At 64.6% G+C, this 230,686-nt stretch carries 189 protein-coding genes and 2 pseudogenes (2 of these 191 only partly in view); 89 read left to right on the forward strand and 102 right to left on the reverse strand.

Translation table 11 applies throughout. The features are described 5' to 3' along the window. The 17 genes from AC5XE7_RS03210 to AC5XE7_RS03290 form a co-directional block, all read right to left on the reverse strand. Positions 1-369 carry the 5' portion of an ABC transporter ATP-binding protein gene (locus AC5XE7_RS03210; protein WP_495364762.1) on the reverse strand. It extends 414 nt beyond the left edge of the window, so 369 of the gene's 783 nt are visible here — the first part of the coding sequence; the start codon lies at positions 367-369; its stop codon lies beyond the left edge, outside the window. After that, positions 344-1,258, reverse strand: coding sequence for a branched-chain amino acid ABC transporter permease (locus AC5XE7_RS03215; protein ID WP_495364763.1), 915 nt, complete (start codon positions 1,256-1,258; stop codon positions 344-346). Before AC5XE7_RS03215 ends, AC5XE7_RS03210 begins: the two co-directional genes overlap by 26 nt. Beyond that, on the reverse strand, positions 1,258-2,157 hold the full coding sequence (locus AC5XE7_RS03220; RefSeq protein ID WP_239801746.1) for a branched-chain amino acid ABC transporter permease: 900 nt from the start codon (positions 2,155-2,157) through the stop codon (positions 1,258-1,260). The genes AC5XE7_RS03215 and AC5XE7_RS03220 overlap by 1 nt, the downstream gene beginning before the upstream one ends. A 94-nt stretch (positions 2,158-2,251) precedes the next feature. Next, positions 2,252-3,400 carry an ABC transporter substrate-binding protein gene (locus tag AC5XE7_RS03225; RefSeq protein WP_495364765.1) on the reverse strand — a complete coding sequence of 383 codons (1,149 nt, stop codon included), beginning with the start codon at positions 3,398-3,400 and terminating at the stop codon, positions 2,252-2,254. Positions 3,401-3,467: 67 nt separating this feature from the next. Then, positions 3,468-4,760 carry an NAD(P)/FAD-dependent oxidoreductase gene (locus AC5XE7_RS03230; RefSeq protein ID WP_495364766.1) on the reverse strand — a complete coding sequence of 431 codons (1,293 nt, stop codon included), beginning with the start codon at positions 4,758-4,760 and terminating at the stop codon, positions 3,468-3,470. Positions 4,761-5,130: 370 nt separating this feature from the next. After that, positions 5,131-5,832 (reverse strand): 2-oxo acid dehydrogenase subunit E2, encoded by a 702-nt coding sequence (locus tag AC5XE7_RS03235; protein WP_495364767.1) that lies wholly within the window; start codon positions 5,830-5,832, stop codon positions 5,131-5,133. Between the two features lie 4 nt (positions 5,833-5,836). Then, the gene (locus AC5XE7_RS03240) at positions 5,837-6,070 is read right to left on the reverse strand and encodes a biotin/lipoyl-containing protein (protein ID WP_495364768.1); all 234 of its coding nucleotides are present in this window, start codon (positions 6,068-6,070) and stop codon (positions 5,837-5,839) included. 2 nt (positions 6,071-6,072) lie between these two features. After that, positions 6,073-7,104: an alpha-ketoacid dehydrogenase subunit beta gene (locus AC5XE7_RS03245; RefSeq protein ID WP_495364769.1), complete on the reverse strand. Its 1,032-nt coding sequence runs from the start codon at positions 7,102-7,104 to the stop codon at positions 6,073-6,075. A 49-nt stretch (positions 7,105-7,153) separates the two neighbouring features. Further along, entirely contained in the window at positions 7,154-8,140 is a 987-nt protein-coding gene (locus AC5XE7_RS03250; RefSeq protein ID WP_495364770.1) for a thiamine pyrophosphate-dependent dehydrogenase E1 component subunit alpha, read from the reverse strand. A gap of 214 nt (positions 8,141-8,354) precedes the next feature. Next, a complete protein-coding gene (locus AC5XE7_RS03255) occupies positions 8,355-10,253 on the reverse strand; it encodes a sigma-54-dependent Fis family transcriptional regulator (RefSeq protein ID WP_495364771.1) in 1,899 nt (632 codons plus the stop codon). Positions 10,254-10,482: 229 nt separating this feature from the next. Beyond that, positions 10,483-11,355 carry a DUF1684 domain-containing protein gene (locus tag AC5XE7_RS03260; RefSeq protein WP_495364772.1) on the reverse strand — a complete coding sequence of 291 codons (873 nt, stop codon included), beginning with the start codon at positions 11,353-11,355 and terminating at the stop codon, positions 10,483-10,485. 23 nt (positions 11,356-11,378) lie between these two features. After that, the gene (locus tag AC5XE7_RS03265; RefSeq protein WP_495364773.1) at positions 11,379-12,722 is read right to left on the reverse strand and encodes an acyl-CoA thioester hydrolase/BAAT C-terminal domain-containing protein; all 1,344 of its coding nucleotides are present in this window, start codon (positions 12,720-12,722) and stop codon (positions 11,379-11,381) included. A gap of 5 nt (positions 12,723-12,727) precedes the next feature. After that, positions 12,728-13,633, reverse strand: coding sequence for an Ldh family oxidoreductase (locus AC5XE7_RS03270; RefSeq protein ID WP_495364774.1), 906 nt, complete (start codon positions 13,631-13,633; stop codon positions 12,728-12,730). Then, positions 13,630-14,367, reverse strand: a complete 738-nt coding sequence (locus AC5XE7_RS03275; RefSeq protein ID WP_495364775.1) for a GntR family transcriptional regulator — start codon at positions 14,365-14,367, stop codon at positions 13,630-13,632. The genes AC5XE7_RS03270 and AC5XE7_RS03275 overlap by 4 nt, the downstream gene beginning before the upstream one ends. Positions 14,368-14,388: 21 nt before the next feature. After that, positions 14,389-15,216, reverse strand: a complete 828-nt coding sequence (locus tag AC5XE7_RS03280; protein WP_183832090.1) for an ABC transporter permease — start codon at positions 15,214-15,216, stop codon at positions 14,389-14,391. A 2-nt stretch (positions 15,217-15,218) separates the two neighbouring features. Continuing rightward, positions 15,219-16,013 carry an ABC transporter ATP-binding protein gene (locus tag AC5XE7_RS03285; protein WP_183832091.1) on the reverse strand — a complete coding sequence of 265 codons (795 nt, stop codon included), beginning with the start codon at positions 16,011-16,013 and terminating at the stop codon, positions 15,219-15,221. 8 nt (positions 16,014-16,021) lie between these two features. Further along, complete coding sequence (locus AC5XE7_RS03290) at positions 16,022-17,041, reverse strand: ABC transporter substrate-binding protein (protein ID WP_239801494.1); 1,020 nt, start codon at positions 17,039-17,041, stop codon at positions 16,022-16,024. A gap of 455 nt (positions 17,042-17,496) precedes the next feature. Here AC5XE7_RS03290 and AC5XE7_RS03295 point away from each other — a divergent pair, with 455 nt between their 5' ends. Further along, positions 17,497-18,564, forward strand: coding sequence for an acyltransferase family protein (locus AC5XE7_RS03295; RefSeq protein WP_495364776.1), 1,068 nt, complete (start codon positions 17,497-17,499; stop codon positions 18,562-18,564). 61 nt (positions 18,565-18,625) lie between these two features. Here AC5XE7_RS03295 and AC5XE7_RS03300 read toward each other — a convergent pair whose 3' ends face one another. From AC5XE7_RS03300 to AC5XE7_RS03315, 4 genes are all read right to left on the reverse strand, one after another. Next, a complete protein-coding gene (locus AC5XE7_RS03300) occupies positions 18,626-18,922 on the reverse strand; it encodes a helix-turn-helix domain-containing protein (RefSeq protein ID WP_495364777.1) in 297 nt (98 codons plus the stop codon). Positions 18,923-18,925: 3 nt separating this feature from the next. Next, the gene (locus AC5XE7_RS03305) at positions 18,926-19,240 is read right to left on the reverse strand and encodes a type II toxin-antitoxin system RelE/ParE family toxin (RefSeq protein WP_495364778.1); all 315 of its coding nucleotides are present in this window, start codon (positions 19,238-19,240) and stop codon (positions 18,926-18,928) included. 277 nt (positions 19,241-19,517) lie between these two features. Beyond that, a complete protein-coding gene (locus tag AC5XE7_RS03310; protein WP_495364779.1) occupies positions 19,518-20,324 on the reverse strand; it encodes an SDR family oxidoreductase in 807 nt (268 codons plus the stop codon). Between the two features lies 1 nt (position 20,325). Next, positions 20,326-20,850 (reverse strand): carboxymuconolactone decarboxylase family protein, encoded by a 525-nt coding sequence (locus AC5XE7_RS03315; protein ID WP_495364781.1) that lies wholly within the window; start codon positions 20,848-20,850, stop codon positions 20,326-20,328. Between the two features lie 527 nt (positions 20,851-21,377). On the opposite strand from AC5XE7_RS03315, the gene AC5XE7_RS03320 reads away from it, so the two are divergent. The 9 genes from AC5XE7_RS03320 (at position 21,378) to AC5XE7_RS03360 (ending at position 30,808) form a co-directional block, all read left to right on the forward strand. Continuing rightward, positions 21,378-22,676 carry an O-acetylhomoserine aminocarboxypropyltransferase/cysteine synthase family protein gene (locus AC5XE7_RS03320; RefSeq protein ID WP_495364782.1) on the forward strand — a complete coding sequence of 433 codons (1,299 nt, stop codon included), beginning with the start codon at positions 21,378-21,380 and terminating at the stop codon, positions 22,674-22,676. Between the two features lie 30 nt (positions 22,677-22,706). After that, entirely contained in the window at positions 22,707-23,741 is a 1,035-nt protein-coding gene (locus tag AC5XE7_RS03325; RefSeq protein ID WP_495364783.1) for an ABC transporter substrate-binding protein, read from the forward strand. A 25-nt stretch (positions 23,742-23,766) separates the two neighbouring features. Continuing rightward, on the forward strand, positions 23,767-24,759 hold the full coding sequence (locus tag AC5XE7_RS03330) for an ABC transporter permease (protein WP_495364943.1): 993 nt from the start codon (positions 23,767-23,769) through the stop codon (positions 24,757-24,759). Further along, a complete protein-coding gene (locus AC5XE7_RS03335; RefSeq protein WP_495364784.1) occupies positions 24,753-25,544 on the forward strand; it encodes an ABC transporter ATP-binding protein in 792 nt (263 codons plus the stop codon). Before AC5XE7_RS03330 ends, AC5XE7_RS03335 begins: the two co-directional genes overlap by 7 nt. After that, positions 25,541-25,882 (forward strand): hypothetical protein, encoded by a 342-nt coding sequence (locus tag AC5XE7_RS03340; RefSeq protein ID WP_495364785.1) that lies wholly within the window; start codon positions 25,541-25,543, stop codon positions 25,880-25,882. Before AC5XE7_RS03335 ends, AC5XE7_RS03340 begins: the two co-directional genes overlap by 4 nt. A gap of 887 nt (positions 25,883-26,769) precedes the next feature. After that, complete coding sequence (locus AC5XE7_RS03345; protein WP_495364786.1) at positions 26,770-27,201, forward strand: acyl-CoA thioesterase; 432 nt, start codon at positions 26,770-26,772, stop codon at positions 27,199-27,201. A 25-nt stretch (positions 27,202-27,226) separates the two neighbouring features. Further along, positions 27,227-27,868, forward strand: a complete 642-nt coding sequence (locus AC5XE7_RS03350; RefSeq protein ID WP_183832104.1) for a TetR/AcrR family transcriptional regulator — start codon at positions 27,227-27,229, stop codon at positions 27,866-27,868. A gap of 163 nt (positions 27,869-28,031) precedes the next feature. Then, complete coding sequence (locus AC5XE7_RS03355; RefSeq protein ID WP_495364787.1) at positions 28,032-29,204, forward strand: saccharopine dehydrogenase family protein; 1,173 nt, start codon at positions 28,032-28,034, stop codon at positions 29,202-29,204. A gap of 47 nt (positions 29,205-29,251) precedes the next feature. After that, positions 29,252-30,808: a class I adenylate-forming enzyme family protein gene (locus tag AC5XE7_RS03360; protein WP_495364788.1), complete on the forward strand. Its 1,557-nt coding sequence runs from the start codon at positions 29,252-29,254 to the stop codon at positions 30,806-30,808. A gap of 378 nt (positions 30,809-31,186) precedes the next feature. Here AC5XE7_RS03360 and AC5XE7_RS03365 read toward each other — a convergent pair whose 3' ends face one another. The 7 genes from AC5XE7_RS03365 to AC5XE7_RS03395 form a co-directional block, all read right to left on the reverse strand. Further along, positions 31,187-32,227: a porin gene (locus AC5XE7_RS03365; RefSeq protein ID WP_495364789.1), complete on the reverse strand. Its 1,041-nt coding sequence runs from the start codon at positions 32,225-32,227 to the stop codon at positions 31,187-31,189. 196 nt (positions 32,228-32,423) lie between these two features. Continuing rightward, positions 32,424-33,875, reverse strand: coding sequence for an amidase (locus AC5XE7_RS03370; RefSeq protein ID WP_495364790.1), 1,452 nt, complete (start codon positions 33,873-33,875; stop codon positions 32,424-32,426). Between the two features lie 11 nt (positions 33,876-33,886). After that, positions 33,887-35,407: an ABC transporter substrate-binding protein gene (locus tag AC5XE7_RS03375; protein WP_495364791.1), complete on the reverse strand. Its 1,521-nt coding sequence runs from the start codon at positions 35,405-35,407 to the stop codon at positions 33,887-33,889. 51 nt (positions 35,408-35,458) lie between these two features. Next, positions 35,459-36,406 (reverse strand): ABC transporter ATP-binding protein, encoded by a 948-nt coding sequence (locus AC5XE7_RS03380; protein WP_495364793.1) that lies wholly within the window; start codon positions 36,404-36,406, stop codon positions 35,459-35,461. Continuing rightward, complete coding sequence (locus tag AC5XE7_RS03385; protein WP_495364794.1) at positions 36,403-37,404, reverse strand: ABC transporter ATP-binding protein; 1,002 nt, start codon at positions 37,402-37,404, stop codon at positions 36,403-36,405. Before AC5XE7_RS03385 ends, AC5XE7_RS03380 begins: the two co-directional genes overlap by 4 nt. Then, complete coding sequence (locus tag AC5XE7_RS03390; protein ID WP_287942678.1) at positions 37,382-38,227, reverse strand: ABC transporter permease; 846 nt, start codon at positions 38,225-38,227, stop codon at positions 37,382-37,384. Before AC5XE7_RS03390 ends, AC5XE7_RS03385 begins: the two co-directional genes overlap by 23 nt. Positions 38,228-38,240: 13 nt before the next feature. After that, on the reverse strand, positions 38,241-39,158 hold the full coding sequence (locus tag AC5XE7_RS03395; RefSeq protein WP_287942676.1) for an ABC transporter permease: 918 nt from the start codon (positions 39,156-39,158) through the stop codon (positions 38,241-38,243). Positions 39,159-40,101: 943 nt separating this feature from the next. Between AC5XE7_RS03395 and AC5XE7_RS03400 the strand changes: the two genes are divergently transcribed. The 11 genes from AC5XE7_RS03400 to AC5XE7_RS03450 all read left to right on the forward strand — a co-directional run bounded on the left by AC5XE7_RS03400 (position 40,102) and on the right by AC5XE7_RS03450 (position 52,048). Beyond that, positions 40,102-41,289 (forward strand): amidohydrolase, encoded by a 1,188-nt coding sequence (locus AC5XE7_RS03400; protein WP_495364795.1) that lies wholly within the window; start codon positions 40,102-40,104, stop codon positions 41,287-41,289. Then, on the forward strand, positions 41,286-42,188 hold the full coding sequence (locus AC5XE7_RS03405; RefSeq protein ID WP_495364796.1) for a LysR family transcriptional regulator: 903 nt from the start codon (positions 41,286-41,288) through the stop codon (positions 42,186-42,188). The genes AC5XE7_RS03400 and AC5XE7_RS03405 overlap by 4 nt, the downstream gene beginning before the upstream one ends. A 109-nt stretch (positions 42,189-42,297) precedes the next feature. Next, on the forward strand, positions 42,298-43,239 hold the full coding sequence (locus AC5XE7_RS03410; protein WP_183832114.1) for a dihydrodipicolinate synthase family protein: 942 nt from the start codon (positions 42,298-42,300) through the stop codon (positions 43,237-43,239). Between the two features lie 41 nt (positions 43,240-43,280). Then, complete coding sequence (locus tag AC5XE7_RS03415) at positions 43,281-44,060, forward strand: SDR family oxidoreductase (RefSeq protein ID WP_495364797.1); 780 nt, start codon at positions 43,281-43,283, stop codon at positions 44,058-44,060. 22 nt (positions 44,061-44,082) lie between these two features. Next, positions 44,083-45,600 (forward strand): M81 family metallopeptidase, encoded by a 1,518-nt coding sequence (locus AC5XE7_RS03420; RefSeq protein WP_495364798.1) that lies wholly within the window; start codon positions 44,083-44,085, stop codon positions 45,598-45,600. After that, the gene (locus AC5XE7_RS03425; RefSeq protein WP_495364799.1) at positions 45,597-47,129 is read left to right on the forward strand and encodes an ABC transporter substrate-binding protein; all 1,533 of its coding nucleotides are present in this window, start codon (positions 45,597-45,599) and stop codon (positions 47,127-47,129) included. Before AC5XE7_RS03420 ends, AC5XE7_RS03425 begins: the two co-directional genes overlap by 4 nt. A 236-nt stretch (positions 47,130-47,365) precedes the next feature. Beyond that, the gene (locus AC5XE7_RS03430) at positions 47,366-48,289 is read left to right on the forward strand and encodes an ABC transporter permease (RefSeq protein WP_183832118.1); all 924 of its coding nucleotides are present in this window, start codon (positions 47,366-47,368) and stop codon (positions 48,287-48,289) included. Beyond that, a complete protein-coding gene (locus tag AC5XE7_RS03435) occupies positions 48,286-49,182 on the forward strand; it encodes an ABC transporter permease (protein WP_495364800.1) in 897 nt (298 codons plus the stop codon). The genes AC5XE7_RS03430 and AC5XE7_RS03435 overlap by 4 nt, the downstream gene beginning before the upstream one ends. Next, a complete protein-coding gene (locus AC5XE7_RS03440) occupies positions 49,182-50,204 on the forward strand; it encodes an ABC transporter ATP-binding protein (RefSeq protein WP_495364801.1) in 1,023 nt (340 codons plus the stop codon). The genes AC5XE7_RS03435 and AC5XE7_RS03440 overlap by 1 nt, the downstream gene beginning before the upstream one ends. Further along, complete coding sequence (locus AC5XE7_RS03445) at positions 50,201-51,169, forward strand: oligopeptide/dipeptide ABC transporter ATP-binding protein (protein ID WP_495364803.1); 969 nt, start codon at positions 50,201-50,203, stop codon at positions 51,167-51,169. Before AC5XE7_RS03440 ends, AC5XE7_RS03445 begins: the two co-directional genes overlap by 4 nt. 150 nt (positions 51,170-51,319) lie before the next feature. Continuing rightward, on the forward strand, positions 51,320-52,048 hold the full coding sequence (locus AC5XE7_RS03450) for a sulfite exporter TauE/SafE family protein (RefSeq protein ID WP_495364804.1): 729 nt from the start codon (positions 51,320-51,322) through the stop codon (positions 52,046-52,048). An 87-nt stretch (positions 52,049-52,135) separates the two neighbouring features. Here AC5XE7_RS03450 and AC5XE7_RS03455 read toward each other — a convergent pair whose 3' ends face one another. Next, positions 52,136-53,065 carry a LysR family transcriptional regulator gene (locus AC5XE7_RS03455; protein WP_495364805.1) on the reverse strand — a complete coding sequence of 310 codons (930 nt, stop codon included), beginning with the start codon at positions 53,063-53,065 and terminating at the stop codon, positions 52,136-52,138. Positions 53,066-53,349: 284 nt separating this feature from the next. Here AC5XE7_RS03455 and AC5XE7_RS03460 point away from each other — a divergent pair, with 284 nt between their 5' ends. The 6 genes from AC5XE7_RS03460 (at position 53,350) to AC5XE7_RS03485 (ending at position 61,092) form a co-directional block, all read left to right on the forward strand. Then, positions 53,350-54,351, forward strand: coding sequence for an ABC transporter permease (locus AC5XE7_RS03460; RefSeq protein ID WP_183832124.1), 1,002 nt, complete (start codon positions 53,350-53,352; stop codon positions 54,349-54,351). 54 nt (positions 54,352-54,405) lie between these two features. Next, a complete protein-coding gene (locus tag AC5XE7_RS03465) occupies positions 54,406-55,419 on the forward strand; it encodes a sugar ABC transporter substrate-binding protein (RefSeq protein WP_183832125.1) in 1,014 nt (337 codons plus the stop codon). A 13-nt stretch (positions 55,420-55,432) separates the two neighbouring features. After that, on the forward strand, positions 55,433-57,547 hold the full coding sequence (locus AC5XE7_RS03470) for an ABC transporter permease (RefSeq protein ID WP_495364806.1): 2,115 nt from the start codon (positions 55,433-55,435) through the stop codon (positions 57,545-57,547). After that, positions 57,544-58,629 (forward strand): SMP-30/gluconolactonase/LRE family protein, encoded by a 1,086-nt coding sequence (locus AC5XE7_RS03475; protein WP_495364807.1) that lies wholly within the window; start codon positions 57,544-57,546, stop codon positions 58,627-58,629. The genes AC5XE7_RS03470 and AC5XE7_RS03475 overlap by 4 nt, the downstream gene beginning before the upstream one ends. A 2-nt stretch (positions 58,630-58,631) precedes the next feature. Beyond that, entirely contained in the window at positions 58,632-60,125 is a 1,494-nt protein-coding gene (locus AC5XE7_RS03480) for a sugar ABC transporter ATP-binding protein (RefSeq protein WP_495364808.1), read from the forward strand. Positions 60,126-60,192: 67 nt separating this feature from the next. Further along, the gene (locus AC5XE7_RS03485; protein ID WP_183832129.1) at positions 60,193-61,092 is read left to right on the forward strand and encodes a LysR family transcriptional regulator; all 900 of its coding nucleotides are present in this window, start codon (positions 60,193-60,195) and stop codon (positions 61,090-61,092) included. Positions 61,093-61,131: 39 nt separating this feature from the next. On the opposite strand, the gene AC5XE7_RS03490 is transcribed toward AC5XE7_RS03485, so the two are convergent. Further along, on the reverse strand, positions 61,132-62,619 hold the full coding sequence (locus AC5XE7_RS03490; protein WP_495364809.1) for an aldehyde dehydrogenase family protein: 1,488 nt from the start codon (positions 62,617-62,619) through the stop codon (positions 61,132-61,134). Positions 62,620-62,786: 167 nt separating this feature from the next. On the opposite strand from AC5XE7_RS03490, the gene AC5XE7_RS03495 reads away from it, so the two are divergent. Both AC5XE7_RS03495 and AC5XE7_RS03500 read left to right on the forward strand, forming a co-directional pair. Continuing rightward, a complete protein-coding gene (locus tag AC5XE7_RS03495; protein WP_183832131.1) occupies positions 62,787-63,533 on the forward strand; it encodes a glucose 1-dehydrogenase in 747 nt (248 codons plus the stop codon). A 10-nt stretch (positions 63,534-63,543) separates the two neighbouring features. Further along, positions 63,544-64,632 (forward strand): isocitrate/isopropylmalate dehydrogenase family protein, encoded by a 1,089-nt coding sequence (locus tag AC5XE7_RS03500; RefSeq protein ID WP_495364810.1) that lies wholly within the window; start codon positions 63,544-63,546, stop codon positions 64,630-64,632. Positions 64,633-64,769: 137 nt separating this feature from the next. On the opposite strand, the gene AC5XE7_RS03505 is transcribed toward AC5XE7_RS03500, so the two are convergent. Together AC5XE7_RS03505 and AC5XE7_RS03510 are read right to left on the reverse strand one after the other, a co-directional pair. Beyond that, positions 64,770-65,888, reverse strand: a complete 1,119-nt coding sequence (locus AC5XE7_RS03505; protein ID WP_495364811.1) for a YncE family protein — start codon at positions 65,886-65,888, stop codon at positions 64,770-64,772. Positions 65,889-65,905: 17 nt separating this feature from the next. Then, a complete protein-coding gene (locus tag AC5XE7_RS03510; protein WP_495364812.1) occupies positions 65,906-68,134 on the reverse strand; it encodes a TonB-dependent receptor in 2,229 nt (742 codons plus the stop codon). A gap of 176 nt (positions 68,135-68,310) precedes the next feature. Here AC5XE7_RS03510 and AC5XE7_RS03515 point away from each other — a divergent pair, with 176 nt between their 5' ends. The 4 genes from AC5XE7_RS03515 to AC5XE7_RS03530 all read left to right on the forward strand — a co-directional run bounded on the left by AC5XE7_RS03515 (position 68,311) and on the right by AC5XE7_RS03530 (position 74,003). Then, positions 68,311-68,931 carry a TetR/AcrR family transcriptional regulator gene (locus tag AC5XE7_RS03515; RefSeq protein ID WP_495364813.1) on the forward strand — a complete coding sequence of 207 codons (621 nt, stop codon included), beginning with the start codon at positions 68,311-68,313 and terminating at the stop codon, positions 68,929-68,931. 98 nt (positions 68,932-69,029) lie between these two features. Next, positions 69,030-70,907 carry a sigma-54-dependent Fis family transcriptional regulator gene (locus AC5XE7_RS03520; RefSeq protein ID WP_495364814.1) on the forward strand — a complete coding sequence of 626 codons (1,878 nt, stop codon included), beginning with the start codon at positions 69,030-69,032 and terminating at the stop codon, positions 70,905-70,907. 163 nt (positions 70,908-71,070) lie between these two features. Then, positions 71,071-72,144, forward strand: a complete 1,074-nt coding sequence (locus tag AC5XE7_RS03525; RefSeq protein WP_495364815.1) for a 2,3-butanediol dehydrogenase — start codon at positions 71,071-71,073, stop codon at positions 72,142-72,144. Between the two features lie 59 nt (positions 72,145-72,203). Further along, positions 72,204-74,003 carry an NAD(P)/FAD-dependent oxidoreductase gene (locus AC5XE7_RS03530; RefSeq protein WP_495364816.1) on the forward strand — a complete coding sequence of 600 codons (1,800 nt, stop codon included), beginning with the start codon at positions 72,204-72,206 and terminating at the stop codon, positions 74,001-74,003. A gap of 166 nt (positions 74,004-74,169) precedes the next feature. On the opposite strand, the gene AC5XE7_RS03535 is transcribed toward AC5XE7_RS03530, so the two are convergent. The 14 genes from AC5XE7_RS03535 to AC5XE7_RS03600 all read right to left on the reverse strand — a co-directional run bounded on the left by AC5XE7_RS03535 (position 74,170) and on the right by AC5XE7_RS03600 (position 91,087). Continuing rightward, positions 74,170-76,251: an oxidoreductase gene (locus AC5XE7_RS03535; protein WP_495364817.1), complete on the reverse strand. Its 2,082-nt coding sequence runs from the start codon at positions 76,249-76,251 to the stop codon at positions 74,170-74,172. 26 nt (positions 76,252-76,277) lie between these two features. Further along, a complete protein-coding gene (locus AC5XE7_RS03540; protein ID WP_495364818.1) occupies positions 76,278-77,612 on the reverse strand; it encodes an aspartate aminotransferase family protein in 1,335 nt (444 codons plus the stop codon). Further along, entirely contained in the window at positions 77,609-78,577 is a 969-nt protein-coding gene (locus tag AC5XE7_RS03545) for a MurR/RpiR family transcriptional regulator (protein WP_495364820.1), read from the reverse strand. The genes AC5XE7_RS03540 and AC5XE7_RS03545 overlap by 4 nt, the downstream gene beginning before the upstream one ends. 17 nt (positions 78,578-78,594) lie before the next feature. Beyond that, complete coding sequence (locus AC5XE7_RS03550) at positions 78,595-79,323, reverse strand: ABC transporter permease (protein WP_495364821.1); 729 nt, start codon at positions 79,321-79,323, stop codon at positions 78,595-78,597. Between the two features lie 13 nt (positions 79,324-79,336). Further along, positions 79,337-80,005, reverse strand: a complete 669-nt coding sequence (locus AC5XE7_RS03555) for an ABC transporter permease (protein WP_495364822.1) — start codon at positions 80,003-80,005, stop codon at positions 79,337-79,339. Between the two features lie 154 nt (positions 80,006-80,159). After that, a complete protein-coding gene (locus tag AC5XE7_RS03560) occupies positions 80,160-80,912 on the reverse strand; it encodes an ABC transporter substrate-binding protein (protein WP_495364823.1) in 753 nt (250 codons plus the stop codon). A gap of 24 nt (positions 80,913-80,936) precedes the next feature. Further along, positions 80,937-81,707, reverse strand: a complete 771-nt coding sequence (locus AC5XE7_RS03565; protein WP_495364825.1) for an ABC transporter ATP-binding protein — start codon at positions 81,705-81,707, stop codon at positions 80,937-80,939. 7 nt (positions 81,708-81,714) lie between these two features. Continuing rightward, positions 81,715-83,295 carry an aldehyde dehydrogenase family protein gene (locus AC5XE7_RS03570; RefSeq protein ID WP_495364826.1) on the reverse strand — a complete coding sequence of 527 codons (1,581 nt, stop codon included), beginning with the start codon at positions 83,293-83,295 and terminating at the stop codon, positions 81,715-81,717. A gap of 223 nt (positions 83,296-83,518) precedes the next feature. After that, positions 83,519-84,424 (reverse strand): c-type cytochrome, encoded by a 906-nt coding sequence (locus tag AC5XE7_RS03575; protein ID WP_495364827.1) that lies wholly within the window; start codon positions 84,422-84,424, stop codon positions 83,519-83,521. Next, positions 84,421-85,761 (reverse strand): c-type cytochrome, encoded by a 1,341-nt coding sequence (locus tag AC5XE7_RS03580; protein WP_495364828.1) that lies wholly within the window; start codon positions 85,759-85,761, stop codon positions 84,421-84,423. Before AC5XE7_RS03580 ends, AC5XE7_RS03575 begins: the two co-directional genes overlap by 4 nt. A gap of 354 nt (positions 85,762-86,115) precedes the next feature. Continuing rightward, complete coding sequence (locus AC5XE7_RS03585; protein ID WP_495364829.1) at positions 86,116-86,889, reverse strand: siderophore-interacting protein; 774 nt, start codon at positions 86,887-86,889, stop codon at positions 86,116-86,118. A 24-nt stretch (positions 86,890-86,913) separates the two neighbouring features. Further along, complete coding sequence (locus AC5XE7_RS03590; RefSeq protein WP_495364830.1) at positions 86,914-88,368, reverse strand: MFS transporter; 1,455 nt, start codon at positions 88,366-88,368, stop codon at positions 86,914-86,916. Positions 88,369-88,750: 382 nt separating this feature from the next. After that, positions 88,751-89,947, reverse strand: a complete 1,197-nt coding sequence (locus AC5XE7_RS03595) for a helix-turn-helix transcriptional regulator (protein ID WP_495364831.1) — start codon at positions 89,945-89,947, stop codon at positions 88,751-88,753. 120 nt (positions 89,948-90,067) lie between these two features. After that, positions 90,068-91,087, reverse strand: coding sequence for an OmpA family protein (locus AC5XE7_RS03600; protein WP_495364832.1), 1,020 nt, complete (start codon positions 91,085-91,087; stop codon positions 90,068-90,070). 150 nt (positions 91,088-91,237) lie between these two features. Here AC5XE7_RS03600 and AC5XE7_RS03605 point away from each other — a divergent pair, with 150 nt between their 5' ends. Beyond that, positions 91,238-92,086: a ricin-type beta-trefoil lectin domain protein gene (locus tag AC5XE7_RS03605; RefSeq protein WP_495364833.1), complete on the forward strand. Its 849-nt coding sequence runs from the start codon at positions 91,238-91,240 to the stop codon at positions 92,084-92,086. 315 nt (positions 92,087-92,401) lie between these two features. Here AC5XE7_RS03605 and AC5XE7_RS03610 read toward each other — a convergent pair whose 3' ends face one another. Next, the gene (locus AC5XE7_RS03610; protein WP_495364834.1) at positions 92,402-93,397 is read right to left on the reverse strand and encodes a Tim44 domain-containing protein; all 996 of its coding nucleotides are present in this window, start codon (positions 93,395-93,397) and stop codon (positions 92,402-92,404) included. A gap of 403 nt (positions 93,398-93,800) precedes the next feature. Between AC5XE7_RS03610 and AC5XE7_RS03615 the strand changes: the two genes are divergently transcribed. The 6 genes from AC5XE7_RS03615 (at position 93,801) to AC5XE7_RS03640 (ending at position 100,788) form a co-directional block, all read left to right on the forward strand. Beyond that, entirely contained in the window at positions 93,801-95,150 is a 1,350-nt protein-coding gene (locus tag AC5XE7_RS03615) for a flavin-containing monooxygenase (RefSeq protein ID WP_495364835.1), read from the forward strand. Next, positions 95,147-96,067, forward strand: a complete 921-nt coding sequence (locus tag AC5XE7_RS03620; RefSeq protein ID WP_495364836.1) for a bile acid:sodium symporter family protein — start codon at positions 95,147-95,149, stop codon at positions 96,065-96,067. Before AC5XE7_RS03615 ends, AC5XE7_RS03620 begins: the two co-directional genes overlap by 4 nt. After that, positions 96,067-97,005 (forward strand): SDR family oxidoreductase, encoded by a 939-nt coding sequence (locus AC5XE7_RS03625; protein WP_495364837.1) that lies wholly within the window; start codon positions 96,067-96,069, stop codon positions 97,003-97,005. Before AC5XE7_RS03620 ends, AC5XE7_RS03625 begins: the two co-directional genes overlap by 1 nt. After that, the gene (locus tag AC5XE7_RS03630) at positions 97,002-97,790 is read left to right on the forward strand and encodes an SDR family NAD(P)-dependent oxidoreductase (protein WP_495364838.1); all 789 of its coding nucleotides are present in this window, start codon (positions 97,002-97,004) and stop codon (positions 97,788-97,790) included. Before AC5XE7_RS03625 ends, AC5XE7_RS03630 begins: the two co-directional genes overlap by 4 nt. Positions 97,791-97,990: 200 nt before the next feature. Continuing rightward, complete coding sequence (locus tag AC5XE7_RS03635; protein WP_495364839.1) at positions 97,991-99,016, forward strand: AraC family transcriptional regulator; 1,026 nt, start codon at positions 97,991-97,993, stop codon at positions 99,014-99,016. Positions 99,017-99,468: 452 nt separating this feature from the next. After that, on the forward strand, positions 99,469-100,788 hold the full coding sequence (locus AC5XE7_RS03640) for an aspartate aminotransferase family protein (protein ID WP_495364840.1): 1,320 nt from the start codon (positions 99,469-99,471) through the stop codon (positions 100,786-100,788). Between the two features lie 98 nt (positions 100,789-100,886). On the opposite strand, the gene AC5XE7_RS03645 is transcribed toward AC5XE7_RS03640, so the two are convergent. The 7 genes from AC5XE7_RS03645 to AC5XE7_RS03675 all read right to left on the reverse strand — a co-directional run bounded on the left by AC5XE7_RS03645 (position 100,887) and on the right by AC5XE7_RS03675 (position 107,805). After that, positions 100,887-101,900 (reverse strand): branched-chain amino acid ABC transporter permease, encoded by a 1,014-nt coding sequence (locus AC5XE7_RS03645; protein ID WP_287942898.1) that lies wholly within the window; start codon positions 101,898-101,900, stop codon positions 100,887-100,889. Then, positions 101,893-102,759: a branched-chain amino acid ABC transporter permease gene (locus AC5XE7_RS03650; RefSeq protein WP_183832159.1), complete on the reverse strand. Its 867-nt coding sequence runs from the start codon at positions 102,757-102,759 to the stop codon at positions 101,893-101,895. Before AC5XE7_RS03650 ends, AC5XE7_RS03645 begins: the two co-directional genes overlap by 8 nt. A 70-nt stretch (positions 102,760-102,829) precedes the next feature. Then, a complete protein-coding gene (locus AC5XE7_RS03655; RefSeq protein ID WP_495364841.1) occupies positions 102,830-104,128 on the reverse strand; it encodes an ABC transporter substrate-binding protein in 1,299 nt (432 codons plus the stop codon). A 139-nt stretch (positions 104,129-104,267) separates the two neighbouring features. Further along, positions 104,268-104,897, reverse strand: coding sequence for a hypothetical protein (locus AC5XE7_RS03660; protein WP_495364842.1), 630 nt, complete (start codon positions 104,895-104,897; stop codon positions 104,268-104,270). After that, complete coding sequence (locus tag AC5XE7_RS03665) at positions 104,890-105,597, reverse strand: ABC transporter ATP-binding protein (RefSeq protein WP_183832161.1); 708 nt, start codon at positions 105,595-105,597, stop codon at positions 104,890-104,892. The genes AC5XE7_RS03660 and AC5XE7_RS03665 overlap by 8 nt, the downstream gene beginning before the upstream one ends. Next, positions 105,587-106,441, reverse strand: coding sequence for an ABC transporter ATP-binding protein (locus AC5XE7_RS03670; RefSeq protein WP_495364944.1), 855 nt, complete (start codon positions 106,439-106,441; stop codon positions 105,587-105,589). Before AC5XE7_RS03670 ends, AC5XE7_RS03665 begins: the two co-directional genes overlap by 11 nt. Beyond that, positions 106,438-107,805, reverse strand: coding sequence for a trimethylamine monooxygenase (locus tag AC5XE7_RS03675; RefSeq protein ID WP_495364844.1), 1,368 nt, complete (start codon positions 107,803-107,805; stop codon positions 106,438-106,440). Before AC5XE7_RS03675 ends, AC5XE7_RS03670 begins: the two co-directional genes overlap by 4 nt. Before the next feature lie 217 nt (positions 107,806-108,022). On the opposite strand from AC5XE7_RS03675, the gene AC5XE7_RS03680 reads away from it, so the two are divergent. The 6 genes from AC5XE7_RS03680 (at position 108,023) to AC5XE7_RS03705 (ending at position 116,715) form a co-directional block, all read left to right on the forward strand. Then, on the forward strand, positions 108,023-110,395 hold the full coding sequence (locus AC5XE7_RS03680; RefSeq protein WP_495364845.1) for a trimethylamine N-oxide demethylase: 2,373 nt from the start codon (positions 108,023-108,025) through the stop codon (positions 110,393-110,395). A gap of 149 nt (positions 110,396-110,544) precedes the next feature. Further along, positions 110,545-111,156 carry a 5-formyltetrahydrofolate cyclo-ligase gene (locus tag AC5XE7_RS03685; protein ID WP_495364846.1) on the forward strand — a complete coding sequence of 204 codons (612 nt, stop codon included), beginning with the start codon at positions 110,545-110,547 and terminating at the stop codon, positions 111,154-111,156. Positions 111,157-111,268: 112 nt separating this feature from the next. Beyond that, complete coding sequence (gene folB, locus AC5XE7_RS03690; protein ID WP_183832255.1) at positions 111,269-111,631, forward strand: dihydroneopterin aldolase; 363 nt, start codon at positions 111,269-111,271, stop codon at positions 111,629-111,631. A 250-nt stretch (positions 111,632-111,881) separates the two neighbouring features. Next, positions 111,882-114,560 (forward strand): TonB-dependent receptor, encoded by a 2,679-nt coding sequence (locus tag AC5XE7_RS03695; RefSeq protein WP_495364847.1) that lies wholly within the window; start codon positions 111,882-111,884, stop codon positions 114,558-114,560. Between the two features lie 137 nt (positions 114,561-114,697). Further along, positions 114,698-115,540 carry a lipoyl protein ligase domain-containing protein gene (locus tag AC5XE7_RS03700; protein ID WP_495364848.1) on the forward strand — a complete coding sequence of 281 codons (843 nt, stop codon included), beginning with the start codon at positions 114,698-114,700 and terminating at the stop codon, positions 115,538-115,540. 137 nt (positions 115,541-115,677) lie between these two features. Then, positions 115,678-116,715: an Ldh family oxidoreductase gene (locus AC5XE7_RS03705; protein WP_495364849.1), complete on the forward strand. Its 1,038-nt coding sequence runs from the start codon at positions 115,678-115,680 to the stop codon at positions 116,713-116,715. Positions 116,716-116,775: 60 nt separating this feature from the next. On the opposite strand, the gene AC5XE7_RS03710 is transcribed toward AC5XE7_RS03705, so the two are convergent. Together AC5XE7_RS03710 and AC5XE7_RS03715 are read right to left on the reverse strand one after the other, a co-directional pair. Continuing rightward, positions 116,776-117,738 (reverse strand): dihydrodipicolinate synthase family protein, encoded by a 963-nt coding sequence (locus AC5XE7_RS03710; RefSeq protein ID WP_495364850.1) that lies wholly within the window; start codon positions 117,736-117,738, stop codon positions 116,776-116,778. Positions 117,739-117,875: 137 nt separating this feature from the next. Further along, entirely contained in the window at positions 117,876-118,580 is a 705-nt protein-coding gene (locus tag AC5XE7_RS03715) for a GntR family transcriptional regulator (protein ID WP_495364851.1), read from the reverse strand. Positions 118,581-118,763: 183 nt separating this feature from the next. Between AC5XE7_RS03715 and AC5XE7_RS03720 the strand changes: the two genes are divergently transcribed. The 4 genes from AC5XE7_RS03720 to AC5XE7_RS03735 all read left to right on the forward strand — a co-directional run bounded on the left by AC5XE7_RS03720 (position 118,764) and on the right by AC5XE7_RS03735 (position 126,516). After that, complete coding sequence (locus tag AC5XE7_RS03720) at positions 118,764-119,762, forward strand: helix-turn-helix domain-containing protein (protein WP_495364852.1); 999 nt, start codon at positions 118,764-118,766, stop codon at positions 119,760-119,762. 122 nt (positions 119,763-119,884) lie between these two features. Then, positions 119,885-122,065, forward strand: a complete 2,181-nt coding sequence (locus AC5XE7_RS03725) for a TonB-dependent receptor (RefSeq protein WP_495364853.1) — start codon at positions 119,885-119,887, stop codon at positions 122,063-122,065. Positions 122,066-122,140: 75 nt separating this feature from the next. Next, positions 122,141-124,789 carry an ABC transporter ATP-binding protein/permease gene (locus AC5XE7_RS03730; RefSeq protein WP_495364854.1) on the forward strand — a complete coding sequence of 883 codons (2,649 nt, stop codon included), beginning with the start codon at positions 122,141-122,143 and terminating at the stop codon, positions 124,787-124,789. Further along, entirely contained in the window at positions 124,786-126,516 is a 1,731-nt protein-coding gene (locus tag AC5XE7_RS03735) for an ABC transporter ATP-binding protein (protein WP_495364855.1), read from the forward strand. Before AC5XE7_RS03730 ends, AC5XE7_RS03735 begins: the two co-directional genes overlap by 4 nt. A 51-nt stretch (positions 126,517-126,567) precedes the next feature. Here AC5XE7_RS03735 and AC5XE7_RS03740 read toward each other — a convergent pair whose 3' ends face one another. Further along, the gene (locus tag AC5XE7_RS03740; protein WP_495364856.1) at positions 126,568-127,014 is read right to left on the reverse strand and encodes a universal stress protein; all 447 of its coding nucleotides are present in this window, start codon (positions 127,012-127,014) and stop codon (positions 126,568-126,570) included. Between the two features lie 43 nt (positions 127,015-127,057). Continuing rightward, complete coding sequence (locus tag AC5XE7_RS03745; protein WP_239801572.1) at positions 127,058-127,444, reverse strand: hypothetical protein; 387 nt, start codon at positions 127,442-127,444, stop codon at positions 127,058-127,060. 236 nt (positions 127,445-127,680) lie between these two features. On the opposite strand from AC5XE7_RS03745, the gene AC5XE7_RS03750 reads away from it, so the two are divergent. Next, a complete protein-coding gene (locus AC5XE7_RS03750; protein ID WP_495364857.1) occupies positions 127,681-129,336 on the forward strand; it encodes an FMN-binding glutamate synthase family protein in 1,656 nt (551 codons plus the stop codon). Between the two features lie 108 nt (positions 129,337-129,444). Here the strand turns inward: AC5XE7_RS03750 and AC5XE7_RS03755 are convergent, their stop codons facing one another. The 3 genes from AC5XE7_RS03755 to AC5XE7_RS03765 all read right to left on the reverse strand — a co-directional run bounded on the left by AC5XE7_RS03755 (position 129,445) and on the right by AC5XE7_RS03765 (position 131,755). Beyond that, a complete protein-coding gene (locus tag AC5XE7_RS03755) occupies positions 129,445-129,654 on the reverse strand; it encodes a hypothetical protein (protein ID WP_495917642.1) in 210 nt (69 codons plus the stop codon). Between the two features lie 76 nt (positions 129,655-129,730). Further along, positions 129,731-131,356 (reverse strand): chaperonin GroEL, encoded by a 1,626-nt coding sequence (gene groL / locus AC5XE7_RS03760; protein ID WP_495364859.1) that lies wholly within the window; start codon positions 131,354-131,356, stop codon positions 129,731-129,733. An 84-nt stretch (positions 131,357-131,440) separates the two neighbouring features. Beyond that, complete coding sequence (locus AC5XE7_RS03765) at positions 131,441-131,755, reverse strand: co-chaperone GroES (RefSeq protein ID WP_495364860.1); 315 nt, start codon at positions 131,753-131,755, stop codon at positions 131,441-131,443. Positions 131,756-132,176: 421 nt separating this feature from the next. Between AC5XE7_RS03765 and AC5XE7_RS03770 the strand changes: the two genes are divergently transcribed. From AC5XE7_RS03770 to AC5XE7_RS03800, 7 genes are all read left to right on the forward strand, one after another. Beyond that, entirely contained in the window at positions 132,177-132,455 is a 279-nt protein-coding gene (locus tag AC5XE7_RS03770) for an usg protein (protein ID WP_495364861.1), read from the forward strand. Positions 132,456-132,803: 348 nt separating this feature from the next. Next, complete coding sequence (locus AC5XE7_RS03775; protein ID WP_495364862.1) at positions 132,804-134,408, forward strand: ABC transporter substrate-binding protein; 1,605 nt, start codon at positions 132,804-132,806, stop codon at positions 134,406-134,408. A 302-nt stretch (positions 134,409-134,710) separates the two neighbouring features. Continuing rightward, a complete protein-coding gene (locus AC5XE7_RS03780; RefSeq protein ID WP_495364863.1) occupies positions 134,711-135,700 on the forward strand; it encodes an ABC transporter permease in 990 nt (329 codons plus the stop codon). Beyond that, positions 135,697-136,527 (forward strand): ABC transporter permease, encoded by an 831-nt coding sequence (locus AC5XE7_RS03785; RefSeq protein ID WP_495364864.1) that lies wholly within the window; start codon positions 135,697-135,699, stop codon positions 136,525-136,527. The genes AC5XE7_RS03780 and AC5XE7_RS03785 overlap by 4 nt, the downstream gene beginning before the upstream one ends. After that, positions 136,527-137,321, forward strand: a complete 795-nt coding sequence (locus AC5XE7_RS03790) for an ABC transporter ATP-binding protein (RefSeq protein WP_495364945.1) — start codon at positions 136,527-136,529, stop codon at positions 137,319-137,321. Before AC5XE7_RS03785 ends, AC5XE7_RS03790 begins: the two co-directional genes overlap by 1 nt. Beyond that, positions 137,318-138,124 carry an ABC transporter ATP-binding protein gene (locus AC5XE7_RS03795; protein ID WP_495364865.1) on the forward strand — a complete coding sequence of 269 codons (807 nt, stop codon included), beginning with the start codon at positions 137,318-137,320 and terminating at the stop codon, positions 138,122-138,124. The genes AC5XE7_RS03790 and AC5XE7_RS03795 overlap by 4 nt, the downstream gene beginning before the upstream one ends. Beyond that, entirely contained in the window at positions 138,117-139,217 is a 1,101-nt protein-coding gene (locus AC5XE7_RS03800) for a pyridoxal-phosphate-dependent aminotransferase family protein (protein WP_495364866.1), read from the forward strand. Before AC5XE7_RS03795 ends, AC5XE7_RS03800 begins: the two co-directional genes overlap by 8 nt. A gap of 10 nt (positions 139,218-139,227) precedes the next feature. Here the strand turns inward: AC5XE7_RS03800 and AC5XE7_RS03805 are convergent, their stop codons facing one another. The 6 genes from AC5XE7_RS03805 to AC5XE7_RS03830 form a co-directional block, all read right to left on the reverse strand. Beyond that, positions 139,228-142,401 (reverse strand): TonB-dependent receptor domain-containing protein, encoded by a 3,174-nt coding sequence (locus AC5XE7_RS03805; protein ID WP_495364867.1) that lies wholly within the window; start codon positions 142,399-142,401, stop codon positions 139,228-139,230. 166 nt (positions 142,402-142,567) lie between these two features. Next, the gene (locus tag AC5XE7_RS03810) at positions 142,568-143,518 is read right to left on the reverse strand and encodes a FecR family protein (protein WP_495364868.1); all 951 of its coding nucleotides are present in this window, start codon (positions 143,516-143,518) and stop codon (positions 142,568-142,570) included. A 170-nt stretch (positions 143,519-143,688) separates the two neighbouring features. Then, positions 143,689-144,186, reverse strand: coding sequence for an RNA polymerase sigma factor (locus AC5XE7_RS03815; protein ID WP_495364869.1), 498 nt, complete (start codon positions 144,184-144,186; stop codon positions 143,689-143,691). Positions 144,187-144,505: 319 nt separating this feature from the next. Beyond that, positions 144,506-145,624 (reverse strand): siderophore-interacting protein, encoded by a 1,119-nt coding sequence (locus tag AC5XE7_RS03820; RefSeq protein WP_495364870.1) that lies wholly within the window; start codon positions 145,622-145,624, stop codon positions 144,506-144,508. 81 nt (positions 145,625-145,705) lie between these two features. Further along, complete coding sequence (locus AC5XE7_RS03825) at positions 145,706-146,104, reverse strand: hypothetical protein (protein WP_495364871.1); 399 nt, start codon at positions 146,102-146,104, stop codon at positions 145,706-145,708. Between the two features lie 21 nt (positions 146,105-146,125). After that, entirely contained in the window at positions 146,126-147,625 is a 1,500-nt protein-coding gene (locus tag AC5XE7_RS03830; RefSeq protein ID WP_495364872.1) for an MFS transporter, read from the reverse strand. A 274-nt stretch (positions 147,626-147,899) separates the two neighbouring features. Between AC5XE7_RS03830 and AC5XE7_RS03835 the strand changes: the two genes are divergently transcribed. Then, a complete protein-coding gene (locus tag AC5XE7_RS03835; RefSeq protein ID WP_495364873.1) occupies positions 147,900-148,559 on the forward strand; it encodes a TetR/AcrR family transcriptional regulator in 660 nt (219 codons plus the stop codon). A gap of 382 nt (positions 148,560-148,941) precedes the next feature. Here AC5XE7_RS03835 and AC5XE7_RS03840 read toward each other — a convergent pair whose 3' ends face one another. After that, positions 148,942-150,714 carry an ABC transporter ATP-binding protein gene (locus AC5XE7_RS03840; RefSeq protein ID WP_495364874.1) on the reverse strand — a complete coding sequence of 591 codons (1,773 nt, stop codon included), beginning with the start codon at positions 150,712-150,714 and terminating at the stop codon, positions 148,942-148,944. 352 nt (positions 150,715-151,066) lie between these two features. Here AC5XE7_RS03840 and AC5XE7_RS03845 point away from each other — a divergent pair, with 352 nt between their 5' ends. After that, positions 151,067-153,376: a heavy metal translocating P-type ATPase gene (locus tag AC5XE7_RS03845; protein WP_495364875.1), complete on the forward strand. Its 2,310-nt coding sequence runs from the start codon at positions 151,067-151,069 to the stop codon at positions 153,374-153,376. 92 nt (positions 153,377-153,468) lie between these two features. Here the strand turns inward: AC5XE7_RS03845 and AC5XE7_RS03850 are convergent, their stop codons facing one another. Then, positions 153,469-154,077: a biliverdin-producing heme oxygenase gene (locus tag AC5XE7_RS03850; protein WP_495364876.1), complete on the reverse strand. Its 609-nt coding sequence runs from the start codon at positions 154,075-154,077 to the stop codon at positions 153,469-153,471. A gap of 121 nt (positions 154,078-154,198) precedes the next feature. On the opposite strand from AC5XE7_RS03850, the gene AC5XE7_RS03855 reads away from it, so the two are divergent. Further along, positions 154,199-154,444: a hypothetical protein gene (locus AC5XE7_RS03855; RefSeq protein WP_495364877.1), complete on the forward strand. Its 246-nt coding sequence runs from the start codon at positions 154,199-154,201 to the stop codon at positions 154,442-154,444. On the opposite strand, the gene AC5XE7_RS03860 is transcribed toward AC5XE7_RS03855, so the two are convergent. The 17 genes from AC5XE7_RS03860 to ahpC form a co-directional block, all read right to left on the reverse strand. Further along, positions 154,434-155,378, reverse strand: a complete 945-nt coding sequence (locus AC5XE7_RS03860) for a FecR family protein (RefSeq protein ID WP_495364878.1) — start codon at positions 155,376-155,378, stop codon at positions 154,434-154,436. The genes AC5XE7_RS03855 and AC5XE7_RS03860 overlap by 11 nt on opposite strands. 124 nt (positions 155,379-155,502) lie before the next feature. Then, positions 155,503-156,030 carry an RNA polymerase sigma factor gene (locus tag AC5XE7_RS03865; RefSeq protein WP_495364879.1) on the reverse strand — a complete coding sequence of 176 codons (528 nt, stop codon included), beginning with the start codon at positions 156,028-156,030 and terminating at the stop codon, positions 155,503-155,505. Positions 156,031-156,249: 219 nt separating this feature from the next. Next, positions 156,250-156,759 carry an acetone carboxylase subunit gamma gene (locus AC5XE7_RS03870; RefSeq protein ID WP_495364880.1) on the reverse strand — a complete coding sequence of 170 codons (510 nt, stop codon included), beginning with the start codon at positions 156,757-156,759 and terminating at the stop codon, positions 156,250-156,252. A gap of 66 nt (positions 156,760-156,825) precedes the next feature. Then, positions 156,826-159,135 (reverse strand): hydantoinase B/oxoprolinase family protein, encoded by a 2,310-nt coding sequence (locus AC5XE7_RS03875; protein ID WP_239801595.1) that lies wholly within the window; start codon positions 159,133-159,135, stop codon positions 156,826-156,828. Between the two features lie 14 nt (positions 159,136-159,149). Then, the gene (locus AC5XE7_RS03880; RefSeq protein WP_495364881.1) at positions 159,150-161,303 is read right to left on the reverse strand and encodes a hydantoinase/oxoprolinase family protein; all 2,154 of its coding nucleotides are present in this window, start codon (positions 161,301-161,303) and stop codon (positions 159,150-159,152) included. A 365-nt stretch (positions 161,304-161,668) separates the two neighbouring features. Next, a complete protein-coding gene (locus AC5XE7_RS03885; RefSeq protein WP_495364882.1) occupies positions 161,669-163,495 on the reverse strand; it encodes a sigma-54-dependent Fis family transcriptional regulator in 1,827 nt (608 codons plus the stop codon). A gap of 121 nt (positions 163,496-163,616) precedes the next feature. Continuing rightward, entirely contained in the window at positions 163,617-164,465 is an 849-nt protein-coding gene (locus AC5XE7_RS03890; RefSeq protein ID WP_495364883.1) for an endonuclease/exonuclease/phosphatase family protein, read from the reverse strand. Between the two features lie 209 nt (positions 164,466-164,674). After that, positions 164,675-166,132, reverse strand: coding sequence for a phospholipase D-like domain-containing protein (locus tag AC5XE7_RS03895; RefSeq protein WP_343060849.1), 1,458 nt, complete (start codon positions 166,130-166,132; stop codon positions 164,675-164,677). 283 nt (positions 166,133-166,415) lie between these two features. Next, positions 166,416-166,775, reverse strand: a complete 360-nt coding sequence (locus AC5XE7_RS03900; RefSeq protein ID WP_495364884.1) for a DUF779 domain-containing protein — start codon at positions 166,773-166,775, stop codon at positions 166,416-166,418. Positions 166,776-166,844: 69 nt separating this feature from the next. Further along, positions 166,845-168,362: an aldehyde dehydrogenase gene (gene adh, locus AC5XE7_RS03905; protein ID WP_495364885.1), complete on the reverse strand. Its 1,518-nt coding sequence runs from the start codon at positions 168,360-168,362 to the stop codon at positions 166,845-166,847. Between the two features lie 164 nt (positions 168,363-168,526). Beyond that, entirely contained in the window at positions 168,527-169,495 is a 969-nt protein-coding gene (locus AC5XE7_RS03910) for a helix-turn-helix domain-containing protein (protein WP_495364886.1), read from the reverse strand. Between the two features lie 225 nt (positions 169,496-169,720). Continuing rightward, positions 169,721-171,721 carry a sensor histidine kinase gene (locus AC5XE7_RS03915; protein ID WP_495364946.1) on the reverse strand — a complete coding sequence of 667 codons (2,001 nt, stop codon included), beginning with the start codon at positions 171,719-171,721 and terminating at the stop codon, positions 169,721-169,723. A gap of 91 nt (positions 171,722-171,812) precedes the next feature. Further along, on the reverse strand, positions 171,813-173,222 hold the full coding sequence (locus AC5XE7_RS03920; protein ID WP_495364888.1) for a sigma-54-dependent transcriptional regulator: 1,410 nt from the start codon (positions 173,220-173,222) through the stop codon (positions 171,813-171,815). 109 nt (positions 173,223-173,331) lie between these two features. Continuing rightward, positions 173,332-174,186 (reverse strand): branched-chain amino acid aminotransferase, encoded by an 855-nt coding sequence (locus AC5XE7_RS03925; RefSeq protein ID WP_495364889.1) that lies wholly within the window; start codon positions 174,184-174,186, stop codon positions 173,332-173,334. 128 nt (positions 174,187-174,314) lie between these two features. Further along, positions 174,315-175,232 carry a LysR substrate-binding domain-containing protein gene (locus AC5XE7_RS03930; protein WP_495364890.1) on the reverse strand — a complete coding sequence of 306 codons (918 nt, stop codon included), beginning with the start codon at positions 175,230-175,232 and terminating at the stop codon, positions 174,315-174,317. Positions 175,233-175,260: 28 nt separating this feature from the next. Continuing rightward, complete coding sequence (gene ahpF, locus AC5XE7_RS03935; protein WP_495364891.1) at positions 175,261-176,829, reverse strand: alkyl hydroperoxide reductase subunit F; 1,569 nt, start codon at positions 176,827-176,829, stop codon at positions 175,261-175,263. Positions 176,830-176,940: 111 nt separating this feature from the next. Continuing rightward, a complete protein-coding gene (ahpC, locus tag AC5XE7_RS03940; RefSeq protein WP_239801606.1) occupies positions 176,941-177,504 on the reverse strand; it encodes an alkyl hydroperoxide reductase subunit C in 564 nt (187 codons plus the stop codon). 473 nt (positions 177,505-177,977) lie between these two features. Here ahpC and fghA point away from each other — a divergent pair, with 473 nt between their 5' ends. Further along, complete coding sequence (gene fghA, locus AC5XE7_RS03945) at positions 177,978-178,811, forward strand: S-formylglutathione hydrolase (RefSeq protein WP_495364948.1); 834 nt, start codon at positions 177,978-177,980, stop codon at positions 178,809-178,811. A 170-nt stretch (positions 178,812-178,981) separates the two neighbouring features. Here the strand turns inward: fghA and AC5XE7_RS03950 are convergent, their stop codons facing one another. Beyond that, positions 178,982-179,356: an ArsR/SmtB family transcription factor gene (locus tag AC5XE7_RS03950; RefSeq protein ID WP_183832211.1), complete on the reverse strand. Its 375-nt coding sequence runs from the start codon at positions 179,354-179,356 to the stop codon at positions 178,982-178,984. Between the two features lie 87 nt (positions 179,357-179,443). Continuing rightward, positions 179,444-180,028: a rhodanese-like domain-containing protein gene (locus tag AC5XE7_RS03955; protein ID WP_239801608.1), complete on the reverse strand. Its 585-nt coding sequence runs from the start codon at positions 180,026-180,028 to the stop codon at positions 179,444-179,446. Positions 180,029-180,270: 242 nt separating this feature from the next. On the opposite strand from AC5XE7_RS03955, the gene AC5XE7_RS03960 reads away from it, so the two are divergent. Continuing rightward, positions 180,271-181,647, forward strand: a complete 1,377-nt coding sequence (locus AC5XE7_RS03960) for an esterase-like activity of phytase family protein (protein ID WP_495364892.1) — start codon at positions 180,271-180,273, stop codon at positions 181,645-181,647. A gap of 166 nt (positions 181,648-181,813) precedes the next feature. On the opposite strand, the gene pdxR is transcribed toward AC5XE7_RS03960, so the two are convergent. Further along, entirely contained in the window at positions 181,814-183,307 is a 1,494-nt protein-coding gene (pdxR, locus tag AC5XE7_RS03965; protein WP_495364893.1) for a MocR-like pyridoxine biosynthesis transcription factor PdxR, read from the reverse strand. A 237-nt stretch (positions 183,308-183,544) separates the two neighbouring features. Between pdxR and AC5XE7_RS03970 the strand changes: the two genes are divergently transcribed. From AC5XE7_RS03970 to pta, 5 genes are all read left to right on the forward strand, one after another. After that, positions 183,545-183,934 carry a nuclear transport factor 2 family protein gene (locus AC5XE7_RS03970; protein WP_183832215.1) on the forward strand — a complete coding sequence of 130 codons (390 nt, stop codon included), beginning with the start codon at positions 183,545-183,547 and terminating at the stop codon, positions 183,932-183,934. A 33-nt stretch (positions 183,935-183,967) separates the two neighbouring features. Then, positions 183,968-185,368 (forward strand): NAD(P)/FAD-dependent oxidoreductase, encoded by a 1,401-nt coding sequence (locus AC5XE7_RS03975; RefSeq protein ID WP_495364894.1) that lies wholly within the window; start codon positions 183,968-183,970, stop codon positions 185,366-185,368. A gap of 60 nt (positions 185,369-185,428) precedes the next feature. After that, the gene (gene xsc, locus AC5XE7_RS03980) at positions 185,429-187,204 is read left to right on the forward strand and encodes a sulfoacetaldehyde acetyltransferase (RefSeq protein ID WP_495364895.1); all 1,776 of its coding nucleotides are present in this window, start codon (positions 185,429-185,431) and stop codon (positions 187,202-187,204) included. A 78-nt stretch (positions 187,205-187,282) separates the two neighbouring features. After that, positions 187,283-188,326: a YeiH family protein gene (locus AC5XE7_RS03985; RefSeq protein ID WP_495364896.1), complete on the forward strand. Its 1,044-nt coding sequence runs from the start codon at positions 187,283-187,285 to the stop codon at positions 188,324-188,326. Next, the gene (gene pta, locus AC5XE7_RS03990; protein WP_495364897.1) at positions 188,326-189,336 is read left to right on the forward strand and encodes a phosphate acetyltransferase; all 1,011 of its coding nucleotides are present in this window, start codon (positions 188,326-188,328) and stop codon (positions 189,334-189,336) included. Before AC5XE7_RS03985 ends, pta begins: the two co-directional genes overlap by 1 nt. A 165-nt stretch (positions 189,337-189,501) precedes the next feature. Here the strand turns inward: pta and AC5XE7_RS03995 are convergent, their stop codons facing one another. Then, entirely contained in the window at positions 189,502-190,482 is a 981-nt protein-coding gene (locus tag AC5XE7_RS03995; RefSeq protein ID WP_495364898.1) for a glucokinase, read from the reverse strand. A gap of 256 nt (positions 190,483-190,738) precedes the next feature. On the opposite strand from AC5XE7_RS03995, the gene AC5XE7_RS04000 reads away from it, so the two are divergent. The 15 genes and pseudogenes from AC5XE7_RS04000 to repC all read left to right on the forward strand — a co-directional run bounded on the left by AC5XE7_RS04000 (position 190,739) and on the right by repC (position 210,636). After that, positions 190,739-191,845: a GntR family transcriptional regulator gene (locus tag AC5XE7_RS04000; RefSeq protein ID WP_495364899.1), complete on the forward strand. Its 1,107-nt coding sequence runs from the start codon at positions 190,739-190,741 to the stop codon at positions 191,843-191,845. A 372-nt stretch (positions 191,846-192,217) separates the two neighbouring features. Continuing rightward, on the forward strand, positions 192,218-193,549 hold the full coding sequence (locus AC5XE7_RS04005; protein ID WP_495364900.1) for an AAA family ATPase: 1,332 nt from the start codon (positions 192,218-192,220) through the stop codon (positions 193,547-193,549). Next, a complete protein-coding gene (locus AC5XE7_RS04010; RefSeq protein ID WP_495364901.1) occupies positions 193,549-193,998 on the forward strand; it encodes a hypothetical protein in 450 nt (149 codons plus the stop codon). Before AC5XE7_RS04005 ends, AC5XE7_RS04010 begins: the two co-directional genes overlap by 1 nt. 348 nt (positions 193,999-194,346) lie before the next feature. Further along, complete coding sequence (locus AC5XE7_RS04015) at positions 194,347-195,897, forward strand: CehA/McbA family metallohydrolase domain-containing protein (RefSeq protein ID WP_495364902.1); 1,551 nt, start codon at positions 194,347-194,349, stop codon at positions 195,895-195,897. A 109-nt stretch (positions 195,898-196,006) separates the two neighbouring features. Continuing rightward, positions 196,007-197,362 (forward strand): extracellular solute-binding protein, encoded by a 1,356-nt coding sequence (locus AC5XE7_RS04020; protein WP_495364903.1) that lies wholly within the window; start codon positions 196,007-196,009, stop codon positions 197,360-197,362. A 112-nt stretch (positions 197,363-197,474) separates the two neighbouring features. Then, positions 197,475-198,431, forward strand: a complete 957-nt coding sequence (locus tag AC5XE7_RS04025; RefSeq protein ID WP_495364904.1) for a carbohydrate ABC transporter permease — start codon at positions 197,475-197,477, stop codon at positions 198,429-198,431. Next, complete coding sequence (locus AC5XE7_RS04030) at positions 198,428-199,255, forward strand: carbohydrate ABC transporter permease (RefSeq protein ID WP_495364905.1); 828 nt, start codon at positions 198,428-198,430, stop codon at positions 199,253-199,255. The genes AC5XE7_RS04025 and AC5XE7_RS04030 overlap by 4 nt, the downstream gene beginning before the upstream one ends. Positions 199,256-199,265: 10 nt before the next feature. Next, positions 199,266-200,795, forward strand: coding sequence for a sulfatase (locus AC5XE7_RS04035; RefSeq protein WP_495364906.1), 1,530 nt, complete (start codon positions 199,266-199,268; stop codon positions 200,793-200,795). Beyond that, positions 200,792-201,760 carry a DUF4432 family protein gene (locus tag AC5XE7_RS04040; protein WP_495364907.1) on the forward strand — a complete coding sequence of 323 codons (969 nt, stop codon included), beginning with the start codon at positions 200,792-200,794 and terminating at the stop codon, positions 201,758-201,760. The genes AC5XE7_RS04035 and AC5XE7_RS04040 overlap by 4 nt, the downstream gene beginning before the upstream one ends. 15 nt (positions 201,761-201,775) lie before the next feature. Next, positions 201,776-202,825: pseudogene (locus tag AC5XE7_RS04045) on the forward strand (ABC transporter ATP-binding protein); the annotation flags it as partial. A 318-nt stretch (positions 202,826-203,143) separates the two neighbouring features. Next, positions 203,144-204,694 carry a sulfatase family protein gene (locus AC5XE7_RS04050; protein ID WP_495364908.1) on the forward strand — a complete coding sequence of 517 codons (1,551 nt, stop codon included), beginning with the start codon at positions 203,144-203,146 and terminating at the stop codon, positions 204,692-204,694. A 6-nt stretch (positions 204,695-204,700) separates the two neighbouring features. Continuing rightward, entirely contained in the window at positions 204,701-205,672 is a 972-nt protein-coding gene (locus AC5XE7_RS04055; protein WP_495364909.1) for a formylglycine-generating enzyme family protein, read from the forward strand. Positions 205,673-206,568: 896 nt separating this feature from the next. Continuing rightward, positions 206,569-207,810 carry a plasmid partitioning protein RepA gene (gene repA / locus AC5XE7_RS04060; protein WP_495364910.1) on the forward strand — a complete coding sequence of 414 codons (1,242 nt, stop codon included), beginning with the start codon at positions 206,569-206,571 and terminating at the stop codon, positions 207,808-207,810. Between the two features lie 127 nt (positions 207,811-207,937). Beyond that, positions 207,938-209,014, forward strand: coding sequence for a plasmid partitioning protein RepB (gene repB, locus AC5XE7_RS04065; RefSeq protein ID WP_495364912.1), 1,077 nt, complete (start codon positions 207,938-207,940; stop codon positions 209,012-209,014). A 317-nt stretch (positions 209,015-209,331) separates the two neighbouring features. Then, positions 209,332-210,636: a plasmid replication protein RepC gene (repC, locus tag AC5XE7_RS04070; RefSeq protein ID WP_495364913.1), complete on the forward strand. Its 1,305-nt coding sequence runs from the start codon at positions 209,332-209,334 to the stop codon at positions 210,634-210,636. A gap of 311 nt (positions 210,637-210,947) precedes the next feature. Here the strand turns inward: repC and AC5XE7_RS04075 are convergent, their stop codons facing one another. Genes AC5XE7_RS04075 through hglS form a run of 4 tightly spaced genes read right to left on the reverse strand, consistent with a single transcriptional unit; the run spans position 210,948 to position 216,567 of the window. Then, positions 210,948-212,183 carry a pyridoxal phosphate-dependent aminotransferase gene (locus tag AC5XE7_RS04075; protein ID WP_495364914.1) on the reverse strand — a complete coding sequence of 412 codons (1,236 nt, stop codon included), beginning with the start codon at positions 212,181-212,183 and terminating at the stop codon, positions 210,948-210,950. Between the two features lie 6 nt (positions 212,184-212,189). Further along, on the reverse strand, positions 212,190-213,710 hold the full coding sequence (gene amaB, locus AC5XE7_RS04080) for an L-piperidine-6-carboxylate dehydrogenase (RefSeq protein WP_495364915.1): 1,521 nt from the start codon (positions 213,708-213,710) through the stop codon (positions 212,190-212,192). Between the two features lie 26 nt (positions 213,711-213,736). Then, positions 213,737-215,155 carry an FAD-binding oxidoreductase gene (locus AC5XE7_RS04085; protein WP_495364916.1) on the reverse strand — a complete coding sequence of 473 codons (1,419 nt, stop codon included), beginning with the start codon at positions 215,153-215,155 and terminating at the stop codon, positions 213,737-213,739. Between the two features lie 8 nt (positions 215,156-215,163). Beyond that, positions 215,164-216,567: a 2-oxoadipate dioxygenase/decarboxylase HglS gene (gene hglS / locus AC5XE7_RS04090; protein ID WP_495364917.1), complete on the reverse strand. Its 1,404-nt coding sequence runs from the start codon at positions 216,565-216,567 to the stop codon at positions 215,164-215,166. A gap of 109 nt (positions 216,568-216,676) precedes the next feature. Between hglS and AC5XE7_RS04095 the strand changes: the two genes are divergently transcribed. After that, on the forward strand, positions 216,677-217,579 hold the full coding sequence (locus AC5XE7_RS04095; protein ID WP_495364918.1) for a LysR family transcriptional regulator: 903 nt from the start codon (positions 216,677-216,679) through the stop codon (positions 217,577-217,579). Positions 217,580-218,169: 590 nt separating this feature from the next. Here AC5XE7_RS04095 and AC5XE7_RS04100 read toward each other — a convergent pair. From AC5XE7_RS04100 to AC5XE7_RS04110, 3 genes are all read right to left on the reverse strand, one after another. Continuing rightward, positions 218,170-219,600: a site-specific integrase gene (locus AC5XE7_RS04100; protein ID WP_495364919.1), complete on the reverse strand. Its 1,431-nt coding sequence runs from the start codon at positions 219,598-219,600 to the stop codon at positions 218,170-218,172. A gap of 163 nt (positions 219,601-219,763) precedes the next feature. Continuing rightward, the gene (locus tag AC5XE7_RS04105) at positions 219,764-220,054 is read right to left on the reverse strand and encodes a recombinase family protein (protein ID WP_495364921.1); all 291 of its coding nucleotides are present in this window, start codon (positions 220,052-220,054) and stop codon (positions 219,764-219,766) included. Between the two features lie 576 nt (positions 220,055-220,630). Next, positions 220,631-220,810 carry a hypothetical protein gene (locus AC5XE7_RS04110; protein WP_495364922.1) on the reverse strand — a complete coding sequence of 60 codons (180 nt, stop codon included), beginning with the start codon at positions 220,808-220,810 and terminating at the stop codon, positions 220,631-220,633. Positions 220,811-220,890: 80 nt separating this feature from the next. Here AC5XE7_RS04110 and AC5XE7_RS04115 point away from each other — a divergent pair, with 80 nt between their 5' ends. Continuing rightward, a complete protein-coding gene (locus tag AC5XE7_RS04115) occupies positions 220,891-221,589 on the forward strand; it encodes an IS6 family transposase (protein WP_495364923.1) in 699 nt (232 codons plus the stop codon). Between the two features lie 154 nt (positions 221,590-221,743). Here the strand turns inward: AC5XE7_RS04115 and AC5XE7_RS04120 are convergent, their stop codons facing one another. Then, positions 221,744-222,445: a TetR/AcrR family transcriptional regulator gene (locus AC5XE7_RS04120; RefSeq protein ID WP_495364924.1), complete on the reverse strand. Its 702-nt coding sequence runs from the start codon at positions 222,443-222,445 to the stop codon at positions 221,744-221,746. A 122-nt stretch (positions 222,446-222,567) separates the two neighbouring features. Here AC5XE7_RS04120 and AC5XE7_RS04125 point away from each other — a divergent pair, with 122 nt between their 5' ends. From AC5XE7_RS04125 to AC5XE7_RS04135, 3 genes are read left to right on the forward strand one after another with little or no spacing between them, the layout of a single operon-like run. After that, positions 222,568-223,320: an SDR family NAD(P)-dependent oxidoreductase gene (locus AC5XE7_RS04125; protein ID WP_495364926.1), complete on the forward strand. Its 753-nt coding sequence runs from the start codon at positions 222,568-222,570 to the stop codon at positions 223,318-223,320. A gap of 11 nt (positions 223,321-223,331) precedes the next feature. After that, on the forward strand, positions 223,332-224,537 hold the full coding sequence (locus AC5XE7_RS04130; RefSeq protein ID WP_495364927.1) for an acyl-CoA dehydrogenase family protein: 1,206 nt from the start codon (positions 223,332-223,334) through the stop codon (positions 224,535-224,537). A gap of 45 nt (positions 224,538-224,582) precedes the next feature. Continuing rightward, positions 224,583-225,608: a phosphotransferase family protein gene (locus AC5XE7_RS04135; protein ID WP_495364928.1), complete on the forward strand. Its 1,026-nt coding sequence runs from the start codon at positions 224,583-224,585 to the stop codon at positions 225,606-225,608. A gap of 279 nt (positions 225,609-225,887) precedes the next feature. On the opposite strand, the gene AC5XE7_RS04140 is transcribed toward AC5XE7_RS04135, so the two are convergent. Beyond that, complete coding sequence (locus AC5XE7_RS04140) at positions 225,888-226,952, reverse strand: ABC transporter substrate-binding protein (RefSeq protein WP_495364929.1); 1,065 nt, start codon at positions 226,950-226,952, stop codon at positions 225,888-225,890. Positions 226,953-227,110: 158 nt separating this feature from the next. On the opposite strand from AC5XE7_RS04140, the pseudogene AC5XE7_RS04145 reads away from it, so the two are divergent. Further along, positions 227,111-228,242, forward strand: a pseudogene (locus AC5XE7_RS04145) (Bcr/CflA family efflux MFS transporter). A gap of 4 nt (positions 228,243-228,246) precedes the next feature. On the opposite strand, the gene AC5XE7_RS04150 reads toward AC5XE7_RS04145, so the two are convergent. The 3 genes in view from AC5XE7_RS04150 to AC5XE7_RS04160 are tightly spaced (at most 1 nt apart) and all read right to left on the reverse strand, a layout consistent with a single transcriptional unit that may run on beyond the window. Next, positions 228,247-229,326 (reverse strand): NADPH:quinone oxidoreductase family protein, encoded by a 1,080-nt coding sequence (locus AC5XE7_RS04150; protein WP_495364930.1) that lies wholly within the window; start codon positions 229,324-229,326, stop codon positions 228,247-228,249. Further along, entirely contained in the window at positions 229,224-230,018 is a 795-nt protein-coding gene (locus tag AC5XE7_RS04155; protein ID WP_495364931.1) for an enoyl-CoA hydratase/isomerase family protein, read from the reverse strand. Before AC5XE7_RS04155 ends, AC5XE7_RS04150 begins: the two co-directional genes overlap by 103 nt. Before the next feature lies 1 nt (position 230,019). Continuing rightward, on the reverse strand, positions 230,020-230,686 hold the 3' portion of the coding sequence (locus AC5XE7_RS04160; protein ID WP_495364932.1) for an enoyl-CoA hydratase/isomerase family protein. 272 nt of this gene lie beyond the right edge of the window; 667 of the gene's 939 nt are visible here — the last part of the coding sequence; its start codon lies off the right edge, out of view; the stop codon is at positions 230,020-230,022.

Genomic DNA, 230,686 nt, shown 5'->3' on the forward strand with positions numbered 1-230,686 from the left:
GATCGCGGAACGGCGCAACAGCGCCTGCAACGGCAGCTCGCCGGTCTGGCCGGCCGCCGCCATCAGCATGTTTTCCAGAACCGTCATGCGTTTGGTGGCATGGCCGTTCTGGAAGGTGCGCACCAGCCCGAGCCGCGCGATCCGGTGCGGAGCCATGCCGCCGATCTGCTCGCCCCTGAAACGCACCTGCCCGCTGTCGAACGGCAGGAAGCCGCTGACGCAGTTGAACAGCGTGGACTTGCCGCAGCCATTGGGGCCGACCAGCCCCACGATGCTGCGCTCGGCGACTTCCAGCGAAACGTCCTGGAGCGCGTGGAAGCCGGAAAAGCTCTTGGAGAGCCGCTCAACGGCCAGCAGGGGTGTCGCCATCTGCGAACTCCTTCTTGCGTTCGGGGAACAGGCCGTCGGGGCGGTAAACCACGATCGCCATGATCAGCAGGCCGATCACCACCATGCGCAGGCTGGCGATCATCTGCGGGTCGAGCGCGATGACGTCCTTGAGGAAGCGGGTGCTGTTGAGGAACACGGTGACGACCGCGACGCCGACGACCGAGGCCGCGAGGTTGCCGCGACCTCCGATCATGACCATGGCCCAGATGATGATGGTGACGGTGGGCAGGAAGTCGGCCGGCGAAATGAAGGTCAGGTAATGCGCATAAAGCGCGCCTGCGAGCCCGATCAGCAGGCCGCCGATGGCGAGTGCCCGCACCTTGATGGAGAACACGGGCTTGCCGAGCGACAGGGCCAGATCGTTCTCCTCGCGCACCGCCTTGAGCACGCGCCCGAACGGCGAGGACACCAGCAGGCGCAACGCCAGATAGCATGCGATCGCCAGCAGCCAGACCAGCCCGCAGAAGGCCGCCGTCTGATATCCGGCCGGCATGATGGCATCGAGCGGGCGCGGTATGCCGACCAGACCGAACGAGCCGCGCGTCAGCCAGTCTTCGTTGAGCAGGATGAGGCGGATGACCTCGGCCAGCCCGACTGTGGTGATCGCCCAGTAGTGGACGTTGAGACGCTGCGTCGGCAGCGCGATCAGCGCCGAAACCAGCCCCGCCATCAGTGCGCCGGCGAGCAGGCCCGCCCAGACCGGCACCCCGGCAAGGGTGAGCAGGCCGGACGTGTAGGCGCCGATGGCGAAGAAGCCGACGACGCCGAAATTGATCAGCCCGGCGATGCCGTACTGGAAATTGAGGCCGATGGCGGCAATCGTGTAGATGCCGATCATGGTCGCGAAATAAAGAACTATATCGGTCATCAGTCGCCACTCGTTCCCTGGAAGAGGCCGCGCGGCCGCAGGATGAGCACCGCCACCATCACGAGGAAGGCGACGGCCAGCTTGTATCCGGTATCGATGTAGAGCGGTCCGGATGCGAAGGGCAGGAACGACCAGTCGATGGCCAGCACGATGTTTTCGGCCAGCCCGATGATCAGCGCGCCCAGCATCGCGCCATGCACCGAGCCGATGCCGCCGAGCACGGCGGCCGCGAAGGCGGGCAGGATGACGCTGTAGCCGAGCTCCAGCGAGATCACCGTTTCCAGCCCGATCAGCGCGCCGCCGAGTGCTGCATAGCTGCCGACGATGAACCAGACCCTGGAGATGATCGCCTCGACGCGGATGCCCCGCGCCCGCGCCAGCTCGCTGTCGTCGGCCAGCGCGCGCATCGCCCGGCCAAGCCGCGTATGCGAAAGCAGCAGGTGGAAGCACAGCATGGCGATGACGCTGACGACGAGGATGGTGACCTGCGTGGAGGTGATGAAGCCGCCGGCGAAGGAGAAGCTGCGCGCCAGCGAGCCCTCGAACGAATAGGATTTCGTGCCCCAGATCGCGCCGACGATGTTCTTGAGAAACAGCGAAAGCCCCATGGATGCGACCAGCAGCACAAGGCCCGGCGCGGTGCGCACGCGGGCGAACAGCGCCTTGTCGATGGCAACTGCGATGAAGCCGGTGGCCACCGCGCTGAGCGGAATGGCCAGCCACAGGTCGAGCCCCGCAGCAGACAGCGCATAGGCGAGATAGGCGCCGATGAGGGCCAGCTCGCCATGCGCGAAGTTGGCGAACCGCAACAGCGAGAACACCAGGGTGACGCCCATGGCGATCAGCCCGAGTTCGCTGGCGCGGACCAGCGAATTGATGAGTATCTGGGTGAGATTCATGTCGACGTCATTTTCCCGTTACGTCTTGCCTGCGTCCGGCCCCGTGCAGCAGGTTCCGGGCGGGCGGCCTTTGTGCAAGACCGCCCGCAACCGTTCAGTGGGCCGTATAGGGTTCGAGCTTGCCGGCCTTGATGACGAAGCTGCCATACTCCTGATTGTGCTGGATACCGTCCGCATCGACGGACATGTCCGCATCCGAGACGCCGCGATAGATCTCGAAAGCCTTCGGCAGCGCGGCGGAAATGGCCGCGGGTTCGGCGGAGTTCGCCAGATCCACGGCAAGCGCGGTCACCCATACGGCATCGTAGCCCACGCCGATGAACCAGTCGATGACCACATCGGAGCCCACACGGGTCTCAAGCGAGGTCCTGAGCTGCTGGAAGCGTTCGCCGCGATCGGCCGCGATGTCGAGCCCCTTCACGTCCTCGCAGGCCTCGGCGATGCAGGCGTTCACGATCTCGGCCGGATAGGGCTGATACCATGCCCCCTGCACGGTCTGCATGAGGCCCATTTCATAGGCCTGCTTGGTCAGCAGGCGGGCATTGTCGCCCCAGCTCACCGCAAGCACGATCTCGGGTTTGGGCGAGAACAGGCGCTGCAGCTCGGCGCGGTAGTCCGGCTGGCCGGCCTCGTAGCGGACTTCGGAGACCACCTCGCCGCCATTGGCGGCGACCGCTTCCTGCATGCGCCTGGCAAGGCCGACGCCATAGGCGTCGTTGGCCACGATAATGCCGACCTTTTTCTTGCCGGTGTCTTCCATGGCGTATTTCGCAAGGGCCGCGCCCATCACCTCGTCGGTGGCGATGATCGAGAAGTAGCCCTTGCCGAGCGAGCGCACATCCGGCGACGAGGCGGTGAGGCCGACATGCGGAATGTTCTTCGACAGCGAGTAGGACGCGGTCGGAATGGTGGTGGCGCTGCCCACGGTTCCAAGCACGACCGGAACCTTGTCGACGTCGACAAGCTTGCGGATGCCGTCCATGGCGGCCTGCGGGCTGGACTCGTCGTCCTCGATGACGAGCCGGAACTGCCGCGAGGGCGACAGCGCGTTCACTTCTTCCAGCGCCGTCTGCATGCCGAGCACGACGTTGTTGCCGCCACGGCCGAGGCTGCCGGTCATGGACAGAAGCACGCCGATGTCGACCGTCTGCGCATCCTGCGCCTGAACGGCCGGTGTGGTCATAAGCATCGGCAGGGAGATGGCTGAGAAGGCCAGTGCCTTCAAAATGGATCGTCTGATCATGTCAGTGTTCCCTCATAGGTTCGATATCTGGCAATGTGGTCCGTTGAGGACTTCTTGTTGCCTGCGCCTAGAGCACGCTCTCGGCAGTCAGGAAGTATTTCTTCTCGAAACGATCGAGCGAAAAATCCGCCCTTGGCAGGGAGCAGGCGCCGGTCTGCGCCAGTTCGGCCGCCATTTCGCCAAGCGCCGGGCCGGCGCCGAAGCCATGGCCGCTCAGGCCGGAGATCAGCACGATGCCGGGATGCTGCGGGAGCTGGTCGACGACCGGCAGGGCATCGGGCGTAACGTCGATCCGGCCCGCCCAGCGCCGCGCGATGCGCAGTTCCGCACCATAGCCGAAGCGCCGGCGCAAGGCGGCCATGCAGCGGTCGATGATGGCGGCGGTCGGTTCCGGCTCGGGCACGCGGATCGCATCGTAGCGCGAAGCGTCGTCGCCACGATAGGCGCTGCGCCGGCGCGGATCGTCGATGAAGTGACGGCCAAGGTTGATGCGCACGCCGGAGGGCCGCTTCAGCAGCGCCGGCACGAAGCGGGGCGCCAGCCTGATGCCGCGCGGGCTGATGTCGAAATCGAAAGGCCCGTCGGTGCCCGGACCGATGGTGAGCCCGCCATCCCTGCGCGGCCGCGCCAGCACGTCGGGCAGCCAGATCGGATGCGTCAGCCCGTGATCGAAGGGCTCGGTGCTGGCAAGCGAAACGCGCAGATCGTTGAGCGGAAGGGAAACCCTGAACGGTGCGAGAAGGTCGGCGGCCCACACGCCGGCGGTCACGATCACACGCCCGGCCCCGATGAAACCGGCCTCCGTCTCGATGCCGCTGACATGCCCGCCCTGCGTGACGATACGCTTCGCGACGCAACGTTCATGGACGACGACGCCGCGCGACCGCACCAGCCCGGCCAGCGCCTCGGTGGCGAGGTCGGGCTCGGCCCAGGCATCGTCGGCCGTGAACAGGCCGCCCTCGTAGTTGCCGCGCAGCCGGGGCACGAAGGCCGACACCTCCTGCCGCGACATCACCTGCGAATGGAGCCCGGATTGCGCGGCAAGGGCTGCCCAGTGGCGCATCTTTTCAAGCTGTCCGGCGTCGGAGGTCGGGGCCAGAATGCCATCGTCGTGGAAGCCGATGTCGGTCGCGACCTCGGCGCTGATCTGCCGCCACAGCGCCAGCGCGCGCCGCGCCATCGGGATTTCCCGAAGGTCGCGGCCCTGCTGGCGGATGAAGCCCGCGTTCCGGCTCGACTGCTCGCCACCGATACGGCCTTTCTCAAGCACCGCCACGCGCAGGCCCTGCCGGTTGAGCAGCCACGCTGCCGAGCAGCCGACAATTCCTGCGCCAATGATTGCGACGTCGTAGTTCGACATAGGTGCTCTGTGACTTGTTGCTTGTTATAACAAATTGCAGCATGGGCGATTGCTGTCAACCCGGATTCCGCAGCGTCAGCTGTGCAGGATCGGAAAAATCGAAAACCGTGACAGGATCCGCCGGCAACCGAAGGGCTGGTCGCGGGATCGGAACGCGGCGCAGGCTGCGTTCGTCCGCCAAACGGGAAGCCCGCTCAGGCAGGCGACCACGCCATCGCGCATGCGTTTGGCCGGCCCGGGTCCGCACCGGCCAGGCTGAGAACAGCAACGGCCCGTCGCTTCATGCGCGACCGGATGTGCAGCTCAGCTTGTGGTCGGGCAGGAAGCCTGGCGGGGGCGCGGCGCACCCGCCGGGCTTGCCTGTCATGTCTCAGCCCGCTTCCCCGATCGATGCGCACAGGTCCGACAGGAACGCCGCCGCCGGGGCGCCGTCCACTGCCTGATGATCGAAGGTGAGCGACAGTCCCATCGATGTGCGCCAGATGAGCCTGTCATCCCCGCCCCGGCAGGCGACTTCCTGCATGCGTCCGATGCCGAGTATGGCGATCTGCGGCGTATTGAGGATGGGCGTGAAATAGCGCACGCGCGACAGGCCGAGATTGCTGACCGTGAAGGTGCCTTTCGTCATTTCAGGCACGGTCAGCCTGTTGGCCCTTGCCCGTTCCGCCAGATCGCGCCGCGCCGCGGTGCGCGCCTGCAGGTCCATGGCCCCGGCGTCGAAAATGGCCGGCGCCACCAGCAGGTTTCCCGGCAGTGCGATCGCCACGCCAAGGTGTATCGCCGCCGAAAGATGTACCGCACCTTCCGACAGCGTGCCGTTCATATGCGGATGCCGCGCCAGCACCGTCACCACGGCATCGAGGATCAGGTCCTCGACCGAGACCCGGACGCCATCCTTCTCCAGGGCGGCCTTGCGCGCCAGCAGCGCGTCGGCGAAGCAGTCGGCATGGTGGGTGAGCTGCGCCGTCTCGGCAAGGCTGCTGCGCATCTTCTGCGCGATCATGGCGCGCGCGCCGCGCAGCGGCACCACGCGGTCGGCGAGCCCGTGCGGATCGGATGACGTCTGCGTCATGGTCTTACCCGATCCTGCCTATGACATCGCCTTTGGAGACGATGTCATCGACCTTGTTGACGATGGTCAGGGTCCCGTCGGCCGGCGCCCTGACCTCATACTGGATCTTTGCCACCATGATCTCGGCCAGCAGCATGTCCTTCGTCACGGCGGCGCCGTCCGGGGCGAACCAGTTGGTCACCACGGCCTGCTCGTCGCCGTCCCACATGTCGTCGGCGATAGTGATGTCCGTTGCCATGCTCAGGCTCCTGTGATGCTGTCGAATGCGGCGACGATCTTGTCGGGGTTGGGCAGGCAGAACTGCTCCATCGGCCGGGAGAACGGGATCGGTACATCGGGATAGGCGACGCGGCGCGGCGCGGCCTTCAGCACCGAAACGTCGCGCTCGCACACCGAGGCGATGATTTCTCCCGAAACGCCGAAACTGTGATAGTCCTCGTCCACGACGATCAGCCGGCCGGTCTTCTTCACCGAGTTGAAGACTGTTTCGCGGTCGAGCGGCACCAGCGTGCGCAGGTCCACCACTTCGGCGCTGACGCCCTTCTTCGCCAGCAGATCGGCCGCCTTGAGCGCATTGTGCACGCCCATGGCGAGCCCCACGATGGTCACATCCGTGCCTTCGCGCACCACGGCCGCCTTGCCGAAGGGCACTTCGTAGCTCTCTTCGGGCACATTCACGGTGGCGCCCGGTTCGGTGCCCAGCCAGCCCATGCCCTGAAGGCCCTTGTGATACATGAAGATGACGGGGTTCTCGTCGCGGATCGCCGCCGTCATCATGCCCTTGGCGTCATAGGCGTTGGAGGGCGACACCACCTTCATGCCCGGCAGATGGGCGAAGGTGCCATAGAGGCATTGCGAGTGCTGGCCGGCATCCGAATAGCCGCCGCCGGTCGAGGTCATCAGCACCAGCGGAACCTTGACGGACCCGCCGGAGAAATAGGTGTTCTTGGCCATCAGATTGTAGATGGCGTCCATGCACACGCCGAAGAAATCGACGAACATCAGCTCGACGATCGGCCGCATGCCGTCGGAGGCCGCGCCCACCGCCGCGCCGATGAAGCCCGTTTCGGAAATCGGCGTGTCGCGCACCCGCAGCTTGCCGAACTCCTCGACCAGACCGCGCGTGTTGCCGAACACGCCGCCCAGCGTGCCGATGTCCTCGCCCATGACGAAGACGCGCTCGTCGACGCGCATTTCCTGCGCGATCGCCTCGGCCATGGCGCGCGCTATGGTCAGGCGCCGTTCATTGGTGGCGGAAACCTTGTCGTTCATTGTCTCTCTCCCGAAAAATCCGTGACTGAAAGCCGGACGCAGCCGGCGGTCATGCGAAAACCCGATCCAGCGCCTCTTCGGCGGCCGGATAGTCGCTGTTGCGGGCGAATTCGATCGCCGCATCGACGCGCGCGCGTGCCCTTGCGGCAAGCGCGGCATCGTCTTCGGTGGTCAGGTCGCCGGCGGCGATCAGCCTTTCGCGCAGGCGCGGGATCGGGTCCTTCGCGAACAGCGCATCCTTCTCGCCCTTCGGCCGGTAGCCTTCGGCATCGCCCATGAAATGGCCGGCGAGCCGCCAGGTCTCGATCTCGATCAGCGTCGGCCCGCCGCCGCTCCGCGCCCGGGCAATGGCCTCGCCGGCCGCATCGAAGATGGCGAGGGGATCGTTGTCGGCCACATACACGCCCGGCATGCCGTAGGCGGCGGCGCGCACGTCGTTGCGCGGCACGGCGGTTGCGTCGGCCTTCGGCACGGAAATGCCCCAGGAATTGTCCTCGATCACGAAGATGACAGGCAGTTCCCACACCGCCGCAAGGTTGAGAGATTCATGGAAGGCGCCCTGATTGGCCGCGCCCTCGCCGAGAAAGGCGACCGCCACGCCCTCCCTGTTCGACATTTTGCGCGACAGGGCCGCACCGACGGCCGGCGCCATGCCCTGCGCGATGATGCCGGAGCAGGAGAAGTTCACGGCCGGGTCGAAGATGTGCATGTGGCCGCCGCGTCCGCCGCTCAGGCCCGTCTTCTTGCCGAATATCTCGGCCGCCATGCGGTCGAGATCGACGCCCTTGGCGATGGCGACGTGATGCGGACGGTGCGTGGACGTGACGATGTCGCCGGCGTTCAGATGCGCGCACACGCCGACCGCACATGGCTCCTGTCCGTTCGACAGGTGCATCTCGCCCGGGATCGGGCCATTGGCCATGTTGAAGGCCGGCGTCTTGCCCTCAAGATAGATCTTCTCGATGGTTTCCTCGAAATAGCGGCTGACGAGCATGTGCTCGTACATCCACAATTGCTGTTCCCTGTTCGGCTGCATATCGCTCTCCTCCAACAAACCGCACCCTGTCGCGGATGCGCTGCCTTTCGGAAAGCGAGATGCGTGCCAGTTCGAGAAAAGCCGGAAACCCTTGCGGTTTTTCTCCGGGCGCCATCCATGGCAGGCGCAATCCTGCGACCAGTGTCGCGGAACTGAGACAGGACTGGCGCAACCCTGCGACGCGGGCCCGGAAGCGGCCCTGAACCTGAAGCGGTCAGCCGTTCGGGCGTGCCAGTTCGTATTCCTTCATGCGGCGATGCAGGGTCGCACGGCTGATGCCGAGGTGCCGTGCGGCCTTAGAAACCGCCCAGTTGCACGCGTGCAGCGCCTGCAGGATGCGCAGACGCTGCGCCATGTCGCTGGCGTTGCGCAGGCTGTCCCGGTTCGCGTCGGCCGGGCCCTCCTCGTCCGGAGAGGCCGGCTGCCTCCCTGCCCGGATTTCTTCCGGCAGGTCGTGGACCCCGACGATCCCGTCGTCGCAGGTCAGCGCCAGCAGGCGCAGCACGTTGGACAATTGCCTGATGTTGCCCGGCCAGGGGTGCGACACCAGCCATTCCAGCGCTTCGGCCGACAGCGACAATGGCCCGGCGGCGCACTTGTGCCCTGCCGCCAGCGACTGGATAAGCTCGCACAGATCGCTGCGTTCGCGCAGCGGCGGCAGCGCGATGCGCACGCCGTGGATGCGGTAGTAGAGATCCTGCCGGAAGCTGCCTTCCGCGACCATGCGTTCCAGATCGCGATGGGTGGCGCAGACGATGCTGAGCGCGACCGGAACCGGCTCGACCGCCCCCAGCGGCGTCACTTCGCGCTCGGAAAGCACCCGCAGCAGGCGGGTCTGCAATTCCAGCGGCATGTCGCCGATCTCGTCGAGGAACAGCGTGCCGCCGCTCGAAGCCAGAACCTTGCCGGTCTTGCCCTGCTTCAGCCCGCCGGTGAAGGTGCCGGGCTCATATCCGAACAGCTCGCTGTCGAGCAGGGATTCGGGGATCGCCGCGCAGTTGACCGCCACGAACGGCCGGTCGCTGCGCGCAGAATGCATATGGATGGCGCGGGCGAAGGCCTCCTTGCCGGTGCCCGTCTCGCCCTGCAGCAGGATGGGCAGGTCGGCATCCGCGACCCGGCGCGCCAGCTCGACATTGCGCTGCATGCGCGGCTCGCTGCCCGCGAGGCGCTCGAAGCCGGGTCCGGCCGCCGGCTGCCGCGCCGGCCCGCGCAGCCTGACGCTGGATGCGGGCGGCTGGACGATGACGCTGCTGCGCCGGCCATTCGGAAACGCGTAGGCATATTGCGCATCGCCACCCTGGGTGTCGAGCCGTTGCAGGCGCCCCGCGCCACCTTCCAGCGCGCGCAGGGGAACGCCGAGCAGTTCGCTGACGGGCTGGCGCAGCACATCCGCGCGCGCCGCGCCCAGAAGCCGCAGCGCGCTTTCGGACGCGCCCGCGACGAAGCCGCCGTCATCCACCGCCAGCAGGGACTGGAAAACCTCGCCGTTGATGTCGGGCGCCTGGGCCAGCCCGATCAGGAAATGGCTGCGGAAGCGGTTGCGGAACAGGGCCGTCTCGATCCATCCGGCCGAGTCCCTCACCAGCCGGTGCAGCAGCTTCGCTTCGCCCGGCTGGATGCCGGCATTGCCCGCCAGCGTCAGAACGCCGAGAATGTCGCCTTCCGGATCGACCATGGGCGTGGACACGCAGACGAACTTCTTGAGCCGGTTGTGATAGTGATCGGAGCCGATCACGAAGGTGCCGTGGCGCTCGACGAGCGTGGTGCCGATGCCGTTGGTGCCGACGACGGATTCGTTCCACACCGACCCCTGCGCCAACCCCTTGTCGCGCAGGTGATGCGCGGTCTCGGAATCGCAGAAATCCTTGACGACGACTCCGAGCCGGTCCGCGAACAGCACGCTGTAGCCGGTGTCGCGGACCACCTTGCGCATATGGATCATGGCGCCCGAGCCGAACTCCACCCGGTCGAGCGTGCGCTCGAACCGCTGGCGGATCTCGCTGTCGGTCAGCCGCGCAGGGGGGAACGCCCCGTTCGGATCGAGATTGTAGTCATCCCGGCAGCGTTGCCATGAGGCGGCAAGCGCCGAGGCGGTTTCCACCGATGCCATGATGCCTCCCAACAACCAGCCTCCTCGTTCCCCACAGTGTGCGCCACCCTTGCCGCATCGGCAAGAGGCCTGACGGCGGGCAGGGCAGTGCCCCGTTTCAGGAAGAGGTCTCGGGGGTGATGCTCTGCTTCAGCAGGCAGCGGCATCAATGCCGCCATGAGCGCCATGGATAAGGCGGAAGAGCGCTCGATGGAGCGCACTCTTCCACACCTCATGATCAGGGCTTACCTCAGACCTGATAGGTCATGGTCCGCACGATATCCCGCGCGGGGCGCTTTTCACCGGCCAGAACCTCGAAGTCGAGCTGGTTTTCGGCAGGCGCCAGCGGGCAGGTGACGAAGTTGGTGAAGGCGCAGGGCAGGGCGACCGCGTAGTTGAAGTCGATCCAGTCGATGCGCGTCTTCGCCTCGTCGGCGAATTGCAGCTCGATCACCCGGCCCGCACCATAGGTCACCGGGCCGCTGGTCCTGTCGCGTATATGCGCCACCGGCTGCACGCCGGCCGGCGTATCCTTGCCGATCAGCACGAGGCTGTAGCTTTTGCCATTGTGCTGGAAGGTGAAGGTGCCGATGCGCGGGGTCGATTCACGCACGCCCGCCTCCACGGTTTCCGCTTCATATTCGGTCTTCGGGGTCGGCGTGTAGACGCCGGGAATGCGCCATGCGGGATCGTAGTCGAAAGCCGAGACGCCGGCGTCCTCAAGACGCGCCGCCTGGCGCGGATCGCGCACGCGCACACCATAGAGCGGCTTGCCGTCCTGCGTGGTGCGCAGGATCGCCTCGACCTCGTTGAGGCCGTAATAGACCGGCAGGCTCTTGCCGTGGCCATAGGTCTGGTTGCGGCCGGGGATGATCTCGACCGGAGCGGCGGGATATTCGCCATTCACCGACAGGGTCGGGCCGGAGGTGGGCGGGGTGAACATGATGCGCCCGCCTTCGACGGACCAGAGGCCGGGCAGCATGTCGAAGCTGACATCCCTGTCACCCTCTTCCAGCCAGTACTGGGCAACCAGCGAGGTCCAGCCATAGGGGCGGAACATGGTGGCGACATGGGCATAGCGCCATTCGCGCCACTGGCCTTCCAGATGTTCTGTCGTGGGCATGTTGCTCTTCCTTTCCAGGGAATTCAGGTGTCGGCCGGGGCGTTGGGAAGCTTTCCGGTGGTGCCGGTGACTTCGCCCAGGAATTCGAGAACGCCGCGCCATGAGCCGACATCGGCCGCGGCATTGCCGGCCGGCGTGCCGCCATTGGTGTAGGGCACCTTCGAGACCGGATGCTCGCGGGTCAGCTGCGTGGAGGGCACGACGGGAATGTTGATGGCGTGGCCGGCGTCGTCGAAATCGAGATGGCGCACCAGATGCGGATGGTTGTGCCGGCGCAGCGTCGACACCACCATGCGCGAATAGAGGCTGGAGGGCCATGCGCGGTCGTCGCGGCCGGAAATCAGCAGCACCGGGCCGGCGATCTTTTCGACCGGAATGCGGGCGCGGGCCGCCAGCTCCGTATCCTTCAGGCCCTCGAAGAAAACCGAGTGATGGCGTGTCGGCGGCACCGCGCCCGCCCATGGATGCCAGTGCACAGCGCTGTTGTTGTCCCACAGATGCGGCAGGGCCTCGCCATTGCGGGTCCAGGTCACGCCCTGCCAGCCGCCGCGCGCCGGATCGCCTGCCCCCTGCGCGCCATGCACCATGGCGCCGGGCACGAAGGCGATGACCGCCGATACCAGATCGGGGAAGGTGGCGCCAAGCAGCAGCGCCAGCTCACCGCCGCGCGACTGGCCGCTCAGAGCGACAAAGCCGTCCTTTGGCACGAGCTTCGCATGCGCATAGCGCAGGCCCGCTTCCAGATATTCGAGCGGCGTTTCGGTGATGTAGGGCGACAGGCCCGGCGCCTTGAAATAGCCGAGCGCGAAGGCGGTGTAGCCGCGCGAGGCAAGCAGCGCCGCGCGCGGTTCGTTGATGCCGCCGCCCGAGCCGTTCAGCACCACCACGACCGGGTGAGGGCCGGGCTCGGCCGGGGTGAACAGCGTGCCCACCAGCCCGTCCTCGCGGATCTCGCGGCGGCCGATGCCGACAGACGCGAAACGCTGCAGAAGTTCGGCATCGGTGCTGGCCCCATCGACGGTTTCGACGGTGAGCAGGGTGCGCAGCGGCACCATGACATCGACGGGGAAAATTTCATTGCTGGTGCCGTCGACGGGTTGCTGGCTCCAGACCGGTCCCATCGGCGCGACGCGGGCATAGTCGCCGCCGACCGGGGCGTCGCGGCTGAGATCGACCACGCCATCGGCATCGGCCATGAAGCTCGCCTGGCTCATCCATTCGACGCCGTTGCCGCGCAGGGTGCGGGCGGAAATGGCGACGCGTTCATCGGGCACCAGACCGGAAACGACGATGCGGCGCGGCTCATCGATCAGCGCATCGACGGGCTCGATCGAAAAGACGGGTACGGAAACAGGTTTCGTCGTCATCGGGATCACCGTGTGTTCATGCGCGCGAGATAGGCGTCAAAGCGCCGGGCAAAGTCGTCGTCCAGAACGGTGTCCGGCAACACCGCGCCGCCGCGCGGCCAGTAGCCGCCGCCGCCGGTCCAGTCGCTTTTCAGGGCGGCGAGCTTGTCCTGCCAGCCGGTGCGTTCTTCCGCGGCTCCCGGATCGAAGGCGAGGAGGAAGACGCCGCGGCCCTTCGGATCGCCCCGCCCGGCACCGGCGACGCCGGCCATCAGTTCGACGACGAGGCCGAGCAGCGAGCCGATCTGGCCGCCGCGCGGCAGCAGCGCGGCCACCTCGGCGGCAATGGTGGTGGGCCTGCCTTCGCCGTCCACCGCGATGCCTTCGCGCAACGGCGTGCCATCGGTGCGGGCGTTGCGGATGTCGGCCATGGTGGCGGAACTGCTGGCAATGTCGATGATGACGCGGTCATCGCCGTGGCCCATGGCCAGCGCGAAGGGGTTGGTGCCGATCACCGGCCGCGCGCCGCCATGCGGGGCCACGAAAGGCGGGCCCTCGGCGCCCGCCATGCCGACAAGGCCGGCATCGGCCAGATGGCGCACGAACGGAGCGAGGCGGCCAAAACCCCGCACGCCGCGCAGGAAGACGGCGGCGATGCCAAGCCTGCGCGTGGCCTCGGCCAGATCTAGCGTCGCGCTGGCCACGGCGAGCGGCGCAAAGCAAGCGGAACAGTCGAGCCAGCTTACGGCCTGCGGCGCGACGGCTTCCGGCACGGCGGAGGCTTGCGCCGTCCACTCGTCGAGCATGGCGATGCCGAAGCGCGGCAGGCCGAGCGCATCGGCCTCGACCAGCGCCGAGGCTGCAAGCTTCGCGGCCGCACTGCCGCCCAGAGCCGCCGACAGGCGCTCCACCGCATCGTGAACCCGGATCATTCGCCTGCGCTCCGCCCGGTGCCGCCGGTCTGGATTTCGTTCTGGGAGAGATAGCCCAGCGTCATCAGGCGCTCGATCAGGAATTCCCGGCTGCTCCTGATATGGGCGGTCTCGATCGCTGCCGCGCGCTCGCCGTCACCTGCCTCGATGGCATCGACCAGCGCCGTATGCTCGTCGGAATGCTCGCCGGTCTTGACGGTGAAATCGATGGCGAAGCGCAAAAGCCGCTCCAGCTCGTCGAACAGGTTCTCCGAAAGGGCGACCACGCGCCGGTTGCGGCTGCAACGGGCGATGGCGATGTGGAAGCGGCGCGCGACCTGCTGCATGGCGCCGATGTCGAGCGGGGCGGCATATTCCGAAACGATCTGGCGCAGCGCCGCGATGTCGGCGCTGGTGGCGTAGCGGGCAGCCTGCCTTGCCGCGTGCGGTCCGATCGCAGCGCGCAGGTCGAGGATTTCATGCACCGCCTGAAAGGTGATCGGGGCAACGCGATAGCCGCTGCGCGGCAGGATCGCGACCAGCCCGTCGGCGGCAAGCTTCTGCATGGCATCGCGCACCGGCGTCTTCGAGACCTCGTAGCGCTGGGCGATCGAAGCCGCATCGAGCGTCGTCCCCGGCGCGATCTCACAGCGCATGATCTCCTGCCGCAGCGCAGCATAGATGCGCTCCGAAACAGGTGCATTTGCGGTGGGGGCGGGGCCAGTGGGGATGGGGTCAGCGGCGTCGATGGTCATGGGCTTGCGATCCTCAGCCCGTCAATGCCTGGCCCAGGGCACGAACCGCCGCTCCAGCGCCTCAAGCGCCAGAATGGTGAGGTAGCCCATGACCGAGATCACCACGATGCCGACGAACATGCGCGAGACGGCGAAGGTCTGCCACGATGCCCAGATGAAGAAGCCGACACCGCTGCGCGCGCCGAGGAACTCGGCGGCCGCGATGATGATATAGGAGGAACCGGCCGCGAGCTTCAGCCCGGTGAAGATGCTGGGCAGCGCGGCGGGAAAGGCCACGCGCCAGAACGTCTGGAAGCGGGTTGCGCCGGCGTTTCTTGCCACATCCATGTAGATCTGCGGCGTCTGCATCACCCCGCCCATGGTGTTGTAGAACATGAGGAAGAACACGCCGATGGCGATGACGACGAATTTCGAGGCGTCGCCGACGCCGAAGATCAGCAGGATCAGCGGCAGGATGGCGATTTTCGGCACGGGATAGAGCGCCGCGAAGATGGGGCCGAGCACGCGGCGCACCGGCTGCGACAGTCCCAGGATGAGCCCGATGACGATGCCGGGAACCGCACCCATGAGGTAGCCGATGCCCACCCGGCGCAGCGTCGCGCCGATGTGCTGGAACAGCTCAAGGCTCACGATCATGCGCCATGCCGTATCGGCAATGGCGCTGGGTGCGGGAAAGAAGCGCCGGTCGATGAGGTTGAACTGGCTAGACAGCTCCCACAGCAGCAGGAGCAGCAGCGGGCTGAAATAGGAGGCGATGCGGAAGATCCGCTCGCGGCGTGCGGGCGCCTTGAGCCTGCGCCATTCGTCTTCGGTCAGATGAACGGAGGTTTTGGTGGAAACAGCGCTCATCTTCATGCCTCCACGGGCGAGGCCAGCAGGCGCCAGACCTCATAGGTCAGATCCCAGAAGCGCTTGTCGCGGCGCATCTCGACGACATCGCGCGGGCGCTCGAACGGCACCGCAAGGTCGGCCACCAGCCGGCCGGGACGCGGCGACATGACCAGAACGCGGTCGGCCAGCGTCAGCGCCTCGTCGACGCTGTGGGTAATGAAGACGACGGTCTTGCCGGTGGTTTCCCAGATGCGCAGCAGTTCCTGCTGGAGGACGAGACGGGTCTGCTCGTCGAGCGCGCCGAAGGGCTCGTCCATCAAAAGGATCTCGCGGTCGTCGACCAGCGCGCGCGCCACCGAGACGCGCTGCTTCATGCCGCCGGAAAGCTGGTGCGGGCGGGCCGTGGCGAATTCCGTGAGGCCGGTGAGCGCCAGCATGTCGCGCACGCGGGCTTCCTTTTCCGCGCGGGCAACGCCCTTGAGGCTCAAAGGAAAGGCGATGTTTTCCGACACCGTCAGCCACGGCAAAACCGAAGCTTCCTGAAACACCATGGCCGGCGGCGTGGCGCTGTGCAGCTTCACCGTGCCGCTGAGCTGCTCTTCAAGGCCGGCAAGAATGCGCAGCACCGTGGTCTTGCCGCAGCCGCTGGGGCCCACGATGCAGACGAACTCGCCGCGCTTGACGGAAAAGCTGACGTCGGAGACGGCCACGGTGACGCGGTCGCCTTCGCTGTCGTAGAAGGCCTTTGTCAGGTGGCTGACCTCGACGGCCGGTTTCGTTTCCTGCGCCGCCGCCGGGCGTGCTGCCTCATCCATCGCTGGCCTCACGGCTTGCTTGCGAGCAGGTCGTTGGCACGCTTGAGAAGATCGACGCGGTAGACGCTTTCGATGTCCACCGGACCGTCATATTCGAGCGCGCCGCGCTTGCGGAAGAATTCCTCCTGCTCGCGCACCGAGGCCATGTCGATGGCGCCGTCCTCCGAGCGCACGGTGTAGGGAATGCCGCGCAGGGCGTCGGGCTCGGTGCCGGTGTATTTCGCCACGACGTCGAGGATCTTCGCGTCCTCCCATCCGCCATTGTCGAGCAGGCGGGCAGCCTTGAGATAGGCCGCCATGAACTTCACCACCGCATCCTCGTTTGCGGCGACGAAATCCTGATTGAAGGCGATCAGGCCGAGTTCGGTGCCGAAAGTGTGGTCCTCGACCAGACGGCGGCCGAGGCCCTGCTTTTCCAGCTGGCCGGCGAAAGGCTCGATGCTCCAGCCGGCATCCAGCGCGCCGTTAGCGAAGGCGGCGGCGGTCGCGGGCGGCGGCAGGAAGACCGGCTCCACGTCGTCGAAGGTCAGGCCGCCCTTTTCAAGCGCCTTGCCGACGGAAAACATGCCGAAGCCGCCGGGGCCGGGAATGCCGATGCGCTTGCCCTTGAGGTCGGCGACGGAGCGAACGCCGGCATCCCACGCGGTCTGCGAAACCATGAAAGGCGAGGGGGAAGGCACGGTCGAAGGCATGCGGGCCGAGGTGGCGATGATCGCAACCGTGGCGCCGCGATCCAGCGCGTTGAACAGGCTGGAGGCCCAGGTGGCGGCGCCGGCTTCGATGTTGCCGGAAGCGAGCATCTGGATGGTTTCTGCCGTGTCGCCCTTCGGAGAGAGCGTCACGTCGACGCCGAAGTCGTCGAAGTAGCCAAGCTCCTCGGCGACGAAGAAGGGCGCATAGTCGGCATAGGGCGAATAGAGGAATTCGATCTTCGGCAGGTCCTGCGCGAAGGCCGGGACGGCGAACGAGCCTGCCAGAGCCGCTGCGGCAGCGGCTGCGATGAGATCACGACGGCTGATTGATGACATGCGCGAGACTTCCTTTCGTGCGCCAGTGCGTCCTTGCGGCGCCGGCATCCCACATCCCGTCACGGCCCGGAGGCGAAGACCTTTCGCGCGTGATCAGATGGTCCAACCGGACACTGTGATGTAACTCTGATGCATCAGTCTTGCAACCAGATATTCCAAAGCAACGGCTGCTTTGGTCTGGCATGCAGGATGAGCCGACCTTGTTTTCGGTCCTGCTCTTGCAACAGGTCGCTATCTGGCTGGAAGAGTGGTTGCCACGGAAGGAAAAACCTTCCGTTCTTTTGCTCAGGGCGGAAATTTATTCCGGCCTGAGTGTGAAAGATTTTCACCCGGTCGACAGTCAGACCTTAAGGGTTTGCGCGTATGGAAAGCAGCAAAGGCCTGTTGTGCGATCTCTGCGGTGCCTGCGGCGGCAGTCGGAAGGCGCCGGCCACCCGCAATGATGTGAGGGGAAGGTGAAGAAGCTTTATTCGATCCAATATCTTCGCGCCTGCGCCGCGCTGCTGGTTCTGTTCGCGCATGCGTTTTCCCACCAGATTGGTGCGGACGATCCCGTGATCGTCGCCGCGGGTCGTCTGGGCGTGATCCTGTTCTTTGTGATCAGCGGCTTCATCATGGTGTATATTTCGGGAAGCGGCCCCTTTTCCGCGCCGGTGTTTCTGAAGCGACGGGCCATAAGGATTGTGCCGCTTTACTGGATTTTCACGAGCCTGGCGGCGCTGCTGGCCGCCCTTGCGCCGGACCTTTTCCAGACAACTGTCTTTACGTGGTCCCATTATCTCCAGTCGCTCGCCTTCATCGTTCACGAAGCGCCCGAACGAGGCGGTGCGAGCCCGATTCTGTCTCTCGGATGGACCCTCAACTACGAAGTCTATTTCTATATCGTGTTCGCGGCGCTGGCGTTTCTTGGCGTGGGCGCGCGCGTCTATGCGCTGACGGTCTTCTTCGTCGCGATGTGGCTGGCGGGACTGCTGCTTGCTCCCTCCAGCCCTGTCCTGGAATTCTATCTGGGGGTATCGCCGCTGGCATTCGTCATCGGCGCATGGATTGGCCGGCGATATCTCGATGGCGGTTTTGCTTCCGAAACGGGCCACGTCCGGCTGCTGGCATTGGTGGCCATAGCCGGCGTGGCACTTGTCTTCGTTGATGACGGAACACCGCTCCTGAAACAGATCGGCTTTGCCGGACAGGTTCTGTGGGCGGCAAGCCTGCTGTTGCTTGGCCTCATTCTGGAACCGAAGATCAGGCATCTGAAGCTGCTCGAACAGCTCGGCGATGCTTCCTACGCCCTTTACCTGTCGCATATCTTCGTGATCGGTGCCGTGGCCTATCTTGCAAAACGCTTCGTCGGCTATGAGCATCCCGCCACGGTGTTTCTGGTCTCGCTGGTCAGCATCGTGACGGCATGCATCGCCAGTCTGGTGATCCATGAGCTTGTCGAGAAGCCGGTGCTTCGCATCCTGAACGGCAGGAGAAAGGTGAAGGGCGCCGCCCATCCTCATGCCGCTACAGGCAACAGGTAGAGACGCTTCCGGGGCCTGCATTGCAGGGCCGGGGGCTTGGCAGGGAAAAGGGCTTGTCCCGCTATGCTGCCGACAGCGCCCGCTCAACGGCTTCAGGTTCGTTGCGGATGATCGTGAGAAGGATACGCGAGGGAGCATCGACCGGCGAGCGGCCCTGCTCCCAGTCCCGGATGCGGCCGAAGGAAAATCCGTATCGGGCAGCAAATTCCTTCTGGGACAGCCCCGTTTGCCTGCGAATAGCGCGCACGTCCACCTGCGGAGGGATGTGTACCCCGTAGTCGCTGGTGCCGGCTTCGCCACTGGCGAAGGCAAGCGCTTCGCGTGCGCCCTGCAAAATTCGTGATCCGGCCTTGCTCATTTCCTAGCTCCTGTTCTTCTTTGCCTGCCTGCCGGCATGTTCCCTCCATGCATCAGGAAGCGCGGTCAGGATCTTGCGCAATTCGTTTCGATCCGCCTTTGAAAGGTTCGCCTGTGTATCCTTGCTGTAGATATCGAGCAGGAACACCGGAATTTCTGCGTCGGCATAGAAAGTGATGATCCGGTAACCGCCACTCTTTCCTCTGCCACGCCCGCCGAAACGCAATTTTCGCGCCCCGCCGGTTCCGGCCATCACGTCGCCTGCATCCGGGTTTGACGCGATATAGGAAACGATCTCGTGGCGTTCTTCCCCGGTCACGTTTTCATCTTTTGCAGACGCCAGATAAGCGGGTGTTTCGATGACCGTTTGCATTGGCGATACTGATACGGAAATTCCGTACTTCTGTCAAGAACTAGTGCGGGATTTCCGTACTTTTCCGATTGCTCCAGAAGGGAAAAATGTGGTGATGGCCTGCGCAAGGAAGACGGACGTGGATTTTCCGGAGACGATCCGGCCCCGTCCCCTTTCGTTCGCCGGCAAACAGGTTGCGGAAGGAGGAGTATGATGGCGGCGCTCTTCCATCCGCTTTGCAGGCTCAGCGGGTCAGCAGCCCTGCATCGAGCACGAAGCCGGAACCGGTCACGAACCTGCTCTTTTCGCTGGCCAGAAACAGCACCGCTTCGGCCACGTCTTCCGGCTCGATCCACGGTACAGGCAGGAGATTGCCGGCCGAACGCTCCGCGATTTCTTCCGGCGTTGCGCCTTCCATCGCCGCCAGCCCGTCATTCATGGGCGTGTTGACGCCGGTGGGGTGGACGGTGACGACGCGGATGTTGTCGGGTGCCAGCTCGATGGCCAGCGACTTCGCCAGCCCGACGAGACCGAACTTCGATGCCGAGTAATGCGACAGCCGGTTGAGGCCGCGCAGGCCGGCAATCGAGGAATTGAACAGGATGACGCCGCTGCCGCGCGCCTTCAGGTGCGGTATGGCATGCCTGGCGACCAGCCAGTTGCCCTTGAGGTTGATGTCGAGAACGGCATCCCATTCTTCCTCGCTGAGTTCATGGGCGAGCCCATATGCCGCGATGCCCGCATTGCCGAACACGATGTCGAGGCCGCCGAAAGCCTCCACCGTGCGTTCGATCGCGGCGCGCACGTCGTCCTGCCTGCGCACGTCGCCGGTCAGAGGCAGGAAGGCGCCGCCTTCGGCTGCGATTTCGCTCTGCACGCGGGCGAGCGCTTCCGATGCCTCCGTGACATAGGCAGGGTAGCCCGGTTTGCTGCCGAGGTCGAAACCTGCGACCCATGCGCCCTCGCGGGCGAAAGCGAGCGCTGCGGCCTTGCCCTGTCCGTTGGCCGCGCCGGTGATGAAGACGACCTTTCCGTCGAAGCTGCCGGCCATGTCAGGCTTTCCTGTAGGGTTCGAGTTCGGGATCGGGGCTGACCTCCACGACATTGTTGAAGATGTTGGTGGCGATCATCAGCCCGGCAAAGGCCACCAGATCGACTCGCGTCTTCTCGTCGTAGCGTTCGCTGATCCTCGCCCATATGTCTGGCGGCACCGCGTTGGAGTTGCGCGCGATCGCCTGTCCGAAATCGATCAGCAGCTGTTCTTCCTCGTCCGGCTGGAATTCCTCCGGCGAAAAACCCGCATCGATCAGCGCACGGCGGAAGAAGAGGGTGCAGATCAGGCAGTCGCTGGCCGCGGAAATAGCGTGGGAGTAAAGCCAGAACGCCCGGTCCGGCAGCACCTTCGCAAGCTCGTCGCGCAGCGTGTACCATTCCATATAGGCCCGGTAGGCCGGCGGCGAATGCAGGAGCGTGCGCTTCATGTTGGTGACATGGCCGCGCGCGCGAACCTCCTCGTCATGCGCCTCCCGGATGTCGGGTGCGGCCGTCGCGTAATCGATCTGGCTGATGTGTGGCATCGATGCTCTCCTTGTGCGGGGGCATTCTAGCCCCGGTGACGGCCTCTCCCGAGCAAGCCACCGCTCGCGGCCTTGTCCGTTCGGGGAAAAATTCTCCGGGCGCGCGCACTTCCCCGCACGTCGTTTCCCCGCAGCGGAAAACGGATTTGCTTCGCCTTCGGGCGACGGCGGGTGAAATTTTCCCTTCTCGCGGGGTGCTTTGGTTTTCGCAGGCTTAAAAAGATGCGCTGCTTTGTGTGATCGTAATGCAAGTCAACGCAATGAGCATTCGGCAATGAGCGGTTTTATTAAGCGAATATATTCTGCGCTTGTAAGCAATTTGGAAATTGAATCTTCCAAACGTAACGAATGTCGGTGCTCATTCGGTGATGAATTACATTCATCTGATATAAATTTTCTTATTTCCAGTCAGGACGGATCTCAGATCCTGCACACGTTTCTGGAGCCTGAGCCGATCATCTGGACGGTCAGCCCACGCTTTTCGCGACCTGCCTGAACTTTCCCATCCGAAAAATACGAAGAAGATCATGAGCATTGAAAATCTGAAGCCTGAGACTCTGGCCCTGCACGGGGGCACCTATCGGTCCGATTCCGCCACCGGCGCGGTTGCGGTGCCGATCTATCAGACCACGTCCTACCAGTTTCGGGACACCGATCATGCCGATAAGCTGTTCTCATTGGATGAGGATGGCCATATCTACACCCGCGTTTCCAACCCCACTCAGGATGCCTTCGAGCAGCGGCTGGCGGCTCTGGAGGGTGGTGCTGCGGCGCTGGCGGTGGCGTCCGGCCAGACGGCATCGGCCTACTCCATCCTCAATCTTGCCGGCGCCGGCGACAATGTGGTGAGCGCCACAGATCTCTATGGCGGCACATGGGCGCTGTTTGCCGCAACGCTGAAGCATTTCGGCGTCGAGGTTCGTTTCGTCGACCCTTCCGATCCGGAGAATTTCCGTCGGGCGACGGATGAGCGCACCAAAGCCTATTATGCGGAATCCCTGCCCAACCCGAAGCTCAACGTCTTCCCGATCCGCGAAGTGGCGGATATCGGGCGCGAACTCGGCGTGCCGCTGATCGTCGACAACACGGCCGCTCCGCTGATCATCAGGCCTCTGGAGCATGGTGCCGCGGCTGTCGTCTATTCGGCCACCAAATATATCGGCGGTCACGGCACCTCGATCGGCGGCGCCATCGTCGATGGCGGCAACTTTCCGTGGGAGGAGCACGCCGGACGCTTCCCCACGCTGAACCAGCCCGATCCCAGCTATCACGGCAAGGTATGGGTGGAGGCGGCGAAGCCTCTCGGGCCGGTCGCCTATGTGCTGCGCGCACGCACCGTGCTGCTGCGCGACGTGGGCGCCGCCATCAGCCCGTTCAACGCCTTCCAGCTCATTCAGGGGCTGGAGACGCTGCCGCTGCGCATCCGCCAGCACAATGAGAACGCGGTGAAGGTGGCCGAGTACCTGCAAGGTCACCCCAAGGTCTCGAAGGTCATCTTCCCGCGTTATGCGACCGGCGAGGAAAAGCGGCGGGCCGAGGCCTATCTGAAGCCCGGAAGCTATGGCGCGCTGCTCGGCTTCGAGCTGAAGGGCGGGCGCGAGGCGGGGCGCGGCTTCATCAACGCGCTTCAGCTTTTCTATCACGTCGCCAATATCGGCGATGCGCGTTCGCTGGCCATCCACCCGTCCACCACGACGCATTCGCAGCTTTCGGAGGAAGACCAGATCGCGACGGGCGTGACCCCCGGCTATGTGCGCCTGTCGATCGGCATCGAGGATGCGGACGATCTCATCCGCGATCTTTCGCAGGCTCTGGAACAGGCCTGAGCAGCTTCACAAAAATCGAGAGGGACGGTTATGAGCGGCACATCCGAAATCGGGGCGAAAGGCATCTCCCGCCGGAAATTCCTTGGCGCGGCGGGGGCGCTGGGCGCGGGCGTGGCAGCAGGTGGCGTGCTGTCGCGCCCGTCGCCGGGCTTTGCCACGGCGGGCAATCCCACGAAGATCAGGCTGTCGTGGACCGAGTTCGCGGCCTGCCACTCGCCTGTCGCCTATGGTGTGTCGGAAGGGGTCTATGCAAAGCACGGGCTCGACGTGGAGCTGTTTTATCAGGGGGCCAGCGGGCAGACGCTGATCCAGTCCATCGCCACCAACAAGACCGATGCCGGAGCAGGCCTGCTCTACGACTGGGTCAAGCCGCTGGAGCAGGGGCTGGACGTAAAACTTTTCGTCGGCTCGCATGGCGGCTGCACGCGGCTGCTGGCCTCGAAATCTTCCGGCATCACCAGGCTGGAAGACCTGAAGGGAAAGAAGATCGCTTCCTACGATGTGGCGAGCCCGCCCAAGCACTCGTTTCAGGTGGCGCTGGCCAAGGCAGGGCTCGACCCCGAGCGCGACGTGGAGTGGCTGAACGTGCCGTTCGATCTGGTCGGCGAGGTGGTGGGGCGTGGCGAGGCCGATGCGCTCGCCCATCTCGATCCATGGGCCTATGCGCACAAGAAGAAATTCGACCTGCATGAGGTCTACAACACCCAAAGCGGCGTGTTCGAGGGCGCGGTGTGCTGCGTTCTGGGCGTCAACTCGAATTTCCTTGAAGCCAATCGCGATGCCGTGCGCCGGCTGGCGGAAGCCAATATCGAGCTGCACGAATTCGCCGCCGCCAATCCCGACAAGGTGGCCGACTGGTTCGTAAAGAACCTCAATCCCGGTTTTCCGCTGCAAGACATTCACGACAACATCGCATCGTGGGACCTGCACAACCACCCGGTCGGCAAGGAACTGGTGGAGCAGGTAAAATGGGCGGCGGATGACCTTTCGCTGATCAAGGTGCTCGATCCGACGACCGACAGCCGCGAACTGGCCGATCGTGTCACCATCGACATTCTGGCCTGAGCAAGAGGTCGGAAAATTGAGCAGCGTGACGGAAAACGTGCGGTCCGACGGTTATGGAAGCGCTGTAAATGCCCGGCGGCTGTGGTGGCCGGGCTTCTATGCTGCTGCGGCCTGGCTGTTGGCGGCGGCGATCACCATCGGGCTTCCGGACGTCGTGCCATGGGGCAGCGCCAATATCTTTGCCGGGCTGCTGGTCGGCGGGGCCGGAATTTTCGCCCTGCTCGGCTTCGGCATCGATCGGCTTGGCCGGGCGCGTGATCCGATCGCCTGGTATGGCCCATGGGCGATCGCGCTGGGGATCTGGTTCGCGCTCTGGGAACTGATCACCGCCAAGCTCGGCTGGATGCCCAAGCCGTTTTTCTCGCCACCGCACGGCCTGCTGCACGTCTATATCGTGGACTGGGAGCGCATCCTGATCTGCATCGCCTATACGGCGCGGCTGTGGTCGATCGGCTTCTTCTCAGGGATTGCCGTCGGCTTTGTGATCGGTGTTTGCCTTGGCTGGTCGAAGAGCTTTTCCTACTGGGGCATGCCGGTGCTCAAGCTGATCGGGCCGGTGCCGGCCAGTGCGTGGATCCCGGCGACCTTCTTCCTGTTCCCGACGACCTTTCAGGCCAGCATCTTCCTCGTCGCGCTGGCATCCGGAATCCCGGTGGCCATCCTCACCGCTTCAGGGGTCGGTCAGGTCAACCGGGCCTATTACGACGTTGCCCGCACGCTGGGCGCCGACAGCCGCTTTCTGGTGCTGCGGGTGGCCATTCCGGCGGCCCTGCCGAATGTCTTCGTCGGCCTGTTCATGGGGCTCTACTACTCGTTCGCCGTGCTGGTTGTGGCCGAGATGCTCGGCGCGAAATACGGCCTCGGCTGGTATCTCCAGTTCCAGACCGCCTATTCGGCCTATGCCAATGTCTATGCCATGCTGATCATCATGGCGCTGCTGTGCTCGGGTCTGGTCAAGCTGCTGTTCGTGGTGCGCGACAGGGTGCTCGACTGGCAGAAGGGGGTGGTGCAATGGTAGCGGCCGCAACTGCCGCCAGCGCAGCCGAAACCGTGTCCGGTCTTGCGCTGAGCTTTCGTGGCATTTCCCATGAATTCAGGCTGGATGGAAAGCCGCTGCCGGTGCTGGCCGGCATCGATCTGGAAATCACGGCGGGTGATTTCGTGGCGCTGCTCGGGCCTTCCGGCTGCGGCAAGTCCACCTTGCTGCGTCTGGCCGCCGGTCTCGATATCCCCGCATCGGGTGTGGTGCTCGCCGACGGGCAAGCCGTCACCGGGCCTGATCCGGCGCGTGTTCTGGTGTTTCAGGACCCGACCCTGTTTCCATGGCGCAGCGTGCGCGACAATGTCGCCATCGGACCGCAGGCGAGAGGCATCGTGGGGGAAGCACAGGCGCGCATCGATGCGGCGGTGGATCTGGTCGGGCTTTCGGATTTCGCCGGCGCCTATCCGCACCAGCTTTCGGGCGGCATGGCGCAGCGCGCAGCGCTGGCCCGCGCGCTGGTCAACGATCCGCGCCTGCTGCTGCTCGATGAGCCGCTCGGCAAGCTCGATTCGCTCACGCGTCTTGCCATGCAGGATGAGCTGCTTCGGCTCTGGCAGAGTGCGGGCTACACCGCGCTGCTCGTGACCCACGATGTCGAGGAAGCCCTGCTGCTTGCCAACCGGGTGATCGTGCTGAGCGACCGGCCAGCCGCGATCAGGGCGGACATCGCCATCGACCTGCCCCATCCGCGCCGGCGCGACGATGCCGGTATCGTGCGCCTGCGTCACGATATTCTCTCCATCATGGGATATGGCGCATGAAGCGGTTCCTTCTGCCCGGCAGGCTGGTGAAGCTGCTGGAAGTTCTCGGGCCCGCGCTGGTTGGGCTTGCGATCGTGTGGTGGGGCGTCGTCTACGGACAGGTGATCGCCAATACCGGCATGGCGCCGCAGCGCACTCTGCCATGCCTGCTCCAGACCTCGGACCTGTGTTCGCTGGCCATGTCGCTGTGCAAGGAGTGGCATTTCCTCGGCATCAAACGCTATTCAGCCGAACTTCTGTGGATCGGCACCGCCATCAGCTTGCTGGCGCTGGCGGCCGGAACGAGGAAAGATGGCGGCGGGCAAAATACCGGCCTGCGCGACGGCGCGCGCGACTAGCCGGTTGGGCCGTTACAGGAGGCAAGGGGACGGCCCTGCTTTTGCCGTTCGTTCGATACCTTCACGAAAATCCCATGTCTTGCATCCGGTGGCGGAGCCATGATGTTCCGACCGGAAACCATACGCGGCTGAGGCAGGCGCAGGACCTCCGAAGGCAGACGGAAATGGCGCATCAGCGACATTTCCACGGCGCCTGAGGTATCGGTGCGCATGCGTGCATCCGGCCGCCCGATGCTCATCCGCAAGTCTTCCGGTTGCGGATTTTTCATCTCGGTTCAGGTCGTGCCAATAGCCATGCGCTAACGGGTTTGCGCCCGGCCCGGCTTGCCCGACCAGCTACCGGGCCATCCTGTCGAACCCCACCTTCGCCGGCGGCATCTGCCGCCGGTACCGCCAATGCTTTGTCACTTTCCACAGGCTTGAGGCTGGCAGAATGGGCGGGTTTTCCTGCCTGCATCGCCCGTCCTGTTTGCATCGGCAACACCCGAAGCAGGGCTTGGTCGCTCTACCGATTGTCGCAGACTGCCTGCGGGCCGTATCCGGCGCACGCGCCTTAGAAAGCGTGGAACCCGTATTCCCGGGTACAAGGCTGAATCTGCCCGTTGAGAGCCCTTCGGGACATAGGCAGGGCCAGCCCGCCTTGTCGCACACGCAGGCGCTTTTTCATGGCAGCGGTCGCGAAGTTCGCCGGCGCTCTTTTCGGGTGAGCATTTTTTCCCTTGACAAAACAAGCCGAAACCTCCTGAATATTCATTATTAGGGAAGGGGGTCTGGATCATGCTCTGGCGGCTGTCGCATCCGGTTTTGTTGGCGCGGGCTCTCCGCAGCGGTGCCTTTATGGGTTTTGCCGGCAAAGCAGCGGCGGCCGGCAGGTTCGGAACTTCGCCATGACGTGGGAAATGCAGACCGCACTGCGGTTCAGGGATTTCGATTATCTGGGCCACATGACGGCGACGTCCTATCTCGCCTTTGTCGAGGAGGCGCGGGTCGCATGGCTGAGCCAGGCCACCGACGGCGAGCCCCCCGCCTATGTGGTGGCGACGCAGACGCTTGATTTTCATCGGGAGATTTTGCCCGCCGACGGTCCGATCCGTATAATGATCGACGCGCAGCTGATCTCGCCCCGGAAGGTCTCAGTCTCGGAGAAGCTTGTCGGAGTTGATGGGCATCTCCATGCCAGTTCCAGCGCCATACTTGTGGGATGGGATACTGCGGGCAGGTGTTCGAGACCTTTTACCGAAGCCGAGAAACTGCTTTTTTGTGACGTTGCTGACGGTGACCGCTCGGTAACAGAAGCCGGGGATGATAAAGGCGTATAAAGCGCCAATCATGAGGGGAAAATCCATGAACGCCTCCAACCGGCCCGACAGCGAAACGCGCGAGATGATCCTGCGCACGGCCGCGACGCTGTTTTTTGAACGTGGCTATGCCAAAACCAAGGTGATGGACATCGCCAGGGCCGTGGGTATCACGCCCGCCGCGCTCTACTGGCACTTCGCCTCCAAGGAAGATGTTCTGTTTGAATATCTGCAGGGCGCCATCGAGACCTTCAATGAGCGCATCCGGGAGGCGATCGAGGGTATAGAAGACCCCGTGGACCGCCTCAGGACGCTGGCGATTGCGCACACCACGCTTCAGCTTGAGTTCCGCGATCAGGCGCAGGCCGTCCACTCGCTCACCTATGCCTCGGCCGAGCTTCTGTCGGCGCTCTCGCCCGAGCGGACGACTTTGGTGAACCAGCGGATCCGCGTCCATGTGGACCGGATAAAGGAGATCGTTGTCGCGGGAATGGCCGCGGGGCTGTTTCACGCCAGGGATGCAAGCACCCTGACGTTCGCCGTGCTGAATGTGTGCGAATATTCGGCCTTGTGGTTCCGCCCGGAAGGCGCGCTGTCGATCCGCGACGTGGCGCTTGCAAATGGCGAATTCGCCGTGCGGATGGCGACTGGCTCCATGAGCCCTGAGCAGGACGGGGAGGCAGTCTGACTGTTCTGGCCGGTTTCCCCTGTGCGCGCCGCTGGCCAGCCGACAATTCGCCTGTTCTGATCTGTCCGGCCCTTTGCGTGTGTGCCGGCACAAGCCGGATGGCGAAGCGCAAAGAGGAGCGCGCGATGTAATCCGCGCTCATAATCACCAGGAAAGGTAATCCATGAAGATCGTAGTTGTTGGCGGCGCCGGGCGCGTCGGTGGCCGTGTTGTGTCTGAATTTGCGCCGCACAAGGACGTTTCCGTCATTGTCGCGGACCGGGTTGAGCCTCAGGATCCGGACCAGCAGTTCATCGCCATCGATCTTGCGGACCCGGCATCCCTGCGGGCTGCCTTTGCCGGGTCGGATGTCGTTATCAACACCTCCGGGCCGTTCGACCGCTGGGGCTCGGTGGTGCTGGATGCGGCCATCGATACCGGCACCAACTACATCGACGTGTGTGATGATCCCGAACCGACGCTTGAAATGATAGGACGCGACGCCGCCGCGAAGAAGGCGGGCATCCGCGCGGTCATCGGTCTCGGCGTCAGCCCCGGCCTCACCAACTATCTGGCCATGGTGGCCGCGCAAAATCTCGACACCGTCGATCTTCTGACGACCTTCTGGGGCGATTCAGCCGAAGGCCGCTCGCGTGAGGAGGCGGTCGGGCGTGCGCTCGGGCTTGCCCACTCGTTCGAGGAAGGCCGGGCCGCCTACACCCATCTCATCGTCCAGACCTCGTCCGAAGTTCAGGTGTGGCGCGATCATGCCCCGGTGAAGGAACGGGCCTGGCGCAAGGCCTATCGCGTGACCACCTCGCGTGGCGAGACCGGCATCTACCGGGTTATCGGCCATCCCGAACCCGTCACCCTGCCCAACACCGTCAGGACCCGCGATTGCCTCAATATCGGCACCGTCGACGCCGGCGCGGACCGGCTGATGCTGCCTGTGCTCGACCGCGTTATCGCCGGCGAAATCGATGCCGGGCAGGCGCTTCTGGAAATGGCGCGTCAGTTGCGCGAGCAGCCCGAAAGCATCATGACCGAGCGGCGTGGCGAACAGCTGCCGCGCAAGATCGGGGCTGCCGCGGTCGGCGAACGCAATGGCGGGCGCGATGGCGTGGTGGTCTTCCCCGGCGGGCCGATCCCCGGCTCGATGAGCCTGATCACGGCGCGCCCCGCAGTGGTGGGAGCGTTGCACATCGACGAAGTGCCGGTCGGCGTGCATTCGCCGGAAGACGCATTCGATGCCCGAACCTATCTTGAGCACTACGCCCGCCTGTACTGGGATGCCGGAACGGAGCCCTTTGTCCTCGACCGTGCCGGTGCTTCCGCTGTCGTCGAAGCTGGCTCCTGAAGGCCTTTTTAAGGCAGGCCCCGTCGGTGAAAGGGAGGGACAAGACCATGACGGCCAGTGCGAAAGCGTCTGAAGGAAACCCGATTGTCGGCCTTGCGGGCTGGCTCAATCATTGGGCCCGGCTGCAGCCGGAGCGGCCCTTCATGACGTGGCAGGGCACCTGCATCACCTACGCGCAGGCCGATCGCCTCGTGCGGACGGCGGCGGCCTCGCTTGCCCGCCTCGACAGGCAGAACGGCGCCACCGGGCGGATCGTGCTTTATTCCCAGAACTGCCCCGCCGCCATCATCGTGTGGCTTGCCGCTCAGGCGGCGGGGCTCGTTCCGGTGACGCTGAACCGGGCGCATCGGGGCACGATACTGGCCGATGTCGTGAGCCGCTCGGCCCCGTCCGTGGTGGTCTGCGATCCCGAGGGCGTGGACATACTGAAGGAGAGCACCGGCGACGAGACGCTGCACATCGTTTCTCTCGGCATGTCCTCCGCCGATGAGCTGGGCGAGCTGCTGACGGAAGCAGGCGCGGCCATAGACGTTCCCTTGCGGCCCGATCCCGGCAGCGACGGCACCATCATGTTCAGTTCGGGAACCACCGGCCGCTCCAAGGGCGTCGTCATCCCGCATGGCATGTTCGATGCCGGGCCCAGGCAGTTGCAGGAAGCCTGGGCGGTAACGGAAACGGATGTGTTCCATTGCTGGGCGCCGTGGTTTCACATCGCCGCGCAGCTCGACGTGTTCGCCCTCGCTCTGCGCAGCGGCGCCAGCGTGGCGCTTTTCCAGAGCTTTTCGCTGTCCCGCTTCTGGGACCAGATCAGGGATTCCGGGGCGACCATCTTCGGCGGCTTTGTCTCCATTCTGGAGATGCTCTACGCACAGGAGCCCGACCCCCGCGATCGCGATCACCGGCTCAGGTTCGGCATTGCGGGCCACATTCCGGCTGCACTCCGCAGCAATTTCCAGAACAGGTTCGGGGTGCCGATGCTCGATGCCTATGGCATGTCGGAAGCGGAGCCGCTGAGCATTCCCCGGCTCGACCGTCCCATCCCGGATGGCAGCTGCGGCCGCGCCAACCCGGATTTCCGTGTCGAGATACAGAATGAGGAAGGGCGGACCTGTCCCGCGGGCGAGGAAGGGGAAATCGTTTTCCGGCCGCTGTCCGATCACGTCATGATGAGCGGCTATCTGGACGAGCCGGAACGCTCCCGCGCGGCCTGGCGCAACGGATGGTTTCTGACCGGCGATCTGGGCACCATGGACAGCGACGGCAATATCTTCTTCCGCGACCGCAAGTCGGAGTTCATCCGGGTCAAGGGCGAGAACGTGTCGCCTCAGGAAGTGGAGTCCGTGCTGATGGGACATCCGGGCATCGCCGAAGTGGCGGTGGTGGGGGTTGCTTCCGACCTTGGCGAGCATGAGATCCTCGCCATCGTGGTTCCGCGCGCCGATCTCTCCGCGGCCGGTCTTCAGGAATGGTGCGCATCGCGCATGGCAAAATTCATGGTGCCGCGCCATATCCGCATGGTGGCGGAACTGCCGCGCACCCCGACCAGCAAGGTTCAGCGTTCGGAGCTGCACAAGCTGCTGGAAAGCAGCCCTTCGGCAAGCTGACCGACAGGTCAAAACCTTGCAATGCCCTGCATGGCGCGCGCGATTTGCGCGCGCTGTCGTTTCAGTGGCTCTAAGATCAGCCGATGCCTGCGCTGCCGGCAGGTGCGTCAGTCTTTTCAGAAAGTCTGAAATCAGCCGCGTTGTTCAGCCCCATGGCCGGCGATCTTCCGATCCGGCTGCACCGCATTGCGCTGACAGCAATGCATCGGATGCCGACGATGTCCGCAAGTCAGCAGGCCCGGCGGAAATCGAAAGCAGGGCCTGACCCGGTGTTCAGCCCCCACATTCAGCTCTTTGAAAGCGATGAGAAAAGACAGGCGGACAGGCTAATTCTCGCTGTCCGCCTGCCTTGCCATTGCTACGCTGGCCTGTGTGCGATCAGAACGAGCGGCGGAACCGCAACCAGCCGCCCATGGAATCGGAATTGCTGGTCTTGAAATTGTCCTTGTAGGAAATTTCCGGCTGGATGTAGAAGCCCGGCGTCACGTTGTAGAGGACGTTGGCCACCAGCGCGAAATTCTCATTCTCATCGTAGCCGAGGGCTATGTTTGCGCCCAGTTTCGATGAGAGCCTGGCGCTTCCGCCACCCCATGCGGCCCAGTTGCCGCCCCACGGCTTGTAGACGCTGTTGGCGATGTGGTCGTCGGTGCCGTAACCCACCATCGCCCACAGGGCGATGCTGTCGGTGGGCTGAAGATCGACACGGATCTTGCCGGCCCATTCCTCATAGTTGGAATCATAGCCGACAACGCCGCGAATGGATCCCCATTTCTGCTGGAAGGCAGCGCCCGCCACCATGTGGGGCAGATAGGAATCGATGGTGTGAACCGGCCCGTCGCCCTGTTCCAGCGCCACGGCGGCCGTAAAACCGTTGCCTGCGTTGTAAGTATAGGAAATCAGGTTTGTCGACTTCGGGCCGAAGGAGACCAGCTCTTCCTGAATGACCCGCCCGCCATACAGCGTTATCGTCTTGAACAGCGAGTGGGTATAGCCGGCGCGGAAGCCGCCCAGTTCCGCGAAGGCATGCTTCATCTCGTAGTATTGCTCGTTGCCGCTGTAGGGCGGCACATTGGTGGAGCGATGGTCGATCCACAGTTCGGTATAGCCCCGCAGGGTCCCGAGGTCGGTTTCGGAGCGGGCGTCGACCTGCAGGGCGAAGCGCGCACGCGAGTAATAGGTCTCGTTGGTTTCCAGACCGGTCTTCTTGTCCAGCGAGGTGCGCCCCAGAAGCTTGCCGGCGGCAACGTCATACTGGACGAAACCTGAAATCCTCAGGCAGTTCTCCGTGCCGGGAATGTAGAAGAAGCCGACGCCGTAGGCATCGCAGATGCGGACATATTCCGCGTGCTCGGGCTCGGCCACGACGATGGCGTCGGCCGCATAGGACAGCGATGCCGACGTCGCAAGAAACGTGGACATGATTGCAATGGTTGAGATAGTTTTCAAAACGAGTTCCCCCACTTGTGGATTTTTCCGATCCGGTTGAAAGACAAAATTCCTCCCCTCCCGGGTCGGAACCGATCCGGGTCTGGCTTTTCACAGGACATAGTTCGGGTGTTCAGACGATCGCTACATCTCGTCCTCCTGAGTTAAGGCTATGATTTATTGAGTGTTTTTATGAGGTGATCATAGGCGGCAGGCGTTTGTGCCAGTTGCTGATCCGCTCGTAGAGCAGGGTCGCTTCAAGAACACTGCGGTCTCCGCGCGGGCGCCCCATGATCTGGAAACCCATGGGCAGGCCGTTCTCGTTGAAGCCGGCGGGAACGCTGATGGCCGGGCAGCCGGACATGGTGGAGCCGATGACGACTTCCATCCAGCGGTGATAGCTGTCCATTTTGCGGCCGCCCACTTCCTGCGGCCAGTCGATGCCGGCCCTGAAGGGAAACACCTGCGCAGAGGGCAGAACCAGGAAATCGTAGCGTTCGTAAAGGCGCAGCAGCGCCAGGTACCAGGAGGTGCGCACGACGCTCGCATTGTAGACATCGAGGCCCGACTGCCCGAGGCTGCGCTTCACTTCCCAGATCGCCTCCGGTTTGAGCAGGCTTCTGGTTTTCGGGTTCTGATAGGCCGCATGCAGCTTGCCGCCGACGCGCTGGCTGCGCAGCGTCAGGAAGGCATCCCAGAGCTGGGCCATGTCGAAGAAGGGCTCGACATCCTCGACCACGGCGCCTTCTTCGGCAAACAGGCTGACGGCCTTTCTGGTCAGTTCCAGAACGCCCGGCTCGAAGGGAAGATGGCCGCCGAAATCACCGAGCCAGCCGATGCGCAGCTTCTTCGGATCGGCAGGAGCCAGTCCGGACAGCCAGCCCTGCGGGTTGTCCAGCGAAAGGGCGGCGCGCGCATCATAGCCGGCCTGCACCGACAGCAGCATGGCCAGATCTTCGACCGTGCGTCCCATCGGTCCGACGACGGGCATCTGGCTGTAGAAGACATCGACGCCTTCGATCGGGATCAGATCCTGCGAAACCCGGAAGCCGTAGACATTGTTGAAGGCGGCGGGATTCCTGAGGGACCCACCCATGTCGCTGCCGTCGGCCACGGGCAGCATGCGCAGCGCCAGCGCCACGCCGGCGCCACCGCTCGATCCGCCCCCCACATGGTCGGGATCATAGGCGTTGCGGGTCAGCCCGAAGATCGGGTTGTAGCTGTTGGAGCCAAGGCCGAGTTCGGGAACATTGGTTTTCCCCATGATGATGGCGCCGGCCTTGCGCATGCGCGCAACGAAGATGGAATCTTCCTCGGGAACGTAGTTTTCAAACAGCAGGCAGCCGAGCGTGGTGCGCAGGCCTTTGGTCTGCGCAAGGTCCTTGATCGCCTGCGGAATGCCGTGCAGCGGGCCGACATCCTCGTCTCTCGCCAATGCCAGATCGGCCTGCTCCGCCTCCGCCAGCAGCTCCTCCCGGGGCCGCAGCGAGACGATGGCGTTGACGGCCGGGTTCACGGCCTCGATGTGGTCCAGATAGGTCTTCATCACCTCGACGGCCGAGACTTCCTTTCTGCGCAGCATGGCCGCCAGAGGCACGGACTCGAATTTGCAGAGTTCGGGAAGGGTGTAATCCTGTTTCATGGTGCTCTCACTCATTTCCACTTTGCCTCATAGAAACGGGGCAGTTCGTCGGGTTGCGCCTGGAATTCGAGATCGGCGCTGAAGGCATAGTTCATGACCGAAGTGTACAGCGGTACGATATAGGCCATTTCCATGGCCCGGTTGAGCACTTTGCTGTAAAGGGCTGCCCGCTCATCGTCGTCGATGGCGTCCTTTGCCTCCGTCAGATATTTCAGGATTTCCTCGTCCCGCGCATAGTCGTCGGGATCACCGCTGAACAGCTTGTTCAGGGATGCGGAAACATCCATCACCGAATAGCTGCCCCAGCTTGCCAGATAGAGGGGTGTCTCGCCCTGAGCGTTCTTCTGGATGGCCGCGGCGGCCAGCAGAAACTCCACTTCCAGTTTGATGCCCACCTTGCCGAGAAAGCCCTGTATGGCGGCGAGAATGTTCGGCGAAAGGAAGCTGACCAGCTTTGTCGAAAATCCGTCCGGATAGCCCGCTTCGGCAAGCAGTGCGCGCGCCTTGTCGGGATCGTAGGGATAATCGACCGCATCGTCGGTGTTGCAGCCCTTCTGCAGCGGGAAGCAGGTCGCGCGCGGCACTTCGGCGGCCGGGCTGATGAGCTGGCGGGCAAGCGTCGGCCGGTCGATGGCGTGGAAGATCGCCTGCCGCACCTTGATATTGGTCAGCGGATTGTCCTTGCCGGTCACGCCGGCTGCATCCATGCGCAGATAGGCGATGCGCATCGAGGGCGTGCGCAGCACGTTGAAGCGCGGCACGCGGGCGAGGTTCTCGATCTGGTCGTTGGAGACGTCCCAGATCCAGTCCGCATTGCCGGACAGGAGCTCGGTGAGCTGGGTGCCCGCATCGGTGACGAATTTGAGGCTGATCCTGCCGATGGCGGGACGGCCCTTGGCGCTGCCTTCATAATAGCCGTCGAACAGTTCCATATCGGCGGCCACGCCGGGCTCCACCCGGGTCAGCCGGTACGGTCCGCAGCCGATCGGTTCCTGCGAGAATTTCGCATCGCCGACGGCTTCCATATAGACTTTGGGCAGGATCGGAACCGCAAGCGCAAGGTAGTCCAGCGCGGCCGGAAGCGGGTATTTCAGGTTGATGCGCACCACATGGTCGCTCACCTTTTCCGCCCCCGCCATCCAGCGCACATTGGAGGGAACCGACACCTTGGCATTGGGGTGCGAAACCTTGTTCACGGTGAAGACGACGTCATCGGCCGAGAACTTGTCGCCGTTGTGGAAGATGACGTCGTCCCGAAGCTTCAGCTCCAGCACGGTTGGCGATATCCACTCCCAGGATCTCGCCAGCAGAGGCTCGTGCTCATAGGTGCTGGAATTGCGGTGAACCAGCGTGTCCCACACGTGATGGGAAACGGTCAGCCCGGTTCGCTGCAGGTTCATGTAGGGATTGATGTCGGGAATGATCTGGCTGAACAGCACCCGCAGATGGTTGTCGCCCGACTGGGCGAAAGCCGGCAGGGCTGGCAGCGCCACTGCAGAGCCAAGTATCTTGATGACGTCTCTTCGGTTCATGCCCGTTCTCCTCCGGTTGTTCTGGCCCTGTTGTTCTGGCCATGTCGGCGTTTATGCGAAATGACACTCGGCGCTGCCGATGCCCGACAGGCGCTCAGGCGCGCTGACCCGGCAACTCTCCTGCGCGGCCGCACAGCGGGGCCGGAAGCGGCAGCCTGCGGGAATGTTGGATGGGTCCGGCGGCTCACCCAGAATGTTGAGGGGTATTCCCTTGCCGGTTTCCGGCGTCAGCACCGAATTGAGCAGCGCCTTGCTGTAGGGATGGCGGGAACTGCGGAACAGGTCGTCAGCGGTGGCGTATTCGACGATGCGGCCAAGATACATCACCGCCACCTCCGTCGAGACATATTCGACGACCGAGAGATTGTGGCTGATGAAAACCAGAGTGAGGTTCAGCTCCCGCTGCAGCTTCGCCAGAAGGTTGAGTATCTGCGCCTGAACCGAGACGTCCAGCGCCGAGGTCGGTTCGTCGCACACCACCACGCGCGGGTCGTTGACCAGAGCGCGGGCGATCGCCACCCGCTGGCGCTGGCCGCCCGACAGCTCGGCCGGATATCTGTCGCCCATGTCGGCGCGCAGCCCCACGCGCTCCATCATCTCGCGGACGCGCTCCATCTGCGCCTTTCCGGGCAGTTCGGCCTGCGCCGTCAGAGGCAGGGCGATGTTGTCCCTGATGCGCCGCTTCGGGTTCAGGGACGAGAAGGGGTCCTGCGGAACGAGCTGGATCAGCTTCGCCCGCTTCCTGCGGTCCATGGCGGCAAGAGACTGGCCGTCCACCAGGATGCGCCCGCTGGTGGGCGCAAGCAGGCCGACGATCATCTGGGCGAGGGTGGATTTGCCGCACCCGGATTCGCCAACGATGCCCAGCGTGCTGCCCGCCCTCACCGACAGGCTGATATCGTCGACGGCGACGAGGTTTCGGGTGGGGCGCGCAAAGCCTGCCGAAACGGCATAGCTTCGCGTGACGTTCTCTATCAGGATCGCTGCATCCGGGTTCATTGCCGCACTCCCCCTTCCAGTTCGTTCAGGTGCCAGTCCGCCGGCAGGGTGCAGCGCACGCCCTGTCCGCCCGGTGCCTGCCTGATGTCGACGGGCCGGGCGCAGATTTCGGAGGCGAAGCGGCAGCGGTCGCGGAAGCCGCACCCTACGAATTTCGGCGACAGGCGCGGCACGGTGCCGGGAATGCTGCCCAGCTCCTCGCCTTTCATCCGCTTTTCGGGGCGGGGAATGCAGTCCAGCAGGCCGCGCGTATAGGGATGGGAGGGATTGTCGAACACCGCTTCGACCGGGCCGGTCTCGACCACTTCGCCCGCATACATCACATCGATGTAGTCGGCGATGCGGGCAACGATGCCGAGATCATGGGTGATGAGCAGAATGGACAGGCCAAGGTCCTTCTGAAGGTCTTTCAGCAGACGCAGAATCTGGGCCTGAACGGTGACGTCCAGAGCGGTGGTGGGCTCGTCCGCGATCAGCAGCCTGGGTTCGCACATCAGCGCCATGGCGATCATGACGCGCTGGCGCAATCCGCCGGAAAGCTGGTGCGGAAACTGGCCAAGCCGCATGCCCGCCGCCGTCACGCCGACACGGCCCAGAAGGTCTTCCGCGCGCGCCATGGCCTGCGCCCGCGTGCCGCCGCGATGGCGAAGATAGCCTTCGGTCATCTGCGAGCCGATGGTGTAGGCCGGATTGAGGCTGGTCATAGGGTCCTGAAAGATCATCGCAATCTCATTGCCCGACAGGCGCCGGATTTCACGGTCGGGCGCGCGGATGAGGTCGACGTCGCGATATGTCAGCCGGTCGGCCGAAACGCTCGCATTGCGCGTCAGCAGCCTGAGGATCGAGAGCGCGGTGATCGATTTTCCGCAGCCGGATTCGCCGACGAGGCAATGGATGGTGCCTTCATGAATCTGGAGCGACAGCCCGCGAACGGCGGCGATCTCCGGGCCGAAGGAGATTTTGAGGCGGGAAATGTCAACGAGTGGAGCCATTACCATTCCAATCCGAGAGCCTGGCCACACCGTCGCCGACGAGATTGACCGCCACGACCACGAGCATGAGAGCGATGCCGGGAAGGGTGACGATCCATGCATTGAAGTACATCTGGTCCTTGCCTTCGGCGATCATCAGCCCCCAGGACGGCAGCGGCGGCGGAACGCCGAGCCCGAGGAAGGACAGGGACGCCTCGACGAGGATGGCGAGCGTGATTTCCAGCGTGGCGACCACGATCAGCTGCTCGGAAATGTTGGGAAGAACCTCCCGCCACAGAATCCACGATGTGGAGCATCCGGACACGCGGGCCGACTTGATGAAGTCGAGATGGCGGATCTGCATCGTCGTGGTTCTGGCGACCACGGCGAAGCGGTCCCACAGCAGAAGGGCGAGAATGGAGACCACGATGGCGAGGCTGCTGCCGACCATGCCCACCACCGCCAGCGCCACCAGAACGGTGGGCAGCGACAGGCGCACGGTGATCAGGAACAGCACGATGCTGTCAACCATCCCCCCGAAATAGCCGCCCAGCACGCCGAGCGTGATGCCGATCACCCCGGCAAACAGCGTTGCCCCCACGCCGATCAGCAGCACGATGCGCGCGCCATAGAGCAGCCGCGCCAGATAGTCCCGCCCGAGCTGGTCGGTCCCCAGAAAATGCTCCGGGTCATGGCCGTCCATCCAGAAGGGCGGCAGCATGCGTTTCATCAGATCCTGGGAGAACGGGTCGTGACCCGATATCTGGTGCGAGAATATGGCCGCGATGGCAACCAGCGACAGTATCAGCGCGCCGATCAGGAAGTCGGCCCGAACCCGGTTCAGATGCATATCCGGAACGCCCTCATGAAAGCCTGATGCGGGGATCGAGCATGGCGTTCATCACATCGGAGATGAAGGTGATCACCACGTAGATGATGGAGAACATCAGCACGGTCGCCTGAATGACGGCGACGTCGGACTTGATGATGCTCTCCCATGCCAGATGGCCGACGCCATGCAATGCGAACACGCTCTCGATGACCACGGACCCGCCCAGCGCATTGCCGAACTGGACGGCGGCGATCGCAACGATGGGGATCGCGGCGTTGCGCAGCGCATGCTTGACGATGATGGAGAAGCTGGAGAGACCTTTCGCGCGGGCGGTGCGCACGTAATCCGATGCCAGCGCCTTGATCATGCCAGAGCGGGCCAGCCGCGCCAGCGCCGGCAGCACCGAGAGCCCCAGCACGAGCGTCGGCATGATGAAGTGGCGCCAGCTGTCGGCGCCGGTGGTCGGCAGCCAGCCGAGATGAACGCCGAACACGATGATGAGCATCAGCGCCAGCCAGAAGCTCGGCACAGCCTGATTGGCGCTAATCAGGAGCTGGATCGCGCGGTCGAGGAAGCGCCCTTCATAAAGGGCGGCGAGAATGCCGAGGGGAAGGGCCAGCGCCAGACCGACCAGCATGCCGAAGACGCCAAGCCGGAAGGTGGTGGGCATGCGCTCGACGATGAGGGAGGAGACATCCTTCCTGAAATAGAAGCTCTGGCCGAAATCACCCCGCACCGCATGCCCGGCCCAGTCGGCGAGCTGAACCGCAAGCGGCCTGTCCAGACCATAAGCCCGGCGCACCTGCTCGATATCGGCCTGAGTGGCTTCCGGCCCGGCGATGGTCGTGGCCACGTCGCCGCTCATCCGGGTAAGCGAAAAGCTGATGAGAAGGACGCAAAGGCACACACATATGGATATGAGGATTCTTCGCAGAACAAAAAAAAGCACGTGATCTCCCCCGACGCGTCATCACCCTGCAGAGCGCTTTGCGGCGGCCGGGTCTGGTGAACCCCTGGCTGCCCTCACGGAAATCTCATCATCAGAACCAGCAGAGAAACTGGCCTCCAATGATTTTCCGAGCGACCGATGTTTTGGGTGTGAACTCTTGTTATTGCTCCCGAATAACGGATATTCAGGACTTTGGAGCGCGGATTGTCAAGGAGAAAAATTGATTTGCCAGTGCAACCGGATTTTTCTCCCGCGCAGCGATGGCGGGAAGCCGGCTCATGTGGCGCGCTCCCATGCGCGGCAGCTTTGCGGCCTTACGCGTACGGAATCTGCGCGGATCAAAGCGTTGCTGCCGATAGCCTCTTTCCGTCGCGTCGCGCGAGCTGCAATTGTGACGCGGTCAGGCGGCGGCTGAACCTGCGCAGGATGTTGCCCTCATCCCGGTGACAGGGAGATGTCATGCCACGCTCCCGGGCGATGTATTTTCCGGCAGAAGCCGGACAGCCGGTCGTCAGACGTGGGGCCCTTGCCGGGGTGCCGCTAGTCGCGGATGCCGGAAACTCCGGAAAAATGAGAACCGCGCCTGGCGTTCATGTGCCGGTCGTCATGGCCGCGTACTTTCAGGTTTTACTTGATGTCCGGGAAAGGGGCCTGCGCTCTGCCAGTGCGGGTTTGGGTGATGCTGGCTGGCTGCGGAGCGCGACGGATACGCGCTGCCGGCTCCGGCCAAAACCCTGTGGCCGGTTGCATATTTCGCGGTACCCGCAGCAGACCGCCATCGCGCTCTTCATGTCAGGCCCGAAACGATGATAGGTGTAACGGACGGTGGACGGGGCCGCCCGCCTTCTTTAACACCCATTGGCTTCAGGCGCGCTGACCCGACATCACGACCCGGGGCGCTGCGCCAGCCGCAGATCACAGACCAGTAAGGGAAGACAAGACCATGACCTCCGCACCTTTTCCCGCCGCGATGGAAGCCACGCTGGCGGAGATTCTTCCCGCGCTTCGCGAAACCCGTCAGGATCTGCATCGCCATCCCGAGATCGGTTTTAAGGAAGTGCGCACCGCCGCCATGGTGGCTGAGAAGCTGCGCGCTCTGGGGCTGGAGGTCACCGAAGGCGTTGGCGGCACCGGTGTGGTGGGCACGCTGCGCGCCGGCACGGGCAACCGCGCCATCGGCTTTCGCGCCGACATGGATGCGCTGGCGATGACGGAGGCGACGGGCCTGCCGCATGCCTCCACCATCGACGGCATGATGCATGGCTGCGGCCATGACGGCCACACCACCATGCTTTTGGGCGCGGCCGAGGTTCTGGCCCGCAATCCCGAGTTTTCCGGCACCATCCATTTCATCTTCCAGCCGGCCGAGGAAGGGCTGGGCGGCGCCCCGGCCATGATGCGCGACGGTCTGTTCGAGCGCTTCCCGGTCGATGCGGTCTATGGCCTGCACAACAAGCCGAACCTTCCCGAAGGCTCGTTCAATGTCGCGATTGGCCCGATGCTCGCCGCCGCCGATATCTACACCGTGACCTTCGGCGGGCAGGGTGGCCATGGCGGCTCCGGCCCGCATCTGTCGATCGATCCGACGCTGGCCGCCGCGCAGTTTGTCATGAACCTCCAGTCGATCGTCGGCCGCAACCTGTCGCCCTTCGATCAGGGCGTGGTCAGCGTCGGCCATATCGGCGGCGGCAACTACGATGCGCCCAATGTCATCCCCTCGAAGGTGGTTATCCGTGGCACCACGCGCTCCTTCAAACCCGGGACGCGCGACCTGATCGAGCGCCGGCTGAACGAAATGGCGAAGGCGGCCGCCGACGCCTACGGCACCACGCTTGAGGTGGATTACAACCGCATGTTCCCCTCGCTGCACAATCCGGAAGAATCGACAAGCCGTATTGCAGAGGCGCTGCGTCAGCGCTTCGGCGATGCGCGCGTCGATGACCGCGCATCGCCCGGCATGGGCGCGGAGGACTTCGCCTATATGCTTGAGCAGTCGACCGGCTGCTTCTTCTTCCTCGGTGCCGGCGACGGTCCGGCCCTGCATTCGGACCGCTATGATTTCAACGACAAGCTGATCGGCGACGGCGTGCGCTACTGGCTGACCGTGGCGCTCGAAGAGCTGCGTGCATGAACCAGCGTCAGCTGATGGCGTTTCGGGCCGCGATGATGCACGGCTCGATCACGGCGGCTGCGAAACGTCTCAACGTCTCGCAGCCGGCTGTCAGCAGGCTGATCGCGGATCTGGAATTCAGCCTCGGTTTTGCGCTGTTCACGCGCCAGACCGGGGGTATCGTGCCGACGCGCGAGGCGCAGGAATTCTTCCGCGAAGTGGACATGATGTTCTACGGCCTCGACCGCCTGACCATGGTGGCCGAGGAAATCCGCACCCTGTCGCGGGCGACGGTGCGCTTCGCCACCCTGCCGATGCTGAGCTTCGAGGTGGTTCCGCAGGCGCTGATGCGGTTCCGCGCGCGCCATCCTCAGGTGCATATGCTGCAGGATGTCTACACATCCGCCCGGGTTCTCGAACTGGTCGCCTCGCGGCAGGTCGAGCTTGGCGTGGCGCAGACCCACAAGCGCCGCGACGACATCGAAATCCTGCACACTTATCACGCGCGCTGCGTGTGCGTCATGCAGCGCGGCCACCGGCTGGCCTCGCGGGCGCGGATCACGCCGGAGGATCTGGAGAACGAGCCGCTGATCATGCTGGCGCGCCACACCATTTCGGCAAGCTACATCGCCAACGCCTTCGCCGACCACGGCATTTCGCCGACCATCGCTGCCGAAAGCCAGCCCTCCTTCGCCGCCGGTTCGCTGGCTGCGGCGGGTTGCGGAATCGCATTTGTGGATGAGCTGACCGCCATGGCGCTGCGCGGCAGGGTTTCCGCCGTTGCCTTTGAACCGGAAGTGCCGTTCGACATCTGCATTCTCAAGCCGCGGGAGACGCCGCTTTCCCGTGCGGCGGCGGGCTTTCTGGCGGAACTGGTCGCGGGCATCGAAACCGCGCTGGCCGGCCGCGCGACCCCATAATATTCAGTTATGAGGTCCTGCACTTATTCTATTTGCCCTGTGCCAGCCACGCCGCCACAGTTAGCCAACTCTGGTGGTTTGAAGCGGAATTCCGTGTTGGGAGGCAGAAATGGCGCATAAGAAACCCGAAGGCTCGTTCGTCGCGCTCGTCACGCCGATGAATGGCGATGGCAGCATCGATTTCGAGGGCTTCCGCACGCTGCTCGACTGGCATCAGTCGCATGGCACCTCCGCCGTGCTGATCATGGGCTCGACCGGCGAAGTGTCGATGCTGTCGCCGCAGGAGCGCCGCGAGATCGTCGAGAAGACGGTGGCGATGAAGCCGGGCGACATGCAGATGTATTATGGCTGCACCGGCAACAACACCGAAACCACCATCGATTATGTGCGCCATGCCAGGGCCGCCGGCGCGGATGGCGCGATCGTTGCCGCCCCCGCCTATATCGGCGCCGACAACGATGCCATCACCGATTTCATGTTCGAGGTTCTCGACAGCGCCGATCTGGCGATGGGCTTCTACAACAACCCGCCGCGCGTCAAGACGGACCTCCACTGGAGCGATCTGCTGAAGCTCGCCCGCCACGACAACATGGTGGTGCTGAAGGAATCGACCACGCGCGTGGGACAGGTGGCGCAGGTCTGCGCGGCAAAGCCCGACATGTCGATCATGTGCTGCTGCTCGCCCAATCTCGGCCTCGTCGTGCCGACCATGTCGCTGGGCGGCCATGGCACGGCCAACATGACCGGCAACATCATTCCCGCCGAAATGGTGACGATCTCGACACCATGGCGCGCGGAAGGCGATGCGGCTGCGTTCCGCGAAGCCTATCTTCGCAACCTGCCGATCCTGCATTTCGTCTATTCGGCCATCAATCCGGTGGCGACCAAGACCATCATGCGCGCGCTCGGCCTGCCTTCCGGCCCGCTGCGCAAGCCGCTCCAGCCGCTGGCGCCGGCGGCGCTTCAGGCCGGTCTCGACGCTTACCGGGCGCTCGGTCTGGACAAGAAGTACGGCCTCTCGATCAGTCCGGCTGCGATCGCGGCCGAATAACCGCACACCGGCGGCTGCACGCCGGGGAAGGGGAGCACGACATGGAACTCGGACTGGCTGGCAGGAAGGCGCTGCTGTCGGGAGCGAGCAAGGGCATGGGCAAGGCCTGTGCGCTGGCCGTCGCCCGCGAGGGCGTCGATGTCACCATGGTGGCGCGCACCGCCGGGACACTGGAAGCCGCCGCCGCCGAAATCCGTGCCGCGACCGGCGCGAAGGTGACCACCGTCGTTGCCGACATCACCACCGAGGAAGGCAGGGCGGCAGCGCTTGCCGCCTGCCCCGAGCCGGATATCCTTCTCAACAATGCCGGCGGCATGCCGCCCGGCGATTTTCGCGAGTGGAACCGCGACGACTGGATCAGGGCGGTGGACATGATGATGCTGCCGCCCATCTTCATGATGAAGGCAACGGTCGACGGCATGATGGAGCGCGGCTTCGGCCGCATCGTCAACATCGCCTCGCGCAGCGTCAAGATCGCCCATGCCGAGCTTGGCCTGTCCAATGGCGCGCGCTCCGGCCTGGTCGGTTTTTCCGCCGGCCTCGCGCGCCAGACCGTGGGCCGCAACGTCACCATCAACACGCTTCTGCCCGGCATTTTCGACAGCGACGGCCAGCGCGAGCATGTGGCGCGCATGGCCGAGACCAGCGGTCGCGCCTATGACGATATCTGGGCATCGCGGGCCGCGGGAAATCCGGCCGGACGCTTCGGGCGGCCGGAAGAGATCGGCGCCTATTTCGCTTTCCTCGTCAGCGCGCATGCCGGTTTCATCACCGGCCAGAACCTGCTGATCGACGGCGGCGAGTATCCGGGAACCTACTGACCATGCGGCGCGGGGCAGGGTCATGAGGATTGCGGTCGCCGGTTTCCAGCACGAAACCAACAGCTTTGCCGGCACGGTTGCCACGCGCGCCGATTTCGACCGGCCGGGCGGCTGGCCGCCCTTCTGCACAGGCGCGGACATGGCGGCGATCATCGCGCCTTCCGGCACCCCGGCAGCCGGGGCGATGGCGGAGGCAGCACAGTCCGGCGTCGGGATCGTGCCGCTTTTGTGGTGCATCGGCCTGCCCTCCGGCCCGGTCGAGGATGCCGCCTTCGAGGATATTGCCGCCGACATCTGCGCGCGCTTCCGCGGGGCGCTGGATCAGGGACTGGACGCGCTTTATCTCGATCTGCACGGCGCCATGGTCACGCCGTCTTTCCCCGATGCGGAGGGCGAGCTTCTGGCGCGGTTGCGGCGCATCGCGCCGGCGCCGTTCCCCATCGCCGCTTCGTTCGACCTGCATGGCAACATTTCCGAAAAGATGGTGCGCGACTGCACCCTGCTGGAGTGCTACCGCACCTACCCGCATGTCGACCTGCGCGAAACCGGGGCGATGACCATGCGCCGGCTGATCGGCGTGCTGAAAGGCGCGCCCGTGCCTGCCATGGCCTACCGCGCCGTGCCCTTCCTTGCCTCCATCAACGATCAGTGCAGCTTCGTCGAGCCGGTGCGCAGCCTGCTTGAGCGCGGCGCGCAGTTCGAGAAGGCCGGCAAGATCGAACGGGTCAGCCAGTTCTTCGGCTTTCCGCTGGCCGACATCGCCATCTCCGGCCCGTCCATCGTCATTCAGGGGCCGGATGCAGCAAAGGCGGAAGCCGTTGCCGACGCCATGCTGGCGGCGTGGATGCAGGCTGAGGCGCGTTTCGCCACGCGCCTGCCTCAGGCGTCTGAGGCGGTCGCGGAAGCAAAGCGTTTGGCCGCCTTGCCCGGCACCGGCCCGGTGGTCATTGCCGATACGCAGGACAATCCCGGCGGTGGCGGCACCGGCGACACCACCGGCATGCTGCAGGCGCTGATCGAAGGCGGGGCGCAGGGCGCGGTGCTGGTTCATATCGCCGATGCGGATGCCGCCGAGGCCGCCCATGCGGCGGGCGAGGGCGCTGTCGTGGATATCGCCGTCGGTGCATCGCTGTCGGCCCGTTTCGGCGCGCCGGTTGCGGGCCCATGGCGAGTTGTGAAGCTTGGCAGCGGCAGTTTCACCGGCGTCGGCCCCATGTACAGGGGCAACGCCATCGCGCTCGGCAAGGTGGCGCTTTTGGAGCGGCGGGGCGTGCGCGTCATCGTCGCGCCGCGCAAGATGCAGGCCTCGGAGCCCGGCCTGCTCCTGCATCTCGGCCTCGATCCGCAAACGCTTCCCATTCTGGTGGTGAAAAGCTCGGTGCATTTTCGTGGCGCCTATCAGACGATGGCGCGGGCCATTTTGCCGGCACTGGCGCCCGGCGCAGTCGAGGCCGACCTGTCGCGGCTCGATTATCACAACGTCCTGCGTCCCCCGGCGCGCAATCACAGTCACTCAACAGAAGAGGTCAGCCCGCTATGACGATTTTTCGCAGCTTCACCCGCGCCCTTGGCCTCTGCACCGTGCTGGTTGCAGGCGCTGCCCTGACCGCTCCGGCACAGGCAGGCCCGGAAGACAAATCCATCACCATCGGCATGGGCGAGGATTTCCCGACCCTCGACGGCTATGTGAACACCTCGCGCGATGGCGTGGTCATCACCATGCATCTCTATGACGGCCTCATCTATCGCAATCCGAAGACCTTCGCCTATGAGCCGCTGATCGCCACCTCCTGGGAGCGCATCGACGATCTGACATGGGAATTCAAGCTGCGCGAAGGCGTGACCTTCCATGACGGTTCGCCGCTGACCGCCGAAGACGTTGTCTTCACCCTCAACTACTGGGCAGACCCCGCCCATGGCGCGCGCTCGCAAGGCTCGGTGTCGTGGATCGACCGCGCCGAGGCGGTCGACGACCTGACTGTCCGGCTGATTTCCAAGACGCCGTTCCCGGCCGCGCTCGAATTCGTGGCCGGATCGCTGCCCATCTATCCGTCGGATTATTTCCAGTCCGTGGGCCCGGAGGTTTTCGGCCAGAAGCCGATTGGCGCCGGCCCCTACAAGCTGGCTTCCAACGAAGGCGGCACCATCAGGCTGGTGGCGCATGAGGGCTACTACGAAGGCGGCGCCAAGCGCACGCCGTCCATCACCACCGTCAACTGGCGCATCATTCCCGATACGGCCACACGCATCGCCGAAGTGATCGGCGGCGGCGTCGACTGGATCTGGAACGTGCCCTCCGATCAGGTCGAGCAGCTTGAAGTCGTCCCGACGCTCGACGTGGCGCTCGCCTCCACGATGCGCATTTCCATGGTGGCGCTGGATGCGGCCGGGCGCACCGGCGACACGCCGCTGAAGGATGCGCGCGTGCGTCAGGCGATCAACCACGCCATCGACCGCAAGACCATCGTCGAAAACCTCGTCGGCGGCGATGGCGAACTGCTCAACGCGCCGTGCCACCCCTCGCAGTTCGGCTGCGATCAGTCGGCGGCGGTGGTCTATGACTACGACCCTGAAAAGGCGAAGGCGCTGCTGGCCGAAGCCGGTTTCGCCGACGGCATTACGGTCAAGCTCGGCAGCTACCGCGACCGTGCGCGCGCCGAGGCGGTGCAGTCCTATCTGGCGGCTGTCGGCGTCAGGGCCGAACTCGAAATGCTGCAGGCGAGCCCCTCCTTCTCAAGCTGGCGCGAGGGCAAGGTCGGCATGTGGTACGGCGACTGGGGTTCGTTCTCGATGGCCGACAGCTCTGCCTCCATCGGCTCCATGTTCGACGGATCGAGCAATGACGGCGCCCGCGACGAGAAGGTGATCTCGCTGGTCAAGGAAGCGTCGTCGGAGCTTGATGAGGACGCCCGCAAGGCGAAATATGCCGAGGCGATCCGCATCATCACCGAGCAGGCCTACTGGGTGCCGATGCACACCATCGTCATGGGCTATGCCTATACCAACACGCTTGCATTCGAGCCGACGCTGGATGAACTGCCGCGTTTCTTCGACGCAAGCTGGAAATAGGCGCTGACAAGGGCCCATCGCCGCGCCATAGGGCTACGGGCGTGCAAAGACGGCGCGCCCGATAAGTCCACGCGGCCAGACCGGCAGGGACGGCGCCTCTGACCCTGCCAGAGCATCGGGCCGACGCGCGGTGATTGCGTCGAAGCATAAGGCCTGAACGTTTCTGCGGTTCGAGTGAAAGCAGAAAGTTCAGGCGGCGTGATTGCGGCCCCGGGCAAGAGGAGACGGCAAGCGGGATGCTGACCTATCTGATGAGGCGGGCCACCATGGCGGCGGTGGTAATGGTGATCGTATCGGTCATCTGCTTCGTGCTGAGCAATGTGGCCTCGGACCCGGCGGTCGGCATTGCCGGCGCGCAGGCGACCGATGCCGACCTTGCGGTGGTGCGCCAGACCTACGGCCTCGACCGGCCTTTGCCGGTTCGCTATGCCGAATATATCGGCAATCTTTTGCAGGGCGATTTCGGCACCTCCTATCTCGCCAAGCGGCCGGTGCTGGAGATGATCCTTGAGCGGCTGCCGGTGACGGCGCTGCTGGCCTTCCTGTCGATGGCGCTGGCGCTGGCTATCGCGCTGCCGCTCGGCTGCGCGGCGGCGCTGTGGCCGAACACGCTGGTCGACCGGCTGTCGCAGGTTCTGGCCGTGACCGGTCAGGCCATTCCCAATTTCTGGGCCGGCCTGCTGCTCATTGTTGTGTTCGGCGTGCAGCTTCGCTGGCTGCCCATTTCCGGCTCCGACACGCTGGCGCATTTCGTGCTGCCGGCGATCACCCTTGGCACTTTCGCCATGCCGCCGCTGATGCGGCTGATCCGGGCCGGCATGATCGAGGTCCTCGCTTCCGACTATATCCGCACCGCGCGCGCCATGGGCATCCGGCCCTTCGCGCTGACCTTCAAATATGCGCTGAAAAATGCCGTTTTGCCGGTCATCTCGCTGGCGGCTGTGCAGCTCGGCTTCATGCTCGGCGGATCGATCGTGGTGGAATCGATCTTCGCCCTCAACGGCGTCGGCTATCTGGCGTGGCAGTCCATGTCGCGCTCCGACATGCCGGTGATCCAGGCGATCGTTCTGCTGATCTCGATGATCTACATCGTGCTGACGCTGGCCGCCGATCTGCTCAACGGCATCATGGATCCCAGACTGCGGGGAGCACGCAAATGACGGCGCTGTCCGCGGCACCGGCCCTGCCGGAAGAAGAGCTTGTCCGCCGGCCGGGTTTCTGGGCGAAGGCTCGGCGTCATCGCACCTTCGTGTTCTCCGGCATCATCCTGCTCGCCATCCTGCTGATCGCGATCTTCGCGCCGCTGCTTGCGCCGCATGATCCCTTCATGCAGAGCATCGCGCTGCGGCTGAAGCCGCCCTTCTGGCATGACAAGACGGTGGCGGAACATCTGCTCGGCACCGATCAGCTTGGCCGCGATTATCTCAGCCGCCTGATCTATGGGGCGCGCATTTCGATGGCCATCGGCATTGGCGCGACGCTGATGTCGGCGCTCATCGGCATCACGCTCGGGCTTCTGGCCGGCTATTATGGCGGCTGGATCGACACGGCGATCTCCACCGTCATCACCACGCGCCTGTCGATGCCGATCATCCTGATCGCGCTGGCGGTGGTCGCCATCGTCGGTCCTTCGCTCACCGTCGTCATCGTGGTGCTGGGGCTGCTTTTGTGGGACCAGTTCGCGGTGGTGACGCGCGTTGCCACCCAGCAGGTGTGCACGCGTGACTATGTCACCTCTGCGCGAGTTCTGGGCTGTTCCGTCGGCCATATCCTGTTTCGCGAAATCCTGCCCAATATCCGCGCCCCGCTGATGGTGGTGGCGACGGTGGAAATGGCGCATGCCGTGCTGCTGGAGGCGGCGCTGTCCTTCCTCGGCCTCGGTGTTCAGGCGCCGCTGCCCTCGTGGGGGCTGATGCTGTCGGAAGCAAAGACGGCGATGTTCTTCAGCCCGTGGCTGATCGTGCTGCCCGGCGCATGCCTGTTCATTCTGGCGCTGGCCATCAATCTGATGGGCGATGCCATGCGTGACCTGACGGCGGGAGGGCGCGGCTGATGCTGCTCGATGTGCACGACCTTCACGTCACCTTGCCGGATCAGGGCCGCAAGCTGCGGGCGGTGCGCGGCGTCGACCTTTCGGTGGCGGCGGGCGAAACGCTGTGCCTCGTCGGCGAATCCGGTTGCGGCAAGTCGATGACGGCGCTCGCCCTGATGGGGCTTCTGCCGCGCAAGGCTGAACGCCGCGCGGCGCGTCTGCGGCTTGGGCTGACCGATCTTGGCGGTCTCTCGGATGGCGCCATGTCGGCGCTGCGCGGACGGCGCATGTCGATGATCTTTCAGGAGCCGATGACGGCGCTCAATCCGGTCTTCACCATCGGCGACCAGCTCTGCTCCGTCTACCGGCGGCACACCCGCGCCAGCGGGGCCGCGGCGCGGGCGCGCGCCATCGAGGTGCTGGAGAGCGTGGGGCTGACCAATGCAGCGCTGCGCATGCGGCAATATCCGCATCAGCTTTCGGGCGGGCTGCGCCAGCGTGTGCTGATCGCCATGGCGCTGATCTGCGAGCCCGAGCTGATGATCTGCGACGAGCCGACCACGGCGCTCGACGTGACCACGCAGGCCCAGATCCTGCACATTCTGAAAGAGGCGCAGGCCGCCCGCAACATGGGCATGATCTTCATCACCCATGACCTCGGCGTCGTTGCCCGCATCGCCGACCGGGTCGCCGTCATGTATGCCGGGCGCGTGGTGGAGGAAGGCACGCGCGAAGCGGTGCTGCGCCATCCGGCCCATCCCTATACGCGCGGCCTGATCGCCTCGGTGCCGAAACCGGGCCAGGGGAATCTGGAGGGTGGGGAGCCGGGCCAGACGCGTCTTGCCAGCATTGCCGGCAATGTGCCGGCCTTCCATCAGGAGGATGCGCGCTGCCCCTTCCTGTCGCGCTGTTTGCAGCGCATGGATGTGTGTGCCGAAACGCCGCCTCCGGTCCGGCAGGCGCCGGCGGGACAGAGCTTTGCCTGTCATCTGCTTCCCGGATGGGTGGAAAGCCGGGCGGCAGCCGTGGAGAAGCGCGCATGACCATGCTTCTCGAAGCCCGCGACCTGACCCATGTCTACACGATCCGGCAGGGGCTGCTCGGCAGGCCGGCTCCGCTGCGCGCGCTCAACAACGTATCGCTCAGCATAAAGCGGGGCGAAATCCTCGGCATCGTCGGCGAATCCGGCTGTGGCAAGAGCACGCTGGCCCGCATTCTTCTGGGACTTGAGACGCCGACCTCCGGCACGGTTCTGCTCGAAGGGCGGCCGGTCGGCGACTATCCGCGCCGCGAGCGCGCGCTGGCGGTGCAGCCGGTGTTTCAGGACCCCTATGGCTCGCTCAATCCGTCCATGTCGGTGGAGGAACTGATCGCCCTGCCTCTGCATGTGCATGGCATCGGCAGCCGCGCCGAGCGGCGCAGGCGCACCGCCACCATGGCCGATCAGGTCGGCCTGCCGCGCCGCGCTCTTGCCGCGCGTCCGGGCGAGCTTTCCGGCGGCCAGCGCCAGCGCGTCGCCATCGCGCGCGCCCTTGTCGCGGGGCCGAGGCTGGTGATCTGCGATGAGCCGACATCGGCACTCGACGTGTCGGTGCAGGCGCAGATCCTCAACCTGCTGCTCGACCTGCGCGCCGAGCACGATGTCGCCATGCTGTTCATTTCGCACAATTTGTCGGTCATTGAGCACATGGCCGACCGCATGATGGTGATGTATCTGGGCCGGGTGGTGGAAACCGGGCCGACGCGGGCCATCTTCGCGCGCCCTCACCACCCCTACACGACCGTTCTGCGCGATGCGGTGTTCAGCCCGCAGGATGATGGTGGCGTGCCCGATCTCGGCCTGCGCGGCAATTTCCCCAATGCGATGGATGTGCCGTCGGGCTGCGTGTTTCATCCGCGCTGCGGCTTCGCGCATCCGAATTGCAGCGAGGTGGAACCGATGCTGAAAACCCATGGCGGCGATGACCGGACCTGCGCCTGTCATTATCCCCTGACCGCCGGCCCCTGATTGCCGGCCCTGATTCACAGGGTAGTGCTTCAGGCAGGCCGCGCTGCGGATCGGCTCAGGCTTGCCGGCAGGCGCTGCCGCAACCGCGCATCGACGCTTTGAAAAGAGGCAGGACGGCCGTTTCGTCGCCTGCCGCAAACGGGTTTTTGCATGATCGACATGGTTCTCAGCTGGCCGGGTCTGGCGGCGGCAATCGCCTTGCTTGTAGCCGGCGCCATTCAGGGCTCGACCGGCTTCGGCTTCAACATGCTGGCCGCACCGCTTCTGGCCCTGATCGATCCCGCTCTCGTTCCCGGCCCCATGCTGATGCTTGCCACCATCGTCAGCACCGGCGGCGCATGGCGCGAGTTCGATGACGTCAACCGGCGCGACCTCGGTTACTCGCTGAGCGGCCGGGTTCTGGCGGCCTCGCTGGCCGCTTTCTGCATCGGCCTGATGTCGCCGCAGGTGTTTTCGGCGCTGTTCGGGCTGGCGGTGCTGGCCGCCGTGGTGCTGAGCCTGAGCGGGCTGAACATCTATCCCACGCCGCGCAATATCTTCACCGCGGGCACCGTGTCCGGTTTCATGGGCACGCTGACCTCGATCGGTTCGGCGCCGATGGCGCTGGTCTACCAGAATGCTGAAGGCGCGCGGATGCGCGCCACGCTCAACGCCTTCTTCGTCGTGGGCGGGCTGATCTCGATTGCAGCACTTGCGCTGGCCGGACGCTTCTCATGGCATGATGCGGGCATCGCCGTGCTGCTGACGCCGCCTGCCATGCTGGGTTTCCTGTTTTCGGGCTGGACCCGGCGGCTGGTCGACAAGGGGCAGGTGAAGCGGCTGGTTCTGGCCGTGTCCACGCTGTCCGCCGCAGTCCTTTTGTGGCGGGCGATTTTCTGAAGCACGTCGCAAACAGCCGGAACTGGCTCAAACGCAGCATCCGCGAAGGTCCGTTGTTTGCCTGAAGGCTTCGCCTCCGCGTGCCGCCTATGGCTGTCGTCGTCCGTCGGCACACACCTCGCGCACGATGCCGCGCAGCCAGCGGTGGGCGGGATCGGCGTCGAGGCGCGGATGCCAGGCGAGCGAAATCGCCAGCGCATCGGTTTTTACGGGCAGGTCGAACGTATGAAGGCCGATCCGGGCCGGCGTGGTCAGCCGTGCAGGCACCGCCGCCACATGGTCGGAGGTGCGCGCGATGGCCAGCGCATCGGCGAAATTCGCGACGGCGATGGTCACGCGGCGGCTGAGGCCGAGCGCTTCAAGCGCCGTATCGATCGGCCCTGAAAAGCGTCCGCGCCGCGAGACGGAGATATGGGGAAAGCCAGCGAAAAGCTCCGGCGTCACCGTGTCGGTCAAGGGATGGCCGGAGCGCACCACGCCGACGAAACGGTCGTGGAACAGCGCCTGAAGGCGGATTTCCGGCCCCGCCGCGCCGATCACGCCAATATCGACATCGACGCGCCCTTCACGCAGGGCCTCTATGTTCTCCTTGTCCTGAGGAGCGAAGCGCAACCGCACGCAGGGCGCTTCGCGGGCAACGCGGGCGGCGAGCCCGGCGCCGAAGCTCAGCACGAAACTGTCGCTGGTGCGGATGACGAAGCTGCGCTCCAGCCGTGCGAGATCGAGCTCGTCCTCACCGCGCACCAGCGCCTCGGCCTCGGCGACCAGCATGCGCAGCCGTTCGCGCAGGGCTTGCGCGCGCGGCGTCGGCACCAGCCCGCGACCGGCCCGCACCAGAACCGGATCGCCCAGCAGATGGCGGATGCGGGCAAGCTGGCGGCTCATCGCGGGCGATGAGAGGTTGAGCCGCTGCGCCGCTCCGGTGACGCTGCCCTCGGAAAGCAGGGCATCCAGCGTCACCAGCAAATTCATGTCGGGCGGCGCGCTGCGGCGTCCTGAACCGGATTTCGTTGGCATGGCGGGCACCATCAATTCATGCATTTTGCGCAATTCTATAGCGGAGGGATTGCGTACTGCGCAATTGGGGCTATGCGACTGGCACAGGAAGATCTTAGCCGTCTTGCATGTGTTTCCGGCACTGGCGGGGTTTTCAGAACGCGGGGTCAGGAAAATGAAATTGCCTGTGCAGAAAACAATCCGGAAACTGGGCAGGCCTTGGGGAGGAGGCAGCGCCTGTTCTCCTGTGGCCGCATTCGTCGCTGGCCTGGCGAGGATCTGCGTTGCCTAAGGGGAGGATAGACATGTCCGCAAAAGAACCGGCTCAGGCCGTGGCTCTGCATCGCTTCAGGCTGACTCAGGAAGGCGTGGTCTCGCTGATCGCGCTGACATTGTTCGTCGCTTTTGCGCTGTTCCTCAACAATTTCCTCACCCAGGGCAATCTTCTGACCCTGCTGAAGAATGTCGCCATTCTCGGCACGCTGGCTGTCGGAATGGGCTTCGTGGTGGTCGGGCGCGGCATCGACCTGACCATGGTTGCCGTCATGGTGGTGGGCGTTGCGTTCGCCATCTGGCTGACAAGTCAGGGTTTCGGCTTTGGCCAGGCGGTGCTGATCGGCGCCGTGCTGGTCGCCTGCTGCGGGCTGATCACCGGCATCCTGATCGCCATCGCCGAAGTGCCGCCGATCTTCGCCACCCTTGCTATGGCCTCCATCGTCTATGGCGGCGGCCGCGTCGCCTTCAGTTCGGACGTGCTTTATGCGCCGGGCGGGATCGGCTGGCTGATGGCCATCGGCTCGGGCACCTTTCTCGGCATTCCCTATTCCATCCTGATCCTTGCCGGCATCGCGGCGCTGATAGCGCTGTTCCTCAGCCTCACCCGCTTCGGCCGCTTCATCTACGCCACCGGCGACAATCCCCATGCGGCGCGCACCATGGGCCTGCCGACGCGCCCCGTGCAGATCAGCCAGTATGTGGTGGCGGCGCTCATCGCCTATGCCGCCGGCATTCTGATGACCGGCCTCGTCTCGGGCATCAACACGAGGCTCTACAATTCGACCCTGATCTACGATGTGCTGCTGGTGGTGGTGCTGGGTGGCATAAGCCTCTCGGGCGGTCAGGGCGGCGTGCGCAACGTTCTGGTCGGCACGGTTCTGGTCGGCATTCTGATCAACGGCATGACGATCATGAATTTCAGCTACACCAGCCAGAACCTGATCAAGAGCGTGATCCTGCTGGCGGCGCTGGCACTGGATGCGGTGATCAATCCCCGTGATGAGCAGACGTCGCAAAGCGGCGACATCTGACCGCAATCTGACCGCACGGGGCCTTTCAAGACAAAATCAGTGAGGAGAAAAAGCATGTCTGTTCTGAAGAAAACCGCGCTTGCCGGTCTGGCCGCCGCTGCGCTGTTTATGGGAATTCCCGCCAAGGCCGCCGAAATTGAGCAGGTCGGCCGCGCCGCCTATCTGGAGGCCATGGCAGGCAAGAAGGTGATCTTCGTGCCGCTCTCGCAGGGCATGGACCTCAACCAGGCCTGGACCGCGGTCTGGCAGCGCCACGCCGCCCGCTACGGCTTCAGCTTTGAAGTCCGCGATCCGAACATGGACACCGCCGCCGGCATCCGTGCGCTGCAGGGCGCGGTCGCGGAGAAGCCGGACGTGCTGATCGTGCAGAACCCCGACGTGCAGACCTATGCGCGGGCGCTGAAGCAGGCGCAGGATGCCGGCATCAAGATCCTGCAGATCAACATGCAGTCGATCACCCAGACCGACAGCTATGTCGGTAATGACTGGATCGAGATGGGACGTCTGGAAGCCGGCGAGCTGGCCCGCACCTGCCTCGCGCCCGGCGCGCCCTCGGGCAAGATCGTCTGGCTGGCCGGCGTCCAGACCGGCGCCGCCAACATCTATATGCGCGAAGGCCTCAACCAGATTCTGGCCGAGAACCCGGGCCTTGAACTGGTCTCCGACCAGCCAGCCGATTACGACAGCGAAAAGGCCCGCCAGATAACCGAAACCGTGCTGCAGCAGCATCCGGACCTGTGCGGCATCATGGGCATCTGGGACAATGCCGAGGTGGGCGCCGGCGCTGCCGTGCTGGCGGCCGGCAAGCAGGATCAGGTGACCATCGTCACCAATGGCGCGGGCGCGCACACCGCCTGCGAGAGCATCGAAAAGGGCCTGCTCGACGTCGTCTACAACTTCAACGCACCGATCCAGGCCGAGATCGCCGCGCAGCAGATCTCCGAGTTCCTGCAGAACCCGGATCGTGTCGCCGGCTCGGAAAAGACCGTCTTCTTCGGTCCGATCACCCGTGTCGACAAGTCGAACGCCAGCGGCCGCAACTGCTGGACCATCGATCAGCTGAAGTAAGGACGAGGGCAGAATGAGCCTCAGCGAAAGCCTTGTCCGGTTGCGTTACCGGGTGTTTCCCGATCACGTTCTGGGCGAGATTCTCACCAAGAAATGGGTGGACAGCGCAATCCCCTTCGCCGCTCTGGTGCTGGTGATTGCGATCTTCGGTCCGATCGTGCCGCGCTTCTTCCAGTTCGGCACGATTTCCCTGCTCTCGGGCGAGATGGCCGAGCTGGGGCTCATCGTCCTTGGCCTGACCGTCGTGATGATTTCGGGCGGCATCGACCTGTCGGTCGGTTCCACCTTCGCGCTGTGCGTCACCACCGCGCTCTACATGATGAACGTGCAGGGGCTCAGCCTCGGCGGCGGGCTGGCGGCCACGCTGGCCGTCGGCGCGGTCTGCGGCGCGATCAACGGCTTCATGGTCGGCATCCTGAGGATGCGGGCGTTTCTCACCACGCTGGTGACGCTGATCATCTTCCGGTCGGTGTTCGATATCGTTTTTCCGCAGATCTCGACCGACATCGTGATGAACTACCCGCAGTCGCCCGCCTATGACGCGCTTGGCATGGGGCATCTGCTCGGCCTGCCGATCTCGTTCTGGGTGATGGCCGCCGTGGCGCTGGTGCTGCACATCGTGCTGTCGCGCGGCCGGTATGGCTGGCGTCTGCTGGCGGTGGGCGGGGCGCGGCGCTCCGCGCACAATGCCGGCATCAATGTGCGGTGGACGGTGTTTTCCGCCTATGTGCTGTGCTCGGTGCTGGTGGCGCTGGGGGCCTACCATTTCTCGGCGCGCATCGGTTCCGCCGCCTCCGACATCGGCGCGGGAATGGAGCTTCAGGCGCTGACCGCCACTGTGCTGGGCGGCATCTCGCTCGGCGGCGGCCGCGGCTCGGTGGCCAAGGCGCTGATGGGCGCGCTGTTCGTGCTGATCCTGTCGACCTCGCTGCTGGCGCTGGCCATTCCGGGGCCGGTGAACGCGCTGATCCTCGGACTGGTGCTGGTGAGCGCGGTGTTCCTCGACGTGCGCTGGGTCAAGAACCGCCACAAGCTTCTGCGCGCGGTCTATATCTCGCCGACCTTCAACAAGCTGCCGCCGGCGATCTCGACCACGGTCGGCCCGCTGGTGCCCAACGACCGGCTGCGCGCTTCCGAGCCGATCGGCCTTGGCATCATGGATGGCGCGGAGGATGCCATCTTCGACCGCGACGGCAATCTCTACACCGGCTCGCGCCATGGCGATATCATGCGCTGGTTCGGGCCCGACTACACACGCTATGAAATCTTCGCCCATACCGGCGGCGCGCCGCAGGGCATGGCCTTCGACGCGACGGGCAATCTCGTCGTGTGCGTGGGCGGCATGGGGCTCTATCAGGTCTCGCCCGAGGGCGAGGTCAGGCTGCTGACGGCCGAGACCAACCGCAGCTGGACCTCCATCGCCGATGACTCGGTGATGAAGCTGGCCGACGACTGCGACATCCTCCCCGATGGCCGCATCATCTTCTCTGAGGCCACCGTGCGCTTCGAGATGCATGACTGGTACGCCGATGCGCTGGAAAGCCGGGGCAATGGCCGGCTCATCGTCTACGATCCGAACACCGGCACCACCCGCACCATTCTGAGCGATCTGATTTTCCCCAACGGGGTGTGCACCTCCTATGACGGCGAGTCGGTGCTGTTTGCCGAAAGCTGGGCCTGCCGCATCAACCGCTATTACTATGCCGGGCCGAAGAAGGGCCGGCTGGAGCGGGTGATCGAGGGTCTGCCGGGCTATCCCGACAACATCAACCGCGCTTCGGACGGCACCTACTGGCTGGCGCTGATGGGCTCGCGCACGCCGGCGCTCGACCTGTCGCTGGAAATGCCGGGCTTCCGCCGCCGCATGGCGCGCCGGGTCTCGCAGGACGCCTGGCTGATGCCGAACCTGAACACCGGCTGCGTGCTGAAGTTCAACGAAAAGGGCGAGATCCTCGAAAGCTTCTGGGATCTGGGCGGCACCCGCCACCCGATGATCACCTCGATGCGCGAGCATCGCGGCACGCTCTATCTGTGCGGCATCTTCAACAACCGCATGGGTGCGCTCAAACTGCCCGATGCCGATCAGAACTGGTGCGGCGTCGACAGCTACTGGGGGAAGCCGGCATGAACGCGATCCGCCGTTTCATTGACCGTCGCCTTGGCAGGGGCGAAGCCGCGATCACCGTGCCGGTGCTCGACGGGCCGCTGATGCCCAATGCGGCGCTGGACGAGGCCGGAATTTTCGCCGAGCTGGCTGGCGCCGACAACATCGTGCTGTGCGGCAAGGGGCTGGTGGCCTCCTCGGGCGGACGCGTGCTGCGGCTGGGTCCGGCCGGACAGGAGGGCGAAGAGCTTTTCGCGTTCGACAATGACGTGTCGGCGCTTGCCTGCGGCAAGGGCATGCTCGCCATCGGGCTGGACGGCAAGGGCGTGACCATCCGCGGCGGCAGCCATGACGGCAGGACCTACGACATGGCCGAAGGGCCACGCCATCCGACCTCGCTGGCCTTTCTCGACGCCGACACGCTGCTGGTGACGGAGGGCGCCTCAACGCGCCGCGCCCGCGACTGGCGTCGCGACCTTATGGAAAAAGGCGCTTCGGGCAGCCTGTGGCGGCTCAGCCTTGCCAGCGGTGAAGCCACGAAAATTCTCGGCGGGCTGCGCTGGGCCGGCGGCGTCGCCGCCACCGGCTCGCAAAAGGTGTGGCTGGCCGAAAGCTGGCGTCACCGCATTCTGTCGGTCGACCTCACCAGCGGACGCATGGAGCCTGCCCTTGAACATCTGCCGGCCTATCCGGCGCGGATTGCGCCGGCGGTGGATGCCGGCTTCTGGCTGAGCTTCTTTTCCGTGCGTAACCAGCTTGTCGAATTCATCCTGCGCGAACCGGCCTATTGCAGGCGGATGCTGGCCGAGGTTCCCGAGCCGTTCTGGATGGCCCCGGCGCTGGCTTCGGGCCTGTCCTTCTCAGAGCCGATGCAGGGCAGCCAGCTGCGCCGCATGGGCGTGACCAAGCCTTTCGCCGAAACGCGCTCCTACGGGCTGGTGGTGCACTGCTCTGCGCAGATGAAACCGCTGCGCAGCTTCCATTCGCGCGCCGACGGTTCCGCACATGGGTGCGTTGCGGCGGTCGAGCATGGCGACGACCTGTTCGTCGCCTCGAAAGGTCATGGCAAGGTGCTGCGCCTTGCCGGCGTGGCGCGGGAGGCCTGAAGATGGAAACCGTGGTCGAACTCACGAATGCCACGAAAAGCTTCGGCGGGATCGCGGCCTTCCGGTCGATGGATTTCACCCTGCGCCGTGGCGAGGTTCACGCGCTTCTGGGCGAGAACGGCGCCGGAAAATCGACGCTGACCAAGGTGATCGCCGGCGTCTACAGGCTGAGCGAGGGGGTGATGACCCTCGACGGGCGCGAGGTGAATTTCTCCTCGCCGGCCGAAGCGCTGAAGAACGGCGTGGTGATGGTGTTCCAGGAAACCAATCTGGTGCCGGCGATGACGGTGGCGCAGAACATCTATCTGGGTGACGAAAAGATGTTCAACCGCCTGCGCGGCCTCTACATCGAGGCGCGCCAGTTTCTGGTCGGCATGGGGTTTCAGGTCGATCCGACCGCGCAGGTCTCGACGCTTGGCGCGGCGCAGAAACAGATGGTCGAAATCGCGCGCGCCGTTCACCACAATGCCCGCGTCATCATCTTCGACGAGCCGACCGCCACGCTGACGCCGGAAGAGAAGCGGCATTTCTTCATGCTGGTGGAACGGCTGAAGGCAAAGGGCGTCGCCATCGTCTTCATCACCCACGCGCTGGAGGAGGCGCTTGAGGTTTCCGACCGCATCACCATCCTGCGCGACGGCCTGCTTGCGGCCACCGGCGCGGCCGGCGAATTCACCCGCGAGAGCATCGTTCACGCCATGGTCGGGCGCAATCTCTCGGCCAGCCTCCACGGCAGCGGCAGGCGCAAGCCCCGGCCGTATGGCGAGAAGGTGCTGAGCGTGGAGAACCTGTCCTGCGGGGCCATGGTGCGCAACTCCTCCTTCTCGGTCTTCGGCGGTCAGGTGACGGGCATCTTCGGCCTTGTCGGTGCCGGGCGTTCCGAAATGGCCAAGGTGGTGGCCGGCGTTCTCAAGCGCGACTTCATGCATGGCGGCGAAGTGCGTCTGAACGGCCGGCCGGTGCGCTACCGCGTGCCGCGCCCGGCCATGCGCGACGGCATCGTCTACGTCACCGAAGACCGCAAGTTCGACGGTTTCTTCGAAACCATGACGGCCGGGCAAAACATCCTGCTTGGCGAGCTGTCGAAGAAGTCCAATCCCCTGTCGGTGGTGTCGCCGCGGCGGGCGATGGAGCTGGCGAAGGAATGGGGCGAGCGGCTGCAGCTGAAGCAGATTTCGGATCGGGCGCGCATGATCGAGCTGTCCGGCGGCAACCAGCAGAAAGTGGTGATCGCCAAGTCGCTGATCCAGGAGCCGAAGTTGATCATTTTCGACGAGCCGACGCGCGGCGTTGATGTGGGCGCCATCGTCGAGATCCACCAGCTGATCCACGATCTCGCCGATCAGGGCCTGGCCGTGGTGGTGATTTCCTCCTATCTGCCGGAGATCATGGCGGTGTCCGACCGCATTCTGGTGGCCAAGCGCGGCAAGATCGTCGAGGAAATGATGGCTCTTGACGCGGATGAGGAAAAGATCATGTTCGCGGCCGTTCACTGAGCGGTCCTGCATACGGGCTGCCGGCGGTCGGCGTTCGTGATCCCGGCCTCAAGACAGGGAGCCGGAGATGGCCGCGAATAACGTCAATCTGAAGCTGTTGCAGACCTTTCTGCTGGCCGCCGAACATGGCAGCTTCCGCCGCGCCGCCGAGGAGAGCAACCGCTCCCCGTCGGCCGTCTCCATGCAGATCCGCGATCTGGAGGCGCAGGTGGGTATGAGCCTGTTCATCCGCACGCCGCAGCGCGCCAATCTGACGCCCGAGGGCAGGGTGCTCTACGAGCAGGTCAGCAACGCCATGGCCGAAGTGCAGGCGGGGCTGGCGCGGCTGTCGGAAGTCGCGGCGCAGCGGCGCGGCCATGTGAAGATCGCCTGCGCGCCCACCCTTGCCTCGACGCGGCTCGGGCGCATTCTGGCGACCTTCAAGCTGCGCTATCCCCGCAGTCTGGTCGACGTGAAGGAAACGCCGCCCACCGCCGCCCTGACGCTTCTCCAGGAACAGGAGGTGGAGCTTTATATCGGACCGGAGGTGCCGGGCCTCAGCGATTTCCAGTTCGAGCCGATCCTCGAAGATCATCTGGTCGCCTGCGTGCCCGCCGATTTCGATGACGGCGCACAGAGCTTTCTTCTGTCGGAAGTGGCGAATTATCCGCTCATCCTGCTGGACCGGCAGACCGCCAGCCGCGCCCTGATCGATCGCATCAGCGCCGATCAGAACCTGACGCTCAACATGCAGTATGAGGTGCAGAACGCCTACACGGCGATCGCGCTCGCCTCGGCCGGGCTCGGGGTGGCGCTGGTGCCGGAAATCGCGGTGCCGATGTTGCCGGCGGCCGAATTCCGGGTCGTACGGATCGCCGATCCGCAATCCAGCCGCTCGGTCGGCATCCTGACCGCCAAAGGCTATGTGCAGCACAGCTATTCGGAACAGCTTATCGAGCTGATCCGCACCGAGCTTTGCCGGCCCTGATGACGGCCGCGACGTCCGCGCGCTGGCAGTGTCCGCGGCTCAGTCGGTGTTGATCCAGATCGCCTTGGTCTGGAGATATTCATACATGTGCTCCAGCCCGCCCTCGCGGCCATAGCCGGACATCTTCATGCCGCCGAAGGGCACCGCCGGGTCGATGGCGTGGTACATGTTCACCCACACCGAGCCGGCGCGAATACGCCGCGAAAGCTTGTGCGCGGTGCCCAGATGGTTGGTGAAGATGCCGGCGGCAAGACCGTAGGGCGTCGCATTGGCGCGCTCCACCACCTCGTCCAGCGTGTCGAACGGCAGGGCGGAGATGACGGGGCCGAAGATTTCCTCGCGCGTGATGGTCATCGCATCGGTAACGCCGCCGAACACGGTCGGGGCGATGTAATGGCCGCCCTCCAGCCCCGGTGCTTCATGGCGCGCACCGCCGGTGAAGGCGCGCGCGCCTTCCTCGATGCCGAGGCCGAGAAACCCTTCGATGCGCTGGCTCTGGCGGGCGGAGATGATCGGGCCGATCTCGGTGTCCGGATCGATGCCGTGGCCTATGCGCAGCCTGCCCGCAAAGTCGGCGACGCGGGCGACGAATTCGTCATGGATCTCGCGGGCGACGAAAAGCCGTGAACCGGCAATGCAGATCTGGCCGGAATTGGCGAACACCGCCATGGCGGCTACGGGCACGGCCTTGTCCATATCGGCATCGCGGCAGACGATGACCGGGGATTTGCCGCCCAGTTCCAGCGAAACATGCTTCAGCGTGCCGGTGGCGGCGCGGGCGATGGCCTGGCCGGTGGCGGTGGAGCCAGTGAACACGATCTTGTCGACGCCCGGATGCGCGGCCAGCGCCGCGCCTGCATCGGCGCCATGGCCGGTCACCACATTCAGCACGCCGTCCGGCAGGCCGGCCTCGGCCATCAGCCGGGCGATCAGCAGCACCGTCAGCGAGGCTTCTTCCGAGGGCTTGAGAACCACGGTGCAGCCGGTGGCGATCGCCGGAGCGATCTTCCAGACCGAGCCGGCGATCGGCGCATTCCACGGGATGATGGCGCCGACCACGCCGATCGGCTCCTTCACGGTCTGCGACAGGATTTCGCCGGGGAACGAATTCGGGATGGTCTGGCCGTGGATGGCCACCGCCTGTCCGGCATAGAAGCGCAGCATGCCGAGCACCCGGCGCGAATTGGCGAGCGTGCGCGCAATCGGCATGCCCATGTCGAGCGTGTCCGACAGGCACAGCGTTTCCCATTCCGCCTCGAAACGCTCCGCGATGCGCAGCAGAAGGGCCTGCCGCTCAAAGGGCGTGAATTTCGACCACGGGCCATCGAAGGCGCGCCGCGCGGCCGCGACGGCTGCGTCGATGTCGGCGGCGGCCCCTTTCGGCACCGTTGCCAGCAACGCGCCATTGGCGGGGTTGCGGGCATCCATCACCTCGCCGGAAGCCGCCGGCACCCATTTCCCGTCGATGAACATCGGACGGAAGCCGCCATCGTAAAGGGCAGCGGCGCGGCTTTTCCAGTCAGTCATGTTTTTCCCCGGAGCACGGCATTATCGGTGCAACATGAGCCACGCGGGCGCGCATCTCAAGGAAGGAAACCTGATTGCGCGTTCAGATAATGCGACTGTTACCGGCCATGGCTTTCCAGCATTCTGAACATCGGTTTTTTGCGTGAAGACGACCCGCAGGAGTGACGATGCGACTGACAGGAAAAATTGCCGTGATCACCGGTGGGGGATCGGGCTTCGGCGAGGGGATCGTGCGCAAGTTCGTCGCCGAAGGCGCGAAGGTCGTGCTGATGGACCGCGATCAGGCCAATGCCGAGCGGGTCGCGCAAAGCCTCGGCGACGATTGCCGGCCGCTCGTCGGCGATGTGGCGACGGCGCAGGGCATGGAAGCGGCCCGCGATCTGGCGCTATCCGCCTTCGGCGGGCTGAACGTTCTGGTCAACAATGCCGGCGTCGGCCATGTGCCGACACCCCTCGATGATATCGACGAGGCGACCTTCGACCGTATCGCCAATGTGAACATGCGCTCGATCTATTACGGCGCGCGCGCCATGGTCCCGCATTTCAAGGCGCAGAAAGCCGGGGCGATCCTCAATGTTGCTTCCACCGGCGGCGTTTCGCCCCGGCCGAACCTGACCTGGTACAACGCCTCCAAGGGCTGGGTCATCACCGCCACCCGCGCCATGGCGGTGGAGCTTGCGCCTTTCGGCATCCGCGTGAACGCGATCAACCCGGTGGCCGGCGACACGCCGCTTCTGTCGACCTTCATGGGCGCGGACACCCCGGAAATCCGCGCCAAGTTTCTTGCCTCCATCCCCATCGGCCGTTTCTCGACGCCCGAGGACATGGGCAATGCCGCCGCTTTCCTCTGCTCGGAGGAAGCCTCGATGATCACCGGCATCGCCATGGAAGTCGATGGCGGACGCTGCATCTGAGGCCGGAACCATGAAAGACACATATGAGATTGCCGTCGTACCCGGCGATGGCATCGGCCCGGAAGTGGCCGATGCGGCTGTGCGGGTGCTGCGCGGGGCTTTCGGCAATGATTGCCCGCTGCGCTTTTGCGATCACCCGGCCGGGGCGGAGCTTTACCGCCAGACCGGAGAGAGCTTTCCGCAAGCCACCTTCCGCGCCTGCGCGCAGGCCGATGCGGTTCTGCACGGGGCGGCCGGCATTCCCGGCGTCGTGCATCCCGACGGCACCGAAGCGGGTCTGGATTTCACCCTGCGGCTGCGCTTCGAGCTCGATCTCTACGCCAATATCCGCCCTATCCGCCTGTATCCGGGCATCCGCTCGCCGCTGGCCGATGTGAAGGCAGGCGAGATCGACTACATCATCCTGCGTGAAAACAGCGAAGGCCTGTATGCGGCGCGCGGCGCCGGCGCGCAGCTGCGCGGCGAAATTGCGGTCGACACGCTGGTTCAGACCCGCAAGGGCGTGGAACGGATCGTGCGCAAGGCGTTCGAACTGGCGCGGGCTTCCCATGGCGCGCCGGCCGACGGTGTTCGCCGTGTCACCTGCGTCGACAAGGCGAACGTTTTGCGCAGCTACGCCTTCTTCCGCTCGATCTTCGATGAGGTGGCCGCGGACTATCCCGATATCGAGGCCGAGCATGGCCTGATCGACGCGATGGCGATGTATCTCGTCACCCGTCCGGGGCATTACAACGTGATCGTCACCGAAAACATGTTCGGCGATATCCTGTCCGATCTGGCCGCCGCCACCATCGGCGGCATGGGGCTCGCCCCTTCGGCCGAGGTGGGGGAAAGGCAGGGCCTGTTCCAGGCCGCCCACGGCTCCGCCCCCGACATTGCCGGCAAAGGCATCGCCAATCCCTATGGCACGGTTCTGTCGGCCGCCTCGATGCTGGAATGGCTGGCTGCAAACCATGACGACGATCGTCTGGCGCGCGCCGCATCTCGCATCCGCGAGGCGGTGAGCGCGGCGATAGAGGCCGGGCTGATCAGCCGCGACCTTGGCGGCGACAGCGGCAGCGCGCTGATCACCGAAGGGTTGTGCGAGCGCCTGCGCTGACCCGGATGTGACTACGACCCGATGGGAATCCCGCAGGGCAGGGAACCAGGGGCCAGAGGCAAAACCCTGTCAGCGATGCAACATGCCGGCAGGGTGAGCCGCCGGCATGATCGGTCGTACGGGAGACGCTGCTCTCGTCAGAACCCGATGCGAACAACGCTCTCGGCGCCCTTTTCGCCATGGCCCTTCTTGACCGTGACGAACAGCGCGTTGCGTTCGCGGTCGAGCGCCAGACTGTTGGGGTGGGCCGGCAAGGCGATCTTCTCCACAAGCTCATAGCTCTTGGTGTCGAAGACGCTGACCGTGCCGTCATCCCTGTTGGTGACGTAGAGCCGCTCGCCGCCGACCAGCGGGGCCACCGGTCCGGCTCCCGTCGGCAGGTGACGGATGGTCCTGCCTTCGGCATCCATCACCACGACGCGTTTTCCCTCGCCCCTGATTTTGTAATCGGGAATAACGTCAGCGCGCATCTTATCGATGAATTCATTGCCCTGATCGGTCGCGAAGATGCGCTCTCCGGCGGCATCGAGGGCAAGGTTCAGAAGCTGGTCGCCCTCCACCTCGGCGGTGGCCAGCAGTTCGGGCCCTGCCGTGTTCAGAACGAAGAGCTGCCCCTGAAGGTTCGAGACGTAGAGCCTGTCACGCGCGGCATCGAGTACGGCACCGGCTACCCCGGCCCCGAAGCCGGGGATCACCTTTTCCACCCTGAGGGCCGCCGTATCGACGACGTAGAGCGCGCTGTCCTTCGCCGCCAGACCGGGGGCATAGAGGCGGTTGTTCTCAGGATCGAGCACCAGTTCGCGGAAATTGTGGGGGTATTCCGGCTTGCCCTTGTCGGAGGTCACCTTTTCAGCCAGCTGCACGGTGCCGACCACGGCATCCGTTCTGGTGTCGATGACCGTGATCGAGGCGCTGGTGGTGTCGCCGACATAGAGGCGGCCGGCGGCATCATCGAGTGCGAGGCCGAAAGCCCGGCCGGACAGGACGATTTCGCCCTTTTTCTCAAGGCTGCTTGGATCGAGCCGCAGGATGCGGCCGGCCTCGGCCCCTTCGCCGAAGCCCCCGGCGGAAGCCACGAAAACGGCGTCCTGCGCGGGCGAATAGACCAGCTCGTAGAGAGCCGGCGCGACCTCCATGCGCAGGATGCGGGCCGAAGGTTCCGCAACCGTGGCAGCCGCCGCGCCGGCGGCGAAGGCGGATGTCGCCAGGAATGTGGCTGCCAGCAGTGCCGACAGGCCGAGGGTCAGTGTTTTCATCGGGTCTTCTCCTTGGGTCAGAAGTCCATCGTGGCTGAGAACAGGAAGGTGCGGGGTGCGCCATAACCACCGGAGAGATCGCCGCCGGCCCAGTAGGATTCGTTGGTCACGTTCTGCACCATGGCGCGAAGGGTCAGCGGGTTGTCGCCGATCCGCGTGGTGTAGCGCGCGCCCAGATCGAGCGTGGTGAAATCAGGCACCGTCAGGGTGTTGGTGTTGTTGGCATAGCGCTTGCCGGTATAGCTGATATTGCCGAGCAGGGTCAGGCCCTCAATCGTTCCGACATCATATTCCAGACCGAGCTTGGCCATCACCGAAGGCACGCCGGTGGCGTGTCTGCCCTGCGTCTCCGCCTTGTCCGATTTCGTCACCTTCGCATCGGTATAGGCAATGCCGCCCAGAAGGCGCATGCCGGACCTGATTTCACCATAGACGCTGAGCTCGACGCCCCGGTTGCGCTGTTCGCCATAGACATCGTAGATCTGGGTGGCCGGATCGATGTAGGCGCTGGGCTTCCCGATCTGGAACAGGGCGAGCGACGTGGTGACGCTGCCCATATCCCATTTGGCCCCGACCTCATATTGCGTGGTCTTGTAAGGCTTGAGAATGTCGCCGGCATTGGCTGCGTTGAGCGGCGCTGTGGAGCCCGGGCTCAGACCTTCGATATAATTGGCGTAAAGCGAAATGCTGTCGGTCGCCTTGTAGACGACGCCGATGCCGGGGGTGAGCCGGCTGGACTCATAGCTGGAAGCAAGCTGTCCGCTCGGCAGATAAAACTGTTCGCGCTTCACGTTCTGGTATCTTGCGCCCACCGTGACCTGCAAACGGTCGTCGAAGGCCTTCATCGTGTCGGAGAAGGCATAGCTGGAGAGATGTTGTTCGATCGCTCCATTCGGCAGAAGCGGCAGGTCGGGAGCCGGGCCGAAATCCAGATTGTAATAATTGGTGTTCCAGAAATTCCGCCTGGCGTTGGTTTCAAACTCGATCCTGGATTTGAAGCCGCTGGCGGACAGGTTCCATTCATGCGTAACGCCGCCCAGCGCGAAATTGCCGCGCAGACCCGCCTCGCCGGAATATTGCGTGCCATCGGTCTTCTGGCGGGTGGCCGAAACCGAGATGTCGCCGGCATTGTTCATCAGCGTCTGAGAGGTGATCAGCGCATCGTAGCCGCCCGAGCGGCGGCCGACGGCGGCATAGGCGGTGATGGAATCGGTGAGATCGACCTCGCCGCGCAGCACCACGGCATCGGTCTCCGTCGAGTTGAACGCCCATGGAGCGGCCAGCGAATGCTTGCCGTTGCGCGCAGACGGGATTTGGGTGACGGCCGGCGACAGGGAAAGGCCGAAATAGTTGACCCCGTCCATATCTTCCTTCTGCTTGTAGTAGTCGACCGAGAAGCGGGCACGCTCGCCGCGCCAGTCGAGGCCGACCGAGCCGATCTTCATGCCGTGCTTCTCGTCATCGACAGCCGTGTGGCCGTCCCTCAGCACGCCGTTGACGCGGATGCCCCATTCCTTGTTCTCGCCGAAGCGGCGGCCGATATCGGCATGCACGCCCCACAGGCTGTCGGACGAATAGCTGGTCGTCAGCCGGGTCAGCGGCGTGTCCTCGGCCCGCTTCGGCACCAGCGAGACGATGCCGCCGACGCTGCCGGCCGGCGGCATGCCATAGAGGAAGGTGGAGGGGCCTTTCAGAACCTCGATCCTGTCGGCGAATTCGGTCGAGCCGCGCATGTTGGGCGCCATGCCCGCCAGACCGTTGAAGAGCACGTCATCGGCCGAGCTTGAGAAGCCGCGGATGTAGAAGGTCTCGAAGATGGTGCGCTTGCTCGGCACATAGACGGAAGGGTCGGTGGCGCCGATCGCGGCTCCGATGTCCTGCGCCTCGCGGTTCTTCACATGGTCGGACGTGTAGGAAACGGTGCTGAAGGGCGTATCCATCACGTCCTTGTTGCCGAGCAGGCCGACGCCGCTGCCGGTGGCCACCTGCCCGCCCGCATAGGCCGGCGGCTTGCCGCCCTTGCCGTGGATGAGAACGGTGTCGAGGTTGATGGTGCCGTCCTCGCTCTCCTGCTGCTTTTTCGGCGCCTCCTGCGCCTTTTCCCCGGCTGCGGGTTTCGCAGTCCGGCTTTGCGCCATGCCCGGCCCGGTGGTGATGCCGATGGCAAAGGACGAGGCGAGCGCCGTGGTCAGAAGCAGAAGTGCGGTGCGCGCGTAAAGAGAGTGTCGTGCAGTCAGGCAGTACATTATGGGGGTCCCCGCGATAATTAGTTCACACCCATTAACTTAATTGACAAAACCAGTCAACTTTCCCGACGTCAAAACGCAACACACAGAAATCATTGTGAAAAATTGTTTTTCTGGTATATCCGGCTCAAGTGCCCGTGCCTTTGCCCAGGCACTCAGGTGGGGAAAGGAGAGCCATGATCGGGAGCCATCCTGTAACCGCGAGAGGTCGTCCAAGGACCATCACGCGGGAGCGCCTGAGCGATGCCGGCATCGAGATCACGCTTCCCAACGTCACCATTCTGGGCATTGCCGCGCATCTCGGCGTCAGCGCCAAGGCGCTCTACAAGCATGTCTCCGGGCTTGAGGAACTGAAGCAGCAGATTGCGGAGGATTTGTTCCTGCGCTGGGAGCTTCCGCCGCCCGCGCCCGATGGCGGGGAGGGGCTTGAAAGCTTCATGCTGTCATTCAGCCAGTCGATGTGGATGCTGGTCGAGCAGCATCCGGGCATCGCGCCCTACATTCTTCGCGAGGACCTGATAACGCCGGCGATGATGCAGAAGATGGAAGAGCACCAGAAAGGTGTTGCGCGCATCTTCTGCATTCCCTTTACGCGGGCGAACTGGCTGTTGTTCATCGTCGCCTATTTCTGCGTGTCGGTGGCCGATACGGTGCTGCCCATCAAGGACGGGCAGGAGGTTCTCCCCCAAAGGGGCGGACTGAAAAGGGCGGACTGGATCAAGGCCCAGTACGACCTCGGAGCAAGGGCGCTGATCGTCGGCTCGCTGGCGACCATGGACCAGATTCCGGAAGGCTGACCGGCAGCCGCGCCGACATGCTGCCCGCTTCCCGGTCACATATCCCCTGTTGAGTGTCGACACCTCTTGTGCCAACCTGAAGGCGGAGGAGAAAGATCATGGTGTCGGCGCTGTCGCACATCAGGGAGATCGAGCGCGTTGCCATGGGCAGGCCCTCGAACCGGGATCGCCCTGTCATTCAGTCATGGCTGCGTTGCCTGAACGACTACCAGCTCAATCCCGCGCGCCCGCAGGAAGCCTATATCGTGCCCGCCACCCAGTTGCGGGAACATCGCGAGCAGTCGGAAGAGCTGATCCGCATCGGGCGAACCGGGCTCGAAGGGCTGTTCAGGCAGGTGGCCGATCAGAACTACGTGCTTTTGCTGTCCGATGCGCGCGGCGTCACCGTCGAGTTCATGGGCGATCCCACCTTCGACAACCAGCTGCGCAAGGCGGGGCTGTATCTCGGTTCCGAATGGTCGGAGGACCGGGCGGGGACCTGCGCCGTCGGCGCCTGCATCGTCTCGGAAAAACCCGTCATCATTCATCAGGACGATCATTTCGATGCCTGCCATATCGGGCTGACCTGCACGGCCGCGCCGATCTTCGACACGTTCGGGGATCTGTCGGCGGTGCTCGACATCTCGCAGCTGCGCTCTCCGACCGAGAAGGCCAGCCAGCAGCTGGCGCTGCATCTGGTCGCCTCCACGGCGCGCCGCATCGAGCTTGCAAACCTGATGACGCGGGCGCGGGAAGACTGGGTTCTGCGGCTGGCGCGGCTGCCCGATTTTCTCGATGTCGATCCCGATGCCGCGATCACCATCGACGGCAACGGCATGATCACGGGCATGACCCATGGCGGCTTCGGCGCGGTCGCGCGCTCCATGAACCAGAATACGGCGCCGACGCGGGATTTCATCGGCAAGCCGGTCTCCGATATCTTTGACATCGACATCGACCAGCTTCCCGCCCTGATGCGGGGCAGGCCGAATGGCGAGCGCATGGTGCGGGCGCGCAACGGGCTGGCGCTGTTTGCCAGCGCCATCGCCCCCGTCAGCAGCTTCCGCACCCCTTCGACCATCATCCCGGCACGGCTGCCTGCCGCCCTGCGGCATCTGAGTTTCGGCGATCCGGCCATGGAGGCGTTGCAGGCGCGGGCGGCGAAACTTGCGGACCGCAACCTGCCCATCCTCATCAGGGGCGAAACCGGCAGCGGCAAGGAATATCTGGCCCGCGCCATTCACGACAGCAGCGCGCGATCCGGTCCCTTCGTCGCCGTCAACTGCGCGGCCATCCCCGAGCAGCTCATCGAATCCGAACTGTTCGGCTATGCGCCCGGCGCCTTCACCGGCGCGATGCAGAAGGGCAAGACGGGCCTGATCGAGGCGGCAAACGGCGGAACGCTGTTTCTGGACGAGATCGGCGACATGCCGCTTGCCCTGCAAAGCCGGCTTTTGCGGGTGCTTTCCGAAAACGAAGTGCAGCCGGTGGGAGCGCTCAGGCCGAAGCCGGTCCGGTTCCGGCTGCTTTCGGCATCGCACCGCGATCTTGCCGCCATGGCTGCCGAAGGGCGCTTCCGGGAGGATCTGCTCTACCGGCTGAACGCCGCAACGCTGACGATCCCGCCCCTGCGCCAGAGGCGCGATTTCGACGGGCTTGTCGATCATCTCCTGCGCCGTCACGGCGAGGAGGAGGGCGAGACCATCACCATCGACCTCGCCGCGAGGCGGGCTCTGGCGCGTCATGACTGGCCGGGCAACCTGCGGGAGCTGGATAACACCTTGCGGGTGGCGGCGGCGATGGCGACGGATGCGGCCATCACCGCCGAGTGTCTGCCGGAGCATTTTCAGGCCGAAGCTCTCCCCGGCGGCGGGCAGATAGACAATGAAGCATTGCGCCGCCAGCTCGGCGAATGCGGCAACAATGTCTCCGAGCTGGCGCGCCGGCTGGGCGTCAACCGCTCCACCATCCATCGGCGGCTGAAACGCCTGCACTGACCCTGCAACAGGTGCAACACCTGTTGCAGCCGGCCTGTTGCATCGGGCGCGCGGGCAGTTTCCTGCTTGCGCAGAACATAGCGAAAACAATCGCTTAGGGGTTGGCCTGCATCTGGCACGGCCCTTGCTACCTCTTCCATGGGAGAAAATGGAGGAGACTTGCATGCGTGCGTTGCGCTTTTATGCGGCGAAGGATCTGCGGGTGGAGGAGGTGGCCGCGCCGCCCGATCCCGGCCCGGATCAGGTGCTGATCGAAAACCGCTTCTGCGGCATCTGCGGCACCGATCTGCATGAATATGCCTATGGGCCGATCTTCATCCCCACCGAGCCGCATCCGTTCACCGGGGCAAGCGGCCCGCAGGTTCTGGGGCATGAGTTCGGCGGCGTGGTCAAGGCCGTCGGCGCGGATGTGACACATGTGAAGGTCGGCGACCGCGTCTCCGTGCAGCCGCTGATCATGCCGCGGGCGGGAGACTATTTCGCCGATCGCGGGCTTTATCATCTGAGCACCAGCCTCGCGCTGGCCGGTCTCTCCTGGCATTCGGGCGGCATGTCCGGCCAGGCGCTGCTCAACAGCTACAATGTGCAGCCGATCCCTGACGATCTGAGCGACGAGGAGGCGGCACTCATCGAGCCGACGGCCGTGGCGGTCTATGCCTGCGATCGCGGCGGCGTCACCGCCGGCAACAGCGTGCTCGTCACCGGGGTCGGCCCCATCGGCATCCTCACCGCGATGGCGGCAAGGGCGGCCGGCGCATCGCAGATCTTCCTGTCCGACCTCAACGACACCCGCCTGCAGCTCGCGCGCGAGAAACTGGGCGAAGTCCGCACCATCAATCCGAAAACCGAGAATGTCGGCGATGTGGTGCGGGCCGAAACGGAAGGGAATGTCGGCTGCGACGTCGCCATCGAATGCGTCGGCAACGAACATGCGCTGAAGAACTGCACCGATGCCGTGCGCAAGCAGGGCGTCGTGGTGCAGACCGGCCTGCACCCGCATGAGAACCCGCTCAACTGGTTCGACGTCACCTTCAAGGACATCGATATCAGGGGCTCGTGGGCCTATCCCACGCATTACTGGCCGCGCGTGGCGCGGCTGATCGCCAGCGGCCAGATACCGGCAGCCAGAATCGTCACCGCCACGATCGCATTGGAGGATGCGGTCGCCGAAGGTTTCGACCGGCTGCTCGACCCGGCCGGCACCCAGCTCAAGATCCTGATCGATCTGAACAGATAGACACATTTCACGGCCGGTTCCGGGAGGGCCGGCACAACTTTGCATGGGAGGAAATTGCAATGCTTGAGAAAACCCCGACAGTGCGCGTGCAGGCCGTTCTCGACAAGTTCGGCGTGGCGCTGGCAGGCGGCCGGATCGACGAAGCCGTCTCGATGTTCGCCGACGAGTGCTATTGGCGCGATCTCGTCGCCTTCAGCTGGAACCTCAAGACCGTTGAAGGCCATGACGAGGTGCGCGACCTGCTGCAATCCCAGCTGCAGCAGGTGAAGCCAACCAACTGGCAGGTGGCGGAAGGCGAAACCGCGACCGAGGCTGATGGCGTCACCGAAAGCTGGATCTCGTTCGAGACCGAAGTGGCGCGCGGCTACGGCCTCATCCGCCTGAAGAATGGCAGGATCTGGACGCTTCTCACCGTCGTGTCGGAGCTGAAGGGGCACGAGGAAAAGGCGGGCTTCACCAGGCCGCTCGGTGCGAAGCACGGGCAGAACCTCGGTGCGAAAACATGGAAGGAAGAGCGCGAGGAGGAAGAGCGCACGCTGGGCTACGAAAAGCAGCCCTATGTGCTGGTTATCGGCGGAGGGCAGGGCGGCATCGCGCTGGGCGCGCGGCTGCGCCAGCTCGGCGTGCCGACGATCATCGTCGAACGCAACGAGCGGCCGGGCGATTCCTGGCGCAAGCGCTACAAGTCGCTCTGCCTGCACGATCCGGTCTGGTACGACCACCTGCCCTATATCGACTTTCCGAAGAACTGGCCCGTCTTCGCGCCCAAGGACAAGATCGGCGACTGGCTTGAATTCTACACCAAAGTCATGGAGCTGAATTACTGGACACGCTCCACCGTCAAGTCCGCCAAATGGAACGAAGCGGACAAGGAGTGGACGGTCGTCATCGACCGCGATGGCAAGGACGTCGTGGTGCGCCCGAAGCAGCTGGTGTTCGCCACCGGCATGTCCGGCAAGCCGAACATCCCGACCGTGAAGGGACAGGACCGCTTCAAAGGCGAGCAGCATCATTCGTCCCGCCATCCCGGCCCGGATGGCTACAAGGGCAAGAAGGTGGTGGTCATCGGCTCCAACAATTCGGCCCATGACATCTGTGCCGCCCTTTATGAGGCCGGCGTGGACGTCACCATGGTGCAGCGATCCTCCACCCATATCGTGCGGTCAGAACCGCTGATGGAACATGGGCTCGGGGCGCTTTATTCCGAGCAGGCGCTGCAAAATGGCGTGACCACCGCCAAGGCGGACCTGATCTTCGCCTCACTGCCCTATCGCATCATGAACGAGTTCCAGAAGCCCATCTACGACAAGATCCGCGAGATCGATGCCGATTTCTACGCGGCGCTCGAAAAGGCCGGCTTCCAGCTCGATTTCGGTGCGGACGGGTCGGGCCTGTTCCTCAAATATCTGCGGCGCGGCTCGGGATACTATATCGACATCGGCGCTTCGCAGCTCATCATCGACGGCAAGATCAGGCTCGCATCCGGCCAGATCGAGGAGATCACCGAGAATTCGGTGAAGCTCGCCAATGGCACGGAGCTGCCGGCCGACGTCATCGTCTATGCTACAGGCTACGGTTCGATGAACGGCTGGGTCGCCGACATCATCGACGCGGAGACAGCGGACAAGGTCGGCAAGGTCTGGGGACTGGGTTCGGACACGCCCAAGGACCCCGGCCCGTGGGAAGGCGAGCAGCGCAACATGTGGAAGCCGACGCAGCAGGAAGCGCTGTGGTTCCACGGCGGCAACCTGCACCAGTCGCGCCATTACTCGCAATATCTGTCCCTGCAACTGAAGGCGCGCATGGAAGGCATTCAGACGCCCGTCTACGGCCTGCAGGAAGTGCATCACACGAAGTGATGTGTTCGTGATGTTCTGGCCGGCGCATGGGTTCAGCCGAACCCGTGCGCCGGTTTCCCGCCCGGCCAGCAGCCATGGGGCGGGAGCTTTGCCCCGTCGGCGTGGATGCGGGACGGTCCGCAAGCCGTGGTAGCTTGCAGACCATTCCGTTCTCGTCGGGAGGGTTTTATGCCCAGTGGCGGCGCAGCGGCGCGGCTTGCGGCAGTTCGCGCGGCAGGTCTTCGGCCGCCACCACTTCCGCATCCAGTTCGCGGGCGAAGCGGTGACCCCAGTAGGTCGCGACCTGAATGGTGGAGGGGGCATAGACGTCGCCGATGCGGCGCAGCGTCGAGATGCCGGCTTCCTCCAGTTTTTCGGGCGCTGCCGCCAGTTCCTCGTAAAGACCTTCGCGCGGCAGGCGCGCGGTGACGGTCACGATGCCGCCGGCCTTCAGCCTGCGCGTGGTGCCGGGCAGATAATCGAGGATCTCGACGCTGTCGGTGCCGAAGGAGGTGACCGTCGCCGAGGTGACGACGGCAATGCCCTGACGCGCCAGCCGTTTGGCGATGTGGCCCTGCTCCAGCGTGTTCACGGTCCAGGCGGAGGGAATGTTGGCGGGGGTGACCAGCGTCACCTCCAGCCCCCATGAGCGGCACAGTTCCGCCAGCACGCCGCCCATATAGTAATGGTCGTCATCGAACACCACGACCGGACCTTCGGGGCGCTTGCCGTTCATCAGGTCGTCTGGCGTGAACACGCGCGGATCGTCGAAGCCGGGAATGGGCGCGCCATGGTCGCGGCCGACGCCGTCGCGGCGCCATTCGGCGCCGGTGGCGATGGCGACATGGCCGGCACCAAAGGCCAGCACGTCTTCAGCGGTCAGCGGGCTGTCGCGGTAGATATGCACATTGGGCATGACGGAAAGCTGGGTGACGCGCCAGTCGCGCACGCGGCCCCATTCGGAAAGGCCCGGCAGGCGCGCTTCGCGGCTCACCCGCCCGCCAAGCTCGGTGCCGGCTTCGGCCAGATGCACCTCATAGCCGCGGCGGCCGGCGGCAAGGGCCGCCTCAAGGCCGGCAGGGCCGGCGCCCACCACCAGCACGGTGTGGTCCGATCCTTTCGGCGCGATGCGCTCCGGGTGCCAGCCGCGCCGCCACTCCTCGCCCATGGTCGGGTTCTGGGTGCAGCGCAGATTGGTGTTGGTGTAGTCCGACGAGACACACATGTTGCAGCCGATACATTCGCGGATTTCGTCCAGACGGCCTTCCTCGATCTTCTTCGGCAGGAAGGGATCTGCAATCGAAGGACGCGCCGCGCCGATGAAATCGAGCACGCCGGACTTCACCAGGCTGACCATACGGTCGGGCGAGGTGTAGCGGCCGACGCCGACCACCGGCTTCGTGGTCACCGACTTCACCCAGCGGGTGAAGTCCTCCTGATAGCCTTCCTTCTGGAAGCGCGAGGTGGCGCTGTCGTTCGACCATGTCGAGACGTTGACGTCCCACAAATCCGGCAGTTCGGCCAGCCGCTCGACCACGTCGCGGCCTTCGCCGTCGCTGGTGATGCCGTCGGCGCCGATCATCTCGTCCACGGCGAAGCGCAACGCCACCGCGCAGCGGTCGCCGACCGCTTCCCTGGTGTCTTCCAGCACCTCGCGCAGCAGGCGCACGCGGTTTTCGAAATTGCCGCCATATTCGTCGATGCGATCGTTCTTGCGGGCCTGCAGGAAGTGCATCGGCAGGCTGAGATCATGCGAGGCATAGACATAGATGACGTCGAAATCCGCCTTCTTCGCCCGCAGCGCCGCTTCGCGGTGCCAGCGGCGGAAATCGGCGATGTCGGATTTGTCCATGCGCCGCGCCTGCACCGGCGCGTAATAGATGATCGGCCGGTGCGACGGGGCCAGCGGCATCTCGCGCGACGACCAGTTGGCCGAGGACGCGCCGTGATGCATGATCTCGACGGCGGCCAGCGAATTGTGCGCATGCACCGCCTCGGCCATCAGCGCCAGCGCAGGCACATCGGCATCCGACCACAGGCGCCCCTCATGGAACGGCTCGCAATCGCCTGTCGGGTGGATTTCCACCTCTTCCGTGCTGACCACCGCCCAGCCGCCTTCGGCCTTCACGCCGCGCAACTCCGCCAGCGCCTGCGGCTGCGTCCAGCCCATGCCGTTGCAATGCGGCACCTGATAGAAGCGGTTGCGGGCGGTGACGGGTCCGATGCGGACGGGCTCAAACAGAATATCGTAGCGGGGATCACGCGCCATTTGACTGCCTTGTATAATACTGGGTTTCAGTTCACTGCCGCGAGTGCGGCGTCCACGGCCTCGCCGAGGCGCGAGACGATCTCTTCAATGTCAGAGGTGGTGACGATGTAGGGGGGAGCCAGCAGGATGTGGTCGCCCGCGCGGCCGTCGACGCAGCCGGCGCCGGGATAGACCATCAGCCCGCGTGCAAAGGCTTCCGCCCTGATGCGCTGATTGAGCTTCAGGGCAGGGTCGAACGGCGACTTTTCCGCCCGGTCGCGCACCAGCTCGATGGCCTGAATGAGGCCGCGCCCGCGAATGTCGCCGACATGGTGGTTGTTGCCGAAACGGCCATGCAAGGCGCGGTTCAGGTCCTCGCCGCGGGCGCGCACATTGGCCAGAAGATCGTCGCGCAGGATCACCTCCTGCACGGCCAGCGAGGCGGCGCAGGCCACTGGATGCGCGGAATAGGTCAGGCCATGCTGGAACACGCCCGAGCCGTTGTAAAAGCCCTCATAGACCTTGTCCGAGCAGATGACGGCCGCGATCGCCTGATAGCCGCCGCCCAGACCCTTGGCGAGGGTGACGATGTCGGCGGCGACGCCCTCGGCATGGGCGGCGAGGAAGGTGCCGGTGCGTCCGGCCCCGCACATCACCTCGTCGAGGATGAGCAGCACGCCATGACGGTCGCAGATCTCGCGGATGCGCTTCAGATAGCCGGGTGCGGGCGCAACCGCGCCGGTGGTGGCGCCGACGACCGTTTCGGCGATGAAGGCCATCACCGTTTCGGGACCCAGTTCGAGGATCTGCTTTTCAAGGGCTGCAGCGGCGCGCGCGCCATAGGCTTCCGGCGTCTCGCCGGGCTCCGCGTGGCGGTAGAAGAAGCAGGGCTCGATGAAGGAGGCATCGGCCAGCAGCGGCGCATAGGGCTCGCGTCGCCAGCGGTTGCCGCTCACCGAGAGCGCACCCAGCGTGTTGCCGTGGTAGCTGAAATGGCGGGAGATGACTTTCGTGCGCTGCGGCTGGCCGCGTTCCAGCCAGTACTGGCGCGCCATCTTCAGCGCGGTTTCGGTGGCTTCCGAGCCGCTGTCGACGAAATAGACATGGTTGAGGTCGCCGCCACAGTTTTCAGCCACGCGCGCGGCCAGCTTCTCGGCGGCTTCAGAGGTGAAGAAGGAGGTGTGGATATAGGCCGCCTGCTTCGCCTGCGCGGCCATGGCCTCCAGAACCGCCGGATGGCCGTGACCGAGGCAGGAAACGGCAGCGCCGCCGCAGGCGTCGATATAGGTCCGGCCCTCCGCATCCCTGAGCGTGATGCCGTCACCACCCGCCACATAGGGCAGGGCGGATTTCAGGGCGCGGTGAAAGACATGCGTGGTCATGAGTTATTTCCGGTGGTGGGGGGAGGACTTGATTTCGATGCAATGCCGGGAGTGGGGCTGCGGGCGTTGGCCGCCACATAGGTGTCGGCGGCGTAGAGGCTTTCCTCCACGCGGGTCAGATGCTCGGTCGCCCTGACGCCCAGATGGCGCATCATGCCGGCGGTCAGCGATTCAGCCAGTGCGGTGGCCGCGGTGATGGTGGGGAAGAAGGACGGGCTTGCCGTCTCGAACAGCAGAACATGCTCGGCCACATCGCTCAGCGGCGTGACGCGGCTGTCGGCCAGCGAGATCAGCCCCGCGCCCGAGCGCTTCACGGCACCCGCCACCAGCAGGGAATCGCGCGAATAGGGGCTGAAATTGATCGACAGCACCACGTCCTTCTCGTTGAGCGTGGCAAGCTCGGTGACCAGCGAGGAGCCGGACGCCTCGCTCAGATGCACACCGTCGCGGAACAGGCGCGAAATATAGGTGAAGGTCAGCCCCGGCGCGCGGCAGGAGAGGAAGGCGGCGACATAGATGCGCGGCGCTTCGGCCAGCCGGCGCACCGCCGCATCGAAGGTGGCCGCGTCGTTGATCAGCCCAAGCCTTGTCGTATCGGTCGCCAGCGTGTTGGTCATGCGGCCAAGCAGGCTTTCCTCGTCAGCGCCTTCGACCAGCGCCGAAGCACCGCGCGCATAAAGCCCCGGCGAACCGCGATAGGAGGCGACGTAGATTTCGCGCAGCGACGACCAGTCCGGAAAGCCGAGCGCCCGGGCAAGGCGGACCAGCGTTGCCGGGGCCACGCCGATCGACATGGCGATGTCGCGCATCGAGGATGTGACCACCACGTCGGGGTGATCGAGAATGAAGCGGGCGCTGGCGGCAAGCTGTGCGGGCATGGCCGGTATCTGCTCGTGGATGGTCGCGGTCAGCTCGTCCATCGACATGGTTGCCGAAAGGTCGCGCTCGTTGTTGTCTTTTGCCATGTTCTGCCTGCTCCTCGTCATGCTGCGCCGGGGAGGTGGCGGGACAGGTGTCTTTCCAGATAACCGAACAGACGCGCCATGATGGCCACGACGATGAGATAGATCACCGCGATCGCGATATAGGCCGTGACGTCGTAAGTGCGGGAAAAGATCCTGTTGCCCACTCCCATCAGGTCGAGCAGGGTAACGGTGGAAGCAATCGCAGTCGCCTTGAAAGTGAAGATCACCTCGTTGAACAGCGAAGGCAGCGCCTGCCGGAATGCGAGCGGCAGGACGATGCGGCGCTGGATCGGCCAGTAGCCCATGCCCTGCGCCAGCGCGGCCTCCTGCAGGCCGCGCGGCACCGACTGCAAGCCGCCACGCAGATCCTCGGCCATGTAGGCGGCATTGTTGAGGGTGAAGGCCACCAGCACCAGCAGGAAGGGCGACGACAGAAGCGGCCACCACATGCTCTGTCTGAGCGCGCCGACATTGCCGCCATAAAGCTCCAGCAGCGCCGCCGGCAGGCCGAAATAGACGAGGAACACCTGCACGTAGAGCGGCGAGCCGCGAAACACCACCGAAAAGGCCTGCGCTGGCCAGCGCAGCCAGCTGTTTCCAGACGAGCAGGCGAGCGAGATCGGCAGCGCCGCCAGAAAGCCGAGACCGCAGGAGGCGGCGACCAGCGCGAGCGCCAGCCACAGGCCGTTGAGAAGTTCGCGCCAGTGCTCGCCATACATGCCGGCAAGGGTGGAGAAGAATGTCATGGCCGTTCCCTCCCTATGCCGCCAGGCCACGCCGCGAGCGGCGCTCCATCGCCTGCAGGCCGGCGGAAGAGACGACCGAGATCACCACGTAGAGCAGGGCCGCCGCGCCGTAGAAGGTAAACGGGTCCTTGGTCACCGAGGTCGCCATCTGCGCTTTGCGCATCAGCTCCTGCAGGCCGACCACCGCCACCAGCGAGGTGTCCTTCAACAGCACCAGCCACAGATTGCCGAGGCTGGGCAGCGACAGGCGCACGATCTGCGGAAACCGGATGCGGCGCAGGATCAGCCACGGGTCCATGCCGCTGGCCATGGCTGCCTCCACCTGTCCTTTCGGAATGCCGCGCCATGCGCCGCGGAATACTTCCGACGAGTAGGCGCAGAAGATCAGCGACAGGGCGATGACGCCGGCCATGAACGGACCGACCTCGACACGCTGTCCGCTCAGCGCCATCAGCAGCTGCGGCAGGCCGAAATAGACGATCAGGATGACGAGCAGTTCGGGCAGGGCCCGGAACAGATTGGCGAAGCCGAAGCCGGCAGCGCGCAGCAGGCGGCTGTCGGAAACCTTTGCCAGCATCGTCGCGAAACCCAGCGCGCTGCCCAGCAGCGAGGCGCAGACGGCAAGCTGAATGGTCAGCCACGCGCCGGCGAGAAGCTGCGCGCCGAAGCCCTGCAAATCCATTCGAAGCCTCCTTGCCTGCTGTGGTCCTGCGGCCATGGCCCCGCACGTGCGATGCGCCGAGCCTGTCGGGACGGATGGTCATTTGATGCGGTGGGCGATGCGGGAGACGGCCGAGCCAGTGATGGCCGCCCCCGCTTCGCTTTCCTCCCGGCTGTCAGCGCAGCGGGAAGTCGAAATATTTCTGGCTGAGGGTGGCGAATGTGCCGTCCGCGACAATGGCGTCGAGCGCCTTGTTCAGTTCGGCCAGAAGCGCGCTGTCGCCCTTGCGCACGCCGATGCCGATGCCTTCGCCCAGCAGCGGGTCGCTGACTGTCTCGCCGATCTGCACGAACTCGTCGCCGCCATGATCCTTCAGCCATGGGCTGAGTTCCGTCGCATCGCCGAAGGCGGCATCGAGGCGGCCGTTCTTCAGGTCGAGGAACAGGTCGTCGGAGGACACATAGGTCTGGATGGTGGCGACGTCGGCGAACCTGGCGTCGACATAGATGGCGTTGACCGTCTCGCGCACCGCGCCCAGCATCTTGCCCTTCAGGCCTTCCGGACTGAATTCCAGATTTGCGTCGGCCCGGCCGATCAGCATGCCCTTGGACATGTAGTAAGGCTCGGTGAAGTCGATCTGCTGGCGGCGGGCCTCGGTGATGGTCATCGACGACATCAGCACGTCGAACTTGCCGCCCTGAAGGGCGGGAATGATGCCCTGCCAGTCCTGCGTGGTCCATTCGCAGCTGCGGTTCATCTTCTCGCAAAGTGCATTGCCGATGTCGACATCGAAGCCGGCGACCTTGCCGTCGGCCCCGACATAGTTGAACGGCGCATAGGCGCCCTCGGTGCCCATTCGCAGTACGTCCTGCGCGTGCGCGGCACCGGCAATAAGGCTGGCCATGGCCAGCAGGATCAGTCTTTTCATGTTTTTCTTCTCCCTAAAAAAACGTCACGCGGAAACGCGGGCCAGAAACTGCGCCAGACGTTCCGAACGCGGTGTGCCGAACAGTTCGGCCGGCGCACCCTCCTCCTCCACAAGGCCCTGACTGAAGAACATGACCTTGCTGGAAACCTCGCGGGCGAAGGCCATTTCGTGCGTCACGACGATCATCGTGCGCCCTTCCTCCGCCAGCATGCGCATGACGCGCAGCACCTCGCCCACCAGTTCCGGATCGAGAGCCGAGGTCGGCTCGTCGAACAAAAGAAGCTCCGGGTCCACGCACAGCGTGCGGGCAATCGCCACGCGCTGCTGCTGTCCGCCCGAAAGCTGCGAGGGGTAGTGTCCGTGCTTGTCGGCCAGCCCCACCCGCTCCAGCAGCGCCATGCCCTTGTCGGCCGTTTCGGCGCGGGGGCGCTTCAGCACATGGATCGAAGCCTCGATGACGTTTTGCAGAACCGTCATGTGCGGCCACAGGTTGAAGTTCTGGAACACCATGCCGACGCGGGTGCGCATGCGCCGCAACTGCGCCTTGTCGGCCGGCTCCGCGCCGCGCGCCGTCTGCTTCAGCCGAACCGGCTCGCCAAACAGGCTGATCTCGCCGGCAGAAGGCGTTTCCAGAAAGTTGATGCAGCGCAGGAAGGTGCTCTTGCCCGAGCCCGACCCGCCGATGATGGCGACGACATCGCCCTTATTGGCGGTCAGGCTGACACCCTTGAGCACTTCAAGGCTGGCATAGCTCTTGCGCAGATCGCGGACGACCAGAGGTGTGGCGGAGATCATCGCGGGATCAGGCGTTTGCCGGCTGGCCGAACACGGTGAGGCTTTGCTCGCGCATGAACTGCGGCAGATACCAGCTTCCGAGACCGCCCTTGCCGGTGGTGCCCGAACCCTTCCAGCCGCAGAAGGTCTGGATGCCCGGCCATGCGCCGGTGGTCGCGCCGGTTGCCCGGTTGGCATAGAGCACGCCTGCCTGAATGGTGTTCAGGAAGGTCTCCAGCGTGGCTTTGCTTTGCGTATAGATGCCGCTGGTCAGGCCATAGGCGTCGCGGTTGGCATCGGCGATGGCGGCGTCGAGCGAGGTGAATTCCTGCAACGACAGGAACGGCAGGAACAGTTCCTCGCGGTTGATGGCGTGGTCGGCGTCAAGGTCGGCCACCAGCGTTGGCTCCACGAACAGGCCGCGCGCCATGAAGCCTTCGGTCAGGCGCTTGCCGCCGGCCAGCAGCTTTCCGTCGCGGGCGGCGTCGGCCGCCGCCTTTTCAAAGCGGGCGATGGCCTTTTCGTTGATCACCGGCCCCATATAGACGTCGGCCCGGCGTGGATCGCCGATGACGATGGTCGCCATCTGGGCCAGCAGCTTTTCAACGAAAGCCGCGCGCACGGCGCTGGCGACATAGACCTTGGAGAGCGCGCTGCATTTCTGCCCCTGAAGGCCGAAGGCTGAACGCATGACACCGGCGGCGGCGACATCGAGATCGGCGTCGGCGGCCACGAAGGTGGAGTTCTTGCCGCCCATTTCGGCCAATACGGGTTTGGCCGCGCGGCCTGAGGTGTAGCGGCGCAGCAGTTCCATGCCGACGCCGTTGGAGCCGGTGAAGGCGATGCCATCGACCCCCGGATGCTCCGCCAGCGCCTTGCCGACTTCGGCACCGCCATAGACGAGGTTGAACGCACCTGCCGGCAGGCCGGCCTCAAGGAAGCATTCGGCCAGCAGGCGGCCGGTCAGCGCGCTCATTTCGTTGGGCTTGAACACCACCGCATTGCCGCCGAGAAGGGCAGCCGTAGACATGCCGATGGACAAGGCCACCGGGAAATTGAACGGTGCGATGACGGCGAACACGCCATAGGGGCGCAGGCGCGACCAGCTGCGCTCCTGCGGCAGGGCCTTGTTGCCTTCCGCCTCGTAGCCATTGTTGCGCTCCAGCTCGCCGCTGTAATAGCGGATCAGGTCGATGGCTTCCTCGACCTCGCCGACGGCCTCCACGCGCGACTTGCCCACTTCGACCAGACAGGCGGCGGAGATCGGATATTTGCGCTCCTCGACGAGATCGGCGGCGCGGCGCAGCCGTGCCACACGCTCCTGCCAGGACAGGGCCGACCATTCGGCGGCGCCGGAGCGGGCGGCAGCAACCGCGCGGTCCACCGTGGCAGTGTCGCAGGCCGCGAAATGGCCGAGCACGATGCCGCTGTCGATCGGCGAGGCGATGGAGAAGGTTTCGGTGCCCGCCACATCTTGCCCGCCAATGGAGGCAGCGTGGCTGCGGCCCAGCGTTTGCGCGGCCAGATGTTCAAGCTCGGCATCGAGGCGCGCATGGACGCCGGAAAAATCCTCACCCAGATTCGTGTAGGTAACGCGTGGCAATGACATCAATGCCCTCCTCCCTGCAGTTTTCCGCCAGCCGGCCGTCGCCGGATGTGAATGGAACAATTGTTTTTCTGATAGCATTAAAAAAACAGTTGTTCAATATCCGTTTTGGACGGTGCATCTGTTTCGTGGGGAGAAGCGGAGGGAGAGGCATGAGAAAATGCCCCCAAAACGCATAAAGGCGCCGCAGGATGCGACGCCTTTGTTTCGGCCAGTCGGTGCCTGCTCAGTAGCGGGCATCCTTTGGCTTCTTGCCGTTCGGCCAGTCGTTCACCTTCGGTGCGAAGTCGGGGCGCGGCATGTGGGTGAAATATTCGGACACGTCGACCGCTTCCTGATCGCTCAGCACGCCGCCCTGTCCAAGCTGGCCATCCAGATGCATGGAGGGCGGCATCGCCCATTTCACGAACTGGGCGGCCTTGTAGGTGCGGGCGAGACCCGCGCCGATGTTGAAGCTTTCCTCGCCCCACAGCGGCGGGAAAATGATGTCGCCGAACTGGTCGCGCATGCCCTCGCCATCGACGCCGTGGCAGGCCGCGCATTTCAGCGCATAGATCGCCTTGCCGTTCTCGGGATCGGGAACGAGGCTTTCGTCGATCGCGCCGGCATTGACGATATCGACGCGGTGGTCCTTCGCCACGCCCTGCCGCAGCCAGTCCATATAGGCGATCATGGCCTTCATTTCCCGGCCCTCGCGGTCGAGCGGCTTGCCGTTCATGGAGCGCTGAAAGCAGCCGTTGATGCGCATTTCCAGATCCACCTCCTTGCCCGCGCGCGGCATCACGCGCGGGTAGAAGTTGACGGTGTTGATATAGCCGTTGGCGGCATCGATCTTGCCGTCGAGCAGGTGGCAGGAGTTGCAGTTCATCGCGGCGCCGACATTGCCCGGCAGAAGGCGCGCCGTATCCGCCAGCAGCCGCTTGCCATAGATGATCTCGTCGGCGTTGGGCTGGGCAAGGATGTCCTTGTCGGCCGGCACCACATAGCGCCCCACCTCGTTGTTGTCGGCGTCGAGCACGGCAAAGCTCGCCGGTGGCGGCGCGTCCGTGTTCGGGCGGCTGGCAACCCATCCGGCGGCGCTGCCGGCGATGGCGAGCAGGGCGGCACCGGCAATCAGGAACGACTTTCTCATTGCGCAGCCTCCGGTGCGTAGTGAACGGGCTTGTGGGCGATTTCCTTGCGCATGCGGGCAATGTCGGCCTCGCTCACCGCGCTGGCATGGTTGCCCCAGGAGTTGCGGATGAAGGTCATCAGCTCGGCCAGATCAGCGTTGGACAGATGCGCGAAGCCCGGCATGGTGAAAGCCATGGCGTGTTCGGGCGTCGAGGGCATGCGCCCGCCCGCCAGCGTCACCTGAATGAGCGAGCTTGGATCATCGGCGAACACCATGGAGTTGCCGGCAAGGGCGGGATAGACCTCAGGCGCGCCCTTGCCGTCCAGCCTGTGGCAGGCGGTGCAGTGCTCGACATAGGTCATGGCGCCCGGAGCCGAGAAATCGCCGTTGCGCAGTGCTGCCGTGGTGATGTCTTCCTTCGGCGCCCATTGCTCGCGGCCCGGCCGGGGCGGCAGGGATTTCAGGTAGCGCGCGATCGCGGTGAGATCCTCGTTGCCGAGATATTGCAGTGAGTGCTCGACGACATCGGACATGGAGCCGAAGGCGGCGGTACGCTGGTTGCGCCCGGTGCGCAGGAAAGTCACCAGCTCGTCCTCGGTCCACGTGACGAGGCCGGTGTCTTCGTTGCGCAGGTTCTTGGCGTACCAGCCTTCCAGAACCGAGCCGGAGAGGAACCGGCCGGAGCCATCGTCCTTCAGCGCCTTTTCTTCATAGGCAAGGCCGCGCGGTGTGTGGCAGGCCCCGCAATGCGCCAGCCCTTCGACCAGATAGGCGCCCCGCGCCACCAGCGGATCGTCGCTCTTCGGCGCTTCGAAATCGCGCGGCTGGGCGAACAGCAACTGCCACCATGCCAGCGGCCAGCGCATCGAGGCGGGCCACGGAATGGTGGTCGGCTGGTTCTGCTTGGCGACCGGCTTCACCGCGCTCATGAAATAGGCGTACATCGCCTCGATGTCGGCATCCGACACCACCTGATAGGAGGCGAAGGGCATGGCCGGGTAAAGATGCACGCCATCCGGGCGCATGCCCTTGCGCACCGCACGCTCGAAATCGCCATAGTCGTAAGCGCCGATGCCGGTTTCACGGTCGGGCGTGATGTTGGTGGCGTAGATGGTGCCGAGCGGAGTTTGCAGCCCGAGGCCGCCCGCATAGGGCGCGCCGCCGGGTGCGGTGTGGCAGGCCACGCAATCGCCCGCCCGGGCCAGATATTCGCCGCGCGCAATCAGGTCGGGATCGGCGATATCGACCTTGCGGTCCTGTTTCGGTGCGAACCAGTAGGGGGTGGAAGCTGCCACGCCCCACCCGATCGCCAGAGCCGACAATCCGGCAAGAAGGGCAAGTTTTACGACTCTCATAATGTCCTCGTCTGATGAGACGGGGCTATGATGAAGCTTCACCCTTCAGGGGCGTTGATTCAGGTCAATGATTTCAAAATTTATCTTTTAATTTCAATAAGTTGAATGATTACACGACAAATCGGCAGGGCGCAGATGCACCCCGCTCAGAACCTGCGGCTCCTCCCTGTTGTCGTAAAATTCAAGGCAGCTCCCCCGCTGCCTGTCCGGGCTGGAAATGCCGGACATGGACCCGGTTCGCCCAGAGGCTTAAGGCAACCTTAAGGGCGCAGAAATTTCCGGCGCGGGGCAGGGGAAAGATGGGCCGCGTCCCTCCAAAGCAGGGGCTTTCCGCGCCGTAGGGATTCTGAGGGATTACGGGGTGTCTTCCCTGTCGCGGAAATCGGTCTCGCCCTTTTTCCAGTAGCCGGCCATGGCCATCCGGGAGCGTTCAAGGCCACGGTCCAACAGGAAGTGGCGGCGCAGCGTGCGCACGACACCGGCTTCGGCGGCAAACCAGACGAAGCTGTTTTCCTGCGGCAGGCTGGCCGCCATCATGGCTTCGGCCAGAGCGGTGGCCGTTCCTGGCTCCGAACGGTTGCGCGGCAGCCATGTAAACTCCACATCGGCCCTGGTGCTGATGAGCTGGGCGTCGGCATCCTCGGGGATTTCCACGAAGACATCGGCGCTTGCGCCGGCCGGCAGGGCTTCGAGGATCGAGCCGATGGCCGGCAGCGCGGTTTCGTCCCCGCCGATCAGCAGGTGGGACAGGTCCGGGTCGGGCTGGAAGCCGGCGCGGGGGCCGGCGATTTGCGCCACGTCGCCCGGTCTGGCCGCCTCCGCCCATGTCGAGCAGGGGCCGTCACCGTGCAGGACGAAGTCGACGTCCATCTCGCAGAGGCCTTCGCGGAATTCGCGGATGGTGTAGGCGCGACCGCTGGGCTTTTCGTTTTCGGGCGTCGGCACGAACAGCTTGACCCACTGGGCGGGGCGGCGAACCGGAAAATCGATGAAAGCCGCCGAAGCAAGGGTTATCCGCTGCATGTGAGGCGTGATCCGCTGCGTCTTGCGGACCTCGGCGACCCTCAGCCGCCGCTCGGGAGGAATGGGGCGGGAAACGCCGGGCGATGATGCGGTGTGCATGTGCATTTTGGTAATCCTTCAGGGGCGGGGTCAGCGGTTGCGCCGGCCTCCGCGAAGCGTGGTGAGAGAAAGAAGGAAGGCGGCCATGGTCATGATTGCCGCGATGCGGAAGGCGTGGCTGGTGGCATCCGCCACCATGGCGGGCGTCGCGACGGCGGGATCGCCCAGCGCATTGGCAAACAGCGCGCCCATCAGCGAAGCGCCGGTGATCAGGCCGAGATTGCGGGCGAGCGCCAGCAGCCCCGATACCAGACCGCGCGTTTCGGGCCGCGCATCGGCCATCACGGCGGTGTTGTTCGGCGTCTGGAAAAAGGCCAGCCCGACGCTGACGAACAGCATCGCAACGATATAGGCCGTCACGCCGCTTCCGGCAGAAATCCACGACATCGCGAAGGTGCCGAAAGTGAGCAGTGCAACGCCGATGACCATGGCCAGCCGGGCGCCGATGCGGTCGGCAACCGTGCCGGCAGGCACGCCCATGAGTGCCGCCATCAGTGGGCCGGTGGTCATGACGAGGCCAACCATGCGCGTGTCGAGGCCGAGCCCCTTCGACAGGTAGAACGGTCCGATCACCAGTGTCGCCATCATCACCGCATAGATGAGCACGCTCATCACCATGCTGGTCGAGAGCAGGGCGTTGCGGAACATGGACAGCCTGAGCAGGGGCGCCCGTGCCCGGATCTGAACGGCAAGGAACAATGCCAGTCCGATGATCGCGGCGAAGCCAAGCTGGAGCACCGGCTGCGCCGCAAAGCCCTGTTTGCCGGAGAAGGTCATGGCCAGCGAATAGGCGCCGAGCGCCAGCGCCAGCAGGAGCGTGCCGACCCAGTCGAAACGGGCGGGGGCAGGCGGATGCTGCGGGGCATCGACTGCGTCCGGCAGGTAGCGACTGATCAGCAGAAAAGCCAGCAGGCCGAAGGGCAGGTTCAGCCAGAACATGGCCTGCCAGCCGAAGGCTGCCAGCGTCAGCGCCCCCAGCGATGGCCCGAGCGCAATGCCGAAGGACACCATGGTGGACAGGACACCCATGGCAAAGCCGGTGCGTTCCTTCGGGAACACCTCGCCGACGAAGGCAAAGGACAGCGCCATCAGGATGGCGCCGCCAAGCCCTTGCCCGGCGCGGCCGGCGATCAGCACAGGCAGGCTGGTCGAAAGCGCGCACAGCACCGAGGCCGCCATGAAGATGGCGAGACCCCACAGATAGAGGCGTTTCTTGCCAAGCTGGTCGCCGAGGCGGCCGACACCGACGATGAGGGCGGTGACGACGAGCAGGTAGCTGACGACAACCCATTGCACGGCGCTGAACTCAACGCCGAGATCGTCCACCAGCGTCGGCAGCGCCACATTGATGATGTTGGTGCCGAGCTGCGAGAGCAGAATGGCAAGCGAGAGCCCCGCAAGCACCATCCCGGAGCGCAGGGGTGGATGACGGGGAGCCTGAGCAGGCGTGGCAGCCTGCGGCGGAGATACGGATAGTTGAGACATGGAAGAAAGGTCCGATCGAAAGTGTCCCGTTCGGGATTGCTGAAGTTGGACTTTCGATACAGCGGAGCATGAATTGCATATAGTGCAATGTCGTTATTATATGATTGCATGATATGCATCTATTCAGGCGCGAAAAGCCTGCGGGCAAGGAGCCGGCAGCGGGCGCTCCTGCCGCAGCCTGCACCCTTTCTTGTCCCGCACTCTGCGATACGGGCGCGATCGCAGGAGCGACCGGCCGAAGCCGGGCGTTTCCGCAGCATCGTCAATCTTCGCAGCACGCGTGGTCTGGAAACAGGCGGCCTCGTTCGCCGTGCCGTCTGTTCTCCGAGCCGCTTCCCACGGCGTCAGGCGATTTCGTCTGACAGCAAGATGTCCTGTCGGATCAGGAGCGGAGACTGCCCGTGCCGCCGCTCTCTTCCCCCATCGGCCTGACCGGGGCGAGGGAGCCGGCAAGCGCGACCAGATCGGATTGCCGGTGCAGCCCGGTCTTCTCATAGATGCGCAGCGTGTGGGTCTTGATCGTGCTGGGCGCGGCGCTCAGCTCCTCGGCGATCCGGCCCGACGGGACGCCGGCGCACAACAGCCGGAACACCCGCGTTTCCGCAACCGTCAGATCATAGAGCAGCGCCAGCGCTTCCAGACTTGCGGTGGAATCCGCAGGCGAGGGGCCGGATAGCAGCAGCGCGAACATCTGGTCGTCGCCCGACCGGATATTCCCCGCAACCCTGCTGCTCAGTGGCAGAAGATGGACGACCCAGGGCTTGTGCTCATGATCCCGGAAGGCGGTTCCGAAGGGTTCTTCGGATCTGTTTGCCGGCGCCTGCATGAAGGATTGCATCAGGGCTGCCAGCCTGCGCTGCGCCTGCGCATTGTCAAACCGCGCACAGCCACCCTGAATGCTGATGATTTTCTTTTGCGTGGCCAGCGCTTCGCCGGCGTCGTTGGCGAAGCGAAGCTGGAAGCCGGAGCCGACCACGAACACCGGCACGCTGAGCGAATTCAGGACGAGCCTGATGGCGTCGGTTTCGATCCGCCGTATCTCCAGCACACGGCTTATCGCCACGCTGCGCTGAAGATGGGGCAGCAGGAGCCGCATGACCTCGGTTTCGCGCGGGCCGATCAGGCCGAAATCCTCATGGCGGTTGAAGCCGATCGTGCCGAGCATGGTGTCGTCGCGGGTCAGGCCGACGGCTATCGCATCGACAAAGCCCTGCGGGCGGTTGAAGCCGAGGTGAAAACCGTCTTCGCTGTCTTCGCTCACGCCGGCGGGGTTGACCCGGGACAGCACGGCAGGCTCTTCCAGCGGCAGGTTACGCACGGCCCGCTCACCACCCCACAGCCCGACGAGACCGTCGGAGAATTCCGGCAGACGTTCCAGCCATTGAGATGAAAAGCCGGTCGTCGATGCCAGCAGGGGCTCGCCGCGCATCATGTCGATGACGCTGATGACGCCGGTGCGCAGGTTCAGTTCCTCGCAGATCGCCTGCATGGCCTGCGGCCAGCGTTCGGGATCAAGCGCGCAATCGTAGATCTGGCCGATCAGTCCGGAGAGTTTTTCAGGCGAGATGAAAGAAGACATGGAATTTCCGCCGCACCGCATATCCACCATCTGGTGGACCGCTTACGGTGCGCGCGCAAGTGAAAATCCCGGCCCCTGAAGGTCTGGAAGCATTTTTACGCGGCAGGTCGTGCTGAAACGCTATTGCAGTTTCAGTTCGACGCGCCGGTTTTTGGCCTTGCCATCCGCCGTGCCGTTGCTGGCAACGGGTGCATCCATGCCCCGGCCGGAGGAGGCGAGGCGGCCGGCTTCGATGTCGAAGCCATTGGCAAGTGCATCGACCACGGCGGCGGCGCGGCGTTCCGAGAGGCCCTGATTGTGGTCGCGCTCGCCATCGCTGTCGGTATGGCCGATGATCTGAAGCTTCAGGGCCGGGTTTTCGCGCAGCATCATGGCGATCTCGAAGAGCTGGTCGCGCGAGGGCGGCAGCAGGATCGCGCTGTCGGTGTCGAACAGCAGATTGTCGAGAGAAACGCTTTCACCGGCAAGCAGCTTCGAATGCATGGAGGAGGCCTTGCTCAGCTCTGGCGGCGTGCCGGTGATCACGGATTTGGTGACCGCCATCACGCCCTTTTCCGGCGTATCGGCAAACGCCGCCTGCATATGGGTCACGCTTGATCCCTCGTCCTTCGTCACATAGGTGAGCCTTGCCCCGCCAACATAGAAGTAATTGCGCACGATGCCGAGCGACTCGAGCGCCGGCATGTCGGTGGGCTTGTCCAGCAATATGCCGAGCGACACGCCGGACAGCGGCTTGCCTTCACTGAAGCAATCCCCCTTCTTGGTGCTGCACGAGAAGTTGACCGCATAGCCGGCCTCCGCCGCCGCCTTTTCAAAGGCGCGCTGCACCTGCAATGCATTGTCGCCGGGCTGGAAACGGTAATAGGCGTAGACAACCTTTCCCTCCAGCTGAAGCCAGTTGGGCCCCTGCGTTGCATTCGAGCTGAACTCCGAGATCGGGCCGGTGATCAGCCACGTCTCGTCGAAATTGTCGATGCGCGGGGTGCTTTCGGTCGGCGTCGCGATCGAGAAGAAATCGAGCAGGTCGGGGGTGGCCGGAGCGGGGGTGGCCAGAGCGGGGTTGGATTGCGACCAGGCAGGGAAGACAAGGTTCGCCAGAAGGCCCGCAGTCAGGACCATGGAACGTAGGGCTGCCGTCATGTCGATCTCATCCCGTTTCTGTGCGTGGTATCAGGGAGATAGCGGCTGACAGGAAAAACGCGTCCACCTTTTGGTGGATGCCAGCCACGCCGGATTGCGTTTTCCATGCGGCCCACACGCGATTCAAAGGGAAGAGGAAAACCAATCATCATGCTGAGGGCTGTAAAGCACTGTTCTTTGACTGCTTTTGCGCTGCTGTCGTGGCTGGGTACGGCACAGGCGACCCTTTATCCGGCGGAAACGAAGAACCTGAGACCGGACAGCGCGCGTGATTTGTGCATGGACCTTTCAGGCGATGCGAAGCTGGCAAAATGCAGCGGCTCGAATGCCCAGAAGATCACGCTGGAGCGCCGTGAAAACGGCGAGCGCAGGATGCGCGTCGGGTCGCAATGTCTCGAAGGCAATCGCGAAGGCGAGGCGCTTTTTCTGGCGCCATGCCGCAATGTCGGCACCCAGACATGGACCTACAGCAACACCGGCCAGATCAAAAACGGCAACGGACTCTGCGTCGACGTCGAGCAGAACCGCAAAACCGCCGGCACGCCGGTGATCACCTATCGCTGCAACGGCACCATCAACCAGCGCTGGGCGCGCTACGATCTGCCAAAGCCTGAAACGCCGGCGGGGGCGGGCGGCAGCGCGATCCTTCGGCCGGCCCACGCACGCGACAAATGCCTCGATGCCACGGCGCAGGGCGAACTCGTTTTGTGGACGTGTCACCATGGCAGGAACCAGCAGTTTGTTTTCAGGGACAACCAGAAAACGACGATACGCGTGAACGCGGGTTGCCTGACTGCAATCCGGCAGGATGGACCGGTGTTTGTAAAGAGCTGCACGGGCGGAACACGCCAGATGTGGACCGTCGAAAAGAGCGGCCGCATCGTGAACGCCTCTGGCGCCTGTCTGGATGTGCGTATGGCTGCCAATGCAAACGGCACGCCGGTGCTAAGCTACAAATGTACGGGGCAGCCCAACCAGAGGTTCCTCGTCATCAGATGAGCCGGCGGCTTATGCTGGCTCGGGCGGGCCATGACTTTCGGCTGACCAAGCGGGCAGGATAGCGTGAGAGCCATGCCGTGCGGCTGGGCTGCATGGCTGCCGACGACATGCCGCCCGCTTCTGTTCCGGGGCGGCGGCACTTGCGACGGAAAGCGCCAGGGAACAATCGCGCAGCTTGTTTCCTTGCCGACTGAATTTCAGGGCTGTTGCGCCTGCGCTGGCCGAAGGTCGGTTTCCGTCCCGCTCGTGCGGCAACCTGCCTGCCTGAAGGTTTCAGAAGGCAGGCAGGTTGCGGCCTGGTTCCTGCCGGTTGCGTCAGCCGGGCTGCTGGATGGCGGAGAGCTTCCAGTCCTGCCCGTTTTCGCGCACGAAGGTCCACAGCTCCACGGTTTCGCTCGGGGTGTCGGCATCGCCTTCGACGACCTTGCCGCTGGTCCTGTCGCGCATGAGCTCGATGGCTTCATAGCGCAGCGCGGCGGTGGCGTAGTCGCGGTTGCCCTCGCTCCAGCTTTCGGCGATGTCGGCTTCCAGAAGCCGCACGTCGCTGACCTCGTTGCGCAGGCCATTGTGCGTGTTCTGGGCGAGTTCTTCCGACAGGTAGGACACCATTTCCGGCGTGACCAGCGCGCGCAGGCCTGCATAGTCTTCACGCGAAAACGCATCCTGCACTTCGCTCAGAAGCGCCTCGAAACGGTTGAGGTCGTCCTGATCGGGCGCCATGTCGCGCATTGCGGGCGTCTGCGTGGCCGCCTGCTGCCCGCCGAAGGACGGAACGGTGAAGCCGGCACGCTTGTTGTTGTCGCCCGCCGGGTGCGCCTGACGGCCAAAGCCGTTGTTGTTGGGCGCATTTCCTGATCCGGCACCGGCCATGGCAGGCTGAGCGGCGTTCTGGCCGCGGAAAAAGCGCAGGGCGAGCATGACGGCGCCGGCGATCAGCAGGCCTTGCAGCAACAGACCGAACAGACCTGCCAGACCGCCGAAACCCTGTCCGAGCAGCAGGCCGATCAGGCCGCCGATCAGCAGGCCGCGCATGAGCGAGCCGCCGAGGCCGTTCATGAAGCCCGGGCGCTGCTGGCCTGCCGCAGGCTGGCGCGCTGCATTGGGCGCGGTGTTGGGCGTCATGGAGCGCTCGACGGGAGCCGCCTGGTTCGGCGCGGTGCGGGTGGCCGGCGCGCTCTGATGGGTGCGCAGGCCACGGCTGCCGAAGCTGCCGCCACGCCTTGCCTCGGCGTAGTCCACCGATACCATCGAAAAGGCGAGCATCAGCCCGGCAAACAGCGCGAACAGTCCGGTGCGGCGTGGTGTAAACATGTCAGGTCTCTCCCCAATTGGTGCGGTCACCTCAGGGTCTGGCTTCCCATGCGGGAATCCCGGCCCCTGAAGAGGTGGCTGCCCGGAAAAAACCCGGACGGGGCTGATGTAGAGGCGCGCAGAGGCCTGCACAAGATGCACAGGGCCATCTTCCCACAATGGTGCCTTTGAACACCGGTAACGCCTTCGTTATCTGAAGAAAATGGTGCGCGCCGGTCTCATGTCCCGAATTGACGGGCCGGTGTCCCATTTGTCCCGGTACGCGCAGCCGGCGCTGTGGCAGGATCACCGGCGGATCGCAGGAGGAGTGCGGTCCGTTGCGGGAGGAGTGCCCTGCGCTGTTTTCTGGCGGCCGGGCCTCTCCCTTATCTTGCATATGCCTGCGCAGGGGAGAGGATACGCCATGTATGCGGTTATCGGTGCCGGCCCGATGGGGCTGGCTGTGGCGCGCAATCTCGACAGGCAGGGCATCGCCTTCACCGGCTTCGAGCTGCACTGCGATGTGGGCGGGTTGTGGGACATAGATAATCCGCACAGCACCATGTACGAGACCGCCCACCTGATCTCGTCGAAAACGACGACCGAGTTCGCCGAATTCCCCATGCCGCGTGGCGTTGCAAGCTATCCCCGCCATGACGCCATGTGCCGGTATTTCCGCGATTATGCCCGCCATTTCGATCTCATGCGCCATTATGAGTTCTCGACCCGCGTGATCGGGGTGAAGCGGGATGGCGACGGCTGGCTGGTGACGACGGAAAGCGGCGGCCGGCAGCAGACCCGCCGCTTCGCCGGCGTGATGATTGCCAGCGGCACGCTGCATCATCCCAACATGCCGCGCTTCGAGGGCGCGTTTTCCGGCACGCTGATGCATGCCTCCGACTACCGCTCGCCCTCGCAGCTCACGGGCAAGCGGGTGCTGGTCGTCGGCTGCGGCAATTCGGGGGCCGATATCGCCGTCGATGCGGTCCACCATGCGGCAAGCGTCGATATTTCGGTCCGGCGCGGCTATTACTTCATCCCGAAATTCATCTTCGGCAAGCCGACCGACACGCTTGGCGGCAAGCTCAGACTTCCGCGCCGCCTCAAGCAAATCCTCGATTCGTTGCTGGTGCGGGCGGTGATGGGCAAGCCCTCGCAATACGGCCTGCCTGATCCAGACTACCGCATGTATGAATCGCATCCGGTGATGAACTCGCTGATCCTGCACCATATCGGGCAGGGCGACATCGGCCCGCGCGGCGACATCGCCCGGCTGGACGGGTCCGGCGTCGTCTTCGCCGATGGCAGGCGGGGCGAGTACGACCTGATCCTGCTGGCCACCGGCTACAAGCTCGACTATCCGTTCATCGACAGGTCGGAACTCAACTGGCCGCAGCAGGCCGGCGCGCCCCGGCTCTATCTGAATGTCTTTCATCCCGACCACGACAATTTGTTCATGATGGGCATGATCGAGGCCGCCGGCCTCGGCTGGGAAGGGCGCAACAGGCAGGCGGAGCTGGCCGCGCTTTTCATTCGCGGTCTGGCAGAGGGCGTGCCGGCTGCCGCGCGGCTGAAGGACGTCAAGGCACGGCTTGCCACCGAACGCATCGACGGCGGCTATGCCTATCTCGATCTCGAACGCATGGCCTACTACGTTCACAAGGACAGTTACCGGGCAGCCGTCGCATCCCATGCGGATGAGCTGCGCCGGCAACTGGGATCGGTAACGCCGGGTGCAGCCCGCATCAACCACAGGGTCGAGGTGCAGTCATGAGCGGTCCGGTTCCCATCGAGTTCAATCCCGCCAGCCTCGTCATCCTCAATCTGCTTCTGGCGCTGATGATGTTCGGCGTCTCCCTGACGCTGAAGCCGGCCGATTTCCGGCTGGTGTTGACGCAGCCGCGAACGGTGTTCGCCGGCCTGTTCGCGCAGTTTCTGCTTTTGCCGGCCGCGACCTGTTTCGCGACATGGTTCTTCGGCATCGACCCGGAACTGTCGCTCGGCATGATCCTCGTCGCCGCCTGTCCGGGCGGGGCGTTTTCCAACATCATGACCTGGCTGGCGCGCGGCAATGTGGCCGTCTCGGTTTCGATGACGGCGGTGTCCAGCCTCGCGGCCACGGTGCTGACGCCCTTCAACTTCGCGCTCTATGGCTGGCTCAATCCCAACACGCGCGACCTGCTCGTTTCCATCGCCGTGGATGGCAAGGACATCGTGCTTCTGGTGCTCGTCGTGCTCGGCCTGCCTCTGGTCATCGGCATGGCGGTCGGCCGGCGCTTTCCGGGTCTCGCGGCAAAGGTCGAGCCGCCGCTGCGCATCTTCGCGCTGCTGATCTTCCTTGCCTTCGTCGCCATCGCCTTCAGCAACAATTACACCCTGTTCGTGGAGCGCTTCCACACCTTCTTCTGGCTGGTCGTCGCCCATAACACCATGGCGCTTTTGCTGGGTGTGGCGATGGCGCGGCTGATGCGGCTCAATACGCCCGACCGGCGCGCGGTGACGCTTGAGGTGGGCATCCAGAATTCCGGCCTCGGGCTGGTCATCCTGTTCACCTTCATGCCCAATGCCGGCGGCATGATGCTGATCACCGCCTTCTGGGGCGTGTGGCATCTGGTTTCGGGGCTGACGCTGGCCTGCATCTGGTCGCGCATCCCCATCCGCGATGCGCCGGCACCGGCAGGGCAACAGTGATGCAGCCAAAAATTCTCATCACCGGGGCGGCCGGCTATGTCGGCGGCCTGCTCGGCAGCCGGCTGGCGCGGGATTTCACCGTCATCGGCACCGACATTCGCCCCCGCCCGGATGCGCCCTTTCCGGTGCATCAGATGGATGTGCGCGACGCGGCGCTGGCCGACTTGTTGAAGGCGCAGGCCATCACCCATGTGGTGCATCTGGCCTCGGTGCTCGATTCCGGCACCGACCGCGCCCGCGAGTTCGACATCGACGTCAACGGCACCCGCAATGTGGTAGAGTGCTGCCTGGAAGCTGGTGTCGGACATATCACCGTCACCAGCTCCGGCGCCGCCTATGGCTATCATGCCGACAATCCCGAATGGATCGACGAGGACCAGCCCCTGCGCGGCAATCCGGAGATCGCCTATTCCGATCACAAGCGCCGCGTTGAGGAAATGCTGGCGCAGTACCGGCAAAGCCATCCGCAACTGCGTCAGCTCGTGCTGCGCCCCGGCACCATTCTGGGGGCCTCGACGCAGAACCTCATCACCAATCTGTTCCGGGCAAAGCGCATTCTGGCGATCCGCGGCAGCAAATCGCCCTTCGTCTTCATCTGGGACGAGGATGTGGTTGCAGCCATCGAGCACGGGCTGCGCGGCGACCGCTGCGGCATCTACAACATGGCGGGCGACGGCGCGCTGAGCGTGCACGAAATCGCCGCCATCCTCGGCAAGCCGATGATCACGTTGCCGGCCGGCCTCGTCAGCGCTGCGTTGCGGGCCGCGCGCCTTCTCGGCAAGGGCCGTTACGGGCCGGAGCAGGTGAAATTCCTGCGTTACAGGCCGGTCCTGTCCAACACGCGGCTGAAGCAGGAGTTCGGCTACCGGCCGCAGAAGACATCGGAAGAAACCTTCCGCTTCTACGTGCAGCATGCACGCGCAAGGGGGGACCTGTGAGCAGCGTTCTGATCACAGGGGCCGGGGGAGGGCTCGGGCAGACACTTGCCCGGGCCTTCTGGCGGCGCGGCCACAATCTCGTTCTGGCCGATCTCGACATGGATGTGCTGCGCAAGCTGGCCGGCGAGCTTGGCGATGTCACGCGCATCGTCTGCGCGGCGGGCGACATCACCGATACGGCCCATCAGGCGGAACTGCTGGCGCGGGCGCAGGCGCGTTTCGGCGGCGTCGGCGTGCTGGTCAACAATGCCGGCATCACCCATCGCTCGCCGGTGGCCAGGACCGATCCACGCGTGCTGCGCAAGGTAATGCAGGTGGACTGGCAGGCGCCGCTGGAGCTGGCGCTTGCCGCCCTGCCGCAATTGCAGGCGCATCGCGGCAGCATCGTCAACATCGGCTCGATGGCGGGCTGGATGCCGGTGCTCGGCCGCGCCGGCTATTGCGGGGCGAAGGCGGCGCTGGCGCAATCCTTCGAGGTGCTGCGCTGCGAGCAGAAGCAGCACGGCGTTCATGTGCTGATGGCCTATCCGAGCTTTCTCGACACGCCGATCGAGACCAATGCGCTCGGCCATGACGGCAAGCCCGCGCGCCATGCGCGCTCCACAATCGGCAAGCCGAAGGATGCCGGCTGGATGGCGGAGCGCATCGTCGTGGCGCTGGAGAAGCGCAGGCGGCGCGTCTATTCCGACCGCGCCAGCGTGGCGGCAAGCTTTCTGTGGCGGATCGCGCCGGATCTCTATCAGCGGCTGATGATGCGCAAATTCGCGGTCGAACTGCGGCAGTAGAGCATCTTGCAGCCAGATGGAGACATCTGGCGTGGCATAAATGCTCCAGCCGTGAGCCGGCTGATCAGTCAGATTTTTCGTTGCGCGGATTGGCCGGCGGCTGCCCGCTGGCCTCGCCCTGCCATATGCTCTACAAATCCCGGATCGCCGGTGAACACCGGCTTTATGGCTTTGTCGGCAGGGGAGGCGGCAATCCGGGAATGAGTGAGCATTTGTTCAGCGTCAACCGGCTCTATGCGCGGGCGGTGATCCAGAGTGCGGATCGTCTGGCGCTGGTTTTGCCGGCAGAGCTGCGCAAGGCGGTGGAGAACAATGCAAGGCTGCCGCTGACGACGCTCGACGCGCTGTGGGAAGCCTATTGCAGCGCCAGCGCCGATCCGCTGGCGGGCCTGCGCCTCGGCCTCGAACTGCATGCCGGCCATCTGGATTGCGCGGGCATGTTGCTGGTGTCCTGCGATACGCTGGGAGAGGCTCTGGAAGAGCTTGGCGAGGTCGCGCCCATCGTCGGTGAGGGCGGCGAATTCCTGATCGACAGCGAGGGCGATATGGTAACGGTGCGTTACCAGTCGCATCTGGCGCTGCGGCAGGCCGAGCGGGTGGAAGCGGTTCTGGCAGGCCTGTTGCAGATCAGCACATGGGCAACGGGCGGTGCGTTCAGCCCGGCGGGGCTCAGCTTCACGCATCAGCCGCTGGCCGCGCAGGCGGATTATCGTGCGCTGCTGCGCATTCCCGTCAGCTTCGGCCAGCCCTCCAATGCGCTGCGGTTCAGCGCATCCGCACTGGGCCTGCCCCTCATTCAGGCCAACAGCACCCTGCGCGAGCATCTGCGCGGCCTGACCGACAAGGTGCTGGCCGAGCTTGGTCACGCCAGCCTTGCCGCCGAGGTGCAGCGCATGATCCGCACCCATCCGCGCTGGGGCAAGGAGCGTGTCGCCGAGCGGCTGAATGTCAGCGGGCGGCATCTCAACCGCCGCCTCGCCGAAGAAGGCACGTCCTTCAAGCTGCTGCGCGATGCCAGCCTGCACGCGGTCGCGGTGGAACAGCTTCGCGGCGACAGCCCGTTGCGCGATGTTGCTGAAAGACTTGGCTTTTCCGACGAAAGCGCCTTCACCAAGGCCTTCCGCCGCTGGACCGGTCAGACTCCGGCGAATTTCCGCCGGCAACGGGAATCCACTCCCCGCGCATCCGGTTTTTTTGTTTCCGGCAGCAGTCCTGCACCGGACTGAAACAGTGCCGCCATCTGGTAACGCCGGACGTTTCGCAAGAAATCGGCAAATGCCACAGTATCGCACCGAAAGGTGGAATCCGGTTTTTTGGTCGATGCTCCGGCGATAGGTCGGATCGTCCCTTGTGCCTTCTGATGGCTTCCGAGCGCCTCCATGTCCCGGGGCCGCATCGCCCGCGGCGATTTTCGCGGCTGCAACCGGCAACCCCATGTCCCGCAACGCTTCGTGGAGGCATATGCCGGTTGGGGGGGCACCGCACAGCACCGGATCGGCTGACAGGGTCCCCCGGCTTTCCGTTTTGCTGTCCGAAAGCATGTGATCAGCACACCGACATACGGTTTTACGCTTGACTTAACGTTAAACCTACCCGTATCAAGTCGGCAGGCCGGTGCTGTGGGGGGAAGACTCATGGGCGGCTGCGAAATTTTCCTCATGTCATGAAAGCCGATACCATGCCGGATACTCTGCAAAGCACCGTCGAACGTCAGCGCCAGTACATTGCTGGCGGAACGATGTCGCTGAACCGTGCGATCACGCCCTCGAAGCTGTTCGTGCGGGCGAAGGGCGCTTATCTCTACGATGCCGACGGCAACGAATATATCGACTACCATGCCGGCTTTGCGCCTTACCTGTTCGGCCATGGCGATGCGGAGGTCGACGAGGCGGTGATCGCCATGATCCGCTCGGGCGCCTCGCTGATCGGCGCCGGCACCATGCCTTGGGAGGCCGAGGTCGCCGAGCTGCTGGTCGAGTGCGTGCCGGGCATCGAGCAGCTGCAGCTGACCAGCACCGGCTCGGAGGCGGTGGGCTATGCGCTGCGTCTGGCGCGCGCCCACACCGGCCGCGATGTCGTGGTGGTCATGCAGGGCGGCTACAATGGCTGCTTCGACTATGTCAGCTACAATCTGATGGACCCGCGCGCCTTCGTCGAGGATCACCGGGAAGGCGAGGAATATCCGCTGTCGGTGACGACGGCGGGCGTGCCGAAGGTGATCGACCAGACGGTGCGCGCCATCGAGTTCAACGATCTGGCGGCGGCCGAAAAGGTGCTGGCGAAGGGCGACGTGGCGGCCATCATCCTGGAGCCGATCCTGCAGAACATCGGCATCGTCAAGCCGCAGCCCGGCTATCTGGAGGGTCTGCGGGCGCTGTGCGACAAGTATGGCACGGTTCTGATCTTCGACGAGGTCAAGACGGGCTTTCGCCATGCGCTGGGCGGCTATCAGGCGCTGTCGGGCGTGACGCCGGACCTGTGCACCTTCGGCAAGGCGGTGGCCAATGGCTACCCGATGGGCGTCATTGGCGGCAGGCGCGAGATCATGAGCCTGTGCGCGCATCCCGATCCGAAGAAGCGGGTTTCGGTTGCCGGCACCTACAACGGCCATCCGGTCAACGTGGCGGCGGCGCTGGCCTGCCTGACGCGGCTGAAGACCCGGGAGACGGAGGTCTATGGCGGTCTGGAGCGTCTGGGCGCGCGGCTTGAGGCGGGCCTGAAGAGCATCTTCGAAAAGCGCAACTACCCGACGACCATCGTGCGTCAGGGCTCGGCCTTTGCCGTCTATTTCATGGACCATGCGCCGGTGAACTGGCGCGATGTGGTGATGAACAACGACATGGAACGCGACATCGCCTATCGCCGTGCGCTGATCGACAATGGCGTGTTCCACTTCCCCGTCGTCACCAAGCAGGGCTCGATCTCGCTGGCCCACACCGACGCCGACATCGACCGCACCATCGAGATCACCGAAAAGGTCGTCAACTCCCTCGCATGAGATGACAGCCTGAGGACGTCGAAAAACCCGGCCGGATCATCCGGCCGGGTTTTTGTTTGCGGGGCAGGGGTGCCCGGAACCCTTTGACAGACCCTGTCTTACTCGCGCACCATGGCCCCCGATGTTGCCTGTCCGCGATTGCGGCGCAGGGCGTCGGAGGCCCGCATGACGAGGCTTTCCAGCCCGTTGGGCAGGAACAGGATAGCGAGGATCAGGATGCCGCCATAGAGCAGGGGCCGAACCTGATCGGCGCCGATGCCGCGCAGGATGACCTCATCGATGATGGTCAGCGTCACCACGCCCAGGATCGGGCCATACCAGCGGGTGGTGCCGCCCACGATGGTCCAGATCAGCACATAGACCATGGTGTTGACGTCGAACTGGTTCGGATTGACGGTGCTGAGGTAATGCGCATAGAGCGCGCCGGCGAGGCCCGCGAAGAAGGCGGCGACGACGAAGGCCAGCATGCGGTAGCGGAAGGCGTCGACGCCGACCGATTCCGACAGCTTGTCCTGCCAGTGGATGGCATGGAAGGTCAGCCCGATGCGCGATTTCTCGATCCGGTAGAGAACCCACAGCGACACCAGCACCACCGCCAGCACCAGATAGTAGTAGTTGGCGGGATCGTAGAAATCGATGCGGATGAAGCCGAGGTCGATCTCGGGAAACCCCGGAATGCGCTGGATGCCCTTCGGCCCGCCGAACGGGTTGGTGAAGCGCTTCCAGATCAGCCGCAGGATCTCGCCGGCCGCGAAGGAGCCGATGAGGAAGTAAAACCCCTTCATGCGAAACAGCGGAAAGCTCATCAGTGCTGCGACCAGCCCGGCGACGATGGCACCGCCGATCATCGCCAGCGGCACCGGAAAGCCAAAGCTCTTGGCGAACAGCGCGCTGGCATAGGCGCCTGAGCCCATCATCACCACATGCGCCAGCGACCACTCGCCGGTCAGCGTCTGCAGCCTGTAGCTCGCCACCACGAGCACGTTGATGGTGAGCAGCACGAGCAGTTCCTGCTGCGAGAAGCTGACTACATGCGGGGCCGCGATGAGCAGGGCCGCAAGGATCAGGATGCCGGCGATGCCGGCGGCTCCGATGGTGTTTTTCTCAGGCACGTTCGCGCACTCCAAAAAGACCCTGCGGCTTGACGACGAGCACGGCCAGCATCAGCAACAGGCCGACGATGTTGGCGATGACGCCATCGAAGAAGGTCGTGACGAAGGTGTGGACGAAGGCATAGAGCACCGCGGCCAGCACCGCGCCTTCCAGACTGCCGATGCCGCCCACGATGATGATGATGAAGGCGGTGACGATGATGCCGTGGCCCATGAAGGGGGAGGGCGCGACCAGCGGCGCGGTCATGGCGCCCGCGACACCGGCAAGGGCCGCGCCGATGAACATGGCGTAGCGCGCCGTCTGGTTGATCGAAATGCCTTGAAGAGCGGCCGCCTCGCGATCCTGCGCGCAGGCCCGGAGCGCCCAGCCGAACTTGCTGCGCCTGAGAAACAGCCACAGCACGGCCAGCAGCACTACGGTCGCGATGATCACATAGAGCCGCTCATAGGTCAGGATCGCGCCGCCGATGGTGAGGCGTCCCTGCGATACTGGCGGCACGGTCTGGTTGCGCAGGCCGAAGCCGAGCACGGCAAGTGTTTGCAGGATGAGCAGGAAGCCTATCGAGGCGATGAGCCCGCCGAGCGGATTGGTTCGCAGCGGCCGAAACAGCGCAAGCTCCATCAGCACGCCCAGACAGCCGGCGAAGCACAGCCCAAGCCCCACGGCCACCACGAAGGGCAGGCCAAGCCAGGCATAGAAGAAGACGATGGCATAGGCACCTGCCATGTAAAGCTCGCCATGCGCGAAGTTGATGACGCCCATGACGCCGAAGATGAGCACCAGCCCGACGGCGACCAGAGCCATGTAGCTTGCGGCGTAAGAGGCGTTGAACACGGTCTGCAGGAGGAAATCCGGCATAGTGTATCCTGTTCTGTAATTCGGTTTCAGGTGAGAGGCTGCCGGGCCGGCGCGCGGCCCGGCTCAGCCCTCAGGTCCGCTGGTTCCACAACAGGCCGAGATCGGACATGTGCTTCAGCAGCAATTCGCTGTTCTTGTCCCACCAGTCCGGGATCGAACGGAATTCGGCGATCGTCGCCTTGCCGTCGCGGATCACCACGACCGGCCAGTCTCCGACGAGCGCGTTATCGATGCCGAACAGCTCCTTGCCCCACCAGCGCGCCTCGCCGAAGGCGTGCTTGCCGGTGCCGCCATCCTGCATGGCGGCCAGTACCGCATCGGGCTCGATGCTGCCGGCGCGCTGGGCGGCGTCCGCCCACAGATCGAGGATCGAGGAGTATTCCCACGACACCGCCGACCATTCGTTGGCGCCATAGCGCTTCACATATTCGGCATAGAACTCGTTCGGCTTCCTGAAGTTGATGCGCGGATCGTTCAGTGCCTGATCATCGAAATCGGGGAACTGGAAGATGACGCCTTCCATGAACTCCTTCGAGGTGCGCTCCACGATGCGCTGGTAGAAATCGAGCGTGCAGGAGATGATCTGTCCCTTGTAGCCCTGCTGGAAGGCCTGCTCGCACAGCGGCTGGACATAGTCGGCATAACAGGTGTCGAGGCACAATATGTCGGGATTGTTGGCCAGAAGCTGGGTCATCACCGGTGCGAAATCGGTGGTGGCCGGATCGAAGAACAAGGGCGGGCTCGCCATCTGGATGCCGGCGGCCTCGAAGGCGGCGAGATAGGTGGCGACCGAAGGCTTGCCCAGCGCATCGTCCTGCGCACAGACCACCGCCGTCTTCAGCTCCGGCCGGTTGGCCGCCAGCCAGTCGACGCCGGTGACGTTGTAGATCGGATGCACCTCGCAGGGCGCGATCAGCGTTTCGGTGTCGGGCGTCAGGTCGCTCGGCAGCAGGGTCGACACCATCATGCCCTGCCGTGCTGCTATTTCCTCAACGCCCGGCCACGAATTGCCGCCCAGCATCATGATGAACTTGACGTCGTTCTCGCGGATGAGCTGCGTTGCGCCGGTGCGCGCCTTGCCGGCGTCGTCCTCATCGTCATAGGAGACGAGCTCGACCTTGTAGGATTGTCCGCCGACCTCGATGCCGCCGGCTTCGTTGACCCAGTCGGCCCAGATCCTGCAGCCGTCGAGGCCGGGCTTGCCCCATGCCGCCACGGCGCCCGTCAGCGGGGCGAGAAAGCCGATTTTGACGACGTTGTCCTGTGCGAAGCTGGCTTTCGGCATGCCCACCACGGGCAGCAGCGCGGCGCTGGCCGCGCCGGTCAGCAAGGTTCGTCTGTTCAGTGTGATGCTCGATGCAGGCTTCATTGCAGTCTCCTCCGCTTTGCGTTCTGAAAAATAGCTACCGCGTTAGAATCCGGCTCATGCCCGGAAAACGGGCAGAGCCGGGCATGCTGGCGCGCGATTGGATCGCGCACCCTGTTCCCCTGTCAGAATTCACTCTTGTTTATTGGAGGCTGTTTGCCCCGGTATGCGCCTGGGTATGCACTTGCTCCATGCCCGCGCCTTGCGCCTTGCGGCGGAAGCCGAGCAGGATCATCGCTGCCATGAACTTTCGTGGGTCGCTCATCCCTGTGGGGCGTTCACGATCCCATTGCAGAAGACGTTGTGCCGCTGCGTCGCGGTCGAGCAGTTCGAGGCTGTCCATCGCGCCATGGTCGCGGCGCAGGGTTTCAAGCATGTCGCGGGCCTTCATGCGCCAGCGCTCTTCGTAGGCGGGCCGGTGCAGGCGCTCCATGCGCAGATGAAAGAGCGAGGAGCGCGCCGTGCGCGGCGCGGTCATCGTATCGATCCAGCGGCCGCATGAAGCCCAGGCCTGCGCGGCCGACGCCTCGATCCGGCCGCTGGACACGGGCTGCACGACGGCCTGATTGCTCAGGCTGGCGGCGAGCCTCGGGTCGTTTGGCGGAAATTCCGTGCGCGCCACACGCAGCGCCTGCGCATAGAGTTCGCGCGCCGGCTCCACCTGTCCCTCGGCCAGAGCGGCAAGGGCGGCTTCCGACAGTTTTTCCCATTGCAGATCGGCTTCGCTCCAGCCGGCGGTGACGAGTTCGGCCAGGGTCCGGGTCTCATGCACCGAGATAGGCCCTCCGCACATGGTCGTTGGTCTTCAGGTCGGTCGCAGCGCCCTCCACGGCCACCGTGCCGATTTCGAGCACATAGGCATAGGAGGCGAGCCGCAGCGCGAGACCCGCATTCTGTTCCACCAGCACCACCGGCACGCCGGTCTCGGCAATGTCGGAAACGATGCGCGCCATTTCCTGCACCATCACCGGCGACAGGCCCATGGAGGGCTCGTCGAGCAGAAGCAGCTTCGGTCCCGACATCAGCGCCCGTCCGATGGCGACCATCTGCTGTTCGCCGCCGGAAAGGGTGCGGGCCCATTGCGTGCGCCGCTCCTTCAGGCGCGGAAAGCGCTCGAAGATGTCTTCGATGTCGCGTTCGATCTTTGCCGTGTCCTTGCGCAGGAAGGCGCCGATGCGCAGATTTTCCTCGACGGTGAGGTCGGGGAAAATCCGGCGGCCTTCCGGCACATGGGCAATGCCGCGCGCCACGATCTTTTCGGCCGGCATGGTGTCGATGCGCTCGCCCTCGAAATGGATTTCTCCACCGGAAGGCCGGGCAAGGCCCGAAATGCTGCGCAAGGTGGTGCTCTTGCCGGCGCCATTGGCGCCGATAATGGTGACAATGCCGCCGGAAGGGACCTGAAGGCTGATGCCTTTCAGGGCCGCCACCTTCTGGTAGTGGACGTGGAGATTGCGGACTTCAAGCAGCATCTTCGTTACGCCCCAGATAAGCTTCGATGACGCGCGGGTCGTTGGCCACTTCCTGTGGAGCGCCTTCGGTCAGGAACTGGCCGAAATTCATGACGGTGATGCGCTCGCAAAGGCCCATGACGGCCTGCATGTCGTGCTCGACCAGCATGATGGTGATGTCGCGCTCGGCGCGGATGCGCCGCACATGCTCCATCATCCGCCGTGTTTCCTCCGGGTTCATGCCGGTGAACGGCTCGTCCAGAAGGATCAGCGTCGGATCGGCGGCCAGCGCCACCGCCATGCCCAGCGCCCGCTGGTGGCCGTGCGGCAGGCTGGAGGCCGGCTCATTGGCCAGCGCGCCGAGGTCGAACAGCTCCAGCGCTTCATGCGCCTTGCGGTCGGCTTCCCTCTCGGTCGGGGCATCCGCGCCCGTTATGCGCGAGAAGAAGCCGGCGCCGGCGCTGCGATGACAGCCGACCCGCACATTGTCGATGACGCTGAACTCATGAAACAGGGTGGTCCCCTGAAACGTCCTGATCAGGCCGCGCTGAGCCAGCCGGCTGGTCTTCAGCCCGGAAATGTCCTCACCCTGATACAGGATCCTGCCGCTCGTTGGCCGGTAATAGCCGCTGATGAGGCTGAACGTCGTGGTTTTACCGGCCCCGTTGGGGCCGATCAGTCCGTGAATGCTGTTGCGCTTTACGGAAAAGGACAGGTCGTTGACGGCTGTAAGCCCTCCGAACTTCCTTATGACATTGCGCAGTTCGAGAATAGGTTCGTCGGACAGTGGACCCTCCCATTGGTTACTGTCGTTAAATGCATGCCAGCGTGGGTTTTCCCATTCGCCGGCATGCCCCGATTTTATTCTGCTGCGGCGGGCGTGGCCTCCGTTCCCAGATAGGCTTCAAGTGAATCGTCGAGTGCGTCTTTCCACGGTGTGTGGTGCGGCGGAGCCATGGTGCCGGTGATGACGGAACAATAGGAGTTGTTGCGGAACTCCATGATGTTCTTCTTCTTGTGCTTCTTCCATTCGAAGAAGGCTTCGTTGGCCCCGTCGACGTCGAAACTCGGATAGTCGGTCTCGGCGATCAGTTCCTTGACGTATTCGCCCTGATAGCGGATCGCGTCGTAGTCGTCCTTGCCGGCATCTTCGGCGGCAACGCGCGCCTCGACATCGGCGACCATTTCATCCTTGCTCGCGGGCAGGCCGATGCGCCCCATCATGACGTCGCGCGCCCACCAGGCCTGGGCATCGAACATGTTGAAGGTGAACCACTGGTCCTGCATGCCGATGTAGAACAGCGCCGGATTGTGGACATAGGCGACGCCCTTGTAGAGATCGGCGGTCGCCAGCCGGTTGGCCGTCCTCAGGCGCAGATCGTCCGGCAGGAACGGGAAATGGTGCTTGTAGCCGGTGCACAGGATGATGGTGTCGATGTGTTTCGTCGAACCGTCCCTGAAGGTTGCTGTGTTGATGTGCACCTTCTCCAGCAGCGGCTTTTCTTCCCAGTTGTCCGGCCAGTCGAACCCCATCGGTTTGGTGCGGTAGCAGTTGGTGATGGATTTCGCGCCGTATTTCCAGCACTGCGAGCCGATGTCCTCGGCCGAATAGCTGGTGCCGATGAGCAGGATGTCCTTGCCGGCGAATTCGCGTGCGTCGCGGAAGTCATGGGCATGCAGGATGCGGCCGTTGAAGCGGTCGAAGCCGGGGAATTCGGGAACGTTTGGCGTCGAGAAGTGGCCCGAGGCGACGACGACATTGTCGAATTCTTCCGAATAGCAATGGTCGTTCGGCAGGTCCTGAACCGTCACCGTGAATTTTCTGGTGTCCGGGTTCCACTCCACCAGACGCACCACGTTTTCGAAGCGGATCCAGTCGCGCACACCGGCTTTGTTCACGCGCCCTTCGATATAGTCGAACAGAACCGCGCGCGGCGGATAGGATGCGATCTGCTTGCCGAAATGCTCCTCGAATGAATAGTCGGCAAACTCAAGGCCTTCCTTGGGGCCGTTCGACCAGAGATAGCGGTACATGGAGCCGTGAACGGGTTCGCCATACTGGTCGAGGCCGGTGCGCCAGGTGTAGTTCCACAGCCCGCCCCAGTTTGCCTGTTTCTCGAAACAGACAATTTCCGGGATTTCAGCTCCGTTGCTCGCTGCCGATTGAAATGCCCGCAATTGTGCAAGGCCAGACGGCCCGGCGCCGATGACGGCGACCCTCCTGTTCATTCGCGTCCTCCCCATATTGTTTTCTTGGACGAAAATTATTTCACCATCAGTATGGTATTTGGTTTCATCCTGCTGTCAATGCATTGTGTGACATTCGTTTATTCCTGGCAGGAAAAGCGGCAGCCGCAAACGTTCCGGACTTGCCATGCAGTTCCGCGTGGATTATTCTTCTGATTTAATAAAGTTGACAAGCAAGAAAATTCGCTGGGAGGCAAACTTGCAGGAAACAGTCTATCCGGACGTCGTTCCGGGTCCGCCTCGTCCGAGCGGAATCCGGCTTCCTTCTGGCCTTGCGCTTCCTGCCGGCACCGAGCGATACGAAGTGCGGGGCGCCGGCGCGATTTTCGTGTCCGTGGAGGCCGGAGATGTCGTCACGGTGCGCGATATGGAAGGCGGGCAGGCCTGCGAACTGGTCGCCGCCGATGCCTCGGGCCGCACCGATGCCTCCATTCTGGGCACGAAGTCCAATTCCAGTGCCTCCGGCCTTCAGGCTCTGCTTACGGGCGACAATGAAAGCCTGAACGCCTTCCGCGCCGGCCTCGCCCGGCGCAAGATCGATCTGGCGACCGCGCAGGCCGTGCGCATTTTCGGCGAGGACAGCCCGGCCGGCGACGAAGAGGCCTTCACCATTACCCGTGACGGCAGCCTTGTGGTTGCGGCCCCCGGCGGGCCGATGGCCATCGACGGCCATGACACGGTCACGCCCATTCAGGTTCTGGTGCGCCGCGCGCGCGTGCAGAAAAAGGTCAAGGGTGCCGAACTGCCCGAGCCGCTGGCCGATCCGGTGCTTGATCTCAGGGTAAAGTCGGCGACCGCGCAGTCCTTCTTCGTGCGCGCCGGCGAGTTCATCCAGATCATCGATGTCGACGGGCGCCAGTGCACCGACTTCCAGTGCTTCTCGGCGCGCAAGCTCGACAAGGGCATCGACAATCCCCTCGACGTCACCGCCACCCGCTCGGTGCTCGGCCATGCCTATGCCATGCCCGGCCTGCACGCCAAATATTACGATCAGGACTTTGAGCCGCTGGTGGAAGTGGTGCAGGACACCTGCGGCCGCCACGACGCCTTCGCGCTGGCCTGCTATGCCAAATATTACGACGACATCGGCTATCCCGGCCATGCCAACTGCTCGGAGAATTTCAATCGCGCGCTGGCCGACAAGGGCGTTCGCCCCCGCGCCGGCTGGATGGCGGCGAACTTCTTCTTCAACACCGGCGTCGATGCCCATGGGGTGATGTTTTCCGACGAGCCGTGGTCGCGGCCCGGCGACTATGTGCTGCTGCGCGCGCTGACCGACATCGTGTGCGTGTCGTCGGCCTGTCCTGACGATACCTCTCCGGCCAATGGCTGGAACCTCTCCGACATTCATGTGCGCACCTATTCCGACAAGAACAGGTTCTCACGTGCCATCGCCCGCCGCGTAACTCCGGATTCCGAGCCGAAAATGACAACAGAAACTGCCTTCCATTCGCGCTTTGCCCAGCACACCCGCAATTTCGTGGAGTACAAGGGCTACTGGCTCGCCAATTCCTTCGCCAGGGAAGGGCCGATCGAGGAATACTGGGCCTGCCGCCAGAAGGCGGTGATCATGGACCTCTCGGCGCTGCGCAAGTTCGAGGTGACCGGCCCGGATGCGGAAGCGCTGCTGCAGTACACGCTCACCCGCGACGTCAAGAAGCTCGGCGTCGGACAGGTGGTCTACACCGCCATGTGCTACGAGCATGGCGGCATGATCGACGACGGCACGCTGCTGCGTCTGGGGCTCGACAATTTCCGCTGGATCGGCGGCGACGACTATTCGGGCGTGTGGCTGCGTGAAGTTGCTGAAAAGCTGGGCCTCAAGGTGATGGTGCGCTCCTCGACCGACCAGATGCACAACGTTGCCGTGCAGGGCCCCAACAGCCGCGCCATCCTGAAAGAGGTGATCTGGACCCCGCCGCACCAGCCGAAGCTCGAAGAGGTGGAGTGGTTCCGTTTCACCATCGGCCGCATCGGCGGCGAGAACGGACCGCCGGTCGTGGTGTCGCGCACGGGCTATACGGGCGAGCTCGGCTATGAGGTGTGGTGCCATCCGCGCGATGCGGGTGCCGTTTTCGATGCGATCTGGGAGGCGGGCCAGCCGCACGGCCTGAAGCCGATGGGCCTGCTGGCGCTCGACATGCTGCGCATCGAAGCCGGCCTGATCTTCGCCGGCTACGAATTTTCCGACCAGACCGATCCGTTCGAGGCGGGCATCGGTTTCACCGTGCCGCTCAAGTCGAAGACCGACGACTTCATCGGCCGCGAGGCGCTGATCCGGCGCAAGGAGCATCCGGTGCGCAAGCTGGTCGGCCTCGATATCGACAGCAATGTCGCCGTCGGCCATGGCGACTGCATCCATATCGGGCGCGCCCAGATCGGCGAGGTCACCTCTTCGACGCGCTCGCCGCTTCTGAAGAAGAACATCGCGCTGGCAAGGGTCGACGCCACCCACGCCGCCGTCGGCACCGAAGTCGAAATCGGCAAGCTCGACGGGCATCAAAAGCGCCTTCCGGCAAAAATTGTCGCATTCGCGCATTACGATCCGAAGAAGGAAAGGCCAAGGTCCTGAGCTAGAGCATGTCGCCCGAAAGTGGGAACCGGTTTCGGGGAAACGACAGGCGTGCAAACAAGAGCTTAAAGCGTAGGGAGCGATCTGGAGGATCGCGACACGCTTCAGGGTCTGAAGACGGAGATCAGGGAGAAGCATGAGGAGAGGCGATGGCTGGAGAGGGCTCCAATCCGACACCAGACCGGCCTGACGGGCCACCCTCGGAACTTTCCAGGGAAGTTTCGCAGTGGCGCGTGGCGGAGCGCAAGCGTCTGATCGAGCAGCGCCTTGCCATGAGCGCGGACGAACGCACCGCCAGAACCCGGACGATCGCGGAAGGGCTCGACCGTCTGATCGGCGCTCCGCAGGGGCGCATCGTCTCGCTCTACTGGCCGTTCCGGGGCGAGCCGGATCTGCGCCAATGGTCTGAGAAGGTCATTGCCGCAGGCGGCCGGATCGCGCTGCCGGTGGTGATCGCCAAGGCGCAGCCTCTGGAATTCCGGCTGTGGGCGCCCGGCGAGCCGCTGGAGCGCGGGGTGTGGAACATTCTGGTTCCGTCCGGCGGGCGGGTGGTCGAACCCGATATCGTCGTCTCCCCGGTCGTCGGCTTCGACAGCGCCAATTACCGGCTCGGCTATGGCGGCGGGTTTTATGACCGCACTCTGGCGGCGATGAGCAAGCGGCCCCTCAAGCTCGGGGTCGGCTATGCCGGAGCAAGACTTGCGACCATCCATCCGCATTCCCTGGACATTCCCATGGATGCAATCGTGACAGATGAATGAGGCTCCCATGAGCACTGACGAACTGCTTCTCGACCCCGCCATTGCCGGCACGTCCGCTCCCGGAGGCCGGATTTTCCGCCGCAACACCACCGGCACGACCTACAGGATCACGATGAAGAACTGCGCGTTCTTCGCCCGCCACGGCCTGCTCGATGAGGAAGAGCGGCTCGGCCAGCGGTTCTATGTCGATGCCGAGCTGGATGTGCGGCCCTCTGTGGGGATCGAGGAGGATTGCATCGAGGCGACCGTGGACTATGGGCTTGCCTTCGCGGAGATCGAGAAGATCGTCACCGGCCGCCGCCGCTTCCTCATCGAAACGCTGGCCCTCGACATCAGCCGCACCCTTTGCGAGGTGTTCCCGCAGATCATGCGCGCCCGCATCACGGTGCGCAAACCCAATGCTCCGGTGCGCGGCGTGCTCGATCACGTCGAGGTCACGATCGTCTGGCCGCAGGGTCCGGCCGCCGGTCTTTGAAGCGCGTCGCCGCGTGACCGGATGAAAATATAGCGATGCATTTTCAATAAGATGACAGAAAGCGTCATCTTATTTGAAAAAGCCGGTGCAGAACCGCCGCCCCCGTTTCGTCCTTGATGTGAGGGCCAGCCAAGATCACGTCACAAAGCGCCAGCCACGCCCTCCTCGTTTTCAGGATTGCAAGACAGGCGGATGGGGCATGCGCGAAGCGGCGGTTACGGCGAACGGAGTTTCTTTTTCACGATTTCTGATGAGGGCAGCCCTGCTGGGCTCCGTTGCCCTGACGACGATGACCGGGACCGGGCCGGTCACGGCTGTGCACGCGCAGGGCACGCAAACCCTGTCGCTGAACATCCGCGCCCAGAATCTGGGTTCGGCCCTGACCGCCTTTGCCGACAAGGCCGGGATCCGGCTTCTGTTTCCCTCGCAGCTTGTGGCCGGCAAGACGAGCCCTGCCCTTTCCGGCACCTTCAGCCGCGAACAGGCGCTGTCGCGGCTGCTGGCCGGCAGCGGCCTCGTCTATCAGTTCACCGATGCCGGCACGGTGACCATCTCCGATCCCGCTTCGGCATCGAGTGCGCCGCTCGATGCCAGCGGCGCCGTGGTTCTTGGAACCATCAATGTGAGTGGCTTGCAGAACGCCAGCCCGGCCGATGCGCCCTTCAGCACGCCGGCGCCAACGGCGTACATCAGCGGCGAGCGGATCGAGCGGTTCCGGGGAACCACCCCGTCCGACATGTTCACCGGCACTCCGGGCGTCCTGTCGGGTGAAGCGCGCAATGGCAGCGCCATAGATGTCAACATAAGAGGCATGCAGGGAATGGGGCGGGTGCCGGTCAGCGTCGATGGCAGCCTTTCCTCGGCAACCGTCTATCAGGGCTATCAGGGCGTCGGTAACCGCTCCTATATCGATCCGGACCTGATCGGCGGGATCAGCATCCAGAAAGGTCCGGGCACCGGCGCCTATGGCGGCATTGCCGGTTCCGTCAGCATGGAAACCCTCAAGGCCTCCGACATTCTTCTGGATGGCCGCAATTATGGCGTGCGCCTGAAAGGCGGCTTTGGCAGCAACAGTTCCGGCGTGCCGGCACTGAACACGGTGGGCGGGATGTTCTTTTCGCGGTCGAGGCCCGGAAGCGTTCTGGGGCCTGCCGATATGGGGCGCCCGGCCCTGCTGGAGCCGACACGCGGCTTTGGCAGCATCGCCGGCGCGGCGCGCGGAGAAGGCTACGAATTCGTCGCGGCCTATGCCGGACGGCGCAACGGCAATTATCACGCCGGCCGAAACGGCCCTTCCGCCGCAAGCTCGGAGGATGTCGGCCCCCGCTCGGTCTGCCGGGATTTCGGCGGCGGTTTTCTGTCCTGCACGAACTATCCCAGCTATTACGAGAACACCGGCGTTTCGCTCTACCGGGGCGGCGAGAAGGTGCTCAACACCTCCAGCGACACCGATTCATGGCTGCTGAAGGCAAAGTTCGATCTGCTTGAAGATCATTCCCTGGAACTGTCCCACACGGGATTCCGGAGCGATCACGGTGATATCCGCGCCTCCATCCTCTCCAGCCTGACGGCCGTGCAGGCCACGCAGCGCTGGACCTCCACCGCAGACGTGGACCGCTATTCGGCCCGGCATCGCTGGAACCCGGGTGACAACGATCTGATAGATCTGCGCTCGGGCCTGTGGCTGACCTCGCTCGATATCCGCAATCCCACCTCTGCCAGCAGCCGGACGGTGATCCAGATGGGGTTGCCCGATCCGCTCAAGACACGCGTTCTCGTCGGCACCGATACGCGGCAGTGGGGGGCCGATGTCTCCAACACCTCGCGATTTGGAACGGCTTTAGGAGACATATCGCTGAACTATGGGCTGTCCTATCTTCACGAAGACACCAGACCCACGGAACTCAGCCGCGTGCTGGAGGAATTCCTGCCGCCCAACGGCGTCCGCCACGAATGGCAGGGCTTCATGAACGCAAACTGGAAGCCGCTGGACTGGCTGACCATCGACGGCAGCCTGCGCTATCAGGATTTCTCGGCGCGCGACCGCAGCACGAAGGAAGACAGCGTTGCCAATTCCTTCGCCGGGCAGCAGCGGGGAAGAAGCGCCAGCGGCATCAGCCCGACCCTCGGCGTTTCGGTCGAGCCGGTTGAGGGCCTCCAGCTTTTCGCCCGCTATTCGGAAGCACTGCGCATGCCGGCGCTGGCGGAATCTTCGGCGCTGGCTGCGACCTTCGTCGCCCCCGGTGTGCGGCCGGAGCGTGCCCACAACTGGGATGTCGGCGTCAATTATCAGGCCGGCGACGTGTTGTTTGCCGATGACGATCTGAAGCTGAAACTGGGCTGGTTTCACAATGACGTCGATGACTATATCGCCCGGCGCATCGTCAATGTGACCACGAGTTTCGGCACCAATTATGACGGGCCGGCCGTGGGCAATATCGCCCGGGCGAAGTTCGAGGGCATCGAGTTCTCCGGGCACTATGCGCTCGGGGGCCTGAAGTTCGAACTGGGCGCCTCCTATTACACCGACATGGCATTCTGCCCGGAATCGGGGGTCTGCCAGAGGAGTTCGCTGTATGGCGACTATGCAACCAACCATGTGCCGCCGAAATACACGACCTCGCTGACGGCATCGCATAAATTCCTCGACGATGCACTGACGCTGGGAGCGCGGGCGACGCATGTGGGGCCGCGCACCATCAGGGCGGATCAGCCGACGGCGCAGGGCGCTGCACCCTTCATCGTGCCGGTGGACTGGCGGCCCTATGTGCTGGTCGATGTTTTCGCCTCCTATGAAATCAGCGAAAGCCTGAAGGCCGATTTCAGGATCGACAATGTGGGAGACGTTCACTACGTCGACCCGCTGGGGCTGGCCAATATTCCGGGACCGGGCCGCACCTTCTGGGCCTCGCTGAGCGCCAAATTCTGACAGGCGCGGCCGGGCTCGGTGAATCCGGGCCTGTTGAAGATTGCCCGGCGCGCTGCCATTTTCGACTGTCAGGTGGTTGACGCTGCAGGATAAGCAGCGTTTGTGCCTGTCTGACGCGATCAGGATGGCAGCAGGGAATGATGACGCAGGCGCGGATTGCGGGCTCACCGCCGGGGGTGGACACGGTGGCTGACACGGGGGCTGACACCGGGTCGGAGAAAGGGGCGGACGTTTCCACCCCCGCCCTGTTGCCCGAAATGCAATATGATGAGGCGCTTGCGCATGAGCGGGCCATGCTGGCCGCGGCGGATGGCAGCCCCGGCATGGTCTGGTCGCTGTGGCAGACCGGAACCTGCATCGTCGTGCCGCGCAGCCACACGGTTCGCCCCGGCTTCGGGGAAGCCGTCGCCGCCTCCGCCGCGCGCGGCTTTCCCGTTCATGTGCGCGATACGGGCGGCGGGGCCGTGGTTCAGGGTGCTGGCGTGGTCAACCTGTCCATGGTGTTTTCGATCGGGCCGCAGGTGCGCGAACGCATCGGAACCAGCTACCGGGTGCTGTGCGAGCCGGTCATGGCCATGCTGCGCGCAAGGGGCATCGAGGGTGCGTTCCGCTCCATCCCCGGCACCATGTGCGACGGCATCTACAACATCGTCGTCGGCACCCGCAAGCTCGCCGGAACGGCGCAGCGCTGGCGCAATCTGGGGCGCGGACGGCCGGGCGAACATGCGGTTCTGGCCCATATGGCGCTGTTTGCCGATCTCGATCATGTCACTGCCGCAGCCGCGATCAACGCGCTCTATGCCGATATCGGCATCGACAGCGGGATCGAGGCCCCGACCCACATCAACTGGGCCGAGATCGAAACCGGGTCCGGCAAGGCGGTGGCGGTGGCACTTGCCGAAGAGCTCGACCGCGCCTGCCAGGCGATCGATCTGGAAGCGCTGCTTGACCGCCTCGCAAAAGCGCAGGCCGCCGGCTGAACGCACATTCCGGGACCGAACAATCTCCCGGAATATGCCGGCAGGAGAAGGACCTGTCGGTGGCCGCGCGGTTGCGATCATGATAGGGACGACGCAGGAATCGTCGAAAGCCAGTTACTGATAAGAAAGACGTCAAAATGGGTGAAAGCGTGAATCTGAGCGTCGAGGCACTGAAAGGCCGGGTGGAGACCATTTTCCGCAAGGCCGGGCTTTCGCAGGATCACGCTTCCACGCTTGGCGCGGTGATCGTTGCGGGCGAGCGGGATGGCTGCAAGTCGCACGGTGTCTACCGCATCGAGGGCTGCCTGCGCACGGTGAAGGCCGGCAAGGTGGTGCCCGACGTCAAGCCCGTGCTGCGCGACGACGGATCGGCGGTGGTGCGCGTCGAGGCCGGCGGCGGCTATTCCTGCGCCGGCTTCGAACTGGGCGCGCCGGTCCTTGCCGAACGCGCTAAGAAGCTCGGCATCGCAGCGCTCGTCATCAACGATTGCACGCATTTCTCGGCCCTGTGGCCGGAGGTGGAAAGGCTCGCCGCGCTGGGTGTGGCGGCGATCGCCATGTGCCCGAGCTATGCCACGGTCGCGCCTTCCGGCGGCAAGGAACCTTTGCTTGGCACCAACCCGTTCGCCTTCGGATGGCCGCGCGTCGATCCGGCCCAGCCCTATGTGTTCGACTTCGCCACCAGTGTGGCCGCGCGCGGCGAGATCGAGCTGTACCGGCGTGAAGGCCGGCAACTGCCCGAAGGATGGGCGGTCGACAGCGAGGGCAGGCCGACCACCGATCCGGAGGCTGCGCTGGCCGGCGCCATGCTGCCCTTCGGCGGCCACAAGGGCTCTGCCATCTCGACCATGATCGAATTGCTGGCCGGCACCATGATCGGCGATTTCACCAGCAGCGAGGCGCTTGATTTTCTAGGCACCACCACGCTTGCCCCGCGTCACGGCGAACTGATCATCGCCATGAGCCCGCAGCGTTTTGCCGCCGGGCGTCCGGGCGATCCGTTCGCCCGCGCCGAGGTGTTGCTGGAGGCCATCGCCGGACAGGGCGCGCGCCTGCCTTCGCAGCGCCGCTTCGCGGCGAGGAAGCGCACCTTGTCAGAGGGCATCACCCTCACCGCCGCCGAGGCCGCGCAGCTCAACCGGCTGGAAGCGCTGGGGCTCGATGCCGTAGCCTGATGCCGATAAAAAAGCCCTCCGCCGGAGGGCTTTTTTTCTGGCAGTTTCCGTGATGCCGGTTCAGGCGGCGTTGCGCTCCGCAAGGCCGGACTGCTTCGACCAGCCCTCATACCAGTCGTCGAACAGCTTCAGCTGCGTTTCCACGAAGCCGCGCTGACTGGCGCTCAGCGCATCGCTCTCGTTGAAGTGGAGTTCGTATTCCGGATTCCCTTTCAGCACCATCAGGTGCTTGAAATAAAGCACCAGATCGGGGCCTTCGTCATAGGCGGAGAGCACGGCGAGCGCCTGTTCCAGTTCCTGCGCAAGCCGGCGCGCCCCGACATCGCCCTTCGCCGCCGCCTGACACAGCGACACCAGATGCAGCACCTCGCGCGGCAGCACGCAGCCGATGCCGGTGATGGCGCCGGTGGCGCCGCAATTGACGAAGCCGTGGAAGACGCAGGTGTCGACGCCCACCATCAGCGTCACCGCATCGCTGCCGCTGGTGATGTTTTCGGCGGCATAGGTCATGTCGGCGGCACCGCCGAATTCCTTGAAGCCGACGAGGTTCGGATGCTCGGCCCTGAGCGCGAAGAACAGATCGGCGCGTGTGGCGAAGCCATAGTAGGGGCTGTTGTAGATCACGGCCGGCAGGTCGGGAGCTGCCGACAGCACCGCCTTGAAGTGATTGCGCTGCGCGGCCGGCGAAGGCCCGCGTGACAACAGGCGCGGAATGACCATCAGGCCCCTGGCGCCCACCTTCTGCGCGTGGGCGGCATGGGCCGCAGCACTTGCCGTGTTGACCGCGCCTGTGCCGACGATGACCGGCACGCCCGCCTTCACCAGACGCTCCACGCCCTCCATGCGCTCGGCGTCGGTCAGCAGCGGCCAGTCGCCCATCGAGCCGCAATAGACCACGGCCGACATGCCGGTGGCGATCAGGTCCCTGCCCTTGCGCACCAGCGCCTCGAAATCGGGTTTGCGGTCGGGGGTGCAGGGGGTCATCAGCGCCGGCATGCAGCCGGAAAAGATCTGCGCATTCATGAGGGTTTTCTCCCTATGCCGGATTGGATGGCTGCCACAATATCATTTGTATTTTATTTGTCGACAAGAAATTACGCTGTACAAAAATGCATCGGTGCAAGCCGTTTCGGTGAAGGCGGGCTGAGGTGGAGTGCTGGCTACAGCGCTACGGGCCTGCGGCGGTCGCGGGCGATCATGTCCTGTATCTGGCGCACGATCTGGTCGGCATGGGCGCTGGCCAGCCGGTCGGATTCGGCCACGTCGCGCGCCCCGATGGCCGCGATCATGTCCTCGTGCTCATCCACATAGCGGCGGGGCAGATGGTCGTCGAAGGACGAATAATAGACGCGCAGAATGCGCCGTCCCTCATCCAGCAGGCGACAGAACAGGCCGGTGTAATAGGGATTGCGCCCCGCCTCTGCGATCGCGGCATGGAATTCGCGGTTGGTGGCGATCATCGCCAGCGCATCATGCGCCTCGACCGCGCGGGTGAACTCAGCTTGCCGCGCGCGGATGATCTCCAGATCGTCCTCGGTGCGGAATTCGGCGGCCAGCCGCGTGGTCACGCGGTACATCAGCGTCAGCGCGTCGAAAAAGGTGTGCAGGTTTAGGAAGTCGATGCTGGAAACCACGGTCGAGCGGTTGGGCAGCGTCGTCACCAGCCCTTCGGCCGCCAGCCGCACCAGCGCCTCGCGGATCGGCGTGCGCGACATGGAAAGCCGCTCGGCAAGCTGCACCTCGTCGATGGGGCTGCCGGGCGCCAGCCTCAGGTCGAGAATGTCGTCGCGCAGGATTTCATAGACGCGCCTGACCCCCTCTCCGCGCTTGCGCTCCGCCTGTGATGTCTCCGTTTTCTCGCTCATGCCGCCACCTGTTGTCGACATGACGAATACTGGTTTCACGCCTCGCCTTCAACACAGCACCCGGCCGCCATACCTTCGGACACGATATAAACTTGATTATTTTAATCATATTATGTAGTAAATCGGCTGATATTGCAGTCGGATTCCCCATTACGGGCGAGAGAATGCAAGAAATGGCGATTTATGGACAACCGCATCCCTGAGCAGGGAATGACCCTCAACGATCTCGTGCGCCTCGGCGCCGAGCTTGCGCTGGGCGTCGAGCCGGTCGATGTCGGCCCCCGGATCATGGAAACGCCGATCTATACGGGAAGGCTGCTGGCGCTGGAGGTGCAGCCCGGCCTGACGCTGAGCGCAAGTGACGTGACCTATGCCAGCAACCAGAATTTTGCCGTCGAGATGGAGCCGGCGCTGGTCTGTGGCATCCTTCTAAGCGGCGGGCCGGTGACCTCCATGGTGGAAGGCTACGGGCGCTTCGTGCGCTATCCGCAGCAGGCGACGCTGATGGGTTTCAACGCGCCGCTTCGCTATTCGACGCCGCTCCGGCGGGGCGCGCATTTCACCTCTGCCGGCTTCGTGCTGCGGCCTTCCTTCTTCGAGCGGTTTGCCGATGGCGTTGCCGACGACGGGTTGATGGCGCTGCGGGAACTGATGGAGGGCGGCTTCCGCACGGGCGTCATCTCGCATTCGCCCCTGATCACCGAAATCGCCAGACTGTGCCTCGACCATCCCTATACGGGGCAGCTCGAAAGACTGTTTCTGGAAAGCAAGGCGCTGGCCTTCGTGATCGAGGCGGCGCAGGCGCTGAAGGATGAGCGCCGGCTTGTCGCCCTGCTCGGCCGCCGCGAATATGACCGGGTGATGCATGCGCGCGAAATCCTCGACGCCGATCTCGTCGCCACGCCCACCACCATGGAGCTGTCGCGCCGGGTCGGCATCAACGTCACCTCCCTGCAGGCCAACTTCAAGACGGTGTTCGGCAAGACCATTTTTGCCCATGTGCGCGAGCAGCGGCTGATGATGGCCAAGGTCCTGCTTCAGGAGCACCGGCTGTCTGTCGCGGAAGCCGGGCGGCGGGTCGGCTTTTCCCGGCCCTCGGCCTTCAGCGCCGCCTACAGGAAGCATTTCGGCCATCCGCCGCGCGCGGAATTTCAGCCCGCGCGCTCCATGCATGTGATCTGATCGCCACCCGATCTATTGGGTTTCGCGAATGTTTGCCTGCGTTTCGCGAAAGTTGAGTGCTGGTATCAGGAACAGGCCGGCCGGTATTCATAGCCCCTGTTCGCAAACTCCGGGGCATCTGCATGAACACCATCACGCGCACGCGTCTGATTTCCACCACCGCACTGGCTCTGCTTGGCGCCGGTTTGCCGGCGAAGACGGCTTTCGCGCAAACGGCCGATGCGCCTCTGGTGCTTGCGCCGATCGTGGTCACCGGCACCAAGCGCCCGCAGGACGATGCGAAGCTTCCCGTCGCCACCACCATCCTCGACCAGAGCAACGTGCCGCCTGCGACGCTCGATCCGATCACGGAAATCGCCCGCCAGTCGCCTGGCACGAACTTCCTCGATTTCGGCCGCTTCGGCGAAAGCTACATGACCATGCGCGGCCTCAGCACGCTGGGCACGGCCATGAATTCGCTCGACAGCGTCATCGGCATCTCCGTCGATGGCGTGCCGACCACGCTGTCGGGCATCGGCGCGCCCATCCTCGACATGGAGCGGGTCGAGGTGCTGAAGGGGCCGCAGGGCACCACCTTCGGCCGCAACGCCTTTGCCGGTGCGATCAACATCGTCAGCAAGCCCGCTGACGGCACCCGCGAAACCATTCTCAGCAGCGAGCTGGGCTCCGACGGCCATGCCTTCCTCGAAGGCACCACCGGCGGCTGGCTGCTGGAAAACGTGCTGGCCGGGCGCGGCACGCTGCGCTTCCAGAATTACGATGGCGACGTGCCGAACCCCATCACCGGCCAGAAAGAGGGCGGCGCGCAGCTGGGGGCCGGCAAGGCCTCGGTGCGCTACACGCCGGACGATACCCTCACCATCGACCTCAGCGGCGGCTTCTCGAAGGAAACGCGGCACAATTCCGCCTTCGTGTGGCTGGAATCCCCCAATTTCCCGGAGAGCGGCGCGGATGTGCGCCCCGACAACCGCCAGCAGGTCGCCAATGGCTCCCTCAAGGTGGCCAAGGAATTCGAGCCGTTCACGCTCACCTCTACGACCAGCTATCAGGACGTGAAGATCCACAACAAGGGCGACTTCACCGACGCCTTCATCTTCAGCCGCATCACCGGCCTGCCGCCGGCCTATTTCAACGACCACAACGCCGAGAAGGTGGATCTGAACGACCGCGAGCGGGTCTTCAATCAGGAGGTGCGCCTCAACTCGAATGAGGGCTCGACGATCCAGTGGGTGGCCGGCGCCAGCTATTTCAGGTCGGACTACACCAGCTACCGCATTCAGAACGCCGGCATGTATGCGCCGACCATGAACGGCACTTTCGACAACCGCATCGAAAGCCAGACGGTGGCGGCCTTCGCCGATGCCAGTGCGCCGCTGGGACAGGGCTTCAATCTGTCCGGTGGGCTGCGCGTGGCCCACGACCGCCAGAAGCTGGACGCGCTCTATGTCTCCAACGGCTTTCCGGGCACGCTGCCGGCCTTCCAGCAGGACAACACATTCAGCGACACCTATGTGACCGGGCGCATGGCGCTGTCCTATGAGTGGAACGACCGGGCCATGAGCTATGTCTCGCTGGCGCGCGGCTATTCCTCCGGCGGTTTCGAGAAGACCACCTCCTATGCCGGTTACGGACTGGTTACCGAGGCCTTCCTGCCGGCCACGTCATGGACCTATGAGATCGGCACCAAGGCCGAGATCAACGACAGGCTGCGCGTCAGCGGCGCCATCTTCTACAACGACGTCAAGGACGGGCAGGTTGTCGGATTTGATACGAACACCTCCCTGCCCTTCATGACCAACCAGAATTTTGAAAGCTATGGCATCGAGGCCAATGTCGACGCCACGCTGGCCGAGGGGCTGGAACTGACGGTCGGCGGTGCGCTGATCGGGTCGCGTCTCGTCGATGTGTCGGCAACTTCGCTGGGCCTTGGCGCGCTGCCGGGCAACGAAGTGCCGCAGGTGCCGGGGTTCTCCGCCAATGTCGGGCTCTCCTACCGCTTCCTGGCGGATGCGGTGGGGCTGCCGGGCGAGATCACGCTCAGCGGCACCTACCAGTATGTCGGCACCCGCTATGCCGACATCCAGAATGCCGCGAAGATGGACGACTATCACATTCTCAATGCGGAGATCGGCTGGGAAAAGGACAATTTCCGCATCTACGCCTTCGGCCGCAATCTGCTCGACGAGCGCCCGCTGTCCTACGCCTTCACCTATCCGGCGCTGATGCCGGGTGGCCAGAGCGGAACCACCGCCTATTTCGGCCGTGGCCGGGTGGTCGGCATCGGCTCCTCCGTGCGCTGGTGACGGCGCGCGATCCGCACACGGGGCAAGTGACATGATGTCTTCCTGCAACCCGGTCGCCCTGTCGCGGGGTGGCCGATGAGCGCGCGTTTCCAGCGGACCATGATGAAGGCCCTCGGGGCCACCGATCACATCATGACGGTGCTGACGGTGACGGACCTGACGCCCGGCTACCGGCGCATCCGCTTTTCGGCCCCGACCATGATCGACGGCCGCGAGACCCCCACCGCCTCCTTCGTGCGGCTGTGGGCGCCGGACCCGGACGATCCGGACAAGGTCCACCAGCGCGGCTACACGCTGGTGGAGCCGGATGCTGAAAAGGGCGAGGTGAGCTTCGACTTCGTGCTGCACCAGCCCATGGGACCGGCCTCGGCCTGGGCCGCAGCCGCGCAGCCCGGCGACACCATCGCGGCCTCCTACTACATGTTCCACAAGTTCGAGCCGCCGGAAAACCCGGAGGGCTATCTGCTGATGGGCGATCCTGCCGCCCTTCCGGCCATCAACGCCATCCTCGAAGTGCTGCCGCCGGAGGCCGACATCGTGGTCATCCTTCAGGCGCATCTGCCCGAGGATCGCGATATTCCGGTGACGCCGCATCCGGGCGCCGGGGTGATCTGGACCGGGCCCGGCACCAATGCGCTGGCCGAAGCGGTTCCGGTGCGCGACTGGTCGAACTGGTATGCCTGGGTCGCCGCCGAAAACGCCGCGATCAAGGTGCTGCGCGCCACGCTCAACCAGACCCACGGCTTTCCACTGACCGACATCAAGCATGCCGCCTACTGGATCAGGGGCAAGGCCATGCGGCTGCGCAAGGAAAGCGGCGTGGCCGAGCCCGAGCGGGCCCCCGTCGCGCCGCCGCCGGCCGAGGCGGTGGCCGCGCGCGAAGCCGCGCCTGCAAAGCCCCGCTGGCGCTCGCAGCGCGGACAGGAGCTTCTCGATTCCCTGCGCTGGAAGCTGCGCGCCGCCGGCCTGTTGCAGGCCATCATCTCGCTGATGCAGCTTGCGCCGCTGGTGCTGCTGGCCGAGCTTGGCCGCCGCCTCCTTGGCGGAGAGAAAAGCTGGGATGCGCTTTCGCCGCTGATCATCTGGGCGGTCGTCCTCTATGGCGCGGCGGCGACGCTTTCGGCGGTGCTGATGCTGTGGCTTCACATGGTCGATGCCGGCTTCGGCCATACGCTCAGGCAATCCATCATCGCCAAGCTGGCGCGGCTGCCGCTCGGCTGGTTCACCGACCGCAACGCCGCAAGCGTGCAGCAGGCCGTGCAGGAGGACGCCGGGCGGCTGCACTACATGGTCACGCATGCCGTGCCGGACATCGTCGCCGGCATCGTCACGCCGGTAGCGGCCATCGCCTATCTGTTCACGGTCGATGCGGCGCTGGCCGGGCTGCTGTTCGTGCCGCTGCTCGCCTTCGTCTTCCTGTTCGCCAACATGATGCGCGGCGTGGCCGACAAGCTGGTGCAATATGCGAACTGGACCAAGCGCGCCAATGCCGCCGCCGGCGCCTTCATCGACGCGCTGCCGGTGGTGCGCGTGTTCGGCGGCGACGGGCGCTCGGTGCGCTCGGTGCTTGAGGGACAGGCCAGTTTCATCAATGGCTGGCAGCGGCCGATGGCGGGGCGCAAGGTGGCGGCCCAGCTTTCCATCCAGCCGCCATCCTTCCTGCTGCTGATCGTGGCTGTCGGCAGCTGGCGCATCATCTCCGGGCGCATGGAGGCGGCAGACCTCCTGCCGTTCCTGTTCCTCGGTACCGCCTTCGGGGCGCAGATCACTTCCGTTCTCTACGGCTTCGTGCCGATGCGCGAGGCAAGGCAGGCCGCGCGGCGCATCGGCGATCTGCTGGAGGAAACCGAGCTCGACCGCAGCCGTTCAACCGGCGTCATCCCGCCGGGGCCGCTCGGGCTGCGCTTTGCGGATGTCAGCTTCGGCTACCGGCCGCGCAAGCCGGTGCTGAAATCCATCGATCTCGTTCTGGCGCCCGGCACGCTGACCGCACTCGTCGGCCTGAGCGGCGCCGGCAAGTCGACGCTGGCCGGCCTGCCGGGGCGTTTCCACGATGTGACCGAAGGCAGCATCCGGCTGACTACAGGCGATGGAGAGATCGACATCCGCGACGTGACGCCGGAGGCGCTGCAACGCAGCGTCGGCTTCGTCTTTCAGGATGTGCGGCTGATCAGGGGGTCGCTGAAGGACAACATCGCCCTCGCCCGCCCCGGTGCCTCCATGGCCGAGATCGAGGATGCGGCGCGCGCGGCACAGATCCACGAGCGGATCGTGGCCGCCCCGCGCGGCTATGACAGCATCGTCGGGGATGAGGTGCGCCTGTCCGGCGGCGAGGCGCAGCGCCTGTCGATCGCGCGCGCCCTGCTTGCCGATCCGCCCATCCTCGTGCTCGACGAGGCGACGGCCTTCGCCGATCCCGAGTCCGAGCATCTGGTACAGAAGGCGCTCGGCGCGCTCATCGGCCGGCGCACCGTTCTGGTGGTGGCGCATCGCCTGCACACCATCGTCCATGCCGACTGCATCGCCGTGATGCAGGACGGGCGCATCGTCCAGCGCGGCCGCCATGAAGAGCTGCTCGTCCGCCCCGGCCTCTATCGCGACCTGTGGCAGGCCGGCGAAAAGCGGCCACCCGAAACGAAGGCGCCCGAAACGAAGGCCCCCGAAACGATGGCCCCGGAAACGATGGCTCCCGAAACGATGGCAGTAGAAGGCAAGGCATCATGATCGTCGCCTCCCTGTTTCCGCCGCAGGCACGTGCCCGCCTTCCGCTGTTCACGCTTTTCGGCCTCACGGCGGCGGTGCTCAGGGCGCTGTCGGCGCTGCTGCTCGTGCCGCTGCTGGGCAGCCTGTTTTCGCCCGAACCGCGCGGGGCCTTGCCGTGGCTCGCCGCGCTGGCCGCCTGCGTGGTGGCCGGCTGGATGCTGGAACGGCGCATGGTTGTGCGCGCCTTCGATCTCGGCCTTGCCATGATGATGTCGATGAACACGCGCCTCGTCGACCATCTGCTTGCCGTGCCGATCGGCTGGTTCGGCACCGGGGAGCAGGAAAAGGCAAAGCGGGCGCTGGCGGGTGCGGTTCCGGAGCTGTTCGCCAGCACCGTCAATTTGGGCACGCAGGCGCTGATCTCGATCGCGCTGCCGCCGGCCATCGCGCTCGGCCTGCTGTTCGTGGCGTGGCCGCTGGGTGTCGCGGCGCTCATTGCCGTGCCGCTCCTGTTTGGCGCGCTGCTCGCGGGAGGCGGCTTCATCCGCCGCGCGGAAGCCGACTTCTCCGCCGCTTCCGGCGAGGCCGCGGCCCGCACGGACGAGTTTGCCCGCAACCAGCTCGTGCTGCGCGCGGCCGGGCGCACCGGCACCGCCGGCACGCCTCTGGGCGAAGCCATCGAGGCCCAGAAGGCGAAGAGCCTGCGCCTGATCTGGTTCACCGTGCCCGGCACGCTGCTGTTTTCGCTGGCCATGCAGGCCACGCTGGTGGCGATGATCGCCATTCTGGCGCTGATGTATGCGCAAGGGTCCATGGATGCCGCCCGCACCGTGGCGCTGATCGTGGTGGTGCTGCGCTTTCTGGAGCCGCTGAACACGCTGTCGGATCTGTTCGTGGCGCTGGAATCGACCCACGCGGCGGCGCAGCGCACGCTGGCCGTGCTCGACGTTCCGGCCCTGCCGTCGCCGGCGCGCGATGCGGTGCCGCAGGCACCCGCAATCGCGTTCCGCAACGTGCATTTCCACGCCAACGGCAATCATATTCTGGACGGCATCAGCTTCGATGTGCCGGAAGGCAGCACGACGGCGCTGGTCGGGCCGTCGGGATCCGGCAAGAGCACCATCCTGTCGATGATCGCGCGCATGCATGACGTGAGCGAGGGCGAAGTGCGGGTCGGCGGGCACGATGTGCGCGCCTATGCGCCGGCGACCCTGATGGACCAGCTATCCATCGTGTTCCAGAACGTCCAGCTGTTCGAGGGCGGCATTGCCGAGAACATCCGCCTTGCGCGCCCGGCTGCCACCGAGGCCGAGTTCATGGAGGCCGCGAAAGCCGCCTGCGTCGACGAGATCGTCGAGCGGCTGGGAAGCTGGGATGCGCCGGTCGGCGAAGGCGGCGGCAACCTGTCGGGCGGCGAGCGCCAGCGCGTCAGCATCGCCCGCGCGCTTCTGAAGAATGCGCCGATCCTGCTTCTGGACGAAGCCACCAGCGGTCTCGACACCATGAACGAGGTAGCAGTTGCCGCAGCGCTCAGCCGTTTCGGCCATCGCACCGTGCTGGTCGTCGCGCACCGGCTGGAAACCATCGCCCGCGCCGATCATGTGGTCTTCGTCGAAGGCGGACGCATCGTAGAGGCGGGCGAACGGGAGGCGCTGATCGCCGCCGGCGGCCGCTTCGCCGCCTACTGGAGCCATCGCCGCAGCGCCCGCGACTGGACCCTCGATCATCAGGATAAACCCCGATCCTGATGGTCAGCTGTGCCGCAGCCCCGGGTCCGGGGCTGCGGCATTTCCGTGCGGTCAGCGCACCACCAGAACAGGCAGCGTGGTGTGTGCCAGAACCTCGGAGGTCTGGCTGCCCAGAATGAGCCGCGCGGCTCCGCGCCGGCCATGCGAGGACATGACGATCAGGTCGCAGCTTTTCAGTTTCGCCGTGCGCACGATGGCCTCGGCGGGATGGTCGTCGATCTCGTGCAGCAGATCCACCACGACGCCATGTTCGGCGGCGCGCTCCTCGATCGAGCGGAAGCGGTTCTTCATCTCCTCGTCGATCTGCTGGTCGTAGCGGCCGATCGGATCGGCGATGCCGCCGATGGCGGCGGCGCGTGCGGCTGCGGTGTCCAGAGGCTGCGACACGCTCAGCACCGTCACTTTCGCTCCCAGCGGGCCGGCGAGGGCAAGGCCCTGCTCGATGCCCCTCGCAGCCAGTTCGGACCCATCGGTCGCAATAAGGATATGCCTGTACATCTTCACCCTCGCTTTTGTTGCGTGATCTGCGGCCGTCATATGATCAGGGTTTCTCGACCCGCGCCACCTGATAAGTCTGCATGGTTCCGTCCTGCATGATCGAGACATATTCCCCGGTGACGAAGCTTTCCTCGCCGAGGCGGAAGCCGATCTCATTGTCGGCGTCGCCTTCCTCATAGTCGAAATACCATTGTCCGCCGGGCTTGCGCCGCAGGCGGCCGATGCGCTCGTCGCCATCATCGGAAAAGCGCCGGACACGGCAGAAGGCCTGATGGGTCTTCCATGTGGCGGCGTCGAGGCGGCCGGCCTCGTCCAGCGGCACGAGAAGATCATAGCCCTCTTCGCGGTCGCCCTGCGGGTGGCCTGCGGTCCGCGCGAGAAGAAGTCTCACGTGGCGGAAGTTCGGTGTCAGGTCCTTCAGTGCCGTCATGCTCTGGTCTCCTTTTCTTCCACAATGCCGGGGCTTGAGCACCTTGCCTTGATACGGATCAAGAAAACAGAGAACGACTATTGTCGCGGATGACAATAACGTCTTTGCGCCACAGTTACTGTTACAGGATATGTGCTATAGGCGAATCGCCGGAGCGGCCTTTCCATGCTGCGGCTGAATCAGGTCCCGTCAAATCAGGCCGGCTCCGCCCGCCATAAAGAACGAATCCCGATATCGTGACGACCATCCTCTCCTACCAACGCTACACCGTGTTCGTGAGCGTCGCGCTCATCACATTCGCATCGCTCGCCGGGGCCGCGCTCTACAGCAAGTGGCTGCTTGTGCCCGCCGTCATCGCCGGCGCGCTGTTCCTGCTCGGCGTGCACGATGTGCGCCAGCGCCGCCATTCCATCCTGCGCAACTATCCGGTGGTCGGGCATCTGCGCTTCCTGCTGGAAAGCTTCCGGCCGGAAATCCGCCAGTACATCATCGAGGGCGACCATGACGAGGTGCCGTTCAGCCGGCAGGATCGCGGGCTCGTCTACCAGCGCGCCAAGGGCGTCGAGGACAAGCGTCCCTTCGGCACCATCGAGAACGTCTATGGGTCCGGCTATGCGTGGCTGACCCACTCGGCCACGCCCGTCACCATCGCCGATACGGATTTCCGCGTCCGCATCGGCGGCTCGGCCTGCCGGCAACCCTACAGCGCCAGCCTCTACAACATCTCGGCCATGAGCTTCGGCTCGCTGTCGGCCAATGCCATCCTCGCCCTCAACACCGGGGCCCGCAAGGGCGGCTTCGCCCACGACACCGGCGAAGGCAGCATCAGCCGCTATCACCGTCAGGGCGGCGGCGACCTCATCTGCCAGATCGCTTCCGGCTATTTCGGCTGCCGCAACGACGACGGCAGCTTCTCGCCCGAGAAATTCAGGGTGCTGGCCGCCGATCCGCAGATCAAAATGATCGAGATCAAGCTGAGCCAGGGCGCCAAGCCCGGCCATGGCGGCATGCTGCCGGCCTCCAAGATCTCGCCGGAAATCGCCGAGGCGCGCGGCATCCCCATGGGCGTGGACTGCGTTTCGCCGGCCGCCCACAGCACCTTCTCCACGCCCATCGGCCTGATGCAGTTCATCGATCAGCTGCGCACCCTTTCCGACGGCAAGCCGGTCGGCTTCAAGCTGTGCATCGGCCACCGGCGCGAATTCATGAGCATGGTCAAGGCCATGCTAGAAACCGGCATCATGCCCGACTTCATCGTGGTCGACGGTGCGGAAGGCGGCACGGGCGCTGCCCCGGTGGAATTCGCCAACCGCGTCGGCATGCCGATGCTGGAGGCGCTGACCTTCGTGCACAATACGCTGAGGGGCGCCGGCATCCGCGACGAGATCAGGATCGGCGCGGCCGGCAAGATCATCACCGCCTTCGACATCGCGCGCACGCTGGCGCTGGGGGCCGACTGGTGCAATGCGGCGCGCGGCTTCATGTTCGCCATCGGCTGCATTCAGGCGCAGGCCTGCCACACCAATTGCTGCCCGGTCGGCATCGCCACCCAGGACAAGGGACGCCAGCGCGCCATCGACGTGGGCGACAAGAGCGAGCGCGTGGCCCGCTTCCACCGCAACACCATGAAGGCGCTGGGCGAGATCGCCGGTGCAGCCGGCCTCACCAATCCGAGCGACTTCATGCCCTACCATTTCATGTTCCGGCAGAAGGACAACGAGTTCCTCGACGGCAACGAGGCCTATCCCTACCTGCCGGAAGGCTTTCTGGTGGCGGGCAAGGAAATTCCCGAGCTTTCCGAATGGTACAGCCGCTGGGACCGCGCCAACGCGCAATCCTTCGCGCCGCCGGAAATCCCGCACGGACCGTTCCAGAGGCGCAGGGCCGCCTGATACCCCTTCCCGCGATTTGCGCTGCAATGCGGCGTGCCTGAAAGGGCGTGCCAAACAACAAGACCTCGCCGGCTGGCGAGGTCTTTTCTGTCTGGTGCCCGGTTGTTTTCAGGAATCCCGGTTGCCGGCGGCGGAAACCTGCTTCGCCGAAAGGAACATCAGCGTCGAGGCAACCGTGCGGCGGTCCCAGCCGGCCTGTTCGGCCCGGTCGAGAAGGTCTTCCAGCAGGGGCAGGAATACCTTCCGGCATTCCGTTTCATGCGCCAGAAACGCACCGGCCGGCTGCGTTGGCGGTGGAACGTGGTCTGAAAGCTGCATTGTCGTCACATCGTCCTGCGACCCGTCGGTGACGGCCCGCCCCCTTTTCAGGGGAAGCGGGCCTTTCACGACCGGATCAGAAGTCCATGCCTCCGGCGGGCATTGCCGGGGCGGCTTCCTTCTTCGGCTTCTCGGCGATCATGGCCTCGGTGGTGACCAGCAGGCCGGCGACCGAAGCCGCATCCTGAAGCGCCGTGCGCACCACCTTGGCCGGGTCGATCACGCCCTGCGCGAACAGGTCGCCATAGTCGCCGGTCTGGGCGTTCCAGCCGTACGAGAACTCCGGCTTCTCGCGCAGCTTGCCGACGATGATGGACCCTTCCGCCCCGGCATTCTCTGCGATCTGGCGCACCGGCGCCTCGATGGCCCGGCGCACGATCTCCACCCCGTGCTTCTGGTCCTCGTTGTCGGTCTTCACGCCGTCCAGCGCCTTCGCGGCGCGCAGCAGGGCAACGCCGCCACCCGGCAGGATGCCCTCCTCGACGGCCGCGCGTGTGGCGTGCAGCGCATCGTCGACGCGGTCCTTCTTTTCCTTGACCTCCACTTCCGTGGAGCCGCCGACGCGGATGACGGCAACGCCGCCGGCGAGCTTCGCCAGCCGCTCCTGAAGCTTCTCGCGGTCGTAGTCGGAGGTCGTTTCCTCAATCTGGGCCCTGATCTGCTTCACCCGGCCCTCGATGTCCTCCTTCCTGCCGGACCCGTCGACGATGGTGGTGTTCTCCTTCTCGATGACGATCTTCTTCGCGCGGCCGAGCATCTCCAGCGTGACGTTCTCCAGCCTGATGCCGAGATCCTCGCTGATCGCGGTGCCGCCGGTGAGGATGGCGATGTCTTCCAGCATGGCCTTGCGGCGATCGCCGAAGCCCGGAGCCTTGACGGCGGCGATCTTCAGGCCGCCGCGCAGCTTGTTGACCACCAGCGTGGCCAGCGCCTCGCCCTCCACATCCTCGGCGATGATGAGCAGCGGCTTGCCCGATTTGACCACCGCTTCGAGCACGGGCAGCAGGGCCTGAAGGTTGGACAGCTTCTTCTCATGGATGAGCACATAGGGCTCTTCCAGCTCCACCCGCATCTTCTCCTGATTGGTGATGAAGTAGGGCGAGAGATATCCGCGGTCGAACTGCATGCCTTCCACGACTTCCAGCCCGGTCTCGGCGGTCTTGGCTTCCTCGACGGTGATGACGCCCTCGTTGCCGACCTTCTGCATGGCCTCGGCCAGGAAGCGGCCGATTTCGGTGTCGCCATTGGCCGAGATGGTGCCGACCTGCGCGATCTCGTCGTTTTTCGTGATCTTGCGGGCATTGGCCTTCAGTTCGGCCACCACCGCATCCACGGCCTTGTCTATGCCGCGCTTCATGTCCATCGGGTTCATGCCGGAGGCGACGGCCTTCGCGCCTTCCCTGACGATGGCCTGCGCCAGAACGGTGGCGGTGGTGGTGCCGTCGCCGGCCAGATCGTTGGTTCTGGAGGCAACCTCGCGCACCATCTGCGCGCCCATGTTCTCGAACTTGTCCTCAAGCTCGATCTCTTTGGCGACGGAAACGCCGTCCTTGGTGATGCGCGGCGCGCCGAACGACTTGTCGATCACCACATTGCGGCCCTTGGGACCGAGGGTGACCTTCACCGCATTGGCGAGAATGTCGACGCCGCGCAGCATCTTCTCGCGGGCTTCGGTGCTGAATCTGACTTCCTTGGCAGCCATTGGATCACTCCTTCATTAGGCAGCTTACTTTTGACTGGTTGATGGGGACTGGTTGATGGGACTGGCTGATGCCGGAAGAAGCCGTCAGGCGGCCTTCTTCACGGCGGCGGTCTCCTCGATCACGCCCATCACGTCGCTTTCCTTCATGATCAGCAGGTCCTCGCCCCTGAGCCTGATCTCGGTGCCGGACCATTTGCCGAACAGGATGCGGTCTCCCACCTTCACGTCGAGCCGGACCAGCCTGCCGCTTTCGTCACGGGCACCGGGACCGACGGCGATGACCTCGCCTTGCTGCGGCTTTTCCTTCGCGGTGTCGGGGATGATGATGCCGCCGGCCGTCTTTTCGTCGGCCTCGATGCGGCGCACCAGAATGCGGTCATGCAGGGGACGGAACGTCATGTCTTTGTTCTCCTCTCACGGACAAACGGACTGCACCGTTCCACCCGGATCGTGCGAAGCGGAACGGCACGCGCGACCCTTTCCGGCGCCGCGCGGCTATCGATCTGGTTTCGCGGATTTCGGCTTTCAAGAGGTGTCGGCAAAAATTTTGGCACTCGCAGCACATGATTGCTAGTGCCATGAAATCACGATGTTTTTTACACCGGGAAAGCTTTTCGATCTTGAATTTGAATGGTGTTCGGCCACACTGTGAAGGTGTGGGTGGAACGGTGCCGGCGGCAGCGCGCAAGGGAGGTTACGAAACAGGCCCGCCTTCAGCCCGGCGTCACCCGCATCCGACCGTCGCCTTGCGACCGGGGCAGGCGCGGTCCGGTCACGCACTCCCAGACAGGCATCCCCGGACATGCGCAAGGATGTAACAATGGCAACCACGGCACGCAGCGATTTCCAGCTCCAGATGATGGGCTACGGCCTGACCACGGCCGAAATCCATTACCATCTGCCCGATCACCCTTGCCTGCTCCAGCTCTATATCTGGCAGGAATACGATCTGGCTCCGCATTTCCCCGAGCTGAAGAGCTTCCTCGATTACTGGGCGCGGGAGCTGGATGGCCCGCTGCACTCGGTGCGGGTTGCCCATCACCACCTGATCACGCCCGCCGAGTGGCGCGCGGTGGACAGGGAGATCTCCATTCACTGAGGGCAGACCCCGAGCGGGATCACCGAGGGCTCTCCCCTGATTTGGTGCGAACCTGCCGCGACCGGCAAGCCGGATCGCCGACATGAGCAGCCCATATCGTCCACATTGTCCGCTGGCCGGTCCAGCGGGCAATATGCTTAGGTCCACGCCATCTCCTTCCCGTTGACGCCGCATATGTAAGAGATAATTCTAATCATGCGGCGATCCGCAGGATTTCATCCCTGTATGAGGGTCCGGGCTTGCAGGAGAATGCCGCCAATTCCGGACGCTGCCAGACTTCGTGATCCATCGGGCATCGTGCTACCGGGCATCGATCCACTTCCTCAACGCGTTCTGGCGGAGCAGAAAATGAACATGGTTTCCCTTTCCCGGCGCACCCTTTTCAAGGGTTCGGCACTTCTGCTGGCCTCAACCGCCCTGCCCCGGCTCACCTTCGCCCAGAGCGGCAGCCGCCTCGTCGTCGCCGCCGATTCCGAGCCGCGCAATCTCAACCCGGCCATCGTCGCCTCGAACGGCGTTTTTTTCGTCGCCTCCAAGGTCATCGAGCCGCTGGCCGAAGCCTCGTTCGATGGCGAGGGCGGGCTCGCACCGCGCCTCGCTACATCATGGGAAGGCTCGGACGACGGGCTTTCGGCCACCTTCAAACTGCGCGAGGGCGTGAAGTGGCATGACGGCAAGCCCTTCACCTCGGCCGACGTCGCTTTCTCCGCCCTTCAGGTGTGGAAGCCGCTGCAAAACCTCGGCCGGCTGGTGTTCGCCAATCTCGAAGCCGTCGACACGCCGGACGACCACACCGCCGTGTTCCGCTTTGCGAAGCCGACGCCGTTCCAGCTCATCCGCAACGCGCTGCCGGTGGTGTCGAGCGTGGTGGCGAAGCACATCTTCGAGGGCGAGGCCGACATTGCTGCCAGCGAGGCCAACAACAAGCTCGTCGGCACCGGCCCGTTCCGCTTCGCCGAGCACCGTCCGGGCGAATATTACCGGCTGGAGCGCAACCCCGATTACTGGGGCGAAGGCGAGCCGAAGCTCGACGAGATCATCTTCCGCGTGCTGCCCGACCGCGCGGCGGCGGCCGGCGCGCTGGAAGCCGGCGAAATCCAGCTTGCCGCCTTCAGTCAGGTGCCGCTGACCGACCTCGACCGCATCTCGAAGGTGCCGGGCATCGAGGTGTATTCCAAGGGCTATGAGGCGCTGACCTATCAGCTTGGCGTAGAGATCAACCACCGCCGCGCGGAACTGGCCAACGTCAGGGTGCGGCAGGCCATCGCGCACGCCATCGATCGCGATTTCGTGGTGCGCACCATCTTCCTCGGCTATGCGGAGACGGCCACCGGCATCGTGCCGAAGAACGCGCCCGAATTCTACAATGGCGAGGTGCCGCTCTATCCGTTCGACGTGGACAAGGCCAACGCGCTGCTCGACGAGGCCGGCTATCCGCGCAAGGACGGCGGCACCCGCTTCGCGCTGCGCCTGCTGCCGGCGCCCTACTTCACCGAGACGCGCCAGTTCGGCGACTATCTGCGGCAGGCGCTGGCCGCCGTCGGCATCGATGCCACGGTCGTGAACAACGACGCCGCCGCGCACCAGAAGGCGGTCTACACCGACCACGATTTCGACCTCGCCGTCGCGCCCACCGTGTTCCGCGGCGATCCGGCCATCTCCACCACCATTCTGGTGCGCTCCGGCACACCGGCCGGCGTGCCCTTCTCCAATCAGGGTGGCTATGAGAACAAGGAGATCGACGCGCTGATCGACAAGGCCGGCGAGACGGTCGACACCGCCGCGCGCACCGCGCTTTATAAGCAGCTTCAGGTGCTGGTGGCTGAAGACCTGCCGATCATCAACGTGGCCGACTGGGGCTTCATCACCGTGGCAAGCTCGCAGGTGAAGAACGTGTCCAACAATCCGCGCTGGGCGGTTTCCAGCTGGGCCGACACCGAACTGGACGCGTGACAGGTCACGGCCTGCCCCGCCGGACCATTTTTTCGGTGGGGCATGGAACTTCGATGGTCGCGCATGAAGCACCCCTGCCCTTACCCCTCCACAAGGGGCCGGCCTCTCGCTACTCCCTCTCTCGCGGGAAGGGATCAGTGGTGGAGAGATGCTGCGGGCCGCTTCCGCCGAAGCCCGAACCGATGTGGAGCAGCGGGCGTCCTGACGAACGCAGCGCCGCTGCTCCAGCTTGTTTTCCCGGGTCGTATTCGTGCCACGTCAGACGATTCCGTCTGCCTGCGAAATGCTCTGGAGTCTGACGCATGAACCGTGCGCTTCGCCTTCTCCGGCGCAGGCTGATCAGCAGCATTCCGGTGCTTCTGATCGTCATCGTCGGGGCCTTCTTCCTGCTGGAGCTTGCGCCCGGCGATGCTGCGGACGCTTATCTTCTGTCCATCGGCGGCGGCGATCCGGCACTGGTGCAGGCGCTGCGCCAGAGCTATGGCCTCGAAGGCTCCACCCTGTCGCGGCTATGGCTCTATCTCACCTCGCTCGCCCGGTTCGATCTCGGCTGGTCCGTCACCTTCAACCGGCCGATCGCGGGGCTGATCGCGGAGCGGCTGCCCAACACGCTGTGGCTGATGGTGGGCGCGGTCGGACTTTCCTTCACCGCCGGGTCGCTGCTCGGCATCGTTGCCGGCTCGAAGCCGGGAAGCTGGCGCGATCGCCTGCTCTCCACCGGCTCGCTGGCGCTTTATACGGTGCCGAGCTTCTGGCTCGGCCTCGTGCTGATCGTGCTGTTTTCCGTGCAACTGCGCTGGTTTCCAACCTCCGGCATCGAAACCATTGCCTCCGGCAAACAAGGGCTGGCGCGGGCGCGCGACATCGCATGGCATCTGGCCCTGCCAGTGGCAGCGCTCGGCCTGATCTATCTCGCCCTGTTCCTGCGCATGATGCGCGCCGGCATGGCGGAAGCCTGGCGGCAGGACTATGCGCTGGCAGCCCGGGCGCGGGGCATCGGCCCGGCGCGCATGGCCGTGTTCCACATAGCCCGCAACGCGCTGTTGCCGCTCGTCACCATGCTGGGCCTGCACGCCGCCTCGATGCTGGGCGGCAGCGTGGTCATCGAAAGCGTCTTCGCCATTCCCGGCTTCGGGCGGCTGGCGCAGGAGGCCGTGGCCGGGCGCGACGCGCCGCTGCTCACCGGCATCATCCTCGTCAGCGCCGTGCTGGTCATTCTCGTGAACCTTGCCGTCGACATGGCCTATGCGTTTCTCGATCCGCGCGTCGGCGCGAATGAGGTGGCGGCATGAGCGCCATAAAACGCCTCTTGCGGTCTCCCGCCGGCGTGGCCGGTCTGGTGCTGCTGGCACTGCTGGTGCTGGCCGCACTCAGCGCACCGCTTCTTTTTCCCGGCGATCCGCTGGCGATTGCCGGCCCGCCGCTGACGCTGCCCTTCACCGACCCGGCCTTTCCGCTCGGCACCGACCGGCTCGGCCGCAACGTGCTGGCCGGCCTGTTCCATGGCGCGCAGGCTTCGCTGGCCGTCGGGCTGGCGGCTGCCGCTGTCTCCATCATTTTCGGCGCGCTGGTCGGCACAATAGCGGGCTTTGCCGGTGGGCTGGTGGACGAGGCGCTGATGCGCGTCGTGGACGCTTTCCAGACCGTGCCGGGCTTTCTTCTGGCGCTGGCCTTCGTCAGCGTTTCGGGCGCGTCCCTGCCCGTGGTCATCCTCGCCATCGCGCTCGGTGCATGGACCGGCCCTGCCCGGCTGGCGCGCGCCGAGGTGCTGTCGATCCGCGAGCGCGACTATGTGGCGGCGGCGCGCGTCATCGGCATGCATCCGGCCGAGATCGCGCTGCGCGAAGTGCTGCCCAATGCGCTGCCGCCGGTGCTGGCTCTGGCGGCGGTGATCGTCGGCAACGCGGTGCTGATCGAATCTGCCCTTTCCTTCCTCGGCCTCGGCGACCCCAACATCGTCACCTGGGGCTCGATGATCGCGGAGGGGCGCAACGTGCTGCGCTCCGCGCCGTTCCTGTCCATCGTGCCGGGCATCGGCCTCGTCGTCACCGTGCTCGGCGTCTATCTGCTGGCCGAAGGGTTGTCCGATGCGCTGGCGAGCAGAAAGGCGCGGCCATGATGAGCGATGTGCTTGCCGCCCTGCGCGGGCTCACCGTGACCTATGGCAGCGCAGAAGCCGCGCATGTCGCCCTTCACGACCTCGACCTCGACATTCTCAAGGGCGAGCGGCTGGCCGTCATCGGCGAAAGCGGCTCGGGCAAGTCGACGCTGGCGCTGGCGCTGGGCGATCTCCTGCCGCCGGAAGCCCGCATTGCGGGCCGCATCGGCTGGCCGGGCTTTGCCGCGCCGCCGCGCGCCGGCCGCGATATCGGCTTTGTGTTTCAGGATGCGGGCGCGAGCCTCAACCCGGTCATCCCGGTCGGCCGGCAGATCGCCGAAGTCGCGCGCCTGCATCTCGGGCTCACGCGCCACGCGGCGCGGGAGCGCGCCCGCGCCTTGCTGGAACGGGTGCGCATTCCCGATCCCGGCCGCGCGCTTGCCGCCTATCCGCACCAGCTTTCAGGCGGCCAGCGCCAGCGCGTGGCGATTGCGGCGGCCATCGCGGGCGAGCCGTCGCTGCTGATCGCCGACGAGGCGACGAGTGCGCTCGACACCATCGTGCAGGCCGAAATCGTGGTGCTGCTCGACGAGCTGGTTCGTGCCGAAGGCATGACGCTGATCTTCATCACACACGACATCGCGCTCGCCTCCGGTTTCGCCGACCGCATCGCCGTGCTGCACGATGCGCGGCTGGTGGAGGCCGGCCCCGCCACAGCACTGCTCGGCGCGCCGAAAGAGGCCTACACGGCCAGGCTGCTTGCCAGCCATATCGGGCTCGACACGCCGCCGCTGATCACGGAGAAGCAGCCATGAGAGCGCCGCTGCTTGCCGTTCACAACCTCACCAGGACCTACCGCTCGGGCGGGCGCGAGGTGAAGGCGCTCGACAATGTGTCGATGTCGGTGGCGGCCGGCGAAACCATCGGTCTGGTGGGTCCGTCCGGCAGCGGCAAGTCCACGCTGGCGCGGGTGGTGATGCGGCTGATCGAGCCGGATTCCGGCACCATCGCCTTCGGCGACGAAAACCTCGGCGCGCTGAGCGGCAAGGCGCTGCGCGCCATGCGCAAGCGCATACAGATGGTGTTTCAGGACCCCTCCGCCGCCTTCAACCCGCGCGCCACCGTGGCCGACGTGCTGGCCGATCCGCTGCGCATTCACGGGCTCGCCTCCCGCGCCGAGCGCCCGCGCCGGATCGCGGAACTGCTGGACAGCGTGGGCCTGCCGGCACATCTCGCGGCGCGGCCCGTCCATGCCGTTTCCGGCGGCCAGCGCCAGCGCGTCGCCATTGCCCGCGCGCTGGCCACCGAGCCGGAGCTGATCGTGCTCGATGAGGCGGTGTCGGCGCTCGACGTCACCGTGCGCGGCCAGATCCTCGACCTGCTGGTTGCCCTGCAGCGCGAGCGCGGCCTTGCCTATCTGTTCGTCTCGCACGATCTGGCTGTGGTGCGCGCCGTCTCGCACCGCATCGCAATCATGGATCGCGGCCGCATCGTGGAAGCAGGCCCCGCCGCCACGGTCGTCGCCGATCCCCAATCGGAAACCGGCCGCGCGCTGGTCGCCGCCATCCCCCGCCTTCACACCTCCCAACCTCATGGGGAAGCATCCCGAAATGCCTGATTTCGACCGCCATTCGTTGCTCGACCTGCCGCCCTATCCTGCCGCGGGCTACGCAAGGCTTGTCGACCGCATCGCGGCGCTGGTCGGCACCGGCAACGACGTGGTGTTCGTGCAGGCGGAAGCCGTGGTGGCGCTGGAGGCGGCGGCGACCAGCCTCGGCCGGCCGGGCCTGCGCGCGCTCAACATCGTCACCAGCCCCTATGGCGAGCTGTTCGGCGGGTGGCTGAAGCGTGCGGGCGCAGAGGTCGTTGAACTGAGGGCCGAACCCGGCCTGCCCGTCACCGTCGAAGCGGTGGCGCAGGCGCTGGCCCACGCCGACCACATCGATCTGGTGGCGCTGGTGCATGCGGAATCGGCGTCCGGCATCCTTAATCCGCTCCCCGAAATAGCGGAGCTGGTGCGCGAAAAGGGCACGCTGCTGCTGGTCGATGCGGTGGCCTCCGCGGGCGGACACGAGCTGGATGTGGACGCGCTGGGCATCGACATCGCCGTCATCGGCCCGCAAAAAGGGCTGGGCGGACCGGCTGGCATTTCCGCGCTCTGCGTCAGCCCGCGCGCATGGCAGGCTATCGACCGGCCGGACGCGCCGCGGCACTCGGTGCTGTCGCTGGTGGATATAAAACGCAACTGGCTGGATGCGGGGCGCGGCGTGCTTTCCGGCATGCCGTCTGCGCTGGAGTTCCACGCGCTGGAAGCCGCGCTCGACCGGGTGGAGGCGGAAGGCATCGCCGGCACCGTCGCCCGCCATCTGCGCGCCCAGTGCGCCGCCCGCGCCGGTCTGCAGGCGCTCGGCGCGCGGCTGTGGGTCAGCGATGAAAACGAAGCCTCGCGGTTCGTCACCACCATTCTGCTCCCTGAAGGGCTGGATTCGCACAGGCTGGCGCAGCACGAGGCGGCGGTTGCGGCAGGCCTCTCCGCCGGGGTCGGCGCGGTGGCGTCGAGGCTGTTGCGCCTCGATCATACCGGCCCGCGCGCTGCCCGGGAAACGGTTCTGGCCGGCATCCGCGCCGTTGCCCGCGTCCTGCGCGAGGCGGGCGTGGCTGTCAGCGAAACGGCGGCCGAAGCCGCCGTCGATGCCGTCTGGAACGGTTGAAGCTACCCGTTCAGAACTTGTAGCTCAGGCCGAAGCGCAGGTCGTGCGAGCTGTCGATCCCGATCTTGCGGTCGAGACCGGCAGCGGAGAAGTCGGCGCTGCCATAGTCGGAGTAGCGGTATTCGGCCCTGACGATCGCCTTGTCGGTCACGGCATGCTCGATGCCGGTGCCGATGGTGAAGCCGGTATGGGTCTTGGAGCCGCTGACCGGATCGCGCGGCGTGGCCAGCCAGCCATTGGTGAAGGAGGCCTGGTGCTCGTATCCGGCGACGGCCACGCCGGCCGCGACGTAAGGCAGGTAGCGGCCATAGGCATAGCCGATGCGGCCCCTCAGCGCTCCCGACCAGCTCTGCTTCGACTTCAGCGTCGCATTCAGGTAATCCGACGCGTTGGCGCGGTAGATGCTGAACGTGTCCGGTCCGCCGGAGCTGTCGGCGATGTTGAGGTCGGCATCGACGCCGGCCACGAAGCCGTTGCCGAAGTCGTGATTGTAGCCGGCATAGACGCCGCCGAGGAAGCCTTCGAGGCGCTGCCTGTAGGAGCTGGTGTAGGATACGCCCGAGGCATCCAGCGCATAGTCGTTGCCGTTGCGCGACCAGTCGTGCCCGGCGCTGACGCCCGCATAGAAGCCGCTCCAGTCATAGGAAGCCGGCGCGACCATGCCGCCCTTCTGGGCAGCGATCGCCGCCATGATGCCGGCATCCGGGTCGGCGGGCTTCGAGGACATGCCCGGAACGCCGATCTTGGTGCTGAAGCCGGCGATGAAGGTGCGGCCCTTGCCGGCAAGCTGCACGCCGTCGCCGCTCAGCGGAACGGCATAGACCTTGTTGCCCACGTTCTCGACCGAGAAGAACAGCCGGCTCGCCTCGTTGAAGTCGTAGGAGCCGTAGATGTCGAACAGCGTGTGCGAGGGGACATCCGTGAAGGTCGCGTCGGGACCGAAAAAGTTGATGGTTGCATAGGTCCCCTTGCCGACATAGCGGGCCTTGCCGCCGAGGGTGAGCTTCTCGTCGAAGAAGCGCAGCCCCACATCGACCATTCCGTAATCTTCCGGCAGAATGTCGATGTCCGCATTGCCGCCAGCGCCGACCATGCCGCCAGTGGGGGTCTTGGTTTTAGCATTGGTGTAGGAGAAGTTGGCGTAGGCGAAGCCGGCATCGTAGCCGCCCTCGATCTCGACGCCGCGCATGCGGGTGGTGCCCGGCACGTTGATCCACATCGCCGTGTCGTACCAGCATTCGGCGGCGCCCGCGCAGCGCTCCATGCTGATGGTGCCGTTGGTGATGTAGTTCCTGATGCGGTTGTCGAAGTAGCCGACCTTCAGGCGCGCGGCGTCCTTTTCGAAGAACAGGTCGTTCCTGGCGATGTTGAAGCCCAGATCCCAGCCCTTGCTGGTTTCGGGCTTGAGATCCATGTTGTTGAAGATGCCGCTGCCGAGCTGCGCGCCGATGCCGACCAGACCCCAGAAGGACTCCTGCGCGGTGGGCGGACGGTAGGTGTGCGAATAGGCGGTGTAGAGCTGGAGCCAGTTGGTGGGGTTGGCCGCCAGCGTGAACTTCGGATTGACCTTGCCGCCATCGCGCGAGACATGCTCGGCCGGGCAGTTTTCCGGACCTACGGGACATTCGGCGGAGCCGCCCGCGCCCGTGCCCTGCGTTCTTGCCTGCCGGGTGCCGGAAAGGTGCCAGTGGTCGTAGCGCAGCCCGGTGATGAAATCGAACATGCCGTAGGACAGGGTCGCGTCGGTGAAGGCGCTGGCCTTGGCGAGCTTGCCCGGCTGGTTCACGCCGCGCCGCGCCGAAACGCGGTAGTCGTCCATGTGGTAGGACGCGCCATAGTCGAGCTTCAGGCCGAAGCCGTTGGTCAGGTCGAAGGTGCTGGTGTTGGTGATGTCGCCGCCGAAGGAGATGGCGTCGGTTTCACGACCCGCATAGCTGCCGCCGCCGGCGCCGGGGTCGTAGAGCATGTTGGCCTTGTTGTAGTAGAGGTTGATCTTCGTGTCGAAGAGATTGCTGTCCGGCGTGAAGGCGTAGTTCAGCGAATAGGTGTTGTTCTTCACCCCCCACATATAGCCGGAATTACGAAAATCATTGTCGTAATAGACCCAGCCCAGCTTCAGCGCATGGGTGTCGTTCGGCTTGATCTCGATCTTGCCGAGCCCGCCGAGCGGCCGGTTGCGCTCATAGAAGGTGGTGCCGTCGCCGTTGCGGTAGTCCTTGCTCTGGCTGTCGGCCCAGGCGCCCATGACGCTCATCTCGCCCTCGCCGCCATTGATGGCGGTGCGCATGCCGGCGGCGGTCATGCCGCTCCAGTCATAGCCGTTCGAGCCGACCTTCCATTTGGTCATCACGCCGGCGTTGGAGCCGGGAAGCAGGATGTCGTCGATGCCGATGGAGCGGAAATTGGCCGCGCCCGACAGCGTGCCCGAACCGGCCGCGCCCGAAACCGCACCGCGCGTGATGTCGACGCCCGCAATGAAGTCGGGCTGCAGATAGAGATAGGTGCCGCCATAGGCGCCGTGGCCGGCGCCGTTGCGGAAGGTCTGCGGCACGCCGTCGATCATGGAATTGACGCGGCCATAGCCGCTCATGCCGCGGATGTTGACGGAAAGTCCGGGCTGGTTGCCACCGGGGCGCGAGAAGGTGCCGGGCGTATTGCGCAGCGCCTGGTTGACGTCGCCGCCATAGCGCCCCTGCAGATTGGCGGCCGTGGTGGTGCTGACCGGCGCCGGCGTGCGGAACGGCGCATCGCCCATTCCCTGCGCGGTCACGTCGATGGTATCGAGCACCACCGAGCCGGCGCCACTGGCCGTGCCGGCGGCAGCGGGCACGGTCGAGATGGCGACCGTTTTGGCGGCGGTGAAGGAATAGCTCAGCCCCGTGCCGGACAACAGCCGCGACAGCGCGCCTTCGCGCGTTGCGGTTCCGCTGAAGCCTGCGGTCGTCTTGCCGGCCGCCGTGGAGGCCAGGAACGTGACCTGAAGCCCTGCCTGCCTGCCATAGGCGGTTATGGCCTGGCTGAGCGGGCCGGCCGGAATGTTGAAGCTGATCTGCGCAGACTGCGCCGTTGCCGGCCCGGTGGTGGCGGGCAGAAGAACGGCGAAGGCCGTGGTGCCGAGCAAGGCGGCGGCAAAGGCCCTGCGGCCGACCCTGAATACAGCCCGATTGCTGAACGCGTAACCCATTGCAGACGACTCCGATCGATCGAGAAAGATTTGGACTCGCCTGCCTGTTCGCTGGGTAACACGGTCTCCTGAGGCTGTTACAATCGGGGGCCGGAAATATTCGGGCCTGTCTGCAAATATTTTTTGCCGGCACGCGCCGGATGGGCACGAACAGGAAAAATGCGCGTCAGATCGGGGAAATCACCGTCAGGCCAGAAGAAAGCCGGCGCACGCGGGCGCCGGTCGGCTGCACCACGGCCTCCAGCGCGGCAAGGGGATCGCGCAGGTCGTAGAGACCGCTGACCCGCTGGGCGCCGATCGATGGGTGGGCGCTGACGACGGTGCCGGGTATCCAGCGGCTGATGCGGGCGACAAGGGCTGTCACCGTTTCCCGGTCGGCGACGATCGTGCTGTCACGCCAGCCTGCCACCTCTGCCGGCTCGCGCCTGCCGCGGGTGACCGTCGCGCTTGCGGGATCGTAGGACAGCCACTCCCCCAAGATCAGCATCTCGTGGAGCGCTGGCGCGGTTCCGGGGGCTGCCGCTTCCACGGTCCCTTCCGCAACGGCCATGCTGACGATGTCGGCATCGCTGGAAAGCTCGAAGGCCGTGCCGAGCGCCCTTGCCTCGACGCCATCGGCTGCGGCGATGAACGGCCGGGCGCGGTCGCGCGCCACGTCGAAGAAGCACATGCCCATCAGCAGTTCGACCCGGCGCTCGGTGCGCGTCAGGGTCATGGCGATCGCGGATTGGGGACCGAGCGTCGCCATGCTGCCGTCGGGCAGCTCGATGCGGCGGATCTCGCCCGTGCCGGTTACGTGGTCGGCCTGCGCGCGCACCAGCGCGCCGGGTATCGTCAGCGAGCCGAGGCCTGCCACGCCCGTCACGGCCAGCGCGCCGCCGATGAGGTTGCGCCGCGTGACGTTCCGCTGGCTGCGGCGCTGTTCTTCCAGAAACTGGCCGGACGCGCCATGGATGCCGCTGACACGGCTCCAGATGGCTTCGTGCCGTTCGCTGCGGGCGCGCCAGCTGCGCGCCATCTCTACCGGCACGGGATTGGCGGGGTCGTTCTGCATGCGGATGACGATATCGATGGCTTCCGACACGAGCCGATCAAATTCGTCTGAGTTCTCGCCCATGGAAAACCTTCAAGGCCGGTTGGTTGCACGCGACATGCGAACGCCTTCCTCATGATACAAAGCAGAGCGGAAAATATTCGCTCCCGTCACGCAAGAATCGGGGCGAAAGAATCTGAGCAGAAAAATCGCAAATCCGCCCCTGTTCCACCGACGCCTGTTCCACCCGGCGCCTATTCCACCCGAAGCAGAAGATGCCGGTAGGCGCGATGGACGAGTTCCCATGCGCGCGTGTTCGAAAGCCCCAGCCGCTCCGCCACTTCCGCAATCGTCATGCCATCGATGCGATGAAGAATGAAGGCCTCGCGCGTCTTGTCCGGCAATTCTTCGAGCGCATCGCCGATCTGCCGCAGCATCTGGCGCGAATAGACGAGTGTTTCCGCGGAGGGCGCGGGGTCGGCCACGCGGATCATGGCATCCTCGTCGACATAGACCGTGGGGTCTATGGCCTGCCTGCGGTGATAGTTGATGCTGAGGTTGCGGGAGACTTCAAACAGATAGGCGCGGGGATTGTGGTTCTGCGTCGCCTCGCCCGGCGGACTGGCCATGACGCGCAGGAACGTGTCCTGCGTCAGGTCGGCGGCCACGTCCTCCGCCAGCCCGCGGCGACGCAGCGCGCGGGCTATTTCCTTCGCATGTCTGCGGAACAGTTCCTGAAAATCCCAGGCCAACGCCCCGAACCTTTTTGTTTGTGCAAAACCGTTGCGCCTTAGCGGAAAGGTAAAAATCACGCAATGGCAACAGCTTAGAGCGAGATGAACGCATCTCGTGAAGTGGCGGGCCGCTGCTTCTGAAACTTAACTAAAATTATCATGTTAATATGGGGTTTGACCAGTTCCGCAGCCGGCACGGAATAAAAAAAGCCGGTATAACCGGCTTCTCTGGATCATCTTTTGTCCAAAGCTGGATCAATGGGGGGGTGGCTGGCTCGCGGGTCAGGCGCTGGCTGGCCCTTTTGGCTGGCTTTGGGGGAAACAGGTATTCTGAAAATCAGTCGTCTTGGTGGCCGCCGCTTTCTTCCTCGCTCCTGCCTCTGCGCCAGTAGGAAACGACGAGGTGGTCGGCCCGGGAAAGTTTGACCTCCTTGCGCAGATAGGTGCGGATGGCGCGGAAGGCATCGAACTCGCAGGCGGCCCACGCATAGATTTCGCGGCCATCCTTCGGGAAGGACACGCCCTTCACCGCATCGGCGAGCTGCGTGGTGGTTCCGGCTTCCGCGCCGTTGCGGTGCAGCCAGCGGATTTCAAAGCCTAGCGGGGCGGCAAGCGCCTGCTCCTCGCCGGCATCGGCCACCTCGACGATGACATGGCCGCGTGCCTGCGGCGGCAGGGCTTCCAGCATGCGCCCGATTGCCGGCAGTCCGGTTTCGTCGCCGGCGAACAGATACCAGTCCGCCTCCTTCAGGCCGCCGCCGCCGGGGCCGATAATGCCCATGGGCTGGCCGATGGCGGCATGGCGCGCCCAGTCCGCCCCCGGCGCGGTTCCCGGTCCGCCCTCCGTGTGGGCATCGCCGTGGAGAACGAAGTCGAGATCCATGGTTCCCGCCGCCACATCCACCTTGCGCACCGTGTAGACCCGCAGGCGGGGCCGGTGCTCGCCATCCGGCCAGCGCACGATGCCGTTGGGGTCGAGCGTCGGCCATTGTGGCGTGGGCGTCTCAGGATGCTGGACGAGGATGCGCAGGTGCAGCGCCTCCAGCGTATCGAAGCGGGAGAGATCGTCGCCGCGCAAGGTGATGCGCCGCATATGCGGGGTGACGTCGCGGACGGACGCCACCTCCATGATGCTGAAATTGGGCGGCACGGTCAGGTCGCTGCCGTCACCCGTCCAGGCGATGCGAAAAGCCTCGTCGCCCACGAACTGCATGACCTGCTCGGCGATGGTCATCTTGACCAGATAGAGCATGTCGAGGCTGGAAGCTTCGGCGCGGACCAGCAGGCGGCCGGTTTCGCTCTCGAAGCTGCTGGTCCACAATTCGGTCGAGGCATCGAGCGCATTGTCCCAGCGGGAAAGCTCCGCGCCATAGAGCTTCAGATGGTCGCCGATCCTGCTGATGAAGGCCGGCGAATTGCCAAGTTCGATCCGGGCTTCGGTGAAATATCCGGTCATGTGAACTCTCCTTGTGTCTGCGTGCGTGAAACCGCAGGCGGTGCCCGCGGTTCTTGCCGCGCCGGCCCGCAGCGTGCGGGCTCAGGCCATCGCGCCTGCCGTGCTGGCTGCCTTCAGGCGCTGGCGGGCCTTTTCGAGCGCATCTGCCTCGCTTGTCGCCAGCACCATGGGATAGGGCGAGGCCTTGGAGCGACCGGGCAGGGCCAGTTCCATGGCCTGCCGTTCCGCTTCGTCCTCGAAGATGAAGACGGTTGCCGCGACCAGCCGTCCAAGCTCGGCCTTGCGCGCCTTCATCCACAGCACCATCGGCTTGCCGGCGCCCGGCTGCGGCCGGTCGCCCTCGCGCACCACGACGACCATCGCGCGGCCACGCGCCAGAAGCGCATCATATTCCGCGACCCAGTCGCGGCCATCCTGCTCGGTTTCGAGCGCGCCGACGCCCAGATGGATGTCGGGTTCAAGTTCGCGGAAGAATTTCATGTCGCTACTCCTCGATAATGATCAGGCTTCATCCATGGCGGCAGCGGCGGGCGCCGCGCGGCGGCCACGCACGGCAATCGCCAGCGCAAGGGCTGCGATCAGGCCGCATATGCCGGCGATCCCGGTGGCGAACGAAAAGCCATGGGCGAAGGCTGAGGTCAGCAGCTCCCGGAAGGTGTCGGGCGCCATGTCGAGCCCGGCCGGCATGGCGTGGCGGCGCACGGCGCTGCCGGCAAGGGCTGCGGCGTCCGCCACGCCCGAGCCGGCCAGCGTGTCGCTCATGGAGGCGATGGCGCGGGCGCCCATCACCGTGCCCAGAAGGGCGATGCCGATGGTCATGCCGCCCTGGCGCAGCGCATTCATGGTGGCCGAGGCCGTGCCGGTGCGCTCGCGCGGCGCCGCCTCCATGGCCGCGGCCCCGGTCGAGGGCACCGCCAGACCCATCCCGATGCCCAGAAGGGCAAAGAGCGGGGCGATCGCCAGATAGGAGGTGTGCGAGGTGAACAGCACCATGGCCAGCATGGACCCTCCCAGAAGCACATAGCCGAGGATCATCAGCCGCCGCAGCCCGTGCGCCCGCGCCAGCCGGCCGAACAGCGAGGCGAACAACGCCATGGCCGCGAACACCGGCGCCATGCGCCAGCCGGCCTGCGTGGCCGACCAGCCCTGCGCCTTCTGCAGGAACAGCGAAAACAGGAACAGGCTGCTGTAGCCGGCAAATCCCAGAACGAAGGAGGCGAAGTTCACCGAGGCAAAGGCGCGGTCGCGGAACAGGTCGACCGGCAGAACGGGCTTTGCCGCCCGCATCTCGGCCACGATGAACAGCACGAGCGCGACCACGGCGACGGCCAGCGCCGTCATCACCACCGGCGCACCCCAGCCGGCGTTCCCGGCGCTGATCAGCGCATAGGTGAGCGCGCCCAGAAACACCACGCTCAGCAACTGGCCGGCCGGATCGAGGGCGGCGTGATCGGGATCGGAGCTTTCCCTGATGCCGGCCATGCCCAGCACAAGCGCTGCCGCGCCGACCGGCAGGTTGATGAGGAAGATGCTCTGCCAGCCGATATTGTCGACCAGCAGCCCGCCCAGCATCGGGCCGACGATCAGGGAAATGCCGCTGAACGACGACCAGCCGCCGATGACATGGGCGCGCTCGCCCGGATCGGGGAAAGCCTGCGTGAGGATGGAAAGCGCCCCGGGAATGACCAGCGCGCCCGCAATGCCCTGCAGCGCGCAGCCGGCGATCAGCACGGCGAGCGAAGGTGCTGCCGCGCAGATCGCCGAGCCGGTCACGAACAGCGCAACGCCACCGAGCCACGCGCGCTTGCGGCCATAGCGGTCGCCGATGGGGCCGGCCGAAAGCATGAAGGCCGACAGGCACAGCGCGTAGGAGCCCACCACCCATTGCAGGCCGGCGAGATCGGTGGACAGCCCGGTCTGAATGGCGGGCAGCGCCACGGTGACGATGCTGATGGCGAGCGTGGCCATGAAAGTGCCGAGATAGACGGCGGCGACCGCCATTCCTTTGCGGGATCCGGGGCTTTTTGGCGAGTTGGGCATGCGTGTAAAACCGTAATGTTGAGTTTATTACTCATCATTATATTATCGACCGACCGTCGGTCAATAGCTTGATTGTTTGCCAAACCCGTCCAATATGCAATAGAGCACCGATGGAGCGGCCGGCGGGCCGCCTCTGTGAGGAAGCATGTGAAAACAACCAGATAGGATGTTTTCACCGCATGGACGGGGCGAAAATCGTCAGGCCCTGATGAAGGAACGCAATGGAGTGGCTGGAATGAGCGCAGCGACAAGCCCTCGCCCGGAACCGTCATCTGAACCGGAATCGGATGTGAAACCGGAAATGCCGCGCGCGCGCCGCCAGCGCCGGGTTCTGCCGGCGGAAGTGCGCACCGGGCACCTGATCGCGGCGGCGGCCGAGCTGTTCCTTTCAAAGGGTCTGGATGCCACCACCGTCGATGACATCGTGGCAAGGGCCGGTGTCGCGAAGGGCACCTTCTATCACTATTTCACGACCAAGGCGGATGTGCTGCTGGCGCTGCGGTCGCGCTTTTCGCAGGACTTCAATTCACGCGCGCAGGCCGCCATCGATGCCTGTGCGCCGGATGACCATCATGCCCGCTTCAGGGCATGGCTGCGCGGTGCCGTCAGCGCCTATGTCGCCAATTTCCGCCTGCATGACGTGGTGTTCCACGACTTCACCCATGACCGCCGCCGCTCGCAGGAAAAGGATATGGTGATCGACCAGCTGGCTGCCCTGCTGGACGCGGGGCAGAAGGCCGGCGCATGGAACCTGCCCGACACCCGCGCCGCCGCCTTCATCCTGTTCGACGGCATGCACGGCGTCGTCGATGACGCCATCGCCTCCGCCCGGCTGGACCCGGAACCGCTGTGCGAAATTCTGGAAGACATGCTGGGGCGGATGCTGACGCGCTAGAGCAGTTCCAGCAAAAGTGCGAAGCGATTTTGCGTCCGGAACTGCGTAGAAACAAAGAGATAGAGCATTGGAGGTGATCCCTTTTTCACCGAAAATGCTCTGGATCATTTCACCGTTTCACGGCATCGATGAAATGATCTGTCCGTTTGTTTTGCCGCGTTTATGCGACGCCAAATCTATCCATTTGGCTGCAAGATGCTCTGAAGGCAGCTGTTGCCCGAACCGCAGGCGCTTTCGCAGTCGGGCGGGTTCACCTGACCGCGCACAGATGCGGTAACCACAAAGGGTCCGAGTCTTTGCCCCTATGCGATGACCGGCGCAGGATCGCTGGCCGGTCCGATCGCAATTGCCGCCGCGATTGCTCCGTCGCTGTCAGGGAACGTTACCGCGCCGCCGCCTGCGCGGCATGCAGCGTGCGGTAGCGTCCGTCCGGCCGTCCCAGCAGCTCGGCATGGCTGCCTTCCTCCACGATGCGGCCCTGCTCCACCACCAGAATGCGGTCGGCATTGGCGATGGTCGCCAGCCGGTGCGCGATCACCAGCGTGGTGCGGCCCTCCGACAGGTCCGCCAGCGACTGCTGGATGGCCCGTTCCGTCTCGGTGTCGAGCGCCGAGGTCGCCTCGTCGAGGATCAGGATCGGCGGGTTCTTCAGGAAGATGCGGGCAATGGCCAGCCGCTGCTTCTGCCCGCCCGACAGTTTCACGCCGCGTTCGCCGATCACGGTGTCGAGGCCGGCCGGCAGCGCGGCGATAACCTGGTCGAGCCGTGCGCGGCGCGCGGCATCAGTGATCTCGGCCTCGCTGGCGTCCAGCCTGCCATAGGCGATGTTCTCGCGGATGGTGCCGGCGAACAGGAACACGTCCTGCTGCACGATGCCGATATGCGAGCGCAGCGACTTCAGCGTCATGTCGCGTATGTCGATGCCGTCGATCAGGATCGATCCGGCCTCCACCTCGTAGAAGCGCGGCAGCAGCGAGCAGATCGTGGTCTTGCCGGCGCCCGACGAGCCGACGAAGGCCACCGTGTCACCCGCCCTGACCTTCAGGTTGAGGGCCTCGAACACCGGCCGGTCCGAACCGTAGCCGAAGCGCACATCGCGATATTCGATGTCGCCCTTCAGCCCGCGGGCCTCGATGGCGCCCGGCCGGTCGGCGATGTCGGGCCTTGTGTCGAGGAAGCGCAGGTAATGCTGGAAGCCGGCAATGCCCTTCGGATACATCTCGATGATGGTGTTGATCATCTGCAGCGGCTGGAAGAACACGTTGACCAGCAGCAGGAAGCCGACGAAGCCGCCCGGCGTCAGCTCGCCATGCACCACGAACCAGGAGCCGGCCAGCATCACCACCACCTGCACGAACCGCATGGACAGGTAGGAGAGCGACATGGACGCCGCCATCACCTTGTAGGCTTCCAGCTTGGTGGCGAGATAGTTGCGGTTGTTCTCGGCGAACAGCCTGCGCTCGTGGTCCTCGTTGGCGAAGGCCTGCACCACGCGGATGCCGCCGACATTCTCCTCGATGCGGGCGTTGAACTCGGCCACGCGCCCGTATATGGCGCGCCAGGTGCGGGTCATGCGCCCGCCGTAATACATGGTGATGAAGGCCGACAGCGGCAGGATGATGGCCGTGATCAGCGCCAGCGGCACATGCACCCACAGCATCAGCAGGAAGGCGCCGATCAGCGTCATCACGGCGATGAACACGTCCTCGGGGCCGTGATGGGCGACCTCGCCGATCTCCTCCAGATCCTTGGTCAGCCGCGCTACCAGATGGCCGGTCTTGATGTTGTCGAAGAAGCCGAAGGAGAGCTTCTGGAGATGGTCGAAGGCCTTGCGGCGCATCTCGGTCTCGATGCGGATGCCGAGCATATGGCCCCAGTAGGTGACGATCACGTGCAGGCCGGCGCTCGCCGCATAGACGACCAGCAGGCCGAGCGCTGCAAGCGCGATCACGCCGAGATTGCCGGTCGGCAGCAGCCGGTCGATGAACACCGTCACCGCCATGGGGAAGGCCAGTTCCAGCAGGCCCGCCACCACCGCGCTGCCGAAATCGAGCGCGAACAGCTTGCGGTGCGGCCGGTAATAGGTGGCGAACCGCTTCATCACGTCGCGTTTCCGGAGCGGCTGGTCAGCAGTCCGCAATGCAGTATCGGTCATCGCCGCTTCCATTCCCGCGCTGGGGTTGATTGATCCGGGTGTCGCCGGGTCCGCAGCCTGCCTCGGCGTGGCGCGAAATGGCGATGCCTGTCGGTTTTCATGGGTACGCCGCGGGCCGGACTGCATGCGTCTTTCGCGATGCGCCGGCGCGGCCTCCCGCAATTCGCCCCTTTCGAGTCGGAGCCGCGGCACTATCGTCCGCCGGCGCGCCTTCTTCAAGCGGCTTTCCGCGCCCAGTTCGCGCAAACCGATGAGGCCAGCACCATTGCACTGAAAAAATTCGCAAAATGCCCCTTGAACCTCTAGCCGCTAGAGAAACTACAGTGGCCGGACTGGAAGAAGGAATTGCATCATGACCCGGTCAGGACCATCAGGCGGCGGCAATGCGGAAGCGCTCGTCTTCCGCGTCGAAGGCATGGATTGCGCCAGTTGCGCGGGCACCATCACCACAGCACTTGGCCATCTGCCCGGCGTCTCGGATGTCAATGTTTCGGTGACGCGGGAACGGCTGGCGCTGTCGCTCGATGTGGCGCAGACCCCGGTGGGCTCCATCGAAAAGGCCGTGCGCAGCCTCGGTTTCGAGCCGACCCTGTTGGATGGCAAGGCCGGTTCCCCGCTGCCGTCCGCCGAAGCCGATGCGCATGAGCACGGGCATGCCCACACCCATGCACACGACCACGCCCATGGCGCGGCTTGCGATCATGACCATGGCCATGACCACGCCGATGACCAAGTCACTGCTGCCCCTGCCTCCCCTGCCGCTTCGGCTCCCCCTTCCGCCCGCAGCGAAAAGCCGTGGTGGCAAAGCGTGAAGTCGCGCCATGCGGCGCTGGGCGTGGTGCTGGTGGCGCTGGCCTTCGCGGCCGAGTTCATCTGGCCGGCAAGCAGCCGCTATGTGTTTTCGGTGGCAACGCTGGTGCTGGTGGCGCCGATCGCCAGACGTGCCTTCGCGGCGGCGCGCATGGGCGCGCCGTTCACCATCCAGATGCTGATGAGCATCGCCTCCATCGGCGCGCTGATCATCGGCGCGGTTGAGGAAGCGGCGGTCGTGGTGCTGCTGTTCCTCATCGGCGAGGTGCTGGAAGGCATGGCGGCGGCAAGGGCGCGCTCGGGCATCAAGGCGCTGGGCTCGCTCATTCCGCGCACCGCCATGGTGGCGGAAGGCAGCAGCCTGCGCGAGGTCGCCACCGATGCGCTGGCCATCGGCCAGACCGTGGTGTGCCGCCCCGGCGACCGCATCCCGGCCGACGGCGTGGTGGTCGCCGGCGTCTCAAGCGTCGACGAATCGCCGATGACCGGCGAAAGCATTCCCGTCGCCAAGCAGGAAGGCAGCAACGTCTTTGCCGGCTCCATCAACCATGACGCCTCGCTGCGCATCCGCGTCGAGCGCGCGCCGTCCGACAATACCATCGCCCGCATCATCGCGCTGGTGGAGGACGCGCAGGAAGCCAAGGCGCCGACCGAGCGCTTCATCGACCGCTTCTCGCGCGTCTACATGCCCGCCATCGTGGCGCTGTCGGCGCTGGTGGCCATCGTGCCGCCGCTGGCCGGCTTCGGCACCTGGGACGAGTGGATCTATCGCGGCCTTGCCCTGCTGCTGATCGGCTGCCCCTGCGCGCTGGTCATCTCCGTTCCGGCGGCCATCGCCTCCGGCCTGTCCACCGGGGCCCGGCAGGGCATGCTGATCAAGGGCGGCGCCGTCATCGAGACGCTCGCCCAGACGAAGACCATCGCCTTCGACAAGACCGGCACGCTGACGCTCGGCAAGCCGAGGGTGACGGACGTGGTCGCCGCCGATGGCGACGCGGCACGGCTGATCGCGATTGCGGCGGCGATAGAGCGCGAATCCAGCCATCCGCTGGCCACGGCGATCGTCGATCATGCGACGGAGCTTGCCGCCCCCTTCATCGCAGGCGAGGACATCCGCGCCATAGCCGGCCGTGGCATGGAAGGCCGCGCCGGCGGGCAGGCCATCTTCATCGGCGCGCCGCGCTTTGCCGGCGAGGCGGGCAGCGTGTCGAAGGAACTGGCAGAGGCCGCCGCCGCACTGGAAAGCGACGGCAAGACCGTGGCGGTGATTGTAGCCGACGGCGTGGCCGCCGGCCTCGTCGCCATGCGTGACGAACCGCGCCCGGATGCCGCCGCGGGCATCGCCGAACTGTCGCGCCTCGGCATCGACAGCGTGATGTTGACAGGTGACAACGCCCGCACCGGCAACGCCATCGGCAAAAAGCTCGGCATGCAGGTGCGGGCCGAATTGCTGCCGCAGAACAAGGTGGAGGAAATCCGCAAGCTCGCCGCCAACGGCAAGGTCGTCATGGTCGGCGACGGCATCAACGACGCCCCTGCCCTTGCGGCGGCCAGTGCCGGCGTCGCCATCGGTTCCGGCACGGATGTGGCCATGGAAACAGCGGACGCCGCGCTGATGGGCAGCCGCATCGGAGACGTCGCCGGCATGATCCGTCTGTCGCGCGCCACCATGCGCAACATTCACCAGAACGTCGCCATCGCGCTCGGGCTGAAGGCGGTGTTCCTCATCACCACCGTCACCGGCCTGTCGGGCCTGTGGATCGCGGTGCTGGCCGACACCGGCGCCACCGTTCTGGTGACGATGAACGCCATGCGCCTGCTGGCTTTCAGGCCGTCGAAGCCGGTCCACTGACTGCGGCGCTTCAAACAGAAAAGGCGGCTCCGTCGAAAAACGGAGCCGCCTTTTTCATGGGTGATCCCGAAGGCGGGACCGGATGCTGAAAATCAGCCGAATACGCTGCGCACCTGCGAGTGGACGCGGTTGAAGGCCGCCTCGGCACCGGCGATGACGCGGGCTTCTTCTTCCGCCGACAGGTCGACGGCGTCGAGCGCTGCGGTGAAGGTGCGCCAGTGCAGGCCGCGACCTTCCGGCGCGCCGGCCAGATGGCGGGCGCCGAACTCTTCCGAAAGGCCGAGCTTCAGCGCATCCTTGAGCAGGAAGGCAGCGCCCAGATTGGAGCCTTCGGCGACATAGAGCCAGCCCATGGCAGTTGCCACATCGGCCTTCTCGCCGGCCTTGAACGCCGGCTCGCCCTCATAGGCGGGAATCTCGAAGCCGAGGTCGGTCAGGTCCTGCCCGATCTGCTTCAGGCGGCGGCGGCCCTGAAGGTCGGGCAGCAGGCCGTCGAGCGCCGCATCGTCGTAAAGCGCATCGATCTCGCGGTGGAAGGCGTGCTGGACCTTCACGAACAGCGCGTAGCGCTCGCGGCTGGCGAAGGGCTCGCCCGCCATGATCGATTTGTCGAGGCGCTCATGGGTGTCGCCCGTGGCCGCTTTCAGCCGCTTGGAGCGGGAAAGCTCGGTGGGTCGGTCCAGAACGGCGGCGTCGGTCATGATCAAAATCCCTCGATTGCTGGTGGCTCGCGCCCGCTGCCGGGCACGCGTCGGAGTTTTACCGTCAGGCTGGGGCTCCTTGAGCGGCCGGGCGCGGCATCAATAAGACATTCATGTAGTCATGGCCGGCGCCGTTGTCTATCGCAAGATTGGCGCAGCCCGCATCGTCTTTGGCGCATCCGTTCCAAACCGCGGGCGACATGCGAAACGCCTCCCGCCGCGGGCCGCGCTCAACGGAAAAATGCATCTTCCCAGGCTCCCCATTCATGGTTTTTCCTTCCATATTGCGGCGCAGGGGGTGGCGACGGAGATCCTGCTCCACGGCGAAAACGCAAAGACCCGGCGCGCTGCCATGCTCAGCGGATGATCGTCAGGAAGGGCAGCCGGGTGATGCGGATCGGCAATGTCTGCTCCATGACCTCAAGCACGGCCTCCGGGTCGCGCAGATCGAACACGCCGGTCACTTCCAGCGCGCTGAGGCTTGCGCCCGCGACAAGGATGGAGCCGCTGCGATAGCGGCCGATTTCCGCCACCACGTCGCCCAGCGGCCGGCGATTGAAGATCAGCTTGCCGCGCCGCCACGCGGTTTCAATCTCGGCATCGACGCTTTCCGCCGGCGCGAAAATGCCATCGTCGCCATAGCGCACGCGCTGATCGGCATGGGCGGTGAGCGGCGAGGCCTCCTGTCCCGGCCCCGATATCGCGACCACGCCCTCCAGCACGGTCACGGCGACTTCGCGCGGCCGGATATCGACATCGAAGACGGTGCCGACGGCACGCGCGTGCCCACCCTGCGCATCGACCACAAAGGGGCGCGCCGGATCATGGGCGACCGTAAAGGTCGCCTGTCCCCTGAACAGGCGCAGACCTCGCCGGGCTTGCGTGAAATCGACGGACAATGCCGTGTCGGCATTGAGGAAGGCGGTGGAGCCGTCCGGCAGGGCAATGCTGCGCTGCCCGGCAATGCCGGTCGTGTGATCGGCGAACAGATGGGGGCCCACGATCCCGCTGCCATAGAGGGCTGCTCCCGACACCGCGACCGCTGCGCCGCCCAGTATGGCGCGGCGGGTGACGCGCTGCCGGTGGGCGTCGCGCAGGCCGCTGCCGGCGATGCCCAGCCCGTTCCAGATGGCTTCGGCCTCAAGTGCCGCTTCCTCATGTCCGGGGCTGCGGTTGCGCCATCGGGTGAAGGCGGCATGGTCCGCCTCGGAAGCCCGGCCGGAATGAAGCTTCACCAGCCATTCGAGCGCTTCGTCGCTCAGCGCCGTATCGGCATGCCCTTGCCTGCCATCCGCTTTCATGAGCCGGCCGCCTCCACCTCACTGGTCATGCTTTGCTCCGCACAGGCAGGGAGCCCTGCATGGGAGCCCCTACAGCAAGGACGAAACGGAGCGGGGAATATTGCACTTCGGCCCGCGAAAAAAATCAGAGCTGGTCGCGAAAGTGATCGCGGCAATGCCGCAGCGCGTGCACCAGATAGCGCGCCACCATGCTTTCAGAAACGCCGAGCCGCCCCGCGATCTCGCGATGGGTGAGACCGTCGCAGCGGTTCATCAGCAGCGCCTTGCGCGGCCTGGCGGGCAGTTGCGACAAGGCCAGAACCAGCAGCCGCAACTGGTCGCGGTCGATGACGACGCGTTCCGGCGAGGGGCAGGCATCCTCGATGGCTGCCAGCACCGCCTCGTCGCTGATGCAGCGTCCGCCATGGCGGTTTTCCCTGCGGGCCAGATCGATGGCGATGTTGCTGGCCACCCGCAGAATGAAGGCATGCTGGTCGCGGATGTCGATCGGCCCGCCCTTCATGCGCGAAAGCCTGAGCCAGGTTTCCTGAAGGGCGTCCTCTGCCAGTTCGTGTGAGCCGGTCTGCCGCTTCAGCCGCGACCGCAGCACGCTCCACTGGCGCAGGTAGAGGGAGATCAGTTCGTGATACGCGTCCGGGGCAGTCGCATTCATCGCTTTCGCTGCTTTGCAGGAACGGGAACGACAACCCTCTTAGCGACATTGAAAAAATCACGCAACGTCAATGATTTGGAGGCGTTCTAAGCTTTCCTCCTGCAACGCGCTGCACGTTGCTGTCCTTCGCATGCTGCCCGCAGCCGGTTTCCGCTTCCGGGCGGCGTGCATCTGTGTTGAAGCGCCATGCGCGCGGCAGCACATGGCGCTTCACGGGCCTCAGGCGGCTTCGGCCCGCTCGGGCAGCGGCAGCCCGAGCCACTCCTCGTAGAAGGCGTCGATATCCGGCTCGAAATCGTGGATCACCGGATACCACGGGGTCGGCGCCTCGACGTCGAGCAGGTCGCCCGAAATGGGGCAGTAATATTCGCGGATGACCTGCCATGTGCTGGTGGGCGCCATCAGCTTCGGATAGAGCTCCTCCATCTCCTGCGGCGTCTCGCGCACCCGCATCACCGCATGCAGCTTCCAGTTCTCGCGCCAGTCGCAGAACTCATGCCCGGCATGGCTCTTGACGACCCAGCGCCTGTCGCCGGCGCGCTGCACGATGTAGAGCCTGGGGCCGAGCGGCAGGATGATGCGGTCATCCCACGGCACCTGCTCCTGCAGGATTTCCAGATACATCTGGAAGCGTTCGCGGTCCTTGGGCGTGGACAGCATGGTGTGCAGCGTGTCGCGGTCGATCTTGCCGTCGACGAGGTCTTTGATCTTCGCTTTTGTGTAGGCCATTTTTTCCTCCTCATTGTGGTGACGGGGCTGATGACGGGCGCTCCGGTGCGGAGCGCCCGCGGCGCATCATTCGTCGACGAACTGAACGGTCTTCACGTCCGGAAGCTCGGAAATATCCATCGAATATTCGCGGCCGTAGGACGGGATCGGCAGATCCGCTTCCAGAAGCTGCCAGTCGTCCGGCAGATCCCAGAACTTGCGGAAGCCCTTCGCCCAGTCCGGCCCGAGCTTGAACGAAGCTGCGAACATCTGCTGGACATGCACGCCCGCATCCTTGGCCAGAATGCGCTTGCGCTCCTTCGCCATCCACTCCTTCGTCGGCACGGCTTTGGCCAGACGCTCCTTGCGGATCTCCGCGCGCCTTGCCTCTGTGCGGGCCTCATCGACCCCCACCAGCCCGTCGGCCGTCTTCACCAGCACCACGCCGTAGACCGTGTCGGCGAAACGGTCGAGCAGGTAGCCGCCATTGACGTCGTCGGCCACCTTCTGCGGCTCGCGCTCCAGCGGATCGCCGAAGCCGGGACCGCCGCGCATGTAGTTCAGGTAGAGGTCGTAGTCCTTGAACATCGCCTCGGTGGTGATGGCCTGCTTGTCGCGCTTGATCTTCGCGTCGGGCAGCATGGCGTCCCAGGTTGGGTTCTGCGGGTCGGTGTCGCCGCCGGAGGGGATTTCGCCGCCATCGGCGATGATCTTCTCCAGATTGGTGTCGTGCGCGCAGAAGCGGTAGCCTGAGGCTGCCGGATAACCGCCCATCAGGCCCCAGTCGGAGCTGATATGGCCGTTGCCCATGAAGAACATGGTCCAGTCCTTGGCGTTCCAGACCATGCGCAGCGACTGGAACCCGCAGCCGCCGCGATACTTGCCGGCACCGCCCGACGAGGCCTTGATCTCGCGGCCGAGATAGATGAGCGGCTCGGCCAGCTCCCAGATCTCCATGTCGCCCATGTCGCCTTCCGGGTTCCAGATGGCGGCGGCATGGCTGATGCCGTCGGCGATGGCGGAGGCGCCGACGCCGTTGGCCGCGCATTCGAACGAGTTGACGGCGTGGATCTCGTCATACTGGTTGAACCCGCCGCCCTGCAGCCAGTTGGAGGTGTTGGCGTTGCCGGAATTGACCTCTTCCAGATAGCCACGCCCGAAATAGGCCCGGCTGAGGCCGCGCCACAGCGAGGTCCACGACGAAACCAGGAAGTGCCATGAGTAGCTGAAGGCCACGCGCCGGTCGTCCGGATTCATCCACGTTCCCTTCGGCAGGCGGAATTCCGTGCCGTAGGCCGCCCCGTCATTGATCATCTCGGTCGGGATCAGCGTCTGCGTCATCATCACCCAGATGCCCGAGGTGAAGGAGACGGCATGGGCGTTGTAGGTGTGCCAGCCCCAGCGCGACGAGCCCTCGAAGTCCAGCCGCCATGTGCCGTCCTTGCGGATCGTCATCTCCGAAGGCGTGTGCATGATGGTGTCGACCTTGGCGAAGTCGGACGGCACCCGCACGTCCTCATGCTCGTAAGGCACGTCGACGAAACCGACCTGACGATACTTGCCGGGGATGGTCATCGCCTTGATGCGGGCCTGAAGGCCGACACGGCCATGCTCGACCGCCTCATAGGCAAACTTCCAGTAGGCTTCGATGCCTTCGTCGGCGATCACCTGCTCGACCAGATCGCGGATCATGTGGCAGCCGGCGACGCGGGTGCGCTCATCCAGCATCCAGTAGCGCGTGGTGCGCACCATGCGCTGCGATTCATGCAGCCAGTCGCGGAACAGCGTGTCGTCGGCACCGATCTTGCGGCAGGTGATGGAATAGCCGTCGCCGAAGCGCTGCACCTGTCCGGTCGACATCGAGCCCGGACCCACCGAACCCGTATCGATGACGTGGGTGACGCCGCCCACCCAGCCGATCAGCTTCTCTTCGTGGAAGATCGGCACGATGGTGTGGATGTCGCAGGGGTGCACGTTCCCGATCAGGGAGTCGTTGTTGCAGAAGATGTCCTTGTCGTTGATGCCGGGGTTATGCTCCCAGCCGTTCTCGATCATGTATTTGATCGCCGCACCCATGGTGCCGACATGGATGATGATGCCGGTCGAGGTGAGGATGGCGTCGCCGGCGGCGTTGTAGAGGGTGAAGCAAAGTTCACCTTCCTGCTCGACGATCGGCGAAGCCGCGATTTTCTTGGCCGTCTCGCGGGCGTCGACGACGCCGGCGCGGAGCCGCGAAAACAGCTTGTTGTAGAGAATGGGCTGGCTATCGCGCAGCTCCATCTTGCTGATGCCGCCATAGTGGCCGGTCTTCTTCGTGGCATCCATCAGGCGGTCGCGGTGCTCTTTCAGAGTCTCGCCGCCCCGCACGATGCCGTCCAGTTTCGTGTGCATGTTCATCTTGGTCTTCCTCCCTAGATTTCCTTCAGGTGGAACAGGCGGTGGCCGTCCAGATAGGTTTCGAAGCCGCCCGGCACGACGAAGGTGGTGGCGTCGGATTCGATGATCGCAGGCCCCTTGATGCGGTTGCCGGGACGCAGCGTCTCCATCTGGTAGAGCTGGGCATCCACCCACTTCCCGTGCCGGTAGAATTTGCGGGTGCCGAGCTTTGCTTCCTCCGGCGGTGTTTCGCCGCCCTCTTCCTCGAAGGGGATCTTCGGCTTCGGGATCGGAACCGTGCCGCGCATGATGGCGCCGGTGACGGAATAGCCAAGCTCAGGCGAGCGGGCGGACGCGGCATAGACGCGGCCATAGGTATCGTTGAAGGCTTCGACGAGGCTGTCCCAGTCGCCGGCGGTCACGGCGGTGTCGATCGGGCTCTCGATTTCCAGATCGTTGAGCTGGCCGCGATACTGCATGCGGAAGCCCGGCTGGAGCGTGACCTGGTCGGCGCTGTAGCCGTTGAGCGCGAACTCTTCCAGAACGCGGTGGGCGAGTTCCTGCCACGCATCGTTGAGCTGGGCGACCTGCTCCTGCTTTTGCGTGTCGGCTGCTTCCTGCGGAAGGTTGATGTCGAGCGACTTGTCGTAGCGATACTCGAAATCCGCGGCCGCGCAGCCGAAGGCCGAGAAGCCCGCCGCCCATGCCGGAACAATGACGTCCTCGAAGCCCAGACCCTCGGTATAGCCATAGGTGTGGACCGGCCCCGCCCCGCCATAGGAGAAGCAGGTGAAGGAGCTCGGGCTGTAGCCCTTGGAGGAAATCATCGAGCGCACATAGTCGCGCAACTCGCTGTCCAGAAGCTCGATGACGCCGGCCGCTGCTTCCTCCACGGTGAGGCCGAGCGGATCTGCCACCTGCTCCTTCATCGCGTTCCAGGCGCGTTCGCGGTCGAGCTTCACCTGCCCGCCCAGGAAGTTGTCCGGGTTGAGATAGCCGAGGATGACGTGGCAGTCGGAGATGGTGACGGTCTCGACACCGGATTCCGCCCAGCACACGCCGACGCGATAACCGGCGCTGTCCGGTCCGAGCTTGATTGCCTTGGTGTAGGGGTCGAGGCGGATGTAGCTGCCCGCGCCGGAGCCGACCGAGTCCATCGCCACCAGCGGCAGCGACAGCACGAGACGGGCCATGTCCGGGTCGTTGCGGATCGACAGTTCGCCCTGCGTGATCAGCGCCACGTCGAACGAGGTGCCGCCGATATCGGAGCAGGCGATGTTCTTGTAGCCCAGAACCTCGCCCAGATATTTGGCGCCGATGACGCCGCCGATCGGCCCGGAAACGATGGTGCGGGCCAGTTCCTTGGCCTTCCAGGAAATGGTGCCGCCATGGGTGGCCATCACCCGCATGTCGAATTTCGAGCCATGTTCCTTGAACGACCCCGAAATCTTCTGGAGCGTCTTTCTGGAAGGCTCTGCGGCGAAGGCTTCGAGGATGGTGGTGTTGGTGCGGTGGGTTTCCTTGCGCACCGGATAGTAGTCGGTCGACGCGAACACCGGGATCGACTTGCCGGACCTGTCGACTTCCTCCTGCACGATGTCGCGCACGCGGCGCTCATGGGCGGGGTTCTTGTAGCTGTGCAGGAGCGAGATGACGATGCCTTCTACGTCCTGCTCGATCAGTTCGCGGGCGGCCGTGCGCGCCATTTCCTCGCGCAGCGGGATCACGACCTTGCCGAACATGTCGACGCGCTCCATCACGCCGCGCGTGAGGTGACGCGGCACCAGCGGATCGTCGAAATAGTGGGTGTTGAGGTGGATGCGGTCTTCATAGGCGAAACCGAGATAGGCCTGAATGGCGCGGCCCATGCGGTGGAAGTCTTCCATGCCGGCATTGACGATGAGGCCCGTGCGCAGGCCCTTGCGCTGCACGACGCGGTTGAGCATCGCCGTGCCGGAATAAACGCCGGTCTGAATGGTGGAAACCGCCTCGTCGAGGGTCATTCCCCATTGGCCAAGTCCCTCGCGCGAGCTTTCGATCAGCCCGAGCGCTTCGTTTTCAGGCGTCGATTGCGCCTTGCCGACAACGAACTCTCCGTCGGAATCGACGAAGAACGTGTCGGTCATGGTGCCGCCGGCATCGATGCCGAGCACCTGGACCGTGCGACTGTTCTGTTTGTCCAATTGCATTGAATATCCTCCCTTCAGGACCACGTCCGCAATGTCGGGACAGGTCGCAGGGGGGACTGTGAAGGCAGAACGGACAGGCCGGGTGTCCGATTTTCGGACACCCTGACGGACATGTTGCGGACGCGAAGAAACAGGGCGCAGCCGAACCCGCCACGGCGTTTTTCATCGCCGCCGGATGCTCTTCGGCAAACCGGAAATGCAATGAAAACAGGCACAAGGCGCAGGAATCCGATATTTTCCGGAATGGTCGGGCTTCCGCGATCATTAAGGAAGATATGCGTGGTGGCTATGCGTCAGCGTAAAAGGCCGGGCTGTTTCAGCGCTTGGCAAACAGGCGAGACCACCCGCAAGCCGGCGCAGTTCCTTCAGTCTTTGCGCCGGCGATCGATGCCGTAGGAATCGAGCTTCAGATAGAGGGTGGAACGGGCGATGCCGAGCCGGCGTGCCGCCTCCGTGAGGTTGCCGCCGGAACGATCGATGGCTTCCAGAATGTCGGCCTTTTCCGAGCCGCGCAGGGTGAAATCCTCCCGCTCCGCAGACTGGCGGCGGATCTCGGACGGCAGGTCCTTGTCGTCGATCAGGCCGCTGTGCGACAGGGCATCCAGCGTCGCGACGAGGTTGGACATCTCCAGCAGATTGCCCGGCCAGTGATAGGCCTCCAGCGTGGCGAGCGCGGCTGCGGTGAAGCGCAGGCTGCGGTTGCCGCCGGTGCGCGCGTGGCGCTCGGCCACCATGTTCAGCGAGGGGATGATCTCCTGCCGGCGCGTGCGCAGGGGCGGAATGACCAGCCGCGCTCCGGCCAGCCGGTAATAGAGGTCGCCGCGGAACCTGCCTTCCTGCATGGCCTCGTAAAGCGGCGTCGACGACAGCGACAGGAGCTTGATGCCGGTGCGCGCGCGGGCGCTGACCTGCTCCAGCAGGCTGAGCAGCAGCTTCTGCGCTTCCGGCGGCGTGGCGCCGGGCCGGTCGAGGCACAGCGCGCCGCCGCTTTCGGCCAGTTGCTCCAGCATGGCCGAGCGGCGCGTTTCGCGGGCAAGGTCCTCGCGCAGCCCCTCATGGGTCAGGGTGGAGCAGTTCAGCATCTCGAAGCGGCCGGAGCCCTGCGGGCTGGCGCGGTGGATCGCCTGCGCAAGAAAGGTCTTGCCGGTGCCGGTCTCTCCCTCGATCAGGATCGGGATATGCGCGCCGGCAAGGCGCTGGGCCTGGCTGCACAGCTCGAACGTCACCGGGCCGATGCGGGCGATCTTGTCGAGCTCGGCGCCCGGGCTGATCGGCACCGGCCGCGTACGGCGCAGGGAAAGCATGACGCCAACCGCATCCTCGCCCTCGGCGATCACCTCCAGATCGGCTCCCGGCAGCGCGCCGGACAATTCCTCGGCGATCGCTTCCGGCACCTGCTCCATAAGGTCGGGAATGCGGGCGCGCAGCGAATTGAGAGCCTCGGGATCGGCGCACAGGCGCCGGAAATCCTCGGTGGCGAAGAGGTCGCGGCCGGCCCGGTCGAGAACCAGAACGGGATCGGAACTCAGCCTCGGGCGCTGCATGTGCAGGCGCTCCACCAGCCTTGCCCGCTCCATGGCGTAGTGGCGGCCGAGATCGGATTCGATCTGCAAAGCCAGCGTCGCCGAAAGCGCTGCCGCGTTCATCTGCTCCACATCGTTGGGCCATGAAATATCGACGACGCCGAGCAGTCTGCCATCGGCCGGATCGGTGATCGGTGTGGCGGCGCAGTTCCAGCGGTGGATTTCCTCGCAATAATGCTCGACGCTGCTGATCTGCATGGGCCGGCGCAGGTGAATGGCGGTGCCGATGGCATTGGTGCCGATGGCGGATTCGCACCAGCGCCCGCCGACATGCAGGTGGTTTTCGCGGCCCCGCGCCTGCGTGGCCTCGTCGCCGGCCACGTCGAGCACCACGCCCTTGTCGTTGCACAGGAGCAGCATGTTCCCGCTGTGGTTCAGGAGATAGCCGGCTTTCTGAAGGGCTGCGCGGGCGCCGAGCCGCAGCCTGCGGGCATCGCGCCTTCCTGCGAGCAGCTCGCTTTCGCCCACCTTGGGCGCGCTCTTGAGACTGGTGACGCCACTGCGGGCGCTGCGCTGCCAGCTTTGCAGCACAAGCTCCCTGACACTGAGAGGTACACGCCCAACGGCCATGAACGCTTCCCAGTCGCTTTTGGTAATGCTGGTGACCATCTGTTCCTCCCGAGCAAATGGCGAAGACGGATCATAGTGCAGCATGCTTCGCGATGTAAGCGCGATTATCTGGTGCTTGCGTAAAAGTGCATGCACCCAAGCCGGCAACTTTCGTTGCCGCTTATGCGGCGGCGCGGCCCTCCTGCGCGCCATCGCCGGTATCCTCGCCGTCCAGCCTGACAAACGCCTTGATCGGCAGGTGGTCGGAAGCGATCCGCGCCAGCGGCGTGTCGTGCACGATCACCGGCGAGACGATGTCGGTGCGGTTGGCGATGATGCGGTCGAGCGCCAACAGCGGCAGGCGCGAGGGAAAGCTCGGCACCGCGCGCGGCATCGGTCCGAAGGCCGCCTCGAACATCGACAGCGCCGAGCGGTCATTGAGACGCCATTCGTTGAGGTCGCCCATGAGTACGGTCGGCGTGGAATCGCGGGCGTTCATGATGTCGAGGATCATGCGGGCCTGAAGCGTGCGCGAATGGCGCAGCAGGCCGAAGTGGGCGGCAACCACGCGCAGACTGCCACCGGCTTCCAGATCGATCTCGGTCATGATGGCGCCGCGCGGCTCCAGTCCGGGCAGCGTGAACTGATGCACGTCGCGCACCGCGCCGCGCCGGAACAGCACCACATTGCCGTGCCAGCCATGCGACTTCGCCCGTCCGAAGACGGGCACCGGCGTCAGCCCGGCCTCGCGTTCCAGTCTCGCAAGGTCGAGAAGACCCTGTCGGTCGCCGAAGCGCTTGTCCACCTCCTGAAGGGCGATGACATCGGCGCCGATTTCATGGATCACCCGGCCGATGCGTTCGGGGTCGAACCTGCCGTCCGTGCCCACGCATTTGTGAACGTTGTAGGACGCCACCACCATGCCGTGCCGGCCGCCATGCTCGACTGCGGGCACTTCGCCCGCATGGTCGCGCCGCACGCGAAGCCGCTCCAGTATGCTGGCGGGAAGGCCAGCCCCAAGCTTCTGCATGATGTCTTCGTCTCCCCTGACTGCGCATGAATCGGGATTCGGTTCCTTAAGGTAGGCAGGCGCACAAGCCCATGCAATGCCTGCGTAAGACTAAAGCGTGTCGCGATCTTTCAGATTCGCTCCTCACGCTTTAACTTCTTGTTTTTAAGCATGTCGTTGTCTCGAAACCGGTTCCCACTTTCGAGCGACATGCTTTAAGCACCTTCCTGTCAAAGATAAGGCGAACCCAGCCACAGAATGCGGTCCACCAGCCGGCGGGCGAACGGGCGGGCGCGCAGTTCGGCAAGTTTCACCGGGCGGGCATGGGCCACGATGGCGGCAATGCGGGCGTCGATCTGGCCGGCGAAATCCCGGTCGAGGACTTCCAGATCGATCTCGAAATTCAGCCTCAGCGAACGCGGATCGATGTTGGAGGAGCCGACGAACGCCCAGGTGCCGTCGATCACCAGCAGCTTGGAATGATCGAACGGGCCTTCGTCGCGCCACACCCTGCAATGACCTTTCAGGACCTGATCGAACTGGGCCGTCATCGCCCGGTCGACGAGCAGCAGATTGTTGGCGGCCGGCACCACGATGTCGATGGTCACGCCCCGGCGGGCGGCCGTGTTCAGCGCGCTGATCAGCTCCCGGTCCGGCAGGAAATAGGGCGACATGATGCGGATGGTGCTGTTGGCCACCGAAAACGCGCCCATCAGCATCTTGTGGTTGCTTTCGAGGCTGGCGTCGGGGCCGGAAGGAAGCGCCCGCATCAGAAGCGGCGCACCGGGCTCCACCTCGGCGGGCTGGATTTCCCACGCTTCGCCCTCCAGCCTTTCGTCGGTGGCAAACAGCCAGTCCTCGGCGGCAATGGCGAATATGTCGGCCACGACGGCGCCCCGGATGCGAAAATGCGTGTCGCGGGCGCTGGCGTCGCCGGCGAATTCGCTGGTGAACCCCTGCCGGATGTTCATGCCGCCGGCGAAGGCGACGGCCCCGTCGACCACGAGGATCTTGCGGTGGGTGCGCAGATTGGCATAGGGCAGCCGCAGGCCAACGATGATGCGCCCGTTGAAGACGCGCGCCTGAACCCCGCCTTCGCGCAGATAGCCGACGATGCTGGGCACCGAATAGCGCGCGCCGACCGCATCGATCAGCACCCGCACGGTGACGCCGCGTTTCACCGCCGCAATCAGCGCATCGGCAAAGCGCAGGCCGATCGCATCGCGGTCGAAAATATAGGTTTCCAGAAGAATGCTGCGTTGCGCACCCGCTATCGCTTCGATCATCGCCCCGTAGGCCTGATCGCCGCTCTTCAGCATCCCGATGGAATTGCCACAGACCATGTGATGATGGGTGAGCCTGTCGCCGACCCGCTTGAGGGCCGCGAACCGCCCCCCGAAGCGCTGCGCCACCAGCTCGTCGGTAACGTCAGCACCCGGATGCGAGGATTTGCCGTGGCCGGCGGCCGAGCGCTCGGCGGCGATGTTGTCGCGGCGCATGCGGTTGACGCCCGCCACGGCATAGATCAGCGCGCCGACGATGGGCGACAGCATGATCACGCCCACCCAGCCTATGGCCGAGCGCACTTCCTCCTTGGTCATGGCGGCATGAATGCCCGCGATGGCGGCAATCACGAAGGAAATGACCGCCAGTATATGCGGCCAGTATTCCTGCAACACAGTCCACACGCGCGCAACGCTCCAAAAAAATCCGCAGGCCGGGGGACCGTCGGTGGCCGAAATCTGACCCCCGTGTCCTGAGTCCGGGCGCTTGATGAATGAAGCGAGTATGAAGCGATGCCGTTGCGAAGTCCATCGCCCGCACCACCCCTTCCCCCGTGCTGGCGAGGCTTCACGCGCGGGCGGGCATCGGCCTCATGCGGGCGATGACGTGGATCGCCGGGGCGGGGAAAGAAGCCGCGGCAGGGATCGCGCGCCGGGATGCCGGATACGCGCCGGTCAGATCGCCGGCTCAGGGATCGGGAGCGACGGCACAGACATTGGAGCGGGTGAGGAAGCGCTTCTCGCGGCCATTGTCGAGCGAGAACATGCCGCCGCGCCCTGCCACCACATCGATGGTGAGGTCGGTGTGCTTCCACGCCTCATACTGGGATTCGCTGATATAGACGGGTGTGTCGCCGATCGTGCCCAAAAGCACGTCGCGGTCGCCGACGATGAAGTCGCCGCGCGGATAGCACATGGGCGAGGAGCCGTCGCAGCAGCCGCCGGACTGGTGGAACAGAACCGGGCCGTGATCGGCGATGATCTCGTCCAGCAGCCTGATCGCCTCCGGCGTGGCCGAGACTTTTCCCAGAGAAGCCGTGTCGGACATCGAAACCTCCTGCCGTCGCGTGAGCGGCGGCGCGGCCGCAAGGGCCGCACCGCCCTTTCGCAGTGCGTATCAGAAGAAGCCGAGCTTCTTCGGGCTGTAGCTGACCAGCATGTTCTTGGTCTGCTGATAGTGATCGAGCATCATCTTGTGATTCTCGCGGCCGATGCCCGACTGCTTGTAACCGCCGAAGGCCGCATGGGCCGGATAGGCGTGGTAGCAGTTGGTCCACACGCGTCCGGCCTGAATGGCGCGGCCGAAGCGGTAGGCGCGGTTTCCGTCGCGGGTCCACACGCCCGCACCCAGACCGTAGAGCGTGTCGTTGGCGATCGACAGCGCTTCCTCATCATCCTTGAAGGTGGTCACGGACACGACCGGCCCGAAGATCTCCTCCTGGAAGACGCGCATCTTGTTGGTGCCCTTGAAGACGGTCGGCTTGACGTAGTAGCCGCCGGCGAGATCGCCCGGCATCTCGTTGCGCTCGCCGCCGGTCAGCACCTGCGCCCCTTCCTGCTTGCCGATATCCAGATAGGACAGGATTTTTTCAAGCTGCTCGGAAGATGCCTGCGCGCCGATCATGGTGGCGGGATCGAGCGGGTCGCCCTGCACGATGGCCTCGACGCGTTTGATCGCCTTTTCCATGAAGCGGTCATAGATCTTCTCGTGGATCAGCGCCCGGCTCGGGCAGGTGCAGACCTCGCCCTGATTGAGCGCGAACATGACGAAGCCCTCGATCGCCTTGTCGAGGAAATCGTCATCCTTGGCCGCCACGTCGGAGAAGAAGATGTTGGGCGACTTGCCGCCGAGTTCCAGCGTCACCGGAATGAGGTTCTGGCTGGCATATTGCATGATCAGCCGGCCCGTCGTCGTCTCGCCGGTGAAGGCGATCTTGGCGATGCGCGGGTTGGAGGCGAGCGGCTTGCCGGCTTCCAGACCGAAGCCGTTGACCACGTTGAGCACGCCGGGCGGCAGGATGTCCGCGATCAGCCCGAGCAGGATGTGGATCGAGGCCGGGGTCTGCTCGGCCGGCTTCAGCACCACGCAGTTGCCGGCGGCGAGAGCCGGGGCAAGCTTCCACACCGCCATCAGGATGGGGAAGTTCCACGGAATGATCTGCCCGACCACGCCGAGCGGTTCATGGAAGTGGTAGGCCACCGTGTCGTGGTCGATCTCGGAAATGCCGCCTTCCTGCGCACGCACCGCGCCGGCAAAATAGCGGAAATGATCGATGGCCAGCGGAATGTCGGCGGCCGTCGTTTCGCGGATCGGCTTGCCGTTGTCCCATGTTTCCGCAAGCGCCAGCGTGGCGAGGTTTTCCTCCATCCTGTCGGCGATGCGGTTGAGCAGAAGGGCGCGCTCGGCGGCACTCGTGCGGCCCCATTTTTCGCGGGCGGCATGGGCTGCGTCCAGTGCCGCCTCGACATCGGCCGCTTCCGAGCGGGCGATCTCGCACAGAACCTGTCCGTTCACCGGCGAGGTGTTCTCGAAGGTCTTGCCGGATTTGGAAGGTACGTATTTGCCGCCGATGAAATTGCCGTAGCTCTTGGCGTAAGGCGATTTGGCGGTTCGATGGAATTCCACTTTGTTCATGTCTTCCTCCCAGAAAACAGCACCGCCTCATGCGGCGCGTCGAAGTGAAGTGTTTCCTTACCTGTGCTCCGTGTCAGCCCGTCGATGGCAGATGCTTCAGGCCAACTGTCTCAGCCTTGCGACACTTGTCCGTAGAAAAATGCCGGCGGCGAAAAAACCGCCGGTCAGTTCGCGCCGCGCAGGCCGAACCTGCCGAGCTTGCGGTGCAGCGTGGCGCGCGACATGCCAAGCGCGCGCGCTGCCGCCGTCACATTGCCGTTGGAGCGGATCAGCGCGCGTTCCAGCACCATGCGTTCCGCCTGCCGCAGGTCCTCCGAGAAGCTGGTGTCGCCGCCGAGCAGATCGGCGGCGGGCAGTGGACGGGCCAGCACTTCCGGAGTCAGGCCCAAGGCGATGCGGGCAGAGCGGGTCGCACCCACCACCAGATCGTCCCGGTCGACGGCCAGAAACGCGCCCGGCGCCTGATCGGGCGTCGGCGCCATCACGATGCGCGCGTCCGGATAGGCGAGCCGGAAGTTCTCCGCCTCGATGCGGCGCACCGCATCGCCAAGCGCCATGGCGATCAGGTGAATGAAGCTCTCGGTCAGGTCCGCCCGGCAGGACGAAACGTCGAGCGCGGCGGCAAGATTGCCCTCATGGTCGTAGATCGGCGCGGTGGTGCACGACAAAAGCGTGTTCTTCGAATAGAAATGCTGGTCGCGGTGGATGGTCAGCGAGCGGCCTTCCACGAGGCAGGTTCCGATGCCGTTGGTGCCTTCGCTCTCCTCGCTCCAGACGGTGCCCGTCCACAGCCCCCAGTGCTCGAACGTCTCGTCGTCGGCGGCAGCGCCGCGCCGCTCGATGGGCACGCCTTCGCGGTCGGCCAGCAGCACGCAGCAACCGATGCCGCCCACCGCCAGATAAAGCCGGTCGAGGCTCGCCTGCGAGGCGCGCAGCAGCCGCTCGACACGCTGGCGGGCGTGATTGAGCTCATGATCGGTGACCCGTTGTGGCGCCCTGCGCTCAGCCGGGTCGAGCTTGTGCAGCGCCGACGAGCGCCGCCATGAGGCGACCAGCGCCGATTTCGCGGCGGCGTCGGATTCGATGGCAGCGTGAATTCTGCTGGCATGCTGCGCAACTACGGATGCACCCATCGGCTCCTCCCGGGCGGCTTCCTTTGCCTCACAAAACGCCGTGCGTTGCTTCAGGAGTTACGCATCAGCGCATTGTTCCGAGGCCTGTTCCTCTCCGGGCATCCTCCACCCTGCCCGGCAGTGCCTCAGGGGCCGTCACAGGCCCTTCCTTCGAGTGTAGCCTCCGGTCCGGTTACTTGCAAATCCGACCAAGGAAGCATGCCGGGCGCACACGCAGAATTGAAGTCAGTCCGCCTCGGGCAGCCAGATCATGAAGGCGGTGCCTTTGCCGGGTTCGCTTTCGACCATGATCTTGCCGCCCTGACGGTCGATCAGCTTCCGGGTGATCGACAGGCCAAGGCCGGTGCCTTCGCGGCGCTTGGTGGTGAAAAAGGGATCGAAGGCCTTGCGCAGCGTTTCCGCCGACATGCCGATGCCGGTGTCGGCCACGGTGATGGTGAGGCCGCTGCGCCCCTCCATTTCAGTGTCCCGGGTCGCCAGCGTCAGCCTGCCGCCGTCCGGCATGGCGTGGAGCGCGTTGACGATGAGGTTGACGAGCACCTGCTGCAGCTCGGTGCGGTTCATCAGCACCATGCGCTGCGCCTGCTGCCGGCGTTCGAGAGAGACGCGGCTGCGGTTCAGAAGGTGCTGCACCAGCGGCAGGCAATCGGTGATCACGTCGTCGGGCGCATGGCGCTCCACATAGCCGGCATATTCCTCCGGTTTGGCGAACTGAAGCAGGCGGGTGACGATCTGGCTGATGCGGTGAATCTGCTCGTCCAGAAGCCTGAACTCGGTGCCGGCTTCGCGCGCCTTGTCGCCCATCACCGCGCGGATGACTTCCAGATTGCCCTGCATGACGGCGATGGGATTGTTGATCTCATGCGCCACGCCGGCGGTGATCTCGCCGATGGCGGCCAGCTTCTCCGACATGATGAGCTGGCGGGTGGTGGCCTCAAGCTGGCGGTTGGCGAGCTCCAGCTCGCGGGTGCGCTCCTCCACGCGGATGTTGAGCTCGTCGTTCCAGGCGCGCAGCCTGGCGTCTCGCGCCTGCAACTGGTCGAGCAGATTGTCGAGGTGGATGGCGACGCGGCCGATCTCGTCGCGCGCCTGGCGAACGCCGGTGCGCGCGCCGAGGTCGCCGCTTTCCACCCGCGCGATGGTGCCGGTCATGCGCTCCAGCGGCAGGAACACGGAGCCCGCCCAGCGCAGGAAAACCGGAACGCTGACGGCGGTGATGGCAAGGAAGGCCAGAAGGATGGTGATCAGCGTTTCATGCTTGGCCTGCGTGAACGGCGCTTCCAGAAAACCGACATAGAGCATGCCGACGCGGTTGCCGTAGCTGTCGGTCACCGGCTCATAGGCGGAAATGTACCAGTCGTTGACGACGAAGGCGCTGTCGAGCCAGGTGCGGCCCTTGTCCAGAACCGCCGCGCGCACGATGGCCGAAACGCGGGTGCCGAGCGCGCGCCGCCCCTCGAACAGGCGCACATTGGTGCTCACCCGCACATCGTCCACGAACAGCGTGGCCGTGCCCTGACTGCCTTCGGGCAGGCTGGCTTCGCGGTAGACGAGATCGTTGATCGTATCGATGAATTCCAGATTCTGGTTGAGCAGCAACCCGCCCACCAGCGCGCCCTGCCGTCCGTCGGCAAGCCGGGCCGGGCCGGCGGAATGGATCACCATGCCGCGCGTTTCCTCGTCGCGGTCGGTCGGCACGGCATTGGGCGTCGGCACCAGTTCCACGCGCACCCGTTCCACAAGCGCCGGCGAGAATACGGCCAGATCGGCACTTTCAAAGATGTCGATGGCGGTGGAAGGCCGCCCTTCCAGCGCGCCCTGAATGATCGGCCAGTCGGCGCGGGGCACACCTGAGGCCATGTCGCGGGCGGTCGCTGCGATCCTGCCCTGCTCGTCGACGAGATAAAGGAAGTCGAAGCCCAGCGCCTGCCGCTGCTCTTCCAGCAGATCGCGCAACACGGCGGGCGTCCGGGCCTGCGGTTCAACGGCGTCGCGGTAGCGCGCCGATCCGCTGAGGGCTGCCATGCGCTCGCCGGTGTTTTCCAGCAGCCGCTCCAGATACTGATGCGCGATGGTGAGATCGCCATTGACCTTCGAGATCAGCGCGGCATCGAACTTGGAATTCCAGCGCAGGATGGTGACGCCCAGAAGCAGCGGCAAAAGCACCAGCGTCGGCAGAAGCGCGATGGCCAGAAGCCGGACGCGAACCGATCGCGCCGCACTCATCCGGCCGCGTTGCGGCCCGCTTCGGCTCGGCCCGTTCTGGTCCGGCCCGTTCTGGTCCGGCTTGCTCTGGTCCGGTGAAGGCCCTTGCGTGTCAGACATTCCACGCCGCGCATTTGCGGTCGATGGTCTTGCGCGAAACGCCGAGCCGGCGCGCCGCCTCGTCGCGATTGCCGCCGGTTTCGCGCAGCATGCCGAGAATATGTCGGCGCTCCATATCCGCCAGGCTGTCGGCTGCGGCATCGGCTGCGTCGACGGGCGTCTGGCGCGTGTTCACAAGATGCTCGACCGGGAACCGGCCGAGGATCAGCGTGCGCTCGATCAGATTGTGCAGTTCGCGCACATTGCCCGGCCAGTCGTAGCGGCCGAGTGCGGCGCGCGCTGCGGCATCCACCGGCACCGGCGGCATGCCGAGCTGGCGCGACAGTTTCTGCATGAACAGCTCAGCCAGATCATACACATCGTTGCCGCGATCGTTCAGCGGCGGCATGTGGATCTGCATGACGTTGATGCGGAAATAGAGGTCGGCCCGGAACTGCCCCTGCTGCACCAGCCGCTCAAGGTCGGCATTGGTGGCGAACACGAAGCGCAGATCGACCGGCACCTCGCGCTCCGAGCCGACAGGCCGCACGCGCCGGTCCTCCAGCACGCGCAACAGCTTGCTTTGCATGGGCAGCGGCAGGTCGCCGATCTCGTCGAGAAACAGCGTGCCCTCCTGCGCATGCATGAAGATGCCCTCGCGCGCCCGCTCGGCGCCGGTGAAGGCGCCTTTCAGGTGGCCGAACAGTTCGCTTTCGATCATGTCGGGCGGAATGGCGGCGCAATTGACGGGCACGAAGGGCTTGTCGGCCCGGTCCGACAGCGAGTGCAGCGAGCGGGCGGCAACCTCCTTGCCGGTGCCGGAAGCGCCGGTCAGAAGCACCGATGTCGGCAGCGGGGCGACGCGCGTGATCGTCTCGCGCACCCGCATGATCGCTTCGGACTCACCGATCAGCCGGTCGCGCAGCAGCATCTGGTCGGCGGCGGCGCGCAGCTGGTAGCGCAGCACCTGATTTTCGCGCTGCAGCCGCACCCGGTCGAGGCAGCGCGCCACGGCGTTCAGGATCTGGTTGGAGCGGAAAGGTTTCAGCACGAAATCGGCAGCACCAGCCCTGAGCGCCTGAATAGCGGTTTCGAGATCGGCGAAGGCCGTCATCAGGATGGTGTCGGCGAAGAAGCCGATGGCGCGCTGCTCGGCCAGCCATTCCACGCCGCTCTTGCCGGGCATGATGTTGTCGAGGATGACGATGTCGAAATGGTGCTTGTCGAGCTTGGCGGTAGCTTCCTGCGTGTCGGCCGCCTCTTCCAGCCGCTTGCAGCGCGGACCCAGCGTGCGCACAAGGAAATTGCGCATGCCGGGTTCGTCGTCCACGACCAGTATCGATGCCTGTGCAAGCCAGGGACCGAATTCGGGATCGCCATCGGGTTCGCTTAGCCGGTGCACGGAATGTGCGGGCACTGTCATCCTCCCAATGCCGCTGTGAATGTCCGGTTCCAACCTAGCGGTTCGGCAACGAAAAGACAGCCCCTGTTCGGATTTGGAATAACGCTACGGATGAAGCGCGCCCGGCCCGTCAGGCGTGCGCCCAGTCCCAGTAGAGCTGGCGCGCCTTGCGGGCGAAGGGGCCGTATTCCAGCTTGCGGTCGTCGAAGCCCAGAACCGGCATCACCTTGGTGATGTTGCCGCTGGAGAAGATCTCGTCGGCCTTGCGGAAGTCGTCAACGCTCAGCGTCTTTTCATGGACCGTGACGCCGGCATCGCGCAGCAGGCGGATGACGCGCTGGCGGGTGATACCGTCGAGGAAGGTTCCGTTCGGAACCGGGGTAAACACCTCGCCGTCGCGGGCCATGAACACGTTGGAGGTGGCAAGCTCGGCCACATTGCCCAGCGTGTCGCACACCAGCGCATTGCCGAATCCGGCGGCGCGGGCCTGAGCCAGCATGCGGGCATTGTTGGGATAGAGGCAGGCCGCCTTGGCGTTGACCGGCATGGTTTCCATCGTCGGGCGGCGGAAGGTGGTGGTGGTGATGGTGAAGCCGCCGGGCTCGACCATCGGCCGCTCTTCCAGACAGAGCGCGAAGGTGGTGGAGGCGGGGTCGAGCGCCACCACGCTTGCGTCGCCCTCTTCAGCCCAGTACATCGGGCGGATGTAGATGGCGGCATCGGCGGCGAAATGCTTCAGCCCCTCATGCACCAGTTCCATGATCCGTTCGGCGCTGAGCGTCGGCTGGAGGCCGAGCGCCCGGGCGGAGGTGTTGACGCGTTCGGAGTGCAGGTCGAGGTCGGGCATGACGCCTTCGAAGCGGCGCGCGCCATCGAACACCAGCGAGCCCAGCCATGTCGCGTGCGAGCCGGCACCGAGAATGCGGACATCCCCTTCGTGCCATTTATTGTTGTACCACGTCCATTGGTTGGAAACCTGCGCCATCGGAAACCCCGGTTCTTAGAAAATTTTGCGAAATCTATCCGCAGCCGGCCGGCTGCGTCCAATGCAAATGTCGTTTTTTCGACAGACATATGCGGGCAACCGGATCGTCGGGATGGCTGTGGGCGTCATCATGCAGCTTCTGCGCCGCCCTGACCGATCAGCTGGCCGGCGACCGTGGTGATGGTGGCCGCCAGCTGTTCCATCAGGTCGGTGGCGCCGCTGGTCTTGCGCCAGAACAGGCCGATGTCGCGCCGGAAGTCGCCCGATTCCAGAGGCAGCAGCGCCATATCCTTCGACGTGGCATGGCCGGTGCAGGCAAGCTGCGGCAGCAGCGTCATGCCCATGCCGGCGATCACCATCTGGCGCAGGGTTTCGAGGCTGGTGCCGCGGAAATCGTCATATTCGCGCGCGCCGTAGCGGCGGCACAGGCTCAACGCCTGGTCGCGCAGGCAATGGCCCTCTTCCAGCAGCATCAGGTTCTGGCTGGCAAGCGCATCGACAGGCGCGGGGCTGCGCCCTGCAAGGGCATGGGAGGCCGGAACGGCCAGCCGGAACGGTTCGCTGAACAGCTTGCGCCCGGTCACATGCGCATCCTCGACTGGCATCGCCAGCAGCACCGCGTCGATCTGGCCGTCGATCAGGCGGCGCAGCAGAATGCTGCTCTTTTCCTCGGTCAGCAGGATTTCGGTGGCGGGAAAGGCGCGCATGAAGCGCGGCACCACATGCGGCAGAAGGTAAGGTCCAAGCGTGGGAAACACGCCAAGATGCAGCCGCCGCGTGGCGCCGGCGGAATGGCGCGCCGCCTCGTCGCGCAGCTGCGCCACCTCGTCGAGCACGGTGCGGGCGCGGCGCACGGCGGCTTCGCCGGCCTGCGTGAGGATCAGCCGGCGCGGCGCGCGCTCGAACAGCGCCACGCCCAGTTCCTGCTCCAGCTTGCGGATTTGCGCCGACAGCGTCGGCTGGCTGACGCCGCAGGCTGCGGCGGCGCGGTGGAAGTTGCGCTGGTCGGCCAGCGCAACGAGATATTCCAGCTCGCGCAGGTTCATCGCATGTCGGACCCCGAGTCGTAAGCCCTCAGGCAGCCTGTTCTTCGGCCGGCAGGCGGATCAGGTAGTCGAAGGCGGCGAGCGATGCCCTCGCCCCCTCGCCCATGGCGATGACGATCTGCTTGTAGGGCGCGGTCGTGCAGTCGCCAGCGGCGAACACGCCGGGGATCGAGGTCTGGCCATGCCTGTCGACGATGATCTCGCCGCGCGCGTCGAGCGCGAGCGTGCCCTTCAGCCACTCGGTGTTGGGCACGAGGCCGATCTGCACGAACACGCCTTCCAGCGCGATGTCGCGGATTTCGCCACTGGTGCGGTCCTCGTAGGCAATGGCGGTGACGCGCTTGCCGTCGCCCTTCACTTCCGTCGTGCGGGCGGAGGTGATGATGGTGACGTTGGGCAGGCTCCTGAGTTTGCGCTGCAGCACCTCGTCGGCGCGCAGCATCTTGTCGAACTCGACCAGCGTGACATGGCCGACCAGACCGGCCAGGTCGATCGCGGCCTCGACGCCGGAGTTGCCGCCGCCGATCACCGCCACGCGCTTGCCCTTGAACAGCGGGCCGTCGCAATGCGGGCAGAAGGCCACGCCCTTGTTGACGTAATCCTGCTCGCCCGGCACGCCCATGCGCCGCCAGCGTGCGCCGGTGGACAGAACTACCGAAGCGCCGGTCAGCGAAGCGCCCGAGGCCAGCGTGACCCTGAAGCCGTCCGCCACCTGCTCCAGCTTGGTCGCCTGCTGGCCGTTGATGATCTCGGCATCATATTCGCGCACATGGGCTTCCAGCGCGCGGGCAAGCTTCGGCCCTTCGGTGTGGGGCACGGAAATGAGGTTCTCGATCGACATGGTGTCCAGCACCTGCCCGCCGAAGCGCTCGGCCACCACGCCGGTGCGGATGCCCTTGCGCGCGGCATAGACGGCAGCCGCAGCACCAGCCGGGCCGCCGCCGACGATCAGCACTTCGAAGGGTTCCTGCGCGTTGATCGTCTCGACAGCGCGGTCGGCCGCGCCGGTGTCGATCTTCGCCAGGATCTCCTCGGCGCCCATGCGGCCCGCGCCGAAGGTCTCGCCATTGAGGAACACGGTCGGAACCGACATCACCTGCCGCTCGGACACTTCAGACTGGAACAGCGCGCCATCGATGGCGACATGCTCGATGCCCGGATTGAGCACGGCCATGAGGTTGAGCGCCTGCACCACGTCGGGGCAGTTCTGGCACGACAGCGAGAAATAGGTCTCGAAGCGGAAATTGCCCTTCAGCGCGCGGATCTGGTCGATCAGCGCCTGCTCGACCTTGGGCGGATAGCCGCCGACCTGCAACAGCGCCAGCACCAGCGAGGTGAATTCATGGCCGAGCGGAATGCCGGCGAAGGTGAGGTGAATGTCCTCGCCCGGCGTGGTGAGCGCGAAGGAGGGCACGCGCTGGCCGGCCACGTCGCCGCGCCGCACGGTGATCCTGTCCGACTGCTCGCGGATCTGTTCCAGAAGCTGCAGCAGGTCGCGCGACTTCGCATCCTCACCGGCATAGGCGACGATTTCGACCGGGCGCACCAGACGTTCGAGATAGCCCTTGAGCTGGGTTTTCAGGTTTGCGTCGAGCATGGCTGCACTCCTTGGAATTCTGGTGTCGGGAAAGCCGGGCCGGCTTGCCCTGCATGGTGGCCGGGCCGCACTGTCAGGCGGGCAGCCCGGCTTTTCATCATCGCGAAGCGGTCAGATCTTGCCGACGAGGTCGAGCGAAGGAGCGAGCGTCGCCTCGCCTTCCTGCCACTTGGCGGGGCAGACCTCGCCCGGATGGGCGCGCACATACTGGGCGGCCTTGATCTTGCGCACGAGGTCGGACGCATCGCGGCCGATGCCCTCGGCGGTGATTTCCATGGCCTGGATCACGCCATCGGGATCGACGATGAAGGTGGCGCGGTCAGCGAGGCCCTGGCCTTCGCGCATGACGCCGAAATTGTTGGTCACGACACCGCTCGGGTCGCCGATCATGGTGTAGTTGATCTTGCCGATGGTGTCGGAAGAATCGTGCCATGCCTTGTGGGTGAAGTGGGTGTCGGTCGATACCGAGTAGACCTCGACGCCCATCTTCTGCAGCTCGTCATAATGGTCGGCCACGTCGCCAAGCTCGGTCGGGCACACGAAGGTGAAGTCGGCGGGGTAGAAGAAGAAGACCGCCCACTTGCCCAGCACATCCTCTTCGCTGACGGAAATGAACTTACCCTGACGGTAGGCCTGCGCCATGAAGGGTTTGATCTTCGAATTGATGATAGCCACTGTGCACTCCTTTGGAACGGTTCGGCACCGGATATAGATGTTGCACCGCAGCACGTAAAATCGATTGATCCCGCCGGATTGATAGATTTCGTCTATCAGAAAGGGGAAAGCCGCCGCAATCCGTTGAAAAGCCGTGGAATCGGGCGGATTTTTCACGAATTTCAGAGGCTTGCGATTTTGCATAGCTGCCATGCCGCGACATTCTGGCTCGTGTTTTCAACAGAACGGCAGGCTCCGGCGGGGTTTGCAGGCCGGACATGAGACGAGCCCGCAAGAATCGGAATTCTCGCAGTTGCGAGATTGTCTGCCGGAAAATTTCTTTCCTTCTTCGCTGCCTCCGGCGGCTTGACCTTTGCGGGCCGGTAGGGTCAGTTGCCGCGCAAGCCCATCACCCCAAAGCCTGATGGCGCGACAGGCGAACGCACCGGTTCGCGCCGCGCCATGGCCGTCAACGCGGAGGAGTTCCGGCCATGATGAAGACTGTTTCCACCTCGAAGTCGCATGGCGGCGTTCAGGGTGTCTATTCGCACGCTTCCGAGGCGTGCGCCTGCGACATGACCTTTGCCGTGTTCGTGCCGCCGCAGGCCGCAAAGGGGCCGGTTCCGGTCCTGTGGTATCTGTCGGGACTGACCTGCACCCATGCCAATGTGATGGACAAGGGCGAGTACCGCCGGCTTGCAGCGGAGCTTGGGCTGATCGTGGTGTGCCCCGACACCAGCCCGCGCGGCGAGAGCGTGCCGGACGAAAAGGACAACTGGCAGTTCGGCTCGGGCGCCGGCTTCTATCTGGATGCCACCGAAGCGCCCTATGCGAAGAACTACCGCATGTATTCCTATATCACGGAGGAGCTGCCGGCGCTGATCGCCGCCAACTTCCCCGCCGACATGGAAAGGCAGGGCATTTTCGGCCATTCGATGGGCGGGCATGGCGCGATCACCATCGCGCTGAAAAATCCCGGCCGCTATCGCAGCTGCACCGCTTTCGCCCCGATCGCGCAGCCCTCGACGGCGGGCTGGTCGCGGCCGGCGCTGGAAAAATATCTCGGCGCCGACGAGGCGGCATGGCGCGCCTATGACGCGACGCTGCTGATCGCCGACGGCCGCCGGTTCCCCGAATTGCTGGTCGATCAGGGCACGGCCGACTCCTTCCTTGAGGAAGGCCTGCGCCCGCAGCTTCTCGAGAAGGCTTGCCGCGATGCCGGAATGGAGCTGACGCTGCGCATGCAGGACGGCTACGACCATTCCTACAATTTCATCTCCACCTTCATGGACGATCATCTGCGCTGGCACGCCGACCGGCTTCGCTGAGTTCCGGCTTCCGAGACAGGCCCCCCCGAGACAGACAAGTCGCCCGAAACCACAAGTGGTGGCGGGCGACATGTGTGACGCAACAGATGAAGCCGTCGCGCCGGCGCTCGGGGGAACGCGATCCGTTGCGTTTATCTGTGCGGATGCGTCCCGGGTCAGGCTCGCACGGTTCAGGCCCGCAGGGCAGCAGTGCTCCACATGGAGAGCGGGGCGGTGAACGTTTTGGCTTTCGGCTGCTGCCGCTGGGGCTCGCACAGCGAACTGTAGAGCGATTCCAGCACCCCGCGCGCCGGGCTGCTTTCGACGCGATACCAGATCATCTGGCCATCGCGGCGGCCGCTGATCAGCCCGCAGCGGCGCAGCGTGGCAAGGTTCTGCGAGACGGTCGAATCGCGCACGCCGAGCAGCTCCACCAGTTGGCCGACGGATTTTTCGCCCTCCATCAGCATGCACAGGATCATCAGGCGATGCCGGTTGGCGAGCACCTTCAGCAACTCGCTGGCATAGTCTGCCGCCGCCTGCATGGAATCGAGATCAATCTTCATGGTCCGGCCCTGCGCGAAAGCGTTCCGTCGAGGTAACATGCAACCATCCTTATATCTGAATGAATATAAGGATGGAAGCGACAAGGCCTATTGCAGGCCGTACATCTTTTCGCGGTCGAGCTTGTAGGACCATGGCAGGCCGGCATTCTTCCAGCCGTTCACGCTGCGGGTGCCGGCAGTGGGGCCTTCCTTGGCCATGTCGCCCTCGAAGCCTTCGACGATGCTGTAGACATTGGTGAAGCCGGCCTCGGCCAAAAGGTTGGCGGAAGCCGCGCTGCGGTCGCCGGAGCGGCACATGACGATGACCTTCGCGTTCTGGTCGAGCCCCTTCTTTTCCAGGCGCTCACGGACGGCGGGCACGAAATCCGGGTTCAGTTCCAGCTTGAAACTGGACTTTTCCGCGTCCCACACCGGGAAATCGGGCATCAGCATGTAAGGAACATTGGCATCGGCTTCGGTCGGCATGCCGATGAAGTTCATCTCTGCGGGCGTGCGCACATCGATGAAAAGCACCTTTGCCGGGTCCTGCCCGATCATCTCATGGGCTTCGGAAGGGGTGAGGTAGAGACCAAGCTTCGTGTGCTTGGACTTCGGCAGATCGGCCTCCGTCACGGCAAGCGCCTGCGTGGAGAAAAAGGCGAATATGGACAGAGCGAAGGCAAGCAGGCGCACGGAGGGTCTCCCTTGATAGATAGAATTATCTATATTCATACATATATAACGCTTCTTGCCAAGGAAGATTTGCGCGCAGGCCGCAAAAGCCGGGGAAGGTGCCGGCCCGATGAGGCCGCGTCTCGGATCGCCCCCGGATTGCGAACGGGATCGTCATGGGATCGTCGCGATTGTGAAAAGTGACCGTCACAGCCGCGCGCTAGGCGCAAGGGGCATCTTCCTGCAATTCGAGGACCCCTTCCATGTTCAAGAAGACCCTTCTGGCCACCGCCGCGCTGGTGGCTTTTCACCTGCCGGCTTCCGCCGCCGAAACCTTCCCCGCCAAACTTGCCGGCCATGCCTATCTGCCGGCGTTCACGCTCATTCCCCCGCCTGCCGATGCGCCGCGGGACGCGTGGATCTCGGGCAAGTTCACGGGCAAGACGCGCAACCATGACGTGATGTCGGTGCCGGGCGATGTCGGCCCCGCCTATGGCAGCCACCCGACCGGCATTTCGCTGCCCTTCATCGGCCAGCCCGTGCAGGGTCTGTCCGGTTTCGCCATGAACCGCGCCGAAGACGGCAGCATCTACACGCTGACCGACAACGGCTTCGGCACCAAGGCCAACAGCCCCGACGCGCTCCTGTTCTTCCATCGCGTAAAACCCGATTTCGAAACCGGCAAGGTGGAGCGCATCGAATCGGTGTTCCTGCGCGATCCCGACCGCAAGGTGCCGTTCCGCATCGCCTATGAAGGCACGGACAGCCGCTATCTCACCGGCGCGGATTTCGATCCGGAAAGCATCCAGGTCCTCGACGGCGAGGTCTGGATCGGCGACGAGTTCGGCCCCTACATCATCCACGCCACGGCCGACGGCCGGGTCCTGAACGTTCACCAGACCATGCTGGACGGCAAGGCGCTGACCGGTCCCGACACGCCCGGCACCGTGGTTCCCGCCCAGCCCGGCAAGGATTTTCAGGTGCAGCGCTCCGGCGGCTATGAGGGCATGGCGCTTCAGCCGAAGACCAATCTCTTGTGGGCCATGCTGGAAAAGCCGATCCTCGGTGAAGACGGCAAGCCGGAAGGCGACTTCCTGCGCGTCCTGACCTTTGATACGGGCAAGGGCGATACGGGCAAGAGCGGCTGGACCGGCGACAGCTACAAGTTCCGCCTCGCCGAGGGCGCGACGGCGATCGGCGATTTCAACTTCATCGACGACAGTCGCGCGCTGGTCATCGAGCGCGATAATGGCGAGGGCGATCCGAGCCTTGCCTGCGCCGAGGGCGCGGCCGACAAGTCCGCCTGCTATCCGGTTCCGGCAAAGGTGAAGAACATCGTGCTGGTCGACACCGCCCGCATCCATGCCGACGGCTTCATCCACCGCATCGGCCACATCGACCTGATGGACATTCAGGACCCGGACGGCAAGGCCATTCTGGAAACCGATGCCGCGCGCGACCTGAAGGGCAAGTTCACCTTCCCCTTCTTCACCATCGAGGATGTGATGCTCTACGACGACACCCACATTCTGGTCGCCAACGACAACAACCTGCCCTTCTCGGCGGGCCGTCGCATCGGTCAGGCCGCCAACAACGAGTTCATCCTGCTCGACGTGGCGGATTTCCTCGCGGCGAAATAGGCGCGGCACTGTCCGCATGGCACGCTGAACGTGCCGCTGGAGCATTTCGCAGCCGGGTGGAAACATCTGGCGTCGCAGAAAAGCAGAAATGCTCCAGCCAACCGGGCGGCGGGGGTTCTTATCCCCGCCGCCTGTCCTTTCTGGTCTGCCGCATGCTTACCCTTGCCTATGCCGCAGCCTGATCCTGCATGATCGCTGCGATGCGCGCGGCGGTGCGGGCAACACCTTCCTCGATGCGGCCGGCGGGGATTGAGGAATAGCCCATGCGGAAGAAGCGGCACGGGCCGTCCATGTCGGGGAAGAAGGGCGAGCCGGTTTCGATCAGCACGCCGTCCTGCCGCAGCTCGTTCATCAGCCGGTCGGCGTCGAGCCCCTGAGGTCCCTCGATCCAGAAGGAGGTGCCGCCGAAATCGGAAGCCCCGGCGATCTTGAGCCGGTGCCGCTCCAGCGCTGCCGCCATCACCTCATGGCGCTTGCGGTATTCGAGCCGCATCCGGCGGATCACCGCATCGTAGTGGCCGAGCGCCAGGAAGTAGGACACCGTGCGCTGAAGATGACCCGGCGGATGGCGCAGCATCAGCGCGCGCAAAGCCCTCGCCTCGCGGATCACCGGCGCGGGCGCCGCCAGATAGCCGAGCCTCAGCCCCGGAAACAGCGACTTCGAGAAGGAGCCGACATAGAGCACGCGCCCGTTGCGGTCGAGCGACTTGAGCGCCGGCGATGGCGGCTTCAAAAAGCTCATCTCGAATTCGTAGTCGTCCTCCACGATGATGAAGTCGCGCTTTTCCGCTTCGGCCAGAAGGTCGAGCCGGCGCTCCATCGGCATGGTGGCGGCGGTCGGCGAATGGTGGCTCGGCGTGACGAACACCACGTCCGGCTTTGCCGGCAAAAGATCCAGCCGCAGCCCGCCCTCGTCGACGTCTACGGCAATGACGTCGGCGCCGCTCAGATGCAGCGCCGCACTCAGATCGGGATGGCAGGGATTTTCGCACACCGCCACCGATCCCGGCTTGAGCATCAGCTGGATGGTCAGCCACAGCGCGTTCTGGGCGCCCACCGTCACCAGTATCTCGTCGGGGCTGGCCTTGATGCCGCGGTTCGGCAGCGAGCGGCTGCATATGTAGTTGACGAGTTGCACATCGTCGGCGGCGGCAAAATCGCCGGCCATCAGCTCGAAATCCTCGCGCGCCAGCGCACGCCGCGCGCAATCGCGCCATGCCGAGAGGTCGAACAGCGTCGGGTCCATCTGGCCGTAGAGGAAGGGGAAGGGAAAGCGGTGCCAGTCCAGCGGCTTGCGGATGGGCTTGGCGATCGAGAAACTGGCCTTGATCTTGGCCGGCCAGTTCACGGAGCTTTCGGCGGCCGCACTCTCGCCGGAACCGGGGCCGGCCTGGGGCGAGGTGTCGGCAACGAAATAGGCGCTCCGGCCCCTCGCCTCCAGATAGCCCTGCGAGGCCAGCTCCTGATAGGCCAGCGTCACCGTGATGCGCGAGATGTTGAGGTAATCGGCCAGCTTGCGCGTCGAGGGCAGGCGCGCGCCCGGCACCAGCCGGCCCGACAGCACCGCCGAAACCAGCGTCTCGCGGATCTGGTTCTGCAACCCCGACCGCGACTTGCGGTCGATGAAGAAAATCGTCTCGGATACGATCTGCTGGCTCAATGCTTGTCTCTCCCAATTGGACTCATTGAAGTTCCCATTTGGATATAAGGCAAGGGCCATTCCTCCCGTAGCATCACCTCATTCGCAAAAGTGAACACGGGAAGCGGCTGCGATCATTTCCGTCCCGGACGGGTGGTTCCGGCAGCTTCCGCCAACAGCAATGACGGGCGTTCCGCGCCCGCACGATGACGCATGGGCTGCGGCAGGAAAAGCACTGCCCGGCCGGGAGGAACTGACATGACCACCCCGCAACTCACCGCAGCCGATCTCGCGGCGCTGTTCGATGCCTTCAACCGGCACGACATCGACGGGATCATGGCCTGGTTCGCGCCCGACTGCGTGTTCGACACCATCGGCGGCGCCGAGGCCTGGGGCACGCGCATCGAGGGCGCGCCGGCCATCGCGGCGGCGTTTTCGGGCGTATGGGCGGCGATGAAGGATGCGCGCTGGGACCATCACAGCCACTTCGTCCATGGCGACCGTGCCGTTTCGGAATGGACCTTCACCGGCACCAACGAAGACGGCAGCCGTGTCGAGGCCGAAGGCTGCGACCTGTTCACGCTGCGTGACGGCAGGATCGTGAGGAAGCAGGCCTTCCGCAAGCAGCGGCCGCTCATCGCCGCGTGAAAGCAAGCCCCTCCGGGCGCAGGATTTTCAGCCATGCAGCATCAGGCAATCGAAAGCGGGCAAGCCCGCAAGCCCTATGATCCCACCTACGATCCGGTCGTGGCGCCCGATCCCGGCCATGGCCGCGACTATGCGCCGACCTACTGGATCGGCACGGCAGGCGCGCCGCCGGCCGATGACGGGCCGGTGCGGGCCGACATCGATGCCGATGTCGTGGTGGTGGGCTCGGGCTATACGGGGCTTTCCTGCGCCATTCATCTGGCCCGCGAGCACGGCATAAAGGCAACCGTTCTGGAAGCCAACGGGGTGGCGTGGGGCTGCTCCACCCGCAATGGCGGGCAGGCGCAGATTTCGGCCGGCCGCCTCAAGCGCTCGCAGTGGATCGAGCGCTGGGGCGTGGATGTGGCGAAGAAGCTGCACCGGGAGATCGCCGAGGGCTTTGACCTGTTCCGCGCCCTGATCGCCGAGCCGGAGATCGACTGCCTGCCGCAGGATGGCGGCCATCTCTACATCGCCCATCGCGACAAGATGATGCCGGGGCTTGAGAAGGAATCGAAGCTGCTCAACGAGGTGTTCGGCTATCCCACCCGCATTCTCGGCCGCGACGAGGTCCACCGCGATTTCGTGCGCGACGCGGAAGCGCGGGGCGCGATGTACGAGCCGGACGGCATGGGCGTTCATGCCGGCAAGCTCGCCTTCGGCTACCTGAAGCTCGCCCGCAAGCTGGGCGCGAAAGTTCACACCGACAGCCCGGTCATCGGCTACAGCCGGCGCGACGGTTTTCATTATCTGGCGACGCCCGGCGGCACGGTGCGCGCCCGCGCCGTCGCCTTCGCCACCGCCGGCTATACCTCGCCCGGCCTGCATCCGCTGACGAAGCACCGGCTGATGCCGGTCCTGTCCAACTCCATCGTCACGAGGCCGCTCAGCGAGCAGGAAGTCGCCGCGCTGAATTTCCGCACGAAGATCCCGCTCACCGACACGCGCACGTTGCGCCACTATTACCGGCTGATGCCCGACAACCGCTTCCAGATCGGCTCGCGCAGCGCCATCACGGGGGCGGATGCGACCAACCGGAAGCACCTCGACCTGCTGCTGGCCGGCATGGCGCGGAAATTCCCGTCGCTGAAGGGCATCGAGGTCGAGTATTCATGGTGGGGCTGGGTCGATGTCAGCCACGACATGATGCCGCGCATCGCGCAGCCCGATCCGGCGCAAAGCCTCTTCTACGCCATGGGCTATGGCGGCAACGGGGTGATGTATTCCGCGCAGGCCGGCCGCCGGCTGGCGCAGATGGTCGCCGGCAAGGGGGAAGGGCTGGACCTGCCGATCTTCACCTCGGCGCTGCCCCATCATGGGCTGCTGACGCCGTTCCGGCGCATGGGCCAGCGCGCCCTCTACCACTGGTATCACCTGCGCGACGAATTGCTGTGAGCGTTGCTTCAGCCAGCGGCCCCTCCCGCGCCCAACAATGACATGAAAGGGAACACGACAATGAAGATGACGACCGAAGAAGCCTTTGTGAAGGTCCTCCAGATGCATGGCATCGAGCATGCGTTCGGCATCATTGGCTCTGCCATGATGCCGGTTTCGGACCTGTTTCCGAAGGCCGGCATCAGCTTCTGGGATTGCGCGCACGAGACCAATGCGGGACTGATCGCCGACGGCTATGCGCGGGCGACGGGCAAGATGGCGATGGCCATTGCCCAGAACGGGCCGGGCGTCACCGGCTTCGTCACGGCGGTCAAGACCGCCTACTGGAACCACACGCCGATGGTGCTGGTCACCCCGCAGGCGGCCAACCGCACCATGGGTCAGGGCGGCTTTCAGGAAGTGCCGCAGATGGCGCTGTTCGAGGACATGGTGTGCTATCAGGAAGAGGTGCGCGATCCCTCGCGCATCCCCGAGGTGCTGAACCGGGTGATCGAGAAGGCCTGGCGCGGCTCGGCGCCCGCCCAGATCAACATCCCGCGCGATTACTGGACCCATGTCATCGACGTGGAGCTGCCGCAGATCGTTCGGCTGGAGCGCCCGGCAGGCGGCCGGGAAGCGATCGCCGAGGCGGCGAAGCTTCTGTCGGCGGCGAAATTCCCGGTCATCCTCAACGGGGCCGGCGTGGTCATCGGCGGGGCGATCGCGGATTCCGTCGCCCTTGCCGAGCGGCTCGATGCGCCGGTGTGCTGCGGCTACCAGCACAACGACGCCTTCCCCGGAGACCACCGCCTTGCCGTCGGCCCGCTCGGCTACAACGGCTCGAAGGCGGCGATGGAGCTGATCTCGAAGGCCGACGTGGTGCTGGCGCTCGGTACCCGCCTAAACCCCTTCTCGACCCTGCCCGGCTACGGCATCGACTACTGGCCGAAGGATGCGCAGATCATTCAGGTCGACATCAACCCCGACCGCATCGGCCTGACCAAGAAGATCAGCGTCGGCATCTGCGGCGACGCGAAACAGGTGGCGCGCCAGATCCTCGATCAGCTTTCGCCTTCGGCCGGCGACGATGGCCGCGAGGCGCGCAAGGCGGCCATCCACCAGACCCGCTCGGCATGGCTCCAGCTGCTCTCCTCCATGGACCATGAGGACGACGATCCGGGCACCAGCTGGAACGAGGAGGCGCGGGTGCGCGATGCGGGGCTGATGTCGCCGCGCCAGGCATGGCGGGCCATTCAGGCGGGCATGCCGGCAAACGCCATCATGTCCACCGACATCGGCAACAACTGCGCCATCGGCAATGCCTATCCCTCCTTCGGCGAGGGGCGCAAATATCTGGCGCCGGGCATGTTCGGTCCCTGCGGATACGCCTTTCCGTCGATCATCGGGGCCAAGATCGGCTGCCCGGACGTGCCGGTGGTGGGGTTTGCCGGCGACGGCGCCTTCGGCATCTCGATGAACGAGATGACCTCGATCGGGCGCGAGGAGTGGCCGGCGATCACCATGGTGGTGTTCCGCAACTACCAGTGGGGTGCGGAAAAGCGCAACACCACGCTCTGGTACGACAACAACTTCGTCGGCACCGAGCTGAACCGCAATTTCAGCTACGCGAAGGTGGCGGAGGCCTGCGGGTTCAAGGGCGTGATGGCCGATACGCCGCAGAAGGTGACGGAAGCCATCCGCGCCGCCTGCGAGGCGCAGGCCACAGGCGTCACCACCTTCATCGAGGTGGTGCTCAATCAGGAACTGGGCGAGCCCTTCCGCCGCGACGCCATGAAGAAGCCGGTGCCCGTGGCCGGCGTCGACAAGGCCGACATGCAGGCGCAGCAACCCGTCTGAGGCAACGCGGCCAGCGCCTCCGTCAAAGTGCGGGGGCCGGCCATCATCGGTGATGCGGATCGGGGAGGAGGCAGGACCATGAGCATCGCGCCGGCGCAAGAACGCCTCCGAAGCCTGCCCCCGGCGTTCGGCAGAGTGTGGCCCGGCGTGGCCGTGGTCGTGGCCGTCGCCATCGCCGCCCAGTTCCTGTCTGACCACTACGGCGCGCCGGCCATGCTGATGGCGCTGCTGCTCGGCATCGCCTTCCACTTCCTGTCGGAAGAGGGGCGCTGCGGGCCGGGCATCGAGCTGTGCGCGCGCACCGTGCTGCGGCTTGGCGTGGCGCTGCTCGGCATGCGCATCAGCGTCGAGCTTCTGCTGGGGCTCGGAGCCGGCACCATCCTGCTTCTGGTGCTGGCGATCGCGGCAACGGTCGGTTTCGGGCTCGCCGCGGCCCGGCTTCTGGGGCGCGGCTGGCGGCTGGCGCTCTTGACCAGCGGCGCGGTCGCGATCTGCGGCGCCTCCGCTGCCATGGCGATCGCCGCCGTGCTGCCGAAAAACGAGTTCTCCGAGCGCAACCTGATCTTCACCGTGCTGTCGGTGACGGTGCTGTCCACGGTCGCCATGATCTTCTATCCGATCCTGGCCCAGTCGCTCGGCCTCGACGCGCGCGCCACCGGCATCTTTTTCGGCGGCACCATCCACGATGTGGCTCAGGTGGTGGGCGCGGGCTTTTCCGTATCGCCGGAAGCGGGCGAGACGGCGACACTGGTCAAGCTCATCCGCGTGACCATGCTGGCCCCGGTGGTGATCGTGTTCGCGCTCGCCACCCGCAATGTCGGGCAAGGCATGGAAGCCGCTTCCGGCAAGGCCGCCCGCCCGCCGCTGCTGCCCGGCTTCGTGCTGGCCTTTCTGGCGCTGGCGGCGCTCAACTCCCTCGGCTTCGTTCCCGCGGCCGTTTCCGGGCCCGCTTCCGATCTGTCGCGCTGGGCCCTGCTGGCCGGCATCGTCGCGGTGGGCATGAAGACATCGCTGGGCCGCGTGCTGGAGGTGGGTGGTGACGCGGTGGTGCTGATCGTCGCCGAAACCCTGTTCATCGGCCTCTTCATCCTCGCCGGCATCTATTATCTGGGACATGTGTGATGAAGCCGCTGGAACGCATCGTCGAGGCCGCGAAACGGGCGCATAAGCGCATCGTGCTCTCCGAGGGCGAGGACCCGCGCATCGCCGCGGCCGCCGTCCGCGCCGTGAATGACGGCATCGCCGACATCGTGCTCGTCGGCGCGCGGGCGCAGGTCGAGGCGCAGCTTGCCGCCTGCGGGGCCGACCCTGCCCGCTTCCGCATCGAGGACCCCGAAACCTCCGCGCTGACACAGCCCCTCGCCGCAAGCTGGCATGAGCTGCGCAGCGGCAAGGGCGTCGATGCGCAGGCGGCCCTGCAGGCGCTGCGCTCCCCGCTGCTCTTCGCCGCGATGATGGTGCGCGAGGGCGAGGCCGACGGCACGGTGGGCGGGGCCGTCGCCACCACCGCCGATACGGTACGCGCCGCGTTGCAGGCCATCGGCCGCGCGCCGGGCGTCGCCATCGTCTCCTCCTTCTTCCTGATGATGCTGTGCCAGCCGCACCATCAGAAGAAGGGCGCTTTCGTGTTCGCCGATTGCGGGCTGGTCGTCGATCCGGATGCCGCCGCCCTTGCCGACATTGCGCTGGCCTCCGCCCGCTCCTGCGAGGCGCTGACCGGCGAGACGGCGCGTGTCGCCATGCTGTCCTTTTCGACCGGCGGCAGTGCCGCCCATGAGCGGGTGTCGAAGGTGGTGGAGGCGACGCGGCTTGCCCGCGCCGCAGCACCCGATCTTCTCATCGACGGCGAATTGCAGTTCGACGCTGCCTTCGTGGAAGCGGTCAGCGCCGCCAAGGCCCCAAACTCCGCCCTGCACGGGCAGGCCAACGTCTTCGTGTTTCCCAATCTGGACGCCGCCAATATCGGCTACAAGATCGCCCAGCGCATCGGCGGGGCCGAAGCCATCGGTCCCGTTCTTCAGGGTCTGGCCAAACCCGCCAACGACCTCTCGAGGGGATGCAGCGCCGACGACGCCTACAACATGATCGCGGTCACCGGCGTGCAGGCTTCGCAGGCGGAAATGACCACGTAGCGCTACCTCTGATAGCCCCCCACCCTTGCCTTCCCCACGAGGGCCACAAGGGGGCGTGGACCGCTGGATTCCCGGAATCCCTCCTCTCCCATGGGGAGTTAGGGGTTCGGGTGCCTCATGCGCAAACGCGAACGATACGATCCCGGCGGGAAATGTGCCGACCGCTCAGGCGGCGGAAGACAGCCGCACCCATTCGGCGCAGCCATGCAGGGCGCTGGCGTCGTCGCTGAGCAGATGGATGGAAAACTGCTCCATCAGCTCGGCCATGCGGCCCTTGGCCGTGAAGGCGCGCAAAAATGCCGGCTCGCTTTCGAGCAGTGGGCCGAGCGCCCGCGTCACGCCGCCGGAAAGATAGATGCCGTCATAGGGCAGATAGGCCAGCGCCAGATCGCCGGCGACGCGGCCAAGCAGATGCATGAACATCTCCGCCGCTTCCACGCAGAGCGCATCGCTGCGCTCCACCGCGCGGCTGGAAATCTCGGCGCCGTGGCTGAAGCGCGCCTCGACGCCGTGGCGCGCGCACACCCAGTTGTAGATCGCCACCAGCCCGTTGCCGGAAAGGGCGCGCTCCACCGAGGCGCGGCCATTGATGCGCGACAGGGCCTGTTGCAGCGAGAACTCGTCTTCGCCGGCCAGCGCCAGCGTCATGTGCCCGCATTCGGCTGCTACCACATGCGGCGCCCCGCCGAAGCGCGACGGGCACCAGGCGGCGGCGTTGAAGCCGGTGCCGGCCCCCATCACCAGACGCGGTGCGCCCTCGTTCGCGCCCGCCCCTTTCGTCAGGCCCCCGGTCAGGCAGGTCGTCTCCAGCCTTGCCGCCTGCCCGAGCGAAAAGCCCAGCGCCTCGAAATCGTTGATGAAGCCCACACGCGCCGCCCCGCAGGTGGCGAGCACCTGGCTGCGGGAAATGGTCCAGTCGCGATTGGTCAGTGTCGCGCCTTCGGCTGTCGCCACCGAGGCCAGCGCGATGCACACCGTGTCCACCGCCGCCAGGCCGGTGCGCGCCAGATAGGCCGTCGCGACCGCGTAGAAATCGGAAAAATCGTCGTTGCGGTAGATGGCCACGCTGTCGGCCAGAAGCAGGCCGTCGCGCACCAGCCCCATGCGCGTGTTGGTGCCGCCGACGTCACAGGCAAGTGCGTTCATGATGCGTCGGTTACCCTGTTTTTGTGAAAATGGACCGGATGAAGCTGATTTTGTCGGGAAGATAACTTCCGCGTATAAATTGTAAAGTTCAATTTGTATTTTTATATGCTAAGGCTCACTCAGCTGGAATGTTCGTGGTGGCGCGGTCTTTGGTCAAATCTGGCCGGATTGCACAGCGCGAATTCAAATTGTATTCCGCCCTGAGCCGCCCTTATCGGCGAATCGACGGCGCAATCGACAGGTCGAGGCACGAGCATTGCGAGCCGCATCCGGAAATGTAGTCCTGAATGAACTGCGCGAGCTGATCGCGCGCCTCGATGACGGCGCACGGCTGCCGACGGTGCGCGAGCTGATGCGCACCCACCGCGTCAGCCAGGCCACGGTGCAGGAAGCCCTCGGCCAGTTGCGCGAGGCGGGCCTGCTCACCTCGCAGGTCGGTCGCGGCACCTATGTGGTGAAGAACGGCGCCCATGTGGTCGGGGACGACGGCCCGCGTGGCGACCGGCTGGAAAGCCTGCTGATCCTGTCCAACGCCAGCCTCAACGAGCGCTGCATGCTGGTGCAGAACCATATCGTGGAAGAGCTGTCGCGCACCGGCAGCAAGGTGGTGCAGATCTCCTACCACAATACGGGGCATCTGCTGGAGATCCTCACCTCGATCCCCAATTTCGACGCGGCCATCCTGCAATCGCATTATGAAAGCATCCCGATCCGGCTGCTCAGCCTGTTGCAGGGCAAGGCGCGCGCGCTGGTGGTCGACGGCCACACCGTCTCGGGCGTCGACATCGACCGCGTCGGCACCGACTGGGAGGATGCGCTGGACATGGCGATGGCGCATCTGGCCGGCCTCGGGCACCGTTCGGTGGCGCTGGTGTCGCTGGATTCGATGGCCCAGCCGATCCTCACCGTGCGGCGCGCCTTCGACCGCGCCGGGCGCGAGAACGGCCAGTGGCGGGATATGCGCACCATCATGCTGGGCGGCGTCCACAATCCCACCCATTCGGTGGGCGAGGCGCTGCGCCGGGCGCTGTCGGAGCTGATGGATGGCGAAGGCCGCCTGCCCTTCAGCGCCATGATCACGCTCGGCCTCTCCGATTCCTTCGGCATCCGGCATTGTCTGGATGGTCTGGGCATCGACTGGCCGCGCGATCTGGCCGTCTTCATCCTCGGCCACCATGACGTGCCGACCGAGCATTTCGGCACCATGAGCATCGCCGGAAGCTCCTATCTCGAAGGCGCCAGCCGCCTCGTGGAAGTCATCCGCCGCCGCCTCGAAACCCCCGAAACGCCCCCGCAGATCGTCTATCTCGCATGCGCCCAGACAATCCGCGAGAGCACGGGGGAGGCTGTGCGGATTTCGTAAGTGTTCGAGCTTGCGGAAAGGCCTTGTATATCGTGGCCATTTTTGCGGAAAGATATTGCTACGAAAGCGGGAATGCGTTTTCCCTGAGGGTTCTTACCGCAGAAAGCGACCCCAATTTCGGCCAATCCAGCCAAGTCAAGAATATCCCACAAGCCGCCATTGGTTATCCCTCGCACCTCCTGTAGCAAAGTCGCAACCTGGCAGGCGGTGCGGATCGGATCCATGGGACGTATCGGCTGCTTCGGTCCTCTGGCCACGGTCGATAAAGTCCACAGGAAAGCGATGTTAAGGTAGACCTCACAATTCTAGCGTATTAGTGGGCGGACTGTGTAATCTCACGGTTGCGCTCACTCTGTCGACTGGAGCCATAATTTGGCAACCCTTGCGATTTCTGAATTCTCATGCCTTCGCGACGCAACTTTTATGTTGGCACCAATCAACATAATCATCGGTCCGCAAGGCAGTGGCAAAAGCGTCACAACCAAGCTCTTCTACTTCTTTGCCGACATAGTCTCGCAATCTGTCCAGGCAGCGGAACGTGGGGAAACCCTTGAGGCTTTTAAGAAAAATCTTGGTCGGCAATTTATAATGTGGTTCCCTCCCTCAGCTTGGGGTACTGGTAGGTTCAACCTCAACTACTCTGCAGGACTGATGAGTGCCCGCATCCTTCGCAAGGTACGCGGCGGCGAGGTATCTGACGAAATAAATCTAAGCTTCTCGGACTGGTTCACCTCAAATTACAACTGGATGAAGGCCGAATTTTCGAAAAAAGCTCCCCCTTCCGAGGACGATTTGTTCAATGAGGACTTCGCACTAACTGAATCTATTGATCGAGCACATAAGATTAGGCAAGAGATAACCAGTCTGATTGCTAAACGATTGAAATTTGAGTATTTAGAAGCGCAAACTTTCATCCCTGCTGGGAGAGCATTTTTCACTAGCATTGGTAGGCTGGTAGCTGGCATCGAACAGTCCGGGAGCCTAGATCCTGTCACAATCAAATTTGCAAAACTGTTTGCGAGGTTGCGGGATCTTCAAGCTGCCAGCGTAGGTTTAATTAGAGCAAAAAGATTAGGAGAAGATTTTCTCCGCCGAAAGAGTAGATTCATGGGAGAATTATTTGGCGGAGAAGTAAGATTCCAGAATGATTCTGAATTTGTTCTTGCTCATGACGGTCGAAAAATTCCTTTTACTTCACTTTCCAGCGGGCAGCAAGAATTACTACCCATGTGGACACTCGTAAATTATTTTGGGGAGCGTGATGCGCTTCGACGAACTTTCCCACCAGATGTAAAAGTGCACAGGAGGAACGAACTTGTCTACATAGAAGAGCCTGAAGCTCATCTTTTCCCAGCGGCCCAAGGGCTCTTGATGGAGTTTCTAATTGGTTCTGTAGCTTCTGAGCGAAGTCACCGGAAGCTGGTTCTGACGACCCACAGCCCATACATAATGAGCAAGTTGAACGTTTTCCTGAAAGCCGGCCAGATTGCCAGGAGGCGCAAGTTGGCTGACGAAGTAGCACAGATTGTCCCTAAAGAATGTTGGCTTGGCACCAACCAAGTAGCTGCATATTCGATCGAAAACGGCGTGTTGACCAACTTAATGGATGAGGATGGCCTAATCGATGGCAGCTACTTAGATAGCGTTTCAGAAGTCATTGGTAGCGAATTCGATCGGCTATTAGAGCTGGAGATTTCAGCTTAATGGTGGCCGTGTTGGATGCGAGTAAGTGTACGACTTCGCGCAAGGGTGCTTTGATTGTCGTCCAAGAAAATAAGCGCCGAGCGACTTTTCGAAATCCGGATAATGCTGACTACCGGGTCACACGCATAGACGATTGTCTCGTGAGAGACGGTGTGAAGGTCGACTATTTGGTCAACAAGGTCGGCGTGGCCTCTGTTTTGGTGGAACTAAAAGGTAGCGACGTCGATCATGCGTGCGATCAACTCGAAACCACAGTTCGTCACCCTTCGGTAAATCCGCTTCTGGAGAACCGTATCGGTTTCGTGATTGTATGCAGTCGCTATCCTAAAATCGACACCAAAGTACAACGGGCCAAGAGCCGCATAGCCCGAGACTTCAAAGCGGTTCTGCAGGTTGTTTGCGATCGTGGTGAATTTGACATTGAGCGCGTAGCTGGACGTGCGCGTTAAGCGTTGCAATTTCACTATAGGCTTTTTGAAGCGTCACTCCAGAAGCAGCCAGATCGCTTCCCACCCCATTGCAGTCGCGCTTCTGCTTCACTATTGGACGGATGGCGCAGGCATGGCCTCCCGGTTGCGCGGCTTTGATCTGGCAGCCCGAGGCCGATCCGAAATACCCTCCCCGATACAACTTCTCCCCTTCCTCACTGTGCACAAACGCCGCTCCCTGCGATTCCACGCTTGCGCTTGCCAATATGTATGATACGCTACAATACATATTGAACTTCATCCGGTTGGGCGCTGCCCGGGGCCGGGCCTGACAGCCGGGGGAGGCTTCGGGGGAAGGCGGAGGAATGCATGATCGGTGAACGCCTGCCGGGAAGACTGTCGCCGCTGGCCGCGCGGTTCGGCCTGCGGCCGTGGTATGGCGACATCCATAATCATTGCGGCATTTCCTATGGTCACGGCTCGCTGGATGAGGCGCTGCGCCGGGCGCGCCGGCAGCTCGATTTCGTTTCCGTCACCGGCCACGCCTACTGGCCCGACATGCCGGTCGACGATCCGCGCGTCGCCCATATCGTCGATTTCCACGTCAAAGGGTTCGCGAAGCTGCAAACCTTGTGGGCCGGCCACTTCGACCAGCTCGCGGCGGCCGACGAGCCGGGCGTATTCACCGTATTTCCGGGCTACGAGATACATTCCTTCGCCCATGGCGATTACACCATCGTCTATCGCGACATTGCCGGTCAGCCGCTGATCGAGGCCGAAACGCCGGCGGATCTGCACGCAAAGCTGCGCGCCGAGGTTGGCGATGGGGCTTTCGCCTTCCCGCATCACATCGGCTATCGGCTCGGCGCACGCGGCGTGAACTGGGATACGGTGGTGCCGGACCTGTCGCCGGTCATGGAGATCGTCTCCATGCATGGCTGCTCCGAAACCTCGATGATGGACCGTCCCTTCCTGCATTCCATGGGCCCGAGCGACGGGTTCTCGACCGTGCGCCACGGCCTGTCGCTTGGCCATCGCTTCGGTTTCCTCGGCAACACCGATCATCACAGCGGCTATCCGGGTTCCTACGGCCATGGCCGCTCGGCCGTCTATGCAGCTGAAAACTCCCATGAAAGCCTGTGGGATGGCATTCACCAGCGGCGCACCAATGCGCTGACCGGCGATTGCAGCCATCTGTTCTTCGTCATTGGCGATACGGTGCAGGGCGGGCAGATCGCCGCCGGTGGGCCGGCGGAGCTGGAGCTGGAAGCCGTCGGCGGCAGTTTTATCGACAGCATCGATATTATCCGCAATGGCGATCTGGTCTCGCGCATCACGCCCGAGCTTTCCCCCTCCCCTATCGAGGCGGAGGGTGACGACATGGAAACGCTGCTGGTTCTGGAGCTTGGCTGGGGCGCGCGCGGTTCCTTCCATGACTGGACCGGCGCGCTGGAGCTGAGCGGCGGCGAGATCCTGTCAGTCGAGCCGCGCCTGCGCGGTTCGGAAGTGGTGTCGCCGCTGGAAGGCGATGGCGACGAAGAGGACCGCACCCGCATCGGGCTGGAGGGCAACCACATCTCGTTTTCGCTGCGCTCGATGGGCAATCCCAACAATTTCACCTCCGCCACGCAGGCGATCGCCGCGCGCATGCGCATCCGGCCGGAGGCGAAGGTGCGGCTCACGCTTGACGGGCAGGTTTTTGAAGCGAGCGCGGAGCGTCTTTTGCAGGGCGCGCTGTCGGGAAATCTGGGACCGATCGACAGCCCCGCCTTCCGGCTGCACCCGCTGCCGCGCCCGCATCAGTGGCAGTGGCGCGGCACGGTCGGCATCGAGCCGCTCAGGCGCGGCGAATGGATTTATGCCCGCATGCGGCAGGCAAACGGACAGTGGAACTGGGCAAGCCCTATTTTCTGCGAATGAGGGCGATAGAGGCAAAGACATCCAATAAAGAGAGGTCAGCCAGATCGCCCTTTGCATGACGGCCCGGAAACCGGGTCATAAATTGGTGGCGCAAACCGGGAGTATTCAAGTGACCACGAACATCCGCATTCCAAGACGTACCTTGCTCAAGGGAATAGGCGCGGCCGGCCTCGGCAGCGTTCTGGCCCCGCTGTCGTCACGCCCGCTCTATGCCGCGAGCGTGGCGCCGATCACCATCGTCATCAACCAGTCGCCGTGGTTCGATTCGTTCCGCAAGACGGTCGAGGCCTATGAGGCCGAAACCGGCAACAAGGTGGAGCTGGACGTCAATCCCTTCGCCGGTTCGCTGGAGAAGCAGCGCAATTCCGTGCGCGCCAGCCAGGGCCAGTACGATATTCTCATCATGAATTCGGGCTGGTTCACGGAAATGTATGGCGGCGGCTTCGTCGATTCCATCACCGATATCGATCCGGGCTTCCAGCTCGATCCCGATCTCTACACGCTCAACGACACCATCTATTACAACGCCGAGAAGAAATCGCTGACCAGCGACGGCAAGCTGATGTCGATCCCGGTCTCGCCGCTGATTCCGATGCTCTATTATCGCGGCGACCTCTACAAGGAGGCCGGCCTCGAAGTGCCGAAGACCTTCGAGGCGCTGGAAGCCAACGCCAGGAAGCTGCACAATCCGCCGTCCATGTATGGCATCGTCCAGCGCGGCGCGCGCGGCCCGGCAACCGTGTCCTACGATTTCTATCCCTATCTCTACGGTTTCGGCGGCACCATCTTCCGCAACCAGTCGGAGGGCGACTTCACCGTCACGCTGAACTCGGAGGAAGGCCGCACGGCGCTGGATTACTATATCCGCCTCGCCAAGGAAGCCGGCCATCCCAAGACCGCCGCCAACGATCAGGCCAACGTTATCCAGGCCATGGTCACCGGCACGGCGGGCCATGTGATGATGGTCATTTCGGCCGCCTCGCAGATGGACGATCCCGACAAGTCGGCCGTGGTCGACAAGGTCGAATATGCCGTGCCGCCCTCGGCGCCCGGCCTGCCCACCGCACCCGCGCTCGGCCACTGGCTGGCCGGCATTTCGCGCAACGTTCCCGACGACCGCAAGCGCGCCGCCGTCGAGTTCCTGCGCTGGTTCCAGACCAAGGCAGCCCAGCTTGAGACCGCCAAGGCCGGCGGCATTCCCGTCAACGCGGCCGTCTACAAGGAGCCGATCGCCGAGGAACGGCAGTATCGCTGGATGAAGCCGCTTGCCGAGGCCCTGCCGCATGCCGTCAACTCCTACCAGTTCCCGCAGGCCAGCGAGGTGATCGCGGTTCTGGAGCTTGGCCTCAACCGCGCGGTCGCGGGCGAGATCGGCAGCGTCGAGGCGCTTAACGGCATGGCGGGCGAGATCGAGAAGATCATGGCCGGCTACAATTACCGCACCGGGCAGATCAGCCCGCTGTAAGATCATTGCGCAGGCGGCGGGCCCGATACCGGCCCGTCGTCTGCGTATCCAGACGATGAGCAGGATCACGACCCCGCCGCGGGGAAGCGACCCAAACCCGGAGGTACCACCGGTGACGACGAGCCAAGCGACCGCGCAGCGGCCGAGCCCGGCCAACGCCGCCCCCGCTCCTGCAGGCACCGGCGCCGTTGCGCAGGGTGATCAGCGCCTGTGGCGCTGGATTTCGTTCACGCCTGCCCTGGCCATGATGCTGGCGCTCAGCGTTTTGCCCATCGTCAACCTGGTGATCACGTCCTTTCAGGACATTTCATGGGCTGACGGGCAGGCGACGCGCAGCTTTGCCGGCCTTGCCCACTACAAGGCGCTGTTCTCCGACAATCTATTCGCGGCGGGTTTGCGCAACACCGTCATCTTCGCGCTGGCCGCCGTGGCCGGGCAGATGGTGCTGGCCTTCGCCATGGCGCTGATGGTGTCGCGCATCGTGCGCGGCCGGGTGCTCTACCGGGCGATCTTCATCCTGCCGCTGCTCATTCCCGGCATCGTCATCGGCGCCATCTGGAAGCTGATGCTGAATTTCGATTTCGGCCTCGTCAACAAGCTGCTTGGCCTGTTCGGCTTCATGCCGCATGACTGGCTGGGCAGCCCCGAGACGGCGCTGTTCTCCGTCATCGTGGTCGACATCTGGCACTGGACCCCGTTCTGCTTCCTTCTGTTCCTCGCCGGGCTGGAATCCCTGCCGCAGGACGTGTTCGAGGCCTCCAAAATGGATGGCGCCAGCGCCTGGCAGGAACTGGTCCACATCACCCTGCCGCTGATGGTGCCGACCATCATCGTCACTTTCGCCTTCCGCCTGATCGTCGCCTTCAAGGTGTTCGACGAGGTCTATCTGCTCACCGGCGGCGGCCCCGGCACGTCCACCGAGGTGCTGAGCTTCACGCTCTACCAGCGCTTCTTCACCGAGGACAAGGCCGGCTACGGCTCGGCCATGTCGGTGGCCATCATCTTCATCGTCTCGATCCTGCTGGTGATCGCGATTTCGGCGCGTCGCGGCGCGGGACGGCAGTCATGAGACGCCCTTTCTCTTCCTCGCTCATGCTGCATCTGGCGCTTGTGCTGTGCGCGCTGGTCGTCATCGCGCCCATCGTGTGGACGGTGGGTGCCGGCTTACGCACCCAGATCTCGCTGCTCATGGGCCACATGACGTTCACGCCTATCTGGAACAATTTCAACGAGGTGCTGTGGTCGAAGACCTCGGATTTCCTGCTCAACTACCGCAACTCCATCATCGTGGGCGTGCTCAGCACCCTGTTGTGCGTGGTGGTGGCGACGCTCGCCGCCTTCTCGCTGAACCGGCTGAAATGGCCGGGCTGGGTGGTGCACATCTTCCTTGCCTGGACGATGATCTTCCACATGATCCCGCCGGTGGCGCTGGCCAGCGCCTGGTTCACCATGGCGCGCGCCGTCGGGCTGGAAAACACCTTTACCGGCCTCATCCTCGCCCATGCCACGCTCAACCTGCCGATCGCCATCTGGCTGATGGCGGTGTTCATCCGCGAAGTGCCGAAGGAGCTTGAGGAAGCGGCGGTGATGGACGGGGCTTCCACGCCGCGCGTGTTGTGGCATGTGGTGCTGCCGCTGATCACGCCCGGCCTTGCCGCCACCTCGATCCTCACCTTCATCTCGTCGTGGAACGAGTTCGCCGTGGCGCTCACCATGACCATGAAGCAAACGGCGACGGTGCCGGTCGCCATCGCCAAGTTCGCCCAGGACTATGAAATCCAGTACACGCAGATGGCGGCAAGCGCTGCCCTTGCCATGCTGCCTGCCCTTGTCGTGCTGCTGATCGCCCAGCGCTATATCGTGCGTGGCCTGACGCAGGGCGCGGTGAAATAGGAAAGCTGCCATGAAGGCCGTCTTCGTCCTGCTCGATTCGCTCAACCGCCACATGCTGGGCGCCTATGGCGGCACGCGCATTCCGACGCCGAATTTCGACCGGCTGGCGGCGCGCTCCACAAGTTTCGACCGGCACTATGTCGGCTCCCTGCCCTGCATGCCGGCACGGCGGGACATGCTGACCGGGCGCCTGACCTTCCTGCACCGCAGCTGGGGGCCGCTGGAGCCGTTCGACAACGCCTTTCCCGAGATACTGAGCCGGCAGAAGAAAACCTACAGCCACCTGATCACCGACCATTTCCACTACTGGGAGGATGGCGGGGCGACCTACCACAACCGCTACGACTCCTACGAATTCGTGCGCGGGCAGGAAGGCGACCGCTGGAAGGCGATGGTCCAGCCGCACTGGGAGCGGCTGCGCGAGACCTATCACGCGCGCCAGTTCAGCGAGGAGCCGCGCTCCTATTTTCGGCAGAACATGGTCAACCGCGAGTTCATCCGCGAGGAAAAGGATTTCCCCTCGGTGCGCTGCTTCGCGGAAGGCTTCGAGTTCCTCGACCGCAACCGCGATGCCGACAACTGGTTCCTCCAGATCGAGACCTTCGATCCGCACGAGCCCTTCACCGCGCCGGAACGCTTCAAGGCCCCGTTCGACACCGGCTGGAAAGGCCCGATCCGCGACTGGCCGCGCTATGGCCGCGTCGATGAGCTGCCGGAGGAATGCGAGGAACTGCGCGCCAATTATTACGCCGTGGTTTCCATGTGCGATCATCTGCTCGGTCAGATGCTCGACTATTTCGACGAGCATGATCTGTGGAAGGATACAGCACTCGTCGTCACCTCCGACCACGGCTTCCTGCTCGGCGAGCATGATTTCTGGGCCAAGAACCGCATGAACCTCTATGAGGAGGTCGCGCATATCCCGCTGTTCCTGCACGACCCGCGTCACCCCGGGCGCGCCGGCACGCGCTCAGGCGCGCTCACCCAGTCGATCGACATCGCCGCCACCTTCCTCGACCTGTTCGGGGCCGAGCCGCCGCCGGAAAACGAGGGCTTTTCGCTGTCCGGCATGGCCGATGGCACCGAGCGGCGCAAGGGCGCGCTGTTCGGCTATTTCGGCGGCGCGGTGAACGTTACGGATGGCCAGCACACCTATCATCGCTTTCCCGAGGACCTGTCGAAGCAGGCGCTCTACCAGTACACGCTGGTGCCGACGCACATCTTCTCGCCGTTCACGCCGGCCGAGCTGGCCGACATCGAGCTGTCGCCGCCGCTGTCCTTCACCAAGGGCGCATCGCTGCTGAAAGTGCCGGTCATCGACCGCTCGCCCATGTACAACAATTACGGGCCGGGCAGCCTGCTGGAATCGGAAACGCGGCTCTACGATCTCGCCACCGATCCGGGGCAGGATGCGCCGCTGGACGATCCGAAGCTGGAAACGGCGATGACGGAGCTGATGAGCGGGCTGATGCAGGCCAATGGCGCGCCGCCCGAAGCCTTCACCCGGCTCGGCCTCGACATACCGGCGGGTGTGACATGACCGGCCGGGACGGCAAATTCGGCGACGCGGCCTCGCTGCGCAGCCTGACTGCGGATCTGTCGCAGATCGCCTCCGTGCGCCGCATCGTGCTCGATGACGGGCCGGGGCGCGGCGGGCGCATGCTGGCCTTCTCCACCGGCGGCGGGCTCGATTTCTGGGTGGCGGCGGACCGCTCGCTCGACATCGCCACGCTCTCCTTTCGCGGCGTTCAGCTTGGCTGGCAGAGCCCGGCCGGTTTCGGCCCGTCGCCCGGCCCGGAAGCCGATGGCGGCCGCGGGTTCGACCGCGCCTTTGGCGGCTTTCTCGTCACCTGCGGGCTGGAGCATATCCGCCAGCCGGCCAACGGAAACCCGCTGCATGGGCGCTTGCCCTATTCGCCCGCGCGTCTCACCGCCTATGGCGAGGACTGGGACGCGGACGAGCCGGTGCTGTTCTGCGAGGGCGAGGTGGTGCAGTGGCGCAATGGCGCCGACGCCTATCGCCTGAAGCGCCGCATCGAAGCGCCGATCGGCGGCACAAAGCTGCGCATCACCGACCGCATCGAAAATATCGGCCCCCGGCCGCTGCCGCTTTATCTGCTCTATCACTTCAATCTGGGCTATCCGGCCGTCGCGCCGGGAAGTGTGGTCACGCTGGATGGAGAACGCCTGATCGGGCCGCTGGCCATGCCGGAGGAAGGCCCCGTTCCTGCCAGCCTGCACCCTCTTCGCGGCGCGGGGTATGCCGTGTGCAGCGTCGATGCCGGCGCGGGCAGCCCGCAACTGCGCTTTGGCTGGGATGCCGCCCGCCTGCCCCACCTGCAATTGTGGCGCAACCTGATGCCGCGCAGCGGCGTGCTGTCGGTGGAGCCCTGCAATGTGGGGCGCAACGAGGATGGCTCGAATGCCGATGCGCCGCTGCTGGCGCCCGGCGAAACGTCTGCTTTTTCCGTGTCGGTCGAAGTTGGAACGGCTGGCGCCACATGAACAGGGAAAACGATCATGGCTGAGGTCAATCTGCGCGACGTGCGCAAAGCCTACGGTACGGTGCAGGTGCTGCGTGGCATCGATGTCGATGTCGCCGATGGCGAGTTCGTGGCGCTTGTCGGCCCGTCCGGCTGCGGCAAGTCCACGCTTCTGCGCATGATCGCCGGGCTGGAGGACATCGCGCAGGGCGAGATCCGCATCGATGACCGGCTGGTCAACAATGTGCCGCCCAAGCAGCGCGACGTGGCCATGGTGTTCCAGAACTATGCGCTCTATCCGCACATGACGGTGGCCCGCAACATGGGCTTTTCGCTGAAGCTGGCCGGCAGGCCGCAGAAGGAGATCGACGAGCGCGTGGCGGCGGCAGCCGCGATCCTCGACCTGTCGGCCCTGCTCGACCGCTATCCGCGCCAACTCTCCGGCGGCCAGCGCCAGCGCGTGGCCATGGGCCGTGCCATCGTGCGCGACCCGCAGGTTTTCCTGTTCGACGAGCCGCTTTCCAACCTCGACGCCAAGCTCCGGGTACAGATGCGCGCCGAGATCAAGGCGCTGCACCAGCGCCTGCGCACCACCACGGTCTATGTGACGCACGATCAGGTCGAGGCCATGACCATGGCCGACAAGATCGTCGTGATGCGCGACGGGCATGTCGAGCAGATCGGCGCCCCGCTCGATCTCTACGACCATCCGCAGAACATGTTCGTCGCCGGCTTCATCGGCTCGCCGGCCATGAACTTCATCAAGGGCTGGATCGAGGACGGCCAGTTTCACGGCCCCGGCAACATCATTGCGCCGGCTAAAGATAGCGGTGTCGACACCATGCTGGATGGCGTGGTGCTGGGCATCCGCCCCGAGCATCTGCTGCTCGATCCGGCCGGTGTCGAGGCAACCGTCACCGTGGTCGAGCAGACCGGATCGGAAACCTATCTGCTCCTCGATATAGACGGCCAGCGCATCAACTATCTTGGCCGCGAGCGCGTCGCCATCGGCCCCGGCGACAAGGTGCGCATCAGGCCCGACCCCGCACGCCTCCATTTCTTCGACGAGAAGACGGGCCAGCGGCTCGGCGCGCCGGCTTCCTCCGGCCTGCCCTCCGCTTCCCTCCCCTCCCCTGGCCTCCCCTCCCCCGAAAAACCGGGCACCGGGCGCGGCAGTTCTCCGCATGGGCGCAAGGCCGGACAGGAACCCGGCGCGCGCGCCCGGGCGGGGCTCGGCAGTGCGGCGGCGCGCGTGCTTTCGCTGGTCGGCATCCGCGCCGATGGCTACCGCCCCGAACTGCACTACATGCGCGGCAGCGGCCCGGCTTCCACCCGCGTCCGGGGCGGCGGCGAACCGCGCTGACCGCCTTCCGCACCTGCATCGCCGCCCGCATATGAGAGTGACATGACCACGCGACCCAATATCCTTTTCATCATGTCGGACGATCACGCCGCGCGCGCGATCTCCTGCTATGGGTCGGGGCTCAACAGCACGCCCAATATCGACCGCATCGCCCGCGACGGCATGCGGCTCGACCGCTGCTATGTCACCAATTCGATCTGCACGCCGAGCCGCGCCTCGATCCTGACCGGCACCTACAACCATGTGAACCGCGTCACCACGCTCGACACCCATATCGACAACCGCCTGCCGCATGTCGCGAAGCATCTGCGCCAGGCCGGCTACCAGACCGGCATGTTCGGCAAGTGGCATCTCGGCGAAGGCAGGGCGCACCAGCCGACCGGCTTCGACGAATGGTCGGTGTTTCCGGGACAAGGCGAATATTTCGATCCGGTGATGATCGGCCCCAATGGCGCGGAAACGGTGCCGGGCTATGCCAGCGATGTTCTGACCGACAAATGCCTCGATTTTCTGGAGCGGCGCGATCCTGAGCGGCCGTTCTTCATGATGTGCCATCACAAGGCCCCTCACCGCCCCTTCGAGCCGCATCCGCGCCATCGTCATCTCCATGCCGACGGCGATCTGCCGGTGCCCGAAACCTTCGACGACGATTACGCCAACCGGGCCGCTGCAGCAGCGGCCGCCAAAATGCGCATCCGCGCCGACATGACCTACAAGGACCTTGGCCTGGTGCAGCCGGAAGCAGGCGCCGAGGCCGGCGAGCTGCTGATTGCCGGCCGCAAGGACCGCAAGGTTCCGGACATCGCTCCCGGTCAGGAAATCCGCCTCATCGACGCCGCGACGGGAAAGAATTTTGTCTTTACCGACCCGCAGCAACTGGCCCTGTTCAAATACCAGCGCTACATGATGCGCTATCTGCAGACGGTGGCGGCGATCGACGAGAATGTCGGCCGGCTTCTCGACTATCTCGACGCGGAAGGGCTGACCGACGACACCATCGTCATCTACACTTCCGATCAGGGATTTTTCCTCGGCGAACATGGCTGGTTCGACAAGCGCTTCATGTATGAGGAATCGCTGCAGATGCCGTTCCTCATCCGCTATCCGCTGGGCATAGCGCCGGGTGCGGTGTCACGGCAGATCGCCATGAATGTCGATTTCGCCCCCACCTTCCTCGACTATGCGGGCGTGCGGGCCCCTTCCTACATGCAGGGCACCAGCCTGCGGCCTGTTCTGGAGCAGCGCGCGGATGCGGACTGGCAGGACGTCGCCTATCATCGCTACTGGATGCACAAGGACGATTTTCACAACGCCTTCGCCCATTACGGCGTGCGCGACGCGCGCTACAAGCTGATCTACTGGTACAATGATCCGCTGGGCGAGACCGGCGCCAATCCGGGCGATGAGCCGCCCGAATGGGAGCTGTTCGATTGCGAGGCTGATCCGTTCGAGTTGCATAACCGTGCAGATGATCCGGCTTTCCGTGATGTCTTCGTGACGATGCTGGAAAAGCTCGATGCGAAAATGGCGGAGATCGGCGATAGCCCCGAGCATGACAGTGCCTTCGTGCGGGCACAGCTCGGGCGCGGCTGAACGGGAATGAGCTGCTGCGCCAACTCCCGCACCCCGCACCAGCGGCCGCAGGAAGAGCCCGCTGCGGCCACCCCTCCGGTGAATTCTTCCTCCCCTGCTCCGAAGAATGATGCGGGCGCCCCTTCCCGCGCCCGCTTCGAGGCCGCCCGCTCCTTCATCGGCACCGACAGGCCGCTGATCGCGGCAGATGGGGAAGGCCCTGCCCGCCCGGTGCGTCTCGATGCCTTCGAGATCGAGACGGAGACCGTCACCAACGACCGCTTCGCCGCTTTCGTGGCCGCGACCGGCTATGTCACCGAGGCCGAGCGCTTCGGCTGGTCGCCGGTGTTCATCGGCCTGCTGCCGGATGGGGCCGGCTATTATGCCAATGAAGGCGAAACGCCCTGGTGGGTGCGCGTGGAAGGCGCCTCGTGGAAGACGCCGGAAGGCCCCGCCAGCGATCTGGCCGGGCGCGGCGACCATCCGGTCGTGCAGGTGTCGTGGAACGATGCAAGCGCCTTCGCGGCATGGAGCGGCGGGCGGCTGCCGACGGAGGCCGAGTGGGAACATGCGGCCCGCGCCGGTGTCGGCGACGTGCGCTATCCGTGGGGCGACGACGAGCCCGACGACACCACCATTTTCTGCAACATCTGGCAGGGCGTCTTCCCACACCGGAACACGCTGGCCGACGGCTATTTCGGCACCAGCCCCGTCCGCGCCTTCCAGCCCAACCGGGCCGGGCTCCACGGCATGGCCGGCAATGTGTGGGAGTGGACGCAGGACGCCTATCGCGTCCGCTCCCTCTCCAAAGCGGCGAAGGCCCGCAACCGCCATGCGGCGCTGGAGCAGGAGAAGGTGCTGAAGGGCGGATCCTTCCTCTGCCACGCCTCCTACTGCCACCGCTACCGCATCGCCGCGCGCTCCGCTCTGACCATCGGCTCCTCCACCAGCAATGCCGGCTTCCGGCTTGTCTACGATGTGGCGGCTTCCGCCGATTAGAGCGTGTCGCGATTCTTCGACTTCACTCTCGCGCTTTGACTTTCTGTTTTTGCATATCGCTCGAAGCCGGTTTCCGCTTGCGAGGGATATGCTTGGGTTCTCCGCAGCCATCCATCGTGTCAACTCGACCTGTATGAGATGAAACTGGTCTGGGAACGCATCGGAATCGTCACGCCCTTCTTTCGTGGGCGTCCCTCCTTCCCTGTTGAAGTAACCACAACGCCACCAATGGTCGCCGCTCATCGGCTCTTCTCTTCAAAGAATTCTGCCGACAACTGGCCATTGCAGGTTATGGATCGTGGGGCATTATCCTGCGCCTGATTTCGGATCGCTGGAAGGCTTGTCCGGATCGGCACGCCGAATGCCCTCTCCGCTTGGCCGGAAGCCGAAGCGATCTGGCTCCGCCTTGGAGATTCGCCACGCCGGTTTGGTGCGCGGGACCGCTCGCTCCATGGTGGGCCGACACTTTTGCGATTCGAAAAGGCACGTTGCTCGCGGCTCGATCCGAGCCTGATATTGCCATCCGACATCCACCCGGATCGCTTTCATCGACCGTCTTAATGTCTCGTGAAAGCCTTCTGTGTGCCCAAAGAATCCGCAACTATCCGGAAAACATGCGTTTTATCGAGTTGACAGCTGGCAACTCGTGCCGATTCGGAGCGTGGAATCGGTTGCAGAATGGTTAATTTCGGTTAACCCTCTTTTGCTTGACAGGAATCGGTATTTCACCCAGCTTCATCTACGGCAATTGCAGGTAAATATCGGTATTATCCGTAACTTGCGGCGGCCACTGTAAACTCAGGCGTAATCGCGTAGACTTGTGTCCATCCGGTGAGTCGGAGAAGGCCGTTTCCCGACAGGGGGACGGGTGTGTTTTTGTGCAGGCAGGTTCAGATATGACACTCGAGGTGCAGACCGCGCAGCACGCTGTCGTGCAGGGGCCGGCCGATCGCCAGATCGCCGCCGATGCCGAGCGGCTGTCGGCCGAGCTTGCCAAGCTGCGTGGGCGGCTGTTTCCGCCGAGCGCCATGAAGACGCTGCGCCCCTTCACCAGCGGCGAGGCGGCGCGGCTGATCGGCGTGACCGACGGCTATCTGCGGCAATTGTCGATTTCAGGCGAGGGCCCCTCCCCCGAGGTTGGCGCCGGCGGGCGCAGGCTCTATTCGCTGGCCGATGTGAACGCGCTGCGCGCGCATCTCGCCGGACAGGGTGGCGCCAAGGCGCGCCATTATCTGCGCCGCCGTCAGCCGGGCGAGCATTTGCAGGTGGTGGCGATCACCAACTTCAAGGGCGGCTCGGGCAAGACCACCACCTCGGCGCATCTGGCGCAGTATCTGGCCTTGCAGGGCTATCGCACGCTGGCCATCGATCTGGATCCTCAAGCTTCGCTGTCGGCCCTGTTCGGCTATCAGCCCGAACTCGACCTCAGCGGCAACGACACGCTCTATGGCGCGATCCGCTATGACGAGGAGCGGGTGGAACTGTCCAGCATCATCCGCCCCACTTATTTCGATGGGCTCGATCTGGTCCCCGGCAATCTCGAACTGCAGGAGTTCGAGCACACCACGCCGCAGCATCTGGCGGCGCGCGGGCAGGGCCGAGCCGGGGAGGCTGGACACGATCTCTTCTTCGCCCGCGTCCAGCAGGCGATCTCGACCGTCGAGGCCAATTACGACGTGGTGGTCATCGACTGCCCCCCGCAGCTTGGCTATCTGACGCTGAGCGCGCTGTGCGCGGCCACGTCCGTCATCGTCACCGTGCATCCGCAGATGCTCGACGTGGCCTCGATGAGCCAGTTCCTGTTCATGACCTCCGATCTGCTGGCCGTGGTGCGCGAGGCGGGCGGGGAGCTCAATTTCGATTTCCTGCGCTATCTCATCACCCGCTATGAGCCCAATGATGGTCCGCAGACGCAGATTTCCGGGTTCCTGCGCACCCAGTTCGGGGACAGGGTGCTGACCGCGCCGATGCTGAAATCGACGGCGGTGTCGGATGCGGGGCTTTCCAAGCAGACGCTCTACGAAGTGGGCCGCGAGAATTTCAACCGCACCACCTATGACCGCGCCTATGAGGCGCTGACGGCGGTGAATGCCGAGATCGAGGCGCTGCTCATCCAGTCATGGGGACGCAAGTCATGATCCGGTTGACAGCTGTCAACTTGTCCTGCGCGCTGCGAATCGGGATGCCCCTCTGCGGGCTTTTTGGCGCGATCTATCCACACCTCACGAATCTCCGCGATGATGCGCGGCAGGGAGGTGACGGCTCATGAACACACGCAAGAACAGGCTGCGCTCGCTGCTGTCCGGGGAAGCGCCCGCCGCTTCGGTCGACGATGCCAGTGCAACCGCTTCGCCGGTGCCGGCGTCCGAGCCGGCTGCCGCGCCGAAGCGGGCGACGTCGGCTGCCGTCAAGGCCATGGGGCTGACGCTCGGCTCGCTGTCGCAGGAAGCGCAGGAGGCCGGCCGGCTGCGCGAAATGCTCGCCGCCGGCGAGCGCGTGGTCGAGATCGATCCGCAATTGCTGGAGCGCTCGCCCTTCCTCGACCGCCTGAGTGATGGCGCGCGCAATGACGAAGATTTTGCAGCACTCAAGGCCAGCATGGCCGAGCACGGCCAGCAGGTGCCGGTTCTGGTGCGTCCGCATCCCGTCCCGGAGAAAGCGGCACGCGGCCTCTATCAGATCGCCTATGGCCATCGCCGTGCGCAGGCGGCCCGCGAACTCGGCCTTCCGGTGCGCGCCGTGGTGCGCACGCTGGACGATGCCGCGCTGGCGCTGGCGCAGGGCAAGGAAAACGCCGAGCGCCGGGCGCTGTCCTTCATCGAGCGGGCGTTCTTCGCCAAGGCGCTGCTCGATCATGGCTTTGACCGGGCGACGGCGCAGGTGGCGCTTTCCGTCCACAAATCGGAAATGACGCGCCTGCTGCAGGTCACCGAAAACGTGCCGCTGGATATCGTCCAGGCGATCGGCCCCGCGCCAAAGGCCGGGCGTCCGCGCTGGATGGAACTCGGCGAATTGCTGGCGGCCGACCGGGGCGGGCTGGCGCATGACGAGATCGCCCTGCACGCCTTCCGTGAGGCGGACAGCGACACGCGCTTCCAGCGGCTGTTCGATCGCCTTCAGGCGTCCGCGAAGCGGCGCGCCGCGGGTGGTGCCACGGGCGGGGCCCGCCGGATCGCGGATGCGCAGGGCAGGGTGCTGGGCGAGGTCGCGGTGGCGGGCAAGGCCGCGCGTCTGACCATTCCGGCCAGTGCCGGCAGCGGCTTTGCCGATTTCGTCGCCGACGAGCTGCCACGCCTGCATGCTGCGTTTCTGGCAGCGCAGAGCGACGGCAAGGCGGACTAGAGCATGTCGTCCGGAAACGGGATCCGGTTTCGGGCGGCACATGCAGGACGGGAATTGCAGGCGCAGGAAGCGACCCGAACGGACGCAAGGCGCTTAGAAAAAGGGATTTGCCGGCAGGGTTGCATCCTTCCCGGCATGTGAGCCGAAAACGGAAACCAGAAGCGGAGAAGCAGGCAAGAAAAAAGGCCCCCAGAACGTCACCATCCCGGAAGCCCCTTTCGATGTAGCAATCTGAAAGAATCACTTCCGCACATTATTGTCAAGCCGTGGTGCGTCCTGGCCGGGTGTTTTTATGCCTCGGAGATGAGGTGATTCTCATGACGGAGCGTTTTGCGACGACGCCTTTCGGCGGCGCTCGGATAAGTGCGGCCCAATTCCGGCATCGCGAGGCGGTGGACCGGCGCAGGGCTGAATTGAATGAAGGCGGCAACGATACCGGCCGCACCGAAAAGTGGCAGCTCATCCGGGCGCTGACCGAGGCGCGCGCTGCGTTCGGCCTGTCCGATCGCACCATCGTGGTGCTGGATGCGCTGCTGAGCTTCCATCCCGAGCGCGAACTGGACGGCGCGCAGCCGGTCATCGTCTTCCCCTCCAATGCGGAGCTTTCGCTGCGCAGCCGGGGCATGGCCGATGCGACGCTGCGCCGTCATCTGGCGGCATTGGTCGAGGTGGGGCTGATCCTGCGCCGCGACAGTCCCAATGGAAAGCGCTACTGCCGCCGCGACGGTTATGGCGGGGTTGAGAGCGCCTTCGGCTTCGATCTGTCTCCGCTGGCGCTGGCTGCCCCGGCCATCCACGAGGCCGCGGAAGCGGCACGGGCCCATGAGCGGCTGTGCAGGCGTCTGCGCGGCGAGATCACCATTCACCAGCGCGATGTCGCCAAGATCATCGAGGCGGGCCGGGAAGAGGGCGCAGGCGGCCAATTGGGCAGCCAGTGGGAGCGCTTTGCCATGGATCTGATGCCTTTGTGCCGTCGCCCTGGCCGCAACGTCTCCAGCCATGTCCTGGAGGAGCGCCGCGATGCTCTGGTCAGGCTTCGGGCCGAGGTAGAAACAGCCTATCTGAATGCTCTCGATAATCAGAATATGAGCGGCACTGACGCTGGTTCTGAGCGGCAATATCAGAATTCAAATATAGATCATCCATTTGAATATCGCTCAGAAAAAGAGCTGAAGCCGAAAACCGAGCCAGACCGCAAGCATCTGCCTGATGGGGAGGTTTGGCGGGAAGAGGAAGCAAGAGGGCCATCGGAGGCGGGCCGGGCGCCTGAAACCAAGAGCCAGCCGGTTCCGCTCGATTATCTGCTGAAAACCTGCCCGACGTTGGCCAGCTATGCCCGCGACGGCATCGGAGACTGGGGGGATGTGCTGGCAACGGCGCAACTGGTGCGCTCCATGCTGGGCATTTCGCCCGATGCCTGGAACAAGGCGTGTGCGTCCATGGGCAAACTGACCGCTGCAGTGGTCATCGCTGCCATTCTGGAGCGATCCGAAGCGATCCGCTCGCCGGGAGGCTATCTGCGGGCCCTGACCGAACGCGCCGAAAGCGGACGTTTCTCGCTGCTGCCGATGCTCACAGCTCTGGAAAGAGCAGGGGAGAAGGCCGTCGATGGGCTGAATTGACAGCTGGCAACTGCCTGCAAGGCCGATTTGGGTGCGGTGTGGCAGGCAGCATGACCATCATGCGGATGATTGCCCGGATTTTGTCCTCCGAGGGAGCCCCGGGCCGATGCAGGAGCAGATCAATGCGGGAAGGGGCGAAAAGGAGCTGTTGGAACGTGGCTCAGTCTGTTTCCCGTGCAGGTTGCTCCGGCAATGACGGGCGTTTCAGGGCCATTGTCTGGTGCGGGTCAAAAAAAGGGCCGCGCGTGATGCACGGCCCCTGTCATGGGAGATGGGTCGGGGGCAGAGCGCTTGCAGGCTCCGCTTCCCTGTCAGGCGGTCAGCTTTGCGCAGGCGTCCGCGATGCGCTGCAGGGCAGTGACAAGTTCCTGTTCGCCGGTGGCGTAGGAAATGCGGAAATAGGGCGAAAGGCCGAAGGCCGAGCCCGGCACCACCGCCACATGCGCCTGTTCGAGCAGGTAATCGGTGAAGTCGGCGTCGGTTTCGATCGCTTTCCCGGCCGGCGTGCGCTTGCCGAGAATGCCGGCGCAGCTGGCGAAGGTGTAGAATGCGCCTTCGGGCGTGCGGCAGGTCAGGCCATCGATGGCGTTGAGCCCGGCGACCACCATGTCGCGACGCTTGCGGAAGCTTTCCTGCCGGCCAGCCAGAAAATCCTGCGGCCCATTCAGCGCCTCGACCGCCGCAGCCTGCCCGATGGAAGAGGGGCAGGAGGTGGCCTGGCTCTGGATCACCGCCATCGCCTTGATCAGGACTTTGGGGCCACCGGCATAGCCGATGCGCCAGCCGGTCATGGCATAGGCCTTGGACACGCCGTTGATGGTGAGCGTGCGATCCTTCAGGCCGGGCTCCAGTGCGGCCGGCGTGACGAAACGAAAACCGTCATAGACGATGTGCTCATACATGTCGTCGACCATCAGCCAGACATGGCGGTGCTTCAGCAGAACGTCGAGCAGCGGGCGATAATCCGCTTCGCTGTAGGCCGCGCCCGAGGGGTTCGACGGCGAATTGAGCAGCACCCAGCGGGTTTTGGCGGTAATGGCCTGTTCGAGCTGGTCTGCCCGCAGCCGGAACCCGTTTTCCTCGTCGCAGGGGATCAGCACCGGCACGCCGCCGCAGATCTCCACGATGTCGGAATAGGAGGTCCAGTAGGGTGTCGGGATGATCACCTCATCGCCGGCATCGATGGTGGCCATGAAGGCGTTGAACAGGATCTGTTTGGCTCCCGTCGCCACCGTGACCTCGTCGAGCGCGTAATCGACGCCGTTTTCGCGGCGGAATTTCTCCACCACGGCCTTTTTCAGCTCCGGCGTGCCGTCGAGGCCGGTATATTTCGTGTCGCCGCGGTCGATGGCCGCCTTCGCGGCCTGCTTTACGTTATCTGGCGTGTCGAAATCGGGCTCGCCGGCACCCAGAATGATGACGGGCAGGCCTTCACGCTTCATGGCAGCGGCGCGGGCGCCGATCTGCAGGATTTTGGAAACGCCGACGGAGGCGATCCGCGAGGCGGGCCGGAAGCCCGCCTCCCCAATGTCAGACCTTGCGTTCATGGTGGCTTACTCGATGTCGAAGGACACGCCCTGTGCCAGCGGCAGGGCCTTGGAGTAGTTCACCGTGTTGGTGGCGCGGCGCATATAGGCCTTCCAGGCGTCGGAACCGCTTTCGCGTCCGCCGCCGGTTTCCTTCTCGCCGCCGAACGCGCCGCCGATTTCAGCGCCGGAGGTGCCGATATTGACGTTGGCGATGCCGCAGTCGGAGCCATCGGCGCCAAGGAAGCGCTCGGCTTCCTGCACGTTGAGCGTGAAGATCGATGAGGACAGGCCGGCAGCAACGGCGTTGTGATCGTCCAGCACGGCGTCGAAGTCGGAATACTTCATGACGTAGAGGATCGGCACAAAAGTTTCTTCCAGAACCGGGCCGGCCTGCTTCGGCATTTCGACGATTGCGGGCTTCACGTAATAGGCCGTGTCTTTGCCGGCTTCGGGAACGCGTTCGCCGCCGGTGACGATGCCGCCCTCGGCCTTCGCCGCGGTCAGCGCCTTTTCCATGGCGTCAAAGGCCTGCTTGTCGACCAGCGGGCCGACGAGGGCCGAGGTTTCCAGCGGATTGCCGACGGAAACGCTGGTGTAGGCCTTCTTCAGGCGCGGCACGAGCTGGTTGTAGACGCTTTCATGCACGAACAGGCGGCGCAGCGTGGTGCAGCGCTGGCCGGCGGTGCCCATGGCGCCGAAGGCAATCGCGCGCAGCGCCATGTCGAGATCGGCCGAGGGGCAGACGATGCCGGCATTGTTGCCGCCGAGTTCGAGGATCGAGCGGGCGAAGCGCTTCGCAAGGCGCGGGCCGACTTCGCGGCCCATGCGGGTCGAGCCCGTAGCCGAAACCAGCGCCACTTTTGCATTGTCGACCAGCGCTTCGCCGATGGTGCGGTCGCCGATCAGCACGGTGCTGAGATTGGCGGGGGCATCGCCGAAGCGGGCCAGCGCGCGCTCAAGGATCGCCTGACAGGCAAGTGCGGTCAGCGGCGTCTTTTCCGAAGGCTTCCAGACGATGGAATCGCCGGCGACCAGCGCAAGGGCCGCATTCCACGACCACACGGCGACGGGGAAGTTGAAGGCCGAGATGATGCCGACGACGCCCAGCGGGTGCCAGGTTTCCATCATGCGGTGGCCGGGGCGTTCCGTAGCGATGGTCAGGCCGTAGAGCTGGCGCGACAGACCGACGGCGAAATCGCAGATGTCGATCATTTCCTGCACTTCGCCGAGGCCTTCGGAGGTGATCTTGCCGGCCTCGATCGAGACGAGACGGCCGAGATCGGCCTTGGCGGCGCGCAGTTCTTCGCCCAGAAGACGCACCAGCTCGCCGCGGCGCGGAGCAGGCACCAGACGCCATGCCCTGAAGGCTTCATGCGCAGCATCGATGGCCGCGGCGGCCTCTGCTGCCGAAACGGTCTTCAGCGCGCCGATCTGCTCGCCGCTGACCGGGCTGAAGGAAGCCATGTTGCCACCTTCCCATGCCGCGCGGGCAACGCCCAGCTTGTCGAGAATGGTTGCGGTTTCCTGTTTGACGTCGACTGTCATGATGCGATCTCCGTTGTCGTGACTGGTCAGAAAGTTGCGGCCCCGAGGGGGCCCGGCGAAATGTTGGCCTTGAGCGCGGCGGCAAGCCTGCGCACTCCGGCCGGCGTATAGCGGTCGTAAACCGCCTGGTTCTTGCGCCCGAGCGCATGTTCGGCGCTGAAACTGCCGTCAAACTCCTCCACGGCGACGCGGAACACGAATTCCCGCAGCGCCGGCTCGAAAGCGGGGTCGGCAAGGCGCGGATCGTCCTTTGCCACCACCAGATTGAAATGCACGCCGCCATCGCCGATATGGCCGAAATCGCAGATGGTGATGCCGGTAAAGTGCTGCGGCAGTTCCTGCTTCATATAGGCGAGGAAGCGCATCACGTCACCGCGCCGGAACGACAGATCGAAGGCTATCAACCGCCCCGCGTGGCGCACGCCTTCCGAAAGCGCGTGGCGAAGCGCCCACATTTCATGGGTGGGGCCGACGAAAGCGTCTTCCAGCAACCCGTCTTCGCCTTCCCAGATCAGGCCCAGCACATCCTCAAGCACCGATTGCAGCCCCTGTTCGCCCTGGCGCGGCGCATTGGTGCGCGAAATTTCGGCAAGGATGACGAAATCGGGAACGACGCCGGCCTGAAACGGATTGCGCAGCGACGGCACATGATCGAGCGCGGCGCGGATGGCATTGCCCGACATGCCCTCGAAGGCGGAAAGGCCGGCGCCCAGCGCATCTTCCATGGCCAGAAGCAGGGCCGGAACATGGGCGGGCGAGGCGGGAACCAGCAGCGCGGTCGCCGACTGGCGCGGCAGCGGCTCCACATTCAGCACGCATTCGGTGATCACTCCGAAGCTGCCGGAGGTGCCGATGAAAAGCTGCTTCCAGTCGATGCCGGTGTTGTTCTTGCGCAGGCCGCTGCACAGATCGAGCACCGTGCCCTGTTCGTCGGCCAGCACCACCTTCAGGCCCAGCGTGTTGCGGCGCACATCGCCATAGCGCAGGAAGCGCGAGCCGCCGGTGTTGGTGGCGATCATGCCGCCAAGGCGCGGATCGGCGCCGAGATCGATGGGAAAGAACAGCCCTTCATCCTCCAGCCTGCCGTTGAGATCGGAGAGACGCAGGCCCGCGCCGGCATGAACGGTGCGGTTCAGCCTGTCGAGATCGCAGATGCCGGTGAGCCGGTCGAGGCTGAGAATACCCTGCGTGCCGGTGCCGTCCGGGGTCGAGCCGGAAACGAGGCCGGTATTGCCCGATTGCGCAATCAGCGTCAGGCCATGGCGCACGCAATGGGAAACGACGGCCGAGACCTCCCGAGTGGTGGCCGGGCGGGCAACGAAAGCGGCGCGCCCCTGATCGTAGCGCGCCCCGGTCTCATAACCCGACATGTCATCGCAGCCGCTGAGAAGCCCCTTTGGCCCAAGGATCTTCCGCAGTGCGCCGATATGATCTTCACTGATCATGAAAAGCCTTATTCCGCTGCCTGCGCCAGAGTGACCACGGCAAGACAGTTTTCGATGGAAGCCCGCTCGATTTCAGCATAATGGGCGAATTCGTCCAGCACGGAAGCGCCGAGATCGCGCTCGAACATGATCTGGTTGGGGCTGGCGGTAAACTCCTGCGCGGCGTCGTCACCAAGATTGGACTGGAAAATGCCGGCCGCGCTGACGGGCAGGAAATCCTCGTAGACGATGGGATCGAACTGCACCAGGCCTTGCGCGATCGCCGTTTCCAGATCGACCCCCATGGTGGCACTCGTGGCTGCAGCCTTGCCGGTTTCGGTCAGGCTGTAGCGGAAATAGCCGAGCCCGGCCTTGCGGATGCCGTTCCAGTCGTCGGGGAAAGCCGTGAACACATCGGCAAGTGCGGCTTCGTACTCTGCCGCGTTGGAGCCATCGGCGGCTGGGCGAACCCGCGCGCGTGTGTCGCCCAGCAGCTTGTCGTAGAGCGCGCGGCCTTTTGGCGTCAGCGCCACGCCGCGCTGCTCGATCTCGCCGAAGCGGGCGGTGTGGGAACCGGCCTGCCACGCCCCACCCGTGTCCTGAAAGGAAACCGCCTCCTCAAGCGCCTTGAACGAAGTCTGGCGCAGCAGGATCGGGCAGGCGCGGGTAGGGGGGCCTTCCACCACGGCCTTCGGCGCGATGCCATGCTCGGGCATCAGCTTCTGAACCCGGTCGATGTCGAGCGTGCGCGGGGTGAGGTGGTTGATGTGCGGACCACGGAACGAGACCACGTCGGCGATAAGCCGGTGGGCGTCATGCAGGCGCCTGTACATCCCGGCATCGACGATGGCCTTGTCGTGCCAGCGGAAGGTTTCCAGCACTTCGGTGACGAAATGTGCGGCGTCATCGCGTTCAAGCCCGCCATTGCGCTCGGCCTTCCCGATCAGCGCCACCGCGCCTTCGGTGAAGATGTTGCGGCCGGCGAGAACCTTCGCCGCCTCGCCGCGCAGCGTCTCGTCGGCGATGAGATCGAGCCGCAGCAGCGAGGTGAAAACGCGGAAGGGATTGCGCTTCAGGCTCCCATCTTCGACCGGACGAAAGGCGGTGGAATGCACCGGAACGCCCGCTGTCGACAGATCATAATAGCCGACCGGAACCATGCCCATGACGGCGAAGGCGCGGCGCATCATGGCAAGCTCATGGCGAGTGCCGAGGCGGATCGCGCCATGGCGCTCTTCGGAAATGCGCTCCAGCGAATCCGTCGCCGCCAGCCGCTGTTTCAGCTGCGGATCGTTGCCGAGCGTCTCCTCATTGACCTTGCCCACCAGCGTCATCAGCGTGCCATAGGCCGGCACCTCGTCGCGATACATGGCCGACATGGCGGCGGAGAAGGCGGAGCGGATGTCGTCGGGGGAGACCAGATGCGCGTTCATGGCGGTGCAAAATCCAGGCTGAGACTATCAATCATGCAGTTTTCAGATCATATTGCAGCCGAACCAACCGTTCCAATGACTGTTCGAACTGTTTTGATGCGATAGCGGAATGAACGCCAGCCGTACATTGATGCCGGACCTGATCGTGCTGCAGTCGTTCGAGGCCGCCGCCCGCCATGGAAATTTCACCAAGGCGGCAGCGGAGCTGAGCCTGACGCAGAGCGCGGTGAGCCGGCAGATCAAGCTGCTGGAAGACCAGCTCGGCGTTGCCCTGTTCGAGCGGATCCGCAAGCGGGTGGTGCTGACGGCGGCCGGCCACCAATTGCAGCCGGAAGTGCGCCAGCTGCTGCAGCAGGCCGAGCACATGATGCTGCGCGCCAGAGCAGCATCGGCCGGAAAGGTGCTGACGGTCGCCACCCTGCCGACCTTCGGAAGCCGCTGGCTGATGCCGCGCCTGCCCGATTTCATGGAGAGGAACCCCGGCGTGATCGTGGACGTGGCCTCACGCTCGCAGCCCTTCGACCTCACCGCGGAAAGTTTCGATCTGGCGATCCATTACGGCCAGCCGATCTGGGCGCATGCGAGCTGCACCTATCTGTGCAGCGAGATGATCTATCCGGTGGCGAGCCCGGCGCTGATCGGTAAGGCCGGCCTTGACGCTGTCGGCGATATCATCGGCCAGCCGCTCCTGCATCTCGCCACACGCCCGAAACTGTGGTCGGAATGGTGCCAGCGCAACGGGCTGAGCGACGAGGTGGCCTACAGGGGCAGCCGCTTTGATCAGTTCAGCATGATCATCGAAGGCGCGCTGGCCGGCATGGGGGTTGCGCTTTTGCCGAAATATCTGATCGAGGGCGAGCTTGCGAGCGGCACGCTGCGGCTTCTGGATGAAGCCCCGATGCCGACCGACAACAGCTATTATGTCGTTCTGCCCGACGGCAAGCGCAACAGCACATGGGGCCAGCTGTTTCAGGAATGGCTGCTGACGCAGGTCGCCGGCGGACTGGGCTGAATTTTCTGGTTCCGACATGGAGCAGCAGGCGCTCGGACGCGCGTTGCCGCCGCTATTGGAGTTGTTTTCCGGACCGCCTTCATGCGCGTCAGGCGATTCCGCCAGACTGGAACATGCTTATGGATGAACGTGTCCATATTGGCGGCGGTCGTCGCGGCCGTCGTTGCATAGGCCACCCAAAGAACGGGCCGCTTCACGGTCCGCAGTTCGCCCGCCATATCGGATGCCGGCTTGTTTCCGCATAAGGGGGCCTGCGGCTGGCCGTGAGAATTTTCCGCGTGGTTTCCGGGAACTGCATTTGTATCCGGGAAGCCGGATTTCTGTCGCGACGGGACAAGAGGGCGTTTTCTTCTTCGGCTGGGGGAGGGGCCTGCGGGAAACCCGTCGATTGCAGGACCGGGCTTTCAGGAGGTGGTTTCGTCCGCGCCTGCGTTGACGCCAGCGGCATCCCCGTGCGGGATGCGAACCATCAGTCTGCAAATCCGTTCACAGCATCCGCGCCTGTACGGGGATTGCGAAATGGCGGCGGGTGTTTCCAGTTCCGGTGCAATTGCCGGTGAAAACGGCGGGGACGTTCTGCCGAAACCGCCTTAAAGGCCCGCCGCCTTTGTGAGGTTGATGCGGAAACGGTCGCGGCGGCGCTGATATTTGCGGGTCATCTCGGCGGAGGCGTGGCCGAGCTGCTTTTGCAGATGCCGCTCTTCGGCTTCGGCCGACGAGGCGAGGCCTGCTCTGAGGGAGTGTCCGGCGAACAGGGCAGGGCGGTCCTTTTCGGAGAGATCGCCGCGGACCCCGGCGGCAAGTGCGGCGCGCTTGACCAGACGGGCCACCTCCTGATCGTTGAGACGGCCGGGGCCGACCTTCTTGCCCTGTCCGGTGACCCGGCGAAACAGGGGGCCGTGGGCGATGCGGGCGAGGTTCAGCCAGGTCTGCAGGGCAACGACGGGGCAGGTGGCATCGGCGGAACCGCGCCCGATCTCGACCTCGCGCCAGCCGGTCTTGCCACGCAGGGTGATGAGCACTCCGCCGTCCAGCACCTCGATCCAGCCGCGTCCGTCCTCGGTCTGGTCGCGGCCGCAGTCGAGCCCGACGATCTCGGAGCGGCGCAGGGCGCCGGCAAAGCCAAGCAGCAGCATGGCCCGGTCGCGCAGGCCGCGCAGGGTGCCGCGATCGAGCGTTTCCAGCATGGCGATCAGATCCTCCGGCAGGATCGCTTCCTTCTGGCGGGGAGGGGCGGCGTGGCGGTTGCGGATGCCGGCCATGACGGTGGCAATGTGCCGGTCCTTGCGGTCGAGGATGAGGCCGCGCTGCGCATAGTTCCATGCCAGCGCCGACAGGCGCCGCTCGATGGTGGAAACGGCATGCGGCTTTCTGGCCGCCGCGCGTTTGGCCGGCCGGCCGGGCGCATCATCTGCGGTTCCCGCGGCCAGGGCGGTGACGTAGAGGCCGACGATCTGCGGATCGGGCGGCATGGAGGCAAGCCCCTGACGCCGGCACCAGCTGGTAAAATGCGCCCAGTCGGCGGCGTACGCCCGGCGCGTATTGGGCGAGGCGGCGGCATCCACATAATGACGCGCACGCTCGGCCAGGTTTTGCAGATGCGCAGGCAGCGCGGCCCCGGCACCCTGCATTTCCGGCACGGAAGGCGTGCCGGCCCGCGCCTGACCGCCTTGATCGGGACGATCATGTTCCAAATCGGCGTGATCCAGACCGGCCCCACCCAGACCGGCGCGCCCCGGACTGGCTATACCCGGACTGTCCCCACCCAGACGGTCCGCACCCGGACGGGCCCGATCCTCCCCTGAATGGCCGCCCGCCTGCTCCTGTTGCCGGTTTTCTGCTGCCGTGCTCACCTGCTCGGCGGAAACGCCGTCTGCCGCGTCGTCGTCATGCAGGGCAGCAGAATTTCGCGCCATATCCTGCTCCTGTTCGGCGGAGACACCCTCTTCAGCCGCGCTTTCCGCGCCGGACCCCATGGTGCGGACCAGATCGACGATGTCGGGCAGATCGGTGTCAGGCATTGCGATTCGAGCTCCATGACGTGGCGAAAAGGCGAATCCGTCCCGCCAACGTGTTTCCTGCGTCGCGCTGCGGCTGGCAAGCCCGCATTTTCGCGCTTTTGCCCGCCGGGAGCGCCGATTGGGCATCCTGCAGCACAATGAACGATAAGGCAACATTATCCTTCTATATGTCTAAGAGACGGAGTGTGCGTTTACAGGCCGGTAATTTGAGAAAAGTGTTCTCACCGAACGAAGGAAAACCGGGAAAAAAGGTGTCGGGAATTGCCGGTGGCGATGCCTTCAGCCTGCCGTTCGCGCGCAGGTCGGTTTTGAACTCCGCGAAGACGCCGGGCATGTCGAAGAGCGCCCTGCCGGAGGCGGTCGAGGTATCGGCGGGAGGCAGACGACGCAGGAGTGCCACCTCCCCGAAGCGCCGGCCCGGTCTGTCGATGAGGATGCCGTTGCCGCGCCCCATGCCCGCTTACCCGCGCTGCGCGGGGAGGATGCTGCCCGTGCCCTTGATGTCGGAAGATTTGACGGCGTGAGCAGGCTTGCCGATCGTATCGGGACACGTCGGAGGGGGTGTGCAGACTGAGGCGGCGGCCGGGGATGATGGCGTTGTCCGAAATTACGCGCCTGATCCGCATCGCGGAACTCATGGATGCCGGCATCCATGTTTTGTGCGGCTATGACGGCCTGCTGCGCTGGATGGGGGCGGGCGACGTGGTCGGAAGCCGGCAAGAAGGCCATTCACACGGATATCGGGCAGGGGCCCTATCGCGAGCGACCGGGCCTTGCCGCCTCAGGCACTGGGGAGTTGGGTGAGCCGCGCTTTTGCCGCCGCCAGCAGCGGGAGCCTGAAGGTCCGTTCATGCTGGCGAAGGGCGTGCGGCGGCGCGACTGGTCATCCGCCTGCTCCTTAAGGTGTGTCGCGATCTTCCCGGTTGCCATGTCCACCAATTGGCGCGGTGCGCACCATGGTACGGGTGTCCGCCCCTGCCAGGGTTGCGCTACCCGTTCGCCTGACAGCGCTGGTCTGGCTGTGGCGTCTCTATGGGTGGAATGCAGCTGTCAGATTTCCCAGATTGTGCTCCATCACGGCCAGGATGTCCACATTTTCACCGGTCACGCCGGTGAGCACGACCGCATGCGCCGTCGCACCGGCAAGTGCGCCGGACAGGCCGGGCGGCGGCTCCGCGTCCAGCAGCACCACGGTGACGCCGTTGGCCATGAGCCCGCGGGGTTCTGTCGCAAACTCGGGTCCAGGAAGACTGGCGTAGGGATGTCGCTCCTCATGATCAGGAGCGCTTCATGTTTTCGGGCCGTCATTTCGACCCTTCGGTGATCCTGCTGTGCGTCCGCTGGTGTCTTGCGTACAATCTCAGCCTGCGTGACCTGGAAGAGATGATGGCCGAACGCCGCATTCGCTTCGACCATTCCACTGTGCATCGCTGGGTCGTTCACTTTGCGCCGCTGCTGCTCGCGCGTTTTAACCGACGAAAGCGTGCCGCCACCGGCAAATGGCATGTCGACGAGACCTACATCAAGGTTCGCGGTCGCTGGATGTATCTCTATCGCGCCATCGACAGTGTGGACGACACGGTCGAGTTCTTCTTCAGCGAGAACCGTGATCTTCTGGCTGCCAAGCGCTTTATCCGTAAGGCGATCAAACGTTACGGGCGACCGGAACGCATCGTCATGGATGGAAGTCAAACCAACCGGGAGGCAATCGTTGCCTGCGACGACGAAAGCCGCTTGCGCGATCCCTGGCGACGGAATCTCAAGCCCATCCGTATTCGCCAAAGCCCGTATCTGAACAATCGGATCGAGCAGGATCACCGGCGTATCAAGCGACGAATCCGACCTTTGCTGGGCTTCAAATCGATGAGCTGCGCCGCGACGATCCTCGCCGGTATCGAGATGGTTCATATGATGGGGAAACGACAGGCGATGTTCGCCTGCAATCCATCGCCGTCACTCACCAAGCAGTTCGAGATCCTCGCTGCATAGCATGCCATTCTTTCGTCCCGAAGACGAGTTTGCGACAGAACCGCATAGCCGGCAGCGTTGCATCCTGTGCCGGTGCCAATCTGACGGTTCTTCCCGCCAGGAGCGGAGGGTGTGGCGAACAGGCGGGTTTTGATGTCAGGGAAGCCGAAACGGCTTATCTTCCCGGATCATTCACCATGAGCGCCTGTTCGATGAAGGTCTGGATGCGTGCGGCATAGACGTGGTCGCTGATGCCCCGGCGGCGCCACTTGGCACGCTTGACGTACCAGTCCTGCAGTAACGGCTTGATGAGCGCGGCGGCGAAGGCTGGATCCTCGATGCGGAAGCGGCCGGTATGCATGCCTTCCTCCAGCACGGCAGTGAAGAGCGCCTCTGTTGCCTCTTCGCTCGCGACTGCTGCGCGGCGTCCGGCAGGCGGAAACGATTTCGCCTCCATGAAGGCAAAGACAAACCAGGGCAGCATCGCTTCGGTCAGGGCAATGTGGTTCGCCACGAGCCAGCGCAGATGCGCCACCGGATCGGCGTGCAATTCCTGCGGCGCGGCCGCCAGCACCTGCGTGATTGTCTGCGACACCTGCCCGAGTATCATCAGGAGCAGCGTGTCCTTGCTGTCGAAATAGGCGTAAAGTCCGCCCATGCTGACACCCGAGACGGCCGAAATCTCGCGCAGCGACGTGGCATGAAAGCCCTGCTTGTTGGACAGTTTCAGAATCGTGTCGACGATGCGGGTCAACTTGGCCACCGCAACATGCGGCTTCTGAACCTTGATGGTGTCGCGGTGCTCCGCCAGCATCGTCGCGCACAGGGCCTCCATCGAGAAGTCGCCAAGTTCCTTCAGCGTTGCCTGCACATTCATCGCCCGCTCCTCTCTGTCGTCCCGTGGATCGGCGGATTCGCCATCGTCAGTGTTTATGCCAGTTGACATCCAAGTGGTTAACTCCAATAAATCGAGCGAGCGCTCGTTTTACTGGAGGGGTAATGGATATCAGACTTGACGGCAAGACAGCTCTGGTCACTGGTGCGTCTTCCGGCCTTGGAAGGCATTTCGCAGCCATGCTTGCGGCTGAGGGCGCAACGGTTCTTCTGGCCGCGCGCCGTCGCGAGGCGCTGGAGGAGGCCTGCGCCGAAATCCACGCCACCGGCGGTAAAGCCGAAGCGGTCGTCCTTGATGTTGGCGATGAGGCTTCCATCGCCGCCGCCTTTAGCGGATTTGCGGTTTCGCCCGATATCATCGTCAACAACGCCGGTATCAGCGGCACGGCTCCTGCGTTCGATATCGACGCTGCCGCATGGGACAGCGTGCTGGACACAAATCTGCGTGGCGCTTTTCTGGTGGCGCGTGCTGCCGCTTCGGCGATGCGCGCGGCCGGCAAGGGGGGCGCGATCGTCAATATCGCCTCGATCCTTGGCCATCGCGTCGCCGGGAATATCTCGGCTTATGCCGCATCCAAGGCGGGGCTTGTGCATCTGACACGGGCGCTGGCACTGGAATGGGCGCGCCATGATGTTCGCGTCAATGCGCTGTGCCCCGGTTATATCGAGACCGATCTCAATCAGGACTTCTTCGCCAGCGAGGCCGGACTGGCGCTGATCCGCCGTATTCCGCAGCGCCGTCTTGGCAGGCCGGAAGAACTCGACGGTGCATTGTTGCTGCTGGCTTCAGATGCCGGCCGCTACATCACCGGCGCCTCGCTCGCCGTCGATGGCGGCCATCTCGTTTCATCGCTCTAAGAGATTCAGACATGGATTTCACCATTTCGCCGCGTATCGAAGATTATCGCAACCGTATCACCCGCTTCGTCGAGGATCGCATCCTTCCGCTCGAAGCCGATCCCGCCAGCTATGACGCGCATGAAAACATTCGTCTCGACCTTGCCGGCAAACTGCGGGAGGAGGCGCGGGCTCAGGGCTTATGGTGCCTGCAACTGAAAGAAGAGAGCGGCGGCCAGGGGCTGGGCAAGGTGGGCATGGCGGTGTGCTACGAGGCGATGAACCGCTCGATTTTCGGCCCCGTCATCTTCAATTCGGCCGCGCCGGACGACGGGAACATGATGGTGCTGGAAATGGTGGCGTCGCCGGCGCAGAAAGAGCGCTGGCTGCAGCCGATCGTCGACGGCAAGGTACGCTCGGCCTTCGCCATGACGGAGCCGAGTCCCGGCAGCGGTTCAGACCCGTCGATGATGCAGACCACCGCGACGCGCAAGGGCGACCATTATGTAATCCGGGGCCGCAAATGGTTCATCACCGGGGCCGGGGAGGCGCAGCATCTTATTCTGATGGCGCGGACTTCCGACGACCCGCGCAAGGGGTTGTCGGCTTTCATGTTTGACCGTAACCAGCCTGGCTGGCGCATCGAGCGCCGCATCGGGATCATGGGGCCGGAAGAGCATGGCGGCCACTGCGAGCTGATCTTCGAGGACATGGAAGTTCCGGCCGAAAACCTCCTGCTCGGGGAGGGCGACGGACTGAAGCTGACGCAGATGCGGCTTGGTCCGGCGCGGCTGACCCATTGCATGCGCTGGCTGGGCCTTTCCAAGCGCTGCGTGGAAATCGCCCGCATCTACGCTGCGGAGCGCTTCTCCTTTGGCCAGCAGCTTTCAAAGCGTGAGTCAATTCAGATGATGCTGGGCGATCTTGCCATGAAGATCGAGATCGGGCGGCTGCTCGTAATGAAAGCGGCCTGGGAACTCGATCGCGGCTCGTATGCCCGCAAGGAAGTGTCGATGGCCAAGGTGCATGTGGCTAATCTTTTGCATCAGGCCGCCGATGTTGCCATCCAGATAAATGGCGCGCGGGGCTATTCGAAGGACACCGTTCTGGAGTGGATTTACCGCTATGCGCGGCAGGCACGACTGGTCGACGGCGCCGACGAGGTCCACCAAATGGTTCTGAACCGCAATCTTGAAGCCGACGGCGATGATTTCTGGAAATGGCAGGTCGCCGGGTGAGGAGCGGGTGGTCTGACGACGGATAGCAGGCAGGAGGAGTGAAAGATGGGCGGGCATGAAATCCGGGAATTTTCGCCACCGGTTTTGAAGGCATTCCTCGATGCCCGGTTCGGGCCGGGGGAAATGGCGATCGAGCGCATCGGCGGCGGACAGTCCAACCCGACCTTCTTCGTTGACCACGGAAGCCAAAGGATGGTGCTGCGCAAGAAGCCTGCCGGTGTCATTCTGCCCGGTGCGCATGCCATCGAACGCGAGTTTCGCGTTCTGAAGGCGCTGGCTGAGACCGACGTGCCCGTGCCCGAGGCGTTGCTGCTATGTGAGGACAGCTCGACTGTCGGGACGCCCTTTTATCTGATGCGGAGGGTCGAGGGCCGCGTCTTTCATGATTGCGCGCTGCCTCAGGTGTCGCAATCGCAGCGCCGGGATATCTATATGGCCATGGCCGACGCCATGGCGCGCCTGCATGCCGTGCGGCCGGACGAAATCGGCCTTGGCGACTATGGCCGTCCCGGCAATTATTTCGCCCGCCAGATCGCGCGCTGGTCGCGCCAATATGAGGAATCGCCCGGCGAACGCATTGCCGCTCTTGATCGGGTCATCGACTGGCTGCGTGACAACCAGCCGGAGGATGACGGCCGCGTCGCGATCGCGCATGGCGATTTCCGTCTGGGCAACATGCTGTTCCATCCAACACGGCCGGAGGTTGTTGCTATCCTCGACTGGGAATTGTCGACGCTCGGCCACCCGCTGGCCGATCTCGGCTTCTGCTGCATGCCATGGCGGACCGCGCCGGATGAATATGGCGGCATCCTTGGCCTCGATGTCAGCGCGCTCGGGCTGCCGGTGGAACCCGAATTCGTCGCCCGTTATTACGAAAGCTCTGTGCCGACGGCGGCGCTGGAGCCGTTCCATGTTGCATTCGCGCTGTTCCGGTTCGCGGTCATCTTCGTAGGGATTGCCGACAGGGCGCGCGCCGGAAACGCCGCGTCAGACGAAGCGGCGAGGATAGGCCCTTTGGCCGTCCGGTTCGCCGGGCGGGCATGGCAGGCAATAGAACAGCAGAGGGCATAGCTCGCTGAGCGTTCCGGGACCCTTGCCCGGTCCAGCCCAGTCCCAGAGCTGTTCGGGACTGAGGCTGCCCCCGGTTGCAGCGCCCGCCACACCGAGCCCGCACCTGCCATGCCTGGTCGCGCGCGACCGGTGACTTCTGCCGGGGTTGAAAATTATGCGCTGGCCAGGCGAGGTTATTGAATGCCGTTTCCTCCGGAGGGCGATGGCAAAAAGATCCGGCATCGCAGAAACGTGCCGTCAGCAGCCATGAAGCTAAGAACCCATCCCTCTTTCGCGGCATCAGTTTCCGGCGGTCGCACGCTTTACGACTTCCGCCGGATCGAAGTCGCTGTAGGCCTCCGCGAAGGCATTGGTGAATATCTGATTTGCATCGAAATCGGTCGATTCAATCAATCCGGTTTCGTGAAGGGCCTTGACGTACACGTCAAGCGCGCCGGGCGTGAAGCTCCCCCATGTTTCCCGGCCATCGGGAAAATAGTAGAAGGAGTCTTCCGAAGATTTCAGAGAGGCCAATGAGTTTTTCACCCATTCCGCCTCATTCTCCGCGGTTGGCCTGGCCGTCGGATCGTAGTTCCAGAACGCTCTGACGCAATCTTCATGATTGGCACGGCATGCGACTGTGGACTGGGCCAGTGCCTTCCCGAAACGCCGGATGAGATCGGGATTTTCGGCAATCATCGTGTCTTTTGCCAGAAACGAGCCGGTAAATATCGGCCGGTAAAGCTCGGGCAGGTCGATCTGACGGATATCTATGCCGCCTGCTGTCATTTTCGCATTTTCCGACAGCCACATGTTGAGTGCGTCCACATTTCCGTCGGTCAGCTGTTTCCAGGCAGCGGGGCCGGTTCCAACCGGCACGAAGGTGATCTCGCTGTCGGGATCTATGCCGGCTGTTCTCAGGGCGGAGCGGGTGAGAGGAAGATTGCCGGAAGCCAGCGAATGCACGCCGATCCGTTTGCCCTTCATGTCTGCGATCGACTGGATAGGGCTGTTGGCCGTGACAGCGAAATTGTAAACGGTCGACCGCATGAGATTGTAGACGAACCTGACGTCGAGGGGAGTTCCCTTCGAAGCGCTGATAAGCAGCAGGGAAGGCTCGGCGCCCGCACCGAAGGTAATCGAACCGTTGGACACCTGCGCGGCGACGACGGGCGTTCCCTGGAAGATGATGAATTCCGGGTCAAGGCCGGCATCAGCGAAGAACCCAAGCTGCTCGCCATAGAAGATCGCGCTGTATTGGGGACCTATGGCCGCTGCATAGCCCAATGTAATTTTCTCAAGGTTCTGCGCTGAAACCGGAGACGCGACCGCAGCTGCGATGGCTGCAAGGAATTTCCATTTCACAGATAGCTCCCTTGGATTGCCAAGCTTGACCTATATAATAACTAACATACGGTAGAAAATTTGTCACGCAGTAATGACGTTCTGCAGGGCTGCGGTCCCGGAACCGAAGGAGCATCATACGCGGTTCGATGTCCGCCCTGATCGGCGCGGGCATCGTTATGCTGGGGCCGTTCAGCCTTGCCATCTACACCCCCGCCTTGCCCGAACTTGCCGCCACCTTCGCAACGTCGCCGGCGCTTATCCAGTTGACGGTTAGCATCTATTTTCTCGGCTTCGCTTGCGCTCAGCTCATTTGCGGCCCCTTGTCGGATGGGTTCGGCCGCCGTCCTGTCGCGATCTGCTTCTTCTCGATCTATGCCCTGGGCGGGTTGTTGGGGGTTATGGCGCCCAATGTGGAATGGCTGCTCGTCGCGTGCGCATTGCAGGGCGTTGGCGTGACGGCCGGTATCGGGATTTCGCGGGCTATCGTGAGGGACCAGTTTGCGGGCCGCGAAGCCGCACGCATTCTGAATCTGATAAGCATCACCCTGGGAGCGGGGCCAGCGATAGCGCCGACATTGGCGGGTGCTGCTTGTGGCGTTCGGATGGCGCGGGGTCTTTGTTGCTATGCTTCTCATCGGGGTGGGCGCGGTCATCATGCTGTCAACGCTTCTGGTCCAGACCAATCATAATCCCCAACGCTCTGCCGCCACGCCGGCGAATGCGTTGCGCAACTATGCTGTTATGCTTGGTGCAAGAGACTTTCGCCGGGCGGGGTTGCTCCTGGCCTGCACGGTCGGGGGCTATTATGCTGTCTCCATGCTTCTGGCATTCGTGCTGATCGACATGGTCGGTCTGTCGCCAGTCCAGTTTGGTATGGCATTCCTCGTTTCCGTTGCCAGCTCCGTCTCGGGTGCACTTGCCAACAGCTGGTTGATGCGCCGTGTCGAATTGCGCGCCTCGATTAGCATAGGCATGGGATTCATCCTGCTGGCAGGCGCATTTTACGGCATCGGCCTGTCGATCATGCCTGCCGGCGTCGTCAGCGTCATGCTTCCGGCTGGGCTGTGGAGTTTCGGGGTGGCGCTGGTGATGCCTGCGGTCATGATGATGGCCATGGAGGACTTTGCGCATATGGCCGGCGCAGCCGCAGCTCTGATCGGTTTCATGCAGATGGGAGGTGGCTTGCTGGGATCGACGGCAGCCGCGCTGCTGCTGCCGGATGCTCTGACCGCGATCCGTGTTATCATGCCTTTTCTGGCCGGGGCTGGGCTGGTACTGTGGTTGAGGATTGCCGCCCGCATGACATGAACTGTCAGGTCATACGAACAACCGCCTTGCCGGCGATCTTGCGCGCCGCAAGATCGGCAATCGCCTGACCGGCTTCCTCAAATGGATATTCGGCGCTGATGCGCGGCGCCAGTTTTCCCTGCTGCCAGAAACTCAGCAGGTGCTCCATCGCCCGCCGCTTGCCTTCCGGATCGCGCCGGGTGTAGCCGCCCCACAGCACTCCCTTTACATCGGCATTACGCAGCAAGGGCAGATTGGCAGGAAGTCGGGGAATGGTTCCGGCCGTGAAGCCAACGATCAGCAGCCGGCCGTTCCAGGCAAGCGCACGCAACGCGGCTTCGGTGGCGTCGCCGCCGACCGGATCGTAGACAACGTCGACACCACGCTTCCCCGTGATCTCTCGCAGCCGCATCTTCAGATCGGTGATGCGATAATCGATCAGTTCCACAGCGCCGGCAGCACGCGCCAGCGCAAGCTTTTCCTCCGATCCGGCTGCGGCAATGACATGCGCCCCCAGCATGCGCCCAATCTCGACGGCGGCGAGCCCGACCCCGCCCCCGGCGCCCAGCACCGCCAGACACTCTCCTTCTTTCAGGTTTCCCCGATCGGTGAGAGCGTAGTAGCTGGTGCCGTATGCTACCGGGAAAGCTGCTGCCTCACGCAGGGTAACGCCGTCAGGCAAAACATGAACGGCCTCGCAATCGAGCACCGCTTCCTCCGCCATCAATCCATTACCGGTATGCGCCAGCACATGCTGGCCGGTCCGCAGGCCTGCGACCCCTTCGCCGATTTCGATGATCTCGCCGGAACCTTCCAGCCCGGGAGTGAAAGGCAGCGGCGGCTTGTTCTGGTACTCGCCGCGAACCATGAGGACGTCCGGAAAATTTACTGCCGCCCAGTGCAGGCGAAGACGAACTTGCCCGGCCGCCAGCGGCTGCCGCCGGACGATGCCGATCTCCAGCGGCTGGCCAGGGGCCCGGCATAGTGCTGCGCGATAAGTCATCAGCGTCCACGGTAGACAGGCGGGCGTTTTTCCAGAAAACTCTGAACGCCTTCCCGGTGATCCTCGGTCTGAAACAAAAGGCCCATCGCGTGGCAGACCCATTCTCCCATATCGCGATAGTCCCCCCAGTAGCCGCTCTTCATGCCGGCCTTGATATGGCGGACGGCCAGTGGCGGGTTTGCCGCGATTGCCCTGGCCAGTTCGCCGGCCCGCTCAAGCAGGAGGTCATGCGCGACCGTTTCCATGGTCAGGCCGATCGCGCCGGCCTCCCGGGCGTCGATCAGGTCGGTGGCATAGAGAAGGCGAGCGGCATGCTGGGGGCCAACCAGGCGGGGAAGCCGCCAGATCCCGCCGAGGTCGGGCACGATGCCACGCTTGACGAACATCGATCCGAAGCGGGCATGCTCCGACGCAATGATCATGTCCCCAAACAGCGCCAGGTCCATGCCCCAACCCACGGCAAGACCGTTGACCGCGACAATGACGGGCCGGTCGCAATCGAGAATTGCAGCCGCAGTGGGCTGCACCGTCGGGGTCACATGCGTCAACCGCGCGATGCTGGCGGCGCGCTCGGGACCGCCCATGATTTCCTTGATGTCCTCGCCGGCGCAAAATGCCGGGTCGGTTCCGGTCAGGATCACGCAACGTACCTCGTCATCGTTCTGGATATGACGAAATACGTCCGCCAGCTCGTTGAAAGCCGCCCGGTTCAGCGCATTGCGGACCTGTGGCCGGTCGATCGTGACGGTCGCGACATGGTTTTCGACAGTATAGCGAAGGGCAGTGAGGTTCATGTCATTGCCCTTTGAATTCAGGTTGGCGCTTCGTCATGAAAGCCTGCACGGCCTCGGCGAAGTCGGAAGTGGCGGCACAACGCGCGAAGCTCGACGTTTCGGCTTCGAGTTGGCTTTCCAGCGCGTTGGTTTCCGATGCGTTTAGCAGACGTTTGATCCCTGTATGTGCAATGGTGGGCCCTTCAGCCAGACGCTGTGCCATGGCATCGACCGCCTGTTCCAATTCCTGTGCGGGCACGACGTGGTTTACGAGGCCGAGCGCCAGCGCTTCGGACGCGTCGATGCGATCGCCGAACAGCGCAAGCTCGGCGGCCCGCTTCGCACCAACGGCACGTGGCAGGAACCAGCTTGCACCCCCATCCGGCGTTGTTCCGATGCGGGCATAGGCCAGAGAAAAATTCGCGTCCTGCGACGCGATCGCAAGATCACAAGCCATGACGAGGGTGAGACCGAACCCGGCTGCCGCGCCATTCACCCGTGCGATCACGGGTTGCGGAAGCCGCCTGAGCAGGAGGGCGATCGGATTGAAGGCGCGCACGATCCCTTCGAAGGCGCGCTGGCGGACAGCAGGAGGCTCGTGTGACAAGCCGACCATCGTGTTAATGTCGCCGCCGGCAAGAAAGGCGCGGCCCGCGCCGGTCAGGATCACGGCGCGCAGGCTCGAATCG

This window comes from Aquamicrobium sp. YD-1-mutant5, from assembly GCF_059509755.1.

Bases quoted from the DNA above. Each gene is read 5' to 3' on its own strand.
- AC5XE7_RS03875 (WP_239801595.1), bottom strand. From the start codon at position 159,135: ATGAACATGCACACGAAACTGGACGGCATCGTGCGGGGCGGCGAGACT.
- AC5XE7_RS03835 (WP_495364873.1), top strand. From the start codon at position 147,900: ATGAGCGCAGCGACAAGCCCTCGCCCGGAACCGTCATCTGAACCGGAA.
- AC5XE7_RS03720 (WP_495364852.1), top strand. From the start codon at position 118,764: ATGGACAACCGCATCCCTGAGCAGGGAATGACCCTCAACGATCTCGTG.
- AC5XE7_RS03800 (WP_495364866.1), top strand. From the start codon at position 138,117: ATGCCTGATTTCGACCGCCATTCGTTGCTCGACCTGCCGCCCTATCCT.
- AC5XE7_RS03320 (WP_495364782.1), top strand. From the start codon at position 21,378: ATGAGCATTGAAAATCTGAAGCCTGAGACTCTGGCCCTGCACGGGGGC.
- AC5XE7_RS03290 (WP_239801494.1), bottom strand. From the start codon at position 17,041: ATGTCATCAATCAGCCGTCGTGATCTCATCGCAGCCGCTGCCGCAGCG.
- AC5XE7_RS03865 (WP_495364879.1), bottom strand. From the start codon at position 156,030: ATGAATGCGACTGCCCCGGACGCGTATCACGAACTGATCTCCCTCTAC.
- AC5XE7_RS03505 (WP_495364811.1), bottom strand. From the start codon at position 65,888: ATGAAAACACTGACCCTCGGCCTGTCGGCACTGCTGGCAGCCACATTC.
- AC5XE7_RS03770 (WP_495364861.1), top strand. From the start codon at position 132,177: ATGGCAACCACGGCACGCAGCGATTTCCAGCTCCAGATGATGGGCTAC.
- AC5XE7_RS03805 (WP_495364867.1), bottom strand. From the start codon at position 142,401: ATGGGTTACGCGTTCAGCAATCGGGCTGTATTCAGGGTCGGCCGCAGG.
- AC5XE7_RS03365 (WP_495364789.1), bottom strand. From the start codon at position 32,227: ATGTCCACGTTTCTTGCGACGTCGGCATCGCTGTCCTATGCGGCCGAC.
- AC5XE7_RS03765 (WP_495364860.1), bottom strand. From the start codon at position 131,755: ATGACGTTCCGTCCCCTGCATGACCGCATTCTGGTGCGCCGCATCGAG.
- AC5XE7_RS03860 (WP_495364878.1), bottom strand. From the start codon at position 155,378: ATGAAAGCGGATGGCAGGCAAGGGCATGCCGATACGGCGCTGAGCGAC.
- AC5XE7_RS03620 (WP_495364836.1), top strand. From the start codon at position 95,147: ATGAGCGGTCCGGTTCCCATCGAGTTCAATCCCGCCAGCCTCGTCATC.
- AC5XE7_RS03470 (WP_495364806.1), top strand. From the start codon at position 55,433: ATGAGCCTCAGCGAAAGCCTTGTCCGGTTGCGTTACCGGGTGTTTCCC.
- AC5XE7_RS03500 (WP_495364810.1), top strand. From the start codon at position 63,544: ATGAAAGACACATATGAGATTGCCGTCGTACCCGGCGATGGCATCGGC.
- AC5XE7_RS03425 (WP_495364799.1), top strand. From the start codon at position 45,597: ATGACGATTTTTCGCAGCTTCACCCGCGCCCTTGGCCTCTGCACCGTG.
- AC5XE7_RS03810 (WP_495364868.1), bottom strand. From the start codon at position 143,518: ATGGGCGAGAACTCAGACGAATTTGATCGGCTCGTGTCGGAAGCCATC.
- AC5XE7_RS04120 (WP_495364924.1), bottom strand. From the start codon at position 222,445: ATGAATGTGCAGGCAACGCTGAAGGAACTTGGCGACTTCTCGATGGAG.
- AC5XE7_RS03255 (WP_495364771.1), bottom strand. From the start codon at position 10,253: ATGGCATCGGTGGAAACCGCCTCGGCGCTTGCCGCCTCATGGCAACGC.
- repB (WP_495364912.1), top strand. From the start codon at position 207,938: ATGAACACACGCAAGAACAGGCTGCGCTCGCTGCTGTCCGGGGAAGCG.
- AC5XE7_RS03960 (WP_495364892.1), top strand. From the start codon at position 180,271: ATGTTCAAGAAGACCCTTCTGGCCACCGCCGCGCTGGTGGCTTTTCAC.
- AC5XE7_RS03285 (WP_183832091.1), bottom strand. From the start codon at position 16,013: ATGGATGAGGCAGCACGCCCGGCGGCGGCGCAGGAAACGAAACCGGCC.
- AC5XE7_RS03250 (WP_495364770.1), bottom strand. From the start codon at position 8,140: ATGCAGCCGAACAGGGAACAGCAATTGTGGATGTACGAGCACATGCTC.
- folB (WP_183832255.1), top strand. From the start codon at position 111,269: ATGAAGAACTGCGCGTTCTTCGCCCGCCACGGCCTGCTCGATGAGGAA.
- AC5XE7_RS03345 (WP_495364786.1), top strand. From the start codon at position 26,770: ATGACGTGGGAAATGCAGACCGCACTGCGGTTCAGGGATTTCGATTAT.
- amaB (WP_495364915.1), bottom strand. From the start codon at position 213,710: ATGACAGTCGACGTCAAACAGGAAACCGCAACCATTCTCGACAAGCTG.
- AC5XE7_RS03890 (WP_495364883.1), bottom strand. From the start codon at position 164,465: ATGCAGAAGCTTGGGGCTGGCCTTCCCGCCAGCATACTGGAGCGGCTT.
- repC (WP_495364913.1), top strand. From the start codon at position 209,332: ATGACGGAGCGTTTTGCGACGACGCCTTTCGGCGGCGCTCGGATAAGT.
- AC5XE7_RS03585 (WP_495364829.1), bottom strand. From the start codon at position 86,889: ATGCACATGCACACCGCATCATCGCCCGGCGTTTCCCGCCCCATTCCT.
- AC5XE7_RS03885 (WP_495364882.1), bottom strand. From the start codon at position 163,495: ATGGTCACCAGCATTACCAAAAGCGACTGGGAAGCGTTCATGGCCGTT.
- AC5XE7_RS03825 (WP_495364871.1), bottom strand. From the start codon at position 146,104: ATGAAATTCTTCCGCGAACTTGAACCCGACATCCATCTGGGCGTCGGC.
- AC5XE7_RS03235 (WP_495364767.1), bottom strand. From the start codon at position 5,832: ATGACGCAGACGTCATCCGATCCGCACGGGCTCGCCGACCGCGTGGTG.
- AC5XE7_RS03340 (WP_495364785.1), top strand. From the start codon at position 25,541: ATGAAGCGGTTCCTTCTGCCCGGCAGGCTGGTGAAGCTGCTGGAAGTT.
- AC5XE7_RS03700 (WP_495364848.1), top strand. From the start codon at position 114,698: ATGATGACGCAGGCGCGGATTGCGGGCTCACCGCCGGGGGTGGACACG.
- AC5XE7_RS03350 (WP_183832104.1), top strand. From the start codon at position 27,227: ATGAACGCCTCCAACCGGCCCGACAGCGAAACGCGCGAGATGATCCTG.
- AC5XE7_RS03790 (WP_495364945.1), top strand. From the start codon at position 136,527: ATGAGCGATGTGCTTGCCGCCCTGCGCGGGCTCACCGTGACCTATGGC.
- AC5XE7_RS03535 (WP_495364817.1), bottom strand. From the start codon at position 76,251: ATGGCGCGTGATCCCCGCTACGATATTCTGTTTGAGCCCGTCCGCATC.
- AC5XE7_RS03420 (WP_495364798.1), top strand. From the start codon at position 44,083: ATGAGGATTGCGGTCGCCGGTTTCCAGCACGAAACCAACAGCTTTGCC.
- AC5XE7_RS03355 (WP_495364787.1), top strand. From the start codon at position 28,032: ATGAAGATCGTAGTTGTTGGCGGCGCCGGGCGCGTCGGTGGCCGTGTT.
- AC5XE7_RS03695 (WP_495364847.1), top strand. From the start codon at position 111,882: ATGAGGGCAGCCCTGCTGGGCTCCGTTGCCCTGACGACGATGACCGGG.
- AC5XE7_RS03225 (WP_495364765.1), bottom strand. From the start codon at position 3,400: ATGATCAGACGATCCATTTTGAAGGCACTGGCCTTCTCAGCCATCTCC.
- AC5XE7_RS03555 (WP_495364822.1), bottom strand. From the start codon at position 80,005: ATGGATTTGCAGGGCTTCGGCGCGCAGCTTCTCGCCGGCGCGTGGCTG.
- AC5XE7_RS03415 (WP_495364797.1), top strand. From the start codon at position 43,281: ATGGAACTCGGACTGGCTGGCAGGAAGGCGCTGCTGTCGGGAGCGAGC.
- AC5XE7_RS03925 (WP_495364889.1), bottom strand. From the start codon at position 174,186: ATGGCGCAGGTTTCCAACCAATGGACGTGGTACAACAATAAATGGCAC.
- AC5XE7_RS03655 (WP_495364841.1), bottom strand. From the start codon at position 104,128: ATGAAGCCTGCATCGAGCATCACACTGAACAGACGAACCTTGCTGACC.
- AC5XE7_RS03315 (WP_495364781.1), bottom strand. From the start codon at position 20,850: ATGCCACACATCAGCCAGATCGATTACGCGACGGCCGCACCCGACATC.
- AC5XE7_RS03265 (WP_495364773.1), bottom strand. From the start codon at position 12,722: ATGACGACGAAACCTGTTTCCGTACCCGTCTTTTCGATCGAGCCCGTC.
- AC5XE7_RS04010 (WP_495364901.1), top strand. From the start codon at position 193,549: ATGGTGGCCGTGTTGGATGCGAGTAAGTGTACGACTTCGCGCAAGGGT.
- hglS (WP_495364917.1), bottom strand. From the start codon at position 216,567: ATGAACGCGCATCTGGTCTCCCCCGACGACATCCGCTCCGCCTTCTCC.
- AC5XE7_RS03565 (WP_495364825.1), bottom strand. From the start codon at position 81,707: ATGATCTCCGCCACACCTCTGGTCGTCCGCGATCTGCGCAAGAGCTAT.
- AC5XE7_RS03715 (WP_495364851.1), bottom strand. From the start codon at position 118,580: ATGAGCGAGAAAACGGAGACATCACAGGCGGAGCGCAAGCGCGGAGAG.
- AC5XE7_RS03900 (WP_495364884.1), bottom strand. From the start codon at position 166,775: ATGTCCGACACGGCTTCTCTGGGAAAAGTCTCGGCCACGCCGGAGGCG.
- AC5XE7_RS03930 (WP_495364890.1), bottom strand. From the start codon at position 175,232: ATGAACCTGCGCGAGCTGGAATATCTCGTTGCGCTGGCCGACCAGCGC.
- AC5XE7_RS03650 (WP_183832159.1), bottom strand. From the start codon at position 102,759: ATGCCGGATTTCCTCCTGCAGACCGTGTTCAACGCCTCTTACGCCGCA.
- AC5XE7_RS03410 (WP_183832114.1), top strand. From the start codon at position 42,298: ATGGCGCATAAGAAACCCGAAGGCTCGTTCGTCGCGCTCGTCACGCCG.
- AC5XE7_RS03475 (WP_495364807.1), top strand. From the start codon at position 57,544: ATGAACGCGATCCGCCGTTTCATTGACCGTCGCCTTGGCAGGGGCGAA.
- AC5XE7_RS03665 (WP_183832161.1), bottom strand. From the start codon at position 105,597: ATGCTGCTTGAAGTCCGCAATCTCCACGTCCACTACCAGAAGGTGGCG.
- AC5XE7_RS03685 (WP_495364846.1), top strand. From the start codon at position 110,545: ATGGCTGGAGAGGGCTCCAATCCGACACCAGACCGGCCTGACGGGCCA.
- AC5XE7_RS03915 (WP_495364946.1), bottom strand. From the start codon at position 171,721: ATGAGTGCGGCGCGATCGGTTCGCGTCCGGCTTCTGGCCATCGCGCTT.
- AC5XE7_RS03300 (WP_495364777.1), bottom strand. From the start codon at position 18,922: ATGAGCAAGGCCGGATCACGAATTTTGCAGGGCGCACGCGAAGCGCTT.
- AC5XE7_RS03520 (WP_495364814.1), top strand. From the start codon at position 69,030: ATGGTGTCGGCGCTGTCGCACATCAGGGAGATCGAGCGCGTTGCCATG.
- AC5XE7_RS04115 (WP_495364923.1), top strand. From the start codon at position 220,891: ATGTTTTCGGGCCGTCATTTCGACCCTTCGGTGATCCTGCTGTGCGTC.
- AC5XE7_RS03270 (WP_495364774.1), bottom strand. From the start codon at position 13,633: ATGATCCGGGTTCACGATGCGGTGGAGCGCCTGTCGGCGGCTCTGGGC.
- AC5XE7_RS04015 (WP_495364902.1), top strand. From the start codon at position 194,347: ATGATCGGTGAACGCCTGCCGGGAAGACTGTCGCCGCTGGCCGCGCGG.
- AC5XE7_RS03795 (WP_495364865.1), top strand. From the start codon at position 137,318: ATGAGAGCGCCGCTGCTTGCCGTTCACAACCTCACCAGGACCTACCGC.
- AC5XE7_RS04105 (WP_495364921.1), bottom strand. From the start codon at position 220,054: ATGGGGCGCGGCAACGGCATCCTCATCGACAGACCGGGCCGGCGCTTC.
- AC5XE7_RS03950 (WP_183832211.1), bottom strand. From the start codon at position 179,356: ATGAAGATTGATCTCGATTCCATGCAGGCGGCGGCAGACTATGCCAGC.
- AC5XE7_RS03675 (WP_495364844.1), bottom strand. From the start codon at position 107,805: ATGAACAGGAGGGTCGCCGTCATCGGCGCCGGGCCGTCTGGCCTTGCA.
- AC5XE7_RS03635 (WP_495364839.1), top strand. From the start codon at position 97,991: ATGAGTGAGCATTTGTTCAGCGTCAACCGGCTCTATGCGCGGGCGGTG.
- AC5XE7_RS03380 (WP_495364793.1), bottom strand. From the start codon at position 36,406: ATGAACCCGGATGCAGCGATCCTGATAGAGAACGTCACGCGAAGCTAT.
- AC5XE7_RS03495 (WP_183832131.1), top strand. From the start codon at position 62,787: ATGCGACTGACAGGAAAAATTGCCGTGATCACCGGTGGGGGATCGGGC.
- AC5XE7_RS03725 (WP_495364853.1), top strand. From the start codon at position 119,885: ATGAACACCATCACGCGCACGCGTCTGATTTCCACCACCGCACTGGCT.
- AC5XE7_RS03615 (WP_495364835.1), top strand. From the start codon at position 93,801: ATGTATGCGGTTATCGGTGCCGGCCCGATGGGGCTGGCTGTGGCGCGC.
- AC5XE7_RS03440 (WP_495364801.1), top strand. From the start codon at position 49,182: ATGCTGCTCGATGTGCACGACCTTCACGTCACCTTGCCGGATCAGGGC.
- AC5XE7_RS03850 (WP_495364876.1), bottom strand. From the start codon at position 154,077: ATGACCGACGCCGCCGTTCTGGACCGACCCACCGAGCTTTCCCGCTCC.
- AC5XE7_RS03280 (WP_183832090.1), bottom strand. From the start codon at position 15,216: ATGAGCGCTGTTTCCACCAAAACCTCCGTTCATCTGACCGAAGACGAA.
- AC5XE7_RS03480 (WP_495364808.1), top strand. From the start codon at position 58,632: ATGGAAACCGTGGTCGAACTCACGAATGCCACGAAAAGCTTCGGCGGG.
- AC5XE7_RS03710 (WP_495364850.1), bottom strand. From the start codon at position 117,738: ATGAATGCGCAGATCTTTTCCGGCTGCATGCCGGCGCTGATGACCCCC.
- AC5XE7_RS04155 (WP_495364931.1), bottom strand. From the start codon at position 230,018: ATGAACCTCACTGCCCTTCGCTATACTGTCGAAAACCATGTCGCGACC.
- AC5XE7_RS03610 (WP_495364834.1), bottom strand. From the start codon at position 93,397: ATGTTTACACCACGCCGCACCGGACTGTTCGCGCTGTTTGCCGGGCTG.
- AC5XE7_RS03370 (WP_495364790.1), bottom strand. From the start codon at position 33,875: ATGAAACAGGATTACACCCTTCCCGAACTCTGCAAATTCGAGTCCGTG.
- AC5XE7_RS03310 (WP_495364779.1), bottom strand. From the start codon at position 20,324: ATGGCCGGCAGCTTCGACGGAAAGGTCGTCTTCATCACCGGCGCGGCC.
- AC5XE7_RS03510 (WP_495364812.1), bottom strand. From the start codon at position 68,134: ATGTACTGCCTGACTGCACGACACTCTCTTTACGCGCGCACCGCACTT.
- AC5XE7_RS03375 (WP_495364791.1), bottom strand. From the start codon at position 35,407: ATGAACCGAAGAGACGTCATCAAGATACTTGGCTCTGCAGTGGCGCTG.
- AC5XE7_RS03975 (WP_495364894.1), top strand. From the start codon at position 183,968: ATGCAGCATCAGGCAATCGAAAGCGGGCAAGCCCGCAAGCCCTATGAT.
- AC5XE7_RS03485 (WP_183832129.1), top strand. From the start codon at position 60,193: ATGGCCGCGAATAACGTCAATCTGAAGCTGTTGCAGACCTTTCTGCTG.
- AC5XE7_RS03465 (WP_183832125.1), top strand. From the start codon at position 54,406: ATGTCTGTTCTGAAGAAAACCGCGCTTGCCGGTCTGGCCGCCGCTGCG.
- pta (WP_495364897.1), top strand. From the start codon at position 188,326: ATGAAGCCGCTGGAACGCATCGTCGAGGCCGCGAAACGGGCGCATAAG.
- AC5XE7_RS04035 (WP_495364906.1), top strand. From the start codon at position 199,266: ATGAAGGCCGTCTTCGTCCTGCTCGATTCGCTCAACCGCCACATGCTG.
- AC5XE7_RS04150 (WP_495364930.1), bottom strand. From the start codon at position 229,326: ATGGGTCTGCCACGCGATGGGCCTTTTGTTTCAGACCGAGGATCACCG.
- AC5XE7_RS04055 (WP_495364909.1), top strand. From the start codon at position 204,701: ATGAGCTGCTGCGCCAACTCCCGCACCCCGCACCAGCGGCCGCAGGAA.
- AC5XE7_RS03385 (WP_495364794.1), bottom strand. From the start codon at position 37,404: ATGGTAATGGCTCCACTCGTTGACATTTCCCGCCTCAAAATCTCCTTC.
- xsc (WP_495364895.1), top strand. From the start codon at position 185,429: ATGAAGATGACGACCGAAGAAGCCTTTGTGAAGGTCCTCCAGATGCAT.
- AC5XE7_RS03515 (WP_495364813.1), top strand. From the start codon at position 68,311: ATGATCGGGAGCCATCCTGTAACCGCGAGAGGTCGTCCAAGGACCATC.
- AC5XE7_RS03550 (WP_495364821.1), bottom strand. From the start codon at position 79,323: ATGACATTCTTCTCCACCCTTGCCGGCATGTATGGCGAGCACTGGCGC.
- AC5XE7_RS03640 (WP_495364840.1), top strand. From the start codon at position 99,469: ATGCCGGATACTCTGCAAAGCACCGTCGAACGTCAGCGCCAGTACATT.
- AC5XE7_RS03590 (WP_495364830.1), bottom strand. From the start codon at position 88,368: ATGTCTCAACTATCCGTATCTCCGCCGCAGGCTGCCACGCCTGCTCAG.
- AC5XE7_RS04135 (WP_495364928.1), top strand. From the start codon at position 224,583: ATGGGCGGGCATGAAATCCGGGAATTTTCGCCACCGGTTTTGAAGGCA.
- AC5XE7_RS03450 (WP_495364804.1), top strand. From the start codon at position 51,320: ATGATCGACATGGTTCTCAGCTGGCCGGGTCTGGCGGCGGCAATCGCC.
- AC5XE7_RS03995 (WP_495364898.1), bottom strand. From the start codon at position 190,482: ATGAACGCACTTGCCTGTGACGTCGGCGGCACCAACACGCGCATGGGG.
- AC5XE7_RS03880 (WP_495364881.1), bottom strand. From the start codon at position 161,303: ATGCAATTGGACAAACAGAACAGTCGCACGGTCCAGGTGCTCGGCATC.
- AC5XE7_RS03580 (WP_495364828.1), bottom strand. From the start codon at position 85,761: ATGAGAGTCGTAAAACTTGCCCTTCTTGCCGGATTGTCGGCTCTGGCG.
- AC5XE7_RS03910 (WP_495364886.1), bottom strand. From the start codon at position 169,495: ATGGGTGCATCCGTAGTTGCGCAGCATGCCAGCAGAATTCACGCTGCC.
- AC5XE7_RS03435 (WP_495364800.1), top strand. From the start codon at position 48,286: ATGACGGCGCTGTCCGCGGCACCGGCCCTGCCGGAAGAAGAGCTTGTC.
- AC5XE7_RS03455 (WP_495364805.1), bottom strand. From the start codon at position 53,065: ATGCCAACGAAATCCGGTTCAGGACGCCGCAGCGCGCCGCCCGACATG.
- fghA (WP_495364948.1), top strand. From the start codon at position 177,978: ATGAAGACTGTTTCCACCTCGAAGTCGCATGGCGGCGTTCAGGGTGTC.
- AC5XE7_RS03840 (WP_495364874.1), bottom strand. From the start codon at position 150,714: ATGACCGATACTGCATTGCGGACTGCTGACCAGCCGCTCCGGAAACGC.
- AC5XE7_RS03605 (WP_495364833.1), top strand. From the start codon at position 91,238: ATGCTGAGGGCTGTAAAGCACTGTTCTTTGACTGCTTTTGCGCTGCTG.
- AC5XE7_RS03490 (WP_495364809.1), bottom strand. From the start codon at position 62,619: ATGACTGACTGGAAAAGCCGCGCCGCTGCCCTTTACGATGGCGGCTTC.
- AC5XE7_RS03970 (WP_183832215.1), top strand. From the start codon at position 183,545: ATGACCACCCCGCAACTCACCGCAGCCGATCTCGCGGCGCTGTTCGAT.
- AC5XE7_RS03745 (WP_239801572.1), bottom strand. From the start codon at position 127,444: ATGACGGCACTGAAGGACCTGACACCGAACTTCCGCCACGTGAGACTT.
- AC5XE7_RS03570 (WP_495364826.1), bottom strand. From the start codon at position 83,295: ATGTCATTGCCACGCGTTACCTACACGAATCTGGGTGAGGATTTTTCC.
- AC5XE7_RS03540 (WP_495364818.1), bottom strand. From the start codon at position 77,612: ATGACCACGCATGTCTTTCACCGCGCCCTGAAATCCGCCCTGCCCTAT.
- AC5XE7_RS03460 (WP_183832124.1), top strand. From the start codon at position 53,350: ATGTCCGCAAAAGAACCGGCTCAGGCCGTGGCTCTGCATCGCTTCAGG.
- AC5XE7_RS03215 (WP_495364763.1), bottom strand. From the start codon at position 1,258: ATGACCGATATAGTTCTTTATTTCGCGACCATGATCGGCATCTACACG.
- AC5XE7_RS03430 (WP_183832118.1), top strand. From the start codon at position 47,366: ATGCTGACCTATCTGATGAGGCGGGCCACCATGGCGGCGGTGGTAATG.
- AC5XE7_RS03525 (WP_495364815.1), top strand. From the start codon at position 71,071: ATGCGTGCGTTGCGCTTTTATGCGGCGAAGGATCTGCGGGTGGAGGAG.
- AC5XE7_RS04125 (WP_495364926.1), top strand. From the start codon at position 222,568: ATGGATATCAGACTTGACGGCAAGACAGCTCTGGTCACTGGTGCGTCT.
- AC5XE7_RS04095 (WP_495364918.1), top strand. From the start codon at position 216,677: ATGAACGCCAGCCGTACATTGATGCCGGACCTGATCGTGCTGCAGTCG.
- AC5XE7_RS03390 (WP_287942678.1), bottom strand. From the start codon at position 38,227: ATGCATCTGAACCGGGTTCGGGCCGACTTCCTGATCGGCGCGCTGATA.
- groL (WP_495364859.1), bottom strand. From the start codon at position 131,356: ATGGCTGCCAAGGAAGTCAGATTCAGCACCGAAGCCCGCGAGAAGATG.
- AC5XE7_RS03325 (WP_495364783.1), top strand. From the start codon at position 22,707: ATGAGCGGCACATCCGAAATCGGGGCGAAAGGCATCTCCCGCCGGAAA.
- AC5XE7_RS03780 (WP_495364863.1), top strand. From the start codon at position 134,711: ATGAACCGTGCGCTTCGCCTTCTCCGGCGCAGGCTGATCAGCAGCATT.
- AC5XE7_RS03845 (WP_495364875.1), top strand. From the start codon at position 151,067: ATGACCCGGTCAGGACCATCAGGCGGCGGCAATGCGGAAGCGCTCGTC.
- AC5XE7_RS04110 (WP_495364922.1), bottom strand. From the start codon at position 220,810: ATGGCCAACGGCGTCACCGTGGTGCTGCTGGACGCGGAGCCGCCGCCC.
- AC5XE7_RS03360 (WP_495364788.1), top strand. From the start codon at position 29,252: ATGACGGCCAGTGCGAAAGCGTCTGAAGGAAACCCGATTGTCGGCCTT.
- AC5XE7_RS03445 (WP_495364803.1), top strand. From the start codon at position 50,201: ATGACCATGCTTCTCGAAGCCCGCGACCTGACCCATGTCTACACGATC.
- AC5XE7_RS03245 (WP_495364769.1), bottom strand. From the start codon at position 7,104: ATGAACGACAAGGTTTCCGCCACCAATGAACGGCGCCTGACCATAGCG.
- AC5XE7_RS03405 (WP_495364796.1), top strand. From the start codon at position 41,286: ATGAACCAGCGTCAGCTGATGGCGTTTCGGGCCGCGATGATGCACGGC.
- AC5XE7_RS04130 (WP_495364927.1), top strand. From the start codon at position 223,332: ATGGATTTCACCATTTCGCCGCGTATCGAAGATTATCGCAACCGTATC.
- AC5XE7_RS03275 (WP_495364775.1), bottom strand. From the start codon at position 14,367: ATGACCATCGACGCCGCTGACCCCATCCCCACTGGCCCCGCCCCCACC.
- AC5XE7_RS03600 (WP_495364832.1), bottom strand. From the start codon at position 91,087: ATGACGGCAGCCCTACGTTCCATGGTCCTGACTGCGGGCCTTCTGGCG.
- AC5XE7_RS03220 (WP_239801746.1), bottom strand. From the start codon at position 2,157: ATGAATCTCACCCAGATACTCATCAATTCGCTGGTCCGCGCCAGCGAA.
- AC5XE7_RS03335 (WP_495364784.1), top strand. From the start codon at position 24,753: ATGGTAGCGGCCGCAACTGCCGCCAGCGCAGCCGAAACCGTGTCCGGT.
- AC5XE7_RS04085 (WP_495364916.1), bottom strand. From the start codon at position 215,155: ATGATCAGTGAAGATCATATCGGCGCACTGCGGAAGATCCTTGGGCCA.
- AC5XE7_RS03595 (WP_495364831.1), bottom strand. From the start codon at position 89,947: ATGTCTTCTTTCATCTCGCCTGAAAAACTCTCCGGACTGATCGGCCAG.
- AC5XE7_RS03740 (WP_495364856.1), bottom strand. From the start codon at position 127,014: ATGTACAGGCATATCCTTATTGCGACCGATGGGTCCGAACTGGCTGCG.
- AC5XE7_RS03870 (WP_495364880.1), bottom strand. From the start codon at position 156,759: ATGGCCTACACAAAAGCGAAGATCAAAGACCTCGTCGACGGCAAGATC.
- AC5XE7_RS03855 (WP_495364877.1), top strand. From the start codon at position 154,199: ATGGCCGGCGCCGTTGTCTATCGCAAGATTGGCGCAGCCCGCATCGTC.
- AC5XE7_RS03400 (WP_495364795.1), top strand. From the start codon at position 40,102: ATGACCTCCGCACCTTTTCCCGCCGCGATGGAAGCCACGCTGGCGGAG.
- AC5XE7_RS03705 (WP_495364849.1), top strand. From the start codon at position 115,678: ATGGGTGAAAGCGTGAATCTGAGCGTCGAGGCACTGAAAGGCCGGGTG.
- AC5XE7_RS03730 (WP_495364854.1), top strand. From the start codon at position 122,141: ATGAGCGCGCGTTTCCAGCGGACCATGATGAAGGCCCTCGGGGCCACC.
- AC5XE7_RS03545 (WP_495364820.1), bottom strand. From the start codon at position 78,577: ATGGCAAAAGACAACAACGAGCGCGACCTTTCGGCAACCATGTCGATG.
- AC5XE7_RS03830 (WP_495364872.1), bottom strand. From the start codon at position 147,625: ATGGCGGTCGCCGCCGTCTATCTCGGCACTTTCATGGCCACGCTCGCC.
- adh (WP_495364885.1), bottom strand. From the start codon at position 168,362: ATGAACAAAGTGGAATTCCATCGAACCGCCAAATCGCCTTACGCCAAG.
- AC5XE7_RS03575 (WP_495364827.1), bottom strand. From the start codon at position 84,424: ATGAGAAAGTCGTTCCTGATTGCCGGTGCCGCCCTGCTCGCCATCGCC.
- AC5XE7_RS03785 (WP_495364864.1), top strand. From the start codon at position 135,697: ATGAGCGCCATAAAACGCCTCTTGCGGTCTCCCGCCGGCGTGGCCGGT.
- ahpF (WP_495364891.1), bottom strand. From the start codon at position 176,829: ATGCTCGACGCAAACCTGAAAACCCAGCTCAAGGGCTATCTCGAACGT.
- AC5XE7_RS04040 (WP_495364907.1), top strand. From the start codon at position 200,792: ATGACCGGCCGGGACGGCAAATTCGGCGACGCGGCCTCGCTGCGCAGC.
- AC5XE7_RS04075 (WP_495364914.1), bottom strand. From the start codon at position 212,183: ATGAACGCAAGGTCTGACATTGGGGAGGCGGGCTTCCGGCCCGCCTCG.
- AC5XE7_RS03920 (WP_495364888.1), bottom strand. From the start codon at position 173,222: ATGACAGTGCCCGCACATTCCGTGCACCGGCTAAGCGAACCCGATGGC.
- AC5XE7_RS03230 (WP_495364766.1), bottom strand. From the start codon at position 4,760: ATGTCGAACTACGACGTCGCAATCATTGGCGCAGGAATTGTCGGCTGC.
- AC5XE7_RS03985 (WP_495364896.1), top strand. From the start codon at position 187,283: ATGAGCATCGCGCCGGCGCAAGAACGCCTCCGAAGCCTGCCCCCGGCG.
- AC5XE7_RS03820 (WP_495364870.1), bottom strand. From the start codon at position 145,624: ATGACCGGATATTTCACCGAAGCCCGGATCGAACTTGGCAATTCGCCG.
- AC5XE7_RS03530 (WP_495364816.1), top strand. From the start codon at position 72,204: ATGCTTGAGAAAACCCCGACAGTGCGCGTGCAGGCCGTTCTCGACAAG.
- AC5XE7_RS03560 (WP_495364823.1), bottom strand. From the start codon at position 80,912: ATGAAAAGACTGATCCTGCTGGCCATGGCCAGCCTTATTGCCGGTGCC.
- AC5XE7_RS03775 (WP_495364862.1), top strand. From the start codon at position 132,804: ATGAACATGGTTTCCCTTTCCCGGCGCACCCTTTTCAAGGGTTCGGCA.
- AC5XE7_RS03240 (WP_495364768.1), bottom strand. From the start codon at position 6,070: ATGGCAACGGACATCACTATCGCCGACGACATGTGGGACGGCGACGAG.
- AC5XE7_RS03755 (WP_495917642.1), bottom strand. From the start codon at position 129,654: ATGCAGCTTTCAGACCACGTTCCACCGCCAACGCAGCCGGCCGGTGCG.
- AC5XE7_RS04100 (WP_495364919.1), bottom strand. From the start codon at position 219,600: ATGCCTGACACCGATCTGCCCGACATCGTCGATCTGGTCCGCACCATG.
- repA (WP_495364910.1), top strand. From the start codon at position 206,569: ATGACACTCGAGGTGCAGACCGCGCAGCACGCTGTCGTGCAGGGGCCG.
- AC5XE7_RS04030 (WP_495364905.1), top strand. From the start codon at position 198,428: ATGAGACGCCCTTTCTCTTCCTCGCTCATGCTGCATCTGGCGCTTGTG.
- AC5XE7_RS03260 (WP_495364772.1), bottom strand. From the start codon at position 11,355: ATGCCCACGACAGAACATCTGGAAGGCCAGTGGCGCGAATGGCGCTAT.
- AC5XE7_RS04050 (WP_495364908.1), top strand. From the start codon at position 203,144: ATGACCACGCGACCCAATATCCTTTTCATCATGTCGGACGATCACGCC.
- AC5XE7_RS03625 (WP_495364837.1), top strand. From the start codon at position 96,067: ATGCAGCCAAAAATTCTCATCACCGGGGCGGCCGGCTATGTCGGCGGC.
- AC5XE7_RS03735 (WP_495364855.1), top strand. From the start codon at position 124,786: ATGATCGTCGCCTCCCTGTTTCCGCCGCAGGCACGTGCCCGCCTTCCG.